The organism is Modicisalibacter muralis, assembly GCF_900102945.1.
GTDB lineage: Bacteria > Pseudomonadota > Gammaproteobacteria > Pseudomonadales > Halomonadaceae > Modicisalibacter > Modicisalibacter muralis.
In genome coordinates, this window is sequence record NZ_FNGI01000007.1 from 1 (window position 1) to 212,851 (window position 212,851).

Annotated in this window: 208 protein-coding genes and 2 tRNA genes; 86 read left to right on the plus strand and 124 right to left on the minus strand. The window is 62.3% G+C overall.

All coding sequences use genetic code 11. The annotated features are described in order from the left end of the window. Together BLR92_RS12250 and BLR92_RS12255 are read left to right on the plus strand one after the other, a co-directional pair. Positions 1 to 669: pyruvate kinase (locus BLR92_RS12250; protein ID WP_245704198.1), on the plus strand; the 669-nt coding region annotated here is incomplete at its 5' end. Then, positions 669 to 1,148 (plus strand): methylglyoxal synthase, encoded by a 480-nt coding sequence (locus BLR92_RS12255; protein ID WP_089728966.1) that lies wholly within the window; start codon positions 669 to 671, stop codon positions 1,146 to 1,148. The genes BLR92_RS12250 and BLR92_RS12255, both read left to right, overlap by 1 nt. A gap of 72 nt (positions 1,149 to 1,220) precedes the next feature. Here BLR92_RS12255 and BLR92_RS12260 read toward each other — a convergent pair whose 3' ends face one another. From BLR92_RS12260 to BLR92_RS12275, 4 genes are all read right to left on the minus strand, one after another. Continuing rightward, on the minus strand, positions 1,221 to 3,506 hold the full coding sequence (locus BLR92_RS12260; protein WP_089728968.1) for a DUF3141 domain-containing protein: 2,286 nt from the start codon (positions 3,504 to 3,506) through the stop codon (positions 1,221 to 1,223). A gap of 169 nt (positions 3,507 to 3,675) precedes the next feature. Beyond that, entirely contained in the window at positions 3,676 to 4,011 is a 336-nt protein-coding gene (locus BLR92_RS12265) for a DUF533 domain-containing protein (RefSeq protein ID WP_089728970.1), read from the minus strand. A gap of 62 nt (positions 4,012 to 4,073) precedes the next feature. Next, the gene (gene oadA / locus BLR92_RS12270) at positions 4,074 to 5,882 is read right to left on the minus strand and encodes a sodium-extruding oxaloacetate decarboxylase subunit alpha (RefSeq protein ID WP_089728972.1); all 1,809 of its coding nucleotides are present in this window, start codon (positions 5,880 to 5,882) and stop codon (positions 4,074 to 4,076) included. Positions 5,883 to 5,913: 31 nt separating this feature from the next. Continuing rightward, entirely contained in the window at positions 5,914 to 7,329 is a 1,416-nt protein-coding gene (locus tag BLR92_RS12275) for an acetyl-CoA carboxylase biotin carboxylase subunit (protein WP_089728974.1), read from the minus strand. 174 nt (positions 7,330 to 7,503) lie between these two features. Between BLR92_RS12275 and BLR92_RS12280 the strand changes: the two genes are divergently transcribed. Beyond that, on the plus strand, positions 7,504 to 8,490 hold the full coding sequence (locus tag BLR92_RS12280; RefSeq protein WP_089728976.1) for a LysR family transcriptional regulator: 987 nt from the start codon (positions 7,504 to 7,506) through the stop codon (positions 8,488 to 8,490). A gap of 185 nt (positions 8,491 to 8,675) precedes the next feature. After that, positions 8,676 to 9,734, plus strand: a complete 1,059-nt coding sequence (gene lipA, locus BLR92_RS12285) for a lipoyl synthase (protein ID WP_089728979.1) — start codon at positions 8,676 to 8,678, stop codon at positions 9,732 to 9,734. A gap of 112 nt (positions 9,735 to 9,846) precedes the next feature. Here lipA and lipB read toward each other — a convergent pair whose 3' ends face one another. The 11 genes from lipB to BLR92_RS12340 form a co-directional block, all read right to left on the minus strand. Then, positions 9,847 to 10,509 (minus strand): lipoyl(octanoyl) transferase LipB, encoded by a 663-nt coding sequence (gene lipB / locus BLR92_RS12290; protein WP_089728981.1) that lies wholly within the window; start codon positions 10,507 to 10,509, stop codon positions 9,847 to 9,849. After that, positions 10,509 to 10,817: an HP0495 family protein gene (locus BLR92_RS12295; protein ID WP_175488803.1), complete on the minus strand. Its 309-nt coding sequence runs from the start codon at positions 10,815 to 10,817 to the stop codon at positions 10,509 to 10,511. The genes lipB and BLR92_RS12295 overlap by 1 nt, the downstream gene beginning before the upstream one ends. 167 nt (positions 10,818 to 10,984) lie before the next feature. Next, the gene (locus BLR92_RS12300) at positions 10,985 to 12,178 is read right to left on the minus strand and encodes a D-alanyl-D-alanine carboxypeptidase family protein (protein WP_089728983.1); all 1,194 of its coding nucleotides are present in this window, start codon (positions 12,176 to 12,178) and stop codon (positions 10,985 to 10,987) included. 43 nt (positions 12,179 to 12,221) lie between these two features. Beyond that, positions 12,222 to 13,211 (minus strand): septal ring lytic transglycosylase RlpA family protein, encoded by a 990-nt coding sequence (locus tag BLR92_RS12305; protein WP_089728985.1) that lies wholly within the window; start codon positions 13,209 to 13,211, stop codon positions 12,222 to 12,224. Further along, the gene (mltB, locus tag BLR92_RS12310) at positions 13,208 to 14,239 is read right to left on the minus strand and encodes a lytic murein transglycosylase B (protein ID WP_089728987.1); all 1,032 of its coding nucleotides are present in this window, start codon (positions 14,237 to 14,239) and stop codon (positions 13,208 to 13,210) included. The genes BLR92_RS12305 and mltB overlap by 4 nt, the downstream gene beginning before the upstream one ends. A 135-nt stretch (positions 14,240 to 14,374) precedes the next feature. After that, positions 14,375 to 15,517 (minus strand): rod shape-determining protein RodA, encoded by a 1,143-nt coding sequence (rodA, locus tag BLR92_RS12315; RefSeq protein ID WP_089728989.1) that lies wholly within the window; start codon positions 15,515 to 15,517, stop codon positions 14,375 to 14,377. Further along, entirely contained in the window at positions 15,504 to 17,414 is a 1,911-nt protein-coding gene (gene mrdA, locus BLR92_RS12320) for a penicillin-binding protein 2 (RefSeq protein ID WP_089728991.1), read from the minus strand. Before mrdA ends, rodA begins: the two co-directional genes overlap by 14 nt. A 60-nt stretch (positions 17,415 to 17,474) precedes the next feature. After that, positions 17,475 to 17,942 carry a 23S rRNA (pseudouridine(1915)-N(3))-methyltransferase RlmH gene (gene rlmH, locus BLR92_RS12325; protein ID WP_089728993.1) on the minus strand — a complete coding sequence of 156 codons (468 nt, stop codon included), beginning with the start codon at positions 17,940 to 17,942 and terminating at the stop codon, positions 17,475 to 17,477. Continuing rightward, complete coding sequence (gene rsfS, locus BLR92_RS12330) at positions 17,939 to 18,301, minus strand: ribosome silencing factor (RefSeq protein WP_089728995.1); 363 nt, start codon at positions 18,299 to 18,301, stop codon at positions 17,939 to 17,941. The genes rlmH and rsfS overlap by 4 nt, the downstream gene beginning before the upstream one ends. Before the next feature lie 55 nt (positions 18,302 to 18,356). Then, complete coding sequence (gene nadD / locus BLR92_RS12335) at positions 18,357 to 19,010, minus strand: nicotinate-nucleotide adenylyltransferase (RefSeq protein ID WP_281242928.1); 654 nt, start codon at positions 19,008 to 19,010, stop codon at positions 18,357 to 18,359. Further along, a complete protein-coding gene (locus tag BLR92_RS12340) occupies positions 19,003 to 20,280 on the minus strand; it encodes a glutamate-5-semialdehyde dehydrogenase (protein ID WP_175488804.1) in 1,278 nt (425 codons plus the stop codon). Before BLR92_RS12340 ends, nadD begins: the two co-directional genes overlap by 8 nt. 150 nt (positions 20,281 to 20,430) lie before the next feature. Here BLR92_RS12340 and BLR92_RS12345 point away from each other — a divergent pair, with 150 nt between their 5' ends. From BLR92_RS12345 to BLR92_RS12360, 4 genes are read left to right on the plus strand one after another with little or no spacing between them, the layout of a single operon-like run. Then, the gene (locus tag BLR92_RS12345) at positions 20,431 to 21,291 is read left to right on the plus strand and encodes a hypothetical protein (protein ID WP_089728997.1); all 861 of its coding nucleotides are present in this window, start codon (positions 20,431 to 20,433) and stop codon (positions 21,289 to 21,291) included. Beyond that, on the plus strand, positions 21,291 to 22,232 hold the full coding sequence (locus tag BLR92_RS12350) for a diguanylate cyclase domain-containing protein (protein WP_089728999.1): 942 nt from the start codon (positions 21,291 to 21,293) through the stop codon (positions 22,230 to 22,232). Before BLR92_RS12345 ends, BLR92_RS12350 begins: the two co-directional genes overlap by 1 nt. 2 nt (positions 22,233 to 22,234) lie before the next feature. Beyond that, a complete protein-coding gene (locus BLR92_RS12355; protein WP_340148221.1) occupies positions 22,235 to 23,635 on the plus strand; it encodes a bifunctional DedA family/phosphatase PAP2 family protein in 1,401 nt (466 codons plus the stop codon). A gap of 42 nt (positions 23,636 to 23,677) precedes the next feature. Then, a complete protein-coding gene (locus BLR92_RS12360) occupies positions 23,678 to 24,526 on the plus strand; it encodes a DMT family transporter (protein ID WP_089729003.1) in 849 nt (282 codons plus the stop codon). A gap of 5 nt (positions 24,527 to 24,531) precedes the next feature. Here BLR92_RS12360 and BLR92_RS12365 read toward each other — a convergent pair whose 3' ends face one another. Genes BLR92_RS12365 through mpl form a run of 3 tightly spaced genes read right to left on the minus strand, consistent with a single transcriptional unit; the run spans position 24,532 to position 27,162 of the window. Continuing rightward, entirely contained in the window at positions 24,532 to 25,155 is a 624-nt protein-coding gene (locus BLR92_RS12365) for a LysE family translocator (RefSeq protein ID WP_175488805.1), read from the minus strand. Continuing rightward, entirely contained in the window at positions 25,152 to 25,802 is a 651-nt protein-coding gene (locus BLR92_RS12370; RefSeq protein WP_089729005.1) for a flavin prenyltransferase UbiX, read from the minus strand. Before BLR92_RS12370 ends, BLR92_RS12365 begins: the two co-directional genes overlap by 4 nt. Further along, on the minus strand, positions 25,795 to 27,162 hold the full coding sequence (gene mpl / locus BLR92_RS12375) for a UDP-N-acetylmuramate:L-alanyl-gamma-D-glutamyl-meso-diaminopimelate ligase (protein WP_089729007.1): 1,368 nt from the start codon (positions 27,160 to 27,162) through the stop codon (positions 25,795 to 25,797). The genes BLR92_RS12370 and mpl overlap by 8 nt, the downstream gene beginning before the upstream one ends. 193 nt (positions 27,163 to 27,355) lie before the next feature. On the opposite strand from mpl, the gene BLR92_RS12380 reads away from it, so the two are divergent. After that, on the plus strand, positions 27,356 to 28,615 hold the full coding sequence (locus tag BLR92_RS12380; RefSeq protein WP_089729009.1) for a 6-phosphofructokinase: 1,260 nt from the start codon (positions 27,356 to 27,358) through the stop codon (positions 28,613 to 28,615). Positions 28,616 to 28,711: 96 nt separating this feature from the next. Here the strand turns inward: BLR92_RS12380 and BLR92_RS12385 are convergent, their stop codons facing one another. Next, on the minus strand, positions 28,712 to 30,358 hold the full coding sequence (locus BLR92_RS12385) for a protein kinase domain-containing protein (RefSeq protein ID WP_370659226.1): 1,647 nt from the start codon (positions 30,356 to 30,358) through the stop codon (positions 28,712 to 28,714). A gap of 257 nt (positions 30,359 to 30,615) precedes the next feature. On the opposite strand from BLR92_RS12385, the gene ppa reads away from it, so the two are divergent. Next, positions 30,616 to 31,146 carry an inorganic diphosphatase gene (gene ppa, locus BLR92_RS12390; protein WP_089729013.1) on the plus strand — a complete coding sequence of 177 codons (531 nt, stop codon included), beginning with the start codon at positions 30,616 to 30,618 and terminating at the stop codon, positions 31,144 to 31,146. Between the two features lie 72 nt (positions 31,147 to 31,218). On the opposite strand, the gene BLR92_RS12395 is transcribed toward ppa, so the two are convergent. Then, a complete protein-coding gene (locus BLR92_RS12395) occupies positions 31,219 to 32,541 on the minus strand; it encodes a DUF2333 family protein (protein ID WP_245704199.1) in 1,323 nt (440 codons plus the stop codon). A gap of 191 nt (positions 32,542 to 32,732) precedes the next feature. On the opposite strand from BLR92_RS12395, the gene dsbD reads away from it, so the two are divergent. The 8 genes from dsbD to purH all read left to right on the plus strand — a co-directional run bounded on the left by dsbD (position 32,733) and on the right by purH (position 41,181). After that, positions 32,733 to 34,589 (plus strand): protein-disulfide reductase DsbD, encoded by a 1,857-nt coding sequence (dsbD, locus tag BLR92_RS12400; protein ID WP_089729016.1) that lies wholly within the window; start codon positions 32,733 to 32,735, stop codon positions 34,587 to 34,589. A 187-nt stretch (positions 34,590 to 34,776) separates the two neighbouring features. Further along, positions 34,777 to 35,214, plus strand: a complete 438-nt coding sequence (gene aroQ / locus BLR92_RS12405; protein ID WP_089729018.1) for a type II 3-dehydroquinate dehydratase — start codon at positions 34,777 to 34,779, stop codon at positions 35,212 to 35,214. 49 nt (positions 35,215 to 35,263) lie between these two features. Further along, positions 35,264 to 35,752: an acetyl-CoA carboxylase biotin carboxyl carrier protein gene (gene accB / locus BLR92_RS12410; protein WP_089729019.1), complete on the plus strand. Its 489-nt coding sequence runs from the start codon at positions 35,264 to 35,266 to the stop codon at positions 35,750 to 35,752. Positions 35,753 to 35,771: 19 nt separating this feature from the next. Continuing rightward, positions 35,772 to 37,112, plus strand: a complete 1,341-nt coding sequence (gene accC / locus BLR92_RS12415) for an acetyl-CoA carboxylase biotin carboxylase subunit (protein WP_089729021.1) — start codon at positions 35,772 to 35,774, stop codon at positions 37,110 to 37,112. Between the two features lie 55 nt (positions 37,113 to 37,167). Continuing rightward, positions 37,168 to 38,091, plus strand: coding sequence for a 50S ribosomal protein L11 methyltransferase (gene prmA / locus BLR92_RS12420; protein WP_089729022.1), 924 nt, complete (start codon positions 37,168 to 37,170; stop codon positions 38,089 to 38,091). Positions 38,092 to 38,182: 91 nt separating this feature from the next. Beyond that, positions 38,183 to 39,205: a tRNA dihydrouridine synthase DusB gene (dusB, locus tag BLR92_RS12425; protein ID WP_089729024.1), complete on the plus strand. Its 1,023-nt coding sequence runs from the start codon at positions 38,183 to 38,185 to the stop codon at positions 39,203 to 39,205. Beyond that, complete coding sequence (gene fis, locus BLR92_RS12430; protein ID WP_089729026.1) at positions 39,202 to 39,507, plus strand: DNA-binding transcriptional regulator Fis; 306 nt, start codon at positions 39,202 to 39,204, stop codon at positions 39,505 to 39,507. The genes dusB and fis overlap by 4 nt, the downstream gene beginning before the upstream one ends. A gap of 81 nt (positions 39,508 to 39,588) precedes the next feature. Next, positions 39,589 to 41,181, plus strand: a complete 1,593-nt coding sequence (gene purH / locus BLR92_RS12435) for a bifunctional phosphoribosylaminoimidazolecarboxamide formyltransferase/IMP cyclohydrolase (RefSeq protein ID WP_089729028.1) — start codon at positions 39,589 to 39,591, stop codon at positions 41,179 to 41,181. A 171-nt stretch (positions 41,182 to 41,352) separates the two neighbouring features. Here purH and BLR92_RS12440 read toward each other — a convergent pair whose 3' ends face one another. The 3 genes from BLR92_RS12440 to folE form a co-directional block, all read right to left on the minus strand. Further along, positions 41,353 to 42,810 (minus strand): NAD-dependent succinate-semialdehyde dehydrogenase, encoded by a 1,458-nt coding sequence (locus BLR92_RS12440; RefSeq protein WP_089729030.1) that lies wholly within the window; start codon positions 42,808 to 42,810, stop codon positions 41,353 to 41,355. A 41-nt stretch (positions 42,811 to 42,851) separates the two neighbouring features. After that, positions 42,852 to 43,232, minus strand: coding sequence for a DUF4190 domain-containing protein (locus BLR92_RS12445; RefSeq protein WP_089729033.1), 381 nt, complete (start codon positions 43,230 to 43,232; stop codon positions 42,852 to 42,854). 101 nt (positions 43,233 to 43,333) lie between these two features. Continuing rightward, a complete protein-coding gene (folE, locus tag BLR92_RS12450) occupies positions 43,334 to 43,891 on the minus strand; it encodes a GTP cyclohydrolase I FolE (protein WP_089729035.1) in 558 nt (185 codons plus the stop codon). 239 nt (positions 43,892 to 44,130) lie between these two features. Between folE and BLR92_RS12455 the strand changes: the two genes are divergently transcribed. Then, on the plus strand, positions 44,131 to 44,652 hold the full coding sequence (locus BLR92_RS12455; protein WP_089729037.1) for a hypothetical protein: 522 nt from the start codon (positions 44,131 to 44,133) through the stop codon (positions 44,650 to 44,652). A gap of 43 nt (positions 44,653 to 44,695) precedes the next feature. On the opposite strand, the gene BLR92_RS12460 is transcribed toward BLR92_RS12455, so the two are convergent. Together BLR92_RS12460 and BLR92_RS12465 are read right to left on the minus strand one after the other, a co-directional pair. Next, on the minus strand, positions 44,696 to 45,679 hold the full coding sequence (locus tag BLR92_RS12460; RefSeq protein ID WP_089729039.1) for a serine/threonine protein kinase: 984 nt from the start codon (positions 45,677 to 45,679) through the stop codon (positions 44,696 to 44,698). Between the two features lie 84 nt (positions 45,680 to 45,763). Continuing rightward, positions 45,764 to 46,474 carry a ComF family protein gene (locus BLR92_RS12465; protein ID WP_245704200.1) on the minus strand — a complete coding sequence of 237 codons (711 nt, stop codon included), beginning with the start codon at positions 46,472 to 46,474 and terminating at the stop codon, positions 45,764 to 45,766. A gap of 77 nt (positions 46,475 to 46,551) precedes the next feature. On the opposite strand from BLR92_RS12465, the gene bioB reads away from it, so the two are divergent. From bioB to BLR92_RS12510, 9 genes are all read left to right on the plus strand, one after another. After that, positions 46,552 to 47,637: a biotin synthase BioB gene (bioB, locus tag BLR92_RS12470; protein WP_089729041.1), complete on the plus strand. Its 1,086-nt coding sequence runs from the start codon at positions 46,552 to 46,554 to the stop codon at positions 47,635 to 47,637. Positions 47,638 to 47,639: 2 nt separating this feature from the next. Continuing rightward, positions 47,640 to 48,827, plus strand: coding sequence for an 8-amino-7-oxononanoate synthase (gene bioF, locus BLR92_RS12475; protein WP_089729043.1), 1,188 nt, complete (start codon positions 47,640 to 47,642; stop codon positions 48,825 to 48,827). Then, positions 48,824 to 49,579, plus strand: coding sequence for an alpha/beta fold hydrolase (locus BLR92_RS12480; protein ID WP_089729046.1), 756 nt, complete (start codon positions 48,824 to 48,826; stop codon positions 49,577 to 49,579). Before bioF ends, BLR92_RS12480 begins: the two co-directional genes overlap by 4 nt. Further along, positions 49,569 to 50,387 (plus strand): methyltransferase domain-containing protein, encoded by an 819-nt coding sequence (locus BLR92_RS12485; RefSeq protein WP_089729048.1) that lies wholly within the window; start codon positions 49,569 to 49,571, stop codon positions 50,385 to 50,387. The genes BLR92_RS12480 and BLR92_RS12485 overlap by 11 nt, the downstream gene beginning before the upstream one ends. A 13-nt stretch (positions 50,388 to 50,400) precedes the next feature. Further along, a complete protein-coding gene (bioD, locus tag BLR92_RS12490; RefSeq protein ID WP_089729050.1) occupies positions 50,401 to 51,090 on the plus strand; it encodes a dethiobiotin synthase in 690 nt (229 codons plus the stop codon). A gap of 43 nt (positions 51,091 to 51,133) precedes the next feature. After that, a tRNA-Leu gene (locus tag BLR92_RS12495) sits at positions 51,134 to 51,218 on the plus strand. A gap of 179 nt (positions 51,219 to 51,397) precedes the next feature. Further along, a complete protein-coding gene (locus BLR92_RS12500) occupies positions 51,398 to 52,651 on the plus strand; it encodes a tyrosine-type recombinase/integrase (RefSeq protein WP_089729052.1) in 1,254 nt (417 codons plus the stop codon). Between the two features lie 785 nt (positions 52,652 to 53,436). Next, on the plus strand, positions 53,437 to 53,586 hold the full coding sequence (locus BLR92_RS19740; RefSeq protein ID WP_175488806.1) for a hypothetical protein: 150 nt from the start codon (positions 53,437 to 53,439) through the stop codon (positions 53,584 to 53,586). A gap of 1,338 nt (positions 53,587 to 54,924) precedes the next feature. Beyond that, positions 54,925 to 55,254 (plus strand): YegP family protein, encoded by a 330-nt coding sequence (locus BLR92_RS12510; RefSeq protein WP_245704201.1) that lies wholly within the window; start codon positions 54,925 to 54,927, stop codon positions 55,252 to 55,254. A gap of 460 nt (positions 55,255 to 55,714) precedes the next feature. On the opposite strand, the gene BLR92_RS12520 is transcribed toward BLR92_RS12510, so the two are convergent. From BLR92_RS12520 to BLR92_RS12715, 40 genes are all read right to left on the minus strand, one after another. After that, positions 55,715 to 56,887, minus strand: a complete 1,173-nt coding sequence (locus BLR92_RS12520) for a phage tail protein (protein WP_089729057.1) — start codon at positions 56,885 to 56,887, stop codon at positions 55,715 to 55,717. A gap of 2 nt (positions 56,888 to 56,889) precedes the next feature. Continuing rightward, complete coding sequence (locus BLR92_RS12525) at positions 56,890 to 57,705, minus strand: hypothetical protein (RefSeq protein ID WP_089729059.1); 816 nt, start codon at positions 57,703 to 57,705, stop codon at positions 56,890 to 56,892. 30 nt (positions 57,706 to 57,735) lie between these two features. Beyond that, the gene (locus tag BLR92_RS12530) at positions 57,736 to 58,170 is read right to left on the minus strand and encodes a hypothetical protein (protein WP_089729060.1); all 435 of its coding nucleotides are present in this window, start codon (positions 58,168 to 58,170) and stop codon (positions 57,736 to 57,738) included. An 8-nt stretch (positions 58,171 to 58,178) separates the two neighbouring features. Beyond that, positions 58,179 to 59,936: a hypothetical protein gene (locus BLR92_RS12535; protein ID WP_089729062.1), complete on the minus strand. Its 1,758-nt coding sequence runs from the start codon at positions 59,934 to 59,936 to the stop codon at positions 58,179 to 58,181. A 1-nt stretch (position 59,937) separates the two neighbouring features. Then, positions 59,938 to 61,290: a hypothetical protein gene (locus BLR92_RS12540; RefSeq protein WP_139171598.1), complete on the minus strand. Its 1,353-nt coding sequence runs from the start codon at positions 61,288 to 61,290 to the stop codon at positions 59,938 to 59,940. A gap of 89 nt (positions 61,291 to 61,379) precedes the next feature. Further along, positions 61,380 to 65,501, minus strand: coding sequence for a coiled-coil domain-containing protein (locus BLR92_RS12545; protein WP_089729066.1), 4,122 nt, complete (start codon positions 65,499 to 65,501; stop codon positions 61,380 to 61,382). A gap of 70 nt (positions 65,502 to 65,571) precedes the next feature. Continuing rightward, the gene (locus tag BLR92_RS12550; RefSeq protein WP_089729068.1) at positions 65,572 to 65,928 is read right to left on the minus strand and encodes a hypothetical protein; all 357 of its coding nucleotides are present in this window, start codon (positions 65,926 to 65,928) and stop codon (positions 65,572 to 65,574) included. A 529-nt stretch (positions 65,929 to 66,457) separates the two neighbouring features. Continuing rightward, positions 66,458 to 67,258 carry a hypothetical protein gene (locus BLR92_RS12560; protein ID WP_089729072.1) on the minus strand — a complete coding sequence of 267 codons (801 nt, stop codon included), beginning with the start codon at positions 67,256 to 67,258 and terminating at the stop codon, positions 66,458 to 66,460. An 82-nt stretch (positions 67,259 to 67,340) separates the two neighbouring features. Then, positions 67,341 to 67,640 (minus strand): type II toxin-antitoxin system HicA family toxin, encoded by a 300-nt coding sequence (locus BLR92_RS20175; protein WP_353961330.1) that lies wholly within the window; start codon positions 67,638 to 67,640, stop codon positions 67,341 to 67,343. A 14-nt stretch (positions 67,641 to 67,654) separates the two neighbouring features. After that, positions 67,655 to 68,020 carry a hypothetical protein gene (locus BLR92_RS12570; protein WP_089729074.1) on the minus strand — a complete coding sequence of 122 codons (366 nt, stop codon included), beginning with the start codon at positions 68,018 to 68,020 and terminating at the stop codon, positions 67,655 to 67,657. 165 nt (positions 68,021 to 68,185) lie between these two features. Beyond that, positions 68,186 to 68,524, minus strand: coding sequence for a DUF1799 domain-containing protein (locus BLR92_RS19745; protein WP_089729076.1), 339 nt, complete (start codon positions 68,522 to 68,524; stop codon positions 68,186 to 68,188). Further along, on the minus strand, positions 68,521 to 68,865 hold the full coding sequence (locus BLR92_RS12580) for a hypothetical protein (RefSeq protein ID WP_089729078.1): 345 nt from the start codon (positions 68,863 to 68,865) through the stop codon (positions 68,521 to 68,523). The genes BLR92_RS19745 and BLR92_RS12580 overlap by 4 nt, the downstream gene beginning before the upstream one ends. A 58-nt stretch (positions 68,866 to 68,923) precedes the next feature. Next, the gene (locus BLR92_RS12585) at positions 68,924 to 69,880 is read right to left on the minus strand and encodes a phage tail tube protein (protein WP_089729080.1); all 957 of its coding nucleotides are present in this window, start codon (positions 69,878 to 69,880) and stop codon (positions 68,924 to 68,926) included. Beyond that, positions 69,861 to 70,037 (minus strand): hypothetical protein, encoded by a 177-nt coding sequence (locus BLR92_RS19750; RefSeq protein WP_175488808.1) that lies wholly within the window; start codon positions 70,035 to 70,037, stop codon positions 69,861 to 69,863. The genes BLR92_RS12585 and BLR92_RS19750 overlap by 20 nt, the downstream gene beginning before the upstream one ends. Positions 70,038 to 70,062: 25 nt before the next feature. Further along, positions 70,063 to 70,467 carry a phage tail terminator protein gene (locus BLR92_RS12590; RefSeq protein ID WP_089729082.1) on the minus strand — a complete coding sequence of 135 codons (405 nt, stop codon included), beginning with the start codon at positions 70,465 to 70,467 and terminating at the stop codon, positions 70,063 to 70,065. A gap of 3 nt (positions 70,468 to 70,470) precedes the next feature. Further along, positions 70,471 to 71,055: a hypothetical protein gene (locus tag BLR92_RS12595; RefSeq protein WP_089729084.1), complete on the minus strand. Its 585-nt coding sequence runs from the start codon at positions 71,053 to 71,055 to the stop codon at positions 70,471 to 70,473. Between the two features lie 9 nt (positions 71,056 to 71,064). Then, positions 71,065 to 71,364, minus strand: coding sequence for a head-tail joining protein (locus BLR92_RS12600; RefSeq protein ID WP_089729086.1), 300 nt, complete (start codon positions 71,362 to 71,364; stop codon positions 71,065 to 71,067). A gap of 14 nt (positions 71,365 to 71,378) precedes the next feature. Beyond that, complete coding sequence (locus tag BLR92_RS12605) at positions 71,379 to 72,371, minus strand: major capsid protein (protein ID WP_089729087.1); 993 nt, start codon at positions 72,369 to 72,371, stop codon at positions 71,379 to 71,381. A gap of 64 nt (positions 72,372 to 72,435) precedes the next feature. After that, complete coding sequence (locus BLR92_RS12610) at positions 72,436 to 72,804, minus strand: head decoration protein (protein WP_089729089.1); 369 nt, start codon at positions 72,802 to 72,804, stop codon at positions 72,436 to 72,438. A gap of 24 nt (positions 72,805 to 72,828) precedes the next feature. Continuing rightward, positions 72,829 to 73,950: a head maturation protease, ClpP-related gene (locus BLR92_RS12615; RefSeq protein WP_089729092.1), complete on the minus strand. Its 1,122-nt coding sequence runs from the start codon at positions 73,948 to 73,950 to the stop codon at positions 72,829 to 72,831. Beyond that, entirely contained in the window at positions 73,947 to 75,452 is a 1,506-nt protein-coding gene (locus BLR92_RS12620; RefSeq protein WP_089729094.1) for a phage portal protein, read from the minus strand. The genes BLR92_RS12615 and BLR92_RS12620 overlap by 4 nt, the downstream gene beginning before the upstream one ends. Beyond that, a complete protein-coding gene (gene gpW / locus BLR92_RS12625) occupies positions 75,452 to 75,679 on the minus strand; it encodes a gpW family head-tail joining protein (protein ID WP_089729096.1) in 228 nt (75 codons plus the stop codon). Before gpW ends, BLR92_RS12620 begins: the two co-directional genes overlap by 1 nt. Before the next feature lie 9 nt (positions 75,680 to 75,688). Then, complete coding sequence (locus tag BLR92_RS12630) at positions 75,689 to 77,758, minus strand: phage terminase large subunit family protein (protein WP_089729098.1); 2,070 nt, start codon at positions 77,756 to 77,758, stop codon at positions 75,689 to 75,691. Further along, positions 77,751 to 78,254, minus strand: a complete 504-nt coding sequence (locus tag BLR92_RS12635; protein ID WP_089729100.1) for a DUF1441 family protein — start codon at positions 78,252 to 78,254, stop codon at positions 77,751 to 77,753. The genes BLR92_RS12630 and BLR92_RS12635 overlap by 8 nt, the downstream gene beginning before the upstream one ends. 350 nt (positions 78,255 to 78,604) lie before the next feature. Beyond that, the gene (locus BLR92_RS19575; RefSeq protein ID WP_139171600.1) at positions 78,605 to 79,054 is read right to left on the minus strand and encodes a hypothetical protein; all 450 of its coding nucleotides are present in this window, start codon (positions 79,052 to 79,054) and stop codon (positions 78,605 to 78,607) included. Continuing rightward, positions 79,051 to 79,563 carry a lysozyme gene (locus tag BLR92_RS12645; RefSeq protein WP_089729104.1) on the minus strand — a complete coding sequence of 171 codons (513 nt, stop codon included), beginning with the start codon at positions 79,561 to 79,563 and terminating at the stop codon, positions 79,051 to 79,053. Before BLR92_RS12645 ends, BLR92_RS19575 begins: the two co-directional genes overlap by 4 nt. Further along, on the minus strand, positions 79,560 to 79,811 hold the full coding sequence (locus tag BLR92_RS12650) for a hypothetical protein (RefSeq protein WP_089729105.1): 252 nt from the start codon (positions 79,809 to 79,811) through the stop codon (positions 79,560 to 79,562). Before BLR92_RS12650 ends, BLR92_RS12645 begins: the two co-directional genes overlap by 4 nt. Positions 79,812 to 79,948: 137 nt before the next feature. After that, a tRNA-Met gene (locus BLR92_RS12655) sits at positions 79,949 to 80,023 on the minus strand. A gap of 169 nt (positions 80,024 to 80,192) precedes the next feature. Next, the gene (locus BLR92_RS12660; protein ID WP_089729108.1) at positions 80,193 to 80,861 is read right to left on the minus strand and encodes a hypothetical protein; all 669 of its coding nucleotides are present in this window, start codon (positions 80,859 to 80,861) and stop codon (positions 80,193 to 80,195) included. 274 nt (positions 80,862 to 81,135) lie between these two features. Then, positions 81,136 to 81,657 (minus strand): VRR-NUC domain-containing protein, encoded by a 522-nt coding sequence (locus tag BLR92_RS12665; protein WP_089729110.1) that lies wholly within the window; start codon positions 81,655 to 81,657, stop codon positions 81,136 to 81,138. Continuing rightward, positions 81,657 to 82,331: a metallophosphoesterase gene (locus tag BLR92_RS12670; RefSeq protein WP_089729112.1), complete on the minus strand. Its 675-nt coding sequence runs from the start codon at positions 82,329 to 82,331 to the stop codon at positions 81,657 to 81,659. The genes BLR92_RS12665 and BLR92_RS12670 overlap by 1 nt, the downstream gene beginning before the upstream one ends. Then, a complete protein-coding gene (locus BLR92_RS12675) occupies positions 82,328 to 82,618 on the minus strand; it encodes a hypothetical protein (protein WP_089729114.1) in 291 nt (96 codons plus the stop codon). The genes BLR92_RS12670 and BLR92_RS12675 overlap by 4 nt, the downstream gene beginning before the upstream one ends. Then, on the minus strand, positions 82,615 to 82,842 hold the full coding sequence (locus BLR92_RS12680) for a hypothetical protein (protein WP_089729116.1): 228 nt from the start codon (positions 82,840 to 82,842) through the stop codon (positions 82,615 to 82,617). Before BLR92_RS12680 ends, BLR92_RS12675 begins: the two co-directional genes overlap by 4 nt. Beyond that, positions 82,839 to 83,501: a hypothetical protein gene (locus BLR92_RS12685; RefSeq protein WP_089729118.1), complete on the minus strand. Its 663-nt coding sequence runs from the start codon at positions 83,499 to 83,501 to the stop codon at positions 82,839 to 82,841. Before BLR92_RS12685 ends, BLR92_RS12680 begins: the two co-directional genes overlap by 4 nt. Continuing rightward, a complete protein-coding gene (locus tag BLR92_RS12690) occupies positions 83,494 to 83,832 on the minus strand; it encodes a hypothetical protein (RefSeq protein ID WP_089729119.1) in 339 nt (112 codons plus the stop codon). Before BLR92_RS12690 ends, BLR92_RS12685 begins: the two co-directional genes overlap by 8 nt. Positions 83,833 to 83,834: 2 nt before the next feature. Beyond that, complete coding sequence (locus BLR92_RS12695) at positions 83,835 to 84,530, minus strand: hypothetical protein (protein WP_353961331.1); 696 nt, start codon at positions 84,528 to 84,530, stop codon at positions 83,835 to 83,837. Beyond that, positions 84,511 to 85,449, minus strand: coding sequence for a helix-turn-helix domain-containing protein (locus BLR92_RS20180; RefSeq protein ID WP_175488810.1), 939 nt, complete (start codon positions 85,447 to 85,449; stop codon positions 84,511 to 84,513). The genes BLR92_RS12695 and BLR92_RS20180 overlap by 20 nt, the downstream gene beginning before the upstream one ends. Beyond that, positions 85,446 to 86,315, minus strand: a complete 870-nt coding sequence (locus BLR92_RS12705) for a phosphoadenosine phosphosulfate reductase family protein (protein WP_089729123.1) — start codon at positions 86,313 to 86,315, stop codon at positions 85,446 to 85,448. The genes BLR92_RS20180 and BLR92_RS12705 overlap by 4 nt, the downstream gene beginning before the upstream one ends. Then, complete coding sequence (locus tag BLR92_RS12710; protein WP_089729125.1) at positions 86,312 to 86,647, minus strand: hypothetical protein; 336 nt, start codon at positions 86,645 to 86,647, stop codon at positions 86,312 to 86,314. The genes BLR92_RS12705 and BLR92_RS12710 overlap by 4 nt, the downstream gene beginning before the upstream one ends. Beyond that, on the minus strand, positions 86,644 to 86,937 hold the full coding sequence (locus BLR92_RS12715; protein WP_089729127.1) for a hypothetical protein: 294 nt from the start codon (positions 86,935 to 86,937) through the stop codon (positions 86,644 to 86,646). Before BLR92_RS12715 ends, BLR92_RS12710 begins: the two co-directional genes overlap by 4 nt. A 441-nt stretch (positions 86,938 to 87,378) precedes the next feature. Here BLR92_RS12715 and BLR92_RS12725 point away from each other — a divergent pair, with 441 nt between their 5' ends. From BLR92_RS12725 to BLR92_RS12770, 12 genes are all read left to right on the plus strand, one after another. After that, positions 87,379 to 87,903 (plus strand): helix-turn-helix domain-containing protein, encoded by a 525-nt coding sequence (locus tag BLR92_RS12725; protein ID WP_089729132.1) that lies wholly within the window; start codon positions 87,379 to 87,381, stop codon positions 87,901 to 87,903. Between the two features lie 98 nt (positions 87,904 to 88,001). After that, positions 88,002 to 88,517, plus strand: a complete 516-nt coding sequence (locus BLR92_RS12730; protein ID WP_089729134.1) for a hypothetical protein — start codon at positions 88,002 to 88,004, stop codon at positions 88,515 to 88,517. Further along, complete coding sequence (locus BLR92_RS12735; protein WP_089729136.1) at positions 88,514 to 89,260, plus strand: DUF1828 domain-containing protein; 747 nt, start codon at positions 88,514 to 88,516, stop codon at positions 89,258 to 89,260. The genes BLR92_RS12730 and BLR92_RS12735 overlap by 4 nt, the downstream gene beginning before the upstream one ends. A gap of 449 nt (positions 89,261 to 89,709) precedes the next feature. Next, positions 89,710 to 89,856 carry a hypothetical protein gene (locus BLR92_RS19755; protein WP_175488811.1) on the plus strand — a complete coding sequence of 49 codons (147 nt, stop codon included), beginning with the start codon at positions 89,710 to 89,712 and terminating at the stop codon, positions 89,854 to 89,856. 147 nt (positions 89,857 to 90,003) lie between these two features. After that, positions 90,004 to 90,309 (plus strand): helix-turn-helix transcriptional regulator, encoded by a 306-nt coding sequence (locus BLR92_RS12740; protein ID WP_089729138.1) that lies wholly within the window; start codon positions 90,004 to 90,006, stop codon positions 90,307 to 90,309. Positions 90,310 to 90,339: 30 nt separating this feature from the next. Continuing rightward, entirely contained in the window at positions 90,340 to 90,558 is a 219-nt protein-coding gene (locus tag BLR92_RS12745; RefSeq protein WP_089729140.1) for a hypothetical protein, read from the plus strand. Positions 90,559 to 90,565: 7 nt separating this feature from the next. Further along, positions 90,566 to 90,883, plus strand: a complete 318-nt coding sequence (locus BLR92_RS12750; protein ID WP_089729142.1) for a hypothetical protein — start codon at positions 90,566 to 90,568, stop codon at positions 90,881 to 90,883. Further along, a complete protein-coding gene (locus tag BLR92_RS19760; RefSeq protein WP_175488812.1) occupies positions 90,880 to 91,035 on the plus strand; it encodes a hypothetical protein in 156 nt (51 codons plus the stop codon). The genes BLR92_RS12750 and BLR92_RS19760 overlap by 4 nt, the downstream gene beginning before the upstream one ends. After that, a complete protein-coding gene (locus BLR92_RS12755) occupies positions 91,028 to 91,228 on the plus strand; it encodes a hypothetical protein (protein WP_089729143.1) in 201 nt (66 codons plus the stop codon). Before BLR92_RS19760 ends, BLR92_RS12755 begins: the two co-directional genes overlap by 8 nt. A gap of 545 nt (positions 91,229 to 91,773) precedes the next feature. Continuing rightward, a complete protein-coding gene (locus BLR92_RS12760) occupies positions 91,774 to 91,956 on the plus strand; it encodes a hypothetical protein (RefSeq protein WP_139171601.1) in 183 nt (60 codons plus the stop codon). A gap of 26 nt (positions 91,957 to 91,982) precedes the next feature. Continuing rightward, positions 91,983 to 92,282, plus strand: a complete 300-nt coding sequence (locus tag BLR92_RS12765) for a hypothetical protein (protein ID WP_089729147.1) — start codon at positions 91,983 to 91,985, stop codon at positions 92,280 to 92,282. Between the two features lies 1 nt (position 92,283). Then, entirely contained in the window at positions 92,284 to 93,216 is a 933-nt protein-coding gene (locus BLR92_RS12770; RefSeq protein ID WP_089729150.1) for a recombination-associated protein RdgC, read from the plus strand. Here BLR92_RS12770 and BLR92_RS12775 read toward each other — a convergent pair. Continuing rightward, positions 93,209 to 93,712, minus strand: a complete 504-nt coding sequence (locus BLR92_RS12775) for a hypothetical protein (RefSeq protein ID WP_089729152.1) — start codon at positions 93,710 to 93,712, stop codon at positions 93,209 to 93,211. The genes BLR92_RS12770 and BLR92_RS12775 overlap by 8 nt on opposite strands. 394 nt (positions 93,713 to 94,106) lie before the next feature. Between BLR92_RS12775 and BLR92_RS12780 the strand changes: the two genes are divergently transcribed. From BLR92_RS12780 to BLR92_RS12810, 7 genes are all read left to right on the plus strand, one after another. Further along, on the plus strand, positions 94,107 to 95,813 hold the full coding sequence (locus BLR92_RS12780) for a DNA cytosine methyltransferase (RefSeq protein ID WP_089729154.1): 1,707 nt from the start codon (positions 94,107 to 94,109) through the stop codon (positions 95,811 to 95,813). Positions 95,814 to 95,822: 9 nt separating this feature from the next. Continuing rightward, positions 95,823 to 96,368 (plus strand): hypothetical protein, encoded by a 546-nt coding sequence (locus tag BLR92_RS12785; RefSeq protein WP_089729156.1) that lies wholly within the window; start codon positions 95,823 to 95,825, stop codon positions 96,366 to 96,368. 11 nt (positions 96,369 to 96,379) lie between these two features. Continuing rightward, positions 96,380 to 96,757, plus strand: a complete 378-nt coding sequence (locus tag BLR92_RS12790) for a hypothetical protein (protein ID WP_089729158.1) — start codon at positions 96,380 to 96,382, stop codon at positions 96,755 to 96,757. A gap of 9 nt (positions 96,758 to 96,766) precedes the next feature. Beyond that, positions 96,767 to 97,237, plus strand: coding sequence for a hypothetical protein (locus tag BLR92_RS12795; protein ID WP_089729160.1), 471 nt, complete (start codon positions 96,767 to 96,769; stop codon positions 97,235 to 97,237). Positions 97,238 to 97,240: 3 nt separating this feature from the next. Continuing rightward, positions 97,241 to 97,570, plus strand: coding sequence for a hypothetical protein (locus tag BLR92_RS12800; RefSeq protein WP_089729162.1), 330 nt, complete (start codon positions 97,241 to 97,243; stop codon positions 97,568 to 97,570). Then, positions 97,567 to 98,076: a hypothetical protein gene (locus BLR92_RS12805; RefSeq protein ID WP_089729164.1), complete on the plus strand. Its 510-nt coding sequence runs from the start codon at positions 97,567 to 97,569 to the stop codon at positions 98,074 to 98,076. Before BLR92_RS12800 ends, BLR92_RS12805 begins: the two co-directional genes overlap by 4 nt. 68 nt (positions 98,077 to 98,144) lie before the next feature. After that, positions 98,145 to 98,408, plus strand: a complete 264-nt coding sequence (locus BLR92_RS12810; RefSeq protein ID WP_089729168.1) for a hypothetical protein — start codon at positions 98,145 to 98,147, stop codon at positions 98,406 to 98,408. Positions 98,409 to 98,704: 296 nt separating this feature from the next. Here BLR92_RS12810 and BLR92_RS12815 read toward each other — a convergent pair whose 3' ends face one another. Then, complete coding sequence (locus BLR92_RS12815) at positions 98,705 to 99,907, minus strand: MFS transporter (RefSeq protein ID WP_089729170.1); 1,203 nt, start codon at positions 99,905 to 99,907, stop codon at positions 98,705 to 98,707. Here BLR92_RS12815 and BLR92_RS12820 point away from each other — a divergent pair. Then, the gene (locus tag BLR92_RS12820; RefSeq protein WP_340148222.1) at positions 99,899 to 101,035 is read left to right on the plus strand and encodes an AraC family transcriptional regulator; all 1,137 of its coding nucleotides are present in this window, start codon (positions 99,899 to 99,901) and stop codon (positions 101,033 to 101,035) included. The two genes, BLR92_RS12815 and BLR92_RS12820, sit on opposite strands and share 9 nt — an antisense overlap. A 428-nt stretch (positions 101,036 to 101,463) precedes the next feature. After that, complete coding sequence (locus tag BLR92_RS12830) at positions 101,464 to 101,859, plus strand: hypothetical protein (protein WP_089729176.1); 396 nt, start codon at positions 101,464 to 101,466, stop codon at positions 101,857 to 101,859. Positions 101,860 to 101,914: 55 nt separating this feature from the next. Here the strand turns inward: BLR92_RS12830 and BLR92_RS12835 are convergent, their stop codons facing one another. After that, the gene (locus BLR92_RS12835) at positions 101,915 to 103,723 is read right to left on the minus strand and encodes an acyl-CoA dehydrogenase C-terminal domain-containing protein (protein WP_089729178.1); all 1,809 of its coding nucleotides are present in this window, start codon (positions 103,721 to 103,723) and stop codon (positions 101,915 to 101,917) included. Positions 103,724 to 104,009: 286 nt separating this feature from the next. Between BLR92_RS12835 and BLR92_RS12840 the strand changes: the two genes are divergently transcribed. From BLR92_RS12840 to BLR92_RS12865, 6 genes are all read left to right on the plus strand, one after another. After that, the gene (locus BLR92_RS12840) at positions 104,010 to 106,169 is read left to right on the plus strand and encodes a TonB-dependent receptor (protein WP_089729181.1); all 2,160 of its coding nucleotides are present in this window, start codon (positions 104,010 to 104,012) and stop codon (positions 106,167 to 106,169) included. Positions 106,170 to 106,362: 193 nt separating this feature from the next. Beyond that, positions 106,363 to 107,832: a DHA2 family efflux MFS transporter permease subunit gene (locus BLR92_RS12845; RefSeq protein WP_089729183.1), complete on the plus strand. Its 1,470-nt coding sequence runs from the start codon at positions 106,363 to 106,365 to the stop codon at positions 107,830 to 107,832. Continuing rightward, positions 107,829 to 108,926 (plus strand): ABC transporter substrate-binding protein, encoded by a 1,098-nt coding sequence (locus tag BLR92_RS12850; protein WP_089729185.1) that lies wholly within the window; start codon positions 107,829 to 107,831, stop codon positions 108,924 to 108,926. The genes BLR92_RS12845 and BLR92_RS12850 overlap by 4 nt, the downstream gene beginning before the upstream one ends. After that, positions 108,920 to 109,918: a FecCD family ABC transporter permease gene (locus tag BLR92_RS12855; protein WP_089729186.1), complete on the plus strand. Its 999-nt coding sequence runs from the start codon at positions 108,920 to 108,922 to the stop codon at positions 109,916 to 109,918. The genes BLR92_RS12850 and BLR92_RS12855 overlap by 7 nt, the downstream gene beginning before the upstream one ends. Positions 109,919 to 109,920: 2 nt before the next feature. Continuing rightward, entirely contained in the window at positions 109,921 to 110,967 is a 1,047-nt protein-coding gene (locus tag BLR92_RS12860; protein WP_089729188.1) for a FecCD family ABC transporter permease, read from the plus strand. A 48-nt stretch (positions 110,968 to 111,015) separates the two neighbouring features. Then, positions 111,016 to 111,639, plus strand: a complete 624-nt coding sequence (locus BLR92_RS12865; protein ID WP_089729191.1) for an RraA family protein — start codon at positions 111,016 to 111,018, stop codon at positions 111,637 to 111,639. A 71-nt stretch (positions 111,640 to 111,710) separates the two neighbouring features. Here the strand turns inward: BLR92_RS12865 and BLR92_RS12870 are convergent, their stop codons facing one another. From BLR92_RS12870 to BLR92_RS12890, 5 genes are all read right to left on the minus strand, one after another. Next, positions 111,711 to 113,642 (minus strand): IucA/IucC family protein, encoded by a 1,932-nt coding sequence (locus BLR92_RS12870; RefSeq protein WP_245704204.1) that lies wholly within the window; start codon positions 113,640 to 113,642, stop codon positions 111,711 to 111,713. A 107-nt stretch (positions 113,643 to 113,749) separates the two neighbouring features. Then, positions 113,750 to 114,589, minus strand: coding sequence for an HpcH/HpaI aldolase family protein (locus BLR92_RS12875; protein WP_089729194.1), 840 nt, complete (start codon positions 114,587 to 114,589; stop codon positions 113,750 to 113,752). After that, on the minus strand, positions 114,583 to 116,478 hold the full coding sequence (locus tag BLR92_RS12880) for an IucA/IucC family protein (protein ID WP_089729196.1): 1,896 nt from the start codon (positions 116,476 to 116,478) through the stop codon (positions 114,583 to 114,585). The genes BLR92_RS12875 and BLR92_RS12880 overlap by 7 nt, the downstream gene beginning before the upstream one ends. Positions 116,479 to 116,536: 58 nt before the next feature. Beyond that, positions 116,537 to 117,829 carry a type III PLP-dependent enzyme gene (locus BLR92_RS12885; RefSeq protein WP_217636585.1) on the minus strand — a complete coding sequence of 431 codons (1,293 nt, stop codon included), beginning with the start codon at positions 117,827 to 117,829 and terminating at the stop codon, positions 116,537 to 116,539. After that, complete coding sequence (locus BLR92_RS12890) at positions 117,822 to 119,633, minus strand: IucA/IucC family protein (RefSeq protein WP_089729198.1); 1,812 nt, start codon at positions 119,631 to 119,633, stop codon at positions 117,822 to 117,824. Before BLR92_RS12890 ends, BLR92_RS12885 begins: the two co-directional genes overlap by 8 nt. A gap of 390 nt (positions 119,634 to 120,023) precedes the next feature. Between BLR92_RS12890 and BLR92_RS12895 the strand changes: the two genes are divergently transcribed. Both BLR92_RS12895 and BLR92_RS12900 read left to right on the plus strand, forming a co-directional pair. Then, a complete protein-coding gene (locus tag BLR92_RS12895) occupies positions 120,024 to 120,869 on the plus strand; it encodes an ABC transporter ATP-binding protein (RefSeq protein ID WP_089729200.1) in 846 nt (281 codons plus the stop codon). Positions 120,870 to 120,898: 29 nt separating this feature from the next. Beyond that, the gene (locus BLR92_RS12900; RefSeq protein WP_089729202.1) at positions 120,899 to 121,846 is read left to right on the plus strand and encodes a sucrase ferredoxin; all 948 of its coding nucleotides are present in this window, start codon (positions 120,899 to 120,901) and stop codon (positions 121,844 to 121,846) included. A gap of 18 nt (positions 121,847 to 121,864) precedes the next feature. On the opposite strand, the gene cobA is transcribed toward BLR92_RS12900, so the two are convergent. After that, positions 121,865 to 122,737, minus strand: a complete 873-nt coding sequence (cobA, locus tag BLR92_RS12905; RefSeq protein WP_089729372.1) for a uroporphyrinogen-III C-methyltransferase — start codon at positions 122,735 to 122,737, stop codon at positions 121,865 to 121,867. Positions 122,738 to 123,210: 473 nt separating this feature from the next. Between cobA and BLR92_RS12910 the strand changes: the two genes are divergently transcribed. The 6 genes from BLR92_RS12910 (at position 123,211) to nhaC (ending at position 131,077) form a co-directional block, all read left to right on the plus strand. Then, positions 123,211 to 124,146 (plus strand): 4-hydroxyproline epimerase, encoded by a 936-nt coding sequence (locus tag BLR92_RS12910; protein WP_089729204.1) that lies wholly within the window; start codon positions 123,211 to 123,213, stop codon positions 124,144 to 124,146. A gap of 181 nt (positions 124,147 to 124,327) precedes the next feature. Beyond that, positions 124,328 to 125,275: a dihydrodipicolinate synthase family protein gene (locus BLR92_RS12915; RefSeq protein WP_089729207.1), complete on the plus strand. Its 948-nt coding sequence runs from the start codon at positions 124,328 to 124,330 to the stop codon at positions 125,273 to 125,275. A 98-nt stretch (positions 125,276 to 125,373) separates the two neighbouring features. Further along, complete coding sequence (locus BLR92_RS12920) at positions 125,374 to 126,951, plus strand: aldehyde dehydrogenase (NADP(+)) (protein ID WP_089729208.1); 1,578 nt, start codon at positions 125,374 to 125,376, stop codon at positions 126,949 to 126,951. Between the two features lie 192 nt (positions 126,952 to 127,143). After that, positions 127,144 to 127,815, plus strand: coding sequence for a GntR family transcriptional regulator (locus BLR92_RS12925; RefSeq protein ID WP_089729210.1), 672 nt, complete (start codon positions 127,144 to 127,146; stop codon positions 127,813 to 127,815). A 479-nt stretch (positions 127,816 to 128,294) separates the two neighbouring features. Then, positions 128,295 to 129,599 carry an NAD(P)/FAD-dependent oxidoreductase gene (locus BLR92_RS12930; RefSeq protein WP_089729212.1) on the plus strand — a complete coding sequence of 435 codons (1,305 nt, stop codon included), beginning with the start codon at positions 128,295 to 128,297 and terminating at the stop codon, positions 129,597 to 129,599. A gap of 35 nt (positions 129,600 to 129,634) precedes the next feature. Continuing rightward, positions 129,635 to 131,077, plus strand: coding sequence for a Na+/H+ antiporter NhaC (nhaC, locus tag BLR92_RS12935; protein WP_089729214.1), 1,443 nt, complete (start codon positions 129,635 to 129,637; stop codon positions 131,075 to 131,077). A 115-nt stretch (positions 131,078 to 131,192) separates the two neighbouring features. On the opposite strand, the gene BLR92_RS12940 is transcribed toward nhaC, so the two are convergent. From BLR92_RS12940 to BLR92_RS12955, 4 genes are all read right to left on the minus strand, one after another. After that, positions 131,193 to 132,653: a sodium-dependent transporter gene (locus BLR92_RS12940; protein ID WP_089729216.1), complete on the minus strand. Its 1,461-nt coding sequence runs from the start codon at positions 132,651 to 132,653 to the stop codon at positions 131,193 to 131,195. Positions 132,654 to 132,812: 159 nt separating this feature from the next. After that, a complete protein-coding gene (gene maiA / locus BLR92_RS12945) occupies positions 132,813 to 133,472 on the minus strand; it encodes a maleylacetoacetate isomerase (RefSeq protein ID WP_217636586.1) in 660 nt (219 codons plus the stop codon). Positions 133,473 to 133,487: 15 nt separating this feature from the next. Further along, on the minus strand, positions 133,488 to 134,477 hold the full coding sequence (locus BLR92_RS12950; RefSeq protein WP_089729219.1) for a fumarylacetoacetate hydrolase family protein: 990 nt from the start codon (positions 134,475 to 134,477) through the stop codon (positions 133,488 to 133,490). A gap of 26 nt (positions 134,478 to 134,503) precedes the next feature. Beyond that, complete coding sequence (locus tag BLR92_RS12955) at positions 134,504 to 135,646, minus strand: homogentisate 1,2-dioxygenase (protein ID WP_089729221.1); 1,143 nt, start codon at positions 135,644 to 135,646, stop codon at positions 134,504 to 134,506. 254 nt (positions 135,647 to 135,900) lie between these two features. Here BLR92_RS12955 and BLR92_RS12960 point away from each other — a divergent pair, with 254 nt between their 5' ends. From BLR92_RS12960 to BLR92_RS12970, 3 genes are read left to right on the plus strand one after another with little or no spacing between them, the layout of a single operon-like run. Continuing rightward, the gene (locus tag BLR92_RS12960) at positions 135,901 to 136,380 is read left to right on the plus strand and encodes a MarR family winged helix-turn-helix transcriptional regulator (protein ID WP_245704205.1); all 480 of its coding nucleotides are present in this window, start codon (positions 135,901 to 135,903) and stop codon (positions 136,378 to 136,380) included. A gap of 42 nt (positions 136,381 to 136,422) precedes the next feature. Continuing rightward, positions 136,423 to 137,079, plus strand: coding sequence for a potassium channel family protein (locus BLR92_RS12965; RefSeq protein ID WP_175488813.1), 657 nt, complete (start codon positions 136,423 to 136,425; stop codon positions 137,077 to 137,079). Positions 137,080 to 137,106: 27 nt separating this feature from the next. Further along, the gene (locus BLR92_RS12970; protein WP_089729227.1) at positions 137,107 to 138,483 is read left to right on the plus strand and encodes a TrkH family potassium uptake protein; all 1,377 of its coding nucleotides are present in this window, start codon (positions 137,107 to 137,109) and stop codon (positions 138,481 to 138,483) included. Positions 138,484 to 138,714: 231 nt separating this feature from the next. On the opposite strand, the gene hppD is transcribed toward BLR92_RS12970, so the two are convergent. Together hppD and BLR92_RS12980 are read right to left on the minus strand one after the other, a co-directional pair. After that, positions 138,715 to 139,812, minus strand: a complete 1,098-nt coding sequence (gene hppD / locus BLR92_RS12975) for a 4-hydroxyphenylpyruvate dioxygenase (protein WP_089729229.1) — start codon at positions 139,810 to 139,812, stop codon at positions 138,715 to 138,717. Between the two features lie 224 nt (positions 139,813 to 140,036). Continuing rightward, on the minus strand, positions 140,037 to 140,642 hold the full coding sequence (locus BLR92_RS12980) for a LysE/ArgO family amino acid transporter (protein WP_089729231.1): 606 nt from the start codon (positions 140,640 to 140,642) through the stop codon (positions 140,037 to 140,039). 108 nt (positions 140,643 to 140,750) lie between these two features. Here BLR92_RS12980 and BLR92_RS12985 point away from each other — a divergent pair, with 108 nt between their 5' ends. After that, positions 140,751 to 141,641 (plus strand): LysR family transcriptional regulator ArgP, encoded by an 891-nt coding sequence (locus BLR92_RS12985; RefSeq protein WP_089729233.1) that lies wholly within the window; start codon positions 140,751 to 140,753, stop codon positions 141,639 to 141,641. 94 nt (positions 141,642 to 141,735) lie between these two features. Next, positions 141,736 to 142,311 carry a hypothetical protein gene (locus BLR92_RS12990; protein WP_139171602.1) on the plus strand — a complete coding sequence of 192 codons (576 nt, stop codon included), beginning with the start codon at positions 141,736 to 141,738 and terminating at the stop codon, positions 142,309 to 142,311. Positions 142,312 to 142,382: 71 nt separating this feature from the next. Here the strand turns inward: BLR92_RS12990 and fdhA are convergent, their stop codons facing one another. Further along, positions 142,383 to 143,576 (minus strand): formaldehyde dehydrogenase, glutathione-independent, encoded by a 1,194-nt coding sequence (gene fdhA / locus BLR92_RS12995; protein ID WP_089729237.1) that lies wholly within the window; start codon positions 143,574 to 143,576, stop codon positions 142,383 to 142,385. Positions 143,577 to 143,768: 192 nt separating this feature from the next. On the opposite strand from fdhA, the gene BLR92_RS13000 reads away from it, so the two are divergent. Further along, complete coding sequence (locus BLR92_RS13000; RefSeq protein ID WP_139171603.1) at positions 143,769 to 144,101, plus strand: hypothetical protein; 333 nt, start codon at positions 143,769 to 143,771, stop codon at positions 144,099 to 144,101. 28 nt (positions 144,102 to 144,129) lie between these two features. Here the strand turns inward: BLR92_RS13000 and BLR92_RS13005 are convergent, their stop codons facing one another. Continuing rightward, the gene (locus BLR92_RS13005) at positions 144,130 to 144,432 is read right to left on the minus strand and encodes an MTH1187 family thiamine-binding protein (RefSeq protein ID WP_089729242.1); all 303 of its coding nucleotides are present in this window, start codon (positions 144,430 to 144,432) and stop codon (positions 144,130 to 144,132) included. Positions 144,433 to 144,638: 206 nt separating this feature from the next. Between BLR92_RS13005 and cfa the strand changes: the two genes are divergently transcribed. Next, entirely contained in the window at positions 144,639 to 145,790 is a 1,152-nt protein-coding gene (gene cfa, locus BLR92_RS13010) for a cyclopropane fatty acyl phospholipid synthase (protein WP_089729244.1), read from the plus strand. A gap of 176 nt (positions 145,791 to 145,966) precedes the next feature. Further along, the gene (locus tag BLR92_RS13015; RefSeq protein WP_089729246.1) at positions 145,967 to 147,985 is read left to right on the plus strand and encodes a sensor domain-containing diguanylate cyclase; all 2,019 of its coding nucleotides are present in this window, start codon (positions 145,967 to 145,969) and stop codon (positions 147,983 to 147,985) included. 136 nt (positions 147,986 to 148,121) lie between these two features. Here the strand turns inward: BLR92_RS13015 and BLR92_RS13020 are convergent, their stop codons facing one another. Next, positions 148,122 to 149,351, minus strand: a complete 1,230-nt coding sequence (locus tag BLR92_RS13020; protein ID WP_089729248.1) for an ATP-grasp domain-containing protein — start codon at positions 149,349 to 149,351, stop codon at positions 148,122 to 148,124. A gap of 433 nt (positions 149,352 to 149,784) precedes the next feature. Here BLR92_RS13020 and BLR92_RS13025 point away from each other — a divergent pair, with 433 nt between their 5' ends. After that, entirely contained in the window at positions 149,785 to 150,165 is a 381-nt protein-coding gene (locus BLR92_RS13025) for a GGDEF domain-containing protein (RefSeq protein WP_089729250.1), read from the plus strand. Between the two features lie 26 nt (positions 150,166 to 150,191). Here the strand turns inward: BLR92_RS13025 and BLR92_RS13030 are convergent, their stop codons facing one another. From BLR92_RS13030 to BLR92_RS13065, 8 genes are all read right to left on the minus strand, one after another. After that, complete coding sequence (locus BLR92_RS13030) at positions 150,192 to 150,584, minus strand: group II truncated hemoglobin (protein WP_089729252.1); 393 nt, start codon at positions 150,582 to 150,584, stop codon at positions 150,192 to 150,194. Continuing rightward, positions 150,584 to 155,530, minus strand: coding sequence for a coiled-coil domain-containing protein (locus BLR92_RS13035; RefSeq protein WP_089729254.1), 4,947 nt, complete (start codon positions 155,528 to 155,530; stop codon positions 150,584 to 150,586). The genes BLR92_RS13030 and BLR92_RS13035 overlap by 1 nt, the downstream gene beginning before the upstream one ends. Continuing rightward, positions 155,527 to 156,447 (minus strand): hypothetical protein, encoded by a 921-nt coding sequence (locus BLR92_RS13040; protein WP_245704206.1) that lies wholly within the window; start codon positions 156,445 to 156,447, stop codon positions 155,527 to 155,529. Before BLR92_RS13040 ends, BLR92_RS13035 begins: the two co-directional genes overlap by 4 nt. Beyond that, on the minus strand, positions 156,444 to 157,835 hold the full coding sequence (locus BLR92_RS13045; RefSeq protein WP_089729257.1) for a hypothetical protein: 1,392 nt from the start codon (positions 157,833 to 157,835) through the stop codon (positions 156,444 to 156,446). The genes BLR92_RS13040 and BLR92_RS13045 overlap by 4 nt, the downstream gene beginning before the upstream one ends. Before the next feature lie 166 nt (positions 157,836 to 158,001). After that, on the minus strand, positions 158,002 to 158,652 hold the full coding sequence (locus BLR92_RS13050; RefSeq protein WP_089729259.1) for a dienelactone hydrolase family protein: 651 nt from the start codon (positions 158,650 to 158,652) through the stop codon (positions 158,002 to 158,004). Positions 158,653 to 158,742: 90 nt separating this feature from the next. Beyond that, positions 158,743 to 159,321: an endonuclease dU gene (locus BLR92_RS13055; RefSeq protein WP_089729261.1), complete on the minus strand. Its 579-nt coding sequence runs from the start codon at positions 159,319 to 159,321 to the stop codon at positions 158,743 to 158,745. 2 nt (positions 159,322 to 159,323) lie between these two features. Beyond that, complete coding sequence (locus tag BLR92_RS13060; RefSeq protein ID WP_089729263.1) at positions 159,324 to 159,935, minus strand: hypothetical protein; 612 nt, start codon at positions 159,933 to 159,935, stop codon at positions 159,324 to 159,326. Positions 159,936 to 159,984: 49 nt separating this feature from the next. Then, positions 159,985 to 161,541: a sigma-54-dependent transcriptional regulator gene (locus tag BLR92_RS13065; RefSeq protein WP_089729265.1), complete on the minus strand. Its 1,557-nt coding sequence runs from the start codon at positions 161,539 to 161,541 to the stop codon at positions 159,985 to 159,987. A gap of 291 nt (positions 161,542 to 161,832) precedes the next feature. Between BLR92_RS13065 and phhA the strand changes: the two genes are divergently transcribed. The 4 genes from phhA to BLR92_RS13085 all read left to right on the plus strand — a co-directional run bounded on the left by phhA (position 161,833) and on the right by BLR92_RS13085 (position 165,603). Beyond that, a complete protein-coding gene (gene phhA / locus BLR92_RS13070) occupies positions 161,833 to 162,645 on the plus strand; it encodes a phenylalanine 4-monooxygenase (RefSeq protein ID WP_089729267.1) in 813 nt (270 codons plus the stop codon). 56 nt (positions 162,646 to 162,701) lie between these two features. Continuing rightward, positions 162,702 to 163,040, plus strand: a complete 339-nt coding sequence (locus BLR92_RS13075) for a 4a-hydroxytetrahydrobiopterin dehydratase (protein WP_089729269.1) — start codon at positions 162,702 to 162,704, stop codon at positions 163,038 to 163,040. Position 163,041: 1 nt separating this feature from the next. Further along, positions 163,042 to 164,232, plus strand: a complete 1,191-nt coding sequence (locus BLR92_RS13080) for an amino acid aminotransferase (RefSeq protein ID WP_089729271.1) — start codon at positions 163,042 to 163,044, stop codon at positions 164,230 to 164,232. Between the two features lie 90 nt (positions 164,233 to 164,322). Beyond that, positions 164,323 to 165,603, plus strand: coding sequence for an FAD-dependent oxidoreductase (locus BLR92_RS13085; RefSeq protein WP_089729274.1), 1,281 nt, complete (start codon positions 164,323 to 164,325; stop codon positions 165,601 to 165,603). A gap of 58 nt (positions 165,604 to 165,661) precedes the next feature. Here BLR92_RS13085 and BLR92_RS13090 read toward each other — a convergent pair whose 3' ends face one another. The 4 genes from BLR92_RS13090 to BLR92_RS13105 form a co-directional block, all read right to left on the minus strand. Continuing rightward, the gene (locus BLR92_RS13090) at positions 165,662 to 166,921 is read right to left on the minus strand and encodes a D-amino acid dehydrogenase (protein WP_089729276.1); all 1,260 of its coding nucleotides are present in this window, start codon (positions 166,919 to 166,921) and stop codon (positions 165,662 to 165,664) included. A 161-nt stretch (positions 166,922 to 167,082) separates the two neighbouring features. Continuing rightward, entirely contained in the window at positions 167,083 to 168,378 is a 1,296-nt protein-coding gene (locus BLR92_RS13095) for an MATE family efflux transporter (protein WP_089729374.1), read from the minus strand. Between the two features lie 137 nt (positions 168,379 to 168,515). Then, positions 168,516 to 170,156: a diguanylate cyclase domain-containing protein gene (locus tag BLR92_RS13100; protein WP_089729278.1), complete on the minus strand. Its 1,641-nt coding sequence runs from the start codon at positions 170,154 to 170,156 to the stop codon at positions 168,516 to 168,518. A gap of 104 nt (positions 170,157 to 170,260) precedes the next feature. Further along, the gene (locus BLR92_RS13105) at positions 170,261 to 172,192 is read right to left on the minus strand and encodes a putative bifunctional diguanylate cyclase/phosphodiesterase (protein ID WP_245704208.1); all 1,932 of its coding nucleotides are present in this window, start codon (positions 172,190 to 172,192) and stop codon (positions 170,261 to 170,263) included. Positions 172,193 to 172,580: 388 nt separating this feature from the next. Here BLR92_RS13105 and BLR92_RS13110 point away from each other — a divergent pair, with 388 nt between their 5' ends. Continuing rightward, positions 172,581 to 173,366, plus strand: coding sequence for a 2OG-Fe dioxygenase family protein (locus tag BLR92_RS13110; protein WP_089729280.1), 786 nt, complete (start codon positions 172,581 to 172,583; stop codon positions 173,364 to 173,366). A 181-nt stretch (positions 173,367 to 173,547) separates the two neighbouring features. On the opposite strand, the gene dkgB is transcribed toward BLR92_RS13110, so the two are convergent. After that, positions 173,548 to 174,363, minus strand: a complete 816-nt coding sequence (dkgB, locus tag BLR92_RS13115; protein ID WP_089729282.1) for a 2,5-didehydrogluconate reductase DkgB — start codon at positions 174,361 to 174,363, stop codon at positions 173,548 to 173,550. 241 nt (positions 174,364 to 174,604) lie between these two features. Here dkgB and BLR92_RS13120 point away from each other — a divergent pair, with 241 nt between their 5' ends. After that, positions 174,605 to 175,735: an FAD-dependent oxidoreductase gene (locus BLR92_RS13120; protein ID WP_089729283.1), complete on the plus strand. Its 1,131-nt coding sequence runs from the start codon at positions 174,605 to 174,607 to the stop codon at positions 175,733 to 175,735. Between the two features lie 52 nt (positions 175,736 to 175,787). On the opposite strand, the gene BLR92_RS13125 is transcribed toward BLR92_RS13120, so the two are convergent. Continuing rightward, positions 175,788 to 176,369 (minus strand): YceI family protein, encoded by a 582-nt coding sequence (locus tag BLR92_RS13125; protein ID WP_089729286.1) that lies wholly within the window; start codon positions 176,367 to 176,369, stop codon positions 175,788 to 175,790. Between the two features lie 61 nt (positions 176,370 to 176,430). Continuing rightward, entirely contained in the window at positions 176,431 to 176,988 is a 558-nt protein-coding gene (locus tag BLR92_RS13130; RefSeq protein WP_089729289.1) for a cytochrome b, read from the minus strand. A 324-nt stretch (positions 176,989 to 177,312) separates the two neighbouring features. On the opposite strand from BLR92_RS13130, the gene BLR92_RS13135 reads away from it, so the two are divergent. The 4 genes from BLR92_RS13135 to BLR92_RS13150 all read left to right on the plus strand — a co-directional run bounded on the left by BLR92_RS13135 (position 177,313) and on the right by BLR92_RS13150 (position 180,343). After that, entirely contained in the window at positions 177,313 to 177,987 is a 675-nt protein-coding gene (locus BLR92_RS13135; RefSeq protein WP_217636587.1) for an amino acid ABC transporter permease, read from the plus strand. A gap of 8 nt (positions 177,988 to 177,995) precedes the next feature. Beyond that, the gene (locus BLR92_RS13140) at positions 177,996 to 178,652 is read left to right on the plus strand and encodes an amino acid ABC transporter permease (RefSeq protein ID WP_089729291.1); all 657 of its coding nucleotides are present in this window, start codon (positions 177,996 to 177,998) and stop codon (positions 178,650 to 178,652) included. A 70-nt stretch (positions 178,653 to 178,722) separates the two neighbouring features. After that, a complete protein-coding gene (locus tag BLR92_RS13145) occupies positions 178,723 to 179,544 on the plus strand; it encodes a transporter substrate-binding domain-containing protein (RefSeq protein WP_217636588.1) in 822 nt (273 codons plus the stop codon). Positions 179,545 to 179,560: 16 nt separating this feature from the next. Next, complete coding sequence (locus BLR92_RS13150; protein ID WP_089729293.1) at positions 179,561 to 180,343, plus strand: amino acid ABC transporter ATP-binding protein; 783 nt, start codon at positions 179,561 to 179,563, stop codon at positions 180,341 to 180,343. Here the strand turns inward: BLR92_RS13150 and BLR92_RS13155 are convergent, their stop codons facing one another. The 15 genes from BLR92_RS13155 to leuC all read right to left on the minus strand — a co-directional run bounded on the left by BLR92_RS13155 (position 180,344) and on the right by leuC (position 197,340). Continuing rightward, the gene (locus BLR92_RS13155) at positions 180,344 to 181,531 is read right to left on the minus strand and encodes an O-succinylhomoserine sulfhydrylase (protein WP_089729295.1); all 1,188 of its coding nucleotides are present in this window, start codon (positions 181,529 to 181,531) and stop codon (positions 180,344 to 180,346) included. It abuts the gene before it with no gap. A 12-nt stretch (positions 181,532 to 181,543) separates the two neighbouring features. Further along, positions 181,544 to 183,061 carry an amidophosphoribosyltransferase gene (gene purF / locus BLR92_RS13160; protein WP_089729297.1) on the minus strand — a complete coding sequence of 506 codons (1,518 nt, stop codon included), beginning with the start codon at positions 183,059 to 183,061 and terminating at the stop codon, positions 181,544 to 181,546. Between the two features lie 70 nt (positions 183,062 to 183,131). Beyond that, entirely contained in the window at positions 183,132 to 183,734 is a 603-nt protein-coding gene (locus tag BLR92_RS13165) for a CvpA family protein (RefSeq protein WP_089729298.1), read from the minus strand. After that, the gene (locus BLR92_RS13170; RefSeq protein WP_089729301.1) at positions 183,731 to 184,417 is read right to left on the minus strand and encodes an SPOR domain-containing protein; all 687 of its coding nucleotides are present in this window, start codon (positions 184,415 to 184,417) and stop codon (positions 183,731 to 183,733) included. The genes BLR92_RS13165 and BLR92_RS13170 overlap by 4 nt, the downstream gene beginning before the upstream one ends. After that, positions 184,414 to 185,757 (minus strand): bifunctional tetrahydrofolate synthase/dihydrofolate synthase, encoded by a 1,344-nt coding sequence (folC, locus tag BLR92_RS13175; protein ID WP_089729302.1) that lies wholly within the window; start codon positions 185,755 to 185,757, stop codon positions 184,414 to 184,416. The genes BLR92_RS13170 and folC overlap by 4 nt, the downstream gene beginning before the upstream one ends. Further along, on the minus strand, positions 185,758 to 186,702 hold the full coding sequence (accD, locus tag BLR92_RS13180) for an acetyl-CoA carboxylase, carboxyltransferase subunit beta (protein WP_089729304.1): 945 nt from the start codon (positions 186,700 to 186,702) through the stop codon (positions 185,758 to 185,760). Between the two features lie 93 nt (positions 186,703 to 186,795). Further along, entirely contained in the window at positions 186,796 to 187,599 is an 804-nt protein-coding gene (gene trpA / locus BLR92_RS13185) for a tryptophan synthase subunit alpha (RefSeq protein WP_089729306.1), read from the minus strand. Between the two features lie 156 nt (positions 187,600 to 187,755). Further along, entirely contained in the window at positions 187,756 to 188,970 is a 1,215-nt protein-coding gene (gene trpB / locus BLR92_RS13190) for a tryptophan synthase subunit beta (protein WP_089729308.1), read from the minus strand. Between the two features lie 28 nt (positions 188,971 to 188,998). Further along, complete coding sequence (locus BLR92_RS13195; RefSeq protein WP_089729310.1) at positions 188,999 to 189,619, minus strand: phosphoribosylanthranilate isomerase; 621 nt, start codon at positions 189,617 to 189,619, stop codon at positions 188,999 to 189,001. After that, positions 189,619 to 190,590 (minus strand): tRNA pseudouridine(38-40) synthase TruA, encoded by a 972-nt coding sequence (gene truA, locus BLR92_RS13200; protein ID WP_089729311.1) that lies wholly within the window; start codon positions 190,588 to 190,590, stop codon positions 189,619 to 189,621. Before truA ends, BLR92_RS13195 begins: the two co-directional genes overlap by 1 nt. A 14-nt stretch (positions 190,591 to 190,604) precedes the next feature. Next, the gene (locus tag BLR92_RS13205; RefSeq protein WP_089729313.1) at positions 190,605 to 192,830 is read right to left on the minus strand and encodes a type IV pilus assembly protein FimV; all 2,226 of its coding nucleotides are present in this window, start codon (positions 192,828 to 192,830) and stop codon (positions 190,605 to 190,607) included. Positions 192,831 to 192,972: 142 nt separating this feature from the next. Then, the gene (gene asd, locus BLR92_RS13210; RefSeq protein ID WP_089729315.1) at positions 192,973 to 194,085 is read right to left on the minus strand and encodes an aspartate-semialdehyde dehydrogenase; all 1,113 of its coding nucleotides are present in this window, start codon (positions 194,083 to 194,085) and stop codon (positions 192,973 to 192,975) included. A 55-nt stretch (positions 194,086 to 194,140) separates the two neighbouring features. Continuing rightward, complete coding sequence (gene leuB, locus BLR92_RS13215; protein WP_089729317.1) at positions 194,141 to 195,223, minus strand: 3-isopropylmalate dehydrogenase; 1,083 nt, start codon at positions 195,221 to 195,223, stop codon at positions 194,141 to 194,143. Next, positions 195,220 to 195,879 (minus strand): 3-isopropylmalate dehydratase small subunit, encoded by a 660-nt coding sequence (gene leuD / locus BLR92_RS13220; RefSeq protein ID WP_089729319.1) that lies wholly within the window; start codon positions 195,877 to 195,879, stop codon positions 195,220 to 195,222. Before leuD ends, leuB begins: the two co-directional genes overlap by 4 nt. A gap of 3 nt (positions 195,880 to 195,882) precedes the next feature. Then, positions 195,883 to 197,340: a 3-isopropylmalate dehydratase large subunit gene (gene leuC / locus BLR92_RS13225; protein ID WP_089729321.1), complete on the minus strand. Its 1,458-nt coding sequence runs from the start codon at positions 197,338 to 197,340 to the stop codon at positions 195,883 to 195,885. 158 nt (positions 197,341 to 197,498) lie between these two features. Here leuC and BLR92_RS13230 point away from each other — a divergent pair, with 158 nt between their 5' ends. Then, the gene (locus BLR92_RS13230; RefSeq protein ID WP_089729324.1) at positions 197,499 to 198,389 is read left to right on the plus strand and encodes a LysR family transcriptional regulator; all 891 of its coding nucleotides are present in this window, start codon (positions 197,499 to 197,501) and stop codon (positions 198,387 to 198,389) included. A gap of 30 nt (positions 198,390 to 198,419) precedes the next feature. On the opposite strand, the gene phaC is transcribed toward BLR92_RS13230, so the two are convergent. The 3 genes from phaC to BLR92_RS13245 form a co-directional block, all read right to left on the minus strand. Further along, the gene (gene phaC / locus BLR92_RS13235) at positions 198,420 to 200,276 is read right to left on the minus strand and encodes a class I poly(R)-hydroxyalkanoic acid synthase (RefSeq protein ID WP_089729326.1); all 1,857 of its coding nucleotides are present in this window, start codon (positions 200,274 to 200,276) and stop codon (positions 198,420 to 198,422) included. Positions 200,277 to 200,385: 109 nt separating this feature from the next. Beyond that, the gene (locus tag BLR92_RS13240; RefSeq protein WP_089729328.1) at positions 200,386 to 200,829 is read right to left on the minus strand and encodes a phasin family protein; all 444 of its coding nucleotides are present in this window, start codon (positions 200,827 to 200,829) and stop codon (positions 200,386 to 200,388) included. Positions 200,830 to 201,005: 176 nt separating this feature from the next. Further along, complete coding sequence (locus tag BLR92_RS13245; RefSeq protein WP_089729331.1) at positions 201,006 to 201,386, minus strand: hypothetical protein; 381 nt, start codon at positions 201,384 to 201,386, stop codon at positions 201,006 to 201,008. 199 nt (positions 201,387 to 201,585) lie between these two features. Between BLR92_RS13245 and BLR92_RS13250 the strand changes: the two genes are divergently transcribed. Then, positions 201,586 to 202,122, plus strand: a complete 537-nt coding sequence (locus BLR92_RS13250) for a DUF1269 domain-containing protein (RefSeq protein ID WP_089729333.1) — start codon at positions 201,586 to 201,588, stop codon at positions 202,120 to 202,122. Between the two features lie 193 nt (positions 202,123 to 202,315). Here BLR92_RS13250 and aroC read toward each other — a convergent pair whose 3' ends face one another. Continuing rightward, positions 202,316 to 203,401 (minus strand): chorismate synthase, encoded by a 1,086-nt coding sequence (aroC, locus tag BLR92_RS13255; protein ID WP_089729335.1) that lies wholly within the window; start codon positions 203,399 to 203,401, stop codon positions 202,316 to 202,318. An 11-nt stretch (positions 203,402 to 203,412) separates the two neighbouring features. Further along, on the minus strand, positions 203,413 to 204,423 hold the full coding sequence (gene prmB / locus BLR92_RS13260; RefSeq protein ID WP_089729337.1) for a 50S ribosomal protein L3 N(5)-glutamine methyltransferase: 1,011 nt from the start codon (positions 204,421 to 204,423) through the stop codon (positions 203,413 to 203,415). Between the two features lie 89 nt (positions 204,424 to 204,512). On the opposite strand from prmB, the gene BLR92_RS13265 reads away from it, so the two are divergent. Continuing rightward, positions 204,513 to 205,100: a Smr/MutS family protein gene (locus BLR92_RS13265; RefSeq protein WP_089729339.1), complete on the plus strand. Its 588-nt coding sequence runs from the start codon at positions 204,513 to 204,515 to the stop codon at positions 205,098 to 205,100. Between the two features lie 170 nt (positions 205,101 to 205,270). On the opposite strand, the gene BLR92_RS13270 is transcribed toward BLR92_RS13265, so the two are convergent. From BLR92_RS13270 to BLR92_RS13280, 3 genes are read right to left on the minus strand one after another with little or no spacing between them, the layout of a single operon-like run. Continuing rightward, entirely contained in the window at positions 205,271 to 206,302 is a 1,032-nt protein-coding gene (locus BLR92_RS13270) for a patatin-like phospholipase family protein (protein ID WP_089729341.1), read from the minus strand. 20 nt (positions 206,303 to 206,322) lie between these two features. After that, complete coding sequence (locus BLR92_RS13275; RefSeq protein ID WP_089729343.1) at positions 206,323 to 207,189, minus strand: alpha/beta fold hydrolase; 867 nt, start codon at positions 207,187 to 207,189, stop codon at positions 206,323 to 206,325. Next, positions 207,186 to 207,989, minus strand: a complete 804-nt coding sequence (locus BLR92_RS13280; protein ID WP_089729344.1) for an alpha/beta fold hydrolase — start codon at positions 207,987 to 207,989, stop codon at positions 207,186 to 207,188. The genes BLR92_RS13275 and BLR92_RS13280 overlap by 4 nt, the downstream gene beginning before the upstream one ends. A 266-nt stretch (positions 207,990 to 208,255) precedes the next feature. On the opposite strand from BLR92_RS13280, the gene BLR92_RS13285 reads away from it, so the two are divergent. Continuing rightward, positions 208,256 to 209,203, plus strand: a complete 948-nt coding sequence (locus BLR92_RS13285) for an AEC family transporter (RefSeq protein ID WP_089729347.1) — start codon at positions 208,256 to 208,258, stop codon at positions 209,201 to 209,203. 30 nt (positions 209,204 to 209,233) lie between these two features. On the opposite strand, the gene lhgO is transcribed toward BLR92_RS13285, so the two are convergent. The 3 genes from lhgO to BLR92_RS13300 form a co-directional block, all read right to left on the minus strand. Next, positions 209,234 to 210,439, minus strand: a complete 1,206-nt coding sequence (gene lhgO, locus BLR92_RS13290; protein WP_089729349.1) for an L-2-hydroxyglutarate oxidase — start codon at positions 210,437 to 210,439, stop codon at positions 209,234 to 209,236. A 143-nt stretch (positions 210,440 to 210,582) separates the two neighbouring features. Then, positions 210,583 to 211,593, minus strand: a complete 1,011-nt coding sequence (locus BLR92_RS13295) for an Ldh family oxidoreductase (RefSeq protein ID WP_089729351.1) — start codon at positions 211,591 to 211,593, stop codon at positions 210,583 to 210,585. Between the two features lie 75 nt (positions 211,594 to 211,668). After that, the coding region (locus BLR92_RS13300) for an aldehyde dehydrogenase (NADP(+)) (RefSeq protein WP_089729353.1) at positions 211,669 to 212,851 on the minus strand (1,183 nt) is incomplete at its 5' end.

The following is a 212,851-nucleotide window of genomic DNA, read 5'->3' on the forward strand; positions in this document are numbered from 1 at the left end:
CTGATCGGCGTGCAGAAGCGCATCATCCAGCGCGCCAGGACCCTCAACCGCGCGGTGATCACCGCCACCCAGATGATGGAATCGATGATCGGCGCCCCGCTGCCGACCCGCGCCGAGGTGTTCGATGTCGCCAACGCGGTGCTCGACGGCACCGACGCGGTGATGCTCTCGGCCGAGACCGCCGCCGGCGACTACCCGGTGGAGACCGTCGAGGCCATGCACCGGCTGTGCCTGGGCGCCGAGCGCGAGCGCAGTGTCCAGGAATCCGGGCATCGCATCCACGAAGACTTCACGCGCATCGACGAGACAGTGGCGCTGGCCGCCATGTACGCCGCCAATCACCTCGACGGCGTGGCCGCCATCGCCTGCATGACCGCCACCGGCTACACGCCGCTGATCGCATCAAGAATTCGCTCCGGGCTGCCGATCGTCGGGCTGGCCCACAACCCCATCGCCCAGCGGCGCATGGCGCTGTATCGCGGGGTGGTGTCGCTGGCCTTCGATACCAGCGAGATGACGCCCGACGAACTGGACGCCCAGGCGCTGGCCCTGCTCGAGCGCCAGGGAATCGTCGCCACGGCGGACGACGTGATTCTCACCCGCGGCGATCACATGAACGCCCATGGCGGCACCAATACCCTGAAGATACTGCAAGTGGAAGGCGCCTGATGAACGATCAACGGCCCACGCGGCAAACACGGCGCACTCTGGCCCAGCGTAAGCGAATTGCGCTGATTGCCCACGACGGCAAGAAAGACGAACTGCTCAAGTGGGTCGGCCGCTGGCGCGATACGCTGGCCCGCCATGAACTGATCGGCACCGGCACTACCGCCCGGCGCGTCGCCACGGAGCAAGGCCTGGACGTCGAGGGACTGATGAGCGGCCCGCTGGGTGGCGATCAGCAGATCGGCGCACGCATCACCGAGCAGCGTCTCGATCTGCTGGTGTTCTTCTGGGATCCGTTCGCGCCGATGCCCCACGATCCCGACGTCAAGGCGCTATTGCGCCTGGCGGCGCTGTGGAACATCCCCGTGGCCTGTAACGCCGCCAGCGCCGACTTCATGATCAGCTCGCCCTATCTGGCCGAAAACTATAGCGTCGATATTCCCGATGCCGGCGATTGGGTCGAAGCACGCGCTCACGCCTGAGCCCAGCATCCATGTCGATACAAAATCGCCGCCCCATGAGGCGGCGATTTCATTGAGCTGGCATCGAAATCATCAAGACGACGAACCGCTAGGCGGTGTTTTCTTCTTGCGTGCCGCCGGTTTCTTGCGGGTCGTCGATGCCGGGCTGGATTCCGGCTCCACTGCGGGCTTGGCACGCCCGAACAGTTCCTGCACCGTCGCCAGGCGCGCCTCACAGCGCTCATCGAGCGGGCCGCTGGCCGCCAATACATGCTCGATGTGCTCGAGATAAGCCTCGATCTGCTCGGCGCGTTCACCGTCGAGCAACGTCGGTAAGGCGTCCAACGCTGCATGGCTGTCCAGCTTGAGGATAAAGAACTGCTCGCGCACCAACGCCTTGAAACTCGCCAGATCGATATTCGGCTCGACCTCGGCACGCGTCGCCTTCAAGCGCTGGAAATTGCGCTCATCGGTGGATGGCGCGCCGCCCAGCACGTAGATCAGGGCGCGCATCACGGCATGATGGCTATCGCCACGGTCGATTCGCGCGCATAGTTCGTGCTTGCGCTGCTCGACGAAGCGGCGGTGCTCCGGCTCGGCGCCGGGGCAATTGAGGTGACGCCGAGAGTCGTCCGACGCCCCGAGGCCGGTCAACGTCTGCAACCAGGGTTGGCCGTAGATCGCCATGAAGGCCTGCTCGGTGCTCTGGTCACGAATATCGCGATAGGTGTTCAGCCCACTCACGATCTGGTCCGACAACATGCTTTCGAACACCCTGAAGGGATTGTCATCGGCCACCTGATGGCGATCGGCCTTGATCGCATCGGCCATCACCGGCAGTGCCGAGGTCGCCGGGTTACGGTCCGAGAGCAGCTTGTAGCCCATTCTAAGCGGATGCATGCGACGCATCAGCCCCGCCGCTTCGGGGGTCATCACTGCCTGCAGCCAGGGCCGAAAGTAACGCCGGTAGAGCCCGAGGTTGATATCCGACACCCGGGCCACGCTGGCGAAGCGCCGTTCGTCCTCAGCATTGGTCTGCACGATGGCGTCGATGTCATCGAGATCGCGTGGGCTGAATTCGAGAATGTAATCGCCGTCGATCAGGTCGGGATTGGCGGCATCCTCGGTTTTTTCGGTCACCGTGGTTTCGTAGAGCCCCGGCGGCAGGATGTCGATGTAATCCATGTTGGCCGTGAACTCGGCGTGTTCCTTGCGCGACACACTGCCGGACACGAAGATGCCGAGATGGCCGGTGGTATCGTGCACGCAGTACACGATGGTCTGCTCGTTGGCCTGGATATCGTCGACGCTATCGTAGAGATCACCGATCCAGCCCAGCGCCTGGGGCGGTGGCGTGATGTCGTCGCCCTGCGAGCAGAACACCACGATCGGCGAGCGTACGTTGCGCAAGTCGATGCGTCGACCGTCGCGGGTGGTCAGTTGCGAGGTACTCAGGCGATTGCCGATGAACAGGTTATCGACGATGTACTGGATTTCCTCGGCGTTCAACACCACATGCCCGCCCCACCAACGCTCGAAATCCAGGTAGCGGTTGGCCTCGCTGTCGACGTTGGCGTAGAGGTTGTACTGCTTGCTCCATAGGGTATTGGCCGGGTTGAGCTTTTCGAAGTTCTGCACCAGCCAGGCGCCATCGAAATGGCCATCGCCCAGGTCGCTCATCAACGCGGTCAGCCAGCTTCCACCCAGCATGCCGCCGGTATAGCGCATGGGCGCCCTGCCCCGCTCGCCGGCCCAGTAAGATAACGGCGCGCCGGCGATCAGGATAGGGCCGAAGCAATCGGGCTCCAGCGCCGCGGCCATCATGATCTGCCAACCGGCCTGACAGTTGCCCACGACCATCGGCCGCTCGGTGGTTTGCGGGTGAAGATCGATGACATGCCTGAGAAACTGGACCTCGGCCTCGACGACATCCTCGACGGTCTGCCCGGCAACCGGATAAGGCAGGAAGCCGATGAAATAGCAGGGATGCCCGGCGCGCAGCGCCACGCCGATCTCACTGTCGGGCTTGAAGCCCCCGATGCCCGGCCCATGGCCCGCACGCGGGTCGACGACAACGAATGGACGCTTGTCCTCGTCGATTTCGATATCCTGTGGGGCGATGATGCGCATCAACTCGTAATTGACCGGATGCGTCAGGGTACGCCCATCGAGCAACACCTCGGCATCGAAGCCGAGCACATTGGGCGCGGTCTTGTCGATGTGCTCGAGATACTGGTTGCCACGCTCACGCATGACATCGAAATAGAGCACGCTACGCTCGCAGGCGTCTTGCCAGTAATCGACGGCGGCGCGCCCGAGTCCCAAGGGGTCCCAGAACGCAAACGCCGATCGTGCTAATGAGGCCTGAACGGGGAACATGGCTTGACTCCATTGGTGACGATCGCGGCATTGCAAGCTATTTGCTGCATTGCAATATAATAGCCAATCCAGCATAACGCCATCGTGAAATCATTGCAGCCATGGTTACGTAGCGGCACAAAAATGCCCGGAAGGACCGGGCATCGGAAGCCAGATGGAATGCGGAAATCTAGGGGAATGGCGGATCGTTGGGCGGCGTAGCCCGCAGCGCATCGTCGTCGACGGTACCCGGCGCACTGGGTTCGTGTTCGTATTGCTGCTCCGGGCCGACGGGAGACTTGCGCTCCCGCTCGCGACTCGCTTGCCAGGCCAGCGCACCCAGACCGGCGACGGCGCCGTACTTGATGACCTTACCCACCAGGCCACGACCGTGCTTGCTGCTCAGCAGCATGCCCAGGGCGCCACCCGCCAATGCGCTTCGCGTATCGACGCCATAGTCCTTGGACGAGGCACAAAGCTCTCGAGCCGCTTCCATCAACTGATCCACCGCGCTCTTGTCTTCCATGTCAGCTCTCCTTGGCGAATTATCTATTAAGGAGTAGTTCGCCTCAGCCAGGTTTCAAGCAATTATTCGATCTCGATCAGCACCTCGCCGGGCGTGACGCGATCGCCCTTGGCGACATGCACCGCCTTGACACTGCCCGCGATACGCGCCTGGACTTCGGTTTCCATCTTCATCGCCTCGGTGATCAGCACCGCCTGGCCTTCCTTGACATTATCGCCCACGCCGACCAGCACGTCGACGATGTTGCCCGGCATCGAGGTGGTCACGTGGCCCGGCCTGGAGGCCTGGGCACGACCGGAAGCGGCGCCGCCGACATAGGCATCCTTGGCCTCGAAGACGACCTCCTCGGGCATGCCATCGAGCGTCAGATAGACCTGGCGCTTGCCGCCACTGTTGCGGCCCACGCCGGTGATCTGCACCTCGTAGGATTCGCCGTGCACGTCGATGACGAACTCGGTGGGCGTGCCTTCGCTCACCGGGCGGCCCGAGCTCTCGGCAACCGGCAGTGCCTCGGGCGTCAGCGTGCCATCGCGACGCCCCTGCAGGAAGTCGCGTCCCAGGTCGGGGAACATGGCGAAAGTGAGAATGTCTTCCTCTCCATCGGCCAGTTCGCCGACCTCGGCGGTCAAGCGCTGCATCTCCGGGCCAAGACGATCCGCCGGCCGCCCATCCTCGATGGGTTCGTTGCCGATGGCGCGACGCTGCACCTCGGCATCGACCTCGGCCGGTGGCTGGCCATAGCCGCCCATCAGGTAGCGTTTGACCTCATTGGTGATGGTCTTGTAGCGCTCGCCGGTGAGCACGTTCATCACCGCCTGGGTGCCGACGATCTGCGAGGTCGGCGTGACCAGCGGCGGGTAGCCCAGGTCGGCGCGCACCCGGGGGATTTCAGCGAACACTTCGCGGATCCGCGACAGCGCGTTCTGCTCCTTCAGCTGGTTGGCCAGGTTGGACATCATGCCGCCCGGCACCTGGTTGATCTGCACCGATACATCCTCGCGGGTGAATTCGCTCTCGAAGGCGGCGTACTTCTTGCGCACCTCGCGCAATTCGTCGCCGACCGCCTTGAGCGCTTCGAGATCGAGGCCGCTTTCGTAACCTGTGCCCTGCAAGGCCGCGACCATCGCCTCGGTGGAGGGGTGACTGGTGCCACCGGCGAAGGCCGAGCTACAGGCATCGATATGCCGGCATCCCGCTTCGACGGCCTTGAGATGACACAGCGGCGCCAGTCCCGAGGTGGCATGCGCGTGTAAATGGATGGGCACATCCACCGACTCGACCAGCGCCGCGACCAGCTCGCCGGTGGCATACGGCGTAAGCAGCCCGGCCATGTCCTTGATGGCGATGGAGTCGGCGCCCATGTCGATTAACCGCCTGGCCTGCTCGATGTAGATTTCCAGTGTGTGTACCGGGCTGACGGTGTAGCACAGCGTACCCTGGGCGTGCTTACCGCTGGCCTTGACCGCACGCATCGCGGTTTCCAGGTTGCGCAGGTCGTTGAGCGCGTCGAACACACGGAAGATATCGATGCCGTTGTCGGCGGACTTGGCGACGAAGCGCTCGACCACGTCGTCGGCGTAGTGACGATAGCCAAGCAGGTTCTGGCCGCGTAGCAGCATTTGCAACGGCGTATTGGGCAGCGCCTCCCTGAGCGATCGCAAACGTTCCCAGGGATCTTCCTTGAGAAAGCGCACGCAGGCATCGAAGGTCGCCCCACCCCACACCTCGAGGGAATGAAAGCCGATGGCATCGAGCTTGGGACATACCGGCAACATGTCCTCGGTACGCAGGCGCGTGGCGATCAGTGATTGATGGCCGTCACGCAGGACGACATCGGTGACATGAACCTGCGAAGGTTGAATCTTGCTCATGGGAGGCTCCTGGTGTCCTGTTAGGCTCTTATTAGAGTCCGGCGTGGGCGGCAATGGCGGCGGCAATCGCCAACGCCAGCTCTTCCGGGTTGCGCTTCACCGAGTAGTTGAGCAACTCGGGGTGCGCCGGCACGAAACCGGTATCGAAATGGCCACTGCGAAAATCCGGGTGACGCAGGATTTCCTGGTAATAAGGCGCGGTGGTCTTGATACCCTGCAGGCGCATGTCGTTGAGCGCACGGATACCGCGATCCAGGGTTTCTTCCCAGGTCAGGCCCCAGACGATCAGCTTCAGGCACATCGAGTCGAAATACGGCGGAATGCTGTAACCGGTATAGATCGCCGTATCGGTGCGCACCCCCGGCCCGCCCGGCGCGTAATAGCGGGTGATACGGCCGAACGACGGCAGAAAATCGTTCTTGGGGTCTTCGGCGTTGATACGAAACTGGATCGAGTAGCCGTGGTGGCGAATGTCTTCCTGGCGAAACGACAGCTTCTTGCCGGCGGCAATGCGAATCTGCTCGCGAACGATATCCACCCCGGTAATGGTCTCGGTGATGGTATGCTCTACCTGAACCCGAGTGTTCATCTCCATGAAGTAGACTTCGTTGTTCTTGACCAGAAACTCCACGGTGCCGGCATTTTCGTAGCCGACCGATTGCGCGGCGCGTACCGCCAGCTCGCCGACGTAGGCGCGCTGCTCGGGAGTCAACTGTGGGCTGGGGGCGATCTCGATCAGCTTCTGGTTGCGGCGCTGGATCGAACAGTCGCGCTCAAACAGGTGGATGACGTTGCCGTGGCGGTCGGCGAGGATCTGCACCTCGATATGGTGCGGATCGACCACGCATTTTTCCATGAACACATCGGCCGAGCCGAACGCCTTGGTGGCCTCGGAGATCACCCGGCCCCAGGCTTGGCCGAGCTGCTCAGCGTTATCGCAACGCCGGATGCCGCGTCCGCCGCCGCCGGAAGTCGCCTTGAGCATCACCGGGTAACCGATGCTCTGGGCCAGGCACAGGGCCTCGTCGCGATCCCTGAGATTGCCTGCCGAGCCGGGCGTGACCGGCACGCCGGCATCGCGCATGGCGCTGCGCGCCGCCGTCTTGTCGCCCATCCTGGCGATCACCGAGGCATCGGGACCGATGAAGGCAATACCCGCTTCGGCACAGATACGCGCAAAGTCGGCATTTTCGGAAAGAAAACCGTAGCCTGGGTGAATGGCGTCGCAGCCGGTCTCGCGGGCCAGATCGACGATACGCCGGGGATCGAGATACCCGGCCAGCGGATCGTCGCCGACGAAATGCGACTCATCGGCACGCTTGACGTGCAGCGCGAAGCGATCCGGCTCGGTATAGATGGCGACCGAGCGAATGCCCATTTCGGCGCAGGCACGCTCGATGCGCACGGCAATCTCGCCACGGTTGGCGATCAACAGTTTCTGGAACACCGGCTGCCCTCCAGGGTTGCGTCCACGGTAGGCATGAGAAAAACTGAGGGTTACGCTCTCTCGCCGCTACCGTGCTGGGTAACTCCTTTCACGCTACCCGGCGGCGTGCCAATAGAAAAATTGATATTTTTTTGCCATCCTATAAGGTATGGCTTATACCTAGCGGAAACTTCCATGTCGCGACCCCATCTGCTCAATCGACTGACCTTCCGGCAGTTGCAGGTCTTTCAGGCCGTGCATCGCCAGCAGTCGTATTCCCGGGCAGCGGAACAGCTCGGCCTGACACAACCGGCGGTGAGCGCTCAGGTTCGTCAACTGGAACAGGCTCTGGAACAACCACTGTTCAAGTACGCGGGCAAGACACTGCACGTGCTACCCGCCGCCGATGCCCTGGCAGCATCGGTACAGTCGATCTTCGGCCAGGTCTCGAGCCTGCAGATGGAGCTTTCCGAGCTGGCCGGAACCATCCGCGGCGAACTCAACCTGGCCGCGGTTTCCACTGCCCAGTACGTGGTGCCGCATATTCTCGCGCGCTTTCGCGCCCGTTATCCGGAAGTGCAGATACGTCTGCGGGTATGCAACCGTGGCCAGGCATTGGAGCGCCTCGCCGAGCGGCGCGACGACCTGGTGATCATGGGCATGGTGCCGGAAGACGCCAATCTGGCGTTCATGCCGATTCTGGAAAACGAAATGATCCCGGTGGTGTGGCCCGGGCATCCGCTGCTGACCGCCGAATCGCCGAGACTGGAAGATTTCGCACGCCATTACGTGCTGATGCGCGAGCCCGGCTCGGGGACGCGCACCGCCTTCGAGGAGTTCGTCGCGCGCGAACGGGTCTCGCTGTCGCACACTATCGAGCTGGGCACCAACGAGGCGATCAAGCAAGGTGTCATGGCGCATCTGGGCGTGGCGGTGCTGCCGCGCCTGGCCGTGCAATTGGAACTGGGCTCCGGCCTGCTGGCCTCGCCGCACCTGCCCGGCTTCCCACTCAGGCGCTCGTGGTGCACCGTCTACCCCAAGGACCGCTACCCGACACCGGTCACCGAACTGTTCCTGCGCTTCGTGCGCGAACTGTTGCCCGAGCTCAACGCCCACTTCAAGGCGCCGCTGGTGCCCGCGCCGGGGCCGAGTTTCCTATGCCTGCCGGCAATCGATCCCTGACCAGTACCGATTCAGTGCATGCCGCGTCGCCTGTCCAGAACGACGGCTACTGTGGTATTTTATGCACAAGATCCACGTACCATTCGACGTGCCAGGCTGCTTGGAAACGCCGACCGGCGCACTCCCGGTGAACCTGCAGTAGTGCAGTCTCGGCGGTCAACCGGCGAGCAAAGAGGCTCACAGCTATGACCGACACCCCCTCCAGACACATCTCCAGCGGCGAAAAGTACCGCAACGACCAAGGCATCGCCGCCATCAAGGATGGCATGAAAGTGCGCAACCGGGTCGAGGAAGGCGGCGTTGCCACCGGCCGCAAGCCAAAGTGGCTGCGCGCCAAGATGCCCGGAGGCGAACGCTTCAACGCCGTGAAGAAGAACGTGGCCGAGCACCGACTGAGTACCGTCTGTGCCGAGTCCCACTGCCCGAACATGGGCGAATGCTGGAGCAATGGCACCGCCACCATCATGTTGATGGGCTCGGTATGCACCCGTGCCTGCCGCTTCTGCGCCGTGGATACCGGTAACCCGCGGGGCTGGCTCGACGCCGAGGAACCGGCGAACACCGCCAAGTCGGTGGAGCTGATGGGGTTGCGCTACGTGGTACTCACCTCGGTGGACCGCGACGATCTTCCGGACGGTGGCGCCGGCCATTACGCCGACTGCATCCGCGCCATCAAGGCCCGCACCCCCGAGGTCGCGGTGGAGGCCCTGACGCCGGACTTCGACGGCGCCCCCAGCGCCATCGAGCGGGTCGTCGATTCCGGCCTCGAGGTATTCGCCCAGAACGTCGAAACGGTGGAGCGCCTGACCCGGCGCGTGCGTGACCCACGCGCCGGCTACCGCAAGACACTCGATGTGCTGGTCCATGCCAAGCGGCATCGCCCCGAGATCATCACCAAGACCAGTCTGATGCTGGGGCTCGGGGAGACCGAGGAGGAAATCCTCGCGACCTTCGACGATCTGCGCGCCATCGGCGTGGACATCGTCACGCTGGGCCAGTACCTGCAGCCCACGCGCAACCATCTACCGGTGGAACGCTGGGTCACACCGGAGGAGTTCGAACGCTATCGCGTACTGGGCCTGGAGAAGGGCTTCATGGAAGTGCCATCCGGTCCGCTGGTTCGCTCCAGCTACCGGGCCGACCGGGTATTCGAGAAGAACAACCTCGGCCTGGCCGCCCCCGCCGAGGTGCCCGGCCAGGAAGAAGCCGACCCGAACCGCATCGCGGCTGTCAACGTCGGCTGAGTGCGTCGGAGCCGAACAGCGACGAACATAGCAGAACCCCCAGCGAATCAGGCGTCGCTGGGGGTTCTGTTTTATGAGCGCTTGAGCGAAGCGGTGCGTGTAAACGGCGCTATTACACGCTGACGGGCTCGGTCAGCGTGAGTTCTCTCCCCAGTTCCCAAGCCAGGCATTCGGCCAGGCGCAGAGATACGCTGTCGGTGCCGGGGCAGTCATCGACCAGATCGGCAAGCCGGGTCATCGCCATGCCGGCATAACCGCAGGGGTTGATCCGCGAAAACGGCGACAGGTCGCCGTCGACGTTGAGCGCCACCCCATGAAAGCTGGCCCCGCGTCGAATGCGTAGCCCCAGCGAGGCGATCTTGGCCTCGGCCACGTAAACGCCCGGCGCATCGGGACGGGCATGCGCCACCACCCCATGTTCGCCAAGCAAGGCAATCACCGCCTGCTCCAGGGCGCTGATCAGGTCGCGGACACCCAGGCGCGCCCGCCGTATGTCGAGCAGCGGGTAGAGCACCACCTGCCCTGGACCGTGGTAAGTCACCTGCCCGCCACGGTCGGTAGCCACCACCGGGATGTCACCGGGCAGGAGCAGATGCTCGGGCTTGCCGGCCTGGCCCTGGGTGAACACTGGCTCGTGCTCCACCAACCAGAACTGGTCGGGAATCTGGGCATCACGGGTATCGGTGAGCTCGCGCATGGCCTGCCAGACGGGGGTATAGGGACGGCGCCCCAGGCGATGCAATTGGATCGGCGGCAGACCGCCCTCACTCGCCATCACACCACCATGTGCACGCGGCCGGTGGCCTTGAGTGCAGTGAACAGCGCGCGAAGCTGGTCTTCGCCGGTGGCGGTGATGGTCACGCGCACCGACTGGAATTTGCCGTTGCGACTGTCGACGAGGCCGACGGCATCGCGATCAAAGCCCGGCGCGTGCCCCTCGACCACGTCGAGCACGGCGGCCTTGAAGTCGGGAGCGGCGTCACCGACGATCTTGATCGGATAGTCACACGGAAACTCGATCTTCGGCGCCTCGGGTGGCGACGATTCCGAGACGCGCATATCCCGCAGGGATTTATCGCTCATACGAATCACTCGGCGAATGATATTTCCGAGTATTCTACTCAACCTATGCCCTTCTACCAAGCGCATGGCTACTCATGGAAAACCTTTCCGCCGATAATTCACGGCCATCGATAATGAGCGACATAGCCAATGGTCGTCACGTCGATGGCCGCTAGCGCGCCTGTGGATCAGTCGAACAGGCCGGTGACGAACAGCAGGATCATGTCCCAGATGCGCTTGAAGAAGCCGCCCTGCTCGATGGTTTCCAGAGCGACCAGCGGCTGCTCCTTGATCACCTGCTCGCCGAGCTTGATCTCCAGGGTGCCGAGACGCTGGCCGGCCTGCACCGGCGCCTTGATGGTCTCCTGGATGTTGAGCTTGGCGGTCATCTCGTCGCGACGGCCGTCGGGCACGGTAAGGTAGATATCCTCGGCGACGCCCAGGCGCAGCGTATCCGCGGTGCCACCCCAAACCCGTGGCTCGTTGAGAACCGCGCCCTTTTCGTAGAGCTCGAAGGTCTCGAAGAAGCGAAAGCCGTAATTCAGCAACTTCTGGGTCGCCTGGGTGCGCGCCTCGTCGGAATCGGTGCCCATGACCACCGAGATCAAACGCATGTCATCCTGCTTGGCCGATGCCACCAGGCAATAACCGGCAGCTTCGGTATGGCCCGTCTTCAACCCGTCGACGCTGGGATCGCGCCATAGCAGGCGGTTACGGTTGGGCTGGCGAATCCCGTTGTAGGTGAAGAACTTGGTGGAATAGATCTCGTAGTGATCGGGATAATCCTGAATGATGTGCTTGGCGAGCGTCGCCAGGTCCCGTGCCGTGGAATAGTGATTCTCGTGCGGCAGGCCGGTCGGGTTGACGAAATGGGTATTCTCCATGCCCATCTGCTGCGCCTGCTGGTTCATCAGGTCCGCGAAGGGTGCCACGCCACCGGCGATATGTTCGGCCAGCGCCACGCTGGCATCGTTGCCCGATTGAATGATCACGCCCCGGATCAGATCATGGACGCTCACCTCCGTCCCCTCGCGAATGAACATCCGCGAGCCGCCGGTCTGCCAGGCGTTGACACTGATCGTGGCCATGTCATCCGGCGAGATATTGCCTTGGTTTATTTCGCGCTCGACGATGTAGGCGGTCATCATCTTGGTCAGGCTGGCCGGTGGCAGCTTTTCGTCGGCGTTATGCGATACCAGCACTTCACCGCTGTTGGCGTCCATCAATATCCATGACGATGCCGCAAGCGTAGGCGGCGATGGGATCATGTTATCCGGCAACGCTTGTTGCTGGGCCTGTACCGGTTGAACCAGCAGCATGCATAGCGTGACCATTGCTGTCAGCAGGCGCCAGGACGTCGATGGAAAAGCAGACAATCTCATGAAATTTTTCTCGCAGCTTGTATCGATGGACGGTAAACAGGGTTCAATCGTTGGCGCTAACCGTAAAGGAGTCGGCATAACCGACGCGGCTCAGTTCCCGGCGCAGCGCTTCCAGCGCAATGCGGTCATTGACCGGGCCGACCTGTACACGGTGCAAACGGGTGCCACTCTCAATGCGCACGGGGCTGTCGAGCTCACTTTGCAGACGCGCCTGAAGTTCCAGGGCGCTGGTCGCCGACCCCAGGGCCGCGACCTGCAGGTATAGCTGCTCGCCACCGGATGCTACGGATCGCGCGGCGCTGCCGGCGCTTGACGCAGTGCTGGCTGGTAGCGGCTTTGCCGATACTGAAGCCGGGGATTGCGCTGCTGGCGCGGATGCCACGGCGGCTTGTGGGGCCGGTACCGGTGCAGTCCCGGCCTGTCGGGTACTCTGCTGGCCCTGGTGACGCGCCTGCCAAGCGACCGGATCGATGGCTTCGACACGCACCCGGCCGGTACCGCCACGCAGGATATCCAGACGCGCGGCGGCGGCATAGGATAGATCGATCAGGCGATCGCCATGAAAGGGGCCACGATCGTTGACCTTGACGATCACCGAGCGACCGTTGTCGAGATTGGTGACCCGCGCATACGTCGGCAACGGCAGCGAGCGATGCGCGGCGGTCATCTCATACATGTCATAGATTTCGCCGCTGGCGGTCGCGTAGCCATGGAATTTCTTGCCGTACCAGGACGCCTTGCCCTGATCGACATAGCCCGTCGCGTCAGACAGCACATGGTAGGTTTCGCCCCACACTTCATAAACCGGTCGATTGCCGCTACGCGCCAGTGGCTCGACCCGTGGCACCGCATCGGGCACGTTAGAGACATCCGGCGGCTGCTCCGGATAGGCATCGCTTTCCATCGCGTAACGCCCTCCCGAATCCTTGCCGCCGCCCTGGCCACCCGTGCCGGAACTGGAAACACCGCCACCACTGGCACAGCCCGCCAGCAGGGCCAGCACGGCCGTTGCAAAGAGCCACCGATGCGTCATACCTCGTCCTCCATGGCGTTGCGGATTCGTTCGGCCAGGGTCGTTACCGCCATGGCGTAGAGGTGACTGTGATTGTAACGGGTGATGACGTAGAAATTATTGTGACCCAGCTTGTAACGCGTCTCGCCATTCGCGAAATCGAGCGCCAGCGGGATGACCTGGGTGGCGCCATCGAGCGGGCTAGACGCAACCGGCTCAATGCCGCTCTCGGCCAGCGTGGCAACGCTGACATAGGGCTTCTGCGTGCGGTTGAAGTCGATGTCGTCGGGTGACGCCTGCGGGCCCTGGGCATCGGTGACCAGCGTCGCGTCGGCCACCCAGCCATGTCGGGCGAGATAATTGGCGACACTGCCGATGGCATCGACCGGGTTGTGCCATAGATCACGAATACCATCGGCATCGAAATCGACGGCATAGGCACGGTAGCTGGTGGGAATGAACTGCGGGTAACCCATGGCGCCGGCGTAGGAACCCTGCAAGGTCAACGGATCGACACCCTGCTTGCGAGTTATTTCAAGAAACGCCGCTAGCTCGCCGCGAAAGAAATCGCCACGACTGGGGTGGTAAAAAGCCAGGGTGGCCAACGAATCGATCACCCGGTGATCCCCGGTATAGCGACCGTAATAGGTTTCCACGCCGATGATCGCGGCGATCACCGCCGGGTCCACGCCATAGTCGGCCTTGGCCCGGGCAAAGGCGTCACGATACTCGTCGATGAAGGCAGCGCCTGCCTCGACGCGCCCGGGCTGGATGAAGATATCGCGATATTCATCCCAGCGCAGGTGGTGCTCGACGGCTCCGGACATGGCATCGAGCACGCCTTGCTGGTACTCGGCCTCGCGCATGGCCGATACCAGCCATGCTCGCTCGATGCCCTGCGCGGCGAGTTCGTCGACCAAGGCGCGAGCCTCGGCATTACGCGCGGGATCGAAACCCTCGGTGGCCTGGGCAGGTGGCATGGCCAGCATCAGGCCACTACCCAGCACGGCGATCAACGCGTTTCTTCCGTGACGAAAGGCTACCCTCATTGTCTTGCGACTCCCCAATTACCCATCTGCGTTGCACGACAGCGTGGTCGTGTCGAATCGCCTTACGCGATCAATCGTACTTCCGTCCGGCGGGCGGCCTTCCAGCCAGCGAATCGCCAGGCTCGGCTCGTGCCACTAACGAGGCAACAGGCGGCGGTGACTGTGAATCGACATGAGAATACCGAAACCGACCATCAACGTCACGCTGGAGGTACCGCCGAAACTGACCAATGGCAGCGGCACGCCAACGATCGGCAAGATACCGCTGACCATGCCGATATTGACGAATACGTAAATGAAGAACGTCAGCGCGATGCTGCCCGCGACCAGACGCCCGTAGGTATCCTGCGCGCCATTGGCAAGCAGCAGACTGCGTCCCACGATCAGCAAGTAGACCGTCAGAAGCGTCAGCATGCCCGCCAGGCCGAACTCTTCGCCGAGCACGGCAACGATGAAATCGGTGTGGCGTTCGGGTAAAAACTCGAGCTGCGATTGGGTGCCCTGGGTCCATCCCTTGCCGAAGACTCCCCCACTGCCAATCGCGGTGGTCGACTGAATGATGTTCCAGCCTGCCCCCAGCGGATCGCTTTCCGGATTCAGGAAGGTCAGCACACGCTGGCGCTGATAGTCGTGCATGTTGAACCACAATAGCGGCAGCGCCGCTGCCGCCAGCCCGGCCAGACAGCCGATCAACCGCCATGAAAGCCCCGCCATCAGCAATACGATAAGGCCAGCACTGGCGACCAGCAGCGAGGTACCCAGGTCCGGCTGCTTGGCGATCAATACCACCGGCACCGCCATCAGCACACCGCAGGCCAACACATCACGCACACGCGGCGGCAACGACCGACGATGCAGATAGGTGGCCAGCATCATCGGCAACGCCAGTTTCATGATCTCCGAAGGCTGGAAACGGATGAAACCGATTTCCAGCCAACGCTGGGCGCCCATGCCGATATCGCCCATGATCTCCACGGCGACCAGCATCGCAAGGCCAATGGCATAGGCCAGTGGCGTCCAGCGATACATCATGGCCGGCGAAAGCTGGGCGACGATCGCCATGCCCGCCAACGCAACACCCAGGCGACTAGCCTGTGCATAGACCACCGACATCTGCTGCCCGCTAGCGCTGTACATGACGACCAGCCCTCCGGCCAATAGCAACAGCAATAGCGCAAGCAACCAAGGATCGAGATGAATGCGCGACCACAGGGTACGCCGGCGCTTCATGGAAGAGCCGCGACCGTAGTGCAGTACCGCCGAATCATGCAGACTCATGGGGTTGCGGCTCCTCGGTCGTGGCTTCGGGTGGCTGAGTGTCTGGTGACTCGTTCACCGCGTCACCGGGCAGCAACCAGGCATCGAGCATCTCACGCGCCAGCGGCGCCGCGTGGCTGCTACCGCCACCGGCATTCTCGACGATCACGGCAACGGCGATCTGTGGGTCCTCGATGGGGGCGAAGGCGCTGAACAACGCATGGTCATGCAAGCGCTCCTCCAGCTCGGCGGCGTTGTAGCGCTGATCGTTGTCGAGCGTGAAAACCTGTGCGGTTCCCGATTTGCCGGCCATGCGGTAGGTGAGCCCCTCGCCGGAACCACGCGCGGTGCCTTCGTAGCCGGTCATGACATCCTCAAGCGCCTTGAAAACCAGATCCCACCAATTTTCGTTCTCCAGCTCGATGCCCTCCAGCGCCGGCGGCGGATTGACCGGCTCGCCGCCGATACGCTTGGCCAGATGCGGCGTGACCCAATCACCGCGATTGGCCAACATCGACATGGCGGTCGCCATCTGCAAGGGCGTAGCCAACCAATATCCTTGACCGATCCCCACAGAAAGCGTTTCACCGGGAAACCAGGCCTGGCCGTAACGACCTTGCTTCCACTCGCGTGACGGCATCAATCCATCGGAGGCGCCGAAGACGTCGTAACTGGTGTCGATGCCGAAACCGAAACGCTTCATGAAATCCGACAGTCGATCGATGCCCAGTTTATGAGCAAGATCGTAAAAGTAGGTGTCGTTGGAGACGACGATAGCGCGATGCAAATCGACCCAGCCGTGGCCCCAGCGCTTCCAGTTGTTGTAGTGGCGTGGATGATCGGGCAGCTTGTAATAGCCGGGGTCGTAGATTCGATCCTGCGGCGTGATCACGCCATTGGCTAGCCCTGCCAGTGCCATGTAGGGCTTGACCGTGGAGGCCGGTGGATACTGGCCACGTACTGCACGGTTGTAGAGCGGCAGATCGGGATCGTTGCGCAGCGCCTGGTAGGCATCGTAACTGATGCCGGTGACGAAGGGATTGGTGTTGAAGCCCGGTGACGAGACCATCGCCAGGATGTCGCCGGTGCTCGGCTCGATGGCCACGATCGACCCGCGGCGCCCATCCAGCAGCTCGTACCCCAAGCGCTGAAGATCCTTGTCGATGGTCAGGGTCAGGTCGCTGCCCGGCGCCGGGTCGGTGCGCCCCAGTTCGCGTAACACGCGCCCGCGCGCGTTGGTCTCGACCCGACGCAGGCCGACCTCGCCGTGCAAAATCTCTTCGTACTCACGCTCGATACCGGTCTTGCCGATGAAATGCGTGCCAGCGTAGTCGCCGGTATCCAACTGCGCGAGCTCTTCGGCATTGATGCGCCCGACATATCCCAGCACGTGGGACATGAACTCGGCGTCCGGGTAGTGGCGCAGCAACTGCGCCTCGACCTCGATGCCGGGCAGGCGGTAGCGATTGACCGCCAGACGCGCGATCTGCTTCTCGGTGAGCTCGCTCATCAGCAGCGCCGGCTGATAGGGGCGCTGGCGCTGGCGCGAGCGCTCCATAAACGTCGCGACTTGGTCCTCGGGCAGCTTGAGGATATCGATCAACAACGCCAGCGTCTTATCAAGATCGTCGACGCGCTCACGCACGATGGTCAGGTTGTAGGTCGGCTGGTTCTCGGCCAGCAGCACCCCGTTGCGATCGTAGATCAAGCCACGCGTCGGCGGTAATGGCTCGACGCGCACGCGGTTGCTCTCAGAGCGGGTGGTATAAACCTCGTGCTGAAATATCTGCAGGTAGACCAGCCGTGCCACCAGCCCTCCCGACATCAGGATCACCACCAGCGCCGCCAGTAACGAACGATTGCGGAAGATGCGAACTTCCTGCTCCGGATTCTTCAGGGTGTCGCGGTGTTTACGCATGCAGGCACATCGATTCGGGATTGTCAGGCGTCAGCATCGGCAATCTTCAGCGGTGTCGTATCAGCGGTGGTAAGGGTGGCCGACCAGTAGCGTCCAGGCACGATAAAGCTGCTCGGCAAGCACCAATCTAACCAGCGGGTGAGGCAGCGTCAGCGGCGATAGCGACCAATGTTGTTGGGCGCTCGAAGACAAACCGGGATCGAGACCATCCGGGCCGCCCACCAGCAGGGCCACATCGCTACCGGCGTGGCGCCACTGGTCGGCCTCGCGGGCCAGGCGTTCGGTGCTCCACGACTGGCCTTCGACCTCGAGTGCCACCAAACGTTCATGCGGGCGCAGCCGCTCGCGCATACGCTGGCCTTCCTGAGCCACGGCACGCGCCACATCGGCATTCTTGCCGCGCATGCCTGGGGCGATCTCGACGATCTCCAGGGCGAAGTCGCGAGGCAGGCGTTTGCGATACTCTTCGACACCGCGCTCGACCCAATCCGGCATCCGGTTGCCGACCGCGAGCAGGCGAATTTTCACACCCGGCCCCCGCGCACCTCCTCCTCGATGTCGGTGGGCAGATCGGCCCACAATCGTTCCAGGTCGTACAGGCGGCGGGTATCGGGCAGCATCACATGCACGACCACGTCACCCAGGTCGACCAGTACCCAATCCGAGTCGGCCTGGCCCTCGACGCCCAACGGACGCAGGCCGGCCTGCTTGACCTTTTCGACGACATTATTGGCCAGCGCCGTGACGTGGCGTGTCGATGTTCCACTGACTACCAGCATGACGTCGGTGACGCTGGTCAGCGCCGAGACGTCGAGTTCGGCGATGTCCTTGCCCTTGAGTTCTTCAAGGGCGTCCACCGCCAGGGTTTTAAGCGCTTCGATGTGCATAGCTCCTCATGAAAGAACAATCGGCCCAAACGTTATTCTACCCCGACAGACCCGGCTAACGGTAAAGATTGCGCGATTGAATATAGGCCTCGACGGCCTCGGGCAACAGGTAACGGATGCTGCGCCCCTCGGCCAGCCGTTCACGCAGGTCGGTCGCGGAGATATCCATGCGGCTGGGCAGGCGTATGCGCAGCACACCGCCGGCCGGTCGCGCGAACAGCGCCTCGGCGTCCTGGGCTTCGCGCCCTGTGATCAGCGACTCGAGCGCCGCCGGCAACGGTGCGTCATGCCCGGGCCGGTCGATGACCGCCACATGGGCAAGCTCGAACAATCGCTCGGGCGCATGCCACTCGCTCAACCTGAGAAACGCATCGTGGCCCACCGCCATCACCAGTCGCGTCTGCTCGCCGTAATCGCGGCGCAATGTGACCAGGGTATCGGTGGAATAGGAAGGCCCGTCGCGCTGGAGTTCGCGGCCGTCGGCGACCAACCCCGGGGCATCGCCGATACCGGCTTCGAGCATCGTCAAGCGTTCGGCGGAACAAACTCCAGGCGCTTCACGCAGCGGCGGTACGTGCGCCGGAATCATATGCACGCGATCCAGTGCGAGTACCTCGCGCAATTCCACGGCGCTGCGCAGATGCCCCAGGTGCACCGGGTCGAAGGTACCGCCCAGCATCGCCACCCGCGCCGCGCGAGACTCAGCCACGGACGTGGCCGTCGCCAAGCACCACGTACTTGCGGGTGGTCAAGCCTTCCAGCCCGACCGGGCCACGCGCGTGCAGTTTGTCGGTGGAGATGCCGATTTCCGCGCCCAGGCCATATTCGAAGCCGTCGGCGAAGCGTGTCGAGGCATTGACCATCACCGAGCTGGAATCGACCTCGGCCATGAAACGCCGCGCCAGGCTATAGGATTCGCTGACGATCGCATCGGTGTGGTGCGAGCCGTAACGCTCGATATGCGCAATCGCCGCGTCGACACCATCGACCACGCGAATCGCCAGCACCGGCGCCAGGTATTCGGCGAACCAGTCGTCCTCGCTGGCCACGGCAACCCCGGGCAGCACCTCGCGGGTACGCTCGCAACCACGCAGCTCGACGCCGTGTTCGGCGTAAGCCGCCGCCAACGATGGCAACAACTCGGCAGCCACGGGTGCATCGATCAGCAGCGTCTCCATGGTGTTGCAGGTGCCGTAGCGATGAGTCTTGGCATTGACGGCGATCGCCAGGGCCTTGTCGCGATCAGCGCTAGCATCGATATAGACATGGCACACACCGTCGAGATGCTTGATCACCGGCACGCGTGCGTCGCGCGAGATGCGCTCGATCAACGACTTGCCGCCGCGCGGGATGATCACGTCGACATACTCGGGCATCGCGATCAGCCTGCCCACCGCCGCCCGGTCGGTGGTCGCCACCACCTGCACCGCGGCCTCGGGAAGGCCGGCATCGACAAGCCCAGCGGTGATGCATTCGGCAATCGCCGCATTGCTTTCGCGCGCCTCGGAGCCACCGCGCAGGATGCATGCGTTGCCCGCTTTCAGACATAGGCTGGCGGCTTCCACGGTGACGTTGGGCCGCGATTCGTAGATGATACCGATCACGCCCAGCGGCACGCGCATTTGCCCGACCTGAATGCCACTCGGGCGCGAGCGCAGGCCATCGATCTCGCCGACCGGATCGGGCAGCGCGGCAACCTGCGCGAGGCCCTCCAACATAGTGTTGAAGCGCGTTTCGTTGAGCGCCAGGCGATCGAGCAGCGCGGCATCGAGCCCGGCTTCACGGCCACGCTGGAGATCGCGGGCATTGGCCTCGATCAACCGCGCGCGCGAGGCTTCGAGATGTTGCGCCATGGCGCGCAGGGCTGCATTCTTGCGTCCAGTGTCGATGCAGCGCATGAGCGCGCTGGCACGGCGAGCTTCGGCGCCGAGGCTCGCCATATAGGTGTCGATGTCAGTGGACGATGCGTGTCGTGACATGCCGATATGAGTCTCCATTGTGCCCATCAGGCTGCCGGATGGCGCCATGCTGGGCGATAGTCTTGTCGAAAAGCCGGCTATGAGCTGCCGCATTGATGTGGGTATCGTACAGTGTCGGCCATTCACGAAGGAGTTCAATACTAAGGCACCATGGAGAGCAAGTTCAAAGACGGGCTTTATCGCCTGACGCAGCTATCGACCGCGGCAGTGATGCTGATCCTGACGCTGACGCCACAGGATGGCGTTTCACGCCTTCTGCTGGCGGCGTGCGCGTTCGGCCTGGCCGCCTCGGCGCTGAGCCGGCGCCGGATAGCCGCGTTGTCCAACGCCATTGTGCCGCCCTTGCTCGCCGTCATGCTGTCCTTGCTGTTGTGGGTGTCGCCCGAGCAGCATGCCATGTGGCTGTGGGGGTGGGCAGCGATTCTGGCGCTCCCCCAACGACTGCCGTTATTGATCGTGCACGCCACGCTGGCCGCGCTGTGCTGGTGGTGGGTGCAGGGCGCCATCGGTATCGAGCAGAGCCTGCTGGCGGGTGCACTACTGATCGCGCTGATGTTGCTTGGGCTGGCCCATGGGCTCGGCCTGCAGGGCCTGTGGCAGGGGATGAATCATCGCGCGTTCCCGACACCGGGCATGCCGTTGTGGACGATGGCTCAGCTCACTCACGATCTACCCCTCGAGATCGCCCGCTGTGCACGCGAAGGCAGCCACGGCGAACTGTTGCTGCTGCGCAGCCCGAGCGCTCGGCAACCGACCCTGGCAAGCGCTCTCGCCACGGCCACGCGCAGCTTCGAGAACCGCTACCGGATCGACAGGCACACCCTCGGCGTGCTGCTGATCAGTCGCGATGTCGACGAGGCGCACCAGCGCCGTGAAGCGCTCATCGAGGCACTGCCATTGCCTCGCCAGGCACGCTTCATCGCACTCGCCCCAGCGTTGTCGCTGCCCTCGCAATTGTCCGCCATGACCCGCCAGAAACAAGCCGTGGTCACGCTCGAGGAGTTTTCCTGATGGCCGCGCTCGACAATCTCTGGCCATCGAGGCTGTTCGTCAGCGTCTATATCAGCGGCGCCCTGCTGATGGCCGGCTATGCGACCTGGCACTACCTGATGGGCGACTACGACGAAATTCTGTTGCCGGCCTTGTTATCGCTACTGCTGGGTGGAGCGATCTTTCTACGCCTGATCAACAACGATTACCGTCGGCTGTCCGCCTATCTGGCACTGATCAGCTGTTATTTGTTGATTGCCGTGGAGCTACCCCATCAGGGGCAACTGGCGATGCTATGGCTCGGCTTGCCGCCGGTGCTGGCCCTGTTGTTGCTGCCGCTGGGGCCGGCGATGCTACTCAATCTAGCGTTGACGCCGATCTGGCTGGCACTGCTCGATAACGGCCCGCTATGGAGCGCGGCACTGTACTACCTGGCACTGGTCGGCATTGCCTCGCTGCCATGCTGGGCACGGCAACGCCGCACGGCGCTATTGCGCGCCACCCAGCCTCACGACCCACAGTGCGACGCGCTCTCGCAACGCGTGATCGGCGAGCGGCTGGTTGCCGAAGTCGAGCGCGCGCGAACCCTGAAGCGCCCATTGGCGGTATTGGTCGTGCACTTGCCACAACTGGAGATGGCCGAAGAACAATTCGGCTCGACCCTGCTGCATACCCTGCTGGATCGACTGTGCCACACCGTGCATGCCAGTTGTCGTCACCATGACCTGCTGGGCCGTCATCAGACCACTCAGTTCTGGTTGCTATTGCCCGACACCGGCGAAGCCGGCGCATTGATCGTGCGAGAGCGCCTGATGCGTGCGCTGGGCCGAGAAGTGCTTGCCGAGACGGGAGCCATCCAGGCACGCATCCGCGCCTGTTATCTGCACCCCGGGGAAAACGCCGCGCGCTTCGAACAGCGGCTGCTGGCCGCCGGCATGAAATTGATGGAGCCCCTTCCTTGAATATGCACGACTGGTTATCCACGCTAGCGCCCGAGCCCAGTTGGCTGTTTCTGATCATCGCCGCCATTGCACTCGTCGAATCCCTGGCAGTGGTTGGACTGGTGATCCCCGGCGTGGTGTTGATCACCGCGGCGGCTTCGCTGGCGGGGCATTACGACCTGTCGATCAAGCTAGTTCTGATAGCGGCGTTCATCGGCGCCGTGATCGGCGATGGCGTGAGTTTCCTGCTCGGTTATACCCAGCGTGAGCGCGTGCCCTCGCTATGGCCATTCAATCGTCATCCGGAATGGTTGGCGCGCGGCGCGCGCTTCTTCCAGCGCTATGGCGTGCTGTCGGTACTGATCGGCCGCTTCGTCGGCCCGGTACGCCCGATCGTGCCATTGATTGCCGGCATGCTGCACATGCGGCCGTTGACGTTTGTGTGGTCCAACGTGGGGTCGGCGCTGCTCTGGGCACCGGCCTACGTACTGCCGGGGTATCTGCTTGGCAGTACCTGGCGACAATTGCTGACGCTGCCGGCGGGTAGCGAACGCTGGTTGATCGTGCTGGCGCTGACGGTGATCGCTCTGGCGCTGGTGTTCTCGTTGCTGCGCCATCAGCTCACGCGCGAGGGCCGCGTCTACCGTCGCCTGGCAGCATTCTCTCGCGACCGACCCTGGCGGCACCGGCTGTGGGGCGCGCTGAGTTCGTCGCATCAGGGCGGCGAGTTTCCGCTGGCCTCGCTGGCGCTGCTGATCGTCGGCCTGTCCGCATTGAGCGGCTGGACACTCTGGGTACTCGAACACAACGGGCCCTTGCCGATGGATCGCCAGCTACAGGGAATGATCGCAGCCATCACCCTGCCCGCCGTGCAGCGAGCCACCGAGTGGCTAGCCGAGGCCGGCGATACCTTGGGCGTCATCGCTCTCGTATTGCCCTGGTCACTATGGCTGCTATACCGCCGCCAACAAGCGGTAACGCTACACCTGCTGGGCGGTCTCGGCGTTATCGCCCTGGCCAACACCCTATTCAAGCACCTGGCTGGCCGCGTCCGTCCGAATATTCCCGACTACCTCAGCGACTCGAACTCCTACCCCAGCGCGCACACCTCCACCGCAGTAGTGCTTTATGGGCTGGCCGCTGCCTTTATTGCCGAGGCGCTGCCTTCACGGCACCGGGCAATGGCCTATTGGATCGCCATTCTCATCTGCGTACCGATGGCACTGTCGCGACTGACACTCGGCGTGCATTGGTTCAGCGATCTGGTTGGCGGCGCGCTGCTGGGGTTGGTCGTCTGTGCCCTGGTACGCATCAGCTATCACCGCTTCGCCACGCGCCCTGTGGCGCGCGCGCCCTGGCTTCGGCTGGCTTCGGCATCGCTGGCGCTGCTGATGGCGCGCCTGGCCTGGCTGCCGCCGGTATAATGGCGACTCGCCGCTAGTCTCTCGCCTCATCAAGGAAACATCATGCCATTACCCACTGCGGGCCAGTCGCTACTGGCACTGCACCTCGCCACGCTACTGTTTGGCGGTACCGCGCTATTCTCGCGAGCCTTGCCGCTGCCGGCGCTGGACATGACTACCTGGCGCAGCCTGATCGCTGGACTGGCGCTGGTGTGGCTGGCGCGACTCAAATGGAAGGTGACGCTGGGCATCGGTCGCGAGGCATGGCTGTGGCTGGGCGTGGCGGGCGTATTGATGGCCGTGCATTGGGTCACTTACTTCCATGCCATGCAGGTTTCCTCGGTGGCCACCGGCATGCTGGCGCTGTTCACCTACCCGGTGCTGCTGGTATTGCTCGAACCGCTGTTCGAACGCACCCGCATACAGCTCGGCGACCTGTTCGCCGCACTGCTGGTGCTGGCCGGGGTCTGGCTGCTGGTGCCCGGCGGGCCCAGCGCTTCGAGCGGCGTGCTGTGGGGGGTGTTTTCAGGATTGCTGTTCGCGCTGCGCAACCTGCTGGTGCGCTACAAGCTGCGCCATTTGAACCCGCTGCTGTCGATGGGCCTGCAGGCATTGATCGTGGTGGCGGTCACCCTGCCCTTCGTCAGTGATGCCGCGCTCGATGCGCCGCCCGCAACAGGCTTATGGATGCTCCTGCTGGCGCTGGTGTTCACCGCTACGCCGCACACCCTGATGACCTTCGCCCTCGCTGGCCTCAAGGCGCGCTCGGTCGGCCTGATCAGTTGCCTGCAGCCGGTCTACGGCACACTGCTGGCCTGGCTGATATTGAACGAACGACCCGGGCTCTGGACGCTGGCCGGCGGTGCGTTGATCGTCGCCGCCGCCGCCCTGGAAAGCGTGAAGAAGCGCTGACGTCGTCAGCCCAGCGCCAACCACAAGCCCACACCGACCATCAGCGTGCCGGCGATACGGTTGAGCAGGCGCACGTTGCCGCCCCTGGCCAGCAACCGGCTGGCGGTGCGTCCGCCGCTGGCGTATATCAACAGGCAGATCAGTTCGATGCTCAGGATCATCCCCACCAAGACCGCCAACTGCGGCGCCAGCGCCAGCGAGGCATCGAGAAACGGCGGCAGCAGCGCGATGAAAAACGCCCACCCCTTGGGGTTGGCGATGGCGGTCACGAACCCCTGCGACAGTAGCTGCCAGCGCGATACCGCCGGCGCCTCGAGGCGTTCCTGCGGAAACGCCATGCGCCCGCGCGAGCGCCACATCATGATGCCGAGATAGACCAGGTAGGCGCCACCCAGCCACTTGAAGGCCGTGAACAGCTCGGGCCGGCGCAGCATCAGTGTCGCCACCCCGGCACCGGCGGCCACCGCCACAAGTCCGACTCCCACCAGCTCGCCCGCCATCATCCATAACGCGCGGCGCACGCCTACCGTCATGCCCAGCACCATCGACAGCGTCATGCACATGCCCGGCGTCAGCGAAACCATGAAGAACGTCGGCACGAATACCGACAACAGCGATAGATTGATCACTCGTCCTCGCTCCCCAATCCCTGTACTTCTCCCCACCGGGGGGTCAATCGATGCTCTATCCCCAACTGATTGAGAATCCGCGCGACGATGAAATCGACCATCGCCTCGACACTCGCTGGACGATGATAAAAGCCCGGCGCCGCCGGCAGGATCACCGCGCCCATGCGCGTCAGGCTGAGCATGTGCTCGAGGTGAACGGCAGAGAACGGCGTTTCGCGCGGCACCAGGATCAGTTGGCGACGTTCCTTCAAGGCGACATCGGCGGCACGCTCGATCAAGTTGTTGCTGGCGCCGGTGGCCACCGCCGATAGCGTGCCGGTGGAGCACGGACAGATCACCATCGACGCCGGCGCTCCGGAGCCCGAGGCCACCGGCGCCATCCAGTCCTCGCGGCCGAAGCAGCGAATCTGGCCCGGCGCCGCGCCGCTGCGAGCGGTCAACGCTTCGGCCAGCCGCGCGGGCTGAGCCGGCAAGCGTTCATCGGTTTCGGTAGCAATGACCATCTGCGCGGCCTTGGAGATCATCACCCACACTTCGCGATTCGCGGCCACCAGGCAGTCGATCAGCCGCAGGCCGTACTGGGCGCCGGAGGCGCCGGTCAGCGCCACCGTGACGGGCGCACCGAACCCACAAGTCGACTCAGCCATGAGCGACCTCCAGCGCGGCCAGCAGCTTGGTGTGAATACCGCCGAAAGCGCCATTGGACATGATGACGATGCGGTCATTACGCCGCGCCTCGCCGACCAACTCCGCTACCAGTGTATCGATGTCATCGCTCTGGCGGGACGCCACGGCGCTTGCCGCGATGACCGCATCCAGCGACCAATCGAGCCCCGGCGGCTGATACCACCACACCGCATCGGCAGCGTTCACGCTCTCGCCCAGGCGCTCCTTGAGCGCTCCCAGGCGCATGGTGTTGGAACGCGGCTCGATCACCGCCAACAACCGCCCCAGTGGCGTAGCCGCACGCAACCCCTTGAGGGTACTGGCAATCGCCGTCGGGTGATGGGCAAAATCGTCGATGACCTGGATACCGGCAATCTCGCCGCGCACTTCCTGACGCCGGCGTGGTGTCTCGAAGCGCGCCAATGCCGCGCAGCCACGCGCCAGATCGACGCCGCAGGTCGCCGCCGCCGCTAAGGCGGCAAGCGCGTTGCGTGCGTTATGCTCGCCGGTCAGTGGCCAATCGACCACGCCATCTTCACCACCATGGATCACCCGAAAGCGGCTGGCGTCGTCGCGTTCCAGCACGAACCGCCAGGGGCTGCCATCGGCGCTGCCGAAACGCTCGATGGGCGTCCAGCAGCCCTGCTCCAGAACGCGCTCCAGCGCCGGTTCGCCATCGGCGACCAGCAACCGGCCATTGCCGGGCACCGTACGTACCAGATGGTGGAATTGACGCTCGATTGCCGCCAGATCAGGGAAGATATCGGCGTGATCGAACTCCAGATTGCCGAGCACGGCGACGTCGGGGTGGTAATGCACGAACTTGGAGCGCTTGTCGAAGAAGGCGGTGTCGTACTCGTCGGCTTCGACCACGAACGGTGCGCCTTCGCCACCCAACCGCGCCGACAGGCCGAAGTTGCGCGGCACGCCACCAATCAGAAAGCCCGGCGCCTGCCCGGCGCTTTCCAGCAGCCAGGCCAGCAGGCTGGCGGTGGTGGTCTTGCCGTGGGTGCCGGCGATGGCCAGCACACGCCGCCCCGGCAGTACATGGTCGGCTAGCCACTGCGGTCCGGAGGTATACGCAAGCTTGGCATCGAGCAACGCCTCGACTTCGGGATTGCCCCGCGATAGCGCGTTGCCGACCACCACCAGATCCGGGCGCGGCTCGAGATTGGCGGCCTGGTAGCCCTCGCATAGCACGATGCCGGCCTGTTCGAGTTGCGTACTCATCGGCGGGTAGACATTGGCATCCGAGCCGCTGACGCGATGACCCAACTCGCGGGCCAATAGCGCCAGGCTGCCCATGAAGGTGCCGCAGATGCCGAGAATATGGACGTGCATGCCAGGTCTCCCACCCTTGTATTGTCCGCATCGATAAGCGCGTGAGCCTAGCATGGCCCCGGATGGCCCGCCAGACGCCGCCACTGCCATGCACACGGCTCGCTGCCGTGCAGCAAGGCGTGCTTTCGGCTATGATATCCAGCCAATTTCCCGTCTATTTCGTTCAGCAGCTTGCAGGAGCAGAGGAAGCCCCATGGCTCAGCACAATGCCTTTTATGCCCAGTCCGGTGGCGTTACGGCCGTCATCAATGCCAGCGCTTGCGGCATCATCCAGACCTGTCGCCGCGAATCGGATCGGATCGGCAAGGTCTACGCCGGACACAACGGCATCATCGGCGCCCTGACCGAGGATCTGATCGACGTCACCCAGGAATCCGACGAGGCCATCGCCGCGCTGCGCCATACGCCGGGGGGCGCGTTCGGCTCCTGCCGCTACAAGCTCAAGGACATCGAGACGCATCGCACCCAGTACGAGCGGCTGATCGAGGTGTTCAAGGCTCACGATATTCGCTATTTCTTCTACAACGGCGGCGGCGACAGCGCCGACACCTGCCTCAAGGTTTCGCAGCTCTCCGAGAAGCTCGGTTATCCGCTGACCGCCATTCACGTCCCCAAGACCGTCGACAACGACCTGCCGATCACCGACAACTCACCCGGCTTCGGTAGCGTGGCCAAGTACATCGCCACCTCCACCCGCGAGGCTGGGCTGGACATCGCCTCGATGTGCGCCACCTCGACCAAGGTCTTCGTGCTCGAGGTGATGGGCCGTCACGCCGGCTGGATCGCCGCCTCCGGTGCGCTGGCCGGCAACGGCGTGAGCGAGCCGCCGCACCTGGTAATCTTTCCCGAGGTCCCCTTCGTTCGCGCCGCGGTCATGGCGCGCGTCGACGAGGCGGTCAAGCAGTACGGCTATTGCGTGATCGTGGTCTCCGAAGGCGCGCGTTACGAGGATGGCACCTTCCTCGCCGACGCCGGCAACACCGACGCCTTCGGGCATCGTCAGTTGGGTGGCGTGGCGCCGACACTGGCCGGCATGGTCAAGCAGGATCTGGGCTACAAGTACCACTGGGCGGTCGCCGATTACCTGCAACGCGCCGCGCGCCACCTGGCCTCGAAGACCGACGTCGAGCAGGCCTACGCGGTGGGCCGCAAGGCCGTCGAACTGGCGCTGGACGGCAAGAACGCCATGATGCCGGCGATCAAGCGTGTCAGCGACGCGCCTTACGAGTGGCGCGTCGAAGCCGCGCCGCTGGCCGAGGTCGCCAACCGCGAGAAATTCATGCCCCGCGATTTTATCCGCGAGGACGGTTTCGGCATCACCCCGGCCTGTCGTCGCTACCTGGCGCCGCTGATCCAGGGCGAGGACTACCCACCGTTCGAGAACGGCCTGCCCACGGTCGCCAAGCTGAAGCTGGCCAGGGTCGAGCGCAAGCTCCCCGAATTCAAGCTCTAGCGGTCCACGGCAAACCCGAACGCGGCCCGGCGATGACATAATGCCGGGCCGCACTCGTTCGTAAGGGTTTACTCCGCTCACAGCTCGCGAAAACGGCTATTTCAGCAGCCAGGAAAGCACCAGCAGCAACAACAGGATGCCCGCGATCCCCTGCCAGAAGCTGGCCGGCTCGCGCCGTGCTGGCGAGCCACTCGCCGAGCGTGTCGCCTGGCGCGGGTCACGCAATAGATAGAGAAATTCCGACAGGCGCCGGAAACGCAGCGAGCGCTGCGGATCCAATGCGCGGCGCAGGGCATCGTCGAGCTCTGCGCTGACTTCGGGGTTACGGGTACGCGCGCTGCGATACGTCATCTGTTCAAGCCCGGTATGACTGCGCAACTGATGCGGGGCCTGGGCATAGGGCACGGCACCGGTGAGCAGCCAGTAAATCGTCGAGGCCAGCGAGTATTGATCGCTACGCCGCCCGACATCGGTATCCAGCGCGTATTCCGGCGCGCTGTGCTCGCTCAGGCCGATCTGCCGGGCCAGCTCACGGGCTTTCTTGTGCCCATCGCCTTCGCGCAGGTGGCAGGCGCCAAAGTCGGCCAGCACCACTTGACCATGCGGGTCGACCAGGATGTTGTCGGGATGAATCTGCTGATGCAGTACATCGCGGCGATGCAGCGCCTGCACCGCCTGGGCCAATTGCCGGGCGATATCCAGGCGCTGGTCAAGACTCGCCTGAGGATGCCGCCGCGCCCACTCGGTAAGCGTCTCGCCGCCGATGAAACCCATCAGGTAATAGAGATAGCGCCGTGGCCGCGATGGCTCGACGACCCTGGCCACGAACGGCGAATTGACGCGCTCGACGACCCATTGCTGCAACAAAAAATGCTCGAGATAGGCGTTGCGGCTCGACAGCTCCGGGCTTGGCGCTTTCATGACCATTTCGCGGTCGCTACGCAAATCGCGCATGCGATAAACCCTGGCATGCGCGGTACGCGACAACACCGCCTGGACTTCCATGCCATCGAGTCGGTCGCCGACGCCAAGCTCCGACGGCACCGGCAGGTCGCCGTAGAGCCGCCCGGGGTGGTCGACCTGCTCCGCGGGCAGGCGGTCGATGCGCACCAGTTGGAAACAGAACTGCTCGGCGCCGTAACCTCGCTCGGCGGCGCGCAACTGCGCTGCCTCGGCCAGCCGCTCGCAGGCCGCATCGAGATCGCTGACGTCGCTACGAATCAATTGCACGTAATCGGAAGGCATTAGGGTGCCGCGTACCGCGCGCGTCGTGAACAGGAACAGGTCGCCCTGCTTGAGCGGCATGCGCACGTAATCGATATCCAGACTGCCGTCCAGCCCCAGCGCCCGCGACGGATAACGATAACCGCCCAGATCGGTGACGTGATCGCGGGTCAGTTGCTCGAACTCGGCACCGCGCAAGCGAAACACCAGCGTATCGCCCATGTGAAAAAGGTGCGCCTCGCGGCCCCGGTAGACCATCGCCGACAGCGAACTGACGTAGCTGCCGCCTTCGATATGCCCGCTCTGGCTGTAGCTCCAGCTATTCAAGGCACGCAGCACGCGCGTCGCGGAATTCTTGACGTCCCAGTGATCGGGTGTCGAGTAGTAGTCGGCGAGAAAGCTGCGCACGCTAAGGTCGCCAGCCTGCTTGGCGATGGCATTGCGCCAGGTGGAATCACTGATCAGAGCGCTCGCCCCCTTGGCACTCAAGGCATTGCCTTCGGCGATGCGTACTGACATCGAGCTGCGATGATGCCGGCGCTCGGGGGCAACGAAGGCCTGGCCGTAACTCAGGGACAAAACTTGCTCCGCCAACGTCGTCTCTCCTCGCTGTAGCATGGCCGCGCGCCTATGATACACCGAGGATGGGCCAGGCAGCCTATCGTCCATTAGGTGACACCCGGGCACGCTTGGGGCTCGGTTCGGATTGGTAATCGGCTGAGGCAGTTCGTATAATTCGCCGGATTTCGCGCTATGCCAACCGCAAGGACTCGACGATGAGCTTCAACCAGATTCCCGCTGGCAAGGATCTTCCCAACGACGTTTATGTCGTGATCGAGATCCCTGCCAATCACAGTCCGATCAAATACGAGATCGACAAGGACATGGACGCGCTGATGGTCGACCGCTTCATGGCCACGCCGATGTTCTACCCGGCCAACTATGGCTTCATTCCCAACACGCTGGCCGACGATGGCGACGCCCTCGATGCATTGGTCGTCACGCCGCATCCGGTGCAGCCCGGCAGCGTGATTCGCGCACGTCCGGTGGGCGTACTCAACATGACCGACGAAGCCGGGGAAGACGCCAAGCTGGTATGCGTGCCGCACGGCAAGCTGTCCTCGCTGTATGACGAGGTTCAGGAAGTCGTCGATCTGCCCGAGCTGCTGCGCCAGCAGATCGCCCACTTCTTCGAGAACTACAAGGATCTCGAGAAAGGCAAGTGGGTCAAGGTCGAATCCTGGGACGGCGCCGATGCCGCGCGCCAGGCGATCGAGAAGGCCGTGGCCGCCTATACCAAGCAGTGAACCTCGCCGTGTAGCAATGCATCGGGCCGCCTATCCAGGCGGCCCGATGCGTTATGGCGCAAAGCAGCTCGATCAGCTTTTCGAGCCTGGTGTCGTCGCCGGCACTTTGGGCGGCGACGAGAGCGACTCGCCAGCCGGCTCGTTGGCCGAGGGACTAGCGGCATTCGAAGCCTCTGGCGCGGGAGCCTGCTCGGCACTCTGGGTATCTTGCTGAGCGCTCGGGGTATCTTGCTGACCGCTGCCAGTGGACTGGGCACCGCCTGCCTCGCCACCCGTAGCCTGGCCTGGCGCGGGCTCTTTGCTGGGTGCCGCCTGCTTGCCGGCGGGCCGGTCGCTCCCGCCACCCTGCGCATCGCCAGCCGGGGCCGCCTTCGATGCGGCATTGGCCGCTGGCTCGACCGCCACGTCAGCGACGCTATCGGCTAGCGAGCCGGCCAGTTCGCTGACCGCCAGGGTGTGATTGGCCAACACCAGCGAATGGTTGGCGAAGATACCGAAACCGGAGCCGTTGAGAATGATCGGGCTCCATACCCGGCGCTGCGCGAGCTCCAGTTCGGCTATCATCCGCTCGACATCGCCAGACACTCCGGCCTTGGCCAACACGTCACTGTAATCGCGCGCCACGGCCTGGAGCAGATGCATCGCCGCCCAGGCATCGCCGCGTGCCTCGAAGAAGACATTGTCGATCCGAAACCAGGGTGTGGCATCCGGCAGGTCGGCCTCGCCAACGCCCAACTGGCGCAGCGCATCGGGGTCATCGACACTCGCCGACAGGCGGTTGGTCAGCTCGCCGAAACGTGCACTGAGCGAATGCAGCCACTCGGCCAGGCCGCTACCGTCGTCAACGAAGCCGCTCGCGTCCTGCCCCGACAGGTTGGCCAGATATTCTTCCAGCACAGCCACGGCCTTGGCATAGCGTTTCTCGGCGGCCGGATAGAGCCAATCCTGGCTGTCCGTGGCCAGTGCCTCGCCGGCCTGCTGCAAGGCTCCGGCATTCTCGGCACTCAACGCCGGTAGCGCCTGGGCCATCAGCCGGGCCTCATGCAACACGCCATATTCCCAGTTCGGCATGTTATCCAGCCACACGCCTGGCGGCGCCACGTCGTTACGCAGATAGCCACCCGGCTTGTCGAGCAGGGTTTCGATGGCGGTCATCAGGCTGGCGACCGTCACGCTACCGCGCGCCGCCGGCTGTGAGGACGCCTGGCCGCGCTGCTCAACAACCGCCTGCTCGACGCTGAAGTCATCCGGTCGTTGGCTCCACCAGATCCCGAGACCGATGCAGATCACCAGATAGAGCACCAGCAGCACCAGCAGCGGCTTCCATATCCAGCCGTACTCGGGGCGCTCCAGCACCTCGGTACGACCACGCTTGCGATTGCGAAGAGTTGTCATGTCCACGACGTCCTTGGGCGTGACGATTGAGAATTGGTTCCACCGGAAGGGTATCCTATCATGCAGCATTCGGCGCGCCGCGACTCTCAACGCGGAACTCGCTAACGCACCGAGGGTCGCAAGCTGCGCCTCGCGCTTTTCAAAGGCTCGTCAAGGGCTTCGTTCAAGCCCATTCAAGGATCGCCGTTTCGATGCTACGCCCACTTACCCTGCTGTCCCTGCTGATTCTCTGGCTATTCGCCGCAACCGCTCAAGCCGGCTGGTTCGACGATAACGTCCGCGATGACGACTTCCTGCCGGTCGATGAGGCCTTCCAGGCCAGCACCTGGCACGACGAGGACACGCTCTACGTGGGCTTCGAAAACGCCGAGGGCTATTACCTTTACCGGCATCGCTTCGCTATCGAGAGTCTTGAGAACGGCGTCACCCTGGGCGAGCCGCAATTGCCGCCCGGCGAGTTCAAGACCGATGAATTCCTCGGCGACGTGTATGTCTTCTACGACCGCGTGGTGATGGCCGTACCCTTCAGCGGCACGCCGGATGGCGGCCTCGATGCCGCCGTGACCTTTCAGGGCTGTGCCGATGCCGGCCTGTGCTATCCGCCCGAGCGGCTGACGCTGACCTCGCTGCCGGGCTCGCCACCCGCTGCGTTTTCCAGCATCGATGCCAGCGTTAACGGCGACATCGCCGCAACGACACCGCCGCCCGACACAAACGGCTCGGCGGTGCCACTCAGTGAAGACAGCCGCTTTCGCACGCTGCTCGACGACGCCCGCCCGCTGACGGTATTGGGCCTGTTCTTCCTCGCCGGGCTAGGGCTGACCTTTACACCCTGCGTCTTGCCGATGGTCCCGATTCTATCGTCGATCATCGTCGGTCAGAACGCCGGACGCGCCCGCGCGCTGGGCCTGTCGGCCAGCTACGTCGGCGGCATGGCTATAACCTATGCACTCGTTGGCGTGTTGATGGGGCTGTTCGGCGCCGGGCTCAACCTTCAGGCGCGACTGCAATCGCCCTGGGTGCTGATTCCGTTCGCCGCGCTGTTCGTGCTCTTCGCGCTGGCGATGTTCGGGCTCTTCGACCTGAAGCTGTCGCCACGCATGGCCGCCCGCGTCGATGGCTGGCAAATGCGCCTGCAGAACAGCGGTCCCGCTGGCCTGGCGCTGGCCGGCGCGCTGTCGGTCGCGGTGGTGTCGCCCTGCGTGTCGGCGCCGCTGGCCGGCGCGCTGGTGTTCATCTCGACGACCGGCGATGCGCTGATGGGTGGCTGGGCGCTGCTGTCGCTGGCGTTGGGGATGGGCGTACCGCTGCTGCTGGTAGGCACCTTCGGCACCACCCTGCTGCCACGCTCCGGCGCCTGGATGAATGGCGTCAAGGTGGCCTTCGGCGTGCTGCTGCTGGGCATCGCCATCTGGCTGATCGCCCGCCTGCTGCCCGGCCCAGTGGCACTGCTGCTGTGGGGAGCGCTGGCAGTGGGCAGCGCGCTCGCGCTCGGTGCGCTGAGCGTCAATCAGCGCCAAGGCTGGCCACGCGTTCGCCAGGCCGCGGGCATCGTGCTGCTGGCCTGGGGCGTCGCGCTAGTGCTGGGCGCCGCGCGGGGTGGCGAAAATCCACTGCGCCCGCTGGCCAGCCTCGGCACACCCAGCGCAGCCGCCGAGACGCTCGCCTTCACCCGCGTGACGACGCTGGCCCAACTCGAGGAACAACTGGCCCGCGCGGCGCGGCTCGGCCGGCCGGCTTTTGTCGATTTCAGCGCCGACTGGTGTATCTCCTGCAAGATCATGGAACGTGACGTCTTCCCCGCCCCGGCAGTCGCCGAACGGCTCGCCGACTTTCATCGCATCCGCGCCGATGTCACCGCCACCGACGCCGACAGCCGCGCCCTGCTCGATCATTTCGGACTGTTCGGGCCGCCCAGCCTGCTGTTCTTCGCCCACGGCGAGGAACTGCGCCAGGCACGCATTCAGGGTGAAGTCGACGCCGCCACCTTCGCCGCCCACCTCGAACGGTTGATCCAGCACCTCAACGCCGATGGACAAAGTGCCTAACTTCCTAAAACGGTCGTTTAAATCCATCCCTCCCGCAACGATCCGTCGCCAACTGGACAACATCGCGTATTTTCGGCACACTCCGCCATCACTGGCCCAATAGGCGGCCCGGGACGGCATCTTGCGGGAATCTGCCGTGATCCGGTCGAAGTTTGAACAGGTTAACAGCGTTACCCGAGGACTCTTAATGGCCCGACTACTGGTACTCAACGGCCCCAACCTGAATCTGCTGGGCACCCGCGAACCCGAGGTATACGGGACCACGACCCTGGAAGACATTCGCCTGAGCCTGACCACGCGAGCCTTCGAGGGCGGCCATCAACTCGATTGGCTGCAATCCAATGCCGAGCATGAGTTGATCGCCCGCGTGCACGGCGCGCGCGACGACGGTACCGACTTCATCCTGATCAATCCCGCCGCCTTTACCCATACCAGCGTCGCCCTGCGCGATGCGCTGACCGGCGTGGCCATCCCGTTCATCGAATTGCACCTGTCCAACGTTCACGCCCGCGAGCCGTTTCGCGCCCATTCGTATTTCTCCGATGTGGCGGTGGGGGTCATCTGCGGCTTCGGTGCCGACAGCTATCAACTCGCATTGGATGCGGCCCTGCAACGCCTGGCCTAGGCCTGCGTCGTATCGTGCCCAAGCCCATTCACACTGAAGAGACATCGACATGGATATCCGTAAAGTCAAAAAGCTGATCGAACTGTTGGAAGAGTCCAACATCAGCGAGATCGAAATCCAGGAAGGCGAAGAGTCGGTACGCATCAGTCGTCATCCACATGGCGCGCCGAGCCAGGCGATGCCGATGGCCATGCACCAACCCCAATACCCGCCCCAGTGGAGCGCCCAGCAGGCACCCATGCACGCACCGGCAGCGGAGCCCGCCCACGCGGAATCCGAGTCCCAGGCACCCGCCCAGCCAGCCGGCCACGCCGTTACCTCGCCAATGGTCGGCACTTTCTATCGCGCCCCAGCACCCGGCTCCAAGCCGTTCGTCGAGGTCGGTCAGAGCGTCAAGAAGGGCGAGACCATCTGTATCGTCGAAGCCATGAAAATGATGAATCAGATCGAGTCCGACAAGGACGGCACGATCGAAGCCATCCTGGTCGAGGACGGCGAGCCGGTCGAATTCGACCAGCCAATGCTGATCATCTCCTGAACCACGAATGGACAATCCCATGTTGGATAAGGTACTCATCGCCAACCGTGGCGAGATCGCCCTGCGCATCCTGCGCGCCTGCAAGGAACTGGGCATCCGCACCGTCGCGGTACATTCCAAGGCCGACCGCGAACTGATGCATGTACGCCTGGCCGACGAAGCGGTCTGCATCGGCCCGGCGGCCTCGACGCAGTCCTACCTCAATATTCCGGCGCTGATCAGTGCCGCCGAGGTCACCGACGCCAGCGCCATTCACCCCGGCTACGGCTTTCTCTCCGAGAATGCCGACTTCGCCGAGCAGGTCGAACGCTCCGGCTTCGTGTTCATCGGCCCACGCGCCGAGACCATTCGCCTGATGGGCGACAAGGTCAGTGCCATCGAGTCCATGAAAGAAGCCGGCGTGCCTACCGTGCCGGGCTCCGACGGCCCACTGCCGGAGGACGGCGACGCGCTACTCGCCACCGCCCGGCGCATCGGTTACCCGGTGATCATCAAGGCCGCCGCCGGCGGTGGCGGACGCGGCATGCGCGTGGTGCATAGCGAGGCTCACCTGCTCTCTTCGGTCAGCGTGACCAAGAGCGAGGCCAGCGCCGCGTTCGGCGACGGCACGGTCTACATGGAGAAGTTTCTCGAGCAGCCGCGTCACGTCGAGGTCCAGGTGCTGGCCGATGGTCAGGGCAATGCGATACACCTCTTTGATCGCGACTGTTCGCTGCAGCGCCGTCATCAGAAGGTGCTCGAGGAGGCGCCGGCCCCGCATATCGACCCCGACGCTCGCGCCAAGGTGCTCAAGGCGTGTATCGATGCCTGCAACAAGATCGGTTATCGCGGCGCTGGCACCTTCGAGTTTCTCTACGAGAAAGGCCAGTTCTTCTTCATCGAGATGAACACTCGGGTCCAGGTCGAGCACCCGGTCACCGAAATGGTCACCGGCGTGGATATCGTCAAGGAGCAGCTACGCATCGCTTCCGGCCTGCCACTGTCGATCACGCAGGAAGACGTCGAGCTCAACGGTCATGCCTTCGAGTGTCGTATCAACGCCGAAGACGCACGCACCTTCATGCCCTCGCCGGGCAAGGTGACGCTCTATCATGCGCCGGGCGGGCTCGGCGTGCGCATGGACTCGCACCTTTACACCGGCTATACGGTGCCGCCTCATTACGACTCGCTGATCGGCAAGCTGATCACCTGGGGCGAGAACCGCGAGATCGCCTTGACCCGCATGCGTAATGCGCTCGATGAACTGCTGGTGGAAGGCATCAAGTCCAACATCGATCTGCAAAAGGATCTGGTGCGCGACGCCAACTTCCAGCAAGGCGGCGTGAACATCCATTACCTGGAGAAAAAGCTCGGCGCTTGACCCCCGAGCCGACTCCCAAGGGCAGCCTGGCTGCCCTTCTTTTTTGGAGCCTGCCATGCCCTGGCTGCAACTCAAGGCGCGCGTCGCACCCGAGCAGGCCGAGACCCTCGAGGAACTGCTGTTGGCCGAGGGCGCCACGGCCATCACCCTGCAGGATGCCCACGACGACCCGGTTTTCGAGCCCGATCGCGGCACCACGCCGCTGTGGTTCGAAACGGTACTGACCGGGCTCTACGACAATCTGGAAGATATCGAGCCGATGCTCGAACGGGTCCGCCAGGCCTGGGCGATGGAGATGGCCGACGAGCCGTGCCCCGAGATCGAGTTCGAACTGCTCGCCGATCGCGATTGGGAACGCGAATGGATGGATGGCTTCACGCCGCTGAAGATGGGCGAGCGCTTGTGGATCGTACCCAGTTGGCATGATGCCCCGGAGCCCGGCGCCGTCAATCTGCTGCTCGACCCCGGCCTGGCCTTCGGTACCGGCACCCATCCGACTACCGCGCTGTGCCTGGGCTGGCTCGACGCATTGAGTGGCGATGGCGAACTCGATGGTTGCGACGTGCTGGATTTCGGCTGCGGTTCGGGCATTCTCGCCATCGCCGCGCTCAAGCTCGGTGCGACGCGGGCCGTGGGTACCGATATCGACCCTCAGGCGCTAACCGCCAGTCGCGATAACGCCCAGCGCAATGCCATCGCCGATGACGACTTCACACTGCTATTGCCGGAGGCGCTACCCAGTGCCACCGATCAACGTTTCGCGGTGGTCGTCGCCAATATTCTTGCCGGGCCGCTGGTCGAACTGGCACCGCTCATCGCTGGCCATGTCGCTCCCGGTGGCCGGCTGGCGCTGTCCGGCATTCTCGCCAGCCAGGCCGATGAGGTCAGCGATGCCTACCGCGATCAGGGGCTTGCGATGGACGAGCCCGCCGAACGCGACGGCTGGGTGCGGCTGACCGGTAGGCGCCCGACAAGCTAGGAAGTCGCAGCGTTGATCGCTACCGGCCTTCAATCCAGACGCTTCGGTCGGTATCATGTGCAACCCCTTGTGTCCGAGACTGCGAATCACGATGCCTGCCAGCGCCTGCGTCGAGCCACCCGCCATTGGCCCCTACCGATTGCCCAACCGGGTCATCCTGGCGCCCATGGCCGGTGTTACCGACCGCCCGTTTCGCCAGCTCTGCCGCAAGCTCGGCGCCGGCCTGGTGGTATCGGAAATGGTCATCGCCGACCCTAGCCTGTGGCATACCCGCAAATCGCGCGCGAGGCTCGATCATCGCGGCGAACCGGGTCCGCGTTCGGTACAGATTGCCGGTGGCGATCCCGAAATGCTCGCCGACGCCGCCCGCCAAAGTGCCGCTCGGGGCGCGCAGATCGTCGACATCAACATGGGTTGCCCGGCGAAAAAGGTCTGCAACAAGGCAGCCGGTTCGGCACTGTTGCGCGACGAACGGCTGGTCGCCGAGATTCTTGAAGCGGTGGTCGCCGCGGTCGATATCCCGGTGACGTTGAAGATTCGCACCGGCTGGTGTGCAGACAGCAATAACGGAGTACGCGTGGCGCGGATTGCCGAGCAGACCGGCATTCAGGCCCTGGCGGTGCATGGCCGTACCCGCGAGCAGCGCTATACCGGGTGCGCCGAGTACGACACCATCGCCGCGATCAAGGCCGCGGTGACGATCCCCGTATTCGCCAACGGCGATATTACATCGCCCGAGAAAGCTGCCGAGGTCCTCGTCTATACTGGTGCGGATGCCGTGATGATCGGTCGTGGCGCCCAGGGCAATCCTTGGATATTTCGCCAGATAGATCACTACCTGCGCACCGGTAGGATACTGGCCGAGCCATCCGGCGCCGAGCGGCGTACGGTGATGCAGGGCCATCTCGAGGCGCTGCATGCCTTTTACGGCGATCACATGGGCGTGCGTATCGCGCGCAAGCACATCGGCTGGTATCTGGGCACCCGCGAGGACGCCAAGCGCCTGCGGGCGAGCTTCAACGCCCTGGAAAGCCCTGACGCACAACGTCATTTCGTCGATGAACTGTTTCGCCAGGCGGATTCGCCGGCGACAAATGGAATTAATGCAGCATGACCAGCAGGCAAGCCATTACATCCGACCAGGAGCCACTCGACACGCCTCCCGCGCCTCCCGCTATTCTACCTCGCGGGCAGACGCTACGTGAGGCGGTCGACGACGCCATGCGGCGCTACTTCACCCATCTCGACGGCGAAACGGTGACCGACCTTTACGCCATGGTGATCGCCGAGGTCGAGGCGCCGCTGCTTTGCGCCGTGCTCGAGCACGCCAGCGGCAACCAGACCCGCGCCGCCGACATCCTCGGCCTGAATCGCGGCACGCTGCGCAAGAAGCTCAAGCAGTACGACCTGATCTGATCGTATATTTCGAGAGGGGAGCCCTGCTGACGGCTCCCCTTTTGCGTTTTTCAAGCTATTGGCACTCAAGAGTGGAGCATCATGGCCGAACAACCTTCCAAGCCCCCTGCCTTGCCGGTGCGTCGTGCACTGATCAGCGTCTCGGACAAGACCGGTATCGTCGATTTCGCGCGTGGTCTCGCCGCGCGTGGGGTGGCATTGTTATCCACCGGCGGCACCTATCGCCTGCTCGAGGATAACGACATCGCCGTTACCGAGGTTTCCGAGCACACCGGTTTTCCCGAGATCATGGATGGCCGCGTCAAGACCCTGCACCCCAAGATCCACGGCGGCATTCTCGGGCGGCGAGGCCAGGACGATGCGATCATGGACGAGCACGCCATCGATCCCATCGACATGGTGGTGGTCAACCTTTATCCGTTCGCCCAAACCGTCGCCAAGCCCGATTGCACGCTCGATGATGCCATCGAGAACATCGATATCGGCGGACCGACCATGGTTCGCGCCTGCGCCAAGAACCACGCCCATACCACCATCGTCGTCGACAACGGCGACTACGCCAGAGTACTCGGCGAACTGGCCGCGCTGGATGGCGCGGTGAGCGATACCACCCGCTTCGACCTGGCGGTCAAGGCCTTCGAGCACACCGCCGGCTATGACGCGGCCATCGCCAATTACCTGGGCCAGCAAGTGGAAGGCGGCGAGCCGGGTTTCCCGCGCACCTACAACGTGCAGTTGCACAAGAAGCAGGCGATGCGCTATGGCGAGAACCCGCATCAGCAGGCGGCTTTCTATGTCGAGGCCGGCGCTGGAGAAGCCAGCGTCTCCACCGCGCGGCAGCGCCAGGGCAAGGCGCTGTCGTTCAACAATGTCGCCGATACGGATGCCGCCTTCGAATGCGTCAAGGCGTTCGGCGATACCGCCTGCGTGATCGTCAAGCACGCCAATCCCTGCGGCGTGGCGCTGGGCGAAACGCCGCTGGCGGCTTATGAAAAGGCCTTCGCCACCGACCCGACCAGCGCCTTCGGCGGCATCATCGCCTTCAACGTGCCACTCGATGCCGAGACCGCGCGGGCGATCGTCGCCCGCCAGTTCGTCGAGGTGATCATCGCGCCGGGTGTAGCGGACGAAGCCGCCGCGATCGTCGCCGAGAAGCCCAACGTGCGCCTGCTCGACACCGGTGAGAACTGGCCCGGTGAACGCCAGCGCGCGCATGACTTCAAGCGCGTCAGCGGTGGGTTGCTGGTGCAGGATCGCGATCTGGGCATGGTTAGCCGCGACGAGTTGAAGGTGGTCACCGAGCGCGCGCCCTCCGAGCAGGAACTGCGCGACCTGGCCTTCGCCTGGCGCGTCGCCAAGTACGTCAAGTCCAACGCCATCGTCTATGCCCAGCAAGGCCAGACCATCGGCGTCGGCGCTGGCCAGATGAGCCGCGTTTATTCAGCCAGGATCGCCGGCATCAAGGCCGCCGACGAAGGCCTGACGGTGCCCGGCTCGGTGATGGCGTCGGATGCCTTCTTCCCGTTTCGCGATGGCATCGATGCCGCGGCGGCAGCCGGCATCACCGCGGTGATTCAGCCCGGTGGCTCGATGCGCGATCAGGAAGTCATCGATGCCGCCAACGAGGCAGGCATTGCGATGGTGTTTACCGGCATGCGGCATTTCAGGCACTGACGCCTGCGGCAAGCTAGAAGCTAGAAGCTAGAAGCTAGAAGCCAAGAATGATCCTGCCCCTAGGTTTTTTCTTCAAGGCGCGCAGCGCCGGTCTTCTAGCTTCCAGCCACGTAGTGGCGCTCTTCCAGCTTGCGGTTAGCCGCGTAGCGCCGCTCTTCCAGCTTCCCGCTCTTATCCCAGGTCGATACACAGGTACTTGGTTTCCAGGAATTCCTCCAAGCCCTGATGACCGCCCTCGCGGCCCAGCCCGGACTCCTTGACCCCACCGAACGGTGCCGCGGCATTTGAGATCATCCCGGTGTTGATACCAATGATGCCGTATTCCAGTGCCTCCGAGATATGCCACACCCGGCCTAGATCGCGCGAATAGAAATACGCAGCCAAGCCGAACGGCGTGTCGTTGGCCATCGCCACGGCGTCCTGTTCGTCATCGAAGGGGAACACCGCGGCCAGCGGGCCGAAGGTTTCCTCCTGGGCCACCAGCATTTCGCCAGTCGCATTGTTGATCAGCGTCGGCGTGAAGAAATTGCCACCCAGCGGGTGCGGATGCCCGCCCAGCAATAGCTCGGCGCCCTTATCCACCGCATCACGAATATGCTTGGAGACCTTCTCCACGCCATTGTCGTCGATCAGCGGACCGATATTGATGCCTTCCTCGGTGCCATCGCCGACATGCAGTTCACTGTTCATCGCCGCCGCCAGCTTTTCACAGAAGGCATTGACCACGCTCGACTGCACCAGAAAGCGATTGACGCAAACGCAGGTCTGGCCGGCATTGCGGAACTTGGAGGCCATGGCGCCTTCCACGGCGGCATCGAGATCGGCGTCCTCAAAGACGATGAACGGCGCGTTGCCGCCCAGTTCCAGGGAGATTTTCTGGATATGCCGTGATGCCTGCTCCATCAAGGAGCGACCCACTTCGGTGGAACCGGTGAAGGTGATCTTGCGCACCATCGGCGACTCGGTGAGCGCGCTGGCGATCTCGCTGGCGCGCCCCGGCACGACGTTGAATACGCCACGCGGCACACCGGCACGCTCGGCCAGCAGCGCCATCGCGGTCGCCGAGAATGGCGTCTGGCTGGCCGGCTTGACGACGATCGGACAACCCGCCGCCAGTGCCGCGCCGACCTTGCGAGTAATCATCGCCGCCGGGAAATTCCATGGCGTGATGGCACCGACCACGCCCACTGGCTGCTTGGTGACGACGATACGTTGATTGCCCTTCGCGGCGGGAACGGTCTCGCCGTAGACACGCCGCGCCTCCTCGGCGAACCAGCGCAGGAAACTGGCGGCATAGACGATCTCGCCAGCGGCCTCCTTGAGCGGTTTGCCTTGTTCAAGGGTCATGATCATGGCCAGTTCGTCCTGATGTTCGTGCATCAGGTCATGCCATTTCATGAGGATATCGGCGCGCTCCTGGGCAGTCAGGGCACGCCAGGCGGGGAAGGCCGCCTCGGCCGCGGCAATCGCGCGTTCCGTCTCGACCCGACCGAGGCGCGGCATGCTACCGATGATTTCACCGGTGGCGGGATTGTCGACCTCGATCTGTTCACCACTGTCGGCCGCGACCCAGCTACCGTCGATATAGGCGAAAGGACGAAACAGGGGACAATCTTGCAGGGATTCCATGGCGCTCTCCTTCCATGCAAGCGGCTGCCTTTGGCTACCGCTCAGGCTGTCGCCCGGACGTTCACGCTGCCGGGCACGACGTTGTAATGTAATTGAGACACTCGAGACTCAGTTTCAGGCCCAGGCGCGGACTCTACCAACAAGGATAGCCCAGCGACGATCACGGCCAGAGCAATCGCCGCCCAGCAAAAGCCGCGCCCCTGATAACGCTCGGGATCACTGCGAATCCGGCGCAGGCCCAGCAGCGCGAAGATCGTCGCCATCAGCCCCAGCAGTGGCGCCAGCATATCGAAGAACAGGCTGAGCATCGCCGTGACCACGGCCGCAATGGCCCAGTTGGCATAGCGACGCGACACTTGATCGTTCTCGCTGCGATCGCCACCCGAGGGCGGCTGTGTGCCGGTTGAGTCGCGCTTTCTCATGCTATCGATCTTTCCTTTCCATGCTAGGGCCTTTACCGCCCGGGCACCAACCCATGCGGGGCGATTTCACCCAGGGGCGCTCGTCTCGGCGAAAAAGCGCATCAGTGGCCGTTGACCAGCATCAGAAACTCCTGGCGAGTCGGCTGGTTCTCGCGAAAGCCGCCCAGCATCACCGAACTGGTCATGCTGGAGTTCTGTTTTTCGACGCCGCGCATCATCATGCACATGTGCTTGGCTTCGATGACCACCGCCACACCACTCGCCTGGGTGACCTGCTGCACCGCCTCGGCGATCTGCCGGGTAAGATTCTCTTGAATCTGCAAACGCCGAGCGTACATATCGACGATACGCGCGAACTTGGATAGCCCCAGCACCTTGCCCTTGGGCAGATAGGCGATATGGCACTTGCCGATGAAAGGCAGCATATGATGTTCGCACATCGAGTAAAGCTCGATGTCCTTGACCAGTACCATCTCGTCGGTCTCGGAGGCGAAGACCGCGCCATTGACCAATTCCTCCAGCGTCTGGCTGTAACCGTGAGTCAAAAACTGCATCGCCTTGGCGGCGCGTTTGGGCGTATCGCGCAGCCCCTCTCGGCTGGGGTCCTCCCCCAGGCCAGCGATAATCTCACGATAATGATTGGCGAGTTCTTCGGTCATCGGTTCAGCCTATATTCTTGAGGGCTCAATGCGGTTCACTGCGGCCCGTCCCGCAGCAAGCTGACGATTCTAGCGCAGTCCACCGCGAGACGCAGCGTTGCGTCCGTCGGACTGCTTGGTACTGGCGACATCGTGTCGCGGTCACTGCAACTGCCGCCACCAAGCTGCTTATGATACTGTGCAGCGCATTCCAATCGCGTAATTTGCGGACACCAGAATCCTTGTCGAGACCGACGGACATGCTCAAGACACTCGCCTGCATCCTGCTGGCCGGACTGGCGATACCGGCGCTGGCACAAACCACACTCAGCCTGCCCGCCGAGGCGCGAGTCGACGTGCAGGTAATCGATAGCGTCACCCTGAACCAGAACACGCCAGAACTGGCGAATGTGTTGTTGCGTCCGGTAGCGCGAATAGGCTCCAGCGCCACTCATCGCCTGCCCGATTACTGCCTGATCACCGCCGATGCGCGACTCGTCGATCAAGGCATGCGGTTATCCACCAACACGGTGACCTGCATCGAAGCCGAGGGCGACAATCGTGCCATTTTCAGCGGCGAACTTTCCGCTGCGGCCTTCGAGCGTGATGGCGGTTTCGGACTCGATGTTTGTACCGAGCGACGCGATGGCCGCTGCACGAGTGCCACACTCGAACCATCCCACGCCTTCCAGTTGAGCATCGGTCGCGACACCGAGATCGCCGAACTGGACAACCCCGCCGAGGAGATCAACGAGCAACGCCGCAGCGCCGCTGGCGAATAAGCCTCGACCGGCACGTTATCGACCCCAAAAAGAAGCCGCTTTCTCAGGCCAGCCAGCGTGGCTTACCCAACACCACCCGCTGCTGCTCCAGCGTGCGGATATGCTGATCCCAGTAGTCTTCGCTGGCGACCCAGGGAAAGGCGCGCGGAAATGCCGGATCTTCCCAGCGCGCCACCAGCCAGGCGCTATGGCGCATCAGCCGCAGCGTGCGCAGCGGCTCGATCCACTCGAGCTGGCGCCGGTCGAAATCGCAATGCTGCTCATACCCCTCGAGCAACTCCGAGAGCTGCATCTGTAGCTCCTGATCGTCCTGCGCGGTGAGCATCATCCACAAATCCTGCACCGCTGGCGCCATGCAGCAGTCATCGAAGTCGACCAGCGTGAAATCTTCATCGCGGCCCAGAATGTTGCCCAGATGACAATCGCCATGCACGCGAATATTGGCATCGCCGGGCCAGGCGCTGGCACTCAGCATCTCCTGCAATGCCCCGCTCACCCGCTCGTAAGCCTGACGCTGACGGCGACTGAGCCAGGTTCCAGCCAGCACCCGCTCGCGGCTGGTGGCCGCCATGCAAGCCGGCTCCATGATTTCTCGCGCGCTGAAGGCATGACGTCGCGAGATCGCGTGCAGCCGCCCGATCAACTCGCCGAGCGCGAATAGATGCGCGGGGTTCTCGAGCTCCGGCGCCTGGCCGGGCACGTGCGGAAACAGCGCGAAACGAAAGCCGTAGGCTTGATGCAGGCTTTCGCCCGTCTCGTTGCGCCAGGGTGCCGATACCGGCACATCGGCAGCGGCCAATTCGGCGAGAAAGGCATGCTCTTCACGGACCTGCGCCTCGCTCCAGCGATCCGGGCGATAGAACTTGACCACCCAGCGCCGTCGGTCGTCGTCGCTGATCAGGAAAACCCGGTTCTCGTAGCTGTTTAGCGCGAAGGGTTCGCCGGGCAGCCACAGGCCCAGGGCCTCGACAGCAGCGACGATACGCGCCGGAGTCAGGCTTTCGAAAGGATGTTGATTGGCGGCCATGAGCGGTCCTTGATAATCGATGGCTGCATGCTAGCAGATCGCGCCCGCACCCGTGGTGCTCTATACGAGGTGCCCATGCTAGCTCTACGCAAGCGGGGTACGCGCCACCGCCCACGCCTCGACTTCCTCGGCTCCGGCCACCAGGCAGGCCCCGGCGAGTGCCGCCAATGACGCGCCGGTGGTCATGATGTCATCGACCACGGCGACTCTAGGCGGCAGTTGCGCATCGACGACGAAAGCCCCATGCAGATTGCGCCGCCGCGCCTGGCGATCCAGCCCCCGCTGGGTCGGCGTCTGGCGTATGCGTCGGGCGGTAAAGCAGGGTAATTCCAGTTGCCGGGCCAGGCGCGTCGTCAGCCATTCGGCCTGATCGAAGCCACGCTCGCGGGCGCGATCGGCATGACGCGGCAACGCAAGCAACGCCTGCGGAAGTTCGCTGCGCTGCAATCCTGCCAGCGACTCCTGCATCAGCGTCACCAGTACCGTACCGGCACGCGGCTCGGCCAGAAACTTGAAGCGCTGCATCAGCGCAGCGACTTCGCCTTCGTAGCGCAAGCCGACGCGTGAACGCACGAAAGGCGGTGGGTGGCGCAGGCAGCGCCCGCATGCGCCGGGAACCGCCTCGGGTTGCGGCTGCGCGCATTGCACGCAGGCAAGTCGATTCCATGGCAACGACGCGAAACACGCCGCGCACCAGGGCTCGCCCGCCGGTGCCGCGGCAAGACAGAACGCACAGGGCCCTGGCAAGGCTCTGCGCAGGACGCGGTCAACTTTTCCCAAGCCCTTGGTTGACATGAAGCTCCCGCCGTTTAGTATTCGGTTAACTTTTTATAATTTTAAAGTTTACTGATTGCCGACCGTGAGTCCCAGCCATGCCCCTGACCCATCCAGCCCCCGTTCGCCACGACTGGACGCTCTCTGAAATCGAAGCGCTGTTCGCCTTGCCCTTCAACGATCTGCTGTTTCAAGCGCAACGGGTCCACCGGGCACACTTCGACGCCAATGCGGTCCAGGTCTCGACCCTGCTGTCGATCAAGACCGGCGCCTGCCCCGAGGATTGCAAATACTGCCCTCAATCCGGCCACTACAATACCGGGCTGGGCAAGGAGAAGCTGCTCGAAATCGAGAAAGTCGTGGAACAGGCCCGCGCCGCCAAGCAGGCCGGTGCCAGTCGTTTTTGCATGGGCGCCGCCTGGCGCAGCCCGCGTGAACGCGACTTGCAGGTGGTGCTGGAGATGGTTAGCCGGGTCAAGGCACTAGGGCTCGAGACCTGCATGACCCTGGGCATGCTTGACGACACACAGGCCTCACGCCTGGCCGATGCCGGGCTCGATTACTACAACCATAATCTGGACACCTCGCCGGAATTCTACGGCGACATCATCACCACACGCTCTTATGCCGACCGCCTGGATACGCTGGCCAGCGTGCGCCAGGCCGGTATGAAAGTGTGCAGTGGCGGCATTCTCGGCATGGGTGAGGCGCCTCGCGACCGCGCCGCCTTGTTGCAACAACTGGTCAGGCTCGAACCGCATCCCGAGTCGGTACCGATCAACAGGCTGGTCAAGGTGCCCGGCACGCCGCTGGAGAACATCGACGACCTCGACCCACTGGAATTCATTCGAGCCATCGCCGTGGCGCGCATTCTGATGCCGAAGAGCCACGTTCGCCTGTCGGCCGGACGCGAACAGATGGACGACTCGACCCAGGCGCTGGCGTTTCTCGCCGGCGCCAACTCGATCTTCTACGGCGATAAGCTGCTGACCACCGAAAACCCGCAGGTGGAGCGCGACCGCGCGCTGTTCGCACGCCTCGGTCTGCACCCCGAGCAGATCGAGACCTGCGCCGACGAAGCTCAGCAGCAAGCGGCACTCGATGATGCGCTAAAGCGCCAGGCGCAGCCGCCCGCCAGTGCACTGTTCTATGATGCGGCCGTAGCCGCGACCAGCGCCAACTGAACATGTGGCAAGAAATTTTGGCAGCACGACTCGATGACCAACGGCGATGCGGGCTATGGCGTCGGCGCGCGACACTGTCGCCGTTGCCCGGCCATCGAGTCGATGACGGCCAGCGCGGTATGCATGATTTCGCCGGTAACGATTACCTGGGAATGGCGCGCGACCCACGCCTGGCCGAGGCCCAGGCCGAAGGGGCTCGCCGCCATGGCGCGGGCGCCGGCGCATCGCACCTGGTCAGCGGCCACTTCGGCCCCCATCACGCCCTCGAGGAACGCCTCGCGGCGCTGACCGGGCGGCCTAGGGCGCTGCTGTTTTCCACCGGTTACATGGCCAACCTAGGTGCGCTCACGGCGCTCTGTGCGGGCAACGTTCAGGTTTACCAGGACCGCCTCAACCATGCCTCGCTACTCGACGGCGCCAAGCTGGCCGGCGCGCGCGCGCGACGTTTTCATCATCGCGACCTGGACGATCTCGAACGCCTGTTGTCCCGCACTTCGGACGACACGCCACGGTTGGTGGTCAGCGATGGCGTATTCAGCATGGATGGCGACATCGCCGATATCGCCGGCCTGGCCGATCTCTGCCAACGCCACGCCGCCTGGCTGATGATTGACGATGCCCATGGCCTCGGCGTGCTCGGCGAACACGGTGACGGCTGCGTGGGCAGGCGCTTTTCCAGCGAGCGGGTGCCGGTCCTGATCGGCACACTCGGCAAGGCGCTGGGCAGTAGCGGCGCCTTCGTCGCCGGCGATGAACAAGTAATCGATACTCTGACACAGTTCGCTCGCCCGTATATCTACACCACCGCGCAGCCCCCCGGCATTGCCTGCGCCACCCTGCGCGCGTTGGAACTGCTCGAAACCGAGCCCGAAAGACGCATCCGCCTGCACGGACATATCGCCTACTGGCGAAGCCAGGCAACCGCCCTGGGCCTGCCGCTGATGCCCTCGCCAACGCCTATTCAACCGCTGTTGCTCGGAGACAGCGAGCGCGCCATGCGTTGGGGCCGGGCGTTGCGCGAGCGCGGCTTTCTGGTCGGTGCCATCCGCGAACCCAGCGTACCCCATGGCCAGGCTCGCCTGCGTATCACCCTCTCGGCGGCGCACGAACGCCAGGCCATCGACGATCTGCTCGCCGCCCTCGGCGAGCTGGCGATGGCCGATGCCGTTGCCCCGGAACGCCAATCATGACGCATCTGGTCTTGCTCTCGGGATGGGGAGTCGCTGCACGCATCTGGCGTCCACTGGATCGCCACTGGTCCACGGATATCACCATCACCGCGCCGGATTGGCCCGGCTATGGCGGTCGCGCGCCGCTTCACGAGCCCGATCGGCTTGACGCCTTGACGGCGGCAATGAGCGGCGAGCTTCCCGAAGATGCCGTGTGGGTCGGCTGGTCGCTCGGCGGGCTGCTGGCGGCCAAACTGCTCGAGCACCTCCCCGCGCCACGTGCGCTGATACTGCTCGGCATGAATGCGCGTTTTACCGTTGATGCCACTGCCTCGGCGGGTGTCACCGCGAATGAACTGAGCACTTTCCAGCGTGCGTTTGAGCGCGCACCCGAGAAGACCTGGCGCCATTTTCTGCGCTGGCAACTGGCCGGCGAGCCCGACTCGCGCAGCGCGCGTCAGCGCCTCGAAGACCTGTTGGGCCTGGATGACCTACCGGCTGATAAGGCAACACTCGCTAGCGGTCTGAAGCAGCTCGCCACGCTGGATATCAGTCATTCACTGGCAAGCGCGGCCTGTCCGATCATGCGTATTCGCGGCAGCGACGACCCGCTGCTTCCACCAGCGGATGGCCGCGAACACGCGGTGATCGCCAATGCTGGGCATTGCCCACAGCTTAGTGCGTCGGCTGAACTGGCAAGACGGCTAAGCGATCTTGCTTGCTACCCGGCCCAATACAACGACACTCCGCGGGAGGCCCAGAATGGCTGCTGAGCCCGCTTTGTCGACCAAGCAGACATTCCAGCCACCTGCCTCACACGACGTCAACTACCACTGGCGTCGTCGCGTGGCGCACGCTTTCAACCGCGCCGCGCCGCGCTATGCCGAGTTGGCCAGTGCCCAGCAAGCGATGGGCAACGACTTATGGCGGCGCCTGCCCGCCCAGGCCACCTCGATTCTCGACCTGGGCTGCGGACCGGGCCATTGGACCGCACGGCTATCGCAACGTTACGGCGTGACCGCCATGGGCCTCGATCTGGCGCCGGGCATGCTTGAAGAGGCATGCCGTCGGCATGGTAATCGGGGGCACTGGCTGTGCGCCGATGCCGCGGCATTGCCCATCGCCAGCCGCAGTATCGAGCTGGTGTTCTCCAATCTGGCCATCCAGTGGTGTCGGGACCCCGCCGCCGTATTCGCCGAGCTGTATCGAATCTTGACTCCCGGCGGTCGCGCGCTGATCAACACGCTGGGGCCGGGCACGCTGGCCGAGATCACCATGGCCTGGTCGCGCCCCGCTCGTCCCGCCGCCGTGGAAGGCTTCGTCGATGTCGATACGCTGCGTCATGCAGCTCATGAGGCTGGATTCCAAGTGCTCCAAGATAGCGTGGCCGAGCGCTTTTACTATCCCGATCTCGCCGCGGTCATGGCCTCGATCAAGGGCGTCGGCGCCCAGGTTGCCCGTGATGGCGCTCTTCTGACACGCCGCGACATCGCCCATGCCGCACGGCGTTACGAGAAGCTGCGCGAATCAGCCGGGCTTCCTGTGACTTACCAGCGTCTGACATTCGAATTGATAAAATAAGGAGCCACCGCGCATGCGCCGCTATTTCGTGACCGGCACCGACACCGATGCCGGCAAGACGCTAGTCGCCGCCGCCATGCTCGCCAAGGCACGACGACGGGGCTTGACCACGCTGGGCCTGAAGCCGGTGGCCGCCGGTTGTGAACACACGCCAGACGGCTTGCGCAACGCCGACGCGCTGGCCCTGCAGGCATTCTCATATCCCGGGATCGATTACACCGTCGTCAACCCGATCGCACTCAAACCACCTATCGCCCCACATCTCGCGGCCGCTCGCGCCAACTGGACGATCCGGCTGGCGCAATTGCACGATCTCGTGGCGGCTGCAATGCGAGAGCCGCGTGACTTGACGCTGATCGAAGGCGCCGGCGGTTGGCGAGTCCCGCTCAACGACGATGAGGACCTGAGCGGCCTGGCTGGGCGCCTCGATCTGCCGGTGATCCTGGTGGTGGGCCTACGGCTGGGTTGCATCAACCACGCACGCCTGACCCTGGAGGCAATCCGCGCCGAAGGGCTCGCCGTCGCCGGCTGGGTCGCCAGCCAGGTCGACCCCGAGTTCGCCGAGCGTGAAGCCAATCTGGCGACGCTAAGAGCCCACCTGCCCGCGCCCTGCCTCGGTGTCATTCCCTGGCTCGGTGATAACGGCGACGACTTGGTGCTCGCCGAGCGTGCCGCTGACTATCTCGATCTGCCCGGCGATTGACTTGGCGGGCGGCGTCCGTACAATACGCTCGGTCCTGCCCCATGCGGATGTGGTGGAATTGGTAGACACGCTAGATTTAGGTTCTAGTGCCGCAAGGCGTGGGAGTTCGAGTCTCCCCATCCGCACCATACAGCTTAACCTAGCATCATCTGACCTGCCCTCGAAGTCCAGAAAGCCGCACCACTACGGGCCTTCCTTTCACCTGACTTAATCCGAGCTACACGCAATAGCGCTTTGCTCGGTGTACACCCACGTGTACCCTAAAGTTCGTGGGTACATGGGGTACAAGCGTTGGGGAACGCTCATCATGAAACGATCGCAGATAAAGCGGCGGCCGCTGGCCGATACTGTGCTGGCCTCGCTCGAGCCGGAAGCCAGCGACTACCGCGAGCTGGACGGGAACGGGCTTTATTTCCGGGTCCGCAAGAACGGCTCCAAGTCATGGAACCTCCGCTACAAACGTCCGAACGGCAAGTGGGCATGGCTCGGGCTGGGTGGCTTCCCGGCCGTCTCCGGGAAGGCAGCAAGGAAGGAAGCTCAGCGGCTGAATGACATTGCCGCTGACGGCATCGACCTGGCGGTGTACAAGCAAGGTCTACAAGAACAGCACCTGTTCGCGCCAGCCGCCGAGGACTGGTATCAGGCGAAGGTCAACGCCGGGCGCGCCTTCGGGACCACTCGGCAGATGCGTCTCTACCTGGACAGCGACATCCTGCCGGCGATCGGGAAGAAGGCTCTCGGTGCCGTGACCCGGGCAGACTGCACAAAGATTCAGGAAGGCCTCGAGAAACGCGGCGCGCACAACGTGGCGAAGAAAACCCGCTCGTGGATCAACCAGATCTTCTCGCGCGCTATCGCTCAGGGGAAGTGCGAGCTCAACCCGGCCTCGGAACTGAAGCACATCGCCGCCGAGGCCCCGCAGACGACCCACTACCCTCACCTGCTGGAACCTGCCTTCCCGGAATTCCTGCACGCCCTGCGCGGCTCCCGCAGCCGGATTATCTCGATCACTGCTGTGTGGCTGGTCCTGCGCACGGCGTCGAGGCCGGGCATGGTGCGCCTGGCTGAGTGGTCGGAGATCGATCTCGATGAAGCCCTATGGTCGATCTCAGCCGAGAAAATGAAGATGCGACGCGACCAACTGGTACCACTCTCCCGCCAGAGCGTCGAGGATCTGCGCCTGCTGCACGAAATCACCGGCCGCAGCAAATGGGTATTCCCTGGCAACGGCCCGAAGAATCCAACGCTCAGCGAGAACACCATCAACAAGGTGATCGCCATGGTCGGGTACAAGGGGAAGCTCGTTGGCCACGGCTCACGCCACACCGCGTCGACGCTTCTGCGTGAGCACGGCTGGCATAAGGATCTTGTCGAGGCCCAACTGGCTCATAAGGAGAAAGGCGTCGCCGGCATCTACAACCAGGCTGCCTATATCGGCAAGCGCCGGACAATGATGCAGTGGTACAGCGACTATCTGGATGCGCTCGAGCATGGCATGACCGATGAGCAGCGGAAGCGGTTCTCAAGTCAGGTGATTGGCATGGCCTTGGCGCAAGATTGATTCATCGGGAAGGGATGCGGTTATGTGGACTGAGATCGCTTGGGGGCTGATAGGCGTACTGGTCGGCGGCCTGATTGGTCACCGGCTAGCTATCGGGCGGGACAGAAGGAAGGAGCGTAACGAAGTCAGGGAGCCTGTATGGGTTGCTTTGAACGAATCCGTGTCAGACAGAAATCCATACAGATTTGAACCGGCACGCCTTCCCAAGAAAGCTATGGTCCAGGCATATCGCGCGCGTGTTGGTGATCGCGAATTCAGTCATTTTGAGGATATGCTAAAGGATCTTCAAAATTTCGTCAGTGAGAACGGCAGTTCCGACGGCTTCGGTGGCCGAATATTCTCGCCGGACTATTACAGGGAACTTCATCGGAAGGTTGATAGGTTACTGAGGCACACTAGGCAACGGTAAGAACCTAGCTCCCACTTACTTAGTGGATTCCGCTGTGGCGCGGTAGCAGGACAGCGGATTTTGAATCCGTTTTAGAGGTAATCCATGGCCGCGCTTGCTACGGGCTTTTCTACCTCTAACAGCAACTTACGGCCTTCCGCTCTTCGCACTGGTTGCGCCCAAGCTCTGTCTTCTGCGACCAAACTGCGACCACATCTTCCTTCCATCGCTCCATTACGATATTTTTACTCGGGCTCGCTGAGCGTACAGCCATTGGCTGTGTTGTGCAGTCGGGTGCTGCCGCCAACGCGACTGCTCGTAAACTGCAATAGGCAGCAGGTCTGGGCCCCCTTCCCGGCTCTCCAAGAGACCTAGGGGAAGTTGAAGAGGGATGCGCATGCAAATGCCCGAATCAACGCGCTCAGGTGGTCTGATCCTTAAGGCTGGTGCTTTCGTCACCATCTTTCAGGCTCTTGCTTCTACGCTTCCGGCGTGGGGCGCGGTTCTGATCGCCATGGTTGTCGTTGTTACTTTGCTGAAAGTGTAAGGCCTTCAGCCCCGCCCAGCTCTGCTGGGTTGGGGCTCCTAACACACGCCGATGATGGCGGCATAGCCCTGTTTATACAGCATCAAAGCCGCACAAACCGCGCCATTGCTGGCCTGATCAAGTAGTTAACCACTCCTCCAAACACGTCGAATAGCATGAAATGGCGTCCGGTTTGCCCCATTTTTGCCCCATAGGTGGCACGGGCATGGCGATCAACTTTCCGGAGGCACGTTGTGCCGGTGGGCAGCGAGCTATCTGGCGCAGTGGATGTCGGGCCTTCCTTCGCCAGTAGAGAACTCCAGGATAAAAGGCAGGGATAGGTGTTTCGCTAAAGTTTCTGGGTCGATGGCCGATATATCTTTTTTAGTCAGCACATGCTGCCTAAAGCCTATCAAGAAAGTACGCAAGGGACTGGATGAGAAAATTACTTGTTACAACCACCCTCACAGCGCTGTTGGTGTCCATCACTGCTTGTGCAACTCATACGGTGCCATCAGAGATGACCCGAGGAAGCGGCCCATCTAGGTTCTCAATAAATCCTGGTGATAGCGTCGAAGCGATGCAGTATGCATGCGCGTCGGATATGCTGATAGCGTCACCAGCCGATCACGCTACGGGCATCAGGTCTCGCGTTGTTACGACCGGCACTCCTGTTGTTATCTCCGTCGATGCTACGTTGCAGGATGTTGGGCTTTTTCATGAATCTCTACCGGTAACCTATCGCTGTGAATATATTGACGGCAGGCTTCGCAGTGCAACTTGGACCAAGGGGCTGCTAGGATCTGAGTAGGCGAGAGGGAATCGCCCGAGCACAACAGCACAGACAATTACTTATGAGTAACTGAAAGTCCATAAACCCCATCTTTTCAGGGCTGATTTATATCTGCAGGGGTTGCTGTCCAGCGGGATCAGCCCGTCATCGAGGAAGCGCGTCAGGCGTTCCCACTGACTGGTTGGGGGTCCAGTCGGCTTTGCCGGTCTTGTCCTTAGGCTGAACTTTTTGGGCCTCGACGAACTTGCGTCGGGCATACACCCAACAGCCGGGTCGAGACGAGCATACCAATCACACTAATCTATGTGTCACTCGGACTCCACAGGCTCCACCCCTCCCCCGGCAACACCCCACCCACGTCGATGCTATACCCGCTGTCATCGATCCGGTGCAGCACCCGCTGGCGACCCCGTCGGTCATGGTCAGCTCAGAGTGGCGGGCTGAGTTAATACGGTCTACTACTTAATGCTGGCTTGTGTAATGAATCGCTACATTAAGAAATGGTGCTGCGCTACCAGCATCACTCCCACAGGCCATTACGCAGACTACGACTGGAGCTTCAAATCATGGGCTATTACGACATCAAGCTGTCTGGCAGCAGCCGGTACCACTTCACCCTCAAAGCCGGGAACCATGAAACCATCCTCAGCAGTGAGATTTACGAATCCAAGCAAGGTGCATTGAGTGGCATTCTGTCTTGCCAGACAAATAGCCCGCTCGACGAACGCTATGATCGTCAAACCGCGCGCGACGGCAGCCCCTACTTCAACCTGAAGGCTGGCAACGGCCAGGTCATCGGCACCAGCGAGATGTATTCGTCTACCGCCGCTCGCGATAACGGTATTGAATCAGTCAAGACCAACGGGCCATCGACTGACGTGCGCGATAATACCTGACTGCATGCGCCATTATTGATCGGTGACGAAAAGCCCCGACCTAGGGCCGGGGCAATGACGCAGGTTACTCGGCGATAGATCGCATACTGAAGGCGTCACCGGGATTCTAAACACACTCCGCCCCACCGTATGTAGGAAATCCCCGACACGCCGTGTAAGAGATTGGCTATACAGCGTGCGCAGTTCGCATTTAGCCCAGCCACAAAAAGAGCCATGCCCAGCATCCCTGCCAGGGCATGGCTCATCATCTTCGCCAGCGTAATCAGTGCCCTATCCTTGGGGCCGACCATCCGTGGCGGGCCTCATGGCCCCTAGAAGCTGGCAGGCTTTTAATATAGTCGGTGTCCTCTTCCTGCGATATTTGAGTCCGGTGATGAAGTGTTAGCCAGCGGTACAGCGCCGTCGCGCATATGCGACGCTCTGGCGGCGATGCCTGATCCGGGTCCAGCCTAGAACCCCATCAACACCGAATACACGGCAGCAGCGGCATGTTGCGCACGCGCACCTCGTCGCCACCTTCGTCCTGGATCGTGAGGGGGTGGTCATGATCGCCAACCGGCGCGACCTCTATCGGGTGGTCATGCTCGCCGCCAGCCGCAACGCTGATAGGGTGACCGTGAACCCCGGCATATTCCGTGTAATACCGATACGCGCCGGCATCCTCCCCCTCGTTACGAGGGCCGCCGTCGTATGAGGCGGCGGTAGATCCATGCCCGACCTCATGATGACCGCCTTCCAGGTGCCTATGGTTGCCCGCTTGCCCAGCGCTCGCGCCGTGACCGTGCCGACCCGCGGTAGCGCTCGAGGCGGGGTGATCATGCCCACCGCCCCCACCTACCGCCCCATCGTGATCGTGCCGCTTGTTCTGGTCGGCCTGGTACTCGGCAATCCCGCGCCCCTCGCCCAGCCAGCGCGGAGTCATGTCGAGATAGTTCGGCAGGTTGAACGTGGTCACGCCGTCACCCACGCCGAACGGGGCGAAGACGAGATCCACCCCCACGGCCGTCGCCGTCGCGGCGATGGAGATCGTCACGCTGTTGGCGTCGACGATGGATTCCACCACCGCGCCCAGGGGAATGCCCGGCCCGCTAAGCGGCGAATCCTCGTCGATGTCCTCGGTCGTGGGTATCCCGCTGATCGTCGCCGAGCCCGCGACCGTATCGCCCGAGGTCAGGATCGCCAGCGCAGCAAACAGCTCGAAGTCGGCGCTACGCGATTTCTCGACGCCATTGGCCACATACCAGCCCTGCGGCGCCCGCTTGAACGGAAAACCCATCACCGCGCCCGCCGGCATCACCATGCGCAGCAGCTTATCCAGGATGTAGCTCTGCTCGTCGTCGGCGACACGCAGCACCGCGCCCGCATTGCCCGCCTTGGGCGGCAGGCCGGTCTCGGTGATTTCCTGCGCCTGGTCACGGTACAACAAGGCCTCGCCGGCCGAGGTCGCGGCGGCCTGCCTGTCCTCGGCGACCTGGTCGAGATCCTGGTTGAGCGTCGTCATCGTCTGCCGCAGCTCGCCGCCGAACTGCACTAGCGCCGCGTTACGACCGCCGTCTTTGGTGATCGCCTCATCGGTATCGCCCAGCTCAAAATCGTACTGAGAAAAATTGGGAACGGTGGGTACGTGAGCCACGGTCAGACCTCCACAAATGTGATCTGGTTACGCCAGTTGTTGAAATGATTGTGCGTATGGGAATAGTGATTCTCGCGTCGCGCGAGAAAGGCGTACTCGGCTTCGTCGATGCCGCCGGTTTCGGGCAGCACGCTGAGATACACGTCGCGGCGCTTGCCGCTCTTCAGGAAAGCGCTGGTGAATTTGGCGCGGTCATAGGCATCCAGCCAATCGAGGTTCACCGACAGTCGCCGCGCGAGCCCCTCGCCGATCGTGCGCAGGGAACCGCCCTCCGTCCGCCGGTGCTCGCCGAAATCCTGCCACTCGAGTTGCAGGCCATAGGACACGTTGAACCGAGGCGACACGACCAGGCCGCTGATAATCCGCCCGATGTCGAAATAGCCATCGGGATTCTGGGGGTCAATGATCGTCAGCCGGTAGCCAGTCGCCAGGCGGCTGTTCATCCAGAACGCCGCCTGCTGGACGGGGATGCTATCCGTGCTCGTCGCGCCCCACGGATCCACGCCGAAACGGAAGTCACCGAGCGGAATCAGCCCCGAGATATTCACGTTGCCCGTGTCGTAAATCACCTCGGTGCCGTCGAGGACTTCCAGGCGCACCCGCGACGCCGACGACAGGTTATGCCGGTAAAGCACAACGCCATCCAGATAGGATGGCGTTGGCAGCGTGGCGGTTATCGTCTGTGGCGACACGTCTGTCGATCGCCACGACCGGGCGCGCTCGGAGCGCTGGGTGTTCCCGATGGGCAGGGCCTGGGAACTGGCGTTGAGCAGGGTGGTATCGTGCAGGTTGTTAATGATCAACCGCATGTTGGGCATACAGGCGTCCCCTGTTATGGCCTCGAGGTGTCAGGCGTAAATGGTCAGGGCGAAGCGGAACAGGTCGTCGAGCTCGGTATCGCCGATGCCCAGCACCGGCGCCAGCTCGAGCACGGTCGGCGACATGCGCCGGAAGAACTGCGCGCTCTCCCACGCCATCACCGTAAGCGGATCGGTCGCCGGGTCGGCCATCAGGGTTTCGATGTCCGGCATGTAGCCCGCCTGCAGCAGCGCGGCGCGGGCCTGGAAGGCCGACACCTTGGTGGACTCACGCCAGTCATTCAGCACCTCGGCGGGATCGGGGGTCGGCACCGGCGCGATCTCGTTGCCGGCATCCAGCCATGCCTGGATTAAGGCGGCGTGCCAGGTGCGGCAGGGCCACGGCATAGTGAAAGATTTGTTGTCCGCGACGACTATTAGATTCACCTGACTTTCATCTTGATATTGTATGGTTTGGATATTCATATGGATCCTTAAAGGCGGGCATCTGCGATGAAATCAAACGATATAACCCCGGCGCTGTTGTCAGGGATTCCCGGCAATTTGGCTATGAATCCGAACCCATTCTCATATGCTGCGACACGTGAGTTAACCTCAGTGGCGGCAACTACTGAGGTGGAGGCGTATTGATTTCCTTCCATATTAGAAAGCGTCATAGTGGGCGGTGTTCGCATACTGACAACAAAATCAAACATTGGTGACGCGAAATAAGCACTACCGTATACGGTGGCACCGATGTTCTGGCGACGCCCAAACCCGTAGTATCGGCTCACCAACGCCAGCTCATCTGCGTAACTCCGCCAACCGGCCTCAGTGGCGATCTCGCCTTCCTCGAGTTTGACGTGGGCGATGTCGAAGACACCGGACTGCGGCCCCAGCCCATCGGTCTGCGCATTCGCATCGCTGCCCCCGGATAACCAAAACTTAATGTCCAGGAAATCATCGTTACTTGAACCCAGGGTTTTCCCGGCGACACCGGGAATCTGCACCGTGACGACATAGCGCTGCCAAGCCGTACCCAACGTAACCCGCGTCGAGCCGATGCCGTTCACGATCGCACTGGGCGTCCCGCCCGAACCGAAAACCTGTTCGAACTCGATGGCAACATCGGAGATCCTGTCGCACCGGGCCCAGAAACTCAGCGTCGCGGTCTGCCCGGCCAGGGTCGCCACGCCCTCGACGTGTTGGGTAAGTTGGGCGCGAGTGAGCGCAGTTCCCTCGGATGCCACCTCGCTGCGACAGAAATAGCGCGGGTTGCCCGGCACGTCGGTTTGCCCCAGCGCGAACGCCTGGCGGCTGATGGTTTGCGTAGCGTCGATCCAGTGGGAGTACCACATGGTCGCCGAGCCATAGCCCAAGGTGCTGTGACTGTTGCCCTCGAACCAGAAATCGAAGTTGCCGTCGATGATCAGGTTGGGATTGGCAGGCCCTTCGCGGTACTCAAGCCCCGACTCATCGACCTTCTGCCGAAGGATCAGCCCGCCGTTACCCGCCGCGCTCGGCAGACTCAGGCCCGCCGCGAATCCCTCGGCCCTCTCGGCTTCATCGAACGCCCGGTCGGCCTGCGTCGTTGCCGTTGTCGCGGCCTGTCCAGCTGCCGTACGGTCCTCGCCGGTGGCAATCCGATCGGCGGCGGTAGCGGTGGCATCCTCGCTGGTGGCAAGGCGATCGGCGGCAGTCGCCTGGGCATCGGCCGTCGTTGCCGTGCGGTCCTGACCGGTGGCCACCCGGTCGGCGGCAGTAGCGGTCGCGTCCTCACCGGTAGCCAGGCGATCGGCGGCGGTCGCCTGGGCATCCAGTGCGGTCGCGGTGCGATCCTGACCGGTAGCCACCCGGTCGGCGGCAGTGGCGGTCGCATCTTCGCCGGTGGCAATCCGATCGGCGGCGGTCGCCTGGGCAGCGGCGGTGGTCGCCGTGCGATCCTCGCCGGTAGCCACCCGATCGGCGGCGGTAGCGGTCGCGTCCTCACCGGTAGCGAGGCGATCGGCGGCAGTGGCCTGGGCGTCCAGGCTGGCCGCCTCGGCGGCATCGACGGCCTGTTGCACGTAGGGGCCGGCCAGTTCGACGACTTTGTCCTGGAACGTGCCCTGCCAGTAGAGCAGTGGGCGCAACGCGCCCCCGCGCACCGGAATGAAAATGGTCGCCGGACCATGCACGAACTGATCGACGATACCGGTGTTCTCGACCAGTTGTTGTGTCGACTCGGCAATTTCCTGCGGGATTGTCGGCATCTCAAGCCTCTGCAAATAGGGCGGGAAGGGTTTCGTTGACGGCAATGTCGAGCGCATCGACGGCGGCACCGAGATCGCCGGGCGGCCACGGCACGGGGAACCACACCCGCAGCGTCGTCGTGCCGCGAGTCGGCGAACGGTTGACGCCGATGACCCGGCCGATCATGCGCTCGACGGCGGCATGCTCGACCTCGATGGCCTGCCCGGTGCGGATCGTGGAGAGGAAGACATCGATCTCCCACACATCGGCGCGCACGGGGCGCAGGGTGATCAGGCGATCGCGCTCGAGCACCGCATCCGCCTCGCGCTGAATGCAGCTATCGCGCGTCGCGTCCTCGGCCTGGGGGTGCGCGTCGACGCCCTGGCTCGTCGTCGATTCGGACCATTCGCGTTTGAGCCGCGACGCCGCCGTGGCGTCGTTGTCCTCGATCACCCCGGCAACGCTATCCAACGGCGCATGGTTGCGCCCCCAGCGCAGTGTCAGCGAGCGCCAGGGCTGCTCCGTCTCGGCCAGGGAAATCTGACCCCACTCGATGTCATCGATCGACACCACAACCTCGGCAGCGCCGGGAATGGTGTGCTGACGCACCACCAGCTCGCCCAGCGCATTCAGATACCAGTAGGCACCCAGCCCCCGGCAAAGCTCGTCGAGAATCTGCCGGCCGGTGACGGTCGCGTTGTAGTAGAGCCCCACGCGGTACGCCGGCAGGCTGAGCTCGCCGATTGCGATCCCGTACTGGTCGGCGACCCACTGAGCGATCAGCGCCGGGGTGTTGTGCTGCTCCTCGATGTCGACGGTCAGGCTCGCCTGAGTCGCGTTGGCCAGCGTGAAGCGGCCGTTTGCCAGGTTATCCGTGTGCGGTACCGGATTGCCCGAGTCCTTGGGCGTCAGCGCGGTCACCGGCAGGTAGGAGGCGGTGTACTCGAGCGCGGTCGTCGACGAGCGATACGCCGGCGCGTTGTAGACCGAACCCAGCGCCAGCGGTACCGCGCCGGCACCGTTCGGCAGCGAGCCGGTGTCGATGGGCTCGTCGAGCTGGGCCGACTGATCGGTCACCCCGAACGCCAGCACCCCGCGCCGCGATTCGATGACGCCGGCATTGGTGCCGCGCGCATGTAACCGGAAATCAGCCAGCGGCCAATCGGGGCCCCCAAGGTAGAGTCGAACCGCATGGCCGTTCCACGCTCGCGACACCCAGCGCCACAGCGAACCGTCATCGACCAGCGAGATCTCGCCGAAGCGGATCAGCCCGTCGATGCGCGTCTCGATGTCGATCGCCTCGGCGAGCAGGTCGTCGTACACCTGGTGCGCCGGCACATCAGTCGGCCCCGAAACATACGGATGCGAGGCCACATGCTCGGTCCCGCCCGCATAGTCGAGCTCGCAAAGCACAATCCGGGGCGCGGTCAGGTCCGCCAGCCAGGCCTGATACTCGGCATCGGTCATACGGTCGCCATCGATGTTTTGGTGTTGCGGTTGATCTTCTGCGCCTCGCGGATCTGCTCGCTGCGCTGCCCGGCGGCACGCTCGGCATCGCGGCCCCGCTCGCTGCGTAGCTGGGCCACCTCGCCGCGCAACTGGCGGGACTCATCGCGCAACGCGCGCAGCTCGGCGAGCAGCTCGGCGTTGTCCCGATTGCCCGGCGCACTCTCGCGATACAGCTGGGCGATCGGCGCCGGCAGCACCGTCTCGCCGGCGTGCAGTTCGGCCCGGTAGCCATCGAACGGCACCGAGGCCAGCCCGGCGGCATGCGAGCCGTGCGGCGCCAGCAGGCCCTGCGCGAACTCGACGATGTCATCGAAGATGCTCGCGTACTGCGCCGAGCCCTGGCCGTAGTAGACGGTCGCTTCCTCCAGGTAGGCCTGCGCCGCGCTCGCCAGCTGATTGATGGCGTCCGCATCGCCCGCCTCGGCCAGCACCTGCAGCTGCGCGTACTGGGCCTGCGATTCCTGCAATCGCTCCGACGGGTCGAGGGTCGACTGGTTGGACAGCAACAGGTCATCGAGGAAGTTGCTCAACTGCTCGTACTGCGCCTGCTGGCCTTCCATGGCGTTCAGGTACTGATCCATCGCCGGCACCAGCGCCAGCAGCGCCGCGTACTGCTCGCGGCCCGCCTCGGTCATCAGGTTCTGCATCTCGACCAGGTCGCGGAACGCATCGGTCGTCGTCGGCAGGTCCATGCCCATCGCGTCGAACTGCTCGGCGAGATCCGCCTCGAGGTTGGCCAGCCGCTCGGCATCGCTGAACATCGCCTGGTAATACTGCGACTGCAAACCCGCGAGGCTCTGCACCCCGCCGACCAGCGCCTGCAGGTCGCCGGCGGCGGCCAGCGCGCCGGCGGATGTCTCGTCGAAGCGCAAATGCAGGCGCTCGACACTGTCGCCCAGCAACTGCACCGCCTGCGCCGAGACCAGCAACCGTTGCGCCACGGCCTCGATGTCGCCCCCGCCGCGCAGCGCCCGGCGAAACTCGCGGTTCATGTCGGCGGCGACGGCGCGGGCTATCTCGGCACCGACGTCCTCGATCTGCAGCCCGGTGGCCAGCGCCTGGACCTGCGCCTCGATACCGCCACCCATCGACTCGATGGCACTCTCGAACGCGGAATTGCTCTGATCGATGATGACGTTAAGGCGAGCGCGCATGACATCGCGCATGCTGTCGCCCTTGTAGTAATACCCGTCCAGCGTCGACTTGATGCGCGCCACCTGGTCGTCATCCATCACCGCGGCGAGGGTGTTGTCGATCTGCTCCAGCGAGTCGAGGAACGCGATCATGTCCTTGGGCTCGACGACTTCCTTGCTCAGAAAGCCGTAGGAGCCAAACGCCGTGGTGCGCCCCCGCCCGAGATCGCCATTGGCGTAGTTGCCGGAGGAATACCACGGCGTGCCGTCGCCCACGCTGGTGTCGTAGCCGTAATTGGCGCCCGTCTTATGCGGGTTGTCGGCATCCTGCAGGAAGCGGAAGCCGTATTCCCGGCCGCTGCCGAAGGCGGTGTCGACCAGGCCGCCGATGAACGAACCAATGCCCGCGCCAATCGGCCCGCCGAAATAGGTGCCGATCACGGTGCCGGCAGTGCGCCCCCAGCTTGAGTTGGCTTGCTTGTCGAAGAGCGATTCGCCGACGGCGTTACCCGCATAGCTGCCGACGAAGCCGGCGCCCGCAGAGGCCAGTCCGTTCATGCCGGTGAAATTCGAGGTCGAGCCGCCCCACAGGCCACCCGACTGCACGCCACCCGTGGCGATGCTGTCGTACAGACTGCCGGTGGCCACGTTGCTGTAGAGACCGCCGGCATTGCTCGCGCCGGTCCAGGCGATGTTGCCGAAGCCCTTGGTTACGCCGTTGTAGAGTTGCCGGCCGGTGCTGAGCATCGAGCCGAAGCCGCCCCCGCCACCACCGACCAGACCACCGCCCTGGCCGCCGATGCCAAGCACACCCTGCATCTGCCCCGTCAACTGCACGACGATGGGCTTGAGCGTGGCCTGGTAGGCCAGCTCGGCGAGCAGCCGCTTGAAGCCGTCCATCAGCTGAGCGGCGAAATCGTCGAACGAATCGAACACCCCGGCGAACGCATCGGCGAACGTCTCGTCGATACGATCGGCGGCCTCGGTCCAGGCGCGCGCCATTTCCTGCGCCAGCGGATCCGACTCGAGCGCCAGGTCGCGCATCTGCTCATGCACATTGGCGACCATGCGCTGATACTGCTCGCCGTCGATGTCACCGGCGCGATAGGCGGCGTTGATCGCGGCTAGCGACTGCTCGAGCTGCTCGGCCTTGAGGTGCTGAGCATCGAATTTGTCGATTAGCGACTCGAGGCGCTTCTCGTACTCCTCGGCGCCGGTGGCAGCGTCGACATACTGTTGGGCGCTCCAGCGCACCGCCTCGCCGTATTCACGCTCGGCGATGGTGCCTTCGATCAGTGCCTGATTGAGCACGCCCACACGCTCGGTATATTCGGCATGCTCGGCGCGCAACGGGTCGATCTCGCGGCGCAGCTGCTCGAGGGCCTGGGCTTGCTTTTTCGCGGCCTTTTCGGCCTCCTCTGCGGCCGAGCCAAGGTTGCTCAGGGTGGGCACCGTGCGCTCACCCTGCGCTTTCAATTCCTGCAGGCGTGACTCGACCAGACCGATCGCCGCCTCGACATTGACAAACTCCTGGCGCGAATCGCTCGTTGCCTCGCTGATCTCGCGGAACTGCTCTACCTGGCCGCTAACATCGACACCCAGAAAACCGCCGCCATTGATCGGTTCGTCGCGCCCAACATCGAGATACGCCTCACCGGTTACCTCGGCCTGGGCCTTGAGCTCGGCCAGCTTGCCGATCAGGGTCGTCAGTTGCAGCTCGGCCGCCGCCTGATTCATGTTGTCGAGGCGGCCGGTCAGCGTGGCCACCGCCTCGCTCGACGCTTCGAGAGCGGGCGTGGTCAGGCCCAGCTCTTCGCGGAAGGTATAAATCGCGCCCGCCGCCAGAATGGCCACACCAGCGGGGCCACCCAGCAAAGTCATGGCGCCAGACAGTGCGCGCCCAGCCGCCGCCGTGGCGGCAATGCGGCCCTGGGTGACGACCAGCGCCTGATTGAGGCGGCCAGAGGCACCGACAGCTATCGCCATGCCCTGAGCGATCTGCGTGCCAGCAGCAAAACCGGTTTTGCCAACACTCAGCAGGCCAGGGCCGAGGCGGCGCGCCAAGTAGACGGTGGCCAGTGCTCCTGCCACCGACATGACGCCTTGCAGGACTTCTTCGGCGCCGCCGGCTTCCTGAATGAAATCGGTCACCTGCTGAGTCGTCAATGCCAAGCCGGGGCCGAGATCGGCGAGCAGTTGATTGCTCACCCCCTCGACTGCCGCGCCCAGCTGCAACATCGAGCGCTCGGCATCGACCGCAGCCTGAATATCGACCTCATCCATGGCCACGCCGAGCGAGCGCGCCTCAGCGGTGTATTCGCGCAGTAGCCGGGCGTTGTCTTCGAGCAGCGGCATCAGCCGGCTGGCATCGTCGGCAATCGACTCCAGGAAGAAAACCCGCTGGTTGGCGTCGCCGATCTGAGATAACGCCTCGCCGATCTTCAGCAACTGCTGATCGGGCGAGAGGCGACGCATCTCGCGAACGTTCAGGTTAAGCGTCTCGAACAGATCCGCTGCCTCGCCACCGCCGGTCGTTACGAAGTCGCCGAGCTTGTCCGACACATCCTTGAAGATGTCGCCGATCTTATCGCCCTGAATGCCCACCTGCTGGCCAGCATAAGTCCAGGCCTGCAGCTGCGACGTGCTCATTTGCAGGGAGTTGGCCAGCGCGTTGGTCTGCGCGATCATCTGCGCTTGGCCGCGCAGGTTGCCTATGGCGAACGCGCCAGCCAGTGCAGCGCCTACGCCAACGGCGGTATTGCGCAGAAACTCCAGTTCGCGGCCAGTATCGTTCGTCCTTTTGGCGAACTGCTGTGCCTTGTTGCCAGCACGATCAAAGCCTTTATTGAGCTGCGCCAGTTCGCTCTCCGTGGCCTTGATTGCTTTGATGCCACCGCTGGCATCGCCAGTGATAATAAAGCCGGTCTTATACTGGCGAGCCATGGCATACCTCAAATAACGGACGTAAAAAAACCCGCCGAGGCGGGCTTTCGTAGGTTGTTACAAACAAATACTAGAAGGTTGCGGCCTGGATTTTAGTGAATGTCTTACTATCCACGGTACACAGTGCCTTGCGACCATCCTTGAACCTAACCGCGAAGATCACATCTTTCTTTCTTCCTCCTGCCAGCAAGCCTGCGAGCAAGCCAACCGGCCCAAGGACGATAGCTCCAGCAGCTCCCCAGCCAACGGTGCCACCAATTCTCTTGACGTTCTCTTCACTGGCTATATCGATGTCGTCTATATCCTTTCTGGCGCTATAAGTGACCGTCTTCCAGATCCTATCTGGCTCCAAAAAGGAGAAGCTGCCAAAGGAGAAGGTTGCCCCCTGTTTGGCGAAATCGCCGGCATGAATTTTTATATTCGCCATTGTTGTTACTCTGGTTGCGTACCCAGAAAGACTTTACCGTTTGCTCCATGAGAGGACCACTCTTCCAGCGCGCTTCATCTTTCAGAAGGTCGCTTACATGTCGGCCATGAAAAACCCCGCCGGGGCGGGGTTAGGCTCTACTCTGTACTTTGCTGGTCAGGAGGCGCGGGCTAGGTGCTCGTGAGAGCGGCTATCACAGATCGACTCTGCTTCAGAACGTTTTTGACATCCTTAGCCGTGAAAGTCCCGCCCCACTCATAGTCGGCCAGGTGGCGTTGGTCCTTGATCTGCTGCAGCCGGCTCCCTTGCGTTCGCCAAGCTGGCTGTCGCTTCAACGCGTTGGCAACGCGCTCATGCGAAGCCCCAGATCCATTGAATCCACGCTCTTCGCAGAAATCACGGGCAACAAGAAAGGCCGCATAGTAAGCGCGGTTGATGGCGCTACGCATCACCGGCTGGGTAAGCTCAGGATCCTGTGTGCAATCGATGCAATCGATGAGACGAGCTACGGACAGCAAACGCTCTGGCATTAACCCGCCCCCTCTTGAACTGGGGTCTCCCGCGGCATGTCCCTGACGAGATAACTGACCACGCTTGCCAGATTATCTTTGACAGCCGAGGGATCGCTTTGGCGTTCCATCAAATCGTCATCCAGACGATCCAGTGCCTCATCATCCAGATCGGAGAATACTTGGAAGACTATAGACCTCTGCCCGTCTTCATGCCGGAGCGCATCAAACCCAAGGCTGATTCGGTTATGAGCCTGCCCAGAGTAATGCTTACGCAAGACAAGGTGAAAGCCAGCGACATAGTCGCGGTACTCTTCCATGGAAACCCCAGCCTCATCGAGAATTCCAACCATTTCCTCGATGCGATAGTCTTGGGCCATCTCTCCCTTCGCGGCTCGTAGCTTCTGATCAATCTCATGGCACAGGCCTAGATCGCCGGAAAACCACGCTCCTTGCATCAAGCGTTCCAGATCCACTGCATTGGATATGTGCATAGGCAAGGCCTTCCTGACCACTGTCAGCGAGAGAGTCGGGTTGAAACAGAGCATCGCAAGCGAAGCTATAGGCGGAAATACCCAAGGGTCGGTAGGCTCGGCGACGATATGCTCTACCGCATCATAGGCACGGTTAAAGTCTCTCGTGATTTCTCCGACTAGCACTTCTTTCACCAGGAACGCCAAGCGATTGCCGCCTTTCGGATTAGCCATGCGCTCGAGGCGCCGTACATCGAAAGGCGATATGCTAGGACGACGCCTCTCCAACTCCTCAGACAAGTTCATGGCTTCCTGAAGAGCGTCGGTTACAGTTTTTGCCTGCGGCATGGCAGCCTCCAAGCCGCTCAAATATGGGTGAGCCAGTCTAACGGATTCGAGACCGTGCTTCTACTGGCTAGCTAGTCAGGCATCAAGTGGTGTCAGCCTGACAGTCGTGCAACCTTCCGAACTCTTCTGCGTAGCTGAGAGATTCACGGCACTGCGCGAACTCCTCTCGCGTCAGCCCCATCTGCTCAATCATCAAGTACAATATCTTTCGATGAAAGGGAGCGTTGTGGCATGAGACGATCACATGCCGCTTACGCCCCTTTAGGCAGGGATGCACCCACTTTTCATGAGCGCCCTTACCTGGCTGGCCGTGAAAGCCAAGGCGGTTAAGGATCTTCTTCAACTCAGGACAATCAATTGGTTTTTCCCTACGGCGCCCCACCAGAACTCCTTGCGTCAACAGGCGAAATTGAAGTCCCTGGGCTCGTAGTAAGGCTTGGGCTGCATTTTATGGCGGAACTGCCGATAGGCTTTGATGACCCAGGCAAGCCCAGGCACTGCTGCGGCATGGTAGCGAAGGCGAATCGAGAGCGGTGCGCGGCGGTTCATCATGTAGTTGAACTCATCCCGGTCACCCTGCACGTATGCTTGGCGGGCATCGCACAGATAGTCATCGATCATCGCATGCAAGCTATCGCGAACTTCCTCGGGGCTGTCACCTTGGACGCCCAAGCACAGATCGATGCAGTAGGCGAGATAGAGGTCGCCATCTTGCTCGAGCAGGCACCGCAGCACTAGCTGATTTGGTTTTTTCGAGGACATGATCTTACTCCTTCCAGTTACCCTTTTATCGGCGCAGGCATGAAAAACTGTAATAGCTAATGCAATACATGCAACAGATTGGGTACACGAAGGGTAAACAAAGCTTACTGGTAGCGCCACTGAACTTTTAGACAGTTTTCTTCTAATCCGTTCATATCATTTCAGCTATCGCGCATTCAACCCTTCCAACGCCCCAGTCTCCATGTGCTGCACCTGCTCGAGCACCGCGCTGGTGTCGTCGACACCCTTCATTCGCATGATCGATTCCAGCGCCGTGTAATCGAGCCCCTGATACTGCACGCCGCCCATGCCGGCGATCACGCGCCACTGCGTGCGGCAGGCGAGAAACACGTTCAGCGCTTGCCAGTGCTCGGGCCACACTTCGCAGGCGCTGTCTTGCTTGGCGGGCTGTTCCGACTGATCGAGCCCGAGGCGCTTGGCATCGTCATCGGTCTGATCCTCGACTCGACCGGCGCCCGCCCACCACCGGCCGATGTCGCTCAGTTTTTTGCGGCGGCCTTGGCTCGGCCGTTCTGCGCTTCAAACCAGCTCGCCATCAGCGGCCGACGCACATACCCCATCTGCATGAGCTGGTCGCGCAGATCGGAGCTATACGGCAACGGCTCACCCTTCTCATCGGCGATGCCATCCAGGTGTTGCAGATCTTCGCCTACCAGTTGCTCGTCGGTGATCTCGCCTTCCTGCATCTGCCGTACCCGGTCTTGAAACGCATCCCAATCATGCAGCGTCCAGCGAGCCTGGATGGTGCTGGGCTTCTTCTCGCCTGGCACATGGATGGAAACGTCGACGGTGACATCGGCAATAGCCTTGAGAACGAATGACATAAGAAGTCCTTCAGAATCGATAGAGAAACAAAAGGCCGCCATCAGGCGGCCCGAGTGATTACTTGAACGTCAGTGTGAAATCGTCGTCGTCACTGTCGTTGGGCAGGAATCGCAGATCGATACCGTAATGCATCAGGCCCTGGTTATCGGTTGGCGAAATCGTGGCAAGCTGCACGTTCTGCCCCTTGAGCTCGATGATATTGCCGGCGGTCTGCCCATGAGTCAGGGTTACCGGCACCAAGGTCTGGCCGGCGTGGGATTCCACCGCCGCGAAATAGTCCTTGGTGGCGAGGTCAGGCGCTTCGATGTTGGTGGAGCCTGTCACACGGCGGTCGGTGATATGCACCGATTCGCAGTTGACCAGGTTGCGGTACTCCACGGTATTTCCGACATCCAGCGACAGCGAGCTCATGCAGGCGTTATGCGTATCGATCGCGGCAATGGTGTTCTGCTTGTTGATCGGCACTTCCTTTGCCTGGACGCCACGTGTTGCCACGCTGGCGTCGCCTTCGATTTCAGGGCGTTTGTACAGGCCGGTGAAGTTGAACTCCAGGTAGGGCAACGCAGCCGCATCGGCGGAGAGCGTAAAGGTGCCGCGCGCGCCGCTGATATGCTGCATCTGGCCATCCTCGATCCACCAGATTTCCAGCGATTCATAGTTATCGCTCACCGGCTGATAGGTCACGGACTCTTCGCCAGGCGTAGTAATGTCGATTGTCTCGCTCATGCCACAGGCGCGCAGCAGTGGGCTATACGATGGGACATCCCCCGCGGCACCGGAACCCGCGAACGGCACACGAATGGTGCGCGTCACGTTCGGGCCGGTATTGACCTGCTCGAACCCGCCCAGGCCGTTGCGCATGCGCTCGCGTTCAACGGTGTTGCCGGCATACGGCGCGCCGCCATCCAGCATCACGACCTCGAGGATGGTGGCGCCAGTCATATCGGCACTCGGCACACCATAGGCTGTTTCCAGCTTGACCACCGCCAGGCGCTTACGCCATTTGATCGCCATTGTCGCTCTCCTTTACGGGTTTGGATTTAGCCGGCTTAGCGGCGGTGGCGTCGGCAGTTGCCTTGGCCGAGGGCTTGATTTCCGGCGCGGGCTGGGTGTGTTCGACACGCACGCGCTTGCTGCCGCGTATTTCGTAGCGGCCACCTGAATTGGGCATGGGGTTCTCCTGGGAGGGTTGCAGCTTATACAGGGCCGTCGTGCAGCCAGGTATCGGTGGTCCAGAATTCGCGCCACCAGATGAATTCGCCGCGAATATCGGTGGTCTGGCCGCCGCGGTACTCAAGCGGGTTATGTATCTCGTCGATGGCGTGACCGAACAACGCCGCTCGCACCTCGCTGCGCGCCTGGCGAAACTGGGCATGTGGGCAGAGTATCCACAGCCCATAGGTCAGCGTGACGGCCTGCACCGGGCGCAGGGTTTCCGCCTCCCCCGCCACGCCGTCCTCGGCGAGATAGATCAACGCCGCCGGCGTCTCGGCGCCCAGGTCATCGATGGGTGCGGCGAACCACGCCTCGTCGACTGTGGCGAATATCGGGCATTGCGTGCGCACGCGATCGATCACCGCATCGATAACGTCGTAGGCCATGGGTCATTCCTTGGTAAGCAGGTAGTCGAGGCGATCATTGAACTGCTGCGGCAAGTCCTTGCGCACCAGATCCTGAGCGCCTTCGATCACGCTGGGGTGCGCGACCATGCCGGGTATCGACGGGCCATATTGAATGCGCGGCTGGCTCTTGTTATCGCTCTTGTCGGAGCGACGCAGGATGTGGTCCTTGGCATACCAGCCACCCTTGACCAGTTGCCGGCCCTTGTCCTTGCGGACGCGCACCGTGACGCCCCGTCGCCGCGTCTTGAACTGTTTGCCCTTGCGACTGGTGGCGGTAATCCGCACCACCTTCGTCTTGGGGGCGAACCGCTCGAGCGGTATCGCCCCGCCGGTGTAGAGCAGCGCCCGCGTGGCGTCACGGCGAACGCGCGTTATCTTGAGTTGCCGCTTGATGTCGCGCGCCTTGATCGCGTAGGTGCCGCGCACATCCTTCGAGATATACGTCGCCGCCTTTCGCGACGTGGCATCGACCGACCAGCGCAACGCTTTCTCGACCTTGCCGCTATCTTCGCCAAGCTGCTTTTTCAGCGCCTGGAACTCGCGAATGTCGTATTTGAGGTTGGGCATGGAGCCTCCCTACGTGACGTAGAGCCGCCGTATATGGCCGTCGTCTTCGAGAATCTGCTGAACCGTCCATGTGCGTGACGGAGTAGCGATCGTGTCACCCTGTCGGGACGTGGTCACATCGCTCACGCGCACGCTGATAGTGGTGACCCGCATAGCGACCTGATCATCGTCCTGCGCCTCGAAATCGCGCTCGAGGATGTGCTCGATGCCAGAGGCGACGAGCCCGGCACCTTGATAGGTGCATGGCCCATCGCCGAGATGGGTCATGACCGCCCCGTCGAGGCGGTCAAGGTGGTCGGAGAACCTCATCGCAGCTCACCGCCTCAGGAGGCGGTGTTCTCCAGCAGCTTGATGATGACCTTGGGCCGCGTGCATAGGTGCGCAGGGTTTGACTGCGCCTCGAGCTCCACGCCCTTGTTGTGGTCCAGCATCCTGGAACTGGAGTAGAACGGCAGGCCCAGCGTGTTCACGGTGTCCATATAGTCGCCCGGCGCGAACCGGGAGATGAACAGGTCGAGCACGCCAGACGGAACGGCGTAGGCCCCGGTGTCGGCGACCTTGACCTGGCCGCCGCCGCGGTAGCGCTCCCAGTAGATTCCGCCGAATAGGAAGGCCTCACGCGGATCGGCCCGCAGGCGAGCGCCCGCCTCCCAGCGCTGGTAGGCTTCCTTCACTTTCGAATGGGTGATGAACTTGCGCCAGAAGCTTTTGCCGCAGATAGCCGTGACACCCGTATAGGACAGGCCGCCCAGTGCATCCTCAATGCCTTCGTGGATGTCGAGGGTGACACCCTGCACATCGGTCGTTGCAGTGCCGAGCTTCATCTCGACAGTCGTCTGGGTCATGCCGAACGACTGGAACAGGTCGTACAGCACCGTAGTTCCATTGGAGTCGAGGACCTTGCCTTGCAATGCGCCCAGGCGGTGATACTCGTGGGTCATGTCGATGCGCTGAGCCATCTTGGCCAAGCGGCGATTGACCACGGTCTGCACCGCTTGCTCGCTGTCTTCGGTGCCAAAGGCGCGAACGTTCTGTACCTCATCTGCCAGCACGGTCGCGGTGGTCGGCAGGTGAGCGGTCTGAAAGCTCACGGCGGTGCGTTTGTCGCCGCCAACCACGGAACCGGGCGCGCCGCGAGGCTTGCTCTCGACCAGGCCGAGGGTGTCGCCATCCTTCTCGATCAGCACATTGGTGGTGCTGATGCCTTCGGCCTCGAACAGACCCATGGCACCGATCTGGTTGGGGACGTACTGAACCTCGTTGATCGCCGCGGTCAGCGACGCCAGGGTGAAAATATCAGAATCAAAAGGACCCATGACTGGCCTCTCTCGTAAATGGATTCGAAGGGTTTGACGCGCCGCGGACGCGGCCGATAAGGGATCAGTCGCGGACGATGACGCCGAGACCAACCAGGTCGTTGGTGCCAGCGGTGATTTGTGCTTCGGTCGCGCCAGTGGGCCAGGTCAATGCCTCGCCGTGGACCTCACACGCACGCACATGCACCACGATCGGCACTGGGGCATCAGTGGCATCGGCCGCGGCGTATAGCACGGCCTTGGCTATTTCGGTGCCATCGGTGGCTGCAGGCGCGAGCGCCACGTAATCGCCACCGGCATTCAGCGCCAGCACGGCGCCAGCAGGTAGGTTGCCGGCGGCCAGCATGCCCTGCTCGCGTGAGCGCGCGCCGTTGGCTTCGGAGACGATGTGCGCGCCGGTGTGGCGGGGTTCGACGTGCTTCTTATTAGCCATGTGGTTTACCTCGCGTAGGCTGGTTTAGGCTGGGGTCTTGCGGTTGAGCCGGGCATAGATCGCGTTGTGATCGATGCCCGCACGATGCCCGCCTTCGGGCGAATGGTTGCCATTGATGGCGTGTTTGTTGCCGCTGGCGGCGGCCACGTCGTAGATGTATTCGCTGGCCTGCGCCTCGGTCATGCCGTTGCCGATCAGCTTGTCGAGCAACTGCGGCTGCCCGGTGGTCTGGCACGCCTTGACGATGGCCACAACGCGGTCGCGCTCGGCAGTGACAGCCGCCTGGGTCTGCTCAGGTAGCTCGACGGTGGCCTTGGCCTGTGTCTCGATCTGCTCGATGAGCCCGGGGTGGGCTTCGCGTAGACTGGCCAGCGTGGGAGCGGCACGCAGCGCAACGATGCGGTCGCCGAGATCGGCGGCCTGTTCGTCAACTTCGCCAGGAGTAATATCGAAGGCCAGCGCCAGCGCATCGCGGGCGTTCATGGCTTGCGCCTGATCGCTCTGACTCTGGATCTTGGCGCGGGCCTGCTCGGCACCATGCGCCATGGCTTTGGCCAAACCGGCCATTGATGCGGCGGCCTTTGTTTCGACCATGACCGTATCGGCCAGCCCCAGCGCCACGGCTTCCTCGGCGTTAAGGATGGTGCCGTCACCATCACCGCCCTTGATCAGCGCCAGCATTTCCTCGCGCTTGTCTTCTCCGACCCGCGCCAAGTAGTTGACCATGATGCCGTCGGTGATCTTGTCGAGATCACCGGCCAGGGCGCGCAGGTCGTCAGCATTTCCCAAGGTGACTGTCCACGGCTGGTGAACCATCATCCACGAGCCAAGGCCCATATTGACCTGATCGCCAGCGGCAGCGATGACAGAAGCGATGCTCGATGCCTGCCCCAACACATTGACGGTGACATTGGCCGAGTGGCTGCGCAGGTAATTAGCGATGGTGATGCCATCGGTTACCGCGCCACCAGGGCTGTTGATGTCGATGGTGATTTCATCGAGCTCACCCAGGGCTTTCACTTCCCGCATGAAATCACTGGACGCAACGCTATCGTCGGACCACCAGTTGCGACCGATCTCGCCATCGATGGTGATGTGAGCGGCGCGCGGGTTCTCCGCGAGGGCTTTGGCTGTAAACCATTTCATGAGTCGTCTTCCTCGTTATCGGGGTCGTTGGCCAGCCCTTCGAGGGCCTTATGCAGTGCGCCGTTCTTGGCGGTGTGGCGTGGGTCGGAATCCAGCACCAAGCCGTGCTGTTCGGCGCTGGCATTGCCGTTTTCTATTTCGGCATCGAGCTGCTCGAGCGACCAGCCGCGCTCGCCAGCGGCCTCGCTGCGCGGTTTGAAGCCGGCACGCACTTCGAGAAGATCGGCGGTGACTTCCTTGAGCGGGTCCACCCAGGCCCATTTCGGGGCGATCCAATCGATGGCCAGCAACGCGTCGCGGTTCGCCCAGTAGTTGGCGATGGGTAGCGCGCCGCTGGTGACCGCGACATCCAGCCACTTGGCGGCGATGCGCCGGCACCATTGATGCACGATCAACTGGGCTTGCAGTGCCTCGGCACGCCGCCTAAATTCCAGCAGGCCGGCTCGGATGCTGGAGTAGTTGACGCCCTTGAGATCGCCGGTCAGTTGTTCGTAAGTAATGCCTGCGCCACGCGCCACGGCGAGCAGCTCGGTACGCAGCCACTCGGTGTAGTTGCTGCCGATGTCCGGCGGAGCCGAGAAGGTGATCTCTTCGTCGTCTTCGAGGTAGTGAATGCCACCCGGCGTGAACTCGGAGAGCGGGTCGACCTCGCCGGGCTGGGAAACAAGCGCGCCGAAATTGGGACCGTCGTCCTCGGGGTCGTGCCCTGTCTTGCGTTTGACGAACGCCCCGAACAGTTGCGCCAGCTTCTGGCGCGCCAGCGTGGCGTCCTGCATCTCGTCGATTTCGTAAAGGCGCACGATGACCGATGTGAGTTCGGGCACGCCGCGCAGCTGGCCCGGGCGCGTGCGACGGAACATATGCACTACGCTGTCAGCCGGAACCGGCACGCGGGTATTGAGTTCGCTGGTCAGCTTCTCGTGCGGGTGGTAGCGCCAAAGGTGAAAGGCGGTGCGCTGGCCGATGCCGTTAAACTCGATGCCCATCTTGATCAGCCGGCCACCGAATGCGCGCGAATACGCCGGGTCGAGATGCTCGGCTTCGATTACTTGAACCTGTAGCGGTACGCTCAGCCCGTCCGATGTGCGCCGATAGCGAAACCGCCCCAGCGCCTCGCCGGCCTCGAATTGCGCGCCAGCCGCCAGGGCCTGCAGGCCGTAGAAATCATCGATGCCATCGGCGTCGCATTCTTCTACCCAGCGATCCCACAGCGCTTGAATGATCGGGTCTCCCCACTGCGGCTTGATGCCAGTCCCTACCAGGTTGGAGACATACGCCTCTTTCGCACCGCGCGCGTAGGCATTGTTGCGAATGGCGTTATGGCTGCGCGCCTGTAGCGTGGGTAGTGAACGGGCGATAGGCGCATTGGGGCCGCTGATCACGTTGCCCTTTCCCGCCATACGCCGGCTGTGCGACCCACCCTCGTACTGCGCCTGAACGGGCACGAGGTGGCCGCCGCGCATGGTCATTCGCAGACGCGGTTTCACGGTGGCAGCGGTCATTAGAGGCCTTTCGAGGTGGTTACGTAGCGAGTGCGGGTGCGGCGTGCTTTGCCGGTATCGAGGTAGGAGATGATCTGCCGTTCGACTTCGCGCAGCTTGTCCAGGTCAGCACTCCCGGAATACTCGATCGTCCGACCGTCCTTGGTGACACGAGCCACGCGCAGGCCAGATGCGAGATCGAGAATGGCCTTGCGAATCTGCGCCAGGTCGTCAGTGGTGTAGGCCATGGGCATCTCCTAGATTCGGGGCTTGACGACACGGCGCTGTCGCCGGCGAGGTGGTGTTGCCTGCGCTTCGCGGGCTTCCTGCTGCTGGTTGCCATTTGGGGCGACGACAAGCATGTTGTCGTCCCAATCCGCCGCCCAGGCAGGCGGCGCCGACCAATCGATCTTCTCGGCCTTGAGCAGAATGAAGACGACCAGGTTGTAAACGCACAGGTCAAAGGCTTCGTTGGGGCGTTTGCCGGGGCGCGACCATTTGCCGGTGGCAGGGTCGCGCATCTCGTAGGTCAGTTCGTCGTACCACCAGCGACCCAGCCAATGCGGGACGTGCATGTAGCCGGAGCCGGGGTTGTCGCGGTCCATCATCGCCGCAACGGCATCCTTGAGCAGGTCGGTGCCCAGCAGGTACATCGGCACGTCGCCGCGCGCGCTGGACTTGCGCGACTTGCGGCTGGTGTTGTCCGGCCAGGTCTTCCGCACCCGGTTGGCAGTCTTCGAACTGCCACCCTTAACCAGGAACACGCGGCTTTGAAGCCCCTCTTTCGCTAGGCGGCGAAACCAGTCGTAGGCCTGCGAGGTGACCGACTCTTCGCCCTGCCCCTCTCCGCCGGTGTCGACCGCCATGGCGGCGATCGGCATGCGTCGCGCACTGCCATCGGCGAGGCGGTAGGAGCGATGAAGCACATCGCGGGTCAGCAGATCCCAGTCTTCCGGCTGTGTGGCCGGGTTGATCGGCCGGGGCGACTGATCGTTGGCCGGTCCGCGATCCTCTTTGATGTTGAACCGATCGACGACCCACATTTCGCGGTTCGCGCCCCAACCGTGAATCTGCACCACGAAGCGGCGTTCTTTACCGCCCTGCACATCCACGGCGGCGGTCAGGAAGCGCACACCAGGCGGCACGGTGCGGCGCTCGGTCTGCTCCGCGCGATCCATCAAGCGCTGACTGCTGCGCTGGGTAGCGGCGCGTCGGTAGAGGTACGGCCGGCCCCAGTCGGTGTTGATGACCGTCTTGAGGGTTTCCTGGCTGCCGGTCTGTTCGAACGTCTCTTCGGCCCGGCGCAGTTTCTCGGTCAACGATGCCCAGGACTGGAACGCCGCCGCCGGGCCCTCCATCCAGAACGACGCGATACGGGTCTGTCGGCGCGTGCCGATCAGCTCGCCATCGGGCGTTAGGTCGCAGCCCTCCGGCATCCAACGACCCGACAGGTTCAGCGAGCGCTTGGCCTTGGGATCGATCTCGGCGGAGCAATGCGGGCAGAACACTCGGCCACTCTTAAGCTGGAAGTGCTCTTGGGTCGGCGTGAACCAATGCCGACACGACGGCTCCGGACATTGCCAGTACCACAAGCGCCGGTCGCCCTGGTTGAACAGGTCGAGAACACCGGTTGTGGGTGGCGCCATGTGCGGCTGACCTTCCGGGCGCACCCAATCAGGGTCGGTCACTTCACGACCGGGCGACGATTCCGCCAACGTCATGCCGGTTGAGCCGAATGTCTGGGTGCGCTTGTTGCCCATGGTGAAGGCGTCGCCCTCACCATCGATGTTCTCGTCGAGGCGGTCGTAATCGGTGATCAGCACGAACTGATAGTCGGAACTCGCCAGCACGTTCTTCGACGGCCACTTGATGCCCAGATAATTACCGGCGCGAAAGGTCTTGTCGTGGACGTTGTTATCGTGGCCACGCGGGCTGAGCCGTGCCGCTAGCGCCGGCGAGTTCTGCAACATGCAGTCGATGCGTTTCTTGCTGAACTCGCGCGCCTTCTCTTCGGAAATCTGAACGATCAGCCCGTCGCCAGGGTCACAATCGACCTTGTAGGCGACATAGCCATCGACCAGGGCGTTAGTCTTGCCGGTCCGCGCGGGGCCGGCGAATATCACCGCGTCATAGAGACGTGAGCCCATGCAGTCGAGCGGCTCCACCATGTAGGGCGTGGCGTCCGGACTCCAGTCGCGAATCGTGCCATCGCCGCCCACCACCTTCATGCGCTCGGCAGCGGCCTGACTGGCACGGATACGGCGCGGCGGTCGGATCAACTCGGCGACATCGCGGCGAATGGCGGCGGCACTGGCATAGCTACCCATTGGCCGCCTCCGTCTCGTCATCGGCGATAACCGACTGGTACATCTGTTCGCGCAGGGCGTCGGTGGTTTTCTCGACCAGTTCGATGGTCTCCGGCGCCAGCCCGGCATCGCGCTCGAGCATATCGGCGAGCGAGTCGAGACTACTGGCGACCGCCTTGGCGAGTCGGCTCATCTCGCGATGCGCCTCCTCGACCGGCACCAGCAGGCGCATGTCCTTCTCGAGCTTTACCCGCTCGTTCTCGGACTGGTACCACGCCTTGCGTTCCTGCGGTGGCAGCTCGTCGGGATCCAGCCCGGTACCGCCGAACGTCTCGCCGAACAGGGCGGGGCCGACATCTTTCAGGGCGTAAACATTCGCCCCGTTACGCGTGCCAGCGGGAACGATGCCTGCATCGCGCAGGCGTTTGCGGACGGTGTCACGGTGCAGACCAAAAGCATCGGCCAGTCTGGTGATGTTCCAGTTGTAGGCCTCTTCCAGGCGATTGATGTCTGCCACACGTGGGTCATCCTATGTTCGGCACCGTGGCCCTCTTCGCTTCGGCACCTTCGGCACCTCTATCATCAAGCACCATGCGGGTTAGAGGCCGGTGCTGCTGACGACCCACTGGCGCCGAAAATTTGTCGAAATCCGCGATGCTGCGACCCCGTGGACGGCGAGTTTCCAGCCGGAAGGACCCGCGATTTTCTGTGGGCGGATGGGCTGGCGCCGGGCGTCATTCCTCGGCCCCATCACCACCCGGGTGCTGTAATATCTCAGCGATACCCACCCGGTCCGCATTGAACCGACGCCGTAGCGCCTCGTAATCAGCGAGCAGCTCAAGCAAATCGCGATTGGCGTGAATGTCGTCAACGCTGGCCGGAGCCGGTAGTGGCGCGATCAGATGCTCGGGCACCGTCGGCACCAGCATGATCGGCGACGGCATCGTCTGCGAGTTGGCGCACCCAGTCAGCGATACCATCAGGCACAGGCTCAGCAGACCAATCACGTGTCGCCGCATCGTTTCGCTCCAGTGTTGTGAGTGCATCCCGGCTGGCGCGGATGTCGGCGGTAATCGTCGCCAGTTGCTCATCGCGACGGTCAAGCGTCTCGCTGAGCTGCTGGATCTGCTCTCGCTGCCAATCGAGCGCGCCGGCCAGTGCATCGGCCCGGGCTTCTGACTGCTTTAACTCCGTGATCGCCTGGGCAGCCTGGGCTTGATAGCGATCGGCCTGCCACCATTGCCAGCCAGCTACAGCAAGCGCAGCAACCATCAGCCAAGCCGTTATCGGCACAACACCCAGCAGACGACCGATCACGATCCACCACCCGCCGGCTGCCCAGCGATCAGCGTGCCCTGCTCAGTCCCGATCAAGCACAGTTCGCGCTCGGCCTTGCGGCGGCGCACCAGCCCGGCCAACTTCCGACCGCCGGCATACACCCACCGGCGTAGCTCATTACATGCGCCTACCACATCGCCAGCGTTCAGCTTGCGCAAGAGAGTTGAGCGCATCAGCGCGTCCTCGCCAACGTTGTAGGTAAACGATGCAAGCGCGGCGCGGCGTGTGGGTGGCAGCACGACATCAACATGCTGATCGACGGCATCGAAGGCATCGCCCAGGTCGCCTGCTAGCAACTTATCGCACTCGTCATTGGAGAGCGTCTGACCCAGCTGCACACCCTGTGTATGTCCATCGCAGATCGTGGGAATACCCACCGGATCGAGATACGCCTCGTTGCTACGGCCTTCGAAGTGACTCACGGTCGCCGCAGCGATGGTCAGGGCGCCGCCGATAACCGGTATACCCAACCGCTTAATCAGACTCATGTCGCGTCGCCCTCCTGAGCCGATCCCATACGCCGCTCATGCTCACGCTCATCCATCTGCAGTCGCCGCTTCTCGGCACGCAGCTTGCGGATGATCAGCCAGGTCTGCAGTAGCATGTACAAGCAGGTCAGCAACCCAGCGACCAGCGTCACCTGAGTCGATGGATCAGCCTGAGAGATAGCCGCCCAGCCGACACCCACCGGTGTTATGCGTGCCGCCTCGGTGACGATCATGGACGAGTTGGACATGATGAATCCTGTGCGCTGTGGACTAGACATGGCGACACCTCGCGACGGGCGCGAAGATAGACCTGCAAGCAAAAGAAAGGGTGTCGCCCGGCCGAGGGGAACGGGAGCGTAGGGGAACGCAACCGGGCGACATAACATGGAAGCAGGTCCCGGAATCGAACCGGGTACTCTGGGATATGAGCCCAGCGTCTTGACCGTCTGACCCACCTGCTAGGCACCGGGCCGCACCCGGCGATTTGAATGCCCTCTCTTGGCGGAGCCGCTTTGAACGGAAAGGACACTCCAACGAAAACGCCCCGGCTACCGAAGTAGTCGAGGCGCAGAAATCACAAGCTTAGCTGAAAGGTAGCACCGAAGTAGCGCGAATACAACATATTGTGCTTACGCTGCGATTCTTGCCTGATCAGCTACCACATTGAGTAGTGCAGCTCGTGCCCGCCTAGCCGTATCCCGCAGCGCAACCACAGACCTAAACGGGCGTTGCTCACCTGGCGGCTTAAGTACCGCCAACCGCTTGCGCTGGGCCTTTGCATCGAATCGAACAGGTTTCAATCTCCACGTCGTATGTTTGAACGGTACATGTAAGGCAACGCCATATCCTGCCATCGGCGCCCATCCCAGCCGCTGTAACAGCTCCACCTGGCGCTCCACCACCTGCGCCAGCGTCATCATGCGCGGCGACTGGCAACCGCCCACCGGCTGGATCGCATAACCAGTCAACAGCAGCGCCATCTGCTGGCGCTCGCTCACATGCGCCAGCAACGCCTTCGACATCGTGCGCCAGCGGCAGGCATACCGGTATCGCTCGGCGGCCTGGCCGACATGATCGACGGTGCCGGTCAGTTCGCCTCGACCTTCACCCATCCCACCGATCGTACTCACCTTGTGATACCCGACGTTCTGATGTCGCAGCCCGGTGCGCCAATCGATCTCGACCTCGATCAACTCACTCAGCGCTGCTGCCAGCAAGCGCTCCCTGCGCGCGCCTTGTGGCTCAAGCCGAATGAGGCCGAGCAGCTCATTGATACCCATGTCCTCAATGCGTCGCATATGATCCCCTTCTTAACACAGGTTAAGCCATTGCTTTTCTTAACAATTCCTCGCTTGTCTCTCAAACGACCTATCTACTAGCCTGTTAAATACGGTAAGCAGCGGCCAAGGAAAGGCCGCCAGTTCAAGGATGAGCGTGGTCAGGATGACCGAAGCTTGGGAAAGGACGGCAGCAGGGGCAGGAAGCCACCCATGCCAAGGAATCCCAGAACGGCTTACCTTTATGCAGGAATAGTTACCTGCAACCCGCCCGGCCACCTTGGCCGGGCTTTGTTTAGGTACCCTTCCGCCACACAGATCCAAACTGCATTTCCCGTCGATCGATGGTGCTCACGGTTTCTGGCCAACCCGCATACTCTTGAAGCACCGCCCGTAGCTCGAAGAAGCCCCGCGCCAGCACCGCGCAATAGCCGTGCCGTTCCGAGAGCGTCAGCCAGTCACGCTGCGAATCGGACAGTCGAGCATCATTCGGCGGCATGGCCTTGAACTCCACCACCAGCCCCAGCCATCCACCGCGTCCACACAGAAAGATGAAGTCAGACACACCGGCCTTAGCACCCTGCGCCTTTAGCTTTGCGCCAGCCACGGCATCACGGTTGCCACCATTCGGCGGATGGAAGAAGGGCTCGTACAAACCGCCGACCTCGCTGCCACGCAGCGACTCGCCATGCAGCCAAGCCACCGCCGCAGCGTGCTCACGCTCCTCGAGCTGGCGCGGGTTCTTGCGCAGTGAGCCATCCTTATTGACTGAACGCTTACGGCGCGTGCCTTCGAAAGCCCGGTTGCTCCAACCCATCAGCCCGCCCTCCTTTGCTGCCAGGCCAGCACTTCGCGACCCGCGATCAGCGATAGCTTGCCGCCGGGCAGAAAGGCTCCGGTATCGAGGAATAGCACGTTACCCAGCCATGCCGGCTCGGCGACGATGGTATGCCCGACCACCACCGCGTCGATGCCAGCCACTGGAGTCTGGTCCTGGCTCTTGATGCGTGAGCGACCCCAAACCAACTCCTGTTTGTACGCATGGCCTGCCAGTTCGATCAGTGACCAATCACCAGGTGGTTCGGCATGCACCATGCCGATGCGTTTTCCGGACAGCTCTACTTCTCGCGCATAGGGCAAGTATCGAAGTGCTTCGCCAAGGATCTGCTTCACCTCGGCCATGTTCTGGCTAAGCGCCCACGTGCCACCATTTATCATCCAGAGATCCGTGCTGCCATCGCCATTCAACGCGTCGTAAGCCAGCATCTCGTGATTGCCACGCACGCCGTAGAACCACGGCTCAAAAGCGAGTGAGAGGCAATCGAACGAATCGGATCCTCGGTCTATCAGGTCGCCGACGCAGAAAAGCCGATCGCGCTTCTTATCGAACTCAATCCGTGCCAATGCCTCTTCGAGCAAGCGAAGCTGGCCGTGAATATCCCCCACAAAGTAGTCACGTCCCTCAGCATTCTCTGAATGTCTCTCGATCATCCCACTCTCCCTTGCTGGCGCTCCCAGCGCTGGTAGTCGGCAACGATGCGGTCGAGCATCGCCCGGGCCCGATCGTTGTGATCGATCTCGGCGCGGCTGGATACGCTACAGGCCGAACGAATGAAATCGGCAACGTCCTGCTCGCTATGCGTGCCATCCGGTAGCTGGCTGGTGCTCAGCCCATTGGCCCGCCGGCGGCGATAATCGAGATACAGCCGGAAGCGCGGGTTTCTCCCTACCGCCGCCGCGCGCTTGGATTGCGGGCCACCTTTGAGTGTCGACGTCATGCCGCCTCCATCGCGTAATGTATGAACGCCTGGCTGACGAACCACCAGAGCCAATACACCGAGGCCAGGGTCAACCAGAAAAGAGCAGCGTTACCGAGCTTGAGCGCACGCGAGCCGATGAATGGCACCAGCAACAGCCAGGTGAGCGCGAACGGCATCAGGACGAACAGGTTCGCCCAGAGTGGGGCCGAGCCTGTGCCGAGAATCAAAGCCCAACGACTCATGCCGCCACCTCGTCGCTCACATCGCTACATATCCGCGCACGCTCGACGCGCCTGCGCAGTTCGGCACAGACGCCAGGCAAATCGCCGATGCAAGGGTCAGCGGTACGTTTGTATTCCTGTGCCGCCAGTTCGCCAAGCCCGTCGATCACCGCCAGCAATTCCGCCTGTAGCTCGTCGTCGTGCTGGTTACGCAGTTGATTGATCGAAGTGGACAAGCCGTGCGTCAGTTTCTGGATGCGCCCAGGGCCGAGCGCCAACGTTTCCGGCTGCACCGAGCATTCACGTTCTTGCTGCCCATCTTCGGGTAGCGCCTCCCCCTCGCCGGTTCCGGCCAGCGTCTCGTCATCGGGATTACCCACATACCCAGGCGACCACGTCACCGGAGCATCGTCCTCTTCATCGGCGCTAACCATCTGCGCGCTTTCATCCGTCAGTGACCAGCACTCGTTCAGGTGCTTTTGCACCAGGCCGCGCCGGTTGAGTCCCGCCAGACATGGCCCCAGCGCGTTACCGGTGATCTCGACCAAGCCCGGCACTGTCGCCAACGCATTCTGGATGGACTCTCGCGGCAGGCTGCTATGCATTGAAACGGCGCCAGCCTCGAACAGCACATCGATGACTGACTGCTGCAGGTCGTTCAACTCCATTAGCTCACGCATGGGCTACCTCCTCCCGCTCGATCAGCGCCAGCATTCGGCAACCCTCCTCGGTGAGCCGCAGCGTGGTTCGACCGCTGCGTTGCCCAGGCTCGCGCGAAGTGCCGGCCACCTCCAGCGCGCCAGCATCCATCAGCTCATGCACCCTGCCACAGGCTGCGCTCAGCGTGATACCGGCACGCTCGGCAATCTCGTTACGGGTCAATGCCACCATCGGACTGGGCATGGCAAGCAGCACGCTACGCTGCTGAAGCGATAACGCCCCGCTGTGCCAGTGATCCATGTAGGCGGTGCGCTTTACCTCGTTACCGCTCGGCGTTGCGATCGGCTCCATGACTACGCCCTCCCCGTTGCTGTTCTCAATGCCGCTAGCCCCTGGCTGGCGCTCATCCGATGCGGTAGCCCCTCAGCCTCGGCACGCAGGGCGGCCTCCTCGTTGCTGGCGCGTTCTGCCAACTCGGCCTGGCGGCGACGGGCGTCATGCTCCAGAGCAGCCTGGGGGCGCATCGCCGCACCGCGCGCCACCCGCTCGACGACACACTCGCGGCTGTTGCTCGCGTAGTAGTGCTCGAACTGCCGGCGGTGCTCGGCCAGTTGGTGATAGCTGGCGCTGCGCAGATTGTGCAAATCCACATGCTCGGCAGCAGCGGCCACGGCCTCGTGCATGAACGGCTTGCCGGCAAATGCATGCTCCTGGACGTTGCGCCACGCCACCTCGATGCTGGGCAGACCCAACGGCTCCGGACGCAGACGGCACGCCTTCGCGAACAGCATCGGGCTATCCGGTGGCCACGCAGTCCGTCCCTGAGAAACGGCCTCGGCGGCGGCATCATTGAGAGCGGCCAGCCCGCACTGCACATGCGCCACGCTCAGATGTTGCAGGGCATGCAACCACTCGCCTGTAGCGTCAAAGCTCACCCACTCGCCGTTGAGGTTCTGCCCCCAGCCGCTGTCCACACATCGGCGGCGCCAGTGCGTCCCGTACAGTTGGCCCAGCGCATCGAACAGCCAGTCAACGGTTTCCGCCGTCACCGGCGACAAACTCCCCGTCGTAGACCCGCCCTGCTCCGCCTGGCGGTGCCGAGTCTTGGTCGCGGCGTTGCTGTTCAGCGAGGCGACGAGCTTCTGCGGCGCTGACGTTGGCGAATCGCTGGCGCTGTCCAGCAGCTGGCTGACGGTTTCCATGGGCACCTCCGGTGGGCTGTTGGGCTTGCTGGCGCTGGTCGTTGCGGATCCAGTCGACGAGTTTGGCAGTCCACGCCATGGCACCGTGACGCCGGCTCGGCTGGTCCGCATGGTGGGCAGTGAACTTGGCCAGCTGGTGCGTGGCCGGCTGGGTGTCGGCAGGCAGACCGGCACGCTGGCAGGCGGCGGCCAGGTGCTCGGGGTCGGGTTGCCAGTCCAGCGGCATCGGATACTGGCGCTCGGTCGTCGGTAACGGCTCGCCGTCATCGGTGCGTCTTGCCGCTTGCTCGAAAATCGACTCGCCCGCGCCAGAGTGAGAGGAGGTTAAGGGTCTAGTGGTAGATTCAAGGGGTGACACGGGTGACACCCTCCCCCTGACACGGGTGACACCCTCCCCTGTCAATTTGTCACCCTCGTAGGGTGTCAGGTTGTCACCCTCCCCTGATTGGGCAGATATAGTAGGGGTGACAGATTGACACCCTCCCCCAACGGTCAATCGATAGCGATTCGACTGCTGCCGACCGTTCGCCGCCTGGCGTTGCTGAACGGTGAGTAGCCCGCGCGTTTCGAGCACATCGACGGCTCGCTGAACGCTACGTCTGGAACAGCCCATCTCAAGTGCCATGGTGCCGATGGATGGCCAACAGACATGCGACTCGTCGGCATAGTCCGCCAGCAACATCAGCGCCAGCCGGGAAGGCGTCTTCACGTCGTCGGGCAACGTCTTCAGGGATTGGCGTGCCCAATGCATGGCAGCGAGGCTCATGGCGCCACCACGCTTGCCAGCTCGGCTCGCTGCTCACAACCAACGCACAAAGGCAGGAAGCCTTGGCGGTTGTACTTGAAATCGTCGTCGCGCCCTTCCCATCCGTTCGTTCGCCCATGCTTGGCAAGCACAGCTTGCTCGAGCCGGTGGATGCGATCGGCAACGTCCGGGTACCAGTACGCGATCTCTGCTAACTCGCCGCGGTGGGCAAAAGCACCGCACAGGCACTCGCCGCTCATGCAAAGCTTTTCCTTCACCGGGCTTCGCGGCAATTCACAGGCGGCCATGTAGTCGTGCTGGTCTTGGCTGGTCACGTTTATCATCGGAGCGACCCAGACCTGGCCACCAGACACGACGTTGACCTCTCGCACTGTTCCCATGCGCCGAGTGGATTCCTCGCGGCGCACGCCGGTGATTAGCATCACCTTGTTGCCACGTTTCCCGCGATAATCACGCACCAGCCGCTCCACCTGTCGCCCTTTGAGGCGGGTGTACATGAACTGGTGAGCGGGTCCGCCCGGAAAGCCATGCTCGAGGATGATTTCCTCGTAGACTTGCGGGTTCGGGGTTCCGTTGGCATAGGTGTTTTCGCTGGCCCGGTATATCTGCAGTGGCCACTTGTAGTGTCCGCAAACGTCCTTCACGAACTGCTGAGTTTCAGGAATGCCTATGCCAGTATCGATATGAGCGACACCGGTCAGCCGTTCGCCCAAGATTTCGGCGGCCATATGGGTGCAGGTCAGCGAGTCATGCCCACCGGAAAACAACGCAAACACGGCTGCCGGCTGATACTGCTCGATTGCGGTTTCGAGAATTCGGCTCGCCTCGCTGCGCAGAGCTTCGAGTCGAGGCACACGCGTGCTCATACCCCACCCTCCTCGCGCGCCATCTGCGCCGCTTCGTCATGAACCACTGCCCTGCCCCGATGCCAGGCACTGCTACCCAATTCATCGGCACCCAGCGCCAGCTCGACCGGCTTGCGCGCCTCGATGACCGCCCGGGCGCGATGCCACTCGGCGCAGGCGCTGTGATACCCGATGCATGACTCCCTTAATTCATGGCGCGTATCGACCCGCGCATTGATCGCCCGATTGGCGCGCTCGCAGATGGCGGCCAGTTGCCAATTATCGAGCCGTTCCGGGTGCTGACCACTCTTGGGTGCTGCCTTACGCTTGCGTGTTGCGGTAACGGTCGTCATGCCGGCACCTCCCCATTCACGCCCAGGCGTTCACGACGGAGTCGCGCCGCCTCGATCAGGTGCCCCTCACGGGTCGCCTCGGCACGTCGGGCCGCGAATCGGTCGAACGGCGTCGACAACGCAATCAGCGCCGCCATCGCCTGGTGATATTTCTCGCGGCACAGAACGGCGCGCTTGTCCCAGCCCCGGTTTTCGGCCTCCCCGACCTCCAGCGCCAACCGCGTGGTTTCTGTGATCAAGTCATCGCGCGCCCAAGCGCTGTAATCGGGAATATCGTGTGTGGTACTCATGCGTTCCCCTGTTGTTTCGTTCCTACCTGGTATAAGGGTCAGTCCCGACAAAATGGGTAACCAAGTCAGCGGCGGCCTATCAGCCGGACATCCCATTCCTCCGCTTCCGCTCCTGACATCTCGAGCAGGCGCTTCGCGTAGTGCGTCTTCTCCTGAACCTCAGTCAATGGAAGACAGCCGGCTGCGATCCACTGCGAAACGGCCCCCGAGGAAACGCCTAGCTCTCGTGCTACCCGATTGGTGCCACCCGCGCGGCGAATGAGTTTTCTAAGGCTGAGCTCAGGCTGCTTGGTCATGGATGTAGCCGATGAATGGGTTCAGATGAATTCTATAATTCATTAAAGAGTTGAGCAATTACTTAGTGTTTTTGCACTATGGCAGGCAAGAGTTGATCTGTCTAGAATCGCGCTTAGCAATTACTCAACCGGACAGGCGCCACCAATGGGCAGCGAAGAATTCAGGGTTGCCAATAAGGAATGGGCAAAACGCGAGTTCCCCAAGCGACTACTGCGCTTGGCGATTGAGAAGCACGGGTATTCAGAGGATGACCATTACGGGGTCAACAAGGACATCGCCGAACTGCTGGGGGTGTCACGCAGCGCTGTGACCCGCTGGATGGGAGGCGTAGTCCCCGGCATCGAAAATCTAATGGCGATAGCCGACGCCTACGAGACAACTCCAGCGCACTTGGTGGGGAATGACGATGCTCCACCTGGACAATTCAGCCTTTCTGCCCTGGAAGAAAGTATCCCTCGACCCTTGCTCATCCATGTCCTGACCGTCATGTCAGAGCTACGCACCAACGCAACAAACCTCACAGACGCGTGGTTCGCTGAAGCGACTGTGCGGCTGCTTGAGTTGGTTAGCCAAAAGCCAGAAATGAGCCCTCAGGAAATCATGGGGCACGCCTATGAGCTGCTGAAGAAAGGGCCGGCAGGCGAAGAAAAAAACGGCAGCCAATCGTAAAACCGTAAAGCTGCAAAACCGCATCGGCGCACAGCAGCATTGATGCCCAAGCTGCACGACGAACACGCAGACAGCACAATAAAAACCAAGGGGAACGCATGGCCGAGCAGATATTGCTGGAATACGCCCATGCCATGCAGGCGATAGCACAACCCAAGCAATGGGGCAGCCATCAACCTTTTGGCTATCTATGGAGGCGAGCGGCTGGCGGGCGAATACCCTGCCTATTCGAGATCAGCATTGCACTGGACGTAGAGGGGTACACCCGCAAAGGTTGGAGAGTACTCGTCTATTACCGTCGCTCGCCACGCGGCTTTCACCCCGATAATTTCGGCGCCAGCCTGTTTATCGACAATGCCCGCGTTCTCGCCTTTGACTCGGGTCGACCCAGCCGGCATCGCAACACCGTGGGCCTGGGTGAGCCGTACTATCAGAAGCGCGTCGACCACCCGCACTGGCACCGCCCTACGCAAGAGGCCAGCCATGGCTATGTCGAGCCACTCGACCCAGCCCTGACTCAAGATCAGCTATGGCGGCTATTCCTAGAGCGTGCCAATATTGAAGGCGCCCCCGGCTTTCAACCACCACCCGGGGAGCAAGGTGAACTGCTATGAACTGTGTCCAACTGCTACCTCACTACGATTGCCGCGCGCTGCGCGACGGTGTCTTCTTCATCGAGTCCCCATATACGCTAGGCTTCGATGGCGAGCAGCTAGGCGCATACGTCCAGACAATGCCGGATGGCAACGCATTGATCACCGACGATGGGCAGATACTGACCGCGGCCCTTAGCCATGGCATCAAGCTTCGCCCTAAATTGCTGCAACGCCTGACGGATAGCGTTCGCTCCATGGGAATCGAGATGGGCAGCGAAGGCGACTTTCTCGCCCACTGCTCCGCGAGTGCATTGCGTGACCGCCTGCCAGCCTTCTTTGAAGGTTGTCTTAGCGTCGGCCATGCGCTGAAGGATGCTTACCCGGTGCCGCCATCCGGCTTCGAGGATCGCCTGGGTGATGTATTGGAGCGTCGTTACGCCAAGCGCGTACAGCGCAGGTTCAGCGTTGTCGGCGCCAGCGGTCATCAGTACCAGTTTCCCTTCGCCCTGGATGCCGGCTCCCCTGGCCAGCGCCTCATTCATACGGTGTCGGGCAACACCCATAGCCTGCGGTGGAGCGCCGTCACCCAAGCGCTCGGTGCGCTGGTCGATGTCTCTCGACTTACGCCCAGCGCCTCGATGTTCGTGGTGATCGAAGGCGGCCCTCAGGATACGATCGACCAAGCCAAGGCCGCCCTGGTGGAGCAGGCGAACGTCATCGTCTATCACGACGAGCGATCACTCGACGCCTTGGGCACCTGACACTGACGCTCTGTCGACCATCACCAACCCGCCTTCGTGGCGGGTTTTTTGTGTCCAGCCACTGGCCAAATTCCTTGCTGTCACCATCGCCCCTATCTCTCTACGGTGCCTATCACGAAAATCGCAAACAGCAAGTCACGCCCAGCTAACGAGCGCTGCCTTGCTGATTTGTCGATTTGTGGAAAATAGGAAGGGCCGGCGCTCGAAAGGGCCAAATTGGGCACTTCGGCGGCCTTGCATCTTTCAAAAAGTATGGAGAATAGAAGTAGATGATGCGCCGGGTGTGGCGCGGCAGAATTGAGCGGAGAAATACCCCAATTCGCGCACGCTTTTTAAGCGGTTGCCGGTAGCGCGAATTCATTACACTGGCTGAGCCCCTGAGGGGTGGCCAAATCATCCTTACCAATTTACTGTATACTTATACAGGCGATGGCCATGGGGCAAACAAAATGAACACTGAGCAAGACCGCTACACGCAGGAAACCCAAGACATTGCACGCTTGCGTGACCTTGAGAGCCAGGACGCCAATCTCACCTCAATTTTGGCAGAAATAGTCACCAAGGCGGCACTCCGCCTGGAAGGCAAAAACAAGTAATAACCACTCAGCGCCTGCCAAAAAAGAAATAAATACTTACTTACAGCCAAGCAGAATTCTCTGCTTGGCTTTTTTGTTGCGCAATTCTATTGACAGAGTTGATTGCTTAGGCAACACTAAGCACAACAGTTGAATGGAACAAGCAACATGAAGCCAATCACCCAACGACAAGCAATGCTCACCGCACTCGCAGCCCGCGGCATGGGATGCAAAGAGATCGCTGGTGAGGTTGGCATCGCCGTCAACACTGTTCGCGCCACTCTCCAGCAGGCGCGCGAAAGAACCAACAGCAAGAGCATCACACACCTGGTCGCCAAGGCGCTGTCTCGCGGCTGGATCACACCGCTCTGCCTCGCGCTGGCGCTCTCGATGGTGATGGACACCGGCACCGACAAGTTGCGCGTCACGGCGCGGGTTCGTCTCACACGCACAACGACACGGCTCGAAGCCTGAGCCAACCAGGGGAAGGAAAGGGGAACGCTAATGGCAACGAACGTCACCACCGTAGAAGAAGGCCTGCACGCCGCCGGCGAGCAGATGCAACAACAGCGGATGGCCCTGCTGGCGCGCAACGCACTCGGCAGGAGTGGCGAGCTGGTCATTGTCACGACCATCCGAGCGGCCAAGCAAGGCGCGGTCGTCGCAATGGAAGCGCGTCATTGCGAGGTCACCAAGTTCCGCACCTTTATCCGGCTCAAGTGAGGCTGCCATGACCACCCAAAAACGCCTCACTAGCGCCCAACGCTTCGCGATTTTTCAGATTGTTGACCGCGCCATCGACGTGACCCAACAGGGCGAATGGCATGCCAGCGCCGAGTACGCCGGCGCCAGCAATCTCGTCCAAGTCACCATCCGCCGGGCTGGTGGCAAGATAACCGACCCAGAGGGTCAGGTCGTAAACGCCTTTCTCGCTCGGTTGGGCAACGAGAGCGATGACGACAACAACAACAACCGCATCAATGCCGAACTCGGCGGCCTGCTGGATCACCTCAACGGGCTGTTGAATAAATCGGGAGCCACGTCATGAATCGTCTCACCGAAATCGACACCCCGTACGGCCGCAAGCGGCTGCATTACGCCACGCCGCTAATCGCTCTGCGTCAGATCGCCAAACGTAACCATTGGCATCTCGCCGTTCGCAGAGGACGCCTGATCATGGAGGGCTACCAGCATGCGTAAGCAACTGATCGAGATTGGCCGGGGCTGCGCGTACTTCTTCGGCGGCGCCGAGACCGAGACCGTCTATCCGAAGGGCAAAACCTCCGACTACCTGGCCGAGCGGGCCAAGCGTCGGCAGAAGCGCCACGAAGCCCGCCGCTGGCGCTGGGATCGTCACGGGCTGACGCCGGCACTGGAAATTCACACCGCCTGACCCGCAGCCGCCAGCGTTATGGCGGCCTGTATCCGAGAGCGCCTACCGGGCGCTGCCAGATGCAGTAGCAACACGCTCTTTAACAACTCGGACCCCACGCGGCGCCAGCAGCGCGTTATCTGCTGGCCATCGGAGAGGGCTCTGGTAAAGCACGCTCGCGGCGGCGACGTTAGGCAGACTTCGCGCTGCAAAATTCGCATCCAGAGTCCTCCCCGATGCGTGATGGCGCATCACTGTATTTCCCTGCGTATTGCCCGGCTCCGGCCGGGCCTTTTTCCGCGATGTCATCGGCATGGCCACGGTTCGCGGTCATCCCGATGCCATTCCGGCATCACAAGGCAAACCCTGCGTACCTCCCTGCCTTCGGGCAGGCCTTTTTATCCCAACAGCCCGCGCGACGGGCAGGAGGCAATCATGGCTTTTCGTGTTTACGGCATGACCGAACACCACGCGCTCCGCTCGGCGCGCCGCACTACCCCCCCCCCCAGCTCGATGAGACACCCGGCGAGCATGAAGAGCGGGTGAAGACGAAGATGGAAAAGATCATGAAGCGCGCCAACGTCGTGCCGATCTCCGCCGTCTTCGACGCCCCCCAGTTCGCCCGAGAATTCATAACCCTAGCCCAGCGCACCGGCCGATGCCGCAGCCTGCATATCCGGCGACCGGTAGAGGTCGATGTGGTCGTGAGGGGCAAACCCAAGAAGAAAACCGAATGGCAGGAGTACTGACAATTACTAATCCACAAGGAACCACCATGCCAGCCGACTCTCTCGACCTTTCGTTTCTATCCGAAGAGAGCGAACCCGTCACCGGCGGTGACGATCTCGCTCGCCTGATCCTCAAGGCACAGGAACACCACCAGCGGGCAGTCGACCAGTTGCAGTTGGTCGTTAGCCAGACCGACGCGGGCATCAAGCTGGGCGAAGGCGACGACGCCATCGTCTTCGAGAAAGACAGCGACAGGTGCAAGGGCTTCCGCGTCGGGGTGCAGATCGCGCTGCATATCATCGGGGAGTTCCCGATCACCATCATCGAGAACGAGGAGATCGACTGATATGTGGTTCAAGCACCTTCACCTCTACCGCCTGCACGACGCGCCAGCCATTTCCATCTCCGGTCTTGAGGAGCATCTGGAAGCCCAGGCATTCCGCCCACTGGGTGGCGTCGAAGCCAAGCGCATCGGCTGGGCCGCGCCAGCCGGGCGCAACAGCCAAAAACTCATCCATCAGATCAACGGCCACCGGCTGCTGACCGCCCTGCACCAAGAACGCATCTTGCCCGCATCGGTGGTGCGTGAAGAAGTCGAAGCCCGCGCTGACCGTATTGAGTACAGCGAAGGCCGGCCATTGCATCGCCGCGAAAAGCAGGCACTCAAGGAGCAGGTTTATGAAGAATTCCTGCCCCGCGCCTTCGTACGCTCATGGCGTTTCGATGTGTGGTGGGACACCACGCGCAACCTGATCGTCGTCAATGCCTCGAGCCGGACCGCTGCCGAGAGCGTGCTCGACCTACTGCGCCAGACGCTGGGCTCGCTCAAGGTCACGCCACTGGCCACCAAGACGACGCCGACCCGGGCCATGACCGAGTGGCTGAGCAATCCGGAGTCGCGCCCGGCCTGGCTGGAAGTCGGCGACCAAGTCGAGCTCAAGGCCACAAGCGGCGACGAGAGTGTCGTGCGCGGCCGTCAGGTCGATCTCGGTGGCGACGACATCGCCGGCTGCATGAGCGCCGGCCGGCAAGCCACTCGCCTGGCGATCACCGTAGACGAACAGGTATCCCTGGTGCTTCACGACGACCTATCGCTCAAGTCCATCCACTTCGCCAATGCGCTGCTGGATGAAGCCAGCCAGACGGATGACGGCGACGGCCCGGTGTTGCGGCTGGAAACCGACTTCGCGCTGATGGCCGGCGCGCTGGCAGGCGTCATCGAGCATCTGGTCGACGGGCTGGGTGGCGAGGCTACACCAGCGGCGCCAACCATCACTTAACCGAGGCGGCTTTCTCATCACGCGGCGGCACGTCGCAGGGATGGCCACCACTCACCAGCGCTACGAGCTTAGTGAAACGTGAAAGCGGCCTGCACTCGTCTTCCTGCCCTCTCATGTAACAGGCCTTGTTGAAGGCAATGGTCTCGATCGAAGCCAGTGGGCGATTATCCTGCTCATGGATGCGCTCGTACTGCTCTGCCAGCACATCATCCGTTAAATCACTCATGCGTCCTTTCAGGCTGTCATAGCGCAGCTTCTGCGCCCTGGCGGCGCCAGCTGCCTCGCCGAAGCGGCAGACGAACTGCAAGGCCGCGATGGCGGCCACGGCCAGCCCAAGCCAGAAGGTGCTGGCCATGGAGCCGAACACCGCCGACCCAAGCAGGATCAGCAGGAAGGTACAGAGCCGGTCAGCCCGGGCGTTCAAGGTCTCCGTCAGCTTCTCGACGTTCAGCGAGTTGTAAACGGCAAACTCTTGGTCGTTACGTTCCGGGCTCATGGTTGCGATTCCTTGAAGCTAGCTTGGCTTCTTGTCCGGCGGTGGTGGTGGCGATTTATAAACCGGCGCGTGATCGTAATGCTCACGGGGTTTAGCGGGAGGCGGTTTCTGGCCAGACCCCTGACCATCAGTTTTCTTGTTCATGACATGCTTCCTGCGCTGTTGTGGTGTCTCTTCAACCTACCACACGCAGCGTCCCGCTTCCTGCTGTTGTGGTGATGGTGGGAACGCGTCACCTGCGCAGTGGTGAGTCCGTCGGGGCTGCCCGGCACCTTGCCCTTACCCCGTGTGCAGCGGATCAAACGACGACTGCGGCCACTACCTCATCGAGACCGGCGAGGTGATTGCCGAGCTCGTGCCACCGGCCAACCAATAACCAGAAGGAAGCCAGGGAATGAACCTGAACCTCTTTGGCCACGAACTCGTGGTCGATAATTTCGCGGGCGGTGGCGGCGCCAGCGAGGGTATCGAGCAGGCCCTAGGCCGCCCTGTCGATCTCGCCATCAATCACGACGCAACGGCTATCGCCGTGCACACTGCAAACCACCCAGGCAGCGAGCACTCGGTGGCCGATGTCTGGGACGTCGATCCCGAGCAAGCGACTCGGGGTATGCCTGTCGGCCTGGCATGGTTCTCCCCAGACTGCCGGCACCACAGCAAAGCCAAGGGCGGGCGCCCCGTAAGCAAGAGCGTTCGCGGTCTAGCCTGGGTAGCAGCCAGGTGGGCAGCGAAGGTAAAGCCGCGCGTGATCATCCTCGAGAACGTCGAAGAGTTTCAGGACTGGGGCCCACTAATCAAGGACGATCAAGCTCGCATCGTTCCCGACCCGGCTCGCAAGGGTCAGACATTTCGAGGTTTCGTCGGCAACCTACGCCGGCATGGCTACCAGGTCGATTGGCGATTGCTGAGGGCCTGTGATTACGGCACCCCAACCATTCGCCGCCGACTCTTCCTGATTGCCCGTCGAGACGGATTGCCCATCTGTTGGCCAAAGCCCACCCACGCGGCACCCGAAGCCCCTGCCGTTCGCCGAGGAAAGATGCAGCCCCACCGCACCGCCGCGGAGTGCATCGACTGGTCAATCCCCTGCCCCTCGATATTCAGCCGCAACCGGCCGCTGGCCGAGAACACCATGAAGCGCATTGCCAAGGGGGTGATGCGGTATGTGGTCGAGGCCGAGCAGCCGTTCATCGTGACCTGCAACCACGGAGGTGAGGGTTTCCGTGGCCAGTCGCTGCTCGAGCCCATGAAGACGGTCACCGCAGCGCACGATGCCCATGGCTTGGTGGTGCCGCATATCACCAAGTTCCGGTCAGGCGCGATTGGTCATGCCTGCGACGAGCCCATGCATACCATCACGGCAAACAGCAACGTCGAGGGCACCGGGACGAACCCGGGCGGAGCGGCGCCGTTCGGGCTGGTGGCGGCAACCATGGTGCAGACGGGCTACGGCGAACGGCCCGGGCAGGCGCCTCGAGCGATCGGCCTACAGAAACCCCTCGGCACAGTAGTTGCCGGCGGACAGAAGCATGCACTGGTTTCCGCATTCCTTGCCAAGCACTTCACCGGCGTTGTCGGCGATGACCTGCGCAATCCAGTACCGACCGTCACCGCGACAGATCATAACGCCCTGGTCGCCGCCAACTTGGTCAACCTCAAGGGTGCCGATCGTGGCGGTCGGGATCTGCGCGAGCCGATGCCCACCGTCTGCGCCGGTGGCACCCACGCCGCAGCAGTTGCCGCTTTCCTCGCACCGTACTACGGCAGCGGGTCAGGCGAGACCGGCCGCGACCTGCGAGCGCCAGCACCCACCGTCACCACCAAGGACCGCTTCCAGTTGATCACAGTGCTGATCGACGGTGAGCGCTACGTGATCACCGACATCGGCATGCGGATGCTCCAGCCTCACGAGCTAGCCGCTGCTCAGGGATTCCCTGATGGCTATAAGTTCGCCGAGGTCAATGGTCGCCCGGTACCGAAATACGTCCAGGTGCGCCTGATCGGCAACAGCGTCTGCCCGCCACTGGCCCGCGCCATTGTTGCGGCCAACTTCACTCATGAGAAACAGTTCATGCCGGCGCCAGCCGCAGCCGTCGCATAGGGAGTCGATATGAGAAACCTGCTCTGGAATATCTTGGCCACGCTGCTGGCCTGGCCACCCATCGCCCGCTGGCTAATCGCCCGCGCGCATCGCACGCCTTACTTCCCCATCGTGAAAGATGGCGAGGTCTATATGGATCGCCATTGGCTATTTAATCCTTACGATTACGAGACGCGCCAGCCCCGGCATCGCTGGTGCCCGATCTCGATTCGCGTGCATCACATCCAGCAGCCGGACGACGACCGGCACCTTCATGATCACCCCTGGAACGCTCGAACGATCATCCTCGCTGGCGATTACCTAGAGGAGGTGCCGGGTGTAATGCCGGGCAGCGCCAGTCTACCGGCGCGGCGTTCTCGTCAGCAGCGTACCCGCCGAGCCGGCGATACCGCCCGGATCGGCTACGGTCAGTTCCATCGCATTGCTGACGTGTCGCATGGCGGCGTGCATACCCTGTTCATTTCCGGCTCGCACCGTGGCGATTGGGGTTTTCTCGTCGACGGCGTGAAGGTGCCGTGGCGGGAATACCTAGGCATTACCGATCAGATTACATAGGAGTAAATGCGTTGATAAATCATCTGATAAATCCCATTCGTGCAAGCCGGCGACTCGAAGACCTCGAGCAGCGATTGAGTCGCCTCTGGATCAGCCTTGGGGACGATCAACAATGGTTGGCCGGAGATGCGACCTCCGAGGCGCTCACCGCTCGCTATCGGGAAATGGTCAAGGACAGCTGGGGCAGTTATGTGCCGGAGCCCATCAGGGATCTCCGCGACAGGCTGGGTCTTAATCCGTACTCGCCGAAGCCATCGCTAGCTGATCAGGCCATGCAACTCTGCTACGCGATCGAGCAAGGACCAGCGAGTAAAGAGATGACCGATGCGTCACTCATGGCGGTGGATCTGGAGCGCGTGTTGCGAAAAGCCGAGGGGGCAGCCGCATAGGAGAAGCCCATGACCCGATATGCCGAAAACACCTCGGTTTCCAGCGAGCGTAGCCGCGCCGAGATCGAGCAGACCCTAGCTCGCTACGGGGCCGACGGGTTCATGTATGGATGGGACGGCGGCACTGCGGTGCTGGCTTTCCAGATGCACGGCAGAAGAATCCGCTTCGACCTGACGATGCCCGATCGGAACAGCGATGAGTACACGCTCACCGAGACCGGACGTGAGCGAGCGCCAGCACAGGCGGCCAAAGCATGGGAACAGGCCTGCCGGCAACGCTGGCGGGCGCTGGCTCTGGTTATCAAAGCCAAGCTCGAGGCAGTCGAGAGCGGTATCACGATGTTTGAAGAGGAGTTCCTCGCTCACATCGTGCTACCCGGCGGCAACACGGTTGGCAACTGGATGCTCCCCCAGGTCGAACGCTCCTACCAATCCGGGCAGATGCCGCCGCTGCTGCCCGGGCCAAATGATAAGAGGTGAATCATGAGCCTGAGGGCCTATTCCATATATGACCGAGACGCCGGACCAGAGGAGGGGGCGGCGCTGGCGTTCGCGCACAGCGTCAAGGATGCCCGAAAGATAGGTTTCTCCACCCTGCGCGATTGGTTCGGCACTGAGTGGATCGATGTAGCTGCCGATCACCTTCCCTGCGATGTCGAATGGCTGGCTGAGCAAGAGGGTGTTGATTTGAATGGCGAGACCCGGCTGATCGAAAGCCCAATGGTTTGCGAGCGATGCGAGTTGTGGGGCAGGTCTCCGCTGGTCGAGAAAGGCATCTGCGAAGAGTGTCGCGACGAGGATTCCGAAGAGTGAAGCCCACCCATACCCGCGTCGATCATGGTGGCCGGTTCGCCCTAGTCACCGAGACACTGGGCACCGGGCCGCTCGAGGGCCAGACGCTGGTCGTCTATCGCGAACTCGACCGCGACGTGCAGAGCGCGACGACTCTCGACGATTGGCGTCAGCGCTGGCGAACGATCGCTGCCGACGACTGCCCCGTCTGCCTCGGGACCGGCACCGACCATATCAAGGGCAACGCTGCGAACCCATGCGGAGGCTGCTTTGGGCTTGGCAAGGTGCGCGACGACGGTGAAACGCCGGTGGATCGCTGGGAGTTGGCAGCCGTGGCAACCGGCATCATCAAGCGCCAGCAACAGGAACTCGCACAGCGCCGCCAGGCGATGGCAGCGCCGGAAGTGCGCGCCGCGCTGCAAGCGGCGCAGGAACGGCAAGCCACGGACGCCATCGCCGAGCAGGAACAGAAATGGCGCGCGGGTCGCGGGCATGGCCCCGTAGGCCGACGATACACAGGTGATTGAGTTGCTGCATATCGGGGTCCGAGAGTCGGCCGGCAACGGTCAGGTAGGAAGGTACACAGGAGAAAGAGATGGCGAACGCCCAACGAAAAAACGCTCAAGATTGGGTCGACCCGCGATTCGTACAGATCTCGCGAATCGAGGCGGCGAGGATACTCGGGCGAAGCCCCACGGAGTTCGACCGGATGCGAAAAAACGATCCTGAATGCCCGAAGGGTTTCAAAGATGGGAGCGACCGCGGGGCGCGTGTGCGGTTTCGCTTGTCAGAGGTCTACGCTTACAGCGACACTCTGATGATGCGAGCCAGCAACGATTCGGCTGAAGAAGAAGAATAGTGATGGCACGGATCGGCGCCAGCAACGGACAGCAGCGTCGACCTTGTACACCCACGTGTAGACCAAACCGCAAAATGTACTCTAGCACTTTGATTTATATAGCCGGTTTGGTTCCCCCCATCCGCACCATGTTGATTCACCTATATTTTCCAGTTTTCAGAAGGCCATCGAGTCACCGCACTGGATTATTGGTGTGACCGGATCGTGACCGGCTGCCCATCCGATTGACGGCCTCGCTATCCAGCGAGGCGTCTTCGTTTTGTCATACCCATCTTCAGCGATGCGTTATTCAGGCATCAGGCCTTGGCGGGAACTCGTTCGGCTTTAAGGCCAAGCGAGATGAACAGCGCCGCTAGCATAAGAACAAGACCGCTGACACTGAAAACGCCGGTGACACCGCCGAAATTGAGGAGTGCGCCACCTGCGCTGGCACCGAAGGCGATAGCCAACTGGATTGCCGCGACCAACAGCCCACCACCGCTTTCGGCCTCGTCAGGCACGGTTCGAGTGATCCAGGTCGACCAGGCGACAGGCACCGTCCCGAAGGCAAGTCCCCAAAAGGCGATCAATACACCAACGATGACTGGAGTGCTGCCCGTACTGGCGAGACTGAAGCCGATGATCCCCATTACCAATGGCATCACGGCCAGCGTCAGACGCATGTTGCGTTCCAGCATAAGGCCGCCGAGGTAGGCGCCGGCGAAATTGGCCACACCAAATCCTAGCAGGATGGCCGAAACGCCCGTGGCGGCGACACCGGTAACATCTTCAAGGAATGGGCGGACGTAAGTGAACAGGGCGAAATGCCCGCTGAAGATCAGAAGCACGGCAACCATGCCGAACTTCATGCGCGGGCGCACCATCACCTCGAACAGGGTGCGCAGGCTCGCCTGACCGCGCGGCGCCATGCGCGGCAGGGTTGCGAACTGCACGGCCAAGGCAAAAAAGCCAAGAACGGCCGCCAGCAGAAAGACATTGCGCCAGCCAATAGTGCCGCCGAGATAGCTACCGACGGGGGCCGCAAAAATCGTTGCCGCCGAAACGCCACTCAGCATGATCGACAGCCCACGCGGAATCAGGCTCTCGGGCACGAGTCGCATTATGGTCGCCGCCGACATCGTCCAGAAACCACCGAGCGCGATACCTAGAAAGACGCGACCCAGCAGCAGAAATGCCAGGTTGGAGGCATACGCTACCAGCAGGTTGGAGATGATCAGCAGAACGGAGAAGCCAAGCAGGACATAGCGTCGGTCAATTCTTCGGGTGGCTGACGAGATCAACAAGCTGGTCACAAAGGCCAATACCGCCGTGGCCGATACCGCCTGACCGGCCAGGCCTTCGCTAATACCGAGATCGGCGGCCATCGGGGTCAGCAAGCTGGCGGGCAGAAACTCCGCCGTAACCATCCCGAAGACGCCAAGCATCATGGAGACCACCGCGCCCCAGGCCGGCGCGTTTTGTCCGGCCGCAGCCGTGGAGTGTGAGTGTCGATGATTCATGGATTGATCCTTTCGCAGAAGCGTGTTTTTCACTTTGCGAACAGGATAGAGTCGACATGCCAGACGATCTATGGCATAAACTCCTGCATGATTGATCAATCGTCCGATTTATTGTCACCGCCTCTCCATCGCCCGCTTGCGGGGGATCTGGTCAGTGAGCTGCTGATGGGCATGCGGCTGTATGGCCTGCACTACAACCGAGTGCAAATTGCCCCGCCCTTCGGCATCCGTTTCGGCGAGGCCCCCTCCCGAGCGCAATTCCACTTTATTGCCCAAGGGCCGGTTTATTTGCGTAGCTCAGGCGGCGCGGTGCATCTCCTTGAGTCCGGTGACGCGGTTCTGCTGCCGCGCGGTGGCATACACGGGCTCCTGTCGGAGCCGGACCTGCCATGCAGGGATATCACCCATTTCGAGGCGGCCTCGATCTGCGACACCGTCAGTGATATTGCCGCCTGCACCGAAGACACCTGCCGGACGAAGGATGTCCTGGTCTTCAGTGGCTGCATGGAATTCGATCTTGGCACCATGCACCCACTTACCGTTCTGATGCCCGAGGTGATGCAAGTCGGCACCCTGATCGATCGTAACCCCGAGATTCTGCCAATCCTCGAGGCCATGGAGCGCGAGGTAAGGATCGAACGGGCCGGCTTCGCCGGGATACTGACGCGACTGGCCGAGGTGGTATCGGCCTCGATCGTGCGCGGTTGGGTCGAATGTGGCTGTGGCGATGCCACTGGCTGGGTCGAGGCGCTGCGCGACCCTCGGTTGGGTCGGGTTATCGCCGCCCTGCATCGCGATCCCGGCCGCAACTGGACCGTGGAAAGCCTCGCCTCGGAGATGGGTAGCTCGCGCTCGGTGTTTGCCGAGCGCTTTCTGGCGATAACCGGAACGACACCACTGCGCTATGTCACGGAACTTCGCATGCGCCTGGCCTCACAATGGATCGCTCGCGATCGCCTGTCGATCGAAACCGTCGCGGAGAGATTGGGGTACGGCTCACAGGCTGCCTTCAGCCGTGCCTTCAAACGCGTCACTGGCCAGTCGCCGGGAGCCGTTCGCACAGCCGGGATTCCGCCCCTCATTGAAAATGAGCAAGCAATGCCAACTAGTAACGTGACCGAAATGTAACTTTCGGCCACGCCAAGTATGCACACCAAGACAACATGGTTCGATCTACAACGGCTGGCCGCTACAGAGTGCCCAATTGGCCTGTATTGCCTCGGGATAACTCTGGAAACGATTGATTTCCTTTGCCTTTCCGCCGGTGGTCTCCATCAGGACCCAGTAATCCGGCTGTCTTAGTTGGGCACCGGGCCGAGTGGTGGCGGGAGCAATTTTAAAGCTTCGCTTAGCCATGACAACCTCCACGTTTTTACAAAAGTACACAAATTGAGCATGGAAGGTTTTCCGACCGAACGAAATACCATTTTTCTCATGAAATTTAAGGAATCGCCGGATCAGCCGTTATTCATTTAGCAGACTGTTTGTGGCCTCACCGGCGCGCTTTACACTCTGTATTAGCGGTATCGGAAAGATGCCTGATAGGAGTGCCGTTCATGTTCAGAGATGATGTACCCGGTTGCGGTGTGTACCGTCATAGCGACGGCAAACTGGTCAAGCAATGCAATACGCATGGCGAGTTGCTACATGGCCAGTTCTATTCGTCGACGCCGACACTCGATGCCTTTCTCGCCGATGCCGGCTACACCCCTTACGAAACCATCGCCGACACCTATACGGTCTACTCGCCGATCCCTGGATTCACGCTCGCAAGCCCTTTCAAGGAGGCCTTAGAGGGCATTCGTTATCTGGTCCAGGTGAATGCCGACCCCAAGGCACAATTCTTCATACTGATTTCCGATAGCCTGCTGGACTATTTAAGCGTTCTCGAATTGCTCCAGCCGCTGGTCATGCACAAGCGTATGGTTGCCGAAGACGCCGCGCGGGCCTGAACCCGAGCGGCGCCTTCGCTGTTGCGTATCGATCGGGAGGCCGTGATCGGTCCAATCACCCGCGTGGGTAGAACGCGTCTTCCGGTAGTGCCATCAGCGGCTCGGCACCGGCTTCTATCTGACGCGCCAGCGCTTCGCTGCGGGGCAGCATGCGTGCAAGAAAGTGTCGACCCACTGCCAGTTTGGCGCGGTAGAAGCTCTCTCCCGCCGCGCCGCTAGCATCCAACCCTGCCTGTGCCGCACGCGCCATTTTCCACCACATCCAGGCATAGGCGACGTAGCCGAACAGGTTGAGATAATCCACGGCGGCCGCGCCCAGTTCCTCGGGACTCTGCTGAGCGCGATCGAGCAGCCAGGCGGTGACCTCCTCGAGTCGTGCAAGCTCGCGCTGGCAGGCCCCATGAAAGTCTTCGAGCCCCACCGGGGCCTGGCTGCCCAGGTCCTCACGCACCACCGCCGCGAAACGCGCAACATGGGCGCCGGCGTTCTTGTAGAGCTTGCGGCCCACCAGATCCATCGCCTGAATGCCGTTGGTGCCTTCATAGATCATGGCGATACGCGCATCGCGCACGTACTGCTCGGCGCCCCACTCCACGCAGTAGCCGTTACCGCCATAGAGCTGCTGGGCCTCCACCGTGGCATCGAAGCCACGATCGGTAAGAAACGCCTTGGCAATTGGCGTGAGCAGTGCCACCAGCGCTTCGGCATCCGTGCGCATCTCGGCGTCGGGATGAAACTTGGCACGATCGAGCTGGCTACCCACGTAAGCCGCAAAGGCCCGCCCGCCTTCGTTCCAGGCCCGCACGTTCAAGGCCATGCGCCGCACGTCGGGGTGTACCAGGATCGGATCGGCGGGTTTATCGGGGGCGACGGCGCCCTGCGGCGCGCGACTCTGTAGGCGTTCGCGGGCGAAATCCAGCGCGCTCTGGTAGGCCACCTCGCCGAGTCCCAGGCCCTGAATGCCAATCGACAGCCGCTCGTAGTTCATCATCGTGAACATGGTAGCCAGGCCCTGGTGCGGTTCGCCGATCAGCACGCCTTGCGCCTGTTCGAAGTGCATCACGCAGGTCGCGCTGCCCTTGATGCCCATCTTGTGCTCCAGCCCACCACAGACCACGCCGTTGGCCTCGCCGAGTTCACCGCTGGCATCGACACGGCGCTTGGGCACCAGAAACAGCGAGATGCCGCGCGTTCCCGCGGGGGCATCCGGTAGCTTGGCCAGCACCAGATGGACGATGTTATCGACCATGTCGTGCTCGCCGCCGGTGATCCAGATCTTGCTGCCGGTGATGGCATAGCCTGAGTCGCCGTCAATGGGCACCGCGCGGGTCTTGATCAAGCCCAGATCGGTGCCGCAGTGCGGCTCGGTCAGACACATGCTGCCCAGCCAATCACCGGCATACATCCTCGGCAAATAGGTGCGCTTGATGGCATCAGTTGCGTGATGATCGAGCAGCAGCGCCGCTCCCGTGTTCAAGGCCGGGTAGAGCGCGAAACTGGCGTTGGTGGCGTAGAGCATTTCCTCGAAGGCCACGGTGAGCATCTTGGGCAGGTCTTGGCCGTCGAATTCGGGATTGCCACCCAGCCCGAACCAGCCGCCATCGGCCAGGGTGCGTAGCGCCTCCTTGAAACCCTTGGGTGTGGTCACTTTGCCCGCTGCGAAATGACAGCCTTCGGCATCGCCGCTCTGGTTGAGCGGAAACAGTTCGGCCCGAGTGACGCGCGCGCCCTCTTCCAGAATGGCTTCGGCCAGGTCGGGCGTGACCTCGGTGGTGCCAGGCATCGATGCCCACTCCTCGCCAGCCTTGAAGACTTCGTTAAGCACGAAACGCATATCGCGCAGCGGCGCCTGGTAACTGGCCATGAGGTGGTCTCCCGAAACGATGATTCAAACGCTTGCTTGAATATAGCCTAGCTCCGCATCTCCGTCATCATCCTTAGACGAATGATGGCTGCATAACATGCCAAAGCCGGCTGAAACCAAGACAGCTTACCCCTTGTTTCTATGAATATGCCCCATTATCACTTGCAAATGACAAACATTATCATTATCTTCTGCGCGTTTGCCGATATTACAAGAATTCATCGGTACGTCTTCAAAGCGACCAATTCGAGTTTTTTACGGATCTGCACAAGGGAAATTTCTTTTCATGCCACATCATAAAAAACGCCACACAGCTTGGATGCTCCCCGCCGTCCTCTGCACGACCCTGCCTACGGTCACGCTGGCCCAAACCACCTCTTCCACCGGTTACCAGGCCGCCGACAACGAACTGTCACCGATGGTCGTGACTGCCACCCGCAACAAGAGTCTTGTCGGTGAGACGTCCCAGAGGGTGACCATCATCACCCGCGAGCAGATCGAACAACAGTTGGCCATCACCAGCGACCCCGGTCAGGTGCTCAGCAATCTAATCCCCTCCTATTCGCCCAGCCGTCAAAAGCTCAATAATAGCGGCGAGACCCTCCGCGGTCGCTCGCCGCTGTTCCTGGTGGACGGGGTGCCCCAGACCAACTCGCTGCGCGACGGCGGAAGGGACAGCTATACCATCGATCTCTCCATGGTCGAGCGCATCGAGGTGATTCACGGCGCCAGCGCCGAGCATGGCCTGGGAGCCACCGGCGGAATAATCAATTATGTGACCAAGAGCGCCGAGAGCGGCACGGTGAACCAACATGCTGGAGTCAGCCTGACCAGCGGAGACGACTTCGAATCCGAGGGCTTCGGTCACGAACTGGATTACAGCATCAGCGGCCAGAGCGGCGACTGGGATTACTTGGCCGCCGTCAGCCGCCAGAAGCGCGGGGTATACTTCGACGGCAACGACGAAATCGTTGGCATGGCCTACCATGGTGAAATACAGAACTCCACTAACTACGATCTCTTCGGCAAGCTCGGCTACTGGATCGACGACAATCAGAATATCGAGTTCTCCCTCAATCATTTCTACCTCGAAGTTGACGACGACTACGTGCCGGTGCCCGGCGATCGTGCCGCCGGCGTCCCGACCACGGCGCGTAAGGGCGACCCGGAGGGCGAGACGAGCTACAACGAGGTCACCATGGCACAGCTTTCCTACTCTCATGCCGACTGGTTCGGCAACGAAGTGAACATGCAGGTTTACCGCCAACGTTTTCGTGCCCAATTCGGCACTACCTCCCTCGGTTCCTTCCCCTATCCAGACGGCGCGGGCAATACCCTCTACGATCAGACCCGCAACGAGTCCGACAAGCTGGGCGGCAAGTTCACCCTGAGTCGTGACGGGCTGCTGAATGACCGCCTGACACTGACCACCGGCCTCGACGTGCTGCAGAACGAGACCAGCCAGGTGCTGGTGCAGACCGACCGCGCCTACGTGCCGGAGACGCAGTTCCGCAACTACGCCGTCTTCCTGCAGGGCGACTATGACCTGACCGACTCGCTGAGCCTGCATACCGGCGTGCGCCAGGAATATGCCGAGCTCGATGTTGACAACTTCTCGACCATCGACCGCAGCAACGTCACTCAAGACAACGTCAGTGTCGACGGCGGCTCTCCCGACTTCGAAGAGACCCTGTTCAACGCCGGCCTGGTCTATCAGGTGACCGACTGGGCCCAGCTCTACGCCAACTACTCGGAGGGCTTCGGCATGCCGGACGTGGGCCGAGTACTGCGCGGCGTCGGCACCCCCGGCCAAGACGTCGACACCCTGATCGACCTCTCCCCTATCGTCACCGACAACCGCGAGATTGGCGCGCGCTTCGACTGGGGACGCTATGGCCTCGAGCTGAGCTACTACGAGTCGAATTCCGACCTCGGCCAGCGAATCGAGCCCGATGCCCAAGGCGTCTACCGGGTCGAACGGGAAAAGACCGAGATCCAGGGCTACGAGATCACCGGCGAGGCCCAAGTGAGCGATGCCCACCAGCTGCGACTCACCTACACCCACGCCGAGGGCGAGTCCGATAGCGACGGCGACGGCAGCGTGGACACCAAGCTGACGGGCCGAGACATCGCCCCGGATACGCTCAAGCTGGCCTGGAGCGCCGCCTGGACCGAGAAACTGTCCACGCACCTGCAGTACAGCCGCTACTTCGACCGCAGCTTCGACGACCCCGATCTGGAGTTCGGCGGCTACGGCCTGATTGACGCCTCGCTGGCCTATCGCTTACCCGTCGGCCGTGCCACCTTCGGCATCGAGAACCTCACCGACGAGGATTATTTCACCTACTACTCACAATCGTTCCCCCAGTCGGCCGCACTTGAAGACGACCTGTACTTCAAGGGCCGAGGACGCACTTTCAAGGTCGGCTATCAGGTCGACTTCTAAGGCGAAACGTTCGATCGATCAGGCTTGTTGAGCGGCGCCCCAGGGCGCCGCTTTTTTAGCTCATCGCAGCCCCAGTAATTGATAACGATTTGCATTAACTTTTGCATCATGTCACCATCCTGCCCCCCATGACGCATTTCACAGTGGCGTTATGCCAGGCAAACGCCCCCTGTGCCCTACGACGTGAGTATCCATGCCGAATGCTTCCGCGCATGGCGGAAAGGTGCTGACCAGTGTGCTGCTGGGCACCTTTACCGTCAGCCTCAATAACAGCGCCCTGAACCTTGCCGTGGCCGAACTGATGGTGGTCTTCGATGCCGACGCCACGGATGTCAGTTGGGTGGTGACGCTGTTCATGATCACCATGGGCATGACCATGCCACTGACCGGTTACCTGGCCGACCGCTTTGGACGCAAGCGAATCTATCTGCTGGGCCTGTGGGGGTTTCTGGCGAGCTCCGCGCTCGGCGCCATGGCCCAGAGTCTCGCCGGCATCATCCTTGCGCGTGGGCTGCAGGGCGTTGCGGCGGGGCTGATGATCCCTCTGTCCCTGTCGCTGATTTTCTCTGCCTATCCCAGCGACCAGCGAGGCCGTGCCAGCGGAACCTGGGGCTTCGCCGTGATGATCGCGCCGGCCATTGGCCCGAGTGTCGGCGGGCTGTTGCTCGAGATCAGCCACTGGCGGGCGCTGTTTCTGATGAACATGCCGTTTGCGCTGCTGGGGCTGCTGTGTGGCTATCGCTATCTCTCGGCAGAACCTTCCAGTCGCCGTCGTCAGTTCGATCTGCCCGGCTTTGCGTTGATCACCCTGGGCATGGGCGCGGTGCTGTTCTCTCTCAGCCGAGCAGAAACGCTGGCGGATCTCCTGCGCTTTCAGGCCTTACTCCCGCTCACGGGCGGTCTCCTGGCGCTTGTGTTCTTCGTGCGCGTCGAGCGACGCGCACAAACGCCCTTACTCGATCTGTCGCTGTTTTCCCATCGGGGGTATCGCCTCAGCGTCATCCTGGCCTGCCTGCAGTCGATCATCCTGTTTGGCTGTATTCTGCTGGTACCGCTATGGATGCAAAATGCGTTAGGATTCAGCCCGTTGACCACGGGTCTGGTGTTTCTGGCCACCGCCCTCGCCGCCGCCTCGTGCTCGCCTGTCGCGGGACGGCTGATCGACCGTTACCCGCCACAGTGGTGTATCGGTGCCGGGCTGATGGTCACCATGGCCAGCCTGTTGGGGCTCGGCACCCTGACGGAGGCCACGCCGGTGTGGATGATCGGGGCCTGGATGGGTCTGCGCGGCATCGGCCTCGGCTGCGCCTATCTGCCTGCCACCACCATGGGCATGAAGGACCTTCCCGAGCAGAGCGTCGCCCAGGCCTCGGCCATGAACAACATGGCGAGGCGCCTGGTATCCTCGCTCGGCATCGTCGCACTCTCCATCTACTATGACATGGTCGTGAATGCCGCACTGCATCGAGGGATTCCCTATACTGAGGCGAGCGCCGCCGCCCTTCACCATGCCTTCCTGGCACTGGCGGCGATCGCCGTGTTCTGCCTGCCGCTGGCATGGCGGCTGGGCCAAGCCGTGACACGGCAGCGTCCCACGCCGCCAAGCGATGCTACATCGCTCGAGCCCCCTTTGAAGATAGCATCCGCCAGGAGGCTGGAATGAAGACTCATGCCCAGGCCCGACGCCTGTGGCTGGCGCTGCTGGTGTCTTTCATGCCGGTGGCGTCCACCGCTGCCCTCGTCGCGAACGCCCCTCAAGGCGGGCGCATCGTCGCCAATGCGTTCGGCGACACGCATATTCCCGCCACACCGCAGCGGGTCGTCACTCTCTACCAGGGCGCGACGGACAGCGCGGTGGCGCTCGGCATCATGCCGGTCGGCGTCGTCGACTCCTGGCTGGAAAAGCCCATGTATCGCTACCTGCGTGACGCGCTCGCCGACGTCGAGCACGTCGGCCTGGAAACCCAGCCCAACCTGGAGAAGGTGGCCTGGCTGGACCCGGACCTGATCGTTGCCACGCGTTTTCGTCATGAGCGGATCAGGCCGCTGCTGGAGATGATCGCGCCGACGGTCGCCACCGGCAGCGTCTTCGACTTCAAGGCTACCCTGGCGCTGATGGCCGAGGCCACGGGCCGAGAGTCTCGCGCCCGAGCGTTAATGCAGGACTGGAACGACCGCGTGGCGGACTTTCGCCGGCAAATTGCCGACAAGCTGGGCGACGGCTGGCCGCAGAAGGCCGCCGTGATCCGCTTCAAGAGCGATCATGTCCGCATCTATTCCACGGGATTCGCCGGCTCCATCCTGAACGAGCTGGGGTTCGAACAGCCGGATTCCGTGCAGGACCAAGGCTGGGGCATGAAGCTGACCAGCGAAGAAAACATTCCGGTCATGAATGCCGATGTGATCTTCGTGATCCTGGAGCCGGACGACCCCGCCATCACCCGGAACTACCGGCACTGGCGCTCTCATCCCCTCTGGCAGCGATTGGACGCTGTGAGGAACGAGCGTGTCTTCGAAGTGGATGCGGTGAACTGGATCATGGGCGGCGGCATCCTGGCCGCCAATGCCATGCTGGATGATCTCTACACCCATTACAGCCTCGACGACCCCTACCGAGAGCATGCGACGCCTGCGCTGGAGATGCCGGCCGAAACAACGGCTTCATTGCCGGCGGCGTCTACCACTTCTACCCCTTCCTGCGCCGGTGAGGTGTCCCGGGTATCCCACGCTCGAGACGAGGAGCCAGCCGCATGCTGAGTGGCCGTCTTGCACGGGTCCTGGGACTGCTGCTCGGCGCGATGCTGGTCGCGGCGGCCTTCGTGGCGAGTGTCATGCTGGGCACCACGGATATCGCCCCGCCGACCTTCGCCCAGGCGCTGTTGCACTACGATCCCGCCCGGGTCGCGCATATCATCATTCGCACGGAGCGCCTGCCACGCGCTGTCATCGCCGCGCTGGTCGGCGCGAGCCTGGCCATCGCCGGCGCCCTGATGCAGACCATGACCCGCAACCCCCTCGCCTCGCCGAGCATCCTGGGAATCAACGCGGGGGCCATGTTCTTCGTGGTGATCGCGGTATCGCTGCTGCCCCTCCATACACCGGCCGAATATGTCTGGGCGGCGCTGTTGGGGGCCTTGGTCGCGGCCTGTCTGGTGGTAGTGCTGAGTCGCGGTCGCCAGGGGGAGTTGTCGCCGCTGCGGGTCGTCCTGGCGGGGGTGGCCATCACCGCCATGTTCGTCTCGTTCAGCCAGGGCCTGCTGATTATCGACCGGCAGAGCTTCGAGAGCGTGCTCTATTGGCTGGCCGGTTCCGTGTCCGGACGGGAGCTGTCCCTGGTGGTGCCGCTGCTGCCGCTCTTCGGCGCCGCCCTGCTGCTGTGTACCCTGCTCGTCAGGCACGCCAATGCCCTGTTGCTGGGCGATGACATGGTCAAGGGCCTCGGCATGCGCGCCGGCACAATCAAGCTGTTGCTGGGCCTGGTGGTGATTCTGCTCGCCGGCAGTTCGGTCGCGCTCGCCGGCATGATCGGCTTCGTCGGCCTCATCGTGCCGCATATGGCGCGGGGAGTTTTTGGCGTCGACCACCGCTGGCTGCTGCCGGCCTGTGCCCTGCTGGGCGCAAGCCTGTTGCTACTGGCCGATGTGGCATCGCGCCTTCTGATACCCCCCCAAGGTGTCCCGGTGGGGGTGATGACCGCGCTGATCGGCACGCCCTTCTTCATCTATCTGGCGCGCAGGAAGCAGGCCTGATCATGACGCACTCCACTTCCCTGACACACCCGGGCGACGCCACCGCCGATGCCCGCCAGGCTCGCTCGCTGGGCATCGCCGCCCTGCTCGTACTGGTGTTGCTGGCCAGCATGGGCCTGTCACTAAGCCTCGGCAGTTTCCCCACCCCGTTCGGGAAAGTGTGGCATACGCTGGTCACACCCCAGGACAGCGACATCGCCTTCATCGTCTGGGAGTTGCGCCTGCCGCGCATCGTGCTTGCCGTGCTAGTGGGAGCGGCGCTGGCCGTGGCCGGCGCCATCCTGCAGGGGATCGTGCGCAACCCGCTGGCCTCGCCGGACGTGATCGGCATCACCAGCGGCGCCGCCATGGCCGCCGTAATTTTCCTGGCGCTGCTCGGCACCGGCCTGAGCATCCATTGGCTGCCGGCCGCCGCGCTGCTCGGCGCGCTGCTTTCCGCCATACTGGTGTTCTTCCTGGCCTGGAAGCATGGCATCACGCCCTCGCGCATGGTGTTGGTCGGCATCGGGCTCTCCGCCGCCATGGGCGCCGTGACCACCCTACTGATCGTGGTCAGCGACGACGCCGCCGCCATGTATGCCTATGTGTGGCTGACCGGCAGCCTCTACGCCGCTCAGTGGCAGGACGTGTTCGGCATGCTGCCCTGGCTGCTGGCCACGGTTCCCCTGTGCCTGGTCTATGCACGCCACATGGATGCCATGGCGCTCGGTGACTCCGTGGCTCAGGGGCTGGGCGTGAACCTATTGCGTAGCCGGCTGGTGCTGATGGCCTGCAGCGTGGCCCTGGCGGGCGCAGCCGTGGCCTTTGCCGGAGGGCTCAGCTTCGTCGGCTTGATCGCTCCGCATATCGCCGCTCGCCTGGTGGGCCGGGGCTTCGCCCGGCTGGTTCCCGCCGCCGCCTTGATTGGGGCCCTGATCGTGCTCTACGCCGATCTCCTCGGCCGAGTGGCGTTCCAACCCAAGGACTTGCCCGCCGGCATCTTCGTCTCGGGAGTAGGCGCACCCTTCTTCGTCTATCTGCTGCACCGGACCCGCGATCGTCATTATTGAAGCGGCCCGACCGTCATCACTCACTCCATGGCAGACCAGGGAAAGCCCATGTTCCATATCGCACCCCGCCAGGACACCGTCACGGCGCAGCAACGGCAACGCTATCAATCCCTTGCCACATCCACCCTGGGGCATTTCACCGACTTCGGCGCCATCACTTCCCTCGCGCCGATTCAACGTCCCGCCCGGCTGCTCGGCACGGCCTTGACGGTCAGGATTCCTCACGTCGACGGCAGCGTCATCCGCGAGGCGCTGAAGATGGCCTGCCCGGGCGATGTACTAGTGATCGATGTGTCCGGCGACCATCGTCGCGCCTGCTGGGGCGAGTTTCGCGCCTACGCGGCACTGCGCAAGCAACTCGCGGGCGTCGTCACCAACGGCGCCATCACCGACTGGGGCGCCCTGTCCCGGCTGAACCTGCCCACCTACGCCCGGACGACCAGCCCCCTGACCACCCGGGCGCTGGAGCTGGAAGGCGAGATCAACGTCCCGGTCGCCATCGACGGCGTCACGATCAATCCGGGCGACCTGGTGGTGGGCGACGACGACGGGCTCTTCGTCATCCCGCCGCATCGCGTCGACGCCCTGGCCGAGGCCGCCGAGGCCAAGCAGGCCCAGGAGCAGGAAAAGCGCAGGGCTCTCGAGGCCGAGTTCCCCGACTGGTTCCGCTAACAACGCCGCTCCGCTGAACACGCCGTCCCTATGAAAAACACCGCCCGACGTTCTGTTGGGCGGCGTTCACCTCAGACCTCGATCACTCCCTCGGTGACCTTCTCATGGGCTTGCCGTCGTACCCGCACGAAGGGGTTGCAGGTCGAGCTGGTGCCGAAGGGCATGCTGCCCGGTCCGCCCGCGCGCTCGATGATCGGCGCGATGAGACGCTTGTAGGGCCATTGTTCCCGCTCGAAGAGCTGCTCCTTGAGCATCCCGCGATCGCGATCGTCGAAGGGGATCGCGTCGATCCGGGCCTCGAGGCGGGCGGCCATCTCACGCCAGAGTTCCTGGGCCTGCAGCGTGTAGTGATCCGCCAGGGTGTCGATGATCGCCCGCAGATTGACCTGTATCGCCAGCGTCTGCAGCCAGAAAAGCAGGGCCTCGAGACTGTCGTGATACAGGGTGTTGGCATGGCCGGGCTTGATGCAGTAGCACGGGTCCTGCATGCCGTGTTGCTCGAGGCGCGCGACGCTGATCCGCAGGGAGTCATGGTCGCGCAGCAGCAGCCCGTGGCACCGCCCCGCCTTGAAGACCAGCACGGCATTCTGGCCATGCACTTCCGCCAGCATGCCGAGCCGGAACATGCGCAGGTTGATGTCGAAGAAACTGTCGCAGAGCTCGCCGAACAGCGCCTGTACCGAGGCGGGGCTGGCCGTCATGCCGCGCTGTACCAGCCAGTCGTCGAACACATGGTGTTCGCCCCCCGGCAGCGGCGTCCCCAGCGTGGCCATGGGCACCAGGCGCACACCCGGGTCCCCCAGCAGGTCGCGGGGGTAGCTGCGCACCATGGCGGACAGGTGCCGCGGCGCCTCGTCGAACAGCGTCGCCCCCTCCGGCATGTAGGCCCACCACTTGCTCTCATCGCACAGGTAGAGCGCCTCGGCGAGCCGGGCGTCCTTCTCCCTGGCCTGGTGCAGCAGGCGGGCGCTGAGATCGCCATTGAACATCTTGACCGCCGGCAGGTAGCGCGAGGCGCCGAGCGAATGGATGGCCATCGGCAGTTTCAGGAAGTGCGGGCTCGCTGTGGTCGGGGCCAGCGAGCGCAGCGACGAGGTCGCCAGCCAGGGCTCGGTGACCGTGTCTAGCGAGACGCAGTCTCCCGCCGCGAAGGCCGCTTGCAGCCAGTGGGGAAGCGCATGCGCGTGCTGCCAGGGGTGCACGGGAATGGCGACGTGGGTCCGGGCCAGGCCACGCGACGCCAACTCATCCTCCAGGGCTCGGCGGCTCTCGTCACCGGCGAGCCACTGCACCGGCACGGGGCAATCCTCGCCGACGCCGGCGCCGGTCATCACCTGGTCGCGGGCCATCGCCACCCAGCGCAGTTGGATGGGGGCGTTGAACTCGGCCATGTAGGCGCGATACTCGGCCTCGCTGAGCCCCTGCTTGGCCTTTGCCGTGGGGTGATAGGGCCGATCGAGCAGCGACGCCCACTGCTCCATGATCGCGAAGTGCTCGGCCGTGTCGCGCCCCGGCAAGTCGTGTGTCTCCACTCGGTGCGCCACGGAACTGGCGGCCTGCCAGAGGCTGTCGGCAAGCGCCTTGAGAAACACTTGCTGCCCCTGCCCCAGGACCTGCTCGTCGTCGTCCGTCACGGACCCGAAGACACGGCGCATGAAGGCGGCGGGATCGAGTGACTCCCACTCCCCGCGCTCGTGATCCCTCACGATCACCGGGGTGTGTGGCACCTTCTCCCACGCCTGAACGATACCGGGCTGCAACAGCATGGCGATGCTGTGGTGCGGGTCCTGCCGCCAATGCCAGAAGCGCTGCGAAGGGTTGCCGCAATGAGCCTGGAACAAATGCGCCTGGAACACCGGCAGTCGGGTGAGCCAGTCGTCGGCCTCGCTGGCCGCCTGCCAGGTCGCGCCGAGGTCATCCAGCAGGCCCTCGACCAGCAGGCCGTCCACCAGCGACTGCAGGATCTGCGCCTCGGCATGGCGCGGGGCATCGAGAGATTTCATGGTCGTCAACTCCGTAGACGTGAAGGAGATAGCGGGGTCGGTACGCTCGAGCACGGTGTCAGCGCTCGACCGATCAGAAGGAAAGGGAACATTCGCCATCGGTGAACTCATGACAGGGAAGCCTCGCTTTCTATCGGCGCCCGAACATCGCTTTCTACCGACGCCCTGGCCTCGCTGTTTACCGGCGCCCTGGCTTCGCCGAGCGCCCGCTGCAGGGCGCGAAAGGCGATGCCCCGTTCGTCGCCCAGCATGAAGGTGCTGACGCCACGCGCCTGCCACCCGGCCTTGGCCTCCGCGTGACGCAGGAAGGCGCAATAGGGAATGCGATGCTCGCTCGCCGTGCGCTGAACCGCCTCCAGCGCCTGGACGACGTCGGGATGGCCGGGCTGCCAGGTCACGCCCAACGACTGGGACAGGTCCGCTGCTCCCTCCAGCACCATGTCGAGGCCCGATACCGCGCAGATCGCCTCGATCTCCGCCACTCCCTGGCGGCTCTCGATCATGGCGACCACCATGATTTCCCGGTTGGCTTCGATGACGTACTCCGCCAGGGAGGCCTTGCCGAAGGCGCCGGGCCGCCCGGCATTGAGACTGCGCTCACCCTCCGGCGCGTACTTGCAGGCGGCCACGGCACGCTCGAGGGTCTCGGCGTCCTCCACGTTGGGCAGTACGATTCCCTGGGCACCGCCGTCGAGCAGACGCAGCAGGGTCTTGGGGTCGGCGTCCGGCACCCGTATCAGGGGCGTCAATTGGTAGCTCTCGGCGGTGCGGATCATGTGCTCGACGGTTTCCGGGTTGATCAGCACGTGCTCGGTGTCGATCACCACGAAGTCGAAACCCGCTTCCGCGATCAGCTCGATGGAGGCGGCCGTGGGCAGGGAAGCCATGATGCCGTGGGCCTCCCTGCCCTCGGCCAGCGCCCGCTTCAGTCGGTTGGTCCTCAGCATGCTGCCTCCTCGCCCGGCGCGAACGCCGCCAGCGGATTGGGGACGTGCTTGACCTGGGGGGCGGCATCACCAAACAGACGACGGCGGGTCAGGGCCTCCACCTCCCAGCGGGGCGCGAAGACATCGAAGCAGCGGTAGCGCTCGCCGTGCTGCGGATGGGCGCGCTGGTAGGCCTTGATCACCTCCGCCGTCATGGCCCAGAAACGTGACTCGTCCAGGCCGAAATGCCGGTGCAGGAAGATCGCCATCTCCGCCAGGGCGATGAAGAAGAAGGCATCGCAGGAGTAGTCGCGGACCGCGTCCGGGTCATCGGTGACGATGAAGGAGTTGCGGTTGAGGGCAGCGTGACGCTCGGGCACTGGCTCCAGGGCCGGGGCCAGCTCGGGGCGTGCCAGATGCGACGTGCTAAAGCGCACGCCGTCATGGAAATCCTTCAATGCCACCCTGAGCGGCCAGCCATCGCGATGAATGACCACGATGTTCTGGCCATGGGACTCCATCCCCACGCCCTCGGCGAACAGCAGATGGATGATCGGCAGGGTGGCGACATGCACGAGCTGCCGGGTCCAGGCTTCCAGCCCGTGGCGCTCCACCCAGGGCGCGATGAAGGGGACGGCGGGCGCTCCCTCGGCGTCTCTGGTAAATTGGCTCAGCCCATTGAAGGGCACGGCCCGCTCGCCATCCTCAAGGAACTCGCCGATGTTCTGGCGCCAGATGGCGCCGACCTTGCCGTATACATCGTTGTAACGGGTATCAGGAAAGGCCCGCTCGTCCAGCGCCACGCCGGCCACCTCGCCGAGAATCACGAACCCCGCTTCCCTGGCGGTGGCATCCGTGTCGATGAGTCGCTGAAGCCACTGGGTGATGATCGGCCCGTTGGTTACGGTGTGGCGCGCCAGGATGCGCGTGCTGGATGTATTGGTGATGCTCATCGCCAGCTTGAGATACGGCTTGTCCGACTCTCGGGGGGCCAGGGTACGAATCGACTGCTGCGCGGTATAGGTCGTCTCGCCCTCGCCCAACAGGGCGATCTCGCCGTTGGCAAGCTCCGGGTACAGCGCCGCAACCAGGGCGTTTTCCCACTGCCAGGGATGCACCGGCATCAGCACGACGTCGTCTCGCGCCAGTTGGCGCTGCACGAGGTAGTCGTCCAGGCTCGCCAGTACGCGCGGACCGGCGTCCTTCGTGACCCGCTCGGCAAGCGCCACTCCGCTGACGGCTCCCTGATGCGCCAGGCGCTTCGGCACGGCCAGCCACCCTACCCGCAGCGGCTGGGCGAACTCCGGTCCATAACGCTGATTGTCCCGCAAGGAGAAGCCGAGCCGCGACTTGTAGCAGGGGTGGTAGCTGTGTGCATCGGTGAAATACTGCTCCAGGGCATCGGCATCCAGCGCCTGCGGTGTCTCGTTAAAAGGCACTGGCCAGGCGGATGACTGCACGTCCTTGATCAGGGTCTGCGTCAGTTCGTTGACAAAACCGGGCTGGATCGCCACATCGCCCAGCGCCACCTCGAGATCCTCGATGAACCGCTGCAGGCTCACCGACTCCGGCGAGCCCGCCGCGCCCTCGACCACGAGGGTGGAGTGCGCGAGGCGGATCAGCTGAAAGCTGTGGCACTGCCAACCGCTCACCCGATAGCGACGCTTGCCCAGCGTCAGGGTGAATAGCATGGTACCGGCGATATCGGCCTCCGGCCCGGCGACGGCCTCGTAGGGAAGCACGTCCTCGTAGAGCAGGGTCTGCAGCAGCTGGCCTACGACGCGCTGCTCGATACGGGCGTGATGCCGCCAGTGCAGCGAGGAAGCGAACGGCGTGGAAATGGACACCGGGGCGCCGGGATCGCCCTCGGCTGCCGCAGCCGGCGGCAGAACATGTTCATAGGATGGCATAAGGTACCCTTAACACTAGGAAAATGGATCGGCGAAGCGACTCGGTCAGAACATCGGCTCAGCTCGCTGGCTCGGCGTGCCGCTGGTCTCGCGTCTCGAGTTCGCGGCTCTCGTGGGCGCTGCGGACGAAGAACTGCTCGGGACGTGGGTGGCACAGGAAGTCCGCGTGAGAGATGTTGTAGCCGTAGGCGCCGGCCAGCGGCAGCACCAGCAGATCGCCCACCGCCACCCCTTGCAGTTCCTGCCCGCGACTCAGAACGTCCTTGGGGGTACACAGCTGCCCCACCACGGTCCAAGGCTGACGCTCCCCCTCGCCCGCCCGCTCGGGGTCGCGCGGCAGGTGAATGACCGGGTGATCGTGCCCTTGGGCCGCGGGCAGGCGGAACTGGTGGGTACCGCCCCGACAGACGAGAAAGCCTTCCCCATGGCTGACCTTGGTATCGAGCACCTCGATCGCGTAGTAGCCGCAGAAGGCCGAGAGGAAACGGCCGATCTCGAAGCGCACCCGAGGCGGCTCGTGCATGGTCGCCAGACGCTCTCCCAGGGCCTGACATAGGCCGGACCAGTCGAACTGCGCGGACGGCTGGAGCGAGGACGGTTGTAGATAGTTCACGCCGATACCGCCACCCACGTTGAGCTGAGTGACCCGCTCGGGGTGGCGTGCCAGCGCTCGCCAGCGAGGCCAGCGCTCCAGATAGGACGCCAGCAGCCGCTGGTGTCGCTGCTCGCAGGTCTGGTGCGACATGGCGTGAACATGAAAGCCGACCAGCGTAAGGTTCGAGGCGTCATCCACCGCTCGCACAGCTTCAGCCAGCTGCGCCTCATCGATGCCGAACGGCGTGGCGGTGCCGGCCATTCTCAGGCGGCTGGAGAGATCCGCGGGCAGCGCGGGATTGATGCGCAGCAGCACGGGCTGCAGGTGATCCAGCGAGGCCGCGATCGCCTGCAGGCGGGCCACTTCCCCGAGGCTTTCGACATGAAAGGCCTCGACACCTCGCGTCATGGCGTCATGCATATCGGAATCCAGCTTGCCCGGTCCGGAGAGCACCCAGGGACGCGGCGTCGAACAGGCGCAGGCACGCGCGATCTCGCCGCCGGACGACAGCTCCAGCCCATCCACGACCGGCGCCAGCGTATCGATGATGGCCGCCTCACTGTTGGCCTTGATCGCATAGTAGAGCTCGACGCCGGTCGGCAATGCCGCCTGCATGGCGCGGCCGTGGGCGGCGAGCGCCGGAAGGTCATAGAAGAACGCCGCCATGGGCTCGCGGCACGCCCGGCGATGCGCGGCGATGGCGGCGAGGATGTGCTTGGGAATCATGTTCTCGGAAATCGAGAGATGCTCAGCCATAGGCCACCTCCCGGCCCATGGCCTGGGTGACGCGCCAGGGGTTGGGCAACGCCACGTACTGGGCCTGCCGGTCCGCCTGGGCCATCAGCCGTAGCCTGAAGTTGGTCTTGCAGGGCAGGTCGCCTCCCGCCAACAGCGCATCCAGCTCGGGGGCCGACGTGCCCAGGATCTGTCGCACGCGACGCAGCTCGCCCAGGGTGTCCTGCCACAGCGCATCGCCAAGGGCCGGACGCTGCCAGCTCAGCGCCAGGATCGCCTCGGCGGCATGATTGACGAGCAGGCAGTAGGCAATGCGATTCCAGCCCTGCTCGCGACGGTAGGTCATCGACTCCCTGACGCGGGGATGCAGTGACTCCCCGGCGAGCCAGTCCACGCCCTTGTCGCTGGTCAGCTTGACCCCTTCGAAGTCACGCAGCAGCATCTGCCGAGGCATGCCCTCGTCATGGATCAGCACGCAATTCTGCAAATGGGGCTCCATGACGATGCCGTGGCGGAAAAACAGCCCCATGACCGGCGCCACCAGCGTACCCAGGTAGGCCTGGAACCACTGCCGGACACGGCCTTCCGACGGCAGGGTGTCGCCGCCACCGGCAAGCGACGCTCCGTCGATGAAGGACAGCACCATGGGCGCCAGCTGGGCATCTCGCGCAAACAGCGTCGCGCTGAGCAGGCAGCGCTGCGGCGAGAACCGCTGACAGAAGTTTTCCCGCAGGATCACGCCGGTCTGTTCCCGGAACCAACGCCTGTCGGTCTCGTCGCCCGCTGCCGGCGCCCAGTGCACCGTGGCCGGTTCCTGTGCCACACACAGCCCTTCCAGGGCCGCGTCCTTCTGTTGGGCGAGCCGATGCATGATGCGGTCGACGACCAGCGTACTCTCCAGCTCGTACCAGGCGTTCTTGCGCACACAGTTGGTGATGCGCACATTGAGCGATCCCTTGATGAACCAGGGATGTCCCTCGATGTACCAGGTGCGCATGGACACGGTGGGCGCGGCGCGCCAGCCGCTCTGTCCGAGATCGCCGATGACGCCGTCCCCGATCAACGCCGCCACCCGGGCATCCTGACGGAAAAGATCGGCCTGCACCGGGTGCATGCTGAGCACCACGCGATCGCCATCCTCGGCACGGCTTTGGTCCGCCACATGCGGCAGCACGTCCAGGGCACTCAACCGATTGGCCTGGACACTCAGCCCGGCCACGGGAAAGGAAAATTGGTACAGGGCCGTGGTGGCGCAGAATTCCGGCGCGTAGGCAGGCTTGTCCTGCAGCAGATGGGGCGGCCACTGCCTGGCCTTGGGCGTGGGATGATTGGGATGGCCGAACCACAGCCCCTGCTCACTGCGGCGATAATCCGTCAGCGGATGCAGCCTCGGTTGTTCGACGGCGTGGGCGACGATCGTCGTCATGACGTCCTGGCTCTGCACGACCTGATCGCATAACTCTTGATTGAGCCTACCGTCATGCCACTGACAGTGTTCCAGCAGCGCGGAAACCAACCCCGCCATCTCGGGGACGTGCCAGCCAGGGGCCCCCGCGTCCCGAATGTAGGCATCGGAGAGGTAGAAGTGGCTCCCGATGACCGAGCGCCGGTCCACCATCACGAACAGCGAAAGCGATTCCGACCATTCGATCTTAAGCGGCGTGCCATGCAGTTGCTCCGGCAGGCCTTCCCGCTGGGCTGGCCATCGATAGGACAGGGAGTCATGGGGTATTGCCACTTCCTTGATGATGCAATTCAGCAATGCATGCGTCGATGCATGTCGGCTCGTCTCGTCGGGTAAACGAGAGCAACGGGCGTAGCTCATATGGCCTCCGCAAGAATGCGTCCTTTTTAAAGACCCACCTGCCCGGTAGCCGGCCGCTATCGACGCAAGCCCCCTATCCTCGTCGGTGGCTTTTCCGCCGTCGGCTTCTGGCGCCCGCTGGCCTGTGAATCCGCGTGTCCCTAGCTAGTCACTATGCGAAGCTGTAAGTGATTGTTGTGCCTGGTCGGATGATCAAGATCATTATGTAAATGCGAATCATTATACTAATCATTAATAAAAAGACTGTCCATGATCATCGAGCGATCCGTTCGCCATGGCCTGACACCCCATGGTTCTGAATAGGCCAGATAGAGGACGTTTAGACGTTGAAAATGAGAATTTTTTGTCTTACGGTTCTCGGCCCAGGGACCACACCAACGAGCCAACTCCATGTCCTCGACACCTGCCAAGCCGCCTCGACTGACAGGCGAAGCCCTGCGCGCCGGGTACGAATCCCGACGCGTACTGGACGGCATTGACCTGACGGTGGCCGAGGGCAAGCTGACGGTGCTGCTCGGCCCGAACGGTAGCGGGAAGTCGACGCTGCTGAAGACGTTGGCACGCACACTGACGCCCAGTGCCGGACGCGTCTGTCTCGATGGCGAGGACATCCACCGCCGCAACACGCGAGAGGTGGCACAGCGCCTGGGCATCCTGCCGCAGGGCCCTTCCGCACCGGAGGGACTGACGGTCAGGCAACTGGTCGGCATGGGGCGCTTTCCTCACCAGCGGTTGTGGCGACAGGATGCCCATCAGGATGCTCGCGCCATCCGCGAGGCGATGGCTTATGCCGATGTCACGGACTTCGCCGAGCGCAGTGTCGACGCGCTCTCCGGCGGACAGCGCCAGCGCTGCTGGATCGCCATGATCCTGGCCCAGGAGACGGACCTGGTCCTGCTCGACGAGCCGACGACCTTTCTCGATCTGAAGGTCCAGGTCGACCTGCTGGAGTTGCTGGTTCGGCTCGCCCACGACAAGGGGCGCACGCTGCTGGTGGTACTGCACGACCTCAACCTGGCCGCGGCCTATGCCGACATTCTGGTGATGATGCGCCAGGGCCGCATCGAGCATAGCGGCCCACCGGAAACGGTCTTCACCAGTGCTCACCTCAAGCAGGTCTTCGATCTCGATGCGCATGTCATTCGCGATCCGCATACCCGGCGCCTGCTCTGCGTGCCTAGCCTGACGGGCACGACACCCATTCCCCAGGTGATCTCCGGGGTCGCGCATGGTTAATCCCGCCCCGCTGCCACGATGAGTCGCCGATGACCACTGCCCCCAGACAGTTCTGCGCCATCGAGAGCGCCGAGATCGGCGATCCGCTGGTGGGCACTGCCGCGCATGCCACACACAATTTGCTGATCAGCTGGCCGCGGGCCAAGTGGCTGCGCAACCTGCGCCAGGCCAGCGACATGCCCGAGGATGTGCTGACTCTGCTCGACGCCATCGCCGACGGCGGACGACGGGCCAACCTGATACATCGCCGGGAGCAACCCAGCCACCGGCACCGGGTGGTGCTGATGCCGGAGTGTCGGACGTACGACGTGGAGAGGGAGGAGCTGGCCGAGCTGCTGCACGCCTTCATCGAGGGAAGGTCGCTGGAACGCTGGCGGACCGGCAGCGTCGAGGGGACGCTGATTCTTTGCTGCACCCACGGCAAGAAGGACAAGTGCTGCGCCAAGTTTGGCTACCGCAGCTACAAGGCCCTCACCAGCGCCGCGCAGCAGCACGCTCACCCATTCGATGTCTGGGAGAGCTCTCACCTGGGCGGCTGTCGGCTCGCCGCCAGCGTCATGGTCTTCCCGGCGCTACGCAAGTACGGCCGCCTCGCCGCCGACGATGTTCCACGACTGTTGCAGGCCGAGGCCGAGGACCGTCCCTACCTGCCCTGCTACCGCGGCGACTCGGCGCTGACGCCGCCCGAGCAATGCGCCCAAGTCGCGGCACTGGCGTGGTTGGAAGAGAGCGGAATGCGCGGTGGTGTGACCGTGGAAGGCGAAGCCAAGCGGATCGACGCTAATCGACTGATTCTGCCGGTACGCTGGCAGACCGCGCAGCACGAGGGGTGGCTGGAAGTGACCTGCCGCGCGAGTGAACTCATCCGCCACGATACCTGTGCCGACTACGAACGTGACGGTGCCCAGCCGAGCCAGGTCTGGCACGCCACGCACGTCGTCGAACAAGCGTACACGGCCGAACCTCGCAAGTCCTGAGGCCAGCCTCGAGAAGGATCAGGCGCTGTCGGCGTCGCTCAGCGGCGTCGGGTGCTTGCCATGCTCCCAACCCTGGCTATCGGCTCGCTCGTCGTCGAACCAGGCCAGCCGCTCGTGCAGCGAGACCACGCTGCCGACGATGATCAGGGTCGGTGGCTGCACATTATCGCGCTCCAGGCTTTCCGGCAGGGTCGCGAGCGTGCCCACATGCACCCGCTGACGCGCCGTGGTGCCCTGCTCGATCAGCGCCAACGGCGTCTCGCCGGGCAGGCCATGGGCCTGCAGTTCGCGGCGAATCACATCGAGGCTGCCCAGCCCCATGTAGAACACCAAGGTCTGGCCGGGCCACGCCAGCGTTGGCCAATCGAGATCGCAGCTACCGTTCTTGAGATGCCCGGTAACGAAGCGCACCGACTGGGCGTGGTCGCGATGGGTCAGCGGAATGCCGGCATAGGCGCCGCAACCGGCGGCGGCGGTCACGCCGGGCACCACCTCGAAATCGACATTGGCCCGGGCCAGCGTCTCGAGCTCCTCGCCGCCACGGCCGAAGATGAACGGATCGCCCCCCTTGAGGCGCACCACGCGCTTGCCCTGGCGCGCCCAGTCGACCAGCGCCTGATTGATGCTCTCCTGGGGCAGGCTGTGCTGGGAGCGCGCCTTGCCCACGTACAGCCGCTGGGCGCGGGGATTGGCCAGGGCGAGTATCTCGGCACTGACCAGCCGGTCGTGCAGGATGACCTCGGCGACTTGCAGCCGCTTCAGCGCCTTGAGCGTGAGCAGCTCGGGATCACCCGGTCCCGCACCTACCAGGCACACCTGACCGCGCGGAAAATCGCGCAGCGCAGTGAGCCTTAGACTATCGGCCGGTGTCGAGGCAGACGGATCGATCATGAGCATTCTTATAGCGTTAACGTTGGAATAGCGGCTTTCTTATGCATGAAAATAAGGCGGTTTACGGGAGATTACCAGTAACGTCTGGTTGCCAGCTTATAACGTCTCGTGCCTTACGAAAAAACGCTCGCCGTATGAGCTGCCCAACAATTGCTGGACGGTTTACTCTCAAGAGAACCGACACATAACAGCGCCCACCTTGCGTTCGAGTTACAGCAAAGCTCGGTCGGCCGACGTTCAACACCGCTCTTCTTTCACGCCCTAGACTTTGGTTCAACTGCTGAGCGTCACCCACGCGCACCAACACAAGCTTTCCGGCCTTTGGCCATGCGCCATCTGATCAACGAACTCGGATCGCTGCCAATCATGGCTTCACAAAACACCTTGAAGATTGTATAAAATATAAAAATTAGCAGAACCACAAGGAGCAGAATTCTCCCGTTTCCTCGGCTAGGACAAACAAAAGGTGTTTCATGAAACGTATTCACGTCATCGATTCCCACACCGCAGGTGAACCTACACGATTGGTCATGGAGGGCTTTCCTGCCTTGGCGGGCAGCACCTTGGCCGAGAAGCGCGACTCCCTTCGCGACTCCCACGACGAGTGGCGGCGGACCAGCATGCTCGAACCCCGGGGACACGACGTGCTCGTCGGCGCCCTGTATTGCGCGCCGGAGTCACCGAATGCCACCTGCGGCGTCATCTTCTTCAACAACACCGGCTATCTGGGCATGTGCGGCCACGGCACCATCGGCCTGGTCGCCTCCCTGCATCACTTGGGGCGCATGACACCGGGCACTCACATGATCGACACGCCGGTAGGTCCTGTCAGCGCAACCCTTCACGACGATGGCGCCGTGACCGTGCGTAACGTCCTCTCCTATCGCTATCGCCAGCAGGTTCCCGTCGACGTGCCGGGCCATGGCGTGGTCCACGGCGATATTGCCTGGGGGGGCAACTGGTTCTTCCTGGTCAGCGAGCACAGCCAGGTCATCGAGCTTGGCAACGTAGACGCACTGACCGACTTCACCTGGGCCATTCGCCAGGCTCTCGAAGACCAACGAATCACCGGGGACGACGGTAGCGTAATCGATCACATCGAGCTGTTTTGCGATGACGCGAAGGCCGACAGCCGTAACTTCGTCCTGTGCCCCGGCAAGGCCTATGACCGCTCTCCCTGTGGCACCGGCACCAGCGCCAAGCTCGCTTGCCTGGCGGCGGATGGCAAGCTGGCTCCCGGTGAGACTTGGGTCCAGGCGAGCATCTGCGGAGGCCAGTTCGAGAGCTCCTACGAGTGGGAGGGCGAGCGCATTCGCCCCTCCATCAAGGGGCGCGCTTATCTCAGTGCGGACACCACCCTGCTGATCGATGAGCAGGACCCGTTCGCCTGGGGTATCACGGCGCCATGATCGCAGGGCGCCAGCCATGGGCCCGCCGTCACCTCGCTATGCCCGTCACCACGCAGCGGAGGCCGGCGAAGCACCAGGCCGATCTCCCCACCGACAGTTTTAGAGCCCGCACCGGCGGTCACCGATAAGACCGCGGTGCTGAGCCACCGGTACGAAACAGACCAACCACCGAGGAACAACGATGAACGACACAATCTTTACCGGCTGCATTCCCGCGTTGATGACGCCCTGCGACGCCGACCGCCAGCCGGATTTCGATGCGCTGGTCGCCAAAGGCCGCGAACTCATCGATCTCGGCATGAGCGGCGTGGTGTACTGCGGCTCCATGGGGGACTGGCCGCTGCTGACCGATGCGCAGCGTCAGGAAGGCGTCGCACGCCTGGTGGAAGCGGGCATCCCGACCATCGTCGGCACCGGCGCGGTCAACTCGCGGGAAGCCGTCTCGCATGCGGCTCACGCGGCCAGAATGGGTGCCCAGGGGCTGATGGTCATTCCCCGCGTGCTGTCCCGCGGCACCTCCATCGCCGCCCAGAAGGCCCACTTCTCGGCCATTCTTGAAGCCGCTCCCAACCTGCCCGCGGTGATCTACAACAGCCCCTACTATGGCTTCGCCACCCGTGCCGATCTGTTCTTCGAACTGCGCCGCCAACATCCCAACTTGATCGGCTTCAAGGAATTCGGCGGTGCCGACGACCTGCGCTACGCGGCGGAGAACATCACCTCACAGGATGATGACGTGACCCTGATGGTTGGTGTCGATACCACCGTCTACCACGGCTTCGTCAACTGCGGCGCAACCGGTGCCATCACTGGGATCGGCAATGCTCTGCCCTGCGAAGTACTGCAGCTCGTGGCGTTGAGCAAGAAGGCCGCCAAGGGAGACGTCACCGCTCGCCGCCTGGCCAAGGAACTCGAGGAAGCGCTCGGCGTGCTGTCGTCCTTCGACGAGGGCGCCGACCTGGTTCTCTATTACAAGCACCTGATGGTCCTCAACGGCGACCGCGAATACGCGTTGCACTTCAACGAGACCGATGTGCTCAGCGATGCCCAGCGGCGCTATATCGAGGCTCAGTACGCCCTGTTCCGTACCTGGTACGCCCAGTGGGCGGCTGCCATAGACATTGTCTGAACGGCGGTAGAGATCGACTGGCTGACCTGACGTGATCGGCCAGCCCGTCCTCCCGTTGTTCACACTTCACTCTCCACCTCCAACCCAAGGAGACGAGCATGACTCTGGAAGGCAAGATGTTGATCGGCCAGCAAGCCATTCAAGGCCGCCGCGAGCCGATTCACGCCGTCAATCCGGCCACCGGCGAGCGCCTTGAGCCCGCCTACCCCGGCGGAACCCGAGAAGAGGTCGATAGGGCCTGCGAGCTGGCCTCGGTGGCGTTCGATCACTACCGTGAAACCACGCTGGAAGCGCGTGCCCGGTTACTTGAGACCATCGCCGACGAGATCGAAGCCCTGGGAGAGTGTCTGATCGAACGGGCCGTGGCCGAGTCCGGCCTGCCCCAGGCGCGGATCCAGGGCGAACGTGGTCGCACCTGCAACCAGCTGCGGCTGTTTGCCAGGACCGTGCGTGCCGGCGAGTGGCTGGATGTGCGTATCGACCCGGCCCTTCCCGAGCGCCAGCCCCTGCCGCGTGCCGACCTGCGCCAGCGCCATGTTGCCTTGGGCCCGGTGGTCGTCTTCGGCGCCAGCAACTTCCCGCTGGCCTTCTCGGTCGCCGGCGGCGACACCGCCTCGGCCCTGGCCGCGGGCTGTCCGGTCATCGTCAAGGCACACTCCGCGCATCCCGGCACCAGCGAGTTGGTCGGCCGGGCGATACAAGCCGCTGTGCGTCGCTGTGGGCTGCCCGAAGGCGTCTTCTCGTTGATCTTCGGCTCTGGCCGTGAGGTGGGTCAGGCGCTGGTCACCGACGCTCGCATCAAGGCGGCCGGGTTCACCGGCTCGCGCAGCGGCGGCCTGGCCCTGTGGAAAGCCGCTCAATCGCGCCCCGAACCCATTCCCTTCTATGCCGAGATGAGCTCCATTAATCCCGTATTCCCGTTACCCGCGGCGCTCAAGTCACGCGGTGCGGCCATGGGCGAAGCCTTCGTGGGCTCGCTGAACATGGGCGCCGGCCAGTTCTGCACCAACCCGGGCCTGGTCATCGCGATCAAGGGGCCCGAGCTCGAGACCTTCATCGACGCCGCTAGCCGGGCTGTCGAGGACAGCGGCAGCCAGACCATGCTCACGCCGGGAATCTTCGAGGCCTACGAAAGCGGCGTGAAGGGGTTGGCCGACAGTGACAAGGCGAGGGAAATCGCTCGCGGCCATGCGAGGGATGCACCCAATCAGTGCCGGACCGGCCTGTTCGTGACGTCTGCCGCCGACTTCATGACCGACGAGGCCCTACAAGCCGAGGTCTTCGGTGCCACCTCCCTGGTGGTGGAGTGCCGGGACAGCACGGAACTCCGCCGTGTCGCCGAGCAGTTGGAAGGCCAACTGACCGCCACCCTGCAAATGGACGATGCCGACCTGGACACGGCCCGTGACCTCCTGCCACTGCTGGAGCGCAAGGCCGGGCGCATTCTGGTCAATGGCTGGCCCACCGGGGTCGAGGTCTGCGACGCCATGGTGCACGGCGGCCCCTTCCCGGCGACCTCGGATGCCCGCACCACCTCCGTGGGCACCGCAGCCATCTCGCGCTTCCTGCGCCCGGTCTGCTATCAGGACCTGCCGGACGCCCTGTTGCCCGAGGCCTTGAAGGACACCAATCCGTTGTCCCTCAAGCGCCTGGTGGATGGATGGCGCGAGAGCTGACGGCTCTCCCTCTCGATCGCAAGCCGCTCCCCTCCCCTCTGGGGAGCGGTCAGCTTCTCTTCCGGCTCCTTCGTCCCGGGGAACCCTCCCGGGAAAATGAATGCTTCTGTCCAAGCCATCGGAAACGGCCCATGGACTTTTATTGCAGTTTGTATACAGTGTGCAAAATCACTCTTTCGACAGATACCGGCTATGGCGACTTACAAGACACGGGCGCAATTCGTCGCGGACGATCTGCGCAGACGCATTCTTGGCGGAGAATTCAAGGGCGGCACCCAGCTTCGCCAAGACGCTCTTGCGAAGGATTACGATGTCAGTCGCATTCCCGTCCGGGAGGCTCTGTTGACCCTGGAAGCCGAAGGCCTGGTGGAATTTCATGCCCATCGCGGGGCCTTCACCACGGAGTTGTCCGTTGCCAAGATCCGCGAATTGTTCGACCTCCGCGTTCTGCTCGAGACTTACGTCCTGCGCCATGCCATCGCGGGGCTCACCGAAGCGGACCTGAAAAAGGCCGAAGACATTCTCCTCAAGTACGACGAGGCGCTGAACACCGGCGGCGAGATCGACAACTGGAGCGAATACAACTTTGCCTTTCACCAGGCCCTGTACGCCCCCGCCGAACTGCCCGAGACCCTTGCGCTCATCAGCCAGTTGAACACCAAGTCGGATCGCTACATCCGCATGCAACTGCTGTACACCCAGGAAATCGAGAAGGCCGAGAAGGAGCACCATGGGCTTCTCGAGTTGGCCCGCCAGGGAGAAGCCGATCGGGCCTGTGGGCTATTGAGGACACACATTCAGGAAGCCTGCGAAGGGATCGTCACGCTGCTCGAAGAGCGCGCCAAGCAGGCCGAAGAACTCTAGGCCATACACCCGACGGGCTCGCTCGGCCGAATCTGACACGCAAAGCCGAGGGCACCATACCTATCCGACATTCCGTTGGTGACACAAGCGCGTGTACCTTCGGTACGCGATCATCGGCCCCGGCGGGACGCCCGGTATTGCAATACGACGGCTGAATTCGGCCGTCCTGGTCATTCAGCGATATGTCCCCCAGCAGGCATGTGTGGCTGACGCATGCCGCTGTCGGCTCTTCCTTGGCATCATCCCACCGCCAGCTCGCCCCGTCCGTTCAGCCACGGCTAACTCGGTCATTGCCGATCGTCTCCGAGAACACCCAGCAACTCGCCACCTGCCTGTGATCGTCCAATCGAAGCCCTCTTCATCGGCTAATCAGCCCCCTGCTATCAACTTTGGTCGCATGTCGTATTGAACCTCATGAGCGCGTATCTTATATTTTATACAATCGACAAAACGAACGATTACCTAACGAAGGAAATGCGATGGGCTCACACGACCAGGCCACCCAAAGCACCGCCAGACAAGCCGAGATTACCGTCATCGGTGCCGGGGTGATCGGTATCGCCAGCGCGCTTTCGCTGAGCCGGCAAGGGTGGCGGGTACGGGTGATCGACAAGCATGTCCCCGGCATGGGGGCCTCCTTCGGCAATGCGGGGCATATGGCCACCGAGCAGGTCTTCCCCATCGCCGACGCCTCGATCCTGATGCGCCTGCCCCGCATGCTGCTGGATCCCATGGGGCCGCTGCGCTTGGATTGGCGCCACTTTCCCAAGGCCCTGCCCTGGTTCACCCGACTCCTCTGGAACCTGCGTCAAACACCCTACCAGGCCAGCGTGAGCGGCATCCGCGCGCTCAATGAGGCAAGCCTCGGCGCCTGGCGCCGACTGCTCGACTCGGTGGATGGCACTCACCTGCTGAAGGAGGACGGCTCCTTTCTGGTCTACGAGCGGGAAAACTCATTCGCCGCCATTCAGGCGCTGCAAGCCCGCATGGCCGCCCAAGGCGTTGCGGTGGAGTCCTGGCAGGGCAACGCCATTCGCGACGTCGCCCCACAGCTCGCCGAGACGATTCGAGGCGGCCTTTTCTTTCCCGCCACCGGCCACGTCGTCAACCCCTTCTCGGTAGTGGACGCTCTGACCAACGCGGCCAAGGCCGAGGGCGTAGAGTTTCATCAAGACGAAGTCCTCTCGGGCGAAGTCCACTCCCGCGGCGTCACCCTTAAGACGGCTCGATCGAGGCCTATCCACGCCGACAAGGTGCTCGTGGCCTGCGGAGCGCACTCGGCGCCCCTGACCGCCGACCTCACCGGCATCAAGGTACCGCTGGATACCGAACGCGGCTACCACCTGATGCTCCCGCGTGAGCAGGAACGCCTGCCGGTGGCGGTGACCTCCCTGGAGCGCCGCTTCATCATGACGCCCATGACAGAGGGCCTGCGCCTGGCTGGCACCGTCGAGTTCGCCGGTCTTCACCGGCCGCCCAACATGCAAAGGGCCTGGCAGTTGCACCGCTTGAGCCAGGGCCTGTTCAAGACACCGCTCGATGCTTCCGAGGCAACGCCGTGGATGGGCTTTCGCCCTTCGCTTCCCGATTCGCTGCCGGTCATCGATAGCGCGCAAGACGGCAAGGTCCTGCTGGCTTTCGGGCATCACCATCTCGGCCTCACCCAAGCTGCAGTGACGGCCGAACTGATTGCCACGCTGGCAACCCAGGGACAGAAGGCCTCGTCCTCCGCCCTGGCCCTTCCCGAGCTGACGCCCTATCGGCTCGATCGCTTCTCATCGTAACCCTCAACCCAGACAACAAGACCAAAGGAGACATCATGTCCTCATTCGCGGGCCCTTCAAGACTGCCCAACATGACCGAGGTCCTCGCCGTCATGGTGGGCTTTATCGCCATCATGTTTCTCAGCATCAACGTGCTCGGACTTCCCATCCAACTGGCGCTATTCGCGTCATGGTTTCTGGTCATGGCGTTGGGCCTGAGGCTCAAGACATCCTACGCAAGCATGCAGGAAGGACTCATCGGCGGCATCCACAATGGCATGGAGGCGGTGTTGGTCCTTACCACCGTCGGCGCCCTGATCGGCACCTGGATCGCCGGGGGCATCGTGCCGAGCATCATCTACTATGGCCTGACGGTAATGAACCCGCAGATATTCCTGTTCGCCGCTTTCGTCATCTGCGCCCTGACCTCACTGGCCACCGGCACCTCCTTCGGCACCGCGGGAACCGCCGGCGTCGCAATGATGGGAATCGGTCACAGCTTCGGCATTCCCCTACCTCTGGTGGCCGGCGCCGTCATCTCCGGCGCCTATGTCGGCGACAAGATGTCACCGCTGTCCGATACCACAGTGATGACCGCATCGCTGTGCAAGGTCAATCTGGTGGATCACATCCGTTCCATGATGTTGGTCAGCGGCCCGGCCATCCTGATCGCCGCGGTCCTGTTCCTGGTCGTCGGCTTCTTCTACATCAGCGGCGATGTGGACACCTCCCGCGCCACCGTCGCCATGCAGGCCCTGGAGACCCACTTCACCATCAGTCCTTGGTTGCTATTGCCGGCGGTGATCGTGATCGTGCTGCTGACACGCCGCTTCCCGGCCATTCCGGTGATTACCTTCGGCGCCGTGCTGGGTAGCATCTGTGCCTGGTGGGCCCAGGGTACCGGCCCCATCGAGGCCATTCGGATCGCCTATGTGGGCAACGCCATGCAATCTGACGTGGCGTTCCTGAACACCCTGCTCAACCGGGGCGGGATCGAGTCCATGCTGGGCGTCGTAGCGCTGATCCTGTTTGCCCTGGGCCTCGGCGGCCTGATGGATCGGGTCGGTATCCTCAAGTCGATCAGCAACGGCTTCTTGCGCTGGGCCAACAATCCGGGTCGCTTGACCCTCTCCACCATGCTGGGCGGTTTTTTCGGCAACTTCTTCGGTGGCGCGGCCTACGTCTCCCTGATCACGGCAAGTACCATCACCGAGAAGAACTATGACGACCAGGGGGTGGATCGTCGCGTGCTCTCACGCAACACCGAGGCCGGCGGGACCATCACGACCCCGATGGTGCCCTGGACCGACGGCGGCGTCTTCATGGCCACGACGCTCGGTGTATCGACCATGACCTACCTGCCCTTCCTCTGGTATCACATGCTGGTGATCGCAATCTCGATCTTGTATGGCTACGCCAACATCGCCATCTGGAGAACAAAGCCCAGGACTGAGGCAAGAAACGACACCACGGGACAACCGGGCCTGCAGGCATCGTAGCCGCCTTCCGGGTCTGGCTAATAAGCTCTAACCTCACTGCCGTACACTGAAAACTGAAAAGTCCCGCTTCATGCGGGACTTTTCACGTCTATTGACTGCACCAGTAGCCGGACACCTAGCCGGCGAACTGGCGCTTGAGCCGTGGGCTGAGCAACTCGCCGATCAGCGTGAAAGCGATCAGCAGAGCCAGGAACCACGGCCACTGACTCCCCATATCGAGATCCATGACACCGAGTGCATCGATGAAGATCAGCACGATACCCAACGGGCTGACATAGCGGATCATGAACAACCACAGCGCGTGCTGGGCGTTGGACAGGCCGAGCTCGGAGCGGAATATCTCGTTGCGCAGCACGAAGCCAGCCAGGACCGCCATGCCCAGGCCGCCCAATGGCATCATGAAGCGCGAAGTCAGGTAGTCCAGCCAGCCGAAGAAGTGCTTGCCCGCCAGCGTCCAGTCGGCGCCGACGTTGAACGACAGCATCGCTAGCGTGCTGACGATCCACAACAGGATCCCTACGCCCCACGACGCCTTGACCCGCGAGATGCCCTTGCTCTCGTTCAGCCAGGCAATGGTCGCCTCGACCATCGAGATCGCCGAGGTCAGCGCGGCGACGGTCAACATGATGAAGAAGATAATCTCAAGCAGTGTGCCGAACGGCATCTGCTGGAAGGCCAGCGGCAGGCTCATGAAGATCAGCCCCGGACCGGAAGACGGGTCCATGCCATTGGCGAAGATGATCGGGAAGATCGCCAGGCCGGCCATCAACGCAACGGTGGTATCGCAGATCGCGACCACGAAGGTGGTACGCGCGATCGACTTGCCGTCGGGCAGATAGGCGCCGTAGGTCATGATCGCCCCGGAGGCCAGCGAGAGGGTGAAGAAGCAGTGACCCATGGCCGCGAGCAGACCCTCGCTGGACAGCTTACCGAGTTCGAAGCCGAACAGGAAATCCACCGCCGCACCGAAGCCGCCGGAGAACATCGCATAGCCGATCATGATCAGCAGCATGATCACCAGGCCCGGCATCATCCAGCTCACGCTGCGCTCGATGCCTTCCTGCACGCCCTTGCCGACGATGAACATGGTCGCCAGTGTGACCAGCGTACTCCAGAAGCCGAGATTCCAGGGGTTGGCATTATTGGCCGCGAAGATCGCCGCCATGCCATCGACGCTATCGGCGTTCAAACCGCCGCTGATCGCCTTCCACAGATAGGAAACCGACCAGCCGGCCACCACCACGTAGAACGACAGAATCATGAAACCGCACAGCATCGCCATCCAGCCGATGAGCGACCAGCCAGAGCCGCGCCCGGACTCGCGCGCGACACGGCGTATCGCGTCGATGGGGCTGCCGCGGCCACGCCGACCGAAGCCGATCTCGGCGATCATGATCGGAATGCCGATGGCTGCGATACAGGCCAGATAGACCAGCACGAAGGCACCGCCTCCGTACTCGCCGGTCATATAGGGAAACTTCCAGATATTGCCCAGCCCCACCGAGGAGCCGGTCGCCGCGAGAACGAAGCCCCAGCGGCCCATCCATAGATTCTTGGGTTTTTCTCTTGCTGTCATGAAACACCTGTCGGGTCTTGTTGTTGTGCCTTTGGCAAATCGTCGCGGCACGGCTGGCCGGCGATTGTAGCGTTAACCTACTGTGATTCGCGAATATGTCGACCTGTTACACCGATCCGTGACAAATCCGCAGCAAAAAAGCCTGCTTTTATTCACAACTCAGGGGTCAGCATCGGCCTGGGCCTCGGGTGCGGCAAGGCGGAACGCCTCGAGTTCGCGGGCCCGGGCGTCCAGCGCCGTAAGCGCCGGATACGCCGATAGATCGCAGTCGAAGCGCCGCGCGTTGTACATTTGCGGCACCAGGCAAATTTCCACCAGGCCGGGGCGCTCGCCCAGCGAGAAGGCACCGTCGAGTTCGGCGGCCTGGGGCTCCAGCGCCGCAAGCCCCAGCGCCACCCAATGGCGGTACCAGGCCAGCTTGGCGTCGTCGCTTATGCCAAGCTCACTCACCAGATACTTGAGTACGCGCAGGTTATCCAGCGGATGGATTTCACTGGCGATATGCTGCGCGAAGGCCCGCGCCCGACCGCGTGCCGCCGGATCTTCAGGCAACAGCGGCAGCGCCGGGCGCGTCTCGTCGAGGTATTCGAGAATCGCCAGCGACTGCGACAGCCGCGTGCCGTCGTTGTCGACGAGCAGCGGTACCAGCCCCTGGGGATTGAGTTCGCGATACTCGGCGCGGTGCTGATCGCCACCGTCGCGTACCAAGTGCACGCTGCGGTGCTCGGCATCGATGCCTTTCAGGTTCAGCGCGATGCGCACGCGGTAGGCGGCGCTGGAGCGCCAGTATCCGTAGAGAACCGGACGTTCGACTGGCATGGCCATCCCCCCTGATTACTCGCCGGGCACGTAGCGCTCGACGGCCTGATCGATGGCGCCGAACAGCGACTGGCCGTCGTGATCGAACATCTCGATGCGTACCCGGTCGCCGAACGTGAGGAACGGCGTCCTGGGCTCGCCATGCTCGAGCGTCTCGAGCATGCGTTTCTCGGCCAGGCAGGCGGAGCCACGGCTGCGGTCGTAGTTGGACACGGTGCCCGAGCCGATAATGGTGCCGGCGCACAGCGGGCGGGTCTTCGCCGCATGCGCCACCAATGTGGGAAAGTTGAAGGTCATGTCGACGCCGGCATTGGGGCGCCCGAACAGCTCGCCGTTGATATGACTGACCATATCCAGGTGCGCCTTGCCGTCGCGCCAGTCATCACCCAGCTCATCGGGGGTCACTGCCACCGGCGAGAACGCCGAGGACGGCTTGGCCTGGTAGAAGCCGAAGCCCTTGGCCAGTTCGCCGGGAATCAGCTTGCGCAGCGAAACGTCGTTGACCAGCATCAGTAGCTTGATGTGCTCGCCGGCCGCATCGGCACTGGCGCCCATGGCCACGTCGTCGGTGATCACCGCCAGCTCGGCCTCCAGGTCGATGCCCCAGGCCTCGTCGGCCAGGCGGATCGGCGCGGTCGGCGCGAGAAACGTATCGGAGCCGCCCTGATACATCAGCGGATCGTGCCAGAAGCTCTCGGGCATCTCGGCGCCGCGCGCCTTGCGCACCAGCTCGACGTGATTGACATAGGCGCTGCCATCGGCCCAGTGGTAGGCGCGCGGCAGCGGGCTGGCGCAGGCCTCAACGCGGAAGTCGAAGGCTTCGGCGCACTGGCCCTCGTTCAATTCGCGATAGCGCGCTTCGAGCCGCGGCGCCAGCGTGGCCCAGTCATCGATCGCCGCCTGCAGCGTCGCGGCGATATCGGTCGCATCCACCGCCCGGGTCAGATCGCGGGACACCACGATCAGCTTGCCATCACGGCGATGCTGCAAAGATGCCAATTTCATCGGTTACTCCTTAAGCAAAGGTCTGTTCAGTCGGCCTTGCCCGGCGAGCGCCAGGAATTCACGTAGTCGGTATTTTCCACGCGCTCGACGGCATCGGTGGTGCGTAGGCTGCGCCGGGTGTCGATCATCACCGCGACCTCGTCGGTAAAGGTGCCGGGGCTCTCCTGGCTCTTCTTGAGTGCCTTGGGGTGCGGGCCATGGGCGAAACCGCAGGGATGGAAAGTGATCATGCCCTGCTCGATATTGTCGCGGGAGAAGAAGTTGCCGCGGTGGTAGAACAGCACTTCATCGTAGTCGTCGTTGTTGTGGTAGAACGGTACCTTGAGCGCGCCGGGGTCGGATTCAATGGGTCGCGGGCAGAAGGTGCACACGACGAAGCCGCGCGCGACGAAGGTGGTATGCGCCGAGGGCGGCAGATGGTAGCGGTGGCTCATCACCGGGCGAATATCACGCCAGTTGACCCGCACCACGGTGTTGTCGCCGTGCCAGCCCACCGCGTCCAGTGGATTGAACGGGAAGGTCACGGTGGAAATCTCGGCCAATCGCTTGACCCGCACCTGCCAGGTATTTTCATCCTGCTGATCGCGGAAGGCCTGATCGAGGCGCGGATGATCGAGCACCGCCGGATCGAAGATGGCGTTGGGGCCGAGAATGCCCTTCTCCGGTAACTGGTAGGCACCGTCGACGTTCTCGATCATCAGGATTTCGCAACGCTCGGTCGGTGCCAGCCTCCAGGCGGTGCCGCGCGGAATCATCAGATAGTCGCCATCGCGGAATTCGAGATGGCCATAATCGCAGTAGAGCGACCCGGCGCCATGGTGGATAAACAGCAATTGATCGCCGTCGCTGTTGCGCACCAGATGGCGCATCGCTCCGCTCAAGCGCCAGAAGCGCACTTCGACGTCAGCGTTCTCGAGCACCGCCGGCGCCCGCCAGGGGCAATCCGGCGTGTCGTCTATGTGATTGAGATCGAAGGCGCGCGGGCGTAGCGGGCCCTCCCAATCGACCCAGCCGGTCGGCGGGTGCTTGTGGTGCATATGACTGACCGGGCCGAAGAAGCCCTCGCGGCCCAGCTCACGCTCGTAGGTACCCTCGGGCAGATCGCAGTGGGCCTGGCGGGAATGCTCACCCTCGCGAATGGGAAAACCGATCCAACGATGTTGGCTCATGACGGACTCCTTGGCCTGTCGTCCCATGGCTCGGGGCGATGGCGTCAAACAAGTTTCAATTGAAACCATATGCCGGCATCATGAGGTCGACAAGGTTTACCGGGACCCAACGTCGACCCGTGAAAGCGAAAAGCGTAAGGGAATTTTTACGGCCCTGCGTTTATTCATGAAACTGGCCTGCCATGAAACCGCTCGCCGCGTCAGGCTATACTCGTGGCAGTTTTCACAAACCCTATAAAAGACCGGAGACCTGCTTGCCCCCCGACGATGACGCCAAGCTCGACCTGGAGGGCTTCCTGCCCTATCGGCTGTCGAATCTCGCCGAGCGGATCAGCCAGGCCCTGTCGTCGATCTATGCCGAGCAGTTCGACCTGACCATCGCCCAGTGGCGTATCGTAGCCTGGCTACAGCAGGAAGGTACGCTGACCGCCAAGCGCATCTGCCAGCTCACCGCCATGGACAAGGCCCGCGTGTCGCGCGCCGTTAGCCAGTTGCTGGAGCGCGAGTTGATCGAACGTCGCCGCGATCCCGACGATCAACGCACGTTATGGCTATCCTTGGCTCCAGACGGCCTTGCCCTGCTCGATGAACTCATACCCCGCGCACTGGACTGGGAAAGCCAACTGACCGAGACGCTCAGCGCCACCGAATATCGCGAGCTGTTTCGCTTGCTGGCCAAGGTCGATAGTGGCCTTGCACGATGTATCTCGGCCGCCACGACGCGCCAGACATAACCAAACACAATGCCGCGTCCCGATCATAAGGAGAACGATCCGATGCCACGCCAGTTCGCCATCCTGGGTCTCGGCTACTTTGGCGTCACCGTTGCGGAAGAATTGCGCCGCCAGCACAACGAGGTGCTCGGCGTCGACCGCGACGAAAAACGCGTCAATGCCATGGCCGACATACTCAACCATGCCGTAGTCGCCGACGTCACCGACGAGAAGGCGCTTGCCGAACTGTCGTTGGAGCAATACGACGCCGTGGTCATCGACGTCGACGACAACCTCGAAGCCAGCATGATCTGCACGCTACATGTCCAGGAACTCGGCGCCAGGGAGGTCTGGGTCAAGGCGCACTCCGACGCCCATTACAAGCTGCTCTCGAAACTCGGCGCGGAACATATCGTCTACCCCGAGTACGATACCGGCCTGCGTGTGGCGGAAAGCCTGCATTATCATTCGATAGTCGACTTCATCGATCTGGGCGATCGTCAATTCATCGTCGAGCTGCAGACCACCGCACGACTGAACGAAACCTGTCGCACTATCGCCGATCTGGAACTCGATCAGGACAGCCTGGCATTGGTGGCGATCAAACGTAACGACGAAGTGATTCGCAACCCTAGCGACGATACAACGCTCGAAGAGGTCGATAGCCTGGTGCTGATGGGAGATCTGGATGCCTTGCGTGAACTGGGCAAGAAACTCTAGGGTTGCGGCCCGACCGGGAGTGACGCGATGACGTATTGGCAGCGCCTGATTCGCCCCCTGCGTCGCACGCCTCATGGCCCGATAATCCAGCTATCGCCACCGGAAATTCTGCTATTAGGCTTCGTGCTGCTAGGCAGTATCGGTACCTCGTTGTTGCTATTGCCGGCGGCATCGAACGTTCCGCTGAGTTGGCATCAGGCCCTGTTTACCGCCACGTCGGCAATGACCGTGACCGGACTGACCGTGGTCGACACGTCGAGCCTGACGCTATTCGGCCAGCTCGTGGTTCTCGGTCTGATTCAAGTCGGCGGGCTCGGCTTCATGGTTTTCGCCGCCCTGACCGTACTGCTGCTGGGCATGCGCCTGCCGCTGGCCCAGCAGAACATGATCCGCGAGACTCTCAACCATATTTCCTTTCGCGATCTGAAGCGCCTGGTGGGCCTGGTGATCGTTTTCACGGCAGTGATGGAGACGACCGGCGCGTTGTTGCTGGCCATCGCCTGGGTACCCGAGTACGGCTGGCGGCACGGCATGTGGACCAGCGTGTTTCATGCCATTTCGGCCTTCAACAATGCCGGATTCTCGATCTGGTCCAACAGCCTCACGCAAGAGGTCGCCAATCCACTGGTCAACGCCGTAATCACCGCACTGATCGTTATCGGCGGTCTCGGCTTCCTGGTCATCGGAGAACTCAGCCAGTTCGCAGCTCATCGCCACGGCCCCAGGATGCTTTCACTGCATACCCGGATCGTATTGCATGCCACGTTCTGGCTACTTCTAATTTCGACAATCGCGATTGCCCTGCTCGAATGGAACAACCCGGCCACGCTGGGCGGCCTGGATAGCCTGGGCGCCCGCTTGCAGGCCGCCTGGTTTCAGGCCGTCACACCACGCACGGCCGGCTTCAATACGCTCGATACCAGCGCGCTTGGCGACGCCACCGCCTTGCTGACCATGCTGCTGATGTTCATCGGCGCCGGCTCCGGCTCGACCGCCAGCGGCATCAAGGTCACCACCTTCGTGGTACTGTTCCTGATAGCCCGCGCCTTCATACGTGGCGATGCCGAACCGTCGGCGTTCGGACGCACCATTGGCCATGACACGGTCATGAAAGCCGTCTCCGTGGCTTTGGCGGGCATGTTGCTGATCTTTACCAGCCTGTTCGTCATGACCCTGGCCGAACCCGACGAGGATTTTCTCGCCCTGGCCTTCGAGACCGTTTCCGCATTCGGCACCGTAGGGCTGTCGCGAGGAATTACCGAGACACTATCGGTGCCCGCTGAGTTGACCCTGGCCGTGACCATGCTATTGGGGCGTGTCGGGCCGCTGTCGCTGGGCTATTTCCTGAGTATTCGCCAGACCCGTGGCATCAAGTACGCCGATGGTCAGGTACAAATCGGCTAGAAGAAGGAAGAAGGAAGAAGGAAGACTGTCGTTGAGTGTCATTCACCCATCAAGGCCCCACGAATGCGGGGCCTTGATGGGATTTAGGCTTTGCCTTAATAGTCGACGAACGAAGTCCAGACAAGGCAAAAATCGGCGAAAGAGCGGAGTTTACGTGTTGTAAATGAGCACCTTAAGCCTATTTTTAACGCAGTATGGGCAAGTGTAGGCACTTTTAAGACATAGCCGCGGTCAGTCCGCCTTAAGCACGCCACGGCGAATCTGGTCCTCCTCGATGGACTCGAACAACGCCTTGAAGTTGCCTTCGCCGAAGCCGTCGTTGCCCTTGCGCTGGATGATCTCGAAGAAGATCGGGCCGATTACCGTTTCGGTGAAAATCTGCAGCAGCACACCTTCGTTGGGCGCGCCATCGACCAGCAGGCTCAGCTCACGCAGCTCGTCGACGCTCTCCTCGTGATTGGGCACCCGCGCATCGACCTTCTCATAGTAGGTATCGGGCGTGGACAGGAACTTGACGCCGTTGGCCCTGAGCGCGCGCACGGTGGCGTAGATATCGTCAGTGGCCATCGCCAGATGTTGAATGCCTTCGCCATTGTACTCGCGCAGGAATTCGGCGATCTGCGAGGTGTCGTCGGCGGATTCGTTGATCGGAATGTGCATCTTGCCACACGGCGCGGTCATCGCCCGGGAATACAGCGCGGTCATCTTGCCTTCGATATCGAAATAACGAATCTCGCGGAAATTGGCGATCCTGGTATAGAAATCCGCCCATACGTCCATCTGGCCACGGTCGACGTTGTGGGTCAGGTGATCGAGTACCTTGAGGCCCACGCTATTGGCGTTCTTATCAGCGCCGGCAATCGGTTCGAAATCGATGTCATAGATGCTGCGTCCTTGATCGTCGATCTTGGAGTCGACGAAATACAACAGCGACCCGCCGATGCCCTTGACCGCGGGAATGCCGACTTCGCCGGGACCGACCGGGTTTTCGGCCGGCTCGGCGCCATTGGCCACGGCATGCTCGAAGGCATGTTGGGCATCGGCGACCTTCCACGCCATGGCGCAGGCACTGGGGCCGTGAACCTTGGCGAATTCGTCGGCGTGGCTGCCCGGCTCGGCGTTGAGCACGAAGTTGACGTCCTCCTGCTGGAACAGTGTGACGTTCTTGGAACGATGCTTACGCGTCTCGGTGAAGCCCAACTGCAGGAATAACTGGCGTAGCGCCTCCAGCCCTTCAGGCGTGGGCGCGGTGTACTCGACGAACTCGAAGCCGTTGGTGCCGATGGGATTGTGCTGGGAGACGGTCGGGGCGGTAGCCGGGGCGTTCATGGCGATCCTCCAGGAGCTGTTGTTGGGTGGCCTCGCCGGTCGGGCGATGGATGCCTACAGCCTAGAGCGCCCGTGTATGCCCAGAAATGCCCGTCACGCTGCAATCGACTGGGTTACAGCCACTTGTGTGAGCGCCTCCTGTAAAGAGATGCTGACAGGCCCGACGCCCCCTTTGGCTGGGCAACCAGGGCGGCGCGAAAGCCTGACATCGCGTAACGAATTCCTTACAGCTTAACGCCGGTCAGCAGCCCCCATGCCACGGCAACCAGTATCGCCGCAATCAGGCCGTCGATGACTCGCCATACCATGGGGCTGGCAAGACGCGGCGCCAACCAGCCAGCGGCGGCGACCAGGCCGAAGAACCAACCGAACGAGGCCACTGCCGCGCCCAGGTAGAAACCCAACGGACTGGCCTGGGCAGCGCCGATCGCCCCCAGCATGATCAACGTATCGAGATAGACCTGCGGGTTTAGCAGCGTAACGGCAAGCGTTGCGAGCATCACCGAATGCCGCGAGCCCGAGGCGCCACGGCCGGCGGCCAGCGTCCGTGGATCGAGCATGCGACGCCGCGCCTGCCAGGCCTGCCACAGCAGAAAGGCCGCGCCGCCCAAACGCGCTACTAGTATGAGGACCGGCTGGTTGGCGATCAGTTGACCCAGCCCCAGCACACCCAGGCCAATCAGCAGCCAGTCGCACAGTGCACAGACCCCCGCCACCATCCATGGATGCTCACGACGCAGCCCCTGGCCCAACACGAAGGTATTTTGCGCGCCGATGGCGATGATCAGCCCGGCACCAGTCGCCAGCCCCTGAAGTGCGGAAATCAGCATGCTCGTTTCTCGTTAACCGTCATAAGGATGATTGTCAGGAGAAAGCAGCGTAGGCTTGAGCTTTGAATAAGTTAAATTAATTCAAGGAATGGATGATTAACCTAATTAATGCTCGATTATAAACTTCTCCAAGCGCTGGCCGCGGTGGTCGACCAGTCGGGGTTCGAGCGCGGCGCCAAGCACCTGGGATTGACCCAATCGGCGGTATCGCAGCGTATCAAACTGCTCGAGGCCCGCCTGGGCCAGCCGGTGCTGGTGCGTGCCCCCAAGCTGGCGCCGACCCCGCTGGGCCGCCGCTTGCTCAATCATGTGCAGCAGGTGCGTCTGCTCGAATACGACCTGCTCGATCAGATTCCCGCCCTGGGCGAACGCGAACAGCGCCTGCGCCTGGCGATCAACGCCGACAGCCTGGCGACCTGGTGGTCACCGGTGACCGGCGAGTTCTGCCGCCGTCATGGCGTGCTGCTCGACCTGGTGGTCGAGGATCAGGACGTGGCGCTCAAGCGCATGCGCGACGGCGAGGTGGCCGGCTGCATCTGCGCCACACCGCGCCCGGTCCAGGGGGCTCGCTCGCACCCGCTGGGCAGCATGCGCTATCGCGCCCTGGCCAGTCCCGACTACGTGAGCCGCTATTTTCCGAACGGCCTGAGCCTCGACGCGCTGAGCCGGGCGCCGGCGATCGTCTTCGGCCCCGATGATCGCCTCCAGCATCGCTACCTGGAGATGCGTGGTTATCAAGCTCCCTTCCCGCACCACCTGTGCCCCTCCTCGGAAGGCTTCGTGCACCTCACCCAGGCGGGCATGGGTTATGGGATGCTTCCGGAGAGACAGGTCGCGCGTGAACTGGAAGAAGGGTTACTGGTCGATCTCGATCCCGATAGCTTCATCGACGTGCCGCTGTATTGGCATCACTGGCGCCACGGCGGCAGCACGCTGGAGGCGCTCACCGATCACCTGCTGGTGGCAAGTGGCGCCTGGTTGATGCAGGGGCCCGTTTGAATTGACGCCAAACTCCGCCATCCAGCGAACTACACTAGACGGGTGGGTAACCCTTTATTTCAATTTCCTGGGTAAGAATACGGAGTGCTGACTCATGCCAACAAGAATAACAACGCTGCTGCTCATCTCACTGCTTTTAGCCACCCCAGCCGTTGCCGACGATGTTCTCATGGCGATCGACGATGCCCGTAAAGCCTACGAAGCCGGCGATATGAAAACCTCCAGGCAGGCCCTGCAAACGGCCAGCCAACTCATCGCCCAGCAAGCAGCGGAGAACCTGACCAAGGTCTTCCCGGCGCCACTCGATGGCTGGCAGGCCGCGGAAGCGACAAGCTCTGCCGGAGGTGGGCTGCTCGGTGTGGGCGTAACGCAGGCCTCGCGTCAGTACTCCCATCCCCAGGAAGGCGAGGTCTCCATCAGCATCATGGGTGATTCCCCGATGCTGATGCAGTTCGCCGTGATGTTCAGCAACCCGGCAATGGCCGGTGCGATGGGCAAATTAATCCGCCTCGATAGCGGCCAGCAAGCCATTCAGGATGAACAAGGCACACTGATTGCGATGATCGACAACCGCTACCTGATCGAGGTTTCGGGGAGCGCGAATAACGAGATCAAGCTGGAATATCTCGAGGCGATGGACCTGGCGGCATTGACCGATTCGAATCAATAGCAGTCCGGCCAAAAACGACTGCGCCCCGGCAAGCCGGGGCGCAGTGCATCGTAGCTAGAGGAGCATCACGCTCAGGCGGCAACACTACCATGCGGATCGATGACGAATTTCTTCGCCACGCCACCGTCGAAATCGGCGTAACCGCCGGGGGCGCCATCCAGTGAGATCAACTGCACGTTGACCGCATTGGCGATCTGCACCTTCTCGAACAGGATCGCCTGCATCAACTGCCGGTGATATTTCATGACCGGGCACTGGCCGGTATGGAAGGAGTGCGATTTGGCCCAGCCCAGGCCGAAACGCATCGACAGATTGCCATGCTTGGCCTCGTCGCTCTCGGCACCCGGATCTTCGGTAACGTACAGGCCGGGAATACCGATCTGGCCGCCCGCACGTGTGATATCCATCACCGCATTGAGCACCATGGCCGGTTGTTCGTGAGCATGGTCGTGGCCGTGGCAACGCGCCTCGAAGCCGACCGCATCCACCGCGCAATCGACCTCGCGATCGCCGACGATTGGCTCGAGCATATCGGCCATCGGCGTGTCCTGACGCAGATCCAGCGTCTCGCAGCCAAAGCTTGCAGCCTGCTTCAAGCGTTCCGGATTCATATCGCCGATTACCACACAAGCCGCGCCCAATAACTGCGCGGATACCGCCGCGGCCAGGCCGACCGGGCCAGCACCGGCGATATACACGGTGCTACCGGGGCCGACGCCGGCAGTCACGCAACCGTGGAAACCGGTGGGAAAAATATCCGAAAGCATGGTCAGATCCTGGATCTTGTCCAGCGCACGATCGCGCTCGGGGAAGACCAGCAGGTTGAAGTCCGCGTAAGGCACCATGACGTATTCGGTCTGGCCGCCGACCCAACCGCCCATGTCGACATAGCCGTAGGCAGCGCCGGGCCGCGCCGGGTTGACGTTAAGACAGATACCCGTGCGGCCTTCCTTACAGTTGCGGCAACGGCCACAGGCGATGTTGAAGGGTACCGAGACGATATCGCCGACCTTGACGAACTCCACGTCGCGGCCGCACTCGATCACTTCACCGGTGATCTCGTGGCCCAATACCAGCCCTTCCGGTGCGGTGGTACGACCACGCACCATGTGCTGATCGCTACCGCAGATATTGGTGGTGAGTACCTTGAGAATCACGCCGTGGTGACATTGGCGATTGCCGAGGGCGAGTTCGGGAAACGGGATCGACTGCACCTCGACATTGCCGGGCCCCATGTAGACTACACCGCGATTGCCTTGACTCATGGCTGGCATCCTATGTTGTTGTCGCAAGATTTTTCAGAGTAGACGCCCGTGGCTTGCGCGATGTGCTCAGAAAGGCATCGACATGCCCAAACGAGACATCATGCTCCGCGGAAAAACGACGTTGCCTAGCGCCGCCTCACGCCCGACACTGAACACAGGGTATTGGTGAACGGTCATGCCGGGGAGGCAGCAGTGAAGCATGCAATGGCTCATGGATGGATGGCGGCAGGGATATTCGGCCTGGCCCTGAGCGGTTGTGCCGGCACACCATCCAACACACCGATCTATCAGTTGGAAGCACGCGGCGAGAGCGTGGCCGACGCCAAGCACCATGCCATGCAGCAGGCTCAGGCTCGCTGCCAGGGCCAATCGCCCGTGGTGCTCGACAGCAACACGCTGGACACCGGCCCCACCTTCACCGACACCTCGGCCGTGGCTCCAGCGCAGAGCGAGGTAGCCGACTACGAGGCGACCACGCATGAGGGCGAGAGCCCCGTCGTGCGCTGGCGCTATCGCTGTGAATGACGCCGGCGTTACTCGACCGGCATGGCTTTCATTTCCTGAGTAGCCCTTCGACCTTGGAAACCCGCTCATCCATGGTCTGTTCGTGATCGGTACGGGTGCCCAGCTTCAACGTGGTGTGTACACGCGGCGCGCCCATCTCGTGGAGCGTTTCGTGGCAACGCTTCACCACGGCCGTCACTTCATCCCAAGGCCCTTCGACATTGGTGCCATGCGCATGCAAATGACGGTTCAGTCCGGCCTCCTCGATCACCCGCTCACAGGCCGCCACGTAATCCGACACTGAAGCCCCCGCCCCAATCGGAATGACACTCAAATCCGCAATAACGTGCATCGCTACGTCCTCCTTGGTTGCGTAGTCCTTGGCTCCCGGCCAAGGCATATGGACTATATTTTAGTCTAGGCTATCAAGAGCATAGTCTTTGACTGTTGAGTTTGTGAGGGGCATTTAGCAAGCTAACTTATGATTGTTCGATGGCAAGGAACGCCTTGCCCGTACCCGTATCGCGCCTGATCGCACAAACTGATATGGAGTTCGGCATGACCAGTGATACCCGCATCGGCCCTATCGCCCTTCCCGACACACGCGCCCGACGCATCATCGAAAACCTGATCGAGGGTTCGGGAGTGACCCTCAATGGCAGCCAGCCTTGGGACATTCGAGTGCTACACCCCGACTTCTTTTCGCGAGTGCTGCACCAGGGTACGTTGGGTCTCGGTGAAGCCTATATGCAGGGCTGGTGGGAATGCGAGCGTATCGACGAAATGGCCTATCGCCTGCTGCGTCATGGGCTTGGCGAACGGGCTCACACCTCTTCCGAGCGCCTGTTGTATCGCCTGCAGTCGGGCTTCTTCAACCTGCAGAGCAAGGCCCGCGCCTATATCGTCGGCGAGGCGCACTACGATTTGGGCAACGACCTGTTCGAGCGCATGCTCGACCCGACCATGTGCTATTCGTGCGGTTACTGGAAGCAGGCCAAGAACCTGCACGAAGCGCAGGTCGCCAAGCTCGACCTGGCGGCCCGCAAGCTGAACATCGAACCGGGCATGAAGGTGTTGGATATCGGTTGCGGCTGGGGCAGTTTCGCCGAGCATGCCGCACGTCATTACGGCGCCGAAGTCACCGGCATCACTATTTCCAAGGAACAGGCATCGCTTGCCCGGCAACGCTGCGAAGGCCTACCAGTGGAAATCCTGCTCGAGGATTACCGTGACCTCGAAGGGCGCTTCGACCGTATCGTTTCGATCGGCATGTTCGAGCATGTCGGTCATCGCAATTATCGCACCTATTTCGAAACCGTCGAGCGGCTGCTCGACGAGCGCGGTCTGTTCATGTTGCACTCGATAGGTTCCAACAGCTCCGAGATCAGTGTCGACCCCTGGATCAACAAATATATCTTCCCCAATGGCGTGCTACCCTCCATACAGCATATCGCCCGGGCCAGCGAAGGACGCCTGTTGATGGAGGACTGGCAGAACTTCGGCGCCGATTACGATCGCACGCTGATGGCCTGGCGGGACAACTTCGATGCGCACTGGCACGAAATCGCCGCCAACTACAATGACAAGACTCGTCGCATGTTCCGCTACTACCTTGGCGTCTGCGCCGGTGCCTTTCGCGACCGCGATATTCAGCTCTGGCAGATCGTCTTCTCCAAGGGCCACCCGGGACGTTACGACGCTCCGCGCTAATCCATTACGCGCTGCTGATACGTCCAAACAGCGTGTAATGTAAGTGATTTCCTACGTCATCGGTCGGATAACCCCGCGCCGATAAAGTCGGTATATTACTGCGTTTTGAAATTGGCATCGTCGCCGCAGCCGTCAGGCCGTTCAATACGCAGCAAGCCGATGTAGGGAGTTCGCGGATGCATCCCACCACCATGCCGGAACTGGATCGCGCCGTTCAATACCTGGATGTACTGGTCTGGATGGCCCCCGATGCCGACATGGGCTGGCAGGTATTGATGGGCAACCCCAAGGAGTTGTTGGGGTTGCCCCCAAGCGAACTCGAACACTACGCCGCCGATGCCGATTGGCCCGGCCTGCGCTGTCAGGATGCGAACCTGCGACAGCGCCTGCTGCTAAACGCTCGCACCCAGGGTGAAGCCTGCAGTCAATATACCTTGGCCAGGAACGGCCGGCTCGAGTGGCTGGAAGAGCGCGTGGTGTATCGGGACAATGGCTGGCATGGTCTGATTCGCCGCCTGCCGCCCTCGCCGATCAATACGATGGAACTCCCCCCTGCGCTTGACGAGTTGACCCGGCGGTTGTTCGAGTCCATGCCGGATCGCATTTTCATCGCGCGTCGTGAAGCACCCGGCGAACCCTTTCGTTACGTTTACGGCAACCCCGCCCTGCTCGATGCCCTGCGCCTGTCGCCTCGGCAGTGGAATGGCCATCGCCCGGAAGACGTCTTCACGCCCTCCGTCGGCCAGCGGCTGCAGAGCCGCTACGCTGAATGCGAGCAGCTAGGCCAGCCAAGGGGTTATGATGAAACCATGCGTCGTGGCCATCGCGAGCATATCTGGCATACGGTTCTGACCCGCCTCGACAACAGCCAGGACCCGGCCATGCCGTTTCTGGTCGGTCTGGCTCGCGATCACACCGAACTGAATACCGCCAAGCGCAGCGCCGCCAACGCCCACCGGCGCCTGCGGCACCTGCTCGAAACCAGCCCGGCGGTGCTTTACGCCTGCGATTCTCAACCGCCGTGGACGCTCAATTACATCAGTCGCAACCTGTCGCAGTTGCTGGGTCTCGACACCGATGCCGAACGCATCAACCTGCGTGAGCGCGTACATCCCGACGACGAGGCACGCCTGCTCACCTGGCTGGAGGCTTTTACCCACCACCAGCGTAAACGCCGTGCGCTGCGTTATCGTTTACGCCATGCCGATGGCTATTATCTCACCGTACAGAACGAAGCCCGTGTGTCGCGCCCGGTACGCGAGGGCGCGGCGCCGGAACTGGTCGGCACGCTGCTCGATGTCAGCCGCGAGGCCGAACTGCTCGCGCGACTGGAAATCATGACCGAGCGCATCCCGGGGCTGATTTTTCAATTTCGCCGCGCGCCCGGTGGCCAGCTCTCGTTTCCCTACCTGGCCGGCAACGATTATTTATTGAGAGGACTCGATCCCGAGGCGCTGGCCCTCGATGCCAGCCCGGTTCTCGAGCGCATCCCCGAAGAGGATCTTACCGCGCTGATGATCGCCATCGAACGCTCGGTGCAGCGTCATACGCCGTTGGCGACACAGCTCCGCCTGCACCAACCCGATGGCAGCCTGCGCTGGGCGGCAGCCCGCGCCCAACCCGAAACCTGCGACGACGGCAGCACGCTATGGCACGGCGTGTTGCTGGATATCAGCGACCAGGTCGCCCATGAGGCACATCTGCGCGAACTCTCGGACACCGACGATCTCACCGGTCTGGCCAACCGCCGGCGGCTGATGCAGCGCCTGGATGAAGAGCTGTCTCGTTCCCGACGCCATGGCAGCGTATTGACGCTATTGCTGCTCGATCTCGATCACTTCAAGCGCGTCAACGATACCTGGGGACATCTCAAGGGCGATCAGGTGCTGCGCGAGATCGCCACGTTATGCCGGGAAACGCTGCGTCACGAGGATGTGGTCGCCCGGTTCGGCGGCGAGGAGATGGCGATTCTGCTACCGTTGACCCCGCTCGAGGATGGCCTGCGCCTCGCCGAGCGTCTGCGCCAGATCATCGCCGGGCACGATTACGGCATTCAGCGGGGCAGCGTTACCGCCAGCCTCGGTGTCGCCGAATATATCGACGGCGACACGACCGATACGTTGATAGAACGCGCCGACCGCGGGCTATATGCTGCCAAGCACCAAGGGCGCAACCGGGTCGTGAGCATAAAGTAACCACTACACCATAGCCTATGCAGCTCTAGGCGTGCTCTTCCTTTCCTTACGAACAACAAGCTTTAAACCTAGATATAAGGCTAAGCTGACTAGCGGCTCCGCACACTAGAAGCAATAATATCTCTTAACACTGTAGTTAACCTAAAAAAAATATTTTGCCTTTCTCTTCAAATTCTCTAACGTTCTCATAATCTTTGAAAATCTTTTCACGGCTTTCGTTTATAAGATATAGGTGGCCAGGTTTTGTAAGAAGATCTATGGTTCTAGATAAAAACCCTCCCTTTTTAACCGAAAGCTTACTGGAATGGAAAGATGAGAGTTTTTTTACTGTTCCATCCAAAACAATATCTTTTATCAGGCCAGCTTTGTGCGCGATAAAGTTGACAAGCATGACAGCTTTTTCTGGAGAATAGTCAGGCTTAATCGAATGAAAGCTAGAGTTATTCAGTAGCAAATTCACAGTTTGTGTTATCTGGCTACTTCCTAAGGCCGCAACTAGAGCTTCTCCATCGATCCCACCTTGAATTCTTGATGCAGATTCCAGTAACACAGGCCCATCTTTTGTAAAAAAAAGCTCAGTATGAGCTGGCCCAAACTGCATACCTAATGCTGTCAAAACATCATCAACATAAGAAATTATTTCATCTTTATATTCAAAATCATGAGGCATAAGTACTTCTTTATCATATATACTATAACCTTCAGGCGTGTGAACTCTTTCCTCTTTCCAAATTTCAGTAACTTTATGGTGGCCTTCGAAGCTAATCGAGTTAACCATAAACTGAGTGCCTAGCAATTTTTTTTGCAATAAAGCCGCTTTGTTTTTACATCCAAATATATTTTTTTTATTTAAAATATCACATACAGCTTTTTTTGCAGCATGACCATCTATACAAATTCGGACATCCTCGCTACCACCGCTGTCAACTGGTTTGACAACCATTGGGTAAAAATCAGATGGAGCTTCAAAGTTAGGGGTATTCACTAACACTGAATCCACAGTTTTTAAACCATTTAACTTAAGCCGCTCTAACATTAACGCTTTGTTGCGACGAGCCTTGCTTAAATTAACATCATTTCCTGCAAGATTTAAGAATGAAGCGATTTTATCCGCCATAATCACTCCAGACTCACTACCGGCAATTACAAAGTCGTAATCGTCCTTTCTTAACAAATCAATCTGAGATAACTCCTGGGATTCATCTAACATTATGCTATTAGAAAAAATTTCTTCGCTATACGTCGCGCGAAATGGGATAGGTATATAATTACTTGATCTCACATGATCTAATTCAACATTCTTGCATAAAAGGTTTTTTGCTAAATGAACACCTGCTCCGTAGCAGTCAACAATTATCCCCTTCATTTTCTTACCTCCTTAATGATTCTAATCTGAAAAAATTTAGTGTAAATTTCAAAAACCAGAATACAGCAAAGAGCTATCGCTCTATTAAAATAGATATAAATTCCAAACCCAAGTTATCAGTTGAAACTGCAATAACAATACCAGTGACGGGCATTGATGCGTCCAGCATAGCTCCAACATTTTTCAAAAATTAATTGTAATTCTTTTTCATAGATTCTCTGACTATGATAATAACTACCCTCGGCATATATTCAATTCTAATATTCCTAATTTAGGCTGTGCTAACAATACATCTCATCATAAAATATTTGTCAATAGGAAATGCTCCCGGGATTTAAAGAAATCAATAAGCCACTGTTTTAATTAGTCAAATAATTTAATTAGTTTGCTTAGTTAGCTGAGCGAGTCGCGCAGGTAACATGACAGCGTATTGATGCCACTGCTGCTGCCCGATCACTTCAAGCGCGTCAACGATACCTGGGGACATCTCAAGGGCGATCAGGTGCTGCGCGAGATCGCCACGTTATGCCGGGAAACGCTGCGTCACGAGGATGTGGTCGCCCGGTTCGGCGGCGAGGAGATGGCGATTCTGCTACCGTTGACCCCGCTCGAGGATGGCCTGCGCCTCGCCGAGCGTCTGCGCCAGATCATCGCCGAGCACGATTACGGCATTCAGCGGGGCAGCGTTACCGCCAGCCTCGGGGTCGCCGGATATATCGACGGCGACACGAGCGACACCTTGATCGAACGCGCCGATCGTGGGCTTTATGCCGCCAAGCACGACGGCCGCAACCGGGTCTTCAGTATTCAATAAATCGGGCTCGAACGTAGACTCGAAACTCAGCGCGTGCGGCACATCTCGGCCGGATGGCGTAGCTGGGCGAGCAGGTAGGCTTTCAACTCGGCATCGACCTGCATCTCATCGAGCGCGGTGGCCATGCAGTTGAGCCAGGCATCGCGCTCCTCAACCCCGATCGGCAGGTGGCGATGCGCCATCGGAATGGCGATGGGGCCGAAGCGTTCGCGATAGCGGCTCGGCCCGCCCATCCAGCCAGTCAAAAAAGCCGTCAACTTATCGCGCGAGAGTGTCAAGTCGTCGGGATGCAGCGCGAGAATCACGCGCGCCTCGGGCAGGCGTTGCATGGCGTCGTAAAAGCGATCCACCAGCTCGCGCACCGCCGCCTCGCCACCCAAGGCGCGCAGCGTGCTATCGCCGATACCGTAGGTGGGCATCAGGACTCCTCGGTTGCCGGCTCAGTGACATGAATACCAAACAGGCTGGCCTCACCATCGCCACGGCCAATGGCTTCGGGCGCGACCACGCGGCCATCGCGCACCACCACGTGGCCGCCTTGGCCCTGCTGGCCGCCGATCACGCTGCCCACCAGGTAGGTGGGGAAGATCGCTGCGTCGTTCTCGTAGTTGGGATTGTGGATCAGCCCAATCATCTGGAAACGCCCACGGGTGTTGCGTAACGACTCCAGCGAATCCTGAATCAAGCGGCGATGCGAGAGCTTGGAGAACAGTCCGTCGAGCAGGATCACGCTCTCGCGGCTGGCCCTCGCGCGGCGCTTATGGGTGCCGGGTAGCTCGCGCAATTCGCGCTCGATGGCGAACTCCGAGAGCTTGACCAGCCACATCAGCGATACCGCTTCACGCTGACCCTCGGACATGTCCTCGTTGAGCGAAAACAGCCGGCCATGGGGGCGGATGGCGTCGTGGCGAAGGCGAATAGAGACGTCGCGGAACAGGCCACGATAGATGCGCCGACGAATCTGCCGGGTCAACTCCTCGTCCTTGCGACGCTGATCGCTGCCCGTGTTTACGCCCTCGTGTTGCATGCGCCTGCGCTGTGCGGCCTGATGCTCGTCGATATCGGCAAGCAGTTGCTGGATCAGCTCGCGCACTGAGTCGTCGCCTATCAGTGACGCCTTGACCTCGAAGAAAGCGCCACTCTCGCCATCGTGGCGTGTACCGCTGCGTTTGGCTACGCGCTTCAAGATATCCAGATTGCCGGCGGCGTCGGTGATAATCGACCCCAGACGCTCGACCAGGGTGCCTTCGATATGTTCGCGCGAAGCATGCAGTTTGCCGACCCGCTCGCGATGATCATCGAGCTGCCCGCTGAGTTGCGTATGCAGCGCACGAAGATCAAGCAGCGCCGCCGGGCTGGCGCCGTCCAGCGTCGCGAGTCGCGCGCGTTCGGTTTCGTTGAACAACCGGCTATCGCCGGCTTCGACAAGGGCCTTGGCCAATTGCCGCTCGCGGCTCTCGACATCCTTGGCTTGGCGCTCGCGGTTACGTGAACGCTCACCGATATTCAGTGACCTCAGCGCATCGAGCAGGATTTGTTGGCAGGCTTCTAACGCGGCGGTATCAAGCTCGACAGTATCGAGCCCAGTGTCGTTGCCGTGCTCATCACCGTTCTTATCCAAGCCCGCCAGACGCCGCCAATCAAGCAGTGCCTTGTCCAGCGCTTCGGCCTGGGGGTGATCGGCCGGCCAGCGGCTCGACTCGGCGAGATCGCCAAGTGTCGCCAGGCGCTCGGGCCAGCCGCTGGGAAGCTCACGCAACACTTCCAGCCAATCGATAGCCAATTGATCGGTCCAGGTCATCGCCTGCTGGTTGTCCTCAAGGCGTGTTTCGACGCCCTCACGCTCCTTGCCTTTGGCCTTGCGCGAAGCTTGCGTCTCGTCGCGCTGACGCTTGAGACGCGCAATCTCGCGCTCGAGCTTCTGACTGCCGCCACTCTCGTCACGCACCTCCAGATAGGCGCGAATGCGCGCGAAATCGAAATCGGCGCGCCGACTGGCGATACCCAGAGTATTATCGAGTTCGGCTTCGAGCGTCTTGGCATCGCGCATGAATGCCACGCCACCCTCGTTTTCGAAAGTCTCCAGCGCGCGTAGCCGGTCGCGCTCGCCGTCGGCGAACAGCATTCGCTGTTGTCTATCGAGCTCGTCACGTTGGCGACGCAGTGTCTCGATGCGCTCAACGCTCTGCGCGACGCGCTCGCCAGCAATAGCTTCCTGCTCGATCAGCGTGGCCAGGCGCGCTTCCAGCGCCATCAATCGCTCGACGCCACCGGCATCGGCAAATTTTTCAGCAGCGAGCCACGTTGCGCCATGGGTGTGCAATTCCCGCTCGGCCTGGGCGACTTGCGGTGCCAGCTCCGCCAGTTGGATATCGGCCTCGGCCAATTCCTCAGCGGCCTCCTCCAGCGCTTTATCACCGCCCTCCTGCAAATAGCGTTGGAAATCGTCGATGGCCGCCAGCGCGTCATCGGTCATGCGTGGCGCAAGTCGCTCGCGCTGAGTGTCGAGCGCGGCTTGGCGCTCGGCCACCGCATCGAGTGCCGTTTCAACCTGCTGCTCGACAGCCGCCTGGGCGCGCAACGCCAGTGCAAAGCGTTCACCATGCGGATCGATCCGCACGATTTCATCGTCCAGCGCAATGCGACGCTCACGGTCGACGATCAAACGTTGTTGGGTCTCTTCGCGAAGTGCAGCCAGATATTGCGGATCGAGCGCCGCTTTCACCGCCAGGGTTTCAACACCCTGCACCGCGCCCAACGGCGGCTGGCCCGCAGCCAGGCAGTCGGCCAATCGCCGCGCCTCGATCACCTGCACGCCAAGCCCACGCTCGATCAAGCGCTCGATGGCGTCTCGTGCCGCGGCTTCACCGTCGATCACCGGGGCAAACAGCTGCCCGGCGGCCTGCGCCAGCCAGTCGCGACGCTGATCATCGTTACCTTCGCTGCCGGTTAACACGTCATGCAGCGGCGCGAAAGTGATGCCGGCCTCATCGAGCAGCCGATGCGCCTCGGCCTCGGTAACCTGGCGGGCCAGCGGATCGCCGGAGAGGCTTTCCAGGTAATCTTCGCGATTGGCGATGGCTTCGCTCAGCGCCTGCAACTCACGCGACAACCGGGGGTAACGCGCCTTGGCATCCTTGAGCCAGGCCTCGGGCGACTGCTCAGTCAGATCGCCAAACGCCAGCCGGGCCTGATGCAGCTCACGCAGCCGGCTCTCTTCCTTGGCCAGCCGGTGGCTTTCGTCATCAAGCTCGCGGGATTCGCGATACAGCGCCTCGCGCAAGCCCACCGGCTTGGCATCGCCATGCAAGCGAGCGAACTCCCGCGAAGCTTCAGCAAGCGGCGTCAGTCGTGTACGACGCGCTTTCGCGTCCTGCTGGCGTTGGCTTTGGTGCTGGCACTGCTGTTGAAGGGCAGCCAGTTCGGCTTTCCTGCGCGACCAGAACTCTTCGATCGACTGATTGGGCCAGCCATCGATAAACGCCTGCCAGGCGTCTCGTCCTTGCTTAAGTGGCCCTTGCTCACCCTCCAGGCGCTGGCGCTCGCCGCGTAAATGACCGAGCTCTTCGCGGGCAGACTCATGCTGCGCCTCGATACCTTTCAGCTCGACGACGGCTTCATCGAACTCGTGGGAAAGCGTTTCCTGCTGCTCGCTTTTTAGCGCCAGTAGCTCGCCAGGCGTGGTTCCCGGGTGACTAACGGTGAACTCGGCATGCCAGTTGGCGGTATTTTCGAGCTTGGCCACACGAGCGATATGCGCATTCAGGGCCTGACGCGCTTGCTCGGCGGCGGCCACCGCCGCCTTCTCGCTGGCTTCCGGCGCTTCCAGTTCAGCCTCGCTGAACAACCCTTGGGATAGTGCTTGGGTATAAAAACTTTGATTGTCAGTAAATTCACGCTGACGCGATTCGAGCTGTTCACGTTCACGCTCGAGTCGCTCCCACTGCGCATCGAGGCGCTGGGCATCGGACTTCAATTCCTTGAGGTATTCGCGATCGGCGATCACCTCTTCGCGAAAGCGATTGCCATCGAGGGACTCAAAAGCCTCGGCGGCTTCGTCCAGCCGCGCCAGGGCGCGATAGCGTGCGGCGTCATCCGCGAAGGCGTGGCTATCAACCAGCCAGTCGCGCGCCGCGCTGAACGCGACGTGACTGGCGTCTTTCGCGCCGGGCCAGCTCGCCTCGGGCAGATGAATCAGACGGCGATGAGCATCGACCCGGGCGCCGCGCTCGGACAACGCCTGGCGTACCCCGTGTTCGGCCTGGTTGGTGAGTTTGGCGAGTAGCCAGATCGAAACGCGCGGTCGATCGGTATCACCGACGCCCCAGGCGAAACCGGCGATCAGTTCGGCGTCGGTTTCGTCATCGCTCGAGGATTGCGGCAGCCCAGGTAGCGCCATCAGCGCCTGGCCCCCCAGCAAGCGCTCACTCGCCGCCAGGCCCTCGTCCAGCGCTGCAAGGGCCTTTCGTGTCTCGATCAGCGCCTGGCCCTGGGTGTTGAGTTCATCGAGCCGAATGACCTTGTCTTCGGCACGCTTTTGATCCTGCTCGGCTTCGCTCAGGCGATGGCGCAGCTCAGTGACCTTGGAACCCGAGTTGAGGATCACATCCTCGATCAACTCTTCGCCCTCGTCGGTCTCGCCGCGTGTCGCGCCGGAGAGAATCTGCGGCGCCAGCACCTCGAAGAAGAACGCCTGGTCGGCCTTTTCGCCGACGCGCGGCTTGATGGCATTGAATATCTGGCTCTTGTCGGCACCGCCCTCCTTCTGGAACGCCGCCAGTTGGGCCAGTTCACGCCGCGAGATATGCGCGCCCACGGCGTCCAGCCACTCCTCGCGATTGGCACTGCGGGTCACGCCATGCGCACGCATCATCGCCTGCACGTCGGCGTTGGCATACAGCGCCAGCTTGCCGTCGCGGGTGATGTGCTGCACCGGCACATCGCCGAACGTGCCGGCATAGTGATAGAACGATAGGCCGCCACCATCGCTATAACCGTGCATGCCGAACACGAAGGTCTCGCCGGCGACCTCGTCACCGGCGGCGGCGAGCATATCGGATTGCCCCGACGCGCCGCTGCCCGAGCGAAACTCGACGCGCAGGTGGGACCAACTACGCCCCTGGCCGGCGACACTCGATGGCGAGCACTTGCGCCGTGCCCGCGAAAGCAGCGAGCGATCCCGCGAAAGCAGCCCGATCAGTGCCTCGGCGAGCGTGGTCTTGCCAAAACCGTTCTCCATGCTGATGGCGCTGGACTGGCCGCGTAGATCAAGCAGCAAATGACGCATCTTGGCGTCCCACGGCGAGGCGATATCGCCGTGCTTGTTGAGCAGGTTGGCCACTTCGATGCGGTTGATGACGCTCATGAGCGGCCTCCGGTTTCTTCCAGCGCTGGGTCGTCGGCAAACAGATCGGCTTCTTCGGCCTCAATATCTTGTGCATCAGCATCAGCTTCATCAGCGATGTCGGCCGAGTCGGCTCGGGTCTTTTCATCGCCAGGCCCGTCCTCATGGGTCGGTTCCGGGCTCGCCTGGCTGGATAGCAGATCGACCAGATGCGACAGGTGATGCACGCCGATCTGCTCGGCTTCAAGCGCCCCTAGCAAGGTCTGCTGCCAGACATCACCGCTATCATCATTCACGGTTTCGCGCACCGCTTCGAGCTGGCCGGCGCGCATTTGCAGATCGATAAAGGCTTTCACCCGCCGGGCGATATCCTCGCCACGCTCGTCGAGCAGTGCGCGGCTGGTCTCGGGAGCGGTGTCGCCCAGCTCGCGCAGCCCCTCGAGTTGCTCGCGCAGCAGCTCGACCAGTTCGGTAGTAGCGAAGGTCGCTTCCTGGTAGCGACTGACGTCGGACAACGCACGATTCAGACGGGTATAGAGCAGCGTATGCAGCAACAGCCACAGTTGCAGATACCACTGCGCCAACTCCGCGCGGCTCTCCTGACGCAGACGCAGGGCCGCGAAGACCGGATCGCGGGTATACAGCGGCGGCTGTTCCAGTTCGGTATCCGGTAGCAGCGCGTAGAGTCGCGAGCCGGGGGTGATGCCGGGATAATCGCCCGGCTCGAAGACCCGCAGGCGCAGGCCCTGCCCAGCAAGGAAATCGCGCAACGCCTCGCGTTCGGTGTCCAGCGCATCGTCGATCAGGGCACAAACGTCACGCTCGGAAAGTTGGCCCTCGCGGGCGGCGCGACGCTTGCGGCCACCACTGGGCTGGCGTTCGGCGGTGCGATAGCGCAACAGGTAGGCGACGACTTCGCCCATTTCGGTCATGTTCATGCGTATTCGTCCTGATCCATGGCCGCCAGGGGCTGTGATGGTGAAAAACGTAAGGAGGGCGTTACCGCACCTTCGATACGGCGCCCGTCATCCAGGGTGATGGTGAATGCATCGGCCTCGATGCCCACCGTCAGACCCGCATCGAGCAGATGGGTATCGACGAAGGTATTGAGCAGCTGAGCCAGGCAGTCCTGGTCCTCGAAGCGGTGCCAGCCTTCGCTCAAGGCATCGGGCAGCGATAACGGCGACACACCCAGCCGCTCGCGCAGTGCCGGCCCCCGCGCGTCGAGAAAACGCGCCAGCAATGGGTCGTCCGGGCGGGCGTCGTCGTGTTCGTCGAACACCAGTGCCGTGGCGCTCTTTTCGGCGCGGCGGGTCTCGATCAACGGAATCAGCGGCTCAACCCGAGGCATGGCGACGGCCAGCCCGAACGGCATCATGCGCTTGATAAGCGCATCGCGTAGCGGCGTCGCTAGCGGCTCGCTCAATAGCCGTCGCGACAGGCCGGCGAAATCGACCACGCCCATCGACTGGATGCGCCCTTCGGCGATATCCGAAAGCAACTCGGAGAGCCGGCGCGAAAGATTTTCGATCGCGGTGAGTACCCGGCCGATGGCGCCCGACAGCATGCGCAAGTCCCAATCGTCCTCCTGGCGCTCGCACCAATGCTCGAAGCGTTGGGTCGTGTCCGGGGTAGAGAGCTGCGAGCGCGCACTGAGCAGCGTGCTCTGCATCGTCGACAGCGCATTGTGATAATGGCGCTCGTTCTCGAGAAAGGCCGTGAGCTTGCCTTCACGCGTGGGGTTTTCACGCACCCGGCGCAGCTCCTGGGTCAGTGCGCGAATCGCCATCAATATCTGGTTGGTAATATCGGGGATACGCGCAAAATCGCTTCTGGCCAGCGCGGCGAGCACCTTGGCGGCGTCGTACTCGGAATACAACAGGTCTTCGACCTGGCTGGCCAAGGTCACCGCCTGACGGCCGCTGGGGGTCAGACGCACCTGGCCGGTCTGGCCCTGCTTCTCGATCAGCGCGGTACGCTTGGTGCTGCGTGTGCCTCGCCCGCTATCGCCGTCGCGAAAATGAATCTCGCTGGGTGTCGAGAGCAGATTGACGACGAAGGCCAGATCGTCGTGTGAGAGTTCAGGGTAGTCCTCACGCAGTTGCGCCAGACAGCGAGTCTGCGAGACGAAGGCGCTGTTGGTGGCGAAATCCACATCCAGCAGGTAATCGAGCAGCAGACAGCCGATGTCCAGCCAATAGCCATCACGCAGGCCACGGCGCTGTTCCTGGCTGACCTGGACGAACGGCGAGCCCGGTTCGTGGGCGCTGTCGTGCAGATCGATCAGCCGCGTGGTGGCGACGAGTAGCTTGCTCCAGGCGGTCATGCGTCTCCCCGATGGGCAAAAGCGCCATTATGCCAAGGCAGACGCGATGGGTCATTGTGCTAGCGAGTATGTCGATACTGTACCAGCGATATGATGAGTAGAGGTTCCGCGAAGGAGAGCAACAAAGTGAGGTAGACCGGTTTCCTTCCGCGCCATGCCATGCGTATCAAAGATACTCACGAAACCAGCGGGTAGCGTGTTCCTGTACCTCGTCGAGCTTGCCTGGTTCCTCGAACAGGTGCGTAGCACCGGGCACGATAGTCAACTCACAGGGCGCGTGCATACGTGCTTTCGCCTGTTCATTGAGATCGATCACCGTCTCGTCGAGACCGCCAACCAGTAGCAGCGTGGGCGCCTTGACCCGTGGCAGAAAGTCCCCCGCCAGGTCCGGACGACCACCTCGCGATACGACGGCACTCACCTTATCGGGCCGCTCAGCAGCGGCGATCAGTGCAGCTGCCGCGCCGGTGCTGGCGCCGAACAGCCCGACATTCAGGTTCTGTGTCTCCCGTGCCTGGGCGATCCAATCCACCGCGCCGCTCATGCGTGTGCCGATCAGGTCGATATCGAAGCGCAGCTCACGGGTACGTTCGTCGACCTCGTTCTCCTCGGGCGTCAACAGGTCGAACAATAAAGTGGCTAACCCTTGTTCGCTGAGGTAGCGAGCCACCTGCTGGTTGCGTGAGCTGAAGCGGCTACTGCCACTGCCGTGGGCGAATACCACGATACCCGTCGCATTATCCGGAGCGATCAGGTCGCCCTCGAGAACGACCCCGGCGGCCTGCAACTCAACGCTTCGGCTGGAAGGCGTCGTCATGGCAGCTCCTCCTCTTTACGTCCGCGAACGAAATATCCGTCTTCCGAGTGTAGAGTGCGTCTCGCGCTTCGCTCCAGACGATGACGACTTTCAGGTTCTGCCCGAACTCTCGCCGGTGGCGATACCCCCAGCGATCAGGTGCGCCGTGCGCAGCGGCTCGGGAATGGTGCCGTTGATCGCCGTGTCGCGCAGCACCGCGGCGGCCTCCTCGCGGCTGAGACCCATGTGCTGCACATGAACGCCAGCCAGCGGCTCCATCGGGCCGAGACGCTCGACCAGCGCCCACTTACGCGCCCCGCCGGGGATGCGCTCGAGCAGCGCCCGGCGCATGGCACCCGGCTGCGGCGCGTGACGGGCGACCACCAGCACCGGGATGCCCAACGCGGCGTGTAGCCGGGGAACGTCGACCACATTGAAACCGGCCAGGGCGACGCCCTGCAGCAGCACGAGTTGCAGGTGCGCGGCGAATTTGGATTCGCTCACCAAGTGTGTCAGTACGCGCGTGCTGTTGACGCCATCACGGCGTACCTTACCCGAGATCACGCCCTCCAGCCGGGCATGGGAGAAGACCGCGCCGACAACGGGCACATCGCCGCGATGCGAACGCGCGAAGGGACAGTCGTCGAAGCCGACGATGTGCGAGAACGTCCTGGGCCGCGTAGAAGCCATGTTCAGCGCTTGGCGGCCCGCAACCGTTGAAGACCGATAACCAGCAGATGCGTCGGCAGGTAAAGTGCCAGCGGCCAGCCGATCATCAATCCCAGCAAGTAGACGATTGGGTCGAGCGGTGTCTGGGATTGACCGAAAGGCCCCTGCACCCAGTTGATGTTGCGCTCGGGGTCGGTGAGCGCCAGGGAGAGCGGCAACACGAGCCAGGTCAACGCGATTTGCAGCCACAGGCCACGGCGATCGTAGCCTAGCTTGAATACCGCATAGACGGCGACCAGCGGCAGGACCAGGTGGAACAGCGAGAGCAGGCGAAAGCCGAGCGGCATTGCGGCATCGAACATGTATTCGGTGCCGCCGATCGGGTGGATGCCGGTGATCAGCGCGCTGCCCACGTCCACCGCCCAGAACACCCCCACCACGAACACCGCCAGCAACTGGGCGGAGATCAGCAGCCGATTCTCGGTCCACAACGCGATGAGAATCAGGAAACTGGCCAGGTCGCACAGCCAGAGGAAGTTCTGCCAGCCGAGCTTCCAGGCGTAGGCCGGCGCCCAGACGAGAACCCACAGCGTGAAGGCCAGCTTGAGCCACAGCGGCAAATAATGCGATGGCATGGCGCTCCCTTGTTTGTTCGTTCGGCCCGGCGTCACTGACAGCGTAGCCTTATCCTTCGTCGCCGATACCGTGACGCTTTAGCTTGTTGGCGATCGTGGTGTGCGAAACGCCCAGACGGCGCGCCAGCAGGCGGCTCGAGGGGTGCTCGGGGTACAGCGCGGCGAGCACGCGCTTTTCCACCTCACCGAGAATTTCGCCCAGCGAGCCATCGAGTTCGACACCGGCCAGGCCGGTGCTCCTTCCTACGTCCGGCATACGCAGATGAATGGCCTGCAGCTCGTTGCCTTCGCATAGCGAGACCGCCTGAAACAATACGTTCTCGAGTTGACGCACGTTGCCCGGCCATTGATAGGCGGTGAGTCGCGCCAGGGCGGCGTCCGAGAGCGCCGGCATCGTGCAGCCGATCTGTCGGGCGGCGCGGTCGATGAAGTGATTGGCAAGCTCGGCGATGCCGTCCAGGCAGTCGCGCAGCGGCGGAATGTGCACCGACAGCACATTGAGACGATGGTAGAGATCCTGGCGAAAATGACCTTCGGCGCACAACTGAGGCAGATCCTGCTGGGTGGCGCAGATCACCCGCACATCGAGATGCGTTTCCTCGTCGCTGCCCACACGACGAAAACCGCCATCCTGCAGAAAGCGCAGCAGCTTGACCTGCAGGCGCGGACTCATCTCGCCGACCTCATCGAGGAAGATCGTGCCCCCGGCGGTCAGCTCCAGCAGCCCCAGCTTGCCTTCCGGGCGCGCGCCCTCGAAGGCGCCCGGGGCATAACCGAACAGTTCGGTCTCGGCCATCGACTCAGGCAAACTGGCGCAGTTGAGCGCCATGAACGGCGCCTGGCCGCGCGGGCTGGCCAAGTGACAGGCGCGCGCCAACAGCTCCTTGCCGGTACCTGTCTCGCCCTCGATCAGTAGCGGCGCATCCAACGGTGCCATACGCCGTGCCTCGCGCACCACCGCGGCGAGGCGTGGGCTGGCCTGGAAGATCGCCTCGAAGCCGCGCAGTTCCTGACGTTGCACATGGTAGATGCGTTCACCGACACGGTCGGCACGGTGCAGTGTCACCACCGCCCCGGCCAGCGAGGCGACGTCGTCCTTTTCAGTATGCAACGGCGCGATATCGGCAAGATAGATGGCATCCTTGAGGGTCAGCCGCAGGCCGTTGACGCGCGCATTGTTGCGCCGCACCAGGTCGGGCAAATCGATATCGTGAACGTAACGATCCAAGGATAGACCCGGCACTTCATCGACGCGTACACCGAGCATCTGCCCCGCCGCGCGATTGGCGGCGACGATGCGCCCTTCCATATCGATCGACATCACCGGGTCGGAGAGCGACGACAGCAGCGCATCGAGCTCCAGATGGCGGCGCTCGCTGGGCATCAGGCTGACCCGCTTGACGCTGAATACGCCGGGCACTTCCTCGAGCGTCGGCCTGAGCGTCGTCAACTGCGCATTGAGCAAATGCGGCACGTGCAGATAAATGGTGTTGCCCTGGTCGCCGCCGACCTCGCCGCGCGACACGTTGAGGCCATAGTCGGCGAAGGGGGAAACGATATCGCGCAAAATGCCAATGCGGTTCTGACAGTGAAACTTGAGGCGCATGATCAGGCCCAACGATGAAGTAGAGAACGACACACGGAATAAGCGTCACATCAGCGTGACCCATCTGTAAAATTAACGTGACACCGGCCTACCGTTCAATGTCGAAACACCGGCTTATGGGGATTTTCGAGCGACTGACACCGGCTATCGTAAAGAAAAAATTACACTCAAATGCCAATGACAGGACCCTTTTCTCGTTTGCCCCCCCTTTCACGGCGTGAACGCCACCCTATGCTTAACAGCATACTTAGGTCATAGGCGGCCATAAGCACTGCATATTGGGAGCCCGACATGAACAATCAGAGCGCCAAGAAGCCAACCAAGTACCAGGCCCACCAGCCGGATGCCGACGGTATCATCCACTACAGCGATACCGAGAATGCCACCTGGCAGGCGCTGATGCGTCGTCAGATGGAAGTCATCGAAGGGCGTGTCTGTCAGGAATACCTCGATGGCCTCGAGCGTTTGGCGCTGCCCGAGGATCGCATTCCCCAACTCGCCGACGTCGACCGTGTGCTGCTGGAAGCCACCGGCTGGCAGACCGCCCAGGTGCCGGCGCTGATTCCCTTCAACACCTTCTTCGAGTTGCTGGCCAATCGTCGCTTCCCGGTGGCGACGTTCATCCGCACCCCGGAAGAAATGGATTACCTGCAGGAGCCGGATATCTTCCATGAGATATTCGGCCATTGCCCGATGCTGACCAATCCGTCGTTCGCCGAGTTCACCGCGACCTACGGCAGGCTGGGGCTCGCCGCTAGCAAGGAAGAACGCGTCTATCTGGCACGGCTGTACTGGATGACCGTCGAGTTCGGGCTGGTCGACACTCCTCAAGGGCGGCGCATCTACGGCGGTGGAATCATTTCCTCGCCGAAGGAAACCTTCCACGCGCTTTCCGAGGTGCCAACACACTACCCCTTCGACCCCATCGACGCGCTGCGCACGCCCTATCGCATCGATATCCTGCAGCCGCTGTACTATGTAATCGACGGCCTGAACAGGCTGCACGACCTGGCCGAACAGGACATCATGGCCATGGCCCACGAGGCCATGAAACTCGGTTTGTTCGAACCTACCTTCGAGCCCAAGAAAGCCGCCAACGCCTAAGCTAGACCTCAGCTAAAATAGCTACGGCATTTTATTTCAAGACAAGGAGTCCATTGATGAGCCATCTTTCCGAACAGCCCTGCGAAGCCTGCGGTTGGGACGCACCGCAAGTCACCAGCGCCGAGATCGACGAACTCAAGCCAGGCATACCCGAGTGGCAGATCGTCGAGCGCGATGGCATCATGCAGTTGGAGCGAGTCTTCAAGTTCCGCAACTTCAAGCAGGCCCTTGCCTTCACCAACCGGGTCGGTGAAATCGCCGAGGAAGCAGGCCATCATCCGGCGCTGCTCACCGAGTGGGGGAAAACCACCGTGACCTGGTGGTCCCACGAAATGAAGGGCCTGCACAAGAACGATTTCATCCTGGCCGCCAGAACCGACGAGGTAGCAGAGTAAAATGTTCGAGCAGATTGAGCGCGTGCCCGGGGATGCCATCCTCGGACTTATCGAGGCCTTCAACAAGGATACCAATCCCCAGAAGGTCGATCTCGGTGTCGGTGTCTATCGCGATGCCCACGGCAACACGCCGATCATGCGAGCCGTCAAGCAAGCCGAGGCTCTGCTGCTGAAGAACGAAATTACCAAGAGCTACATCGGCTCGCACGGCGACCCGCGCTACGGCCAGGTCATCCTGCCAATGGTGCTGGGCGAAGATTCGCCGGTGCTGGCCGAGAAACGCGTCAGTGCCACCCAGTCACCGGGTGGCACCGGCGCACTGCGCCTGGCGGCGGATTTCATCAAGACCAATCTGCCCGGCAAGGGCATCTGGGTCTCCGACCCGACCTGGCCCAATCATCTGGGCATTTTCCAGGCCGCCGGAATCCCGCTGCATAAATATCCTTACGTCGATGCCGAGAACCGCCTCGATTTCGACGGCATGATTGCAGCGATTGCCAAGATTCCACACGGCGATGTCGTGGTATTGCATGCCTGCTGCCACAACCCGTCCGGCTTCGATCTCTCCAAGGATCAGTGGAAGAAAGTGCTGGAAGTGGTCAGGGAGCGTGATTTGCTGCCGCTGGTCGATTTCGCCTATCAGGGCTTCGGCGACGGGCTCGAAGAAGACGCCTACGGCGCCCGACTGATGGCCGAGAGCCTCGACGAAGTGCTGATCACCAGCTCCTGCTCGAAGAACTTCGGCATCTATCGCGAGCGCACCGGCTGCTTGATCGCCATCGCCAAGAATACCGAGCAGATGGAAAACATCCGCTCGCAGATGGCGATTGTCGCCCGCGAGAATTACTCCAACCCGCCGGCGCACGGCAGCGCCATCGTCTGCGAAATTCTCACCTCGGCCGAGCTGGCGGCGGTGTGGCGCGACGAGTTGACCGAGATGCGCGATCGCATCAACGGCCTGCGCCGCGACTTCGTCGATGCACTCAAGCCCTACGGGCTGGATGCGCAATTCGCACACATTGCCGAACAGCGCGGCATGTTCTCCTACACCGGCCTCAAGCCGGACCAGGTCGATCACCTGCGCGACGAATTCGGCATTTACATGGTCCGCTCCGGCCGTGCCAACGTCGCCGGCCTGGCGAGCGAGAACCTGCCCTACGTGGCCAAGGCGATCGCCTCCGCCGTCAAGTAGGCGAGCGTATCGCATGCTAGCTTTCAAACGCCCGGCTCGCCCGGGCGTTTGTCGTTATCCCCTGACGTTCGCAATGCAGCAGGAGCCGTCATGGCCGAGCGAGTCACGATCATCGGCGCCGGTATTACTGGCTTGACCAGCGCGCTGGCGCTTCTCGAAGCCGGCTGCCAAGTACGTATCATCGACCCCGAGCCACCCGGCAGCGGCACCAGCGCCGCCAACGGTGGCCAGCTGTCGTGGGCCTTCGTCGCCCCGCTCGCCGAGCCCGGCGTGTTGCCTCAGTTGCCTGGCTGGCTGACCCACGCCGATAGCCCGATCCGCTGGGTACCGCGACTCGACCCCGCGCTGCCCGCCTGGGGGCTGGCCTTCCTGCGTGCCTGCACGCGGCAGCGAGCCCGCGCTACTACCACCGCCTTGCTCGAACTGGCTGCACTGGGAAAACCGCAACTTGACGATTGGCGCACGCGCCTGGGACTCGACTTCGACTGGCGTGCCAACGGCAAGCTGGTGGTCTATCGCGACGCCGGAGCGCTGGAGAAGGCGCGCAGGCAGGCAGCCTTCCAGCGCGAGCTGGGCGTGGAACAGGAGATACTCGACCGTGGCGCCCTGCTCGAACGCGAGCCAGGACTCGAGCGCCATCGCAACTCACTGGTCGGCGCGGTATGGACGCCAGGCGAGGAGGTCGGCGACTGCGCGAAGTTCTGCCGTGGCGTGGCAAGCCACCTGGAAAACCACGGCGTGAGCATCGAGCGCCGTCGCATCACACGCCTGGAAAGCGAAGCCGGCCGGCTTACTGCCTGGCATTTCAGCGATGGCGAGCGCCAGCAACGCGCCGCCAACGAGACGCTGATCGTTGCCGCCGGCCTGGCTAGTCGTGCCCTGCTCGCCCCGCTGGGTATTCGCCTGCCGCTCTACCCGCTCAAGGGCTATAGCCTGACCGTGGATCTCGATGCCGATGAACGACTCTTCGACACCAGCGTGACCGACGCCGCACGCAAGGTCGTCTACGCCCGCCTAGGGAGCGGCTCGAACGGCGGCCGCCTGCGCATCGCCGGTATCGCCGATCTCGACGGCTGGCAGGCCCGGCCACGCGCCTCGCGCGTGGAAATGCTCAAGCGCCAGGCCAGCGAGTTCCTGCCCGATCAGGCCTCGCGCATTCAAGCGACCGACGCCTGGACCGGCCTGCGCCCGGCCACCCCCGATGGCCGCCCGCGCCTCGGCCCAACCGACATCGACGGGTTGTGGATCAACACCGGCCATGGCGCGTTGGGCTGGACACTGGCGCCGGGTTCGGCGCTGGCGACCGCTCAGGCACTGAGCAAGCGAGACATCCAGGCACTGACCAAATTCAGGCTATCCGCTACGGGTTAGAGTCATTAATCATCAAAAAAGGCGCTCATCGGAGCGCCTTTTGGCTATTTACCAGCAATCACGCCGCGTAGCGACCGATATCCAGGCCATTCGGATCGATGGCGGGCCGCCGCCCGGCCATCAGATCGGCGAGCAGGTGACCGCTGCCGCAGCTCATCGTCCAACCCAGCGTGCCATGGCCGGTGTTGAGCCACAGATTGCTGTATTTGGTGCCACCGATGATCGGCGTGGAATCCGGGGTCATCGGGCGCAGACCGGCCCAGAACTCGGCCTTGGCGACATCACCGCCCTCGGGGAAGACGTCGTGCACCACCATGCTGATGGTGGCGCGGCGCTTCTCGAGCAGGCTCAGATCGTAGGATGCCAGTTCGGCGGTGCCACCGACGCGGATACGGTCGTCGAAGCGCGAGATCGCCACCTTGAAGGTTTCGTCCATCACAGTGGACTGCGGCGCGCCGCCGTCGTCGGTCACCGGCACGGTCAGGCTGTAGCCCTTGACCGGGTAGATCGGCAGGCGAATGTCGAGGTCCTTGACCAGAAACGGCGAGAAACTGCCCATGCACACCACGTAAGCGTCGGCGGTCAGTTCGCCAGCCGAGGTGATCACCCCATCGATGCGGTCGCCCTGACGCTTCAGGCGCTGAATCTCGACGTTGAAGCGAAACTCGACGCCGAGCCGGTCGCGGCAGTAGTCGGCGAGGCGATTGGTGAACAGGTGGCAATCACCGGTCTGGTCGTCGGGCAGGTGCAGGCCACCGACGAACTTGCCGGGCACGCGCATCAGTGCCGGCTCGACGTTCTTGATCTCCTCGGCATTGAGCAGCGTGTGGCGCACGCCACACTGCGCGAGCACCTTCATGTCCTTGGCGATCGCCTCGACCTGGCTGTCGGAGCGGAACAGCTGCAACAGGCCGCGCTGCCGATCCTCATAGCGAATGCCGGTAGCATCGCGCAATTCATTGATGCAGGCACGGCTGTACTCGGCCACGCGCACCATGCGCTCCTTGTTGACGGCATAGCGCTCGGCGGTGCAGTTGTTGAACATCTGCATCATGAAGCGCGCCATGGTCGGGTCCATGCGCGGCTGGATCTTCAACGGGGCGTGTTCCTGGAACATCCACTTGACGGCCTTTTGCGGAATACCCGGCGCCGCCCAGGGCGATGAAAAACCGAATGACACCTGGCCGGCATTGCCGTAGCTGGTTTCCATGGCCGGCGATGGTTGGCGATCCACCACCGTGACCTCGTGCCCTTGCATGGCCAGATAATAGGCGCTGGTGACCCCCACGACGCCGCTGCCAAGAACCAGTACTTTCATTGCCCGTCTCCCCGCCGATTGTGCCTTTGAGCATCTGGCGTCGATCGCCAGTTCGGAGGCGAGTATAGGAGGTTAAATCTAGTTTTTTATACTGAAAAATATATAATTATTTTTATTAAAAACTAAATATATATAAAAAATCATTAATAATTTTTATATTCTTAGCAATTTTCAGTGCTATCAACTACACCTCCTTTCATGCCGTTGATCGAGCGCCGATATAGCCCCAGCGCCAGGCCGCCAGCCAGGCAATTGCCCACTGCCGCACCGATCGCCACACCGATCACCCCGCCCTCTTGCGCACCCAGCCATAGACACGGCAGGTAGCAGGCGAACAGCCGAGCACAGGACATCAACATGGCACGCAGCGGCCAGCCCAGCGCATTGGCGGCCGACACGACCAGCATACATACGCCAAGCAGCGCATAACTGGGCAGCAGGCCGCGAATCAGTACCGCCAGCTCATCGCGCACCTCGGGATTGCCTGACAACGCAGCGGCGACCCAAGGTGCGGATAGCGCCAATGCCAGACCCAACCCGAGCTGCCAGATCACCACGACACGTGTCGCCAAGGCCATCAAGCGGCGAATTTGCGCCCAATCGTTGCCGCCGTAACAACGCCCCAGCCACGGCGGTAACGACATGGTCAGCGCCAATACGACCATCAGTGACACGGTTTCCAGACGAACCGCCAGGCCCCAGGCGGCGACGACCGTTTCACCCAAACCGGCAACGATCGCCGTCGCCAGCATGGCCGCCAGCGGCGGCATCAGTTGGCTGATCATGGCTGGCCCGGCGATGCCCGCGAATGTACCCGCCGATTGGCGTGCCTCCATCGTCAATCCATACCGGGCTAGCCAGCCGCTATGGCGTAGGCGCCTCGCTATCAGCAACAACCCGCTGGCAAACGCGATCGCCGTGGCCCAGGCGGCACCCGGCAGACCCAGCCCTGGCCAGGGGCCAACACCGAAAATCAGCAGCGGATCGAGAACCAGGTTGACCAGGCTGGTCAACACCATCAACTTGCCGGGCAGGCGCGTATCGCCATGCGCGCGGAACAGGCTGTAGCTGAAATACAACACCGCCCCCAGCCAGGCGGCCAGCAACTGTGGCCCCCAGTAATCGTGAATCAAGGCAAGCGTCGCCGTATCCGCGCCCAGCAAGCGAAATACCCGCGCCTGGACGCCCCACAACACTCCCGCCAGCATGGCAATCGCGATGCTGCCGGTAATCAACACCAAGCTACCCAGCCGCCGCGCCCGCTGGCCTTCACCGGCACCCAAGGCGCGGGAAATCAAGGCGGCGATGGCAATACCCAGCCCCACCTGCACGCCGATGATCAAGAAGCTCAGTGGAAAAGTGAACGATTGCGCCGCCAGCGGCGCGGTACCCAGGCGGGCAATGAAAGCACTATCGACCAGTTGGAAGCCCAGCAGCGACAGCACACCCAATGCCATCGGCCAGGTTTGGCGCCATAGCTGACGCCCCAGGGAAAGTTCTGACTGACTCACACGGTCTCCAGGATGGGTACGTACTCCTCAAGCTTTTCAGCACCCGATACCGAAAGCCGAAAGAAGCGACAAACAGGTGGCCATCAAGGATGGTCGTCCCGCTGCGAGGCAAGCGCCGCCTCGAGCCGAATCGCATATTCCCGGCCATGGCGGCGTTGGGTACTCTCCCGGTCGGCCCGATGGTGATCCACCTGAGTAGCGAATCGCGAGTCGTTCATGTAGGCCTCGAGAGGTTCGAACACCGTCTCCTGGGTGATCTGCTCATCCGGCGAATTGATGGCGATGCAATAATCCTGCGGCGCCGTGACCTTGCACTGCGATTGCTGGCGGCACGCCTCGCGCATGACCCAGTCCCCCAGCCGATGCACCAGGTCGGGGTGCTCGTCGGCGAGAGTGAAGTCGGTCGGCGGCACCGTCGCCCCTGCTTGGGATGAAAAATGCAAGCGCGCCTCGAGCCCCTCGATGCGTTCGCTGGTCGCGGTCATGCGCGGCTGGTAGCGAAGTACGTATTCACCGTCGCGCAGGTCATGGCTTAACTGTTGCATCAGTTGATATTGTCGGGTCAGCTCATCGTGCAGGGACTGGTCGAAGAACCAATAACTGTCGGGGCCAGCGAGCCTTGCCCGTTGCATTGCCATATCGGCGGTATGGATCAACTCACCGGCGCTGGTGCCGTTATCGGGGAACAGACTGATGCCAATGCTGGTGGCGATGCCGAGTACGCGCTCGTCGAGCGCGTACGGCTGGCCGATGTCCTCGAAAATCGACTCCAGTAATGGCAAAACGTCGTCATCGGACTGCAAACTCGGCAGAACCATCACGAAGCCCGCGCTGCCGAAGCGCGCCACCGGATTCGCGGGTCGCCCCTGACGCAGACGGCTAGCGACCATCGCCATCAGTGCATCCTCCTCGACACAGGTTTCCGCGTCGTCTCGCACGACCACCTCGCCGAGCGGTTCGACACCGATACCGATGACCGCCAGACTGCTGCCCTGGCGCTGGCAATTTGCCATGCAGGCGCTGAGTTCGGCCTCGAAGGTCGGCTGGTCGGGAAGACGGCTCAAGGTATCGAAGCCGGTCACGAGCTCGAATTCACGGCGCGCCTGCGTCAGTTCGCGCAGATCGACATCGACACAGAACATCAATGGGTTGTCGGTCCGCTCACCGAGCATCAGATGATAGGAAAAGACCGTGACCGGCTCGCCCGACTTGTGCCTCAGTTCCAACTCGCCCGCCGGAATGCCCAGCCCCTTCTCGATCCAGTCATGGTGAGCCGCAATCACCGGCTCGCGCAGTGCATCGGGAATCAACAGCTCCTCGAGATACCGCCCGATGGCTTCATCGGCGCTATGGCCGTACAGCAGCTCGCTGGCTTTATTCCAGTAGATGACCCGGCGCTGCCTGTCATAGCCCTGTACGGCGACCCTTGGCAGGCTTTCGAGCAGGCTGCGAAAGCGCTGCTCGCTCTCGACCGGCTGTGAGGGCGTCGCCCTGTCGTGCGGCTCGGTGCGCGATCGCCGCATCAGACAAGCCGCCAGCGCCAATACTAAAAGCCCCAGCCATAGAGGCCCCATGAGCAAGCCCGGCACGAGAGACCGGCCAGACAACATTTGCACGACGCCCAGCAGGATCAGCAAAATTGAGCCCACGACGAGCGCCGCGAAGCATAATGGCCAGCGGCGCCGCATGGCGAGACCGCTACCGGCCCTGGGGGATCCTGTCATGGTATGTCGCAATCCTGTATACAAATGGCGCAACAGTATAGACGCAGCGATGACAATCGCGTTAACGCACGAATCCGGGAACCACCAACGTCGGCGTCAAGAGGTCAGTTCGACGGCCTTACATTGCCCTTTTCCGATGTACGCAGCAGTTTAGTGATGTCATCGCTGCTCATGGGCCTGAAAAAGTAATAACCCTGGATCAGATCGCAGCCCATTTCACGCACCAGTTCGAGTTGATCCTCGTTTTCCACCCCCTCCGCCACGACCTCGAGACCCAGGCGATGGCCAATGAACACCGTGGCTTCCATGATGGCTCGATCGCTGGTGTCGGTAGGCGCGTCACGCACGAAGCTGCGATCGATCTTGATCGATGTCACCGGGAAGAGTTTCAGGTAGCTCAATGACGAATAGCCGGTTCCGAAGTCGTCGATGGCGATCTTCATCCCTTGGTGGTATAGCCGTCTCAACCCTTCCAGGGTTTTATCGTCAGCCTGGATCAGCACGTTCTCGGTCAATTCGATACCGATATCCCGCGGTGTCAGTCGGTACTCCGCCATGCGGGATTCAAGGCTCAGGAACACTCTGTGATCGGCAATCTGCTTGCCCGAAAGATTGATATCGATACGACAGTCGCCCAGCCCCACCGCCTTCCACATCGCCTGCTGGCGGCATGCCTCGTTGATGACCCATTCACCCAGACGGTGGATCAGGTTCGAGCGTTCGGCGACGGCAATGAATTCCGCTGGCGATATCGCCTCGCCATCGCGGGGGAACCAGCGCAATAGTGCCTCGAGGCTCTCGATCCGCCCACTCCGGGTCGCCACCTGGGGTTGATAGTGCAGCGCCAGTTCGCCGTCGCGCAGGGCGTTTTGCAAGCGTTCCGCCAACTGATGTTGATGGATCAGTTCATCGTGAAACTGCTGATTGAAGAACCAGTAGCTACCGCGCCCGGCCTGTTTGGCGCGATGCTTCGCCACATCGGCATTACGAATCAATTCGCTGGCGGTCGTGCCGTTGTCGGGAAACAGGCTGATACCGAGACTGGCGGTGACATGCGTCTCCTTGCCGGCGAGCATGAACGGTTGGCTGAAATCATCGAGTAGCTTGTTTACCAGGGACAACGCCTCGTGATTGACATTCACCCGTGGGAAGGCCATCACGAACTCATCGCTGCCAAAGCGAGCGATCAGATCGGAACTGCGCTGGTGGCAAAGTAAACGCCTGGCGACGAGCGTCAGCAAGGCATCGCCCTGCGCATAGCCCTGAGCGTCGTTGATCTCGGCAAACTGATCGAGGTCGAGAAACACTACCGCCAGGTTGTCTCCATGGCGCTGGCATTCAATCAAGCATTCGGCCAGTTCCGATTCGAAGGTTCGCCGATTGGGCAAGTGGGTCAGCGCATCGAAGTGGGTCATGAAATCCAGATCGCGCCTGGCCTGCTTCTGATCCGAGAGATCGACATCGACACAAAACAACAGCGGATCGCTCGATTGCTCTCCGAGCATCACGTGGTGCGAGAAGACCGCAACCGGCGCTCCCGACTTGTTCCTCAACTCCAGTTCGCTGGCGGGTATTTCCCGGCCCTCGCGAATCCACGCCGTATGCGCATTGATGACATCGTCACGCATCGGTTCGGGAATCAACAGGTCCTCGAGATTGCGTCCAATCGCTTCTTCGCTGGTGTAGCCGTATAGCTGCGTACTGGCCTCGTTCCAGTAGATCACCTTGCGCTGGCTGTCATAGCCCTGCACGGCGACTCTCGGCAGGCTCTCGAGCAGCGCGCGAAAGCGTCGCTCGCTTTGCCGCCAATGCGCTGCCTGCAGCTCGTTGTCCAGCGTCAGGATTTTCGCTTGTCCCGTGGATTGCCAGCGCAGCAAGTACCCCACTCTCACCAACGCCAGAAGCGCCGTGGCAGCCAACAGCGAGATGACTAGCCGGGGAAGGCCCGGCAATAAAAGACAGACCAGGCTGATGGCGATCACTGCAAGCAACATTCGAGCCTGTGAGACACGCTGGAAGTGATCGCTATCGACCATGAACGGCCCCTGTGCTGACGTTTCTCAACCCATATTAGCCACTTTACCCTCAAGCGCATAAGACGTGAAGATGCCGACCAAAACGATCCTTTCGTCTATCCCATGCTCTCAGCGTCTTTTTTTCGCGCTGCTCATCGCGTTTCGACATAACCCATCAAAGCTAAAAAGCCAGTTATAAATAGGGATCACGCACTAATCACCGTCAATTAATAACTTCACCCTTTTACGTTCAAGCGACTAATACCAACAATTTAATATTTCTAAATTTGCACGTTTACATAAATTTTTGACTGGCTTTTCTCCCCATAGATCCCATCCTGTGTTTGTTGCATTTTGTAACCAGTCAATCGCTGGCAATAACTACGCAGAAGAACGAGGGGAAATAGCAATGAGAGCTGAAGCAGTCTGGATGCCCAACGACACCATGAGCAATGCGCATAGTCATTACTGGAATCCAAGCGTCCATTACGAACTGGATCAGGCTCATTGGAGCCTGACCGATATCAACCATAAAATCGATATTTCAGCATGGAAACCATTTTTGTCGAACCTGCCGAGAGACCCTTATGTCAATACTCGTTGGAAGCGCATGTCATGGTTAAACGTGCTTGACGATGGTCGTGTCGAAGTCATGGGCGATTGCCCCATGGCGCAAGGTGGCATGTTCAACGATGCCGACAGCATGGCCGACAAGCTGCGTTACTATAGCGGCCTGGAGGCGGAATTCGTGGCGCGAGACGACGTTCAGGACTTCGTTCGTGCCTGGGCAGAGCTTTGGGGAATCGGCGCGCGCGAGCCCATTCTGTTTCAGATTACCGGCGTCAGGGGCAAGGATGAGATCGACCCATTACAGGGACAGGGCATTCACGCGGATGGCTGCAAATATCTCAGCATCCTCGTTATCAACAGGGAAAACGTATCGGGTGCAACGAGCCGGATATACTCAGACAAGTCTGGTCATAAAGAATTAGCCGAACTAATGATCGAGCCTGGGCAAATCCTGCACATCAGGGACGATACATTATTCCATAGCGCGGACAACATTTCCCAGATGAATGATGAGGCGCCCTTCGAGCGATTCATCATTATCATCAATAGCTGTTTCGTTGACGGATTCCAAAACAGGATGTTGCGTCGTCATTTCCCCGAGGCCGTATTGAATGATGTGTTTTGAACAAAGGCATAACCGCGCATACAGATACAGCCGTTCTATGCCAATGTAGAAAACTCAAGTAGCCAGGCTTTTAAAACTCATTACGCGTCTTTAAAGCGCTAGCGATTAATGTGAATGAATATGTGGATTTCATCCTAGGCCAATCGGCTCACGCCGGTTGGCCTTTTTTATGAGCTGCTTATCATTCGTCCCAGTCGGGAGAAAAATCGGGGTCGGCAATACGCTCACCAACGTTCAACCGGTCGATGCGCTCGACCTCGTCGTCGGTGAGCGTCAATTGCAACGCCTTCAGATTGGCTTCCTGATGGGCCGGCTTGGTGGATGAGGGAATCACCACGATATCGCGCGAAGCGACCCAGGCCAGCGCCACTTGTGCCGGTGTTGCGTCATGCTTCTCGGCGATCTGGACAAGCACCGGCTCATTCATCACCTTGCCCACGGCAAGCGGCATGTATCCGGTCACCTGCAGGCCCTTGGCCTGGCAGTGCTCGACTACCCGCCGATTGGCCAGAAAGGGATGCACCTCGACCTGGTTGGTGACGATATGCTCACCGCCGGGCACCGCCAATGCCTCGTCGATCTGCGCGATGGTAAAGTTGGAAACGCCAATGTGCCGGGCCAGCCCCTTCTCGCGGGCTGCGTTCAAGGCACCAATGTATTCCACCATGGGGACCTCGCCCTGCGGCGACGGCCAGTGAATCAGCGTCAGGTCGACTCGCTCGACACCCAGCTTGCGGCAACTTTCCTCGAGACTGGCGATCAGTTCGTCATGCTTGAGCGATTCCCACCATACCTTGGTGGTTAGAAAAATTTCGTCGCGCGGCACACCGCTCTGGCGGATAGCCTCGCCGACTTCTTGCTCGTTTTCATACATTTGCGCGGTGTCGATGTGTCGGTAACCCAACTTCAGCGCCGAGGTCACCGAATCGATCACCTCCTGCCCCTTCAGGCGAAACGTACCCAGGCCTATCTCGGGAAGCAGTGCTGTCTGTGTCATGTCGAAGCTCCTTTCGTTCATGCCATTGATAGAGCGTGAATGCTCTTGGGAATTCCCGTTTACCGCGATATACCGAATGCGATTGCCGAATGCCTTCAAGTTGACGTGCGGGCCGTCCTCGATGCTTTCAACCCATTAGCTCGCTACTCTATTTCACATCGCATGCCCTGCCGATTGGCCACGACGATCGTCACGCGCATCGTGCTAGACTGGCCAGCCACTCTTCACTATCTCGTCATCCATGTCCGACGCCCCTCATATCGTGCTGGTCGGTGCGGGTCATGCCCATCTGCATGTTGCCGCCCATGCCGACCGGCTGATCCAGGCCGGCGCGGCGGTCACGCTGATTTCTCCCGGCGATTTCTGGTATTCAGGCATGGCCACCGGCATGCTCGGCGGCGATTACACCGATAGCGACGATCGTCTCGACCCAGCGGCATTGATTGAAAGGGCCGGCGGCAGCTTTTTGCCTGGACAGGTGACAGCCATCGATCGCAAACGCCGCCTGCTGCATCTGGCCGAGGGCCCACCAGTGGCTTACGATCGCGTCTCGCTGAACCTGGGTAGTCGGGTCGACGCGTCGATCATTCGGGGTCTGAGCAACAGCGCGGCGTATTGGCCGGCCAAACCGGTGAGCAATTTATGGTGTCTGCGCGAAGCGCTGGAATCGGCGCTGGCCAGCGCCGCCATGCCACCGCGCCTGGCGGTGGTCGGCGGTGGCCCCACCGGGGTCGAGCTGGCGGCCAACCTGCTGGGACTCGGTGAGCGCTATGGCAGGCCCTTGGAGATCAGTCTGATCAGTGCCAGCCCACGCCTGCTGCCGGACGCATCGCGTAGCGCCAGTGCCTGGGTAACGCGCCGTTTGCATCGGCGCGGCCTGCGCCTCGAACTCGGCGCCAATGCGCTTGCCTATGCCGACCGGCAACTCACTCTCGACGACGCAAGCGTCATTCCCTGCGACCGCGTGCTCATCGCCACCGGCCTGATAGCACCTGGGCTGACCGGCGAATTGGGGCTGGAACACGATCCTTATCAGGGCCTGGCGGTCACTCCGGCGCTGCATGCTTACGACGACGAGCGGTTGTTCGCGGTGGGTGACTGCGCCTGGTTACCCGATTCGCCCTATCCCAAGCTCGGTGTCTTTGGCGTTCGTCAGGCGCCGATACTGCTGCATAACCTGATCGCCTCGCTGCATGACGAGCCGCTGAGGGAATACCAGCCACAGCGACGCTATCTATCGATCCTCAACCTGGGCGACTCGCGCGGCCTCGCGCTATGGGGGCCGTTATGGTGGCCGGGCCGCCTGGCGCTGAAAGCCAAGCGCCGCCTCGATCACCGTTTCATGGATGGCTATCGCCGAGCGGCAAGCTGAAAACCAAAAAAGGCGCCACCCGGGCGCCTCTGGTCACTACCAAGCGAGCGAATTACTGACGGACGCCCTCGAACACGACATACAACTCGAGTTCGTGCATCACCGGCGGGAACTTGCTCATGTCGATATCGTAGTCGGCCAGTTCCAGCGTCGTGCTGCCTTCGAAGCCCTGGCGGTATCCGCCCCACGGATCTTCGCCACCGCCGATATGCTCGACCTGCATGGTGATCGGCTGCGTCACGCCATGCAGGGTCAAATCGCCCGTCAACTTGCCTTGGCCTTCGCCGGTCGGCTCGAAACCGGTGGAGACGAAACTCGCCTCGGGGTACTCCTGCGCTTCGAGAAAGTCGCCACTGAGAATATGCTTGTCGCGCTCGGCATGCGACGTGTCCAGGCTAGTCACATCGACGTTGATCTTGACGCTGGCCGCTTCGAGGTTTTGTGGGTCGTAAGTGAACTGGCCGGTGAAATCGTCGAACGTACCAAGAATGTAGGAATAGCCCAGGTGGCTGATCTTGAACTGAATGAAGGCATGCTGGTTGTCACTGTCGATGACGTACTCGGCGGCCTGGGCCTGGGACAGTGGCAACAAGGCGGCGGCCGTCAGCGCGGCAATGGCGGTCTTCTTGAACATCATGAACTCCTTATAGCGTGGTAAACACAGTCGCCGGGCAACACCCCCGACGATACATGAATCAGGATGAACGGCGTGTAAAACGCGGATTGATCATGCGCCGCAGCGTATCGTTACCGTCGTATAGGTGGTGCTTAAAGGCGGCCAAGGCATGGCCGAGTGCCAGAATCATTAGCGCCCAGGCGGCATACCAATGAATCTCGCCGGCCAGCGTGGCCTGATCGGGTAACTTCGATATCAGCGCCGGAATCACGAACAGGTCGAAAACGACGATACCCTGGCCCTCGGCGGTGGAGATCAGATAACCGCTGATCAGCACCGTAAAGATCACCAGATACAGCAGCCCATGGCCGGCATGCGCCGCCAGCCTTTCCAGGCGCGACCCCAGCGCAGTGGGCGTGGGCTGCACCAGGCGCCAGACGACTCGCAGGATCGACAATCCCAGCAGCAGCATGCCAACCGATTTGTGCCACCAGGGCGCGAGTTGATACCAGCTGTCGTAGTAGCTCAATCCGGTCATCCACCAGCCCAGGGCGAACAGGCCGATAATCGCCAGCGCGCTTATCCAGTGAATCATGATGCTAGCGAGACCCCAGCCCCGCGATGAATCACGCCACATGCCGCCCCCTTGTTCTGATACCGCTAGCTCCGATACCGCTAGCATAAGGTTTACCGCGTCGCGACACAGCCGGCAAATGGTGAACCCATCATTTACTGAATGGAAATGATGGGTAGATTCATTGTTAGCGTTACCGGCCATCATGTCGAACCGTCACATTGACAGTCGCCATGATGTGAATGACATTTAAATAGATCCAAACGGCTTTTTCGGCGCTGTTTCTCTTGCCAAACCAGGCGCGCCGCCGGGCCCGCCAAGCGCAGGAGCGACGCAGGTCGATCCAATAAGGCTATCGCCTGCGACTCGTTGAACCTATGGAGAAGGGTGTTGGAATTCGAGCTCAATTTCGCGCCGGTTTTCGCTTCCTACGAACTGCTGCTTCAAGGCGCATGGATGACGATTCAGTTGTCCGCCAGCGCCATGGCGATAGGGTTGGTACTTGCGGTGCTCGGCGCCTGGGCAAAAACCTCGGGGCCGAATTTTCTGCGGGGCGTGGTTTCCGGCTATGTCGAGATCATTCGCAACACACCGTTTCTAGTGCAGATATTCTTCATCTACTTCGGCCTCCCCTCGCTGGGCCTGAAACTGGACCCGTACAGTGCGGCGCTGCTCGCGATGGTGATCAACGTCGGCGCCTATGCAACCGAGATCATACGCGCCGGCATTGAATCCATTCACAAGGGGCAACTGGAGGCCGGCTACGCGCTCGGCCTCAAGCCCAGGCAGAACTTTCGCTATGTCGTGCTCAAGCCGGCATTGCGCACCGTTTACCCTGCGCTCACCAGCCAGTTCATTTTCCTGATGCTGACCTCCAGCGTCGTCTCGGTCATTTCGGCGGGAGATCTCACCGCCGTGGGCTCCACCATTGGCTCCCAGACCTTCGCCAGCTTCGAGGTCTACTTCGTGATTACGGCCATGTACTTTGTCATGTCGATCGGGTTTTCGAGCCTGTTCTCGGTGATCGAGCGCGCCGCTTTCAGGTATCCGTCGAACCGCTAGGACCCCGTATGCTGCGATCCTTTGGCTGGAATGAAATCTGGTTCATCGTCACGGCCATCCAGTGGACACTGATACTCTCGGCCATTGCATTTGGCGGTGGCGCGTTGGGCGGACTGCTCATCGCTCTGTCTCGTGTATCGAGAACGTCCGTTCTACGACACGCGGCCCAAGGTTTCATTCGCGTCTTCCAGGGGACGCCACTGCTCTTGCAGTTGTTCGTGATCTTTTTCGGCCTCAACGCCTTCGGGATCGTCGTCCAGCCACTGACCGCGGCATCCATCGCGCTGACGCTGCACGCGAGCGCCTTCCTCGGCGAAATCTGGCGCGGCTGCATCGAGGCGGTGCCGAAGAGCCAATCCGAGGCATCCTGGTCGATGGGCTTGAGCTACCGCGACCGCATGCGCTACGTGGTTCTGCCGCAAGCCGCGCGGATCGGCGTGGCGCCGACCGTCGGCTTTCTCGTTCAGTTGCTGAAAGAGACATCGCTCGCCTCGATCATCGGCTTTGTCGAGATAACCCGCGCGGGTCAGATCATCAGCAACGTAACTTTCGAGCCGTTCAAGGTATTCAGCCTGGTTGCGGCTCTCTATTTCGTTTTGTGCTGGCCCCTGACGCTGTTGGCCAGGCGCATGGAACGACGCTTCGCGTTATCGGGCAGGTCCTGATGGATCCGCCCACCCCAGGGTTCGTACGAAAAAGGCTTAGTACAACAAGAGCGCTACGGAGGAAGACATCATGATGAAATACTTTAGGCACACGCTCGCCACGCTCGCCGCAATCGGCGTCATGGCCGGCACCGGCTTTTCGCCCGCCCAGGCCCAGACGCTGGAGAAGATCAAGGACAGTGGACAGATGAGCATCGGCATGCTCGTCGACTTTCCGCCCTACGGCATTCTCAACGAACAGAATCAACCCGATGGCTACGATGCGGATGTCGCCAAGCTACTCGCCGAAGACATGGGGGCCGAACTGACGCTGGTACCGGTAACCGGGCCGAACCGCATTCCCTATCTTCTCGGTGGCCGTGTCGATCTGCTGGTCGCGTCGCTTGGCATTACCCCGGACCGCGCCAAGAGAGTGGACTACTCCGAGCCCTACGCCGCGATCGTAGTCTACCTTTACGGGCAAACGGACATCGACATTCCCGATGCCGAGGCCATGCAGGGCAAGACCATCGGGGTCGCGCGCGGCAGCACTCAGGATGTCGCGGTTACCAACCTTGCCCCCGAGGGGGCGACCATTCAGCGCTTTCCCTCCGATGCCGCGGCCGTGCAGGCGCTGCTCGCGGGGCAAGTGCAGGCGGTCGGCGTCTCGGGTACCGTCATCCACCATATCGAACAGAGAGCGCCCGATCGCTTCGACAAGAAATTCGTTCTTCGCGAACAGGTCCAGTCGATCGCCTTCCGGCCGGGTGACGACGAACTGCGCGCGCGGGTGAACGAGTTTCTCGGCCGCGTAAAGGAAAATGGCAAGCTTGATGAGGTTCACCAGAAGTGGCTTGATTCGCCGCTACCGGATGTGTTGTACGACTACGATAAGGAAATCCCCCACCAGTGATCCGGAGGCGCTCACGATGAGCCCGAGTTCAAACGCAGCCGCCGCATCGTCGCGGTCCGACGACCGGGTGGCGGTGAGAATGGAAGGCGTCGACAAGTGGTTCGGCGACTTTCAGGCGCTCAAGGGCATCGATCTAGAGGTCGCAAACGGCGAGCGCATCGTCGTTTGCGGCCCCTCGGGGTCCGGCAAGTCGACGCTGATCCGTTGCCTCAACCGGTTGGAGGCGATTCAGCAAGGCAGAATCTTCGTCGACGGCATCGAGTTGACCGCGGGCGCGCAAAACGTCGAGGTCATACGCCGTGAAGTCGGCATGGTATTCCAGCAGTTCAATCTGTTCCCGCACATGACCGTGCTCGAGAACTGCACGCTCGCGCCCATGCGCGTTCGCGGCATGAGCCGGGCGCAAGCCGAGCAGACCGCTCGTGGTTATCTCGAACGGGTTCGAATTCCCGAGCAGGCCGACAAGTACCCCGCCCAGCTATCCGGCGGCGAGCAACAGCGTGTGGCGATTGCCCGCGCGCTCTGCATGAGCCCCAAGCTCATGCTGTTCGATGAGCCGACCTCGGCGCTCGACCCGGAAATGGTGAAGGAGGTTCTCGACACGATGCTCGACCTGGCCAACGAGGGCATGACCATGCTCTGCGTCACCCACGAAATGGGCTTCGCGCGTCGGGTTGCGGACCGCATCATCTTCATGGATCGCGGCGAGATCGTCGAGGTGGCGCCGCCCGCCGATTTCTTCGAACGGCCCGAGAGCGAGCGCACGCGGGCCTTCCTTGGGCAGATTTCCACCTACTGACTAGAGGGCATCGAGCCCGCGCGCCAGATCGCCCTTGAGATCGTCGATATCCTCGAGCCCCACCGCAATCCGAATCAGCCCTTCGCCGATACCCGCGGCCAGCTTCTGCTCGTCGCTCAGGCGACCATGCGTGGTGGTGGCCGGATGGGTAATGGTGCTTTTCACGTCGCCCAGGTTGCCGGTGATCGACATCAACCGGGTGGCATCGATGACCGCCCAGGCGCCGTCGCGCCCGCCCTCGATCTCGACACCCAGCACCGCGCCGAAGCCGCGCTGCTGGCGCTTGGCCAAGGCATGCTGTGGATGACTCTCGAGACCGCTGTAGTGAACCCGCTCCACCGCCGGGTGCGCTTCCAGCCACTGCGCCAGCGCCAGGGTGTTTTCACAATGCGCCTTCATGCGAATGCCCAGCGTCTCCAGCCCCTTGAGAAAAACCCACGCATTGAACGGGCTCATGCAGGGGCCGCAGGTACGCACCACACCCAGCAACTCTTCGAGCTCCTTGTCACGCCCCACCACGGCACCACCGATCGCTCGGCCCTGGCCGTCGAGATACTTGGTCGCCGAGTGAATGACCAGATCGGCGCCCAGCGCCAGCGGGCGTTGCAGCGCCGGCGTCAAGAAGCAATTGTCGATGGCCAACCATGCCTCGTGACGATGGGCGATCTCGGCAAGCGCCGCGATATCGACCAGTTCCGAGAGCGGGTTGGATGGTGTTTCGGCGAACAGCAGCCTGGTGCGCGGCGTCATCGCCGCTTCCCAGGCGGCGAGATCGCTCGACTCGACATAACGCGTAACGATGCCGAACTTGCCCAGGTATTTGTTGAACAGGCTGACGGTGGAGCCGAACAGGGCGCGTGAAGCTACGATCTCGTCGCCGGCTTCGAGCAACGCCAAAGCAGTGGAAAGAATCGCCGCCATGCCCGAGCTGGTCGCCACGCAGCGCTCGCCGCCTTCCAGCGCGGCCAAGCGCTTCTCGAAGGTACGCACCGTGGGATTGGTGAAGCGCGAGTAGATATTGCCGGGCTCTTCACCGCTGAACTTGCGCGCCGCCTCGGCGGCACTGCCATACACGAAGCTCGAGGTCGGAAATATCGGCTCGCCGTGTTCCTGTTCCGCGGTGCGCGCATGGCCGGCACGCACCGCCAGGGTATCGAGGCCCGCGCCATGCAGAAAATCGTCGTTCATCGCCGCCTCCGCTCAGTCGAGTTCGTCGTCCTGGTTGTGCATGCCGACCAGCGCGTGATCGCCGGCGCTCAGGTCCTTGGCGGCATCGTTGCGCGCGGCCTCCAGCACGGCCAGGTAACTGTCGTCGATGTCGCCGGTAATGTACTGGCCATCGAATACCGAGCAGTCGAACTGCTCGATCTGCGGATTGACCTCGCGACAGGCCGCCTTTAGGTCGTCGATATCCTGGTAGAAGATGCGGTCGGCGCCGATCAGCTCGCCGACCTCCGCTTCGCTGCGACCGTGCGCGATCAACTCGCTGGCCACCGGCATGTCAATGCCGTAAACGTTGGGGTAACGCACCGGCGGCGCGGCGGAGGCGAAATAGACCTTGTTGGCGCCGGCCTCGCGGGCCATCTGGATGATCTGCTTGCAGGTGGTGCCGCGCACGATCGAATCATCGACCAGCAGCACGTTCTTGCCGGCGAACTCGATATCGATGGCGTTGAGCTTCTGGCGCACCGACTTCTTGCGCTGGGTCTGCCCGGGCATGATGAAGGTCCGCCCGATGTAGCGATTCTTCATGAAGCCTTCGCGGAAGGTCACGCCGAGATGCTGGGCGAGTTCCAGCGCCGAGGTGCGCGACGTGTCGGGAATCGGGATGACCACGTCGATATCGTGCTCGGGCCATTCCTTGAGGATGCGATCGCCCAGCTTGCGGCCCATCTGCATGCGCGTGCCGTATACGTAGGCGCCGTCGAGAATCGAGTCGGGGCGCGCCAGGTAGACGTGTTCGAAGATGCACGGCGAGAGTACCGGCCGGTCGGCGCACGACTGGGTGTGAATCTGGCCCTGCATGTCGACGAAGATCGCCTCACCCGGCGCCAGGTCGCGCGCCAGTTCGAAGCCGCCGACATCCAGCGCCACCGATTCGGAGGCGATCATCACGTCCTGGCTGCCTTCGGTCTCGCGCGTGCCGAAGACCACTGGACGAATCCCGTGTGGATCGCGAAAGGCGACCAGGCCGAAACCGTTGATGATCGCCACGGCGGCGTAACCGCCTTGGCAGCGGCGATGCACGCGCCGCACCGCGTCGAAGATGTCTTCCGGCTCGAGGGTGTGCCCCTGCTTGCCCAGTTCATGGGCGAACACGTTGAGCAATACCTCGGAGTCCGAACTGGTGTTGATATGCCGCAGGTCGGTGGAATACAGCTCCTGCTTGAGTTGCTCGGAATTGGTCAGGTTGCCGTTATGCGCCAGGGTCAAGCCATAAGGCGAGTTGACATAGAATGGTTGCGATTCCGCCTCGCTCGACGACCCCGCGGTGGGATAGCGGATATGACCGATGCCCAGATTGCCTTTCAGGCGCGTCATATGGCGCGAGTGAAAGACATCGCGCACCAGCCCATTGCTCTTGCGCAGCAGGAAGCGTCCGTCGTGCCAAGTCATCATTCCGGCGGCATCCTGCCCCCGGTGCTGAAGCACCGTCAGCGCATCATACAGCGCCTGATTGACCGCCTGATTGGCCATGAGGCCTACGATACCGCACATTCCGACTTACCTCGCTTGCAATGAACGACTGGCGCCGAGCCGGACCCGACACAACTGAATAACGCTTATTCTACTCCGCTGCCGGCCCGGCAGGGAGTTCGATAGGCACCTCGACCGGGGCTTCATCGACACGCTGGCGACCGATATTGAGCGGCAACGACAGCCCACGTAACTCCCTGGCCGTTTGTGGGTCGCGTTGCTCCCAGGCCGCGACACGACTGATCGCCCAGTCGCGCAAGCCTTCGAACGAGGGCCGCAGTTCGGCCCGCTGCCAGGCCTGGAGCTGCGCCAGTGGTGTCAGGGTAATCAGCACCGTGGCCAGCACCAGGATGGCGCCACCGCGCAATACCCCGAAACCGGCCCCGGCGAGTCGATTGAAAAAACCCATGCCGACCCACTCGATGGCCGCGTGCATGAAACGAATCACCATGCCACACAGCATGACCACCACGAAGATCACCAGAATGAAGGCAACCACCAGCCGTGCATCCGGGTGGTCGATGAAACCCTCGAGCATGTCGGCCACCGGCTGGGCAAACATCCGCGAGGCCAATAATGCCACGATCCAGGCACCCAACCCCAAGGCTTCGCGTACCAGGCCGCGCGTGAATCCCGCCAACATCGATATCGTCAGTACGGCGAGAAACACCCAGTCCAGCCAGGTCAGGGTCATTCACCCTCCTGAATGCGGATCAGCAGCCCCTGGATGTTGACCTTCTCCTTGAGCACGGTGCGCGCTTGCTCGCCCGCTTCCGACGAGCCGAAGGGACCGACGTAGACCGTGGTCAGATCGTTGTCGCGCGGCCGACGATAAGCCGTGAAACCCTGGTCATCGAGTTGCGCCTCGAGCCGTTCGGCATTGCCGGGCTCGCCGAAGCTGCCAACCTGCACCGCCCATTCGCCATTCTCGGCCACCGGCGGCATTGCGCTTGGCGGCTCGGCTTGGCTCGTCAATTCGGCAATGGGATCGACCTTCTCAGCCTGCTCGGGCTGGGCTTCCGGCTCGGGCTCGGGTTCGGCCCCGGCGTTTTGCTGCGTCGGCTCAGGCCCAGGCTCGGGCGGCGCTTCCGCTTGCGTCGGCTGCTCGTTCTGAGATTGAGGTGCCGGCGCTTCCGTCATCGGTAGCTGTGCCTCGGGTGGCAACGCCTGGGGTTGCTGACTGTCGCTCAGACTGGCCGGTGGTTCGGGTTCTTCTACCGGCTGGCGGTCGATATCGATCGGCTGCTCGATGGTCAACACCGGCTCTGGTCGCTCATCGCGCTCGGGCGGCTCGTCGAACAACATGGGTATGAAGATCACCGCCAACGCCAGCAGTATCACGGCGCCGCTGATACGTTCGCGCATCCCGTATTTCATGATTCCTCCCTCGCAGCGAGCACCTGCCCCTGGGTGGCGGCATCCGTGCCCCGCGCAATATGCCAGCCGAGAACCTCGGCCACGGTATAGAAGGAGCCGCAGACCAACGCCTCGTCGCCCGCCTCTAGCCGCGACGCCAACCACTCGGCGCCGGCTTGCGGCGATGCGGCGCGGTGCAGCACCGTTTGTCCTTGCGCCTCGAGTAGCGCCGCCAGTTCATCGGCGCTGCGTGGCCGCTCACCGCTCAGGCTCACGGCCACCCAGCCATCTATCCGCGAGGATAACGCCTCGATCACGCCCTGGGCATCCTTATCGCCAAGCATGCCCAACAAGCCAATACGCTGGCCCGTGCGTTGCCGTTCGGCCAGGCGCGCCGCCAGATACTCAGCGGCATGCGGATTATGCGCCACATCGAGACACCAGTTGCCCAGCCACTGCATGCGACCGGGCAAGCGCACCGTCGAGAATGCCCGACGACAAGACGCCACGTCGAGAGCGACCCTCGCCAGCGCCAATGCCTGCAAGGCGCTGGCGGCATTATCCAACGGCAGGCGCGGGTCGGGCAGCGCCTCGAGCACCTGCGGATTGCCCTGCCCGTCATGGCCAATCCAGCGCCAGTGCAAGGCGGCATCCACCTGGGCGAGACGTTCGACTGCATGACGAAAATCGCCGCCGAGCGCGTGCACGCCGGCACCCAATTCGGTTGCCACGCGGCGCACGCTGGGCGGCAACCGCTCGCTACCCAGCACCGCCGGGCGAGCCGTGCGCAGAATCCCCGCCTTCTCGCGACCGATGGCATCGAGATCCGTGCCCAGAAAGGCGGCGTGGTCCTGAGCGACGGTAGTGATCATCGCCACGTCGGCATCGATGATGTTGACGGCGTCCAGGCGTCCACCCAGCCCCACTTCGAGAATCGTCAAATCCGGGCGACGCTCGGCGATGACCCACAACGCGGCCAGCGTGCCGGCCTCGAAATAGCTCAGGCTGATTGGCTCGGGCTCGAGCCGCGCCGCCTCGACGCGCTCGAAGCCACGGATCAGCGAGGCGTCATCGGCCTCGACGCCATCGAAGCGCAGGCGCTCGTTGTAGCGCAGCAGGTGCGGTGAGGTATAAGCGGCGGTAGAGAGCCCGTGTTCACGCGCCAGGGCATCGAGCATGGCGACCGTCGAGCCCTTGCCATTGGTGCCCGCCACCGTAATGATCCGTTCGCTCAGTCGAGCGTCGAGCAATCCCATGCGACGAGCCACCCTGGCCACGCGCTCGAGGCCAAGGTCGATGCTGACGGGATGCTGGCGCTCGAGGCGCGCCAGCCAATCGGTAAGTGTCGCGGAATCGCTCATTCAGCGTTCGGCGTCACGCAGTTCGTCATCCAGCAACACCTCGTCTTCGACAAGAGGCTCTTCTTCAAGGGTGTCGGCTTCACCCTGCAGTGGCTGGTGGGTCAGCTTGCGCAGCACGCAGCCAAGACGCTCGCGCATTTCCTGACGGTGCACGATCATGTCCACGACACCGTGCTCGAGCAGAAACTCGCTGCGCTGGAAGCCTTCCGGTAGCTGCTCGCGGACGGTCTGCTCAATGACCCTCGGCCCGGCAAAGCCGATCAGCGCATAGGGTTCGGCGACGTTGAGATCGCCGAGCATCGCCAGCGACGCCGAGACGCCCCCATAGACGGGATCGGTGAGCACCGAGATATACGGCACGCCGGCCTGCTTGAGCTTTTCCAGTGCCGCCGACGTCTTGGCCATCTGCATCAGCGAGAACAGCGCCTCCTGCATGCGCGCCCCGCCCGAGGCGGAGAAGCACACCAGCGGAATGTTCTCTTCCAGCGCCAGCGTTGCCGCACGCACGAATTTCTCACCGACCACGGCCCCCATCGAGCCGCCCATGAAGGCGAACTCGAACGACACTGCCACCACCGGCAGGCCGTCCAGCGTGCCGCGCATGGCCAGCAAGGCGTCGTTTTCGCCGGTGGCCCTCTGCGCCGCCGTCAGGCGATCCTTGTACTTCTTCGAATCGCGAAACTTGAGACGATCGACCGGCTGCAGGTCGCTGGCGAGTTCCTCGCGGCCTTCGGCATCGAAGAACCAGTCGAGGCGCTTACGCGCAGTCAAACGCAGGTGATGGTCGCACTTGGGGCATACGTTGTGGTGCTTCTCAAGCTCGGGGAGATAGAGCACCGCGTCACACTTGGGGCATTTGCGCCATAGGCCGTCTGGCACGCTGGTACGACGGTCGTTGCGCTGTATGCGCCCTATGGACGGCACGATCTTGTCTAGCCAGCTCATAGTCAGAAGGTATCCGTTCTGCTGTCAGTAGCCGCCCGGACGGCACGCCGACCGGGCCTGAAGAGTGTTTGCCGAGAAGGGTCCTGACATGCTTCAGGCGTCGAGCGCCTGGCGCATCTCGCCGAGCACCGCCTTGAGCGAATCGGCGACCGCCTCGGGACGCTCGGCGCCCTCGGCGATGCGCGACACCAGCGCGCTGCCGACGATCACGCCATCGGCAACCCGGCCCACTGCCGCCGCCGAGGCGCCATCGCGAATGCCGAAGCCCACGCATAGCGGCAAATCGGTCGACTTGCGCAGCACGTCGAGCTGGCGATCCACGGCCTCGACATCCAGCGTCGCCGCACCGGTCACGCCCTTGAGCGACACGTAATAGAGATACCCTTCTCCATGGGCACATATTGTAGCGGCCCGAGCCTCGGAGGTGGTAGGGGCGACGAGGAAGATCGACTGCAACCGGTGTTCCTTGAACAGCGGCGCCAGCTCGTCGGCTTCTTCCGGTGGCATGTCGACCACCAGCACGCCATCGACGCCGGCGGCCTGGGCCTGCTCGGAGAATTGCCGGTAGCCCAGCCGCTCGATGGGATTGAGATAGCCCATCAGCACCACCGGGGTCTCGCTGTCGCGACGACGGAATTCACGCACCATATCGAAGATGTGCGTCAACCGCGTATCGTGTTTCAGCGCCCGCTCGCAGGCCTTCTGGATCACCGGACCGTCGGCCAGCGGGTCGGAGAACGGCACCCCAAGCTCGACGATATCGGCGCCGGCCTCGACCAGGGCATGCATGTAACCGACGGTATGCGACGGCGCGGGATCGCCCGCGGTGATATAGGGAATCAGCGCGGTACGGCCCTGTTCCCTGAGCGCGGCGAAGCGTTGATCGATACGGTTCATTCTTCTGTATTCCTTGAAGGCGAAAGTTCAAAGCAGCGAACGAAGGCCAGACAAGGCGAAAACGGCTGAAAAAGCGCAATGTACAAAAATGTACATGAGCAATTTGAAGACGTTTTTAACGCCGCATGGTCGAGTGCAGCCATTTGAACTCCGCCTTTAGAATTCGACGCCATCTATCTTGGCGACGGTCATGATGTCCTTGTCGCCGCGTCCGGACAGGTTGACGACGATATGCTGATCGGGGCGCAGCGTCGACGCCAGCATCTTGGCATGAGCCAGGGCATGGGCGGATTCCAGCGCCGGCATGATGCCCTCGACGTGGGTCAGCTCGCGAAAGGCCTCGAGCACCTCGCTGTCGTTGGCGGCTACGTACCGTACCCGGCCGACATCCTTCCACAAGGCGTGTTCCGGCCCCACGCCGGGATAGTCGAGCCCCGCCGAAACCGAATGCGTATCGGCGATCTGGCCGCCCTCGTCGGACATCAGATAGGTGCGGTTGCCGTGCAGCACCCCTCTCGGTGCATTGGCGGTCAGCGGCGCCGCGTGGCGCCCGGTCTCGACGCCATCGCCACCGGCTTCGACACCGATCATGGCGACCTCGTCGTCCTCGACGAACGGATAGAACAGCCCCATGGCGTTGGAGCCGCCCCCCACGCAAGCGATCAATACATCCGGCAAACGTCCGATCTGCTCGAGCGACTGCACGCGGGCCTCGCGACCGACCACCGCGTTAAAATCACGCACCAGCATCGGGTACGGGTGCGGCCCGGCCACCGTGCCGATGATATAGAAGGTGTCGTCGACGTTGGTCACCCAGTCGCGCAGTGCCTCGTTCATGGCATCCTTGAGCGTGCGCGTGCCGGATTCCACCGGGATCACCCGCGCGCCCAACAGGTGCATGCGATAGACGTTGAGCTTCTGGCGCTCGACGTCCTCGGCGCCCATGTAAACATCGCATTTCAGGCCTAGGCGCGCCGCCACCGTGGCGGTCGCCACGCCGTGCTGACCGGCGCCGGTTTCGGCAATGACCCGTGGCTTGCCGCTCTTCTTGGCCAGCAACGCCTGGCCAATGGTGTTGTTCACCTTGTGCGCGCCGGTGTGATTGAGATCCTCGCGCTTGAGCCAGATCTGCGCGCCGCCAAGCTGTCGTGACCAGCGTTTCGCGTGATACAGCGGAGACGGGCGACCGACGTAATGTGCCAGGTCATCATCGAATTCCGCCTGGAAGTCCGGGTCGTCGCGAAGACTCTGGTAGGTCTTCTCCAGTTCTTCCAAGGCGAAGCTCAGGGTCTCCGAAACGAACCGGCCGCCGTAGGGGCCAAAATGGCCACGGGCATCGGGCAGTCGGGTCAGGTCGCTGAACTGGGTCACGAAAGATACCTCATGGGGTCGCTTGATCTCATGGTTGAGCCAGGGTCACTTGCTGAATGAAGGCGCGAATCTTGTCGTGGTCCTTGACGCCCTTCGCACGCTCGACGCCTCCCGAGACATCGACGGCAAAAGGCCGAACCGAACGGATGGCCTCGCCGACATTTGTCGAAGCGAGGCCTCCGGCGAGAATAACAGGTTTTGACAGGCCTGCGGGGATTCGCGACCAGTCGAAAGTCTCGCCGGTGCCGCCGGGCACGCCCGGCTTGTAGGCATCGAGCAATAGCGCGCGGGCCTCGCGATAATCGCTCGCGGCGGCCTGCACGTCGAGAGCGTCGCGCATGCGCAGCGCCTTGATCCACGGACGCGTCGCCTTGGCACAGGTCGCCGGCACCTCGTCGCCGTGATACTGGATCAAGTCCAGGTACGCCTCGCAGCGGCGAATGAACTCAGGATCCTGATCGACGAACAATCCAACCCGGGTAACGAAGGCCGGCACCCGTGCAACCAGATGCGCCAGGCGGTCGATGTCGAGCGCCCGCTCACTGCCCGGCCATAGCACGAAGCCCAGTGCATCGGCACCGGCCGCCACCGCGACGTCGATGTCTTCCTCACGGGTCAGGCCGCAGATCTTTACACGGGTGCGGTTCATCACGATGACTCCTGATCGGATAGCGAGGCGCCCGCAGCGGCTTGCGCCCTGGCACGCTGGCGCTCCTCGGCGGAGTGAGGCCAACGGCGCCGGTAACGCATCAGCGGCGTGTCGGGCAGCTCGCGCTCACCGGTCCACTCGCCGACGAAGGCCAGCAGGTTGGGGCCTAGCGGCTCGCGCGGCAGGTCGAAGCGTTCGTCGTACAGCGAATCGACGAAATGCAATCCGCAACCCGGCGCGGTCACGTTGCCCAGCGAGCGATCCTGCAGGGCCAGTATGCGCGCCATGTAATCGACACCCTGTTCGCCCTTGCCGACCGCCACCAGAGCGCCGGCGATATTGCGAATCATATGGTGCAAGAACGCATTGGCCTGGACGTCGATCACCACCAACGGCCCGTAGCGGCGCACTTCGATGAAGTGTAGATGGCGGAATGCCGTCGTGGATTGGCAGCTCGCGGCGCGAAAGCTCGAAAAATCATGCTCGCCGACCAGCGCCTGGGCGGCCTCGTGCATGCGTTCGGTGTTCAGCGGTTCACGGCACCAGGTGGCGTTGGCGCGTTCGAGTACCGGGCGGCTGGGTTGGTTGAGAATGACGTAGCGGTAGCGCCGCGCCAGTGCCGAGAAGCGCGCATGAAAATCGTCGGCTACCGGCACCGCCCAGCGCACCGCGATATCGCGTGGCAGATTGGCATTGGCGCCGAACACCCAGGCTTTCTGGCTACGCGGCGAAGGCGCGTCGAAATGCACGACCTGACGCGTGGCATGCACTCCGCTATCGGTACGCCCACTGCACTTCACTCGGACCGGCGCGGCAGCCACCCTGGCCAGCGCGTCTTCCAGCGCGGCCTGCACCGAGGCGGCGTGCTTCAGCCGCTGCCAGCCGCAATAGGCACTGCCATCGTATTCCACGCCGAGCGCGAGGCGCCCGGTGTGTCGGGTAATATCATCCAGTGGCTGGAAAAGGGGCATTAGGCTCGGTGTGGTTAAGACGCTCGATTGGAACCCGGATTCGATGTCTCATTATCCAGATTCAATGGCTCGAACGCCACCTCCTCGATCTCCCAATCGTGTTCGATACCCGCCGTGCGGCGCGGCGCTTCCTCGCTGATATCGAACGATGCATCGAGTTTGTCATCGTCTTCTTCGCTATCGATCAAACTGCCGGGATAGTCGACACTCGGCTGTTGTAGCTCTGCGTGGCCCTCGTCGTGTTTTTTTACCGAGTGATCGGCGGGTGACGAATCGAGACTCGGCGGCTCGTACTCGATGTAACCCTCGTTCGTCGTACTCACCTCCTCGACATCCTCGGCCTCGACCTGCATGCGAGCGTCATGTGGCGCTTCATCTTCCCAGGACAGATCCGAAACCCCATTCGCTAGCGTTTGCGGCTGTGGCGGTGCCGCATTGAAAGCCTGACTGTCGATGCCGTCATCGGCATCGTCATCTTCAAAGCGCTCGAAACGGGGCCCGGGCGTCTCATCGAAAGACGCATCATGTTGCTCAACGGCACCATCGAAGCGACTCATCAGGCACCGGGCTTCATCGCGATAAGCGAGTTCGTCGACGGCTTCCAAGCGAGTCGCTTCGCGCTGGGCATCTTCACGCTCGCCAAGCTCGACATGTACCGTCAGCAGCTTGAGGCGCAAGTCATGGCGCTCGGGATCACTCTCGAGACGTTGCCTAAGCAGCTCGCGAGCCTGATCGAAACGACCGTAGGCGATGAAGATATCGGCCTCGCTAATGGTTTCGGTGTGCGGCGCACTAGCCCGGGGCACGTCAGCCTGCGGCGCATCAGGCGCCGACTCCTGCACTGCCGATGACTGCGGGGGCATTGCAGGTGCTGACACCGCGCCACCCACGCTGCCCGCCCCAACCGGGAAGCTGACTGCCTTGCGGCGCCCCTGGTCATCGGCGTTACGACGTCTCACCAGCCCCCATAGCGCCAGCAACAAGGCAATCGCGACACCGGCGATGGTCAACAGGTTGTCGTTCAATATCCGCCAAATTCCTCTGCTTTCGGTGCCGCCTTCGTCAATGCTCGAGGATGGCAAGGCTGTCGGCGATGGGCCTGCCGGAGCAGCGGCTGCGCGAGCCGTCACCGACTCAGGCAGCGCCGCAGGGGCTGGTTCCGAGTCGATGGGCTCTGGCTCGGCAGCAAGCAGCATCTCACGTAGTTCGGCGACATCCTGGCGCAGCGCGGCCATCTCGCTTTCCAAGCGCTCACGCTCCTCCCGGCTTAGCGCCAGCGCTTCGCGACTGGCCTGCCACTGAGCCGTCAGCTCAGTCAACCGCCGCTCGGCGGCCAGGTCGGCATCACTGAGCAGCGTCAGGCGCGGCTGGGCAGCGCTCGGCGCTTCGGCTGCCTGGCGCTCGCCGGCCTGTGGCTCGGGAGGTTGCTCCACGGCAACGACATCATCCGTGGGCTGCACCGAAGCGACGCTACGCTGGACACCGTCATCGCTGCGCCACGCCCGGTTCTGCGCCTGGACACGACTGTCGGCTTCGGCCGGGGTGCTTGCCAACATGACTTGGCGCGACGGCACGACCAGCGTCACGCCGGCACGCAGGCCATTGATGTTGCCGTCGGGGAAGGCCTCGGGATTGGCCTGTAACAGCGCCAGCATGACCTGGTCGATGCTGATGTCGCCGCTGGGTCGCACGCGCCTGGCCAGCCCCCACAGCGTATCGCCCGGCCGCACTCGCACCTGCGAAGGCGGCATGGAAGCGGCAGGCGAGACGGGTGAAGCCGCGATGGCTGGCGCCTGACGCGCTGGCTCGCTCACACCTGCGCCATCGATCAGTGACGGTGCACTGGCATAGCCCGGTGGGTCGAACAGCAAGGTAATCTGGCGACGTTGCCGACCGCCCGGCCATAGCAGCGTCACCAGTAGGTCCAGGTAGGGTTCGCGCACTACCCGGTCGGTAGTCAGCACCAATTGCATGCCATCGGCGCCGCGCTCCAGCGCCATGTGAACGCTCTCGGCAAGCACGCTGCGCGGCAGGCCGGCCTGCTCGAAAGCGGCTTCATCGGCGAGACGCGCCTTGAGCAGCGTGGGATCGAGCCCACCCAGATCGATCACGTCGATACGCGCCTGAAGGGGTTCGTTGAGGCTCGATTGAACCCGGGGATCGGCCAGCCCCAGCGCCTGCGCGGTAGGACTGGCAGCAGCCAGTGAAATCAGCATGGCCAATGGCAGCGTGCGTCTCATGATATCCCCTTGCGGCGCGTCGCTGTCCCGAAACCCAGGCGGCTGGCAGCGACGTCGTTAATATGTGGAGCTACTGTAACGATGCCTTCAACGCAACGACGCCTCCCGAAGGAGGCGCCGAGTAAGCCAGAACATGCGTGGTTTATTGCTCGCGCAGTATCCCCAGCATGCGCTTGAGAGGCTCGGCGGCCCCCCACAGCAACTGATCGCCGACCGAGAAAGCGGTCAGGTACTCGCCACCCATCGCCAGCTTGCGCAGGCGGCCCACCGGTACGCTCATGGTGCCAGTCACGGCGGCCGGGGTCAGGTTGCGCAGGGTCGCCTCCTTTTCATTGGGGACGACCTTGACCCAGTCGTTATGCCTGGCCAGGCGATCTTCTATTTCATCTATCGGCACATCGCGCTTCAACTTGATGGTGAAGGCCTGACTATGCGAGCGCATTGCGCCGATACGCACGCACAAGCCATCGATGGGAATCGGGCTGGCGCCGTGGCCGAGAATCTTGTTGGACTCGACGCCGCCCTTCCACTCTTCCTTGCTCTGGCCGTTGTCCATGGCCTTATCGATCCACGGCAACAGGCCGCCGGCGAGCGGCGCGCCGAAGTTCTCGATCGGGAAGGCGTCGCCACGCATCGAGGCGGAGACCTTGCGATCGATGTCGAGGATGGCGCTGGCCGGGTCGTCCAGCTCGTGCTGCACGCTGTCGCGCAGCGTGCCCATCTGGCTGAGCAGCTCGCGCATGTGCTTGGCGCCGGAGCCGGAGGCGGCCTGATAGGTCATCGAGGTCATCCATTCGACCAGGTCGGCCTCGAACAGACCGCCCAGACCCATCAGCATCAGGCTGACGGTGCAATTGCCGCCAACGAAGGTTTTCGCGCCCTTGGCCAGCTCGGCATCGATGACGTGGCGGTTGACCGGGTCGAGCACGATGGTCGCCTCGTCGCTCATGCGCAGCGTGCTGGCGGCGTCCAGCCAATAGCCCTTCCAGCCCGACTCGCGCAGCGGCTTGTAGACTTCCTCGGTATAGTCGCCGCCCTGACAGGTGACGATCACATCCAACGCCTTGAGTGCGTCCTGATCGAAGGCATCCTTGAGCGGAGGCACGTCCACGCCGATCTCGGGGCCGGGCTTGCCGACCTGCGACGTCGTGAAGAACGTCGGCTCGATACCGGCGAAGTCGTTGTCCTCGCGCATGCGATGCATGAGCACGGAACCGACCATGCCACGCCAACCGACAAATCCGACTTTCAACATATGAATGTCCTCCTGGAATTCTGTATTTGTGCGTTCGCGGGTGCCACGAGCGCTGTTAGGCCGAGGTATGGAAGGCGGCCAATACGGCATCGCCCATCTCGGCGGTGGACACCTGGCGGGTGCCCGGATAGGCGATATCGGCGGTGCGCAAGCCATCGTCGAGCACACTGCCCACGGCACGCTCGATGCGCGCGGCGAGTTCACCCTCGTTCAATGAATAGCGCAGCATCATCGCCACGGAAAGAATCGTCGCCAGCGGATTGGCCAGACCCTGACCGGCGATATCCGGCGCACTGCCGTGGCACGGTTCGTACATGCCCTGACCATGCTCGTTGAGCGACGCCGACGGCAACATGCCGATCGAGCCGGTGAGCATCGCCGCCGCGTCGGAGAGAATATCGCCGAACATGTTGCCGGTGACGATGACGTCGAACTGCTTGGGCGCACGCACCAGCTGCATGGCGGCGTTATCGACGTACATGTGCGATAGCTCGACGTCGGGGTAATCATCGGCCAGGCGCTCCATGACCTCGCGCCACAGCATGGTGACCTCGAGCACGTTGGCCTTGTCCACCGAGCACAACTTGCCGCCGCGCTTTTGCGCCATCTCGAAGGCGACGCGGCCGATGCGCTCGATCTCGGCCTCAGAGTAGACGTAGGTGTTGAAACCGACCCGCTGGCCGTCGCGCTGCTCGATGCCGCGCGGCTGGCCGAAATAGATGCCGCCGGTGAGCTCGCGCACGATCATGATATTCAGCCCGGAGACCACCTCGGGCTTGAGACTCGACGCCTCGGCCAGTTGCGGGTAGAGAATCGCCGGGCGCAGGTTGCCGAACAGGTTGAGGTTCTTGCGCAGTCCCAGCAGCCCGCGCTCGGGTCGCTTGGCGATGTCCTCGAGCTTGTCCCACTTGGGGCCGCCCACGGCGCCGAGCAGAATCGCATCGGCGGCCTTGGCCTTATCCAGCGTTGCGGCGGGCAACGGCTCGCCATGAGCATCGTAACCGGCGCCACCGACCAGCCCTTCTTCCAGGCTGAGTTCCAGCCCGGTCTCGCGGCAGGCATTGAGTATCTTGACCGCCTCGGCGGTGATTTCCGGGCCGATACCGTCGCCCGGCAGAACGAGAATCCGATGGCTCATGACGCCTCTCTCTGGTTGTCACGGAACAGCCAGGGGTGCGCCTGGCGGTGTTTCTGTTCGAACTCGCGGATCGCCTCTTCGTCCTGCAGCGTCAGGCCGATATCGTCGAGGCCGTTGAGCAGGCAATGCTTGCGGAAGCCATCGACGTCGAAGCTCAATACCTCGCCACTCGGCGTGGTGACGGTCTGGGCCTCGAGGTCGACGTCGAGACGATAGCCCTCGCTGGCCTCAACTTCCTGGAACAGCCGCTCGACGGTGTCTTCATCCAGCGGGACCAGCAGGATGCCGTTCTTGAAGGCGTTGTTGTAGAAGATGTCGGCGAAGCTCGGTGCGATGACCACGCGAAAGCCGAAATCCTCCAGCGCCCAGGGCGCATGTTCGCGCGAACTGCCGCAGCCGAAGTTGCGTCGCGTCAGCAGGATGCTGGTGCCCTGATAGCGCGACTGGTTGAGCACGAAATCGGGATTCAGCGGACGCTGCGACACATCCTGGCCCGGATAGCCCTCGTCGAGATAACGCAACACGTCGAACAGATTGGGGCCGAAGCCGGTGCGCTTGATCGACTTCAGGAATTGCTTGGGAATGATCAGGTCGGTATCGACATTGGCGCGGTCGAGCGGTGCCACCAGGCCCTGATGCTGGGTTAATGACTGCATGGCTCAGGCCTCCTGGGGCTGTTGTGGCTGTTGTGGCTGTTGTGAAAATCCGCGGATATCGACGAAGTGCCCGGCAATCGCCGCGGCGGCAGCCATCGCCGGGCTGACCAGATGGGTACGCCCGCCGTAGCCCTGGCGCCCTTCGAAGTTCCGATTCGAGGTCGAGGCGCAGTGCTCGCCGGCGCCCAGCTTGTCGGCGTTCATCGCCAGGCACATCGAGCAGCCCGGCTCGCGCCATTCGAAGCCGGCCTCGAGGAATATCCTGTCGAGCCCTTCGGCCTCGGCCTGACGCTTGACCAAGCCGGAGCCCGGCACGACCATCGCAAGCTGGATCGATTTGGCAACCTTGTTGCCCTTAGCGACCTTGGCCGCTTCGCGCAGGTCCTCGATGCGCGAGTTGGTGCACGAGCCGATGAACACCTTGTCGAGGCGGATATCGGTGATCTTCTGCCGGGGCGCCAAGCCCATGTACTCCAGCGCACGAATCACGCCACCCTTGACGCTATCGTCGGCGATGCCGGCCGGGTCGGGAACCTCGCCGAAGACCGGCGCGACCATTTCCGGGCTGGTGCCCCAGGTCACCTGCGGGGCGATCTCGGCGGCGTCGATCACCACTTCTTTATCGAACCGGGCATCGTCGTCGGATACCAGATCACGCCAGGCAGCCACGGCGGCGTCCCACTGCGCGGCAGTCGGCGCATAGGGGCGTTCGCGCAGGTAATCGATGGTGGTGTCGTCGACGCCCACCAGGCCCACCCGCGCGCCGGCCTCGATGGCCATGTTGCAGATGGTCATGCGGCCTTCCATCGACAGCTCGCGGATCGCGCTACCGGCGAATTCGATGGCGTAGCCGGTGCCCCCCGCCGTGCCGATACGACCGATCACCGCCAGCACGATGTCCTTGGCGGTAATGCCGGTGCCGAGCTTGCCTTCGACGCGCACGCGCAGATTCTTCATCTTCTGCGCCAGCAGACACTGGGTGGCGAGCACATGCTCGACCTCGGAGGTGCCGATGCCATGCGCCAGCGCAGCGAAGGCGCCATGCGTGGCGGTGTGCGAATCACCGCAGACCACGGTCATGCCGGGCAGGGTCGCGCCCTGCTCCGGGCCGACCACGTGCACGATGCCCTGGCGCGCGTCGTTGATACGAAATTCCTCGATGCCGTAGGCTTCGCAGTTGTCGTCGAGCGTCTGCACCTGGATCAGCGAGACCTGATCGAGAATGCCTGCGTTGCCGGCGGCACGCTCCTTGAGCGTGGTCGGCACGTTATGGTCGGGGGTGGCCAGGTTGGCATCCAGGCGCCACGGCTTGCGCCTGGCCAGACGCAAGCCCTCGAAGGCCTGCGGCGAGGTCACCTCGTGCAATAGATGGCGGTCGATGTAGATCAGCGCGGTGCCATCGTCGCGCTCCTTGACCAAATGTTGCGACCACAACTTATCGTAAAGGGTCTGGCCTGCCATGATTCTCCTCCAGGCTTCTATGAGCCTCGATGCGCCTGGGCGCGTGTTGTCCGGTGATCTATGAGACTAGGGACTGAAATCCATAAAAGCAATTCATGTTATTTATCCTTTGGATTCCATAATAGAATAGATAAAAGAACTTTCCTCACGAGGGCGCCATGGATACCCAGAGCCTGCAAGCCTTTCTCGCCGTCGCCGATAACAGCTCCTTCTCGCTGGCCGCCGAGCAGCTCTATCTGACCCAGCCGGCGGTCAGCAAGCGTATCGCCACCCTGGAGACTCAGGTCGGCGCGCGCTTGTTCGATCGGATTGGCCGGCAAGTCTCGTTGACCGAGGCCGGGCAACTTCTGCTGCCACGCGCCCGCGAGATTCTGGTGATGGTCGACGACAGCCGGCGCGCGCTGGCCAACCTGACCGGCGACGTGGGCGGCAGCCTGACCATGGCCACCAGCCACCACATCGGCCTGCATCGCTTGCCGCCGATTCTCAAGGCCTACACCCAGGCGCACCCCGAGGTGCGCATGGACATGCGCTTTCTGGATTCGGAGCAGGCCTACCAAGGCGTGCTGGATGGCGAACTGGAGATTGCCGTAGTCACGCTGGCGCCGGTGCCCGACCCGCAACTCACCGTGGTGCCGATATGGATCGACCGGCTGCGCTTCGTCTGCGGCAACGAGCATCCCTTGGCGGGGCGCGCCGCGCTACCGCTATCCACTCTGTCGGCCTATGACGCCGTGCTACCCGGCCATCTGACCTTCACGCGCGGCATCGTCGTCGACACCTTCGCTCGCGATGGCCTCAAGGTGAACGTCGCGCTTTCCACCAATTATCTGGAAACGCTGAAGATGATGGTCGCCATCGGGCTGGGTTGGAGCGTGCTGCCGGAGTCGCTGATCGACGAAGAGGTGCAGATACTACCCATCGAGCATAGCCCCATCGAGCGCCCGCTGGGCTATCTGGTCCACAAGAGTCGCACGCTCTCCAACGCCGCGCGCTCGATGCTAGCAATGCTCGACAACGCGGTAACGCCGCAGGCCCGCGAAGGGTAACGCGGGTCTGCCTTGAGCGAGCGTAACCGGTCATCCTTCAGCCGGCGCGTCGGCATTCTCATCGAGCTTTTCCAGCACTTCGGGAATCGTCTGGCGCACGTAGCGCCCCGGCGCCGGCTCGATGATCGCAAGCTTGCCCGCGCCGGGTTGGCGCGCCGCCACGCGCTTTTTCATGTCGACGTAACCGTTGTCGGTCATCCACGCCTGCCAATGCGGCCACCATGAACCCTCGTTGTAGGTCGCGCCCTCGAACCATTCACCGGGACTTTCAGGTAGCTCGTCGTTGGTCCAGTAGCCGTATTTGTTCTTGGCCGGTGGATTGACGATACCGGCGATATGCCCCGACCCGCCGAGCACAAAGGCCACCGGCCCCTTGGGCAATTGCGTGCCGGTGTAGGTGGTTTGCCACTTGGCGATGTGATCGTCGCGAGCCGAGACGAAATAGCTCGGCGCGGAGATCTTGCGCAGGTCGATCTTGACGCCGTCGAGCTCGATACCGTCGGGTTCGATCAGGCGATTGTTCAGGTACATGTGGCGCATATACCAGCCATGGGTGCCGGCCGGCAGGTTGGTGCCGTCGGTATTCCAGTACAGCAGGTCGAAGGCCGCCGGCGTCTCGCCCTTGAGATAGTTGTTGATATAGAACGACCAGAACAGATCGTTCTCGCGCAGCAGGTTGAAGGAGAATGCCATGACCCGGCCATCGAGATAACCATCGGCCTCGAGTTGGCGCTCGATACCCTGCAGCACCGGCTCGTTGAGAAACACGCCGATCTCGCCAGGGTCGCTGAAATCCTGCAGCGTGGCCATGTAGGTCACCGAGCGCACCTTGCGCCCACGAAACGTGCTGGTCAGATAGGCAACGGTCGTCGCAGCCAGGGTACCGCCGACGCAATAACTGAGCAGATTGACCGATTTTTCGCCGCAGGCCTGCTCGATGGCGCCCATGGCAGCGACCGGACCAAGCTGCATGTAATCGGCCCAGGTGATGTCGCGCTGCTCTACGCCCGGGTTGCGCCACGAGATCAGAAACACCGTGTGGCCCTGATCGACCAGCCACTTCATCATCGAGTTGTCCTGGCGCAAATCGAGGATGTAGAACTTGTTGATCCAGGGGGGGATGACCAATAACGGCGTCTTGAACACCCGCTCGGTGGTCGGACGATACTGAATCAACTGCATCAGTTCGTTTTCGAAGACCACCTCGCCCGGCGTCACGGCGATATTCTCGCCGATGCGAAAGGCCGATTTGTCGGTCATTGCCACGTTGAGGCCTTCCGCCGAATTGGCCAGGTCCTCGCGCAGGCGCTCCAGGCCGTCGATCAGGTTCTGGCCATCGGTCTCGTGGGTGAGGCGCAGCACCTCAGGGTTGGTGGAGACGAAATTGGTCGGCGCCATGGCGTTGATGTACTGCCGGGCGTAGAAGCGCAGGTTGCGCTGCTGTTTCTCGGGCAGGCTGTCGATGCCATCGAGCAGTTCGTTGAGCATCCGCGCCGTCAGCAGATACTGCTGCATGATGTAGCGATAGAAAGGGTCGGTGCGCCAGGCGTCATCCTTGAAACGCCGGTCCGAAGCTTGTGGCTCGATCACCGGCTCGGCCACCTCGCCGAGCATTTCGCGCAGGGTCCGCTGCCAGAGCTGCATCTGATCCTGGGCCAGACGCATCTGGGCGCCATACAGTGCCTGTGGGTTGAGCGATAGCGCCTCGGCGCCAGCGCGAAAGCTTTCCTGCATGTCCTTGAGCACCGAGGCACTCGCTTCGCTGGGCAATAACCGAGTCAGCATTTCCTGCAACAGCGCCTGATGCGCCTGGCCAACCGTCTCGAGTCGTTCTTTCCATTGCTCATTGGCCAGGGGATCGCCCCCCTGTTGCGGACCTGACTGCATAACGCCTCCTGATAGGTTTCCAGCGAACCATCCATGATCTCCGCGGACTCGCGGCAAGGTGAAGAGAGCCGGCAGCGCCGGCGCTCTTCACCCACGCACCATTGACCTCTCACGAGCTCTTGCTGGCGTCGCTCTTGTTGCCGCCACGCGACGACTGGCTGGCAGACTTGGCCGGTTCGGCAGCGGCCTTGGTCGCTTCGCTGGCCTGATTGGCAGCCTTCTGGCTCGCTTCGTTGAAGACGCTTTCCAACTCGTTTTTAAAGGCCATGCTCAACTCGGTCATGGCACGGGCGTCTTCCAGCATCTGCTGGGAGAGCTCGTTCATGATTTCGGTCTGGCGCTGGGTGAAGTCGCGCATGTCCTCGCCATCGCGAATCTCGGAGGCGGCGCGCATACGCTCGGTGCCGAGTTGGCTATAGCGCTTCATCGACTCGAGCTGGTATTGGGTCATCTTCTCCATATTGTCCAGCATCAAGCCATTGAGCTTGCGCATCGGTTCGAAGAAGTTACGGGTCTGATCGGTGAAGGCGTTGAACATCTGGTCCTGCTGCATGACGAATCCCTCCTGATGAGCGGAACAATCGAGACAGTGCGCACCCATGCTGCACTGCACAAAGCGTAGTCTGCCCTGCATCAGGTTGCAATACGATGTCGTGCCCAGCATCGAGCCGATCGGGCAGCGGCACCCCGGTTCTCACCTCGATAATTACCGGCAGATGATTGACTGACTCAAGGCTTCCGGTTCTGGCGTGATTTGGCGGAGGCGCTGGCCTTGGGTTTCACGTTTTCATCGGTATCGCTATCGGCTTTTTCCTTGCCAGCCGCCGTCGCGCTGCCAGCCTGACGCAGCATATCCATCATCATTTGCTGGTAGTTGCCGAAATTGGCCATGCCTTGGCTCAGGCCCTGCTGTATTCCCTGTGGCATGCCTTGCGCCCCCTGCTGCATGAACAGCTGCATCAAACTCCAGGGGTCGTAGCCTTCGGCCCCGGCCTCCATCTGCTGTTGAATGCGTGACATCACATCGCGCTGAAACGACTCGACATCGGGCAGGCCCAGCGACTGGCGAAACTCGGCGGGGGTCAGGTCGAACTCGACATTAATCTTCATGGCATGACTCGGTCGCGAAACAAGATGACTTTGAGTGTAGCAGTCGGCGTTATCGCAGGCGCACGACCTTGGGCATGCTAAAGACAATGCTTCTAAAGTTCAGGCTAAAGCGCTAAACCGTGAAAAATTCATCAATATGGTCTTGAGTAAGAGGCGTAGACCAATTTGGCGACGAATTAACGATAAAAAGGACAAACACATGCGACGTTACTATTTCCTGGTTCCCGATTCGCAGACAACGGTCAATATCGCGCATGAGCTGACCGAGCTTGGGCTGGGTCGAAACGAAGTCCATGTGATGGGCAAGGACCATGACCTGCTCGACAAGGAAAAGCTCAACGAGGCAACGCTGATTCAAACATCGGATGTTTTCAATGCCGGGAAGCGCGGCCTGATGATCGGCGTCCCGCTAGGGCTGGTGCTAGGCATCGTCATTGCCAGCATTCTGGCGTTTCCCACCACCTACGAAGGCAAGGCCGTGCTGGTCATCCTGATGGGCTTTTTTGGCGGCCTGTTTGGATTGTGGGCGAGTACGCTGGTCGGTGTTTCGGTGCAGGACGTGAAGGTCGAAAAATTTCGCAACGACCTCGAGCGCGGCGCGTTCTTGATGATGGTCGACCCGCCGCCCGAGCGCGAAGAGGAAATCACCTCGATCATTCACCGACATCACCCGGAAGTGACGATCGAGCAGATGACGCCGGATGAACGGCATCACGCCGAAGGCGAAGGCCATTGACTCTAAGTTAGGACAGCCTAGGAATCACTGACAGAAATTGCCGAACGAAGTGATGCGGGCGTCGCTACCTCGCAAGGCGCCCGGAGCACAGAAAGCGAGACATAACATGAGCTAGGTGAGCTTTCGACCGGGCTCGCGTTCGAGCACCGCGTAACACAGCGATTCGTTCGTGCAGGCATTTATGCATGATTCCTCAGGTCAGGCGCGGCGTGTCGACGCGCACGTCGGCGTTCTGCGCGCGGTGTCGCAGCAGGTGATCGATCAGCGTCAGGGCCATCATCGCTTCGGCAATCGGCGTGGCACGAATGCCCACGCAGGGGTCGTGACGCCCCTTGGTGATGACTTCGACCGGGTTGCCGTGCCGGTCGATCGAGCGCCCCGGCTGGGTAATGCTCGAGGTCGGCTTCAAGGCCAGATGCGCAACCAATGGCTGGCCGGAGCTGATGCCACCCAGCACGCCACCGGCATGATTGGACTGGAAGCCCTGTGGCGTCATCTCGTCACGGTGCTCGCTGCCGCGCTGGGTCACGGCAGCGAAGCCGTCGCCGATCTCCACGCCCTTGACGGCATTGATGCTCATCAGGCCATGCGCCAGCTCGGCATCGAGGCGGTCAAAAATCGGCTCGCCCAGCCCCACCGGCACGCCTTCGGCGACCACGCTGATTCTGGCACCGACCGAATCCTGATCGCGACGCAGCTGGTCCATGAATGCCTCGAGCTCGGCAACCTTATCGGGATCGGGGCAGAAGAAGGCATTGTCGTTGACGCCGTCCCACGACTTGAAATCGATGGCGATAGGGCCGAGTTGGCTCATGTAGCCGCGCACGACGATGCCCTGCGTGGCCAGGTATTTCTTGGCGATGGCCCCGGCGGCGACACGCATGGCGGTTTCGCGGGCACTCGAGCGGCCACCGCCACGATAGTCGCGAACGCCGTACTTGTGATGATAGGTGTAGTCGGCATGCGCCGGGCGAAACCGGTCCTTGATGGCGGAGTAATCCTTGGAGCGCTGATCGGTGTTCTCGATCAGCAGCCCAATCGGCGTGCCGGTGGTCACGCCTTCGAACACGCCCGAGAGAATGCGCACTGCGTCCGGCTCGCGGCGTTGGGTGGTATGGCGCGAGGTGCCGGGGCGGCGACGATTCAGGTCGTCTTGCAGATCGGCCTCGGTCAGCGGCAACCCTGGCGGGCAACCGTCGACGATGGCGCCCAACGCCGGGCCATGGCTTTCGCCGAAGGTGGTCACGGTGAACAGCTTACCGAAGGTGTTGCCGGACATTCAGCGTTTCCTCAATAGGGCTCAGACGAGGTGGGAGGCTCGAAGTGAGAAGCATAGTCGTCGAGTTCGCCGGTGGTCAGCGCGAATACGCCGTGACCGCCACGCTCGAACTCGAGCCACAAGAACGGCACCGCCGGAAAGGCCGCCTCCAGGTGACGGTCGGAGTTGCCGACCTCGACGATCAGCACGCCATCGTCGTTGAGATGCCCACGCGCCTCGCGCAGCACCCGGCGCACGATAGCCAGGCCGTCATCGCCGGCGCCCAGCGCCAGCGTTGGCTCGTGGCGGAACTCCTCGGGCATGGCGGCGAGGTCGCGCGCATCGACATAAGGCGGATTGGCGACGATCAGATCGTAGCGCTGGCCGGCCACGCCATCGAACACGTCGGACAGCACCGCACGCACCCGGGCGCCGACGTCGTGGCGGGTAATGTTGGCCTTGGCCACCTCGAGGGCATCGGCGCTGATGTCGACCAGATCGACCTCGGCGGTGGGCAGATGCAACGCCGTGGCGATGCCAATGCATCCCGAGCCGGTACACAGGTCGAGCACCCGCGACGGCGGATGGTCGGGGAACCAGGCGGCGAAGTCGTGTTCGATCAGCTCGGCGATCGGCGAGCGCGGAATCAATACCCGCTCATCGACCTCGAAGGGATAACCGGCGAAGAACGCCTCGCCGAGCAGATACGGCAGCGGCTTGCGGGTTTCGATACGCGCACGTACCAACGCCACGATGCGAACTCGTTCGATACCCAACAGGCGCGCGTCGAGCACCGAGGGATCGACGTCCCAGGGCAGGTGCAATGCGCCGAGCGTGAGCGCTACCGCCTCGTCCCAGGCGCTGGTGGTGCCATGACCGAAATGCAGTCGATAGGCATGGAACTCGCTGGTCGCCCAGCGCAGGCAGTCGCGCAGCGTGACGAGTTCGTCGGCGAGTTGCCGGTCGTCTAGGGTCAGGCTGGATACGGCGGCGAGTCGGGAGGTCACGCGGCGTCCTGTAACAAGGCTAGGGGAGTTCGCCATTGTACCCGTCAAGCCAGACGCTGCCAAAACTGCCGCGCTTGACGATATACTGGACGCCTGCGAAATCCACAGCGCTAACCGAGAGAGTAATGAGCCGACGCCACTCCACGCCCGACGACGAGGAGATTCGCCTGTTCCGCCAGGCGTTGGAAGGCGCTGGCGTGCGGCGGCTATCGAACGATCGCGCCGACCCCGGAAAACGCCCGCGCCATGATGCCGAAAGCCTCGCCGAGCGACGCGATGCGGCTATTTCCGCGCCGCCCAGCACCCTGGCGAGCCGCACCAGCGACGGTCGCGTCGAGCCGGTACGCCCCAGCGCCAGCCTCGATTTCAGCGTGCCCGACCTGCCCCACCGCACGCGCACTGCGCTGAAGCGCGGCCAGCTCCCCTGGGAAGCCGGCCTCGACCTGCACGGCCATACCATCGACGAAGCGCGTAACGAACTGGAGCGTTTTTTGCTCGATGCTCGTGCCCAGCGCATGCGTTGCGTGCTGGTGGTGCATGGCAAGGCGCGCACCAGCATGAATAGCGGCATGACCGATTACCCGGTGATCAAGAGCCACGTCAACGCCTGGCTGCGCGAATGGCCCAGCGTGCTGGCGTTCTGCTCGGCGCGCGATCTCGATGGTGGCACCGGCGCGGTGTATGTGTTGCTGCGCCGTCGCGGCGAGGTCTGAGAATCCCGTATAAATGCCTGCACGGGCGAATGGCAGCGTTGCGCGGTACTGGTGCGCCAGCCCGGTCGAGACTCACCTAACTCATGTTATGCCTCGCCTTCTGTGTTCCGTGCGTCTTGCCACGCAGCGGCGCCCGCATCATCCCGCTCGGCGATTTATTCAGCGATTCTCTAATTGGCGGGCTTGCCCACCGCCGGCTCACTGATCATCACCTGCCCACCACCCGGTATGACGCCTTCGCGTCCCTCGAAGCGATCCAGCGCCTGCGAGGCCAGGTGCCGACCCAGGCGAATCAACGCTTCGGCGCGGTGGAATTCATAGGCGCCGCAGACCGTCTTGGGAATATCGACCAATATATCCGGCGGGTAGCCGGCAATCTTGTACTTGGCCAGTGCCCCCTGAGTGATCTCGAACGATGCCAGCATGATGTCGAGCTTGCTCCAGGCGCGCTCGGCGGCCTTCTTACGGCTCGTCTCTTCATCATCGCTCTCCTCGTCTTCGTCGGCGCCGCCGAAGATACGCTGCGCACGCCCACGCACGCCGCCCAGCCAGCCGGAGAACCCTTTGCCCTGGGCCTCGAGCCGGGCCTCTCGCGCCTGCTCCTCGGCCACCTCGTCGGGCGGCAGCAAGTCCTCCAGGGTGACCGGCTGATGGGTCTGGGCGGTGGCGTTGACGGCGAGAATCAGATCGGCCTGGGCCGATACCGTGGGAATGATCGGCAGCGGATTCATCAAGCCGCCATCGACCAATACCTGGTCGCCCAGCTTCACCGGCGTGATGATCCCCGGCACGGCGATGGAGGCACGAATGGCACGCAGCAACGGGCCGTTCTGAAACCAGACCTCGCGTTGACGATTGAGATCGGTAGCCACGGTGGTCACCCGAATCGGCAGATCCTCGAGCAGCGTATCGCCGACCAGGCTTTCGAGCTTGTTCATTACCCGGTTGGCGCGCATCGCGCCCATCGGGCTCCAGGTCACATCGACCAGCTTGAGGATGTCGAAGTAATCGAGCTTGCAGACCCAGTCACGATAGCCATCGAGCTGGCCGGCCGCATAAACGCCACCGATCAGCGCGCCCATCGAGCAGCCGGAAATGGCCACGATCTCGTAACCCCGGGCGACGACTTCATCGATCACGCCGATATGCGCATAACCGCGTGCCCCGCCACTGCCCAGCACCAGGGCGATGCGTTTGTCCATGCCAGCCTCCCTGCGCGGCTTCAATCGCTCGCGCAATATTCATTGATGGCCCTGGCCACCGCCGCCACCGCCGTCGGCTCCAGGTGCAGGTGATGCCCTCCGGGCAATACCCGACGCCGAAGCTGGCTCACCGCAGCCCGCGCACGATGCGAGATTTCACGCTCACCGAGAATCCCCTGTTCCCCTTCAATCAATAACACCGGCGCCTGAATGGCCGTCAGCATCGCCAACACCTGATCGGGACACAAGCGCACCATCGACGGCCGCAGTAGCCGGCCATCGGTGCGCAAGCGCAAGTGACCGTGCTCGTCTCGCGCCAGGTTGCGAACGACCAATGGCTCGGCGGTTTGCGCATCGATGGGCGTAACGCCACCACCGACCCGCGCGCCGACGGCGCTCTCGATATCAGGATAGCTCGGTGCCAGGGATGAGCGGCGACGATGTCCCAGCAATCCCTTGCGCAGTTGCTTGGCGGTATCTTCGGCCGGCGTGGTCAGGGTGCCGAGCCCATCGATCAACACCAGACGTTCGACCTTCTCGGGCAACGCCGCGGCGACCAGGCAGGACACGCCGGCGCCCATCGAATGGGCGAGTAGCGTTGCCTGCGTCAGTTCCAGCGATTCGAGGGCATCGAGCACATCATGGGTATAGTCCCAGATCGCATAGTCGGTACCGGCAGGATGTCGCCGCGACAGGCCGTGGCCGGCGAAGTCGATGGCGACGATGCGAATATCCAGTCGCTCGACGAGCAATGGCGCCAGACGCGAGAAACTCGCTGCGTTATCCAGCCATCCGTGCAGTGCCAGCCAGGTGGTTGCGCCTGGGCGCCCCCAGCTCAACGCGGCGAGACGGCCATTGGCCAGGGTCAGCTCTTGGGGAGCGCTCATGCGATATCGTTCTCCAACAGGGAATCGAGGACGTCGAGCAGCGACTGGCGAGCTTCATCGGGGTATTCCATGGGAAACATGTGGCCCCCCGGGGTCTGCTCGACACGCACGCCATGGCGTGCGAGGCGCCGACGCCGCGATGACGTCAACAGCGTGGAATCGGCGCCGGCAATCAACGCCAGCGGCACCGCGAGGCGGCGCGTCAGGCCATGCAGATGGTCCGGCAGATGGCGAAACACCTCGACCTCGATGGCCGGGTCATAAACCAACTCGGCGCTGCCATCGTCATGCAGCCGCGTGGCGCCTTCGATATAGTCGCGCAGTGCCTCATCGGTAAAATGCGCAAAGAGCGTTCGCCGTCGCAGATAGTGGTGCATCGCTTCGCGGTTCGGCCAGATATGGCGGCGACCCAGGCTGCGTCCGGCGGGTGTCACTCGATCCGCCAGGCCCAAACGCTTGGCCAAACGCAACGACAAGGCATCGCGCCCCACCATCAGCGGCGGGTCGAGCACGACCAGGCAGCGAAACGCCTCGGGCATCGCCTCGGCCGCCATCAACATCAGCACGCCACCCATGGAGTGCCCGACACCGATGATCGGCGCATCGAAGGCGCGTAGATTCGCGACCAACTCATCACATAATGCCGGCCAGTTATTGCTCACTGGATAATCGGGATGGTGCGCCAGGCGATCCATGGGATGAAGCTCGAAGCGCTTCGCCAAAGGGGCCAGGAAGCTGCGATAGCTGGCTCCGGGAAAACCGTTGGCATGCGCAAAGACCAGGCGTTGGCGTGGGGGCATCGAAACCGTATTCTCCTATGACGAAAGGGCACGCCCGTGATGACACGACTGGGCGTAGCAGGCTAACGGGTTTACCATGTTACGCCGACGACGCCAATCATACGCTCGTATTAATCCGCTCCCGCTCGACCACCGACAAGGAATCGCTCGTGCCAAAACTCCACCCTCCGCGAGATACCCGCCTGCGTAATCGCCTGTTCTTCATCACGGTGATCGTTGCCTTGCTGGTCGGCTTCTGGCTGGTTCGCTAGGGAGTTGAATAACCCATGAGTCTGCTTGCTGTCTTCCTGCACACGCTGGAAGTCACCCTGCCGGTGTTCGCCATGGTCTTCATCGGCATCGGCCTGAAGCGCATCGGCTGGATCGATAGCGCATTCATCGCCACGGCATCGGCACTGGTATTCAGGGCCACGATGCCGACACTGATCTTTCTCAGCATCATCCAGGCCGATCTCGACGCCACCTTCAATCCGAAGCTGTTGGGTTTCTTCGCCATCGCGACGCTGGGTACTTTCCTGCTCAGTTGGCTGTGGGCCAGTTGGCGGGTGCCGTATGCCGATCGCGGGGTCTACGTGCAGGGCGCCTTTCGCGGCAATTGCGGTATCGTCGGTATTGCGCTGGCCGCCAGCATGTATGGCAGCTACGGTCTCTCGGCTGGCGCTCTACTGCTGGGCGTGGTGATTCTTTGCTATAACATTTTTTCCGTGATCGTGCTGGTCGCTTATCAACCCGGCAAACGTGCCGATTGGCGCAGCATCTTCAAGCATATCGCCCATAATCCGTTGATTCTCTCGGTACTAGTGGCCATACCCGTCGCCTGGTTCGATATCGCGCTACCCGGCTGGGTAATGACCAGCGGCAACTATTTCGCCTCGCTGACCCTGCCACTCGCGCTGATTTGTATCGGCGGCACGCTGTCGGTCAGCGCGCTGCGCAGCGAACGTTCGACCGCGCTCGGCGCCAGCCTGATGAAGATGGTCACGCTACCGGCGCTCGCCACCGCCGCCGCCTGGCTGGTGGGTTTCTCCGGCGCCGAACTCGGCCTGCTGTTCCTGTTCTTCGCCAGCCCGACGGCGGCGGCCAGTTTCGTGATGGTCAAGGCGATGGGCGGCGACGCCAGGCTCGCGGCCAACATCATCGCCCTGACCACGCTGCTGGCCAGCGTCACGGTGACGAGCGGGGTATTCGTCTTGCGCGTGGGCGGACTGATCTAGGGCCAGACTCACCCGATTGCGAGCGCTTTTTCAATGCTCGGCCCGATGCCGGGCAACCCTGTCCACGATGAAGCCAGCGATCTCGAAGGAGCATGTCGCAGCGGGAGACGGGGCGTTGATCAGGTGCACCGAGCGGTATCCGGTCAGCACCTCGAAATCGTCCAGCATGCGGCCCGCTCTCGACAACGTCTGCGCGCGAATACCCGCGTGAACCGTGTCGAGATCGTCGAGTTGGATCTCCGGCACATAGCGCTGCGCCGCCCTGAGGAACGCCTGCTTGTTATACGAGCGCCAGATCTCGGCGACGCCCTCCTTCCAGTAATTGCCCGCCATCTTCCAGAACCCGGGAAAGGCCAGCGTCCTGGCAAGCTCGCGGGAAACGATGCTTCTGTCATAACCCTCGCGGGAGAAATTCAGCGCCGCGTTCGGCCCAACCTCGACCTTATCGCTGATCAGCCTGCCCAGATGCACCCCAAGGAAAGGGTATTTGGGATTCGGCACGGGATAGATGAGCCCCTTGACCAGATGCGCCCGGGACGCCTTTAGCGTGTAGAAGTCGCCACGAAACGGTACTACCTGGAACTGCTTTCTTGCCGCTGACAGGCCCTGCATCAGCGCCACGCTGTCGCTATGCAGCCCCGCGCAGTTGATCAGCATACCCACCTTGTAGGAGTTCTCCCTGGTGAAGACACCAAGATGCCCTCGCTCCTCCTTCAAGGCACGCACCTCTTCGCGATACCTGAATTCAACACCCAGGTTTTTCAGCCGATCCACGAGCTTGCGGCAGACATCCTTGTAGTCGACGATGCCGGCTTCGGGGACGAATAGCCCGCCATGGACTCGCGCGTGCGGTTCATGGCCGCGAACCTCCTCCGATGAGAGCTTTTCGACCCGGAGCCCGCTCCGCCTGCCATTGTCGTAACTGACATCCAGTCTCTTGAGTTCTTCGTTGTCCCTGGCGACGATCAACTTGCCACAGATTCGGTGATTCACGTCGTGCGCTTGGCAGAACGCGGTCATCGATTGGCTGGCGGCACGGGCGAAGCGGGATTTCTGGGAACCGGGTTTGTAATAGATGCCCGAATGGATCACGCCGCTGTTATGGCTGGACTGATGCGCGGCGAAATCGCTCTCTTTCTCCAGCACGACGATGGAGGCATCGGGAAATCGCTCTCTGATCTTCAAACAGGTGGCCAACCCCAGAATGCCCGCGCCCACGATAGCGAATGAATGCATACAACCTGCCTTGCTTATTGTTTGGCCCTGGGCACCTCGGACACCCGATAATTCTCAAGCGCGGTGATGACACCGCTGCTTGTTCTCAGCACTTTCTCAGGAATATTCCCGGGCTTAATCTATAAAGAAACGATTGGATTAGCTTAAATCAATAATTTCAGTTCTTTATAAAGGGACTCGGGGATTTTTATACCATCAGCCAGGCTTCGCGCTCTCGCTGCATGGCGACGTTGAGATGGCAATCTAGCGCCTTGGCTCAAGACTCCTTCAAAAAGGGACTCAGCATGATGCATGTGCTTTTCTGTCTCTTTCCCCAGAAACACTTCAGGTGAGAATGCCAATACAAGCTCGCCATGGAATGGCTTTCCTTCACCGTTTTCATCGACGGCTCGCGTCTCATGCCCCAATAAATCGCCAATAAGCGGCCCAGCCAACAATTCGATCATGGTCGAAAGCGCGGATCCCTTGTATCCTCCAAAGGTTAGCAACGCGCCAGACAGTGCAGCTTCGGCGTCTATTGTCGGATCGCCATTACGGTCGATCGCCCACCCTTCAGGAAGGGTTTTACCGGCTCGCTTGTGAAGCTCGATTTCACCTCGTGCCACTACACTGGTTGCAAAATCAAAAGTATAGGGAACGCCGCCGGGGCGCGGCCATGAGAACGCCACCGGATTGGTTCCAAACAGTGGAGACGTACCTCCCGCCGGCGCGACATAAGCATGGCTAGGCGTCATGGCCAAGGCTACGAGCCCTTCTTCCGAGAGCGATTCCACTTCGGACCAAAGGGCGGAAAAATGAAAGCTGTTATTTATTGCAAGAGCTGCCAGCCCGCAATGCTTGGCTTTTTCTATAAGATGCGGCTTACCCTTTTCGAATGATAGCAGTGAGCAACCTCTTTGAGCATCGACGCGGACAATACCTGGCGCATCATCGGATACCTTAGGTATCGCGCGAGGGTCCACTCCTCCTCTACGAGCTGTCTGTACGCAACCGATCAGCCGATATAAACCATGGGAGTGACATTCATCACGCTGTGCCGTAAGTACGCTTCTTGTAATGGCTGCGGCGTGCTCTTGACTAAATCCATTACTTGTCAGCACGTCATTACTGAGTAAATCCGCTTCTTCAAGTGACAACGTTACATTTTTATCCATAGATTCCACACAAGATGTCGAATAAACGAGGTTGAAGGTCCAGAAAAACCTTCAACCTCATTCTTGTCGATAGGTTCAGCTCTCGCGCTTGCCATCCACCAGCCGTGTCAGGCCCAGCGGGTTCGTCTCACGCAGCGCCTCGGGCAACAATCCTGCCGGCAGGTCCTGATAGCACACCGGGCGCAAAAAGCGCTGGATCGCCGCGCTGCCTACCGAGGTGGTGCGGCTGTCCGAGGTCGCCGGGTAGGGGCCGCCATGCACCATGGCATGGCCCACCTCGACCCCGGTGGGCCAGCCATTGACCAGAATCCGCCCGGCCTTGCGCTCGAGCGTCGGCAGCAGAGTCCGCGCGGCCTCGGTATCGGCGTCGTCCATCTGCAGGGTGGCGGTGAGCTGGCCTTCGAGGCGTTCGGCGACCTGCTTCATTTCCTCGGCATTCCGGCATTCGATCACCAGCGAGGTGGCGCCGAAGACTTCTTCCTGCAGGACCGAGTCTTCGAGGAAATCCTCGGCCGCGGTGACGAACAGCCCGGCCTGGCACGGGTGGACGGTTTCGCCGACCTGGCCACGCGCCACGTCGCGCACCTGACTGTTGCCGGCGAGCCGTGCCACGCCCTGCTCATAGGCGTCGTGAATGCCCGGGGTGAGCATGGTCTGGGCCGCGCTGGCCTTGAGGGCCTCGCCGGCGGCCTGCACGAAGGCATCGAGCGCCGGGCCCTGCTCGGCGATCACCAGGCCGGGGTTGGTGCAGAATTGCCCGGCGCCCAGGTTGAGCGAGGCGACGAACGCCTGGGCCATGGCTTCGCCCCGCGCCCTGAGCGCCTGCGGCAGTGCGAACACCGGGTTGATGCTGCTCATCTCGGCATACACCGGGATCGGCTCACGGCGCTGCTGGGCGATCCTCAGCAGGGCCAGCCCGCCACTGCGCGAGCCGGTAAAGCCCACCGCCTTGATGCGCGGATCGGCGACCAGCGCCCCGCCCAGCGCATTGCCTGAACCGAACAGCAGCGAGAACACGCCCTCGGGCAGGTGGCAGGCCGCCACGGCGCTCTGGATCGCCCGACCCACCAGTTCCGAGGTGCCAGGATGCGCCGGGTGCGCCTTGACGATCACCGGGCAGCCGGCGGCCAGCGCCGAGGCGGTGTCGCCGCCGGCGACGGAAAACGCCAGCGGGAAGTTGCTGGCGCCGAACACCGCCACCGGGCCCAGCGCGATATGCCGCTGGCGCAGATCGGCGCGCGGCAGCGGTTGACGCTCC

Bases quoted from the DNA above. Each gene is read 5' to 3' on its own strand.
- BLR92_RS12255 (WP_089728966.1), top strand. From the start codon at position 669: ATGAACGATCAACGGCCCACGCGGCAAACACGGCGCACTCTGGCCCAG.
- BLR92_RS12260 (WP_089728968.1), bottom strand. From the start codon at position 3,506: ATGTTCCCCGTTCAGGCCTCATTAGCACGATCGGCGTTTGCGTTCTGG.
- BLR92_RS12265 (WP_089728970.1), bottom strand. From the start codon at position 4,011: ATGGAAGACAAGAGCGCGGTGGATCAGTTGATGGAAGCGGCTCGAGAG.
- oadA (WP_089728972.1), bottom strand. From the start codon at position 5,882: ATGAGCAAGATTCAACCTTCGCAGGTTCATGTCACCGATGTCGTCCTG.
- BLR92_RS12280 (WP_089728976.1), top strand. From the start codon at position 7,504: ATGTCGCGACCCCATCTGCTCAATCGACTGACCTTCCGGCAGTTGCAG.
- lipA (WP_089728979.1), top strand. From the start codon at position 8,676: ATGACCGACACCCCCTCCAGACACATCTCCAGCGGCGAAAAGTACCGC.
- lipB (WP_089728981.1), bottom strand. From the start codon at position 10,509: ATGGCGAGTGAGGGCGGTCTGCCGCCGATCCAATTGCATCGCCTGGGG.
- BLR92_RS12295 (WP_175488803.1), bottom strand. From the start codon at position 10,817: ATGAGCGATAAATCCCTGCGGGATATGCGCGTCTCGGAATCGTCGCCA.
- BLR92_RS12300 (WP_089728983.1), bottom strand. From the start codon at position 12,178: ATGAGATTGTCTGCTTTTCCATCGACGTCCTGGCGCCTGCTGACAGCA.
- BLR92_RS12305 (WP_089728985.1), bottom strand. From the start codon at position 13,211: ATGACGCATCGGTGGCTCTTTGCAACGGCCGTGCTGGCCCTGCTGGCG.
- mltB (WP_089728987.1), bottom strand. From the start codon at position 14,239: ATGAGGGTAGCCTTTCGTCACGGAAGAAACGCGTTGATCGCCGTGCTG.
- rodA (WP_089728989.1), bottom strand. From the start codon at position 15,517: ATGAGTCTGCATGATTCGGCGGTACTGCACTACGGTCGCGGCTCTTCC.
- mrdA (WP_089728991.1), bottom strand. From the start codon at position 17,414: ATGCGTAAACACCGCGACACCCTGAAGAATCCGGAGCAGGAAGTTCGC.
- rsfS (WP_089728995.1), bottom strand. From the start codon at position 18,301: ATGCACATCGAAGCGCTTAAAACCCTGGCGGTGGACGCCCTTGAAGAA.
- BLR92_RS12340 (WP_175488804.1), bottom strand. From the start codon at position 20,280: ATGTCACGACACGCATCGTCCACTGACATCGACACCTATATGGCGAGC.
- BLR92_RS12345 (WP_089728997.1), top strand. From the start codon at position 20,431: ATGGAGAGCAAGTTCAAAGACGGGCTTTATCGCCTGACGCAGCTATCG.
- BLR92_RS12350 (WP_089728999.1), top strand. From the start codon at position 21,291: ATGGCCGCGCTCGACAATCTCTGGCCATCGAGGCTGTTCGTCAGCGTC.
- BLR92_RS12355 (WP_340148221.1), top strand. From the start codon at position 22,235: ATGCACGACTGGTTATCCACGCTAGCGCCCGAGCCCAGTTGGCTGTTT.
- BLR92_RS12360 (WP_089729003.1), top strand. From the start codon at position 23,678: ATGCCATTACCCACTGCGGGCCAGTCGCTACTGGCACTGCACCTCGCC.
- BLR92_RS12370 (WP_089729005.1), bottom strand. From the start codon at position 25,802: ATGGCTGAGTCGACTTGTGGGTTCGGTGCGCCCGTCACGGTGGCGCTG.
- mpl (WP_089729007.1), bottom strand. From the start codon at position 27,162: ATGCACGTCCATATTCTCGGCATCTGCGGCACCTTCATGGGCAGCCTG.
- BLR92_RS12380 (WP_089729009.1), top strand. From the start codon at position 27,356: ATGGCTCAGCACAATGCCTTTTATGCCCAGTCCGGTGGCGTTACGGCC.
- BLR92_RS12385 (WP_370659226.1), bottom strand. From the start codon at position 30,358: ATGTCAGTACGCATCGCCGAAGGCAATGCCTTGAGTGCCAAGGGGGCG.
- ppa (WP_089729013.1), top strand. From the start codon at position 30,616: ATGAGCTTCAACCAGATTCCCGCTGGCAAGGATCTTCCCAACGACGTT.
- BLR92_RS12395 (WP_245704199.1), bottom strand. From the start codon at position 32,541: ATGACAACTCTTCGCAATCGCAAGCGTGGTCGTACCGAGGTGCTGGAG.
- dsbD (WP_089729016.1), top strand. From the start codon at position 32,733: ATGCTACGCCCACTTACCCTGCTGTCCCTGCTGATTCTCTGGCTATTC.
- aroQ (WP_089729018.1), top strand. From the start codon at position 34,777: ATGGCCCGACTACTGGTACTCAACGGCCCCAACCTGAATCTGCTGGGC.
- accB (WP_089729019.1), top strand. From the start codon at position 35,264: ATGGATATCCGTAAAGTCAAAAAGCTGATCGAACTGTTGGAAGAGTCC.
- accC (WP_089729021.1), top strand. From the start codon at position 35,772: ATGTTGGATAAGGTACTCATCGCCAACCGTGGCGAGATCGCCCTGCGC.
- prmA (WP_089729022.1), top strand. From the start codon at position 37,168: ATGCCCTGGCTGCAACTCAAGGCGCGCGTCGCACCCGAGCAGGCCGAG.
- dusB (WP_089729024.1), top strand. From the start codon at position 38,183: ATGCCTGCCAGCGCCTGCGTCGAGCCACCCGCCATTGGCCCCTACCGA.
- fis (WP_089729026.1), top strand. From the start codon at position 39,202: ATGACCAGCAGGCAAGCCATTACATCCGACCAGGAGCCACTCGACACG.
- purH (WP_089729028.1), top strand. From the start codon at position 39,589: ATGGCCGAACAACCTTCCAAGCCCCCTGCCTTGCCGGTGCGTCGTGCA.
- BLR92_RS12440 (WP_089729030.1), bottom strand. From the start codon at position 42,810: ATGGAATCCCTGCAAGATTGTCCCCTGTTTCGTCCTTTCGCCTATATC.
- BLR92_RS12445 (WP_089729033.1), bottom strand. From the start codon at position 43,232: ATGAGAAAGCGCGACTCAACCGGCACACAGCCGCCCTCGGGTGGCGAT.
- folE (WP_089729035.1), bottom strand. From the start codon at position 43,891: ATGACCGAAGAACTCGCCAATCATTATCGTGAGATTATCGCTGGCCTG.
- BLR92_RS12455 (WP_089729037.1), top strand. From the start codon at position 44,131: ATGCTCAAGACACTCGCCTGCATCCTGCTGGCCGGACTGGCGATACCG.
- BLR92_RS12460 (WP_089729039.1), bottom strand. From the start codon at position 45,679: ATGGCCGCCAATCAACATCCTTTCGAAAGCCTGACTCCGGCGCGTATC.
- BLR92_RS12465 (WP_245704200.1), bottom strand. From the start codon at position 46,474: ATGTCAACCAAGGGCTTGGGAAAAGTTGACCGCGTCCTGCGCAGAGCC.
- bioB (WP_089729041.1), top strand. From the start codon at position 46,552: ATGCCCCTGACCCATCCAGCCCCCGTTCGCCACGACTGGACGCTCTCT.
- bioF (WP_089729043.1), top strand. From the start codon at position 47,640: ATGTGGCAAGAAATTTTGGCAGCACGACTCGATGACCAACGGCGATGC.
- BLR92_RS12480 (WP_089729046.1), top strand. From the start codon at position 48,824: ATGACGCATCTGGTCTTGCTCTCGGGATGGGGAGTCGCTGCACGCATC.
- BLR92_RS12485 (WP_089729048.1), top strand. From the start codon at position 49,569: ATGGCTGCTGAGCCCGCTTTGTCGACCAAGCAGACATTCCAGCCACCT.
- bioD (WP_089729050.1), top strand. From the start codon at position 50,401: ATGCGCCGCTATTTCGTGACCGGCACCGACACCGATGCCGGCAAGACG.
- BLR92_RS12500 (WP_089729052.1), top strand. From the start codon at position 51,398: ATGAAACGATCGCAGATAAAGCGGCGGCCGCTGGCCGATACTGTGCTG.
- BLR92_RS19740 (WP_175488806.1), top strand. From the start codon at position 53,437: ATGCAAATGCCCGAATCAACGCGCTCAGGTGGTCTGATCCTTAAGGCT.
- BLR92_RS12510 (WP_245704201.1), top strand. From the start codon at position 54,925: ATGGGCTATTACGACATCAAGCTGTCTGGCAGCAGCCGGTACCACTTC.
- BLR92_RS12525 (WP_089729059.1), bottom strand. From the start codon at position 57,705: ATGCCCAACATGCGGTTGATCATTAACAACCTGCACGATACCACCCTG.
- BLR92_RS12530 (WP_089729060.1), bottom strand. From the start codon at position 58,170: ATGAATATCCAAACCATACAATATCAAGATGAAAGTCAGGTGAATCTA.
- BLR92_RS12535 (WP_089729062.1), bottom strand. From the start codon at position 59,936: ATGCCGACAATCCCGCAGGAAATTGCCGAGTCGACACAACAACTGGTC.
- BLR92_RS12545 (WP_089729066.1), bottom strand. From the start codon at position 65,501: ATGGCTCGCCAGTATAAGACCGGCTTTATTATCACTGGCGATGCCAGC.
- BLR92_RS12550 (WP_089729068.1), bottom strand. From the start codon at position 65,928: ATGGCGAATATAAAAATTCATGCCGGCGATTTCGCCAAACAGGGGGCA.
- BLR92_RS12560 (WP_089729072.1), bottom strand. From the start codon at position 67,258: ATGCCGCAGGCAAAAACTGTAACCGACGCTCTTCAGGAAGCCATGAAC.
- BLR92_RS12570 (WP_089729074.1), bottom strand. From the start codon at position 68,020: ATGTCCTCGAAAAAACCAAATCAGCTAGTGCTGCGGTGCCTGCTCGAG.
- BLR92_RS12580 (WP_089729078.1), bottom strand. From the start codon at position 68,865: ATGTCATTCGTTCTCAAGGCTATTGCCGATGTCACCGTCGACGTTTCC.
- BLR92_RS12585 (WP_089729080.1), bottom strand. From the start codon at position 69,880: ATGGCGATCAAATGGCGTAAGCGCCTGGCGGTGGTCAAGCTGGAAACA.
- BLR92_RS19750 (WP_175488808.1), bottom strand. From the start codon at position 70,037: ATGCCCAATTCAGGTGGCCGCTACGAAATACGCGGCAGCAAGCGCGTG.
- BLR92_RS12590 (WP_089729082.1), bottom strand. From the start codon at position 70,467: ATGGCCTACGACGTTATCGATGCGGTGATCGATCGCGTGCGCACGCAA.
- BLR92_RS12595 (WP_089729084.1), bottom strand. From the start codon at position 71,055: ATGCCCAACCTCAAATACGACATTCGCGAGTTCCAGGCGCTGAAAAAG.
- BLR92_RS12600 (WP_089729086.1), bottom strand. From the start codon at position 71,364: ATGAGGTTCTCCGACCACCTTGACCGCCTCGACGGGGCGGTCATGACC.
- BLR92_RS12605 (WP_089729087.1), bottom strand. From the start codon at position 72,371: ATGGGTCCTTTTGATTCTGATATTTTCACCCTGGCGTCGCTGACCGCG.
- BLR92_RS12610 (WP_089729089.1), bottom strand. From the start codon at position 72,804: ATGGCTAATAAGAAGCACGTCGAACCCCGCCACACCGGCGCGCACATC.
- BLR92_RS12615 (WP_089729092.1), bottom strand. From the start codon at position 73,950: ATGAAATGGTTTACAGCCAAAGCCCTCGCGGAGAACCCGCGCGCCGCT.
- BLR92_RS12620 (WP_089729094.1), bottom strand. From the start codon at position 75,452: ATGACCGCTGCCACCGTGAAACCGCGTCTGCGAATGACCATGCGCGGC.
- gpW (WP_089729096.1), bottom strand. From the start codon at position 75,679: ATGGCCTACACCACTGACGACCTGGCGCAGATTCGCAAGGCCATTCTC.
- BLR92_RS12630 (WP_089729098.1), bottom strand. From the start codon at position 77,758: ATGGGTAGCTATGCCAGTGCCGCCGCCATTCGCCGCGATGTCGCCGAG.
- BLR92_RS12645 (WP_089729104.1), bottom strand. From the start codon at position 79,563: ATGAGTCTGATTAAGCGGTTGGGTATACCGGTTATCGGCGGCGCCCTG.
- BLR92_RS12650 (WP_089729105.1), bottom strand. From the start codon at position 79,811: ATGTCCAACTCGTCCATGATCGTCACCGAGGCGGCACGCATAACACCG.
- BLR92_RS12660 (WP_089729108.1), bottom strand. From the start codon at position 80,861: ATGCGACGCATTGAGGACATGGGTATCAATGAGCTGCTCGGCCTCATT.
- BLR92_RS12665 (WP_089729110.1), bottom strand. From the start codon at position 81,657: ATGGGTTGGAGCAACCGGGCTTTCGAAGGCACGCGCCGTAAGCGTTCA.
- BLR92_RS12670 (WP_089729112.1), bottom strand. From the start codon at position 82,331: ATGATCGAGAGACATTCAGAGAATGCTGAGGGACGTGACTACTTTGTG.
- BLR92_RS12675 (WP_089729114.1), bottom strand. From the start codon at position 82,618: ATGACGTCGACACTCAAAGGTGGCCCGCAATCCAAGCGCGCGGCGGCG.
- BLR92_RS12680 (WP_089729116.1), bottom strand. From the start codon at position 82,842: ATGAGTCGTTGGGCTTTGATTCTCGGCACAGGCTCGGCCCCACTCTGG.
- BLR92_RS12685 (WP_089729118.1), bottom strand. From the start codon at position 83,501: ATGCGTGAGCTAATGGAGTTGAACGACCTGCAGCAGTCAGTCATCGAT.
- BLR92_RS12690 (WP_089729119.1), bottom strand. From the start codon at position 83,832: ATGGAGCCGATCGCAACGCCGAGCGGTAACGAGGTAAAGCGCACCGCC.
- BLR92_RS20180 (WP_175488810.1), bottom strand. From the start codon at position 85,449: ATGAGCCTCGCTGCCATGCATTGGGCACGCCAATCCCTGAAGACGTTG.
- BLR92_RS12705 (WP_089729123.1), bottom strand. From the start codon at position 86,315: ATGAGCACGCGTGTGCCTCGACTCGAAGCTCTGCGCAGCGAGGCGAGC.
- BLR92_RS12710 (WP_089729125.1), bottom strand. From the start codon at position 86,647: ATGACGACCGTTACCGCAACACGCAAGCGTAAGGCAGCACCCAAGAGT.
- BLR92_RS12715 (WP_089729127.1), bottom strand. From the start codon at position 86,937: ATGAGTACCACACACGATATTCCCGATTACAGCGCTTGGGCGCGCGAT.
- BLR92_RS12725 (WP_089729132.1), top strand. From the start codon at position 87,379: ATGGGCAGCGAAGAATTCAGGGTTGCCAATAAGGAATGGGCAAAACGC.
- BLR92_RS12730 (WP_089729134.1), top strand. From the start codon at position 88,002: ATGGCCGAGCAGATATTGCTGGAATACGCCCATGCCATGCAGGCGATA.
- BLR92_RS12735 (WP_089729136.1), top strand. From the start codon at position 88,514: ATGAACTGTGTCCAACTGCTACCTCACTACGATTGCCGCGCGCTGCGC.
- BLR92_RS19755 (WP_175488811.1), top strand. From the start codon at position 89,710: ATGAACACTGAGCAAGACCGCTACACGCAGGAAACCCAAGACATTGCA.
- BLR92_RS12740 (WP_089729138.1), top strand. From the start codon at position 90,004: ATGAAGCCAATCACCCAACGACAAGCAATGCTCACCGCACTCGCAGCC.
- BLR92_RS12745 (WP_089729140.1), top strand. From the start codon at position 90,340: ATGGCAACGAACGTCACCACCGTAGAAGAAGGCCTGCACGCCGCCGGC.
- BLR92_RS12750 (WP_089729142.1), top strand. From the start codon at position 90,566: ATGACCACCCAAAAACGCCTCACTAGCGCCCAACGCTTCGCGATTTTT.
- BLR92_RS19760 (WP_175488812.1), top strand. From the start codon at position 90,880: ATGAATCGTCTCACCGAAATCGACACCCCGTACGGCCGCAAGCGGCTG.
- BLR92_RS12755 (WP_089729143.1), top strand. From the start codon at position 91,028: ATGCGTAAGCAACTGATCGAGATTGGCCGGGGCTGCGCGTACTTCTTC.
- BLR92_RS12760 (WP_139171601.1), top strand. From the start codon at position 91,774: ATGAAGCGCGCCAACGTCGTGCCGATCTCCGCCGTCTTCGACGCCCCC.
- BLR92_RS12765 (WP_089729147.1), top strand. From the start codon at position 91,983: ATGCCAGCCGACTCTCTCGACCTTTCGTTTCTATCCGAAGAGAGCGAA.
- BLR92_RS12770 (WP_089729150.1), top strand. From the start codon at position 92,284: ATGTGGTTCAAGCACCTTCACCTCTACCGCCTGCACGACGCGCCAGCC.
- BLR92_RS12775 (WP_089729152.1), bottom strand. From the start codon at position 93,712: ATGAGCCCGGAACGTAACGACCAAGAGTTTGCCGTTTACAACTCGCTG.
- BLR92_RS12780 (WP_089729154.1), top strand. From the start codon at position 94,107: ATGAACCTGAACCTCTTTGGCCACGAACTCGTGGTCGATAATTTCGCG.
- BLR92_RS12785 (WP_089729156.1), top strand. From the start codon at position 95,823: ATGAGAAACCTGCTCTGGAATATCTTGGCCACGCTGCTGGCCTGGCCA.
- BLR92_RS12795 (WP_089729160.1), top strand. From the start codon at position 96,767: ATGACCCGATATGCCGAAAACACCTCGGTTTCCAGCGAGCGTAGCCGC.
- BLR92_RS12800 (WP_089729162.1), top strand. From the start codon at position 97,241: ATGAGCCTGAGGGCCTATTCCATATATGACCGAGACGCCGGACCAGAG.
- BLR92_RS12810 (WP_089729168.1), top strand. From the start codon at position 98,145: ATGGCGAACGCCCAACGAAAAAACGCTCAAGATTGGGTCGACCCGCGA.
- BLR92_RS12820 (WP_340148222.1), top strand. From the start codon at position 99,899: ATGATTCATGGATTGATCCTTTCGCAGAAGCGTGTTTTTCACTTTGCG.
- BLR92_RS12815 (WP_089729170.1), bottom strand. From the start codon at position 99,907: ATGAATCATCGACACTCACACTCCACGGCTGCGGCCGGACAAAACGCG.
- BLR92_RS12830 (WP_089729176.1), top strand. From the start codon at position 101,464: ATGTTCAGAGATGATGTACCCGGTTGCGGTGTGTACCGTCATAGCGAC.
- BLR92_RS12835 (WP_089729178.1), bottom strand. From the start codon at position 103,723: ATGGCCAGTTACCAGGCGCCGCTGCGCGATATGCGTTTCGTGCTTAAC.
- BLR92_RS12840 (WP_089729181.1), top strand. From the start codon at position 104,010: ATGCCACATCATAAAAAACGCCACACAGCTTGGATGCTCCCCGCCGTC.
- BLR92_RS12845 (WP_089729183.1), top strand. From the start codon at position 106,363: ATGCCGAATGCTTCCGCGCATGGCGGAAAGGTGCTGACCAGTGTGCTG.
- BLR92_RS12850 (WP_089729185.1), top strand. From the start codon at position 107,829: ATGAAGACTCATGCCCAGGCCCGACGCCTGTGGCTGGCGCTGCTGGTG.
- BLR92_RS12855 (WP_089729186.1), top strand. From the start codon at position 108,920: ATGCTGAGTGGCCGTCTTGCACGGGTCCTGGGACTGCTGCTCGGCGCG.
- BLR92_RS12860 (WP_089729188.1), top strand. From the start codon at position 109,921: ATGACGCACTCCACTTCCCTGACACACCCGGGCGACGCCACCGCCGAT.
- BLR92_RS12865 (WP_089729191.1), top strand. From the start codon at position 111,016: ATGTTCCATATCGCACCCCGCCAGGACACCGTCACGGCGCAGCAACGG.
- BLR92_RS12870 (WP_245704204.1), bottom strand. From the start codon at position 113,642: ATGAAATCTCTCGATGCCCCGCGCCATGCCGAGGCGCAGATCCTGCAG.
- BLR92_RS12875 (WP_089729194.1), bottom strand. From the start codon at position 114,589: ATGCTGAGGACCAACCGACTGAAGCGGGCGCTGGCCGAGGGCAGGGAG.
- BLR92_RS12880 (WP_089729196.1), bottom strand. From the start codon at position 116,478: ATGCCATCCTATGAACATGTTCTGCCGCCGGCTGCGGCAGCCGAGGGC.
- BLR92_RS12885 (WP_217636585.1), bottom strand. From the start codon at position 117,829: ATGGCTGAGCATCTCTCGATTTCCGAGAACATGATTCCCAAGCACATC.
- BLR92_RS12890 (WP_089729198.1), bottom strand. From the start codon at position 119,633: ATGAGCTACGCCCGTTGCTCTCGTTTACCCGACGAGACGAGCCGACAT.
- BLR92_RS12895 (WP_089729200.1), top strand. From the start codon at position 120,024: ATGTCCTCGACACCTGCCAAGCCGCCTCGACTGACAGGCGAAGCCCTG.
- BLR92_RS12900 (WP_089729202.1), top strand. From the start codon at position 120,899: ATGACCACTGCCCCCAGACAGTTCTGCGCCATCGAGAGCGCCGAGATC.
- cobA (WP_089729372.1), bottom strand. From the start codon at position 122,737: ATGATCGATCCGTCTGCCTCGACACCGGCCGATAGTCTAAGGCTCACT.
- BLR92_RS12910 (WP_089729204.1), top strand. From the start codon at position 123,211: ATGAAACGTATTCACGTCATCGATTCCCACACCGCAGGTGAACCTACA.
- BLR92_RS12915 (WP_089729207.1), top strand. From the start codon at position 124,328: ATGAACGACACAATCTTTACCGGCTGCATTCCCGCGTTGATGACGCCC.
- BLR92_RS12920 (WP_089729208.1), top strand. From the start codon at position 125,374: ATGACTCTGGAAGGCAAGATGTTGATCGGCCAGCAAGCCATTCAAGGC.
- BLR92_RS12925 (WP_089729210.1), top strand. From the start codon at position 127,144: ATGGCGACTTACAAGACACGGGCGCAATTCGTCGCGGACGATCTGCGC.
- BLR92_RS12930 (WP_089729212.1), top strand. From the start codon at position 128,295: ATGGGCTCACACGACCAGGCCACCCAAAGCACCGCCAGACAAGCCGAG.
- nhaC (WP_089729214.1), top strand. From the start codon at position 129,635: ATGTCCTCATTCGCGGGCCCTTCAAGACTGCCCAACATGACCGAGGTC.
- BLR92_RS12940 (WP_089729216.1), bottom strand. From the start codon at position 132,653: ATGACAGCAAGAGAAAAACCCAAGAATCTATGGATGGGCCGCTGGGGC.
- maiA (WP_217636586.1), bottom strand. From the start codon at position 133,472: ATGCCAGTCGAACGTCCGGTTCTCTACGGATACTGGCGCTCCAGCGCC.
- BLR92_RS12950 (WP_089729219.1), bottom strand. From the start codon at position 134,477: ATGAAATTGGCATCTTTGCAGCATCGCCGTGATGGCAAGCTGATCGTG.
- BLR92_RS12955 (WP_089729221.1), bottom strand. From the start codon at position 135,646: ATGAGCCAACATCGTTGGATCGGTTTTCCCATTCGCGAGGGTGAGCAT.
- BLR92_RS12965 (WP_175488813.1), top strand. From the start codon at position 136,423: ATGCCACGCCAGTTCGCCATCCTGGGTCTCGGCTACTTTGGCGTCACC.
- BLR92_RS12970 (WP_089729227.1), top strand. From the start codon at position 137,107: ATGACGTATTGGCAGCGCCTGATTCGCCCCCTGCGTCGCACGCCTCAT.
- hppD (WP_089729229.1), bottom strand. From the start codon at position 139,812: ATGAACGCCCCGGCTACCGCCCCGACCGTCTCCCAGCACAATCCCATC.
- BLR92_RS12980 (WP_089729231.1), bottom strand. From the start codon at position 140,642: ATGCTGATTTCCGCACTTCAGGGGCTGGCGACTGGTGCCGGGCTGATC.
- BLR92_RS12985 (WP_089729233.1), top strand. From the start codon at position 140,751: ATGCTCGATTATAAACTTCTCCAAGCGCTGGCCGCGGTGGTCGACCAG.
- BLR92_RS12990 (WP_139171602.1), top strand. From the start codon at position 141,736: ATGCCAACAAGAATAACAACGCTGCTGCTCATCTCACTGCTTTTAGCC.
- fdhA (WP_089729237.1), bottom strand. From the start codon at position 143,576: ATGAGTCAAGGCAATCGCGGTGTAGTCTACATGGGGCCCGGCAATGTC.
- BLR92_RS13005 (WP_089729242.1), bottom strand. From the start codon at position 144,432: ATGCACGTTATTGCGGATTTGAGTGTCATTCCGATTGGGGCGGGGGCT.
- cfa (WP_089729244.1), top strand. From the start codon at position 144,639: ATGACCAGTGATACCCGCATCGGCCCTATCGCCCTTCCCGACACACGC.
- BLR92_RS13015 (WP_089729246.1), top strand. From the start codon at position 145,967: ATGCATCCCACCACCATGCCGGAACTGGATCGCGCCGTTCAATACCTG.
- BLR92_RS13020 (WP_089729248.1), bottom strand. From the start codon at position 149,351: ATGAAGGGGATAATTGTTGACTGCTACGGAGCAGGTGTTCATTTAGCA.
- BLR92_RS13025 (WP_089729250.1), top strand. From the start codon at position 149,785: ATGCCACTGCTGCTGCCCGATCACTTCAAGCGCGTCAACGATACCTGG.
- BLR92_RS13030 (WP_089729252.1), bottom strand. From the start codon at position 150,584: ATGCCCACCTACGGTATCGGCGATAGCACGCTGCGCGCCTTGGGTGGC.
- BLR92_RS13035 (WP_089729254.1), bottom strand. From the start codon at position 155,530: ATGAGCGTCATCAACCGCATCGAAGTGGCCAACCTGCTCAACAAGCAC.
- BLR92_RS13040 (WP_245704206.1), bottom strand. From the start codon at position 156,447: ATGAACATGACCGAAATGGGCGAAGTCGTCGCCTACCTGTTGCGCTAT.
- BLR92_RS13045 (WP_089729257.1), bottom strand. From the start codon at position 157,835: ATGACCGCCTGGAGCAAGCTACTCGTCGCCACCACGCGGCTGATCGAT.
- BLR92_RS13050 (WP_089729259.1), bottom strand. From the start codon at position 158,652: ATGACGACGCCTTCCAGCCGAAGCGTTGAGTTGCAGGCCGCCGGGGTC.
- BLR92_RS13055 (WP_089729261.1), bottom strand. From the start codon at position 159,321: ATGGCTTCTACGCGGCCCAGGACGTTCTCGCACATCGTCGGCTTCGAC.
- BLR92_RS13060 (WP_089729263.1), bottom strand. From the start codon at position 159,935: ATGCCATCGCATTATTTGCCGCTGTGGCTCAAGCTGGCCTTCACGCTG.
- BLR92_RS13065 (WP_089729265.1), bottom strand. From the start codon at position 161,541: ATGCGCCTCAAGTTTCACTGTCAGAACCGCATTGGCATTTTGCGCGAT.
- phhA (WP_089729267.1), top strand. From the start codon at position 161,833: ATGAACAATCAGAGCGCCAAGAAGCCAACCAAGTACCAGGCCCACCAG.
- BLR92_RS13075 (WP_089729269.1), top strand. From the start codon at position 162,702: ATGAGCCATCTTTCCGAACAGCCCTGCGAAGCCTGCGGTTGGGACGCA.
- BLR92_RS13080 (WP_089729271.1), top strand. From the start codon at position 163,042: ATGTTCGAGCAGATTGAGCGCGTGCCCGGGGATGCCATCCTCGGACTT.
- BLR92_RS13085 (WP_089729274.1), top strand. From the start codon at position 164,323: ATGGCCGAGCGAGTCACGATCATCGGCGCCGGTATTACTGGCTTGACC.
- BLR92_RS13090 (WP_089729276.1), bottom strand. From the start codon at position 166,921: ATGAAAGTACTGGTTCTTGGCAGCGGCGTCGTGGGGGTCACCAGCGCC.
- BLR92_RS13095 (WP_089729374.1), bottom strand. From the start codon at position 168,378: ATGGCATTGGGTGTGCTGTCGCTGCTGGGCTTCCAACTGGTCGATAGT.
- BLR92_RS13100 (WP_089729278.1), bottom strand. From the start codon at position 170,156: ATGACAGGATCCCCCAGGGCCGGTAGCGGTCTCGCCATGCGGCGCCGC.
- BLR92_RS13105 (WP_245704208.1), bottom strand. From the start codon at position 172,192: ATGGTCGATAGCGATCACTTCCAGCGTGTCTCACAGGCTCGAATGTTG.
- BLR92_RS13110 (WP_089729280.1), top strand. From the start codon at position 172,581: ATGAGAGCTGAAGCAGTCTGGATGCCCAACGACACCATGAGCAATGCG.
- dkgB (WP_089729282.1), bottom strand. From the start codon at position 174,363: ATGACACAGACAGCACTGCTTCCCGAGATAGGCCTGGGTACGTTTCGC.
- BLR92_RS13120 (WP_089729283.1), top strand. From the start codon at position 174,605: ATGTCCGACGCCCCTCATATCGTGCTGGTCGGTGCGGGTCATGCCCAT.
- BLR92_RS13125 (WP_089729286.1), bottom strand. From the start codon at position 176,369: ATGTTCAAGAAGACCGCCATTGCCGCGCTGACGGCCGCCGCCTTGTTG.
- BLR92_RS13130 (WP_089729289.1), bottom strand. From the start codon at position 176,988: ATGTGGCGTGATTCATCGCGGGGCTGGGGTCTCGCTAGCATCATGATT.
- BLR92_RS13140 (WP_089729291.1), top strand. From the start codon at position 177,996: ATGCTGCGATCCTTTGGCTGGAATGAAATCTGGTTCATCGTCACGGCC.
- BLR92_RS13145 (WP_217636588.1), top strand. From the start codon at position 178,723: ATGATGAAATACTTTAGGCACACGCTCGCCACGCTCGCCGCAATCGGC.
- BLR92_RS13150 (WP_089729293.1), top strand. From the start codon at position 179,561: ATGAGCCCGAGTTCAAACGCAGCCGCCGCATCGTCGCGGTCCGACGAC.
- BLR92_RS13155 (WP_089729295.1), bottom strand. From the start codon at position 181,531: ATGAACGACGATTTTCTGCATGGCGCGGGCCTCGATACCCTGGCGGTG.
- purF (WP_089729297.1), bottom strand. From the start codon at position 183,061: ATGTGCGGTATCGTAGGCCTCATGGCCAATCAGGCGGTCAATCAGGCG.
- BLR92_RS13165 (WP_089729298.1), bottom strand. From the start codon at position 183,734: ATGACCCTGACCTGGCTGGACTGGGTGTTTCTCGCCGTACTGACGATA.
- BLR92_RS13170 (WP_089729301.1), bottom strand. From the start codon at position 184,417: ATGAAATACGGGATGCGCGAACGTATCAGCGGCGCCGTGATACTGCTG.
- folC (WP_089729302.1), bottom strand. From the start codon at position 185,757: ATGAGCGATTCCGCGACACTTACCGATTGGCTGGCGCGCCTCGAGCGC.
- accD (WP_089729304.1), bottom strand. From the start codon at position 186,702: ATGAGCTGGCTAGACAAGATCGTGCCGTCCATAGGGCGCATACAGCGC.
- trpA (WP_089729306.1), bottom strand. From the start codon at position 187,599: ATGAACCGTATCGATCAACGCTTCGCCGCGCTCAGGGAACAGGGCCGT.
- BLR92_RS13195 (WP_089729310.1), bottom strand. From the start codon at position 189,619: ATGAACCGCACCCGTGTAAAGATCTGCGGCCTGACCCGTGAGGAAGAC.
- truA (WP_089729311.1), bottom strand. From the start codon at position 190,590: ATGCCCCTTTTCCAGCCACTGGATGATATTACCCGACACACCGGGCGC.
- BLR92_RS13205 (WP_089729313.1), bottom strand. From the start codon at position 192,830: ATGAGACGCACGCTGCCATTGGCCATGCTGATTTCACTGGCTGCTGCC.
- asd (WP_089729315.1), bottom strand. From the start codon at position 194,085: ATGTTGAAAGTCGGATTTGTCGGTTGGCGTGGCATGGTCGGTTCCGTG.
- leuB (WP_089729317.1), bottom strand. From the start codon at position 195,223: ATGAGCCATCGGATTCTCGTTCTGCCGGGCGACGGTATCGGCCCGGAA.
- leuD (WP_089729319.1), bottom strand. From the start codon at position 195,879: ATGCAGTCATTAACCCAGCATCAGGGCCTGGTGGCACCGCTCGACCGC.
- leuC (WP_089729321.1), bottom strand. From the start codon at position 197,340: ATGGCAGGCCAGACCCTTTACGATAAGTTGTGGTCGCAACATTTGGTC.
- BLR92_RS13230 (WP_089729324.1), top strand. From the start codon at position 197,499: ATGGATACCCAGAGCCTGCAAGCCTTTCTCGCCGTCGCCGATAACAGC.
- phaC (WP_089729326.1), bottom strand. From the start codon at position 200,276: ATGCAGTCAGGTCCGCAACAGGGGGGCGATCCCCTGGCCAATGAGCAA.
- BLR92_RS13240 (WP_089729328.1), bottom strand. From the start codon at position 200,829: ATGCAGCAGGACCAGATGTTCAACGCCTTCACCGATCAGACCCGTAAC.
- BLR92_RS13245 (WP_089729331.1), bottom strand. From the start codon at position 201,386: ATGAAGATTAATGTCGAGTTCGACCTGACCCCCGCCGAGTTTCGCCAG.
- BLR92_RS13250 (WP_089729333.1), top strand. From the start codon at position 201,586: ATGCGACGTTACTATTTCCTGGTTCCCGATTCGCAGACAACGGTCAAT.
- aroC (WP_089729335.1), bottom strand. From the start codon at position 203,401: ATGTCCGGCAACACCTTCGGTAAGCTGTTCACCGTGACCACCTTCGGC.
- prmB (WP_089729337.1), bottom strand. From the start codon at position 204,423: ATGGCGAACTCCCCTAGCCTTGTTACAGGACGCCGCGTGACCTCCCGA.
- BLR92_RS13265 (WP_089729339.1), top strand. From the start codon at position 204,513: ATGAGCCGACGCCACTCCACGCCCGACGACGAGGAGATTCGCCTGTTC.
- BLR92_RS13270 (WP_089729341.1), bottom strand. From the start codon at position 206,302: ATGGACAAACGCATCGCCCTGGTGCTGGGCAGTGGCGGGGCACGCGGT.
- BLR92_RS13275 (WP_089729343.1), bottom strand. From the start codon at position 207,189: ATGAGCGCTCCCCAAGAGCTGACCCTGGCCAATGGCCGTCTCGCCGCG.
- BLR92_RS13280 (WP_089729344.1), bottom strand. From the start codon at position 207,989: ATGCCCCCACGCCAACGCCTGGTCTTTGCGCATGCCAACGGTTTTCCC.
- BLR92_RS13285 (WP_089729347.1), top strand. From the start codon at position 208,256: ATGAGTCTGCTTGCTGTCTTCCTGCACACGCTGGAAGTCACCCTGCCG.
- lhgO (WP_089729349.1), bottom strand. From the start codon at position 210,439: ATGCATTCATTCGCTATCGTGGGCGCGGGCATTCTGGGGTTGGCCACC.
- BLR92_RS13295 (WP_089729351.1), bottom strand. From the start codon at position 211,593: ATGGATAAAAATGTAACGTTGTCACTTGAAGAAGCGGATTTACTCAGT.